Genomic DNA, 230,686 nt, shown 5'->3' with positions numbered 1-230,686 from the left:
GCGAACATTCCCCGGAAAACCTGAAACTGCTCAGCGATGAGCTGCTGCGACCCTTGTCACATTTGATGATCGATGAATTTCAGGACGTATCGCCGCAAATTGTCTCCTGGATTCGCGCCAGCCTGGCTGAGATACGCAGTCGTGGGCCGGCCATGCATGTGGGGCGCGGAGCGCAGCGCTCGTCCTTGCTCTGCGTGGGGGACGACTGGCAGTCGATCTACGGTTGGCGCGGCAGTTCGCCGAGCTATTTCATGGAGTTCAACAAGGAATTCTCGTCGCCAGGCACTACCAGGGTCATGCTCAGCGACAACTATCGCAGTCACCAACACATCATCGACGCCGCCGAACACATCGTTCGTGCCGCGCCAGCGATTCCGGGCAAGAAGGCCAGGGCCGGCGGCGAGCCCAAGGACTTGTGGCCCGTCAAGGTGCTCGATCGTGATGACCAGGCCATGGCGGCGTGTCTGATGGAGCACTACCGCAAGGGCGATTCAATCTTGATGCTTTATCGAAAAAGTAGCGATAAGTCATTGATAGAACAGCATATTCAGTCCGTAGTTAACGTTGATTCTAGCTTGCCGCATGAAGCACGGCGCCTCAAGCAACTGACCTACCACAGCGCCAAGGGCTTGCAGGCTGATGCCGTATTCCTGCTCGGCGACTGTCAGCACTTGACCAGCTCACCTTACAAGAATCAGGTCTACCGCATGGCGGGCCTGGGCAAGGCCGGCGACAGCGAGCCCTATGACAACGCGCAGAAAGACGAAATCCTGCGGCTGGCATATGTCGGCATTACCCGGGCTGTCAGTCATTGCTACTGGTACGTCGATGCCCAGGATACCCAGGCGGTGAATATGCCCAAGGCGTCTGATCGCATCGGCAAGGGCAAGGCGTTTTTTGCCGATCATCGGGCTGCAAGTTCTGCGACTTGAAATCCCGCCCAACAAAAAGCCCACGAAAGTGGGCTTTTGCGGTTTTTCGACCTTCAGGCATAACTTTTGAGGGCGGCCGGGGGAATGAACGTTTCAAGCTCATCCTCCACGGCTTCGATTATTCGCTCTACATCGGCTGCATTCATGACCGTTGCACAAGGAATACCGGCAATGGCGATCATGGTCTCGCCAGTGGCGCGATCGAACAGACGGGCAATCATGCTGCCCGGGGCGTCCATGCTCGCCTCGAAACCCATGGGATGAAAATGCCAGCGCATCAGCTGACAGGCGTTTGGAAACGTAACCTTACTGAACCCTTTATTCATATGTTGCCCGCCTTCTTCATCGAGCGCTTCCATTAGCTCATGGTAGGAGGGAAGAACCTTCATTGGTTCAACCGGTGACAGACTTTAAAAGTAGCACCCGGATGTGAAAATCATGTTTTTTTTTCAGTCCGTTTGGCGATTGCCTCGCGCTTTCTTGATCCAGCGCACGACTCGGCGAATTTTCCGATAAAAGGTTGCCAGCGGTTGACCATTGAAGCGGCGGCAGAAGTTCGGCAAAGTCGGCTCTTTTCTTCGAGACCCTTATGCACGTCGAAGATGATGGCCCGCAGCAAACCCAGGCCACGGGCGAAACGGTCATGCGCTACCACTTGCGCTGGAAACACCGGGACCTGGATGGGGTCATGGCGCTGTATCACCCGGACGTCCTGTACAGCGATTTTTTCCAGAATCGGGTGATGGGCCTGGCGGAATTGCGTGAATACGTGCGCAGCAGCATGCCAAGGGATCCGGATGAGGCGCTCGAGCATTCCGACCGTATCCGCCTTGATGGCAACACCGCATTCATTCAGTACCGCATTACCCTGCGCGGCGGGGACGGCCTGGTGTCGTTCCGCGCCAGCGAGGCGATCACGGTCAAGGGCGGGCTGATCTGGCGGGTCAACGAATACGCGTCACTGGTGCATGAGCAGCCCCCCAGCAAGGCCGCCAACAACCAGCGTCCGGCGGTGAGTCGGCTCGGATTGTCGCCCCGTCAGTTGAGCTTCATGGCCGAGGACTTGCAGCAATATTTCCAACGCCAGCAGCCTTACCTCGATCCAGAGCTCGATCTGCAGCGGGTAGCGAAGGAGTGCGGCTACAGCCGCAATCAGATTTCCTATTTGCTCAATCAGGTGCTGGGCCAGAGCTTCTATCGCTACGTCAACCAGGCGCGCCTGCGACACCTGCTCGCGGCACTGGACAGCGCCACACCGCCGCTGCGTATCGACGAACTGGCCTTTGCCGCCGGGTTCAATTCGCTGTCGGCGTTCTACAGCTGTTTCCGCCAGCACACCGGCCAGTCGCCCAAGGCCTACGCCAAACAAATTTCTTTGCGTGCACGCGCGCAAGACAGTCTCTGAGCCCACGCACTAGGATCACCGCCATCGAAGTTTGAGTGGCGGAGTCCTGCATGCCGGCGTGGCGCACTATCAGTTTGTGGATGGACCAACTCGACGAGCCACTGTTGGCGCGTCCGGCGCTGGCCGAGGATCTGGATGTCGACGTGGCCATTATCGGCGCGGGCTACACCGGGCTCTGGACGGCGTACTACCTGAAACTTCAGGCACCGGCGCTAAAGATTGCCATCATCGAGGCGCAAACCGCCGGTTTTGGCGCTTCGGGGCGAAATGGCGGCTGGCTGATGGGCAATCTGCTGGGGGAAGACCGGCTACTCGCCGATTTGTCGCCCGTGCAGCGCCGGGCGTCCTATGACCTGCTGCACAACATTCCCGATGAAGTGGAAATCGTCCTCGAACGCGAAGGCATCGCCTGCGATTACCGCAAAGGCGGGGTGCTGTACTGTGCCGCCCGTTACCCCGAACAGGAAACAAGCCTTCGCCAGTATCTGGACTCGCTGTATAAACAGGGCCTCAACGAAAACGATTACCGCTGGCTCAATCCAGCGCAGTTGGCGCAGCAAATCCGCATCGCCAAGCCCTATGGCGGGATCTACGCACCTCACGTCGCGACCCTGCACCCGGCCAAACTGGTCCGTGGTCTGGCGCGCACGGTCGAGCGCATGGGCGTCAGAATCTACGAAAACAGCCCGGTCACCCACTGGCAGGCGGGTAGCCTGCGCACCGCGCAAGCCTCGGTTCGCAGCCGCTGGGTGGTACCGGCGGTGGAAGGTTATTCGGTCACGCTGCCGCCGCTCGGGCGTTACCAATTGCCGGTACAGAGCCTGATCGTCGCGACCGAGCCTTTATCCGCGGCTACCTGGGATGAAATTGGCCTGAGCAACGGCCAGGCGTTCAGCGAAAGCAGCCGTCAGGTCACTTATGGCCAGCGCACGGCTGACAACCGTTTGATCTTCGGCGCGCGCGGCGGCTACCAGTTTGCCGGCAAGCTGCGCCATGACTTTAACCTGACCCGCAGCGAAATCGAGCTGCGCCGCTATCTGTTCGGCGAGTTGTTCCCGCAGCTCAAGAACGTGCAGATCACCCATGGCTGGGGCGGCAACCTGGGCATGTCGCGGCGCTTCAAGCCGCACATGCTCTGCGACCACGCCAGTGGCATCGCCTTGTCCGGCGGTTATGGCGGGGAGGGCGTGGGCGCCAGCAACCTGGGCGGGCGAACCCTCGCCGACCTGATCCTGCAGCGCGACACCGAACTGGTTCACCAGCCGTGGGTCATCCCCCGGCACGGGCTCGATGCGCTCAGGGCATGGGAGCCCGAACCCTGCCGCTGGCTCGGCTACAACGCGATCATCCGCAGCTTCGTCCACGAAGACCAGACCCTGGCCAACCCGGCCACCGCGCCCTGGCGGCGCAAGCTTGCCAGCGGGGTCGCGGGGTTCATGGAAGGTTTCATGCACTGACCGACGTGCTCTTCATCCATAGGCTTCACCGACAGGTACTCCCATGAGCATCACGCAATTCAAGAACACAGCAACCCTGGCACTGCAAGAGTCGAACCCGGTCGCCGTGCCGCTGGGCTTGCCCGTGGCAGTCGCATCGACCACCAGCGTCGAACGCGACGACGGCGTCGAAACCGGGGTATGGGAATGCACGCCCGGTCGTTGGCGGCGGCAGATCGTCGCCCAGGAGTTCTGTCACTTCATTCAGGGTCGTTGCACCTTCACCCCGGACGACGGCGGCGAAACCCTGCACATAGAAGCCGGCGACGCACTGATGTTGCCAGCCAACACCCTCGGTATCTGGGATATCCAGGAAACCGTGCGCAAGACCTATGTATTGATTTTTTGAAAATAGAAAGTTGAACGCTGATCCCTTGATTGCCTGCCAAACAAAAACAGCCTCTACAGGAATCGACTCATGATCCGAAAGACACTGACTCTTGCTCCGCTGATGCTCGTCGCTTCAATCAGTCAGGCCGCCGACACCGTCAAGATCTACAACTGGTCGGACTACATCGCACCGGATACCACGAAAAACTTCCAGAAAGACACCGGCATCGCCTTCACTTACGACGTCTACGACAGCAATGAAACCCTCGATGGCAAGTTGATGACCGGTAAATCCGGTTACGACGTGGTGTTTCCGTCCAACCACTTCATGGCGCGGCAAATTGAAGGCAAGGCACTGAAAAAACTCGACAAGAGCCAGTTGCCGAACTGGAAGAACCTCAATCCGGTTCTGCTCAAGGCCTTGCAGACCAACGATCCCGGTAACGAGCACGGCTTTCCGTATCTGTGGGGCAGTACCGGGATCGGCTACAACATTGCCAAAGTCAAAGCGGTCCTGGGCGACAACGCACCGGTGGACTCCTGGGACCTGATCTTCAAGCCCGAGAACATGCAAAAACTGCAGAAGTGTGGCGTGGCCATTCTCGATAACGGCCCGGAATTGCTGCCCGCTGCCCTGAACTACCTGGGCCTGCCGCCTCACAGTAAAAACCCGGAAGACTACAAGAAGGCTGAAGCGCTGCTGTTGAAAGTACGGCCGTATGTCAGCTATTTCCACTCGTCCAAATACACCAGTGACCTGGCCAACGGCGACATCTGCGTGGCCGTCGGCTTCTCCGGCGACATCCTGCAAGCGGAAAACCGCGCCAGGGAAGCCAGGAACGGTATCGACATCGGTTATTCGATTCCCAGGGAAGGCGCCGCAATCTGGTTCGATATGGTGGCCATGCCCGTCGACGCCCCGGACGAAAAGGCCGGGTACGCCTTCATGAACTACCTGCTGCGCCCGGACGTCATGGCCGATATCAGTAACTACGTGCATTACGCCAATGGCAACGAACAGGCCGACAGCCTGATCGACCCGGCCATCAAGAACGACACCAAGGTCTATCCGAGCCCGGAAATGATGGGCAAATTGTTCGCCCTGGAAGCCATGCCGCTGGACATCGACCGGATTCGCACCCGCGTGTGGAACAAGATTCGCACCGGTAGCTAAGCGGTTCAGACCATCGGGACAGGACGTCCCGGTGTGTCATCAGCCAACCGGCTCGGCCTTGCAACTCATTTCCGCCGAGCCCGGCATCTGCAACAAGGCGTCATCGCCGTCGTACCAGAAGCTGTAGCTGCCCCTGAAATCCTTGCCGCCGTATCGGGTGCCGATAGTGCTCGGCTGCTGGTTCAGGGTAACGGAGGTGTTCGCCCACTTCAGGTACGCGACAGCCGGGTTGACCGTAAAGAAGGTGGCCGCGACCAACGCGTTCAATCCCGCGCAACGAAACGTCACGGGGCCTTCAGTCAGGCGGCTGGGGTCCTTGGTCCTGGCGATGGCTGAGCCCTGGCGCAGTTGATAGGCGCGCTCGGCATAACTTCGGACCGTGCATGCCTTGGGCTCGCGATCCGTGGCGCACTGATTACGGGCGTCGAGCCAGAACTGCTGGTCGATTTCGACCTTGTTTCGAGGCGGTACGGCGTGGTCATCCGTCAGCACCAGTAGATAGAGGCGCTGCAGTTCGATGTCCATTTGCGCCAGCTGCGGGTCGCGGCAGATCCGCTTTTCGATGGCTACTCTGGTCGTGGCGCAATCGAAGCTGGTCTTGAACTCTCGTGAAGAAGTGGCGGCACCGGCGCACAGGCTCGTTGCCGCGCACGCGCCGGCGGCGAGGAGAGAGGCCAAAAGGGGTGTGAGCGTTTTCATTCCGGCTTCACCTGAATCATGACGTCATGCCTGCGCAAACATTCGCTCGCACTGGGTGTATCGCAGTGTAAGGCAGGTATCGAAACCTGCCACACCAAGGGGGGATCAGCAGGGAACGTGATCAACTATAACTCGCTACTCAGTCTTCCCGGCGGATCGTGGACACGTCATTGGCGTTGACTCTGACCTTGGCTCCGGAAATGTCCTCGAACTCGAAGAAGCCGTCCTTGGTCTTGGTTTTAGGCATGTCCTTGGTCAGATACTGTGTGCCGTTCTGCAACGTCACTACCGTTGGCGTCGAGCAGCCGGCCAGTGCCAGAAAGGCCGCGATTGCCAGGGGCAGGCCGAAAGTCTTGATGTTCATATCCACCTCTCATACTTCAAAAAAACGCTGCCATGGCCGCAAACGACCGCAGCTCTAACGCGGTTGGTGCCGCGCAAAGGCAGAAAGTTCGACATCCGCTGAAAATTACCTGGCAGTGCCGCCTTTTATCCCTTTTCGTTTGCATCGGGCAGGGGGTAACTGGTATCTGTACGCATAACCAGTACTCGCTTGCCATGGCCCTTTTTCCTGTGACTGCAAACCCTCTCGACGACCCGTTCTATTACCTCAATAACTTCATGCAAGTGCTTGATTGGCTTGAGCATCGCTATGCCGATGTACTGAGCCTCGAGGAGCAGCGCTTCATTCGTGAATTCAATGGCCTGCCGCGTGAGTCCCGGGGCCTGCTGGTCAGAATGGTCATGCGCAAGGGCATTCACTTCAGGGCCGGCAAGCTGCATTACGTCGAGATCGGCGACATCGCCAGCGCCGCCGGCCCGTTACTGGCGCTGGGCTGGATCGATTCACGGGCGCCGTTGACGCTCGAGACGCTGTTCGAGGTCTTGCTCAAGGCCGAGATCGTGCAATGCTTGGGCAGCGCCATCGATCAACCCAAGGGCAAGAAAACCGACTGGCTGCCGGCGCTGAGCGAGCGGTATCCAGAAACGCAAAGCTTCCGCGACTGGTGCCCGACACTGGACGATTGCCTCTACAGTCTGACCATCATGGGCCTGTGCGATCGACTGCGCTTGATGTTTTTCGGCAATCTTTACCAGGACTGGTCCGAATTCGTGCTCGCCGATCTGGGCATCTTTACCTACGAAAAAGTCGAGTTCAGCGCCGACTCCCGCGGTTTGCGCAGCCGTGAGGACGTGGACGCCTGCCTGTTCCTGCATGAGCAACAGCAGCAGTTCGAGGCCGGTGAGGCGCTGGCGGAGGTCGTCGAGCGGATCAACGGCCTGACACTGAGCAATCCCTGGCTGCAAAGACGTCGAGACAAGCTGCTGTTCCAGATCGGTCAACACTGCGAGCGCATTGCCGACTTTTCCACCGCGTTGGCCCTGTACCGCCAGTGCGCCTATCCCGGTGCACGCCTGCGGCTGATTCGCGTACTGGAACGCTGCGAGGAGTATGAACTGGCGATGGAGCTCGCGACCCAGGCCGGGCAATCACCGCAAAGCGCTGCCGAACAGCAACAATTGCTCCGCGTACTGCCCAGGCTGCGGCGCAAACTCGGCGGGCCGGCGACGAAGCGTGCATCCCCTCGGGAAATGGTGCGCCTGGACCTGCAATTGCCCAGGGTCGACCCGGCCTTGTCGGTGGAGTACCACGTCCAGGCGCACTTGTCCGAAGAGGCGGCGCCGGTCCATTACGTTGAAAACAGCTTGATCAACTCGCTGTTCGGCCTGTTGTGCTGGCCAGCGATTTTCGCGCCGTTGCCTGGGGCGTTTTTCCACCCGTTCCAGCGCGGCCCGGTGGATCTGCTGAGCGAGGATTTCCACAGTCGACGTGCCGACCTGTTCCAGGCATGCCTGGCCGAACTCGATGACGGGCGATACCGGCAGACCATTGGTGAACGCTACGCGCAAAAGTGGGGCGTGCAGTCGCCCTTCGTGTTCTGGGGCGTGCTCAGCGAGGATCTGCTGGAGCAGGCCCTCGACTGCCTGCCGGCCGAGCACCTCAAGCACTGGTTCAACCGCTTGCTGCTGGACATCAAGGCCAATCGCGCCGGCATGCCGGACCTGATCCAGTTCTGGCCGCAGCAGAAGACCTACCGCATGATCGAAGTCAAAGGCCCCGGCGATCGCCTGCAGGATAACCAGCTGCGCTGGCTGGAGTTCTGCCATGAGCACCAGATGCCGATTGCCGTGTGCTACGTGCAATGGGCGGAGCAAGACGCTTGAGCTATAGCATTGCGGTGCGGGCGCTGTGTGAGTTCACCGCCAAGGTCGGTGACCTCGACCTGCGCTTCACGCCGTCGCCGACCGCGCTGGAAGGCATCGTCGGTCATCGCACCGTGGCATCCCGGCGCACCGAGGGTTATCAGAGTGAAGTCGCGCTCGAAGGGCACTATCAGAACCTGACCGTCAAGGGCAGGGCAGATGGCTACGATCCCGGGCAAAACTGCCTGGAAGAAGTCAAAACCTACCGTGGCGACTTGAGCAAGCAACCCGCCAACCACCGCCAACTGCACTGGGCCCAGGCGAAAGTCTACGGCTGGTTGATGTGCTGCAAGCTCGATCTTGAGCAGATCAACCTGGCGCTGGTGTACTTCGACATCGTCAGCGAAAAGGAAACCTGTCTGCTCGAAGCGTTCAGCGCCGCACAGCTGAAGCAGTTCTTCGAGGAACATTGCGAACGGTTCCTGCACTGGGCCGTTCAGGAAATGACCCATCGCGAGGCGCGCAATCGGGCGGCGCAGCAGTTGGCGTTCCCCCATGCCGGTTTTCGACCGGGCCAGCGTCATCTGGCCGAGTCGGTGTTCAAGGCGGTCAGCACGGGCCGCTGCCTGATGGCCCAGGCACCGACGGGGATTGGCAAGACCGTCGGCACGCTGTTTCCGATGCTCAAGGCCCTGGCGCCCCAACAACTGGACAAGGTGTTTTTCCTGACGGCGAAAACGCCGGGACGCAAACTGGCTCTGGACGCCGCCCAGGTGATCCTCGACAGCGCCGACGCGCCACCCTTGCGGGTGCTGGAAATGGTCGCCCGGGACAAGACCTGCGAACACCCGGACAAGGCCTGCCACGGTGAGTCCTGCCCGTTGGCCCAGGGCTTCTATGACCGTTTGCCGGCGGCACGCCAGGCCGCCAACGGGCTCAACCTGCTGAATCAGGGCGCCTTGCGTCAGGTTGCGTTGGAACACACGGTCTGCCCGTATTACCTGAGCCAGGAAATGGCCCGCTGGGCGGACGTGGTGGTTGCGGACTACAACTATTACTTCGATTTCAGTGCCTTGCTGTTCGGTCTGGCCCAGGCCAACCACTGGACTGTCGCGGTGCTGGTGGACGAAGCGCACAATCTGGTGGAGCGTGGCCGTCAGATGTATAGCGCCAGCCTCGATCAATCGACCCTCAACGGCGTACGAAAAACCGCGCCCGAAGCGCTGAAAAAGCCACTGCAACGGGTCAACCGTGAATGGAATGCCCTGCATAACCTGCAATCAGGTGCCTACCAGGCCTATGACAAGCCCCCGGAAAAATTGCTCCAGGCGCTGTCTTCCTGCACTGCCAGCATCGGTGATTACCTGAACGATCACCCGCAAGGGCTGGACAGTGCGTTACAGAGTTTCTACTTCGAGATGCTGCAGTTCTGCCGCGTGGCCGAACGCTTCGATGAACAGTTTCTGTTCGACATCAGCAAGCGCGACCTCGACCGCAAACGATGCCTTTCGCAACTGTGCCTGCGCAACGTGGTGCCCGCCGGTTTCATCGGGCCACGCCTGACCGCCGCACGCAGCACCGTGCTGTTTTCCGCGACCCTCAGCCCTCGCCACTATTACGCCGATCTACTGGGCACACCGGCCAACACCGTGTGCATCGACGTCGAATCGCCGTTTCATGCCGACCAATTGCAAGTGCACATCGTCGACCGGATCTCCACCCGATTCGTCCATCGGGAAGCCTCGCTGGCGCCGATAGTCGAGCTGATCGCCAAGCAGTTCACCCAGCGTCCCGGCAACTACCTGGCGTTCTTCAGCAGTTTCGATTATCTGCAGCAAGTGGCGCAGTTGCTGGCCGAGCGGCACCCGCAGATCACGCTGTGGACGCAGTCTCGCGCGATGGCGGAAGAACAGCGTCAGCAGTTTCTCGATCAATTCACCGAAGGCGGCGAGGGCATCGGTTTTGCGGTGCTGGGCGGGGCGTTTGGCGAAGGCATCGACTTGCCCGGTGCGCGACTGATCGGCGCGTTCATCGCCACCCTGGGCCTGGCCCAGCTCAACCCGGTCAACGAACAGTTGAAGCGGCGCATGGCGGCGATTTTCGGCGCCGGCTACGACTACACCTACCTCTTTCCCGGCGTGCAGAAAGTGGTACAGGCCGCCGGGCGGGTGATTCGCACGCAACAGGATCAAGGGGTGGTGATGTTGATCGATGACCGGTTTGCCGAGAGCAAGGTCAAGCAACTGCTGCCGCGTTGGTGGTCGATTGCCCCCGCGCTCTGACGGTCCGGCTTTTTTCGCCTCACCAAATGCCCGGTTTGCCGCATACTCCAGTTAAACACCAGCGCCGAGGGACCAATGAACCAGGATCGAAGCAAAGCCAACGCCGTTGAGGACAAGCGTTTTCGCCTGTTGATCGATGCGGTGATTGACTACGCGATCTACATGATTGACCCCGACGGCATCATCACCAGCTGGAACGCCGGTGCCAGGCGTTTCAAGGGGTACGAGGAGGCGGAAATCCTCGGCCAGCATTTCTCGCGCTTCTACACCAATGAGGACCGCCGTGCCGGTTTGCCCCAACGGGCGCTCGACACGGCGATTGACGAAGGACGATTCGAAGGCGAAGGCTGGCGCGTACGCAAGGACGGCACGCATTTCTGGTCCCACGTGGTGATTGATCCGATTATCGACCCTTCGGGAAAATTGCTGGGATTTGCCAAGATCACCCGTGATTTGACCGACCGCAAAATGGCCGAAGAAGTCCTCAAGCAGAGTGAGCAGCAGTTCCGCTTGCTGGTGCAAAGCGTTACGGACTACGCCATCTACATGCTCGCCCCGGATGGGCGCGTGACCAACTGGAATCTCGGTGCGCAGCGCATCAAGGGCTATTTGCCCCAGGAAGTGATCGGCGAGCATTTCTCGATGTTCTATACCCCGCAAGACCGCGAGGCGGGCGAGCCGCAGCGAACCCTGGACACCGCGACCCGTGAAGGGCGATTCGAAAGCAAGGGCTGGCGTGTGCGCAAGGACGGTACGCAGTTCCTTGCGCATGTCGTGGTCGATCCGATCCGGGGCGACACCGGCACCTTGCTCGGTTTCGCCAAGATCACCCGCGACATCACCGAATCGACACTGGCCCAGCAGACGCTGGAGCAAACCCGCGAAGCGCTGTTCCAGGCGCAGAAAATGCAGGCCATCGGCCAACTCAGCGGGGGGATCGCCCATGATTTCAACAATTTGTTGACCGTCATCCTTGGCAATCTGGAAATCGTCCGCAAACGTCTGGCGGATGACCCAAAAGTCGTGCGCTTGCTCGACAACGCCACCCAGGGCGCCTTGCGCGGTGTTTCCCTCACCCAGCGCATGCTGGCTTTTGCACGGCGCCAGGAGCTGAAGTCCGAACCGGTCGAGATACCGGCCCTGGTGCAGGGGATTTCCGGGCTGTTGCGCAGTTCGTTGGGACCTTCAGTGAAATTGGAAACGCGTTTTCCCGCGGATGTCGAATCGGTGATGGCCGACGTCAACCAACTTGAACTGGCCTTGTTGAACCTGGCCACCAACGCCCGTGACGCCATGCCCCATGGCGGCAAAATCGTCATCAGCACGCGCACCGAAGAGTTCCAGAAGGGCAACCGCCCGGCACTGGCTGCTGGCCGTTATGTGTGCCTGAGTGTCAGCGACACCGGGGAAGGGATGGATGAGGCGACGCTGGCGTCGGCGATGGACCCGTTCTTCACCACCAAGGGACTGGGCAAAGGCACCGGGTTGGGGTTGTCGATGGTCCACGGCTTTATCGCGCAATTGGGCGGACGGTTCGTCCTCAAGAGCCAGAAAGACCAGGGCACCACGGCGGAACTGTGGTTGCCCGTCGCTACCGAGCGCACGGCTGCCCTCGTTGCCGACGAGCCCGTGACACCGGATGTACCTCGCCTGTGCGTCCTGGTGGTGGATGACGACAGCCTGGTGCTGACCAGTACCTGTCTGTTGCTGGAAGACCTTGGTCATCGAGTCGTCAGCGCAACATCCGCTGTCCAGGCACTGGAAATATTTACGGGGCAACAGGGCATTGACCTGGTGATCACCGACATGGCCATGCCGCAGATGAGTGGTGCGCAACTGGCGGATGCGATCCGCACGCTGGATTCGAACGTTCCGATTATCCTGGCCACCGGTTATGCCGAGCGACTGGAAGGATTCGCCACCACGCTGCCCAGGCTGTCGAAACCCTTTACTCAACTCAGCCTGGTGGAAGTGATTGCTTCGGCGATGAAGTGAGCGACCGGGTGTACTGCTCATAACGCGCCAACATCGGTTGCGTGCTGATGCCGTGCAGCACAATGCTCAGGGCCACCACCGACAGGGTCAGATCCGTACACAGGGTGGCGACCGACGCGCCGAGGCCATGGTTCAAGGCATAGAACAGGTAGTAAAAGCTGCCGATGCCGCGAATGCCGAACCAGCCCACCAACAGTCGTTGCCGGACGCTGAGCAAAGTGCCCCAGGGCATCAGCCCGACACTCAGCGGGCGAATCACGCAGAACAGCACCAGTGCGACCACCAGCGCCCGCCAGTCCCAGTGCCCCACCAGCACCACCCCGAGCAAGGTCACCAGAAACACTTCCATGGCCCGTTCGACCAGGCTGCCAAACGACAGCATGTCGCCGATCATGATTCCGGCCGCCACTTGTGTGTCCTCCAGATGCTCCACATCGCCGTGCACGGCGGCGTCCGGTTCGACGTTCTGATGACCGACCACCGGTTGCACCAGATGCTCGGCCGGGGTCCGTGAATCACCCGCTGATTGGACTTCGGCCCGGCGCAACCCCAGCCCCGCGGCAAATACCGAGAGAAAGCCATAGCCGTGCACCGACTCCGCCGCGACATACGCCAGTGCAATCAGGGCGAAGGTCAGGTAGTCATTGGGCGATAGGGTACTGTCGGCATTGCGGATGCGCATGGACAGGGTCAGACGCCCGATACCACGGCCCATGCCATAGCCGATCAGCAAGCCGGCGGGCACGGCCCATAGCAGCCGCTTGAGTGCCCAGTCATCGAGCCAGGCGCCGGACGATCCGGCGCTTTGCTGCAGAAACAGCAAGCCCAGGATCACAAACGGGAAGGCGATTCCGTCATTCAGGCCCGCCTCTCCGGACAGCCCGAAGCGCACCGGGTCGGCATCCTTGGCATCGTTGACCTGGACCAGCGAGGCCAACACCGGGTCGGTCGGGGCCAGGATGGCGCCGATCAACAGCGAGACGCCCCAGGGCAGCGCGAAGGCAACATGAAGGAGCAGGCAGACGCCGGTGATGCTCAGCAGCATCACCGGTCCCGCCAACCCGAATGCCACGCGCCATTTGCGATCCCTGAGCGGCAGGCGCAGCTTGAGCCCGCAGACAAACAACGAAAAAAGCACCGCGACTTCCGTCAGGTGCTCCATCCAGTCAGAGGCATCCTTGATATCCAGCCGTAGCCAGCCCAGGCCGGCCGGACCGATGCCCACCCCCAGCAGCAGGCACACCGCCGAGGTGGTCACCGGCATCCAGCGCAGGTAGGACGAGGCGAGTGCCAATGCCAGCAGCACGGCACCCAGCACGGCGACCCAGGCAATGAAGCTCATGGCCTCGGGTCATCAGGTGCGGACATGGTGACCTCCAGAAATCAAAGGCCCGGCAGTGCAGGGCCTATGAAGGGTGGAGCACCAGAGTGGTCGGCCGGTTCCATCTTTGCGTCACCCGACTCGTCAAAGGATCGGTTTGCCGCCCGTCACGCCAAAACGCTGGCCGGTGATGTAGCTGCCTTCGTCCGAGGCCAGCAGCACATAGATCGGCGCCACTTCCACCGGTTGGCCCGGACGGCCGAGCGGGGTGTTGGCGCCGAAGTTCTGCACCGTTTCTTCCGGCATGGTCGAGACGATCAGCGGCGTCCAGATCGGCCCCGGCGCCACGCTGTTCACGCGGATGTTCTTCGGTCCGAGCATTTGCGCCAGGCCGGCGGTGAAGTTGGCGATTGCCCCTTTGGTCGTGGCGTAGGCGAGCAGGGTCGGGTTGGGCATGTCGGAGTTGACCGAACTGGTGTTGATGATCGAACTGCCGGGTTTCATGTGCTTCAACGCCGCCTGACAAATCCTGAACATTGCGGTGATGTTGACGTCGAAGGTCATCAACCACTCTTCGTCGGGGATTTCTTCGAGGGTTTCGTGGGTCATCTGAAACGCAGCGTTATTGACCAGCACATCGATGCGGCCGAAACGCTCGACGGTTTTCTCCACCAGCGCCCGGCAATGCACCTTGTGCGCAAGATCGCCCGGCAGCAGCAGGCATTGGCGCCCGGCCTGTTCGATCCAGCGTGCGGTTTCTTCGGCGTCTTCCTGCTCATCCAGATACGCAATGGCCACATCGGCGCCTTCACGGGCGAAGGCAATCGCCACGGCTCGGCCAATTCCGCTGTCGCCACCGGTGATCAAGGCAATCTTGCCCTGCAGCCGACCCGAGCCCTTGTAGCTTTGCTCGCCACAGTCGGGATAAGGGTCCATTTTGCGCTGGGAGCCGGGGACGGGTTGCTGTTGTTTGGGGAAGGGTGGTTTTGGGTAGGTGGCCATCATCAATCTCCGATCTCAAGGCTGGGAGTCAAAGGGTTGACCCCGTTGTTTTGCGCTGAGTTCGGTTTGGATTTCAGATTGGATACAACAGATGAAAACGACGCAATCCTTGAGCCGGCTTGCCGGCGATGGTCTCGAGTGCGCCGCGTTAATTCTGGTTACGCGCGTTATCGTTCACGTCCATCGCGAGCAAGCTCGCTCCTACAATGGGTCGTGCCAGGTACGCATACGTGTAGGAGCCAGCCTGCTGGTGATGGTCTCGAGTGCGCCGCGTTAATTCTGGTTACACGGGTTATCGTTCACGTCCATCGCGAGCGAGCTCGCTCCTACAATGGATCGTGCCAGGTACGTATACGTGTAGGAGCCAGCCTGCTGGCGATGGTCTCGAGTGCGCCGCGTTAATTCTGGTTACACGGGTCATCGTTCACGTCCATCGCGAGCAAGCTCGCTCCTACAATGGGTCGTGCCCAGGTACGCATACGTGTAGGAGCCAGCCTGCTGGCGATGGTCTCGAGTGCGCCGCGTTAAGTCTGGTTACACGGGTTATCGTTCACGTCCATCGCGAGCGAGCTCGCTCCTACAATGGGTCGTGCCCAGGTACGCATACGTGTAGGAGCCAGCCTGCTGGCGATGGTCTCGAGTGCGCCGCGTTCAGTCTGGTTACACGGGTCATCGTTCACGTCCATCGCGAGCGAGCTCGCTCCTACAATGGGTCTTGCCCAGGTACGCATACGTGTAGGAGCCAGCCTGCTGGCGATGGTCTCGAGTGCGCCGCGTTAAGTCTGGTTACACGGGTTATCGTTCACGTCCATCGCGAGCAAGCTCGCTCCTACAATGGATCGTGCCAGGTACGTATACGTGTAGGAGCCAGCCTGCTGGCGATGGTCTCGAGTGCGCTGCGTTCAGTCTGGTTACGCGCGTTATCGTTGACGTCCATCGCGAGCAAGCTCGCTCCTACAATGGGTCGTGCCAGGTACGCATACGTGTAGGAGCCAGCCTGCTGGCGATGGTCTCGAGTGCGCCGCGTTCAGTCTGGTTACGCGCGTTATCGTTGACGTCCATCGCGAGCAAGCTCGCTCCTACAATGGGTCGTGCCAGGTACGCATACGTGTAGGAGCCAGCCTGCTGGCGATGGTCTCGAGTGCGCCGCGTTAAGTCTGGTTACGCGCGCTATCGTTCACGTCCATCGCGAGCGAGCTCGCTCCTACAATCGGGCCGTGTCAGGCGTGGAGGTTGCGCAAACTGCGTTCCATCCGCGCGATGCCTTCTTCGAGCAGCGAGCGCGGGCAGCCGAAGTTCAGACGCACGAACTGTTGGCAGTCATCGCCGAAGTCCAGGCCGGCGCTCAGGCCGACTTTGGCCTGTTCGAGGAAAAACTGCTGCGGGTTGTCCAGTCCCAGCGCCGAGCAATCGAGCCAGGCCAGGTAGGTGCTTTGCGGCACGTTCATGCTGATGCCCGGCAGGCGGTTGCGCACGGCCTCTACCAGGTAATCGCGGTTGCCTTGCAGGTAGGCCTTGAGTTCGTTCAGCCAGGGCGCGGCTTCGCTATAAGCGACGCGGGTGGCTTCCAGGCCCAGGGGGTTGACGCTGTCGACCATGCCGCAACGGGCCTGGTTGACGCGTTCGCGCAGGTGACGGTCCTGAATGATCATGAACGAGGTTTTCAGCCCGGCGATGTTGTAGGCCTTGCTGGCCGACATCAGGGTGATGGTGCGCTGGGCGACTTGCGGGCTCAGCGTCGCCATCGGAATGTGCTGGCGACCGTCGAAACACAGCTCGGCATGGATTTCGTCGGAGATGATCCAGGCGTCGTGCTCCAGGCAGACATCGGCAATGGCCTGCAGCTCGGCGCGCGGGAAGGCTTTGCCCAGCGGGTTGTGCGGGTTGCTCAACAGCAGCGCGCCGCCACCTTGCAGCGACTGGCTCAAGGTCGCCAGCGGCGTGCTGTAGGTACCGTCAGGCTGCGCCTCGAAGCCCAGTTCGACCTTGTTCAGCCCCCAGTGGCCCGGGGCATGGCGCAGCGGCGGGTAGTTCGGCACCTGCACCACGACATTCTGTTGAGGTTGCACCAGGGCCTTGAGCGCCATGTTGAAGCCCGACTCGACGCCCGGCAGAAAGATCAGTTCCTGCGGCTCCACGCGCCAGGCGTACTTGTTCCACAGATCGGCAACGATGGCCTCGCGCAAGTCGTCCGAGGCCACGCTATAGCCGACCATCGGGTGTTCCAGGCGTTTTTGCAGGGCCTGGATGATCACCGGCGGCGCAGCGAAATCCATGTCGGCGACCCACATCGGCAACACGTCGGCCGGGTAGCGGCTCCATTTGGTACTGCCGGTGTTGTGGCGGTCGAACACCTGATCAAAATCGAAAGTCATGCGCAGTCTCGTGAAAGCTGGGTTGAATATGGCGCCATGATAAGCGCCAAGCCCCTGCAGGAGCGAGCCTGCTCGATGGCCCGAACAAGAAAAACCCTGTGGGAGCGGGCTTGCCCGCGATAGCGACGGCACAGTCGACATTAATAGTGGCTGACCCACCACCATCGCGGGCAAGCCCGCTCCCACAGGGTTTGCGTCGACTCGACAAACGGCCGACGGTCGGTTTTCACACAGGACCCCCTCGCGTTGACTAGAGTTTCAGTGTCGGCAGCCCGTCTGCCGCCACCGTGTTTGTCCAGTAAAATCCGGGAAACGTACCGGATCTCCACCTGATCAGGAGTGCACGATGGACCTCAGCCGTCGTCAGTTCTTCAAGGTCGCCGGTATCGGCCTTGCAGGCTCTAGCCTGGGCGCGTTGGGCATGGCCCCGGCGCCTGCCTTTGCCGAACAGGTGCGCCACTTCAAGCTCGCCCACACCCATGAAACCCGCAACACCTGCCCGTACTGCTCGGTCGGCTGTGGGTTGATCATGTACAGCCAGGGCGATGCGGCGAAGAATGTCGCGCAAAGCATCATCCACATCGAAGGTGACGCCGACCACCCGGTCAACCGCGGCACCCTGTGCCCCAAAGGCGCAGGCCTGCTGGACTTCATTCACAGCCCCGGCCGCCTGCAGTACCCGCAGGTCCGCAAGCCCGGCAGCAGCGAATGGACGCGGGTGTCCTGGGATGACGCGCTCAATCGCATCGCCGACCTGATGAAGGCCGACCGCGACGCCAACTTCATCGAGAAAAATGCCCAGGGGCAAACGGTGAACCGCTGGCTGACCACCGGTTTCCTCGCGGCCTCGGCGGCGTCCAACGAAGCGGGCTACATCACCCACAAGGTCATTCGCAGTCTCGGCATGCTGGGGTTTGATAACCAGGCGCGTGTCTGACACGGCCCGACGGTGGCAAGTCTTGCCCCGACGTACGGCCGTGGTGCCATGACCAATACCTGGACCGATATCGCCAACGCGAATCTGGTTCTGGTGATGGGCGGCAACGCAGCAGAAGCGCACCCTTGCGGTTTCAAATGGGTGACCGAAGCCAAGGCGCACAACAAGGCGCGGCTGATCGTGGTCGACCCGCGATTCACCCGGACCGCCTCGGTGGCCGACTATTACGCGCCGATCCGCACCGGCACCGACATCGCCTTCATGGGCGGGCTGATCAACTACCTGCTGACCGAGGACAAGATCCAGCACGAATACGTGCGCAATTACACCGACGTGTCGTTCATCGTCAAAGCCGGCTATGGCTTCGAAGACGGGATTTTCAGCGGCTACGACGTGGCCAAACGCGCCTATACCGACAAGTCCGGCTGGGGTTACGAGCTGGGTGAGGACGGTTTTGCCAGGGTCGACCCGACCCTGCAAGACCCGCGTTGCGTCTATCAACTGATGAAGCAGCACTACAGCCGCTACAACATCGACCTGGCGAGCCAGGTGTGCGGCATGCCGGTCGATGCCATGAAAAAGATCTGGGAAGAAATCGCCACCTGCTCGCAACCGGGCAAGACCATGACGATTCTCTATGCCCTGGGCTGGACCCAGCACTCCATCGGTTCGCAGATCATCCGCAGCGCCGCCATGGTGCAATTGCTGCTGGGCAACGTCGGCATGCCGGGCGGGGGCGTGAATGCCCTGCGCGGCCACTCCAACATCCAGGGGTTGACCGACCTGGGGCTGTTGTCCAACTCGTTGCCCGGTTACCTGACGCTGCCGGGCGACGCCGAGCAGGATTACAACGCCTACATCGTCAAGCGCACGCAGAAACCGTTGCGTCCGGGGCAGTTGTCCTATTGGCAGAACTACGGCAAGTTCCACGTCAGCCTGATGAAAGCCTGGTACGGCGCCAACGCCACCGCCGAGAACAACTGGTGCTACGAGTACCTGCCGAAACTGGACATTCCCAACTACGACATCCTCAAGGTGTTCGACCTGATGGGCCAGGGCAAGGTCAACGGCTACATGTGCCAGGGTTTCAATCCGATCGCCGCGTTACCCGACAAGAACCGGGTAATGGCGGCGCTGGCCAGACTCAAATGGCTGGTGGTGATGGACCCGCTGGCCACCGAAACCTCGGAGTTCTGGCGCAACGTCGGGCCGTTCAACGATGTGAAGAGCGCCGACATCCAGACCGAAGTGATACGCCTGCCCACCACCTGCTTCGCCGAAGAAGACGGGTCGCTGGTCAACAGCAGCCGCTGGCTGCAATGGCACTGGAAAGGCGCCGATGGCCCCGGTGAAGCGCAAACCGACATCCGCATCATGAGCGAGCTGTACCTGCGCTTGCGCCAACGCTATCAGAGCGAAGGCGGGAAATACCCTGACCCGATCCTCAAACTGTCCTGGCCCTACAAGATCGCCGACGAGCCTTCGCCGGAGGAACTGGCGAAGGAAATCAACGGTTCCGCCACCGCCGACTTCACCGACGCCACTGGCGCGGCAGTCAAGGCCAATGCCCAACTGGCCGGCTTCGCTCAGCTCAAGGACGATGGCAGCACGGCGTCCGGTTGCTGGATTTTCTGCGGCAGCTGGACCGAGGCGGGCAACCAGATGGCCCGGCGCGACAACAGCGATCCGTATGGCATGCATCAACATCAGGGCTGGGCCTGGGCCTGGCCGGCCAACCGGCGGATTCTCTACAACCGTGCCTCGGCCGACGTGCAAGGCAAACCCTGGGATCCGAAGAAACGCCTGGTGTGGTGGAACGGCAAAGCCTGGGGCGGCACCGACGTGCCTGACTACAAGGCCGATGTGCCGCCGGAAGCCGGGATGAACCCGTTCATCATGAACCCCGAAGGCGTGGCGCGGTTCTTCGCCGTCGACAAGATGAACGAAGGGCCGTTCCCCGAACACTATGAGCCGTTCGAGACGCCCATCGGCATCAACCCGATGCACCCGAACAACAAGAAAGCCACCAGCAACCCGGCGGCGCGGATCTTCGACTCGGTGTGGGATTCCCTCGGCGTGGCCAAGGATTACCCGTACGCCGCCACCAGCTACCGCCTGACCGAGCATTTCCACTTCTGGAGCAAGCACTGCAAGCTCAATGCAATTTCCCAGCCCGAGCAGTTCGTCGAGATCGGCGAAGTGCTGGCCAAGGAGAAAGGCATCGTCGCCGGTGACCGTGTGCGCGTCAGCTGCAAGCGCGGGCATATCGAAGCGGTGGCGGTGGTGACCAAGCGGATTCGGCCGTTGCAGGTCAACAATCAAGTGGTGCACCAGATCGGTATCCCGCTGCACTGGGGGTTCACCGGCCTGACGCGCCACGGTTACCTGACCAACACCCTGGTGCCGTTCCTCGGCGATGGCAACACCCAGACCCCGGAATCCAAGTCATTCCTGGTCAACGTGGAGAAAATCTAAATGGCCAGCCAAGACATCATTGCCCGCTCGGCCACCACCACCGTACCGTCCTCGGTGCGCAATCAGGAGGAAGTCGCCAAGCTCATCGACACCACCAAGTGCATCGGCTGCAAGGCCTGCCAGGTCGCCTGCTCGGAATGGAACGAGCTGCGCGACGAGGTCGGCCACAACCACGGCACTTATGACAACCCGCAGGATCTCAGCGCCGAAACCTGGACCCTGATGCGCTTCACGGAGCACGAAAACGACGCCGGCAACCTCGAATGGCTGATTCGCAAGGACGGCTGCATGCACTGCGCCGAACCCGGTTGCCTGGCGGCATGCCCCAGCCCCGGTGCGATCATCAAGCACGCCAACGGCATCGTCGACTTCAACCAGGACCACTGCATCGGTTGCGGCTATTGCATCACCGGTTGCCCGTTCAACATTCCACGCATCTCGCAAAAGGATCACAAGGCCTACAAGTGCACCTTGTGTTCGGACCGGGTGGCCGTAGGGCTGGAGCCGGCCTGCGTGAAAACCTGTCCGACCGGGGCCATCGTCTTTGGCACCAAGGAAGACATGAAGGAACACGCCGCCGAACGCATCGTCGACCTCAAGAGTCGCGGTTTTGACCAGGCCGGTCTGTACGACCCGGCCGGCGTTGGCGGCACCCATGTGATGTACGTGCTGCACCATGCCGACACGCCGAAGCTCTACGCCGGTTTGCCCGCCGACCCGGCGATCAGCCCGTTGGTGGGCCTGTGGAAAGGCGTGAGCAAACCCTTGGCGCTGCTGGCGATGGGCGCGGCGGTGCTGGCCGGGTTCTTCCACTACGTGCGCGTCGGTCCGCAGGTAGTCGAGGAGGATGAACTACCGCCAGGCAACGACCCGGCGGTGCATGAGGTCGATCCGTCGGTGCACACCTATGATCCGAAGCGGGAGAACAGGCCATGATCCGCAAAGAGATCCTTCGCTATACCGCCAACCAGCGCACCAACCACTGGCTGGTGGCGATCCTGTTTTTCATGGCAGGGCTGTCCGGACTGGCGTTGTTTCACCCGGCGCTGTTCTGGCTGAGCAACTTGTTCGGCGGCGGTCCGTGGACACGCATCCTGCACCCGTTCATGGGCGTGTTGATGTTCCTGTTGTTCCTCGGGCTGGTGGTGCGCTTCTGGCGCGCCAATTACTTCATCGCCAATGACCGCTTGTGGCTCAAGCGTATTGACCGGGTGATGAAAAACGAGGAGGAGGGCGTGCCCCCCATCGGCAAGTACAACCCCGGGCAGAAATTGCTGTTCTGGACTTTACTGCTGTGCATGTTCGGGTTGCTGTTCACCGGCCTGGTGATCTGGCGCGCGTATTTCAGCGACTACTTCGGCATCACCCTGATCCGTTGGGCGATGTTGCTGCATGCCTTGGCCGGTTTCGTGCTGATCCTGAGCATCATCGTGCACATCTACGCCGGGATCTGGATCCAGGGCTCGGTCAGCGCCATGATGCATGGCTGGGTCAGCCGTGCCTGGGCGAAGAAACACCATGAACTGTGGTATCGCGAGGTGACGCGTGACGAGCGTCCCGACCCGCCCTTGAGCAAAAAAGGATAACGATTTGGCCACCATTCTGGAGCCAGGAGAGATCGAAGCGGCGGCCACTGCACCGCCGTTTCTGCACCTGCCACCGTCCAACCTGTTCACCTTGCGCGCGCTGCGCCTGGAGCGTCTGGCAGAAGGGCATCCATTGGCCGAGTACCTGCGCCTGATTGCCGGATTGTGTCACGCGCAGCAGCGTCTGATGGATGATCCGCCCGACGCGGCCGTGCCGGACCCGCAGCGTATCCAGCGTTGCCTGGAGCACGGCCTGCCACCGTTCGCCGCCGACAGCCTGGTGCGCGAAGACGCCTGGTTGCCCTGGCTGCACGGTTTGTTGCAAGGCTATCAACCCCCAGCGCAATCACCGGTGGAGCAGGCCGTGACGACGTTGCGCAACGCCAGCGCCGGGCAGCTCAAGACCTGGGCGCTGGCCTTGGTCAGCGGTCAGTTCTCCTTGCTGCCGGCGGCCCTGGTGCCGTTTCTCGGCGCGGCGTTGCAGGTCGCGTGGAGTCATTGGTTGCTGACGACGCCGGACCTCGCCCTGAAACCCGGCACCAGCCTCAACCAATGCCCGGCCTGTGGTTCACCGGCCATGGCCGGGGTGATTCGCCATCGCGGCAAATACAACGGTCTGCGCTATCTGGTGTGCTCGCTGTGCGCCTGCGAATGGCATGTGGTGCGGGTCAAGTGCGTGTATTGCGAGCAAAGCAAGGGCCTGCAATACGTCAGCTTCGACAGTGACCGCCACGCTGCCGACAAAGCCCCGTTGCGCGCCGAAACCTGCCCCGGCTGCCAGAGTTATCTCAAGCAGATCTATCTGGAGTGCGACGCCGAAGGCGAAGCGCTGTCCGCCGACTTGAGCAGCCTGATGCTCGACATGCGCCTGGAACAGGAGGGCTTTCAGCGTCCGGCGCCCAATCTGCTGCTGGCCCCCGGAGGCGACTGACGCGAGCGTCTACACTCAGGCGGTCCACCTTTGCCGGAGCGCCTGATGTCCGCCAGATCCGCCAGCCCAGCCTTGCGCCTGCCCTCCATCGACAGCTTGCTACGTGACCCGGCGTGTCAGCCTTTGGCCGAACGCTATGGCCGTGATGCCTTGCTCGCCAGCCTGCGGCAGTTGCTCGACGACTTGCGCGAACCGGCGCTGGCCGGACAACTCGACGCCGTTGAACTCGCCCCGCCAGTGCTGGCGGGCAGGGCGGGTGAGCGATTGGCCAACCAGCATCGCAGCCATGTACGCCGGGTGTTCAACCTCACCGGCACGGTGCTGCACACCAACCTGGGGCGTGCCTTGCTACCGGAAGAAGCCATAGACGCAGTGCAAATGGCCGCGCGTTATCCGCTGAATCTGGAGTTCGACCTGCACAGCGGCAAGCGTGGCGACCGCGACGATCTGATCGAAGGCCTGATCCGCGAGCTGACCGGCGCGGAAGCGGTGACCGTGGTCAACAACAATGCCGCCGCCGTGCTGCTCACCCTCAACAGCCTCGGCGCGCGCAAGGAAGGCATCATTTCCCGGGGCGAGCTGATCGAAATCGGCGGCGCCTTTCGCATCCCGGACATCATGGCCCGCGCCGGGGTGAAACTGCATGAAGTCGGCACCACCAACCGCACCCACGCCCGTGACTACGAAGCCGCCATCGGCCCGCGCAGTGGTCTGGTGATGCGCGTGCATGCGAGCAACTACAGCATCCAGGGCTTCACCACCCGCGTGCCCACCGCAGAGCTGGCGCAACTGGCGCATCAGCATGGCTTGCCGCTGCTCGAGGACCTCGGCAGCGGCAGTTTGCTGGACCTCACGCGCTGGGGCCTGCCGGCCGAGCCGACGGTGCGACAGGCGTTGCTCGATGGCGCAGACATCGTCACCTTCAGCGGCGACAAACTGCTCGGCGGCCCCCAGGCTGGCTTGATCGTCGGCCGCAAAGAGCTGATTGCACGGATCAAGAAAAACCCGCTGAAACGTGCGCTGCGCGTCGACAAACTGACCCTCGCCGCCCTCGAAGCGGTGCTCGGCCTGTACCGCAACCCGGACCGGCTGGCCGAGCGGCTGCCGAGCCTGCGGCTGCTGACCCGACCCCAGGCGGATATCTTCGCCCAGGCCCAACGCCTGTTGCCGTCAATGGCGCAGGTGCTGGGCGCCGCCTGGAGCGTCACTGTCGTGCCGGCGCTGGGCATGATCGGCAGCGGCAGCCAACCGGTGGCGCGCTTGCCGAGTGCGGCGTTGTGCCTGCGGCCGAACTGCTCCAAACGTCTGCGCGGTCGTTGGCTGCACGGTCTGGAAGAGCACCTGCGCAGCCTGCCGATTCCGGTGCTCGGGCGCATCGACGACGACGCCTTGTGGCTGGACTTGCGGCAACTGGACGACGAGCCGGCGTGGCTGGCACAACTCGGCCAGTTGCAGGCGGGGGAAGCAGCACAGTGATCGTCAGCACCGCAGGGCACATCGATCACGGCAAGACCGCATTGCTCCAGGCACTGACCGGGCAGGCCGGTGACCGACGCCGGGAAGAGCGTGAGCGCGGCATGACCATCGACCTCGGTTACCTCTATGCCGCGCTGGAACCGGGCGCCGGCCTCACCGGTTTTATCGACGTACCCGGACATGAGCGCTTCACCCACAACATGCTGGCCGGGGCACAGGGCATCGATCTGGTGCTGCTGGTGGTGGCGGCCGACGACGGGGTGATGCCGCAAACCCGCGAGCACCTGGCCATCGTCGAACTGCTGGGCATCCCCCGGGCACTGGTGGCGATCAGCAAATGCGACCGAGTCGATACGGCTCGGGTGCAGGCCGTTTGCGAGCAGGTCAACGCCTTGCTGGCGCCGGGTCCCTATGCCGAGGCGCCGCAGATTGTGCTGTCGAGCGTGACCGGGCAGGGCATCGACACCCTGCGTCAGGCCTTGATCAAGGCGCGACGCGAGGTCGTTCAACGCCGTCTTCAAGGCGGTTTTCGCCTGTGGATCGATCGGGCGTTCAGCGTGGCGGGCGCGGGTATCGTGGTCACTGGCACGGCGCTGTCCGGGCAGGTGGCGGTCGGCGATACGTTGATGCTCGGTCCCCTCGGCAAACCGGTGAGGGTGCGCGGCCTGCATGCGCAGAATCGAGTGGCCGAGGTCGCCTTGGCCGGTCAGCGTGTTGCCTTGAACATCAGTGCCGAACGCCTGGCACTGGAGCAGATACATCGAGGACAGTGGCTGTGCGCCGAATGGCTGTATGCCCCGACCCGGCGAATCGATATCGACTTGCGTTTGTTGCCCGGCGAACCGCGCGCTTTCGAGCACTTTCAGCCGGTGCACGTTCATCTCGGCACCCAGGACGTGACCGGGCGCGTGGCGTTGCTGGAGGGCACCAGCCTGGCGCCGGGCGCACGGATGTTCGCGCAACTGCTACTGAATGCGCCGGTGCAGGCGGTCAAGGGCGATCCGCTGATCCTGCGTGACCAAAGCGCACAACGCACCCTCGGCGGTGGCCGGGTGCTCGACCCGTTCGCGCCCGACCGGCAACGACGCAGCCCCGAGCGACTGGCGCAGTTACACACCCTGGCCACGCACAACGAGTTGGAACACTGCCTGCCGGCATTACTGGCCCACGGCGAAACCGGGCTCGACTCGGTGCGCCTGGAGCGTCAATTCAATCGCCCCCGCGACACCTGGGTGTTGCCCGTGGACGTGCGTCTGATCGACACCCGCCAAGGGTCTTTGCTGTTCAGCGCGGCGCGCTGGGAAGGGCTGAAAACACGCTTGCTGGAACAACTGGCGCGCTTTCACGAACTGGAACCGGACCAGATGGGCCCGGACCGCGATCGCCTGCGTCGATTCAGTGCCACGGTCCTCGAACGTTCGACGTTTATCTGCCTGCTCGACGAGTTGCTGGCCAGTGGCGCCGTCGCCAGCAGCGGGCCGTGGCTGCATCTGCCGGGCCATCAGGTGCGCTTGAGCGACGCGGACGAAGTCCTGTGGCAAGCGTTGCAGCCACTGTTCGAAACGGCCGGTTTCGATCCGCCGTGGGTGCGCGACTTGCCCCATGACGAAGCCACGGTACGTCTGTTGCTGCGCAAAATGGCCCGGTTGGGGTTGCTGCACCAGGTGGTCCGCGACCTCTTCTACACCGACGCGATGATCCGCCGATTGGCGGCTATGCTGTTGCAACTGGCCGACGACAACCCGGTGATCCAGGTGTCGGCGTTTCGCGATGCAGTGGGCCTGGGGCGCAAGCGCAGTATCCAGATTCTTGAATACTTCGACCGCCTGGGGCTGACCCGACGGGTTGGCGATCGCCGCCAGATTCGCCCCGACAACGTTCTGGCCAGGCGCCCGTAGCAGGTTTCAAGGAAGGTAATCGCGCCCGGTGGCGCGGCCGGGCTTCAAACCCGGTTGGGGACGGCATCCGTTCCCGGGCAGGTTCGACTCCGGCTACCTTCCGCCATTTTCCGCTCAGAAAGGCCCGAAATTCAGCGGGTACTGGATGACCACGTAAAGCCTGTCGATGTCGTCGCCGCCCTGGGCCGCGTTGGCGCGGTGCGACACATGGGACACCTGCAGGCTCAACCCCTTGGCGGCACCGGACTGCACGATGTAGCGCAGGTCGATGTCGCGCTCCCAGTGGCGTCCGCCATCCCCCTGTTGCGGTACGTACTCACCCAGCGACGGGTCGAACGGGTTATACGCGCCACCCTGGGGCGCGTGGGTGCCATCGATGCCGCTGCCTTTGACGTAGCGCGTCATGAAATTCAGACCGGGCACGCCAAAGGTGCTGAAGTCGAGGTCGTAACGCGCCTGCCACGAGCGTTCACCCGCGCCGTTGAAGTCAGCGTACTTGATCGAGTTGGCGAGGTAGATCGAATCGCCACCGACGAAATCGAACGGTGTGTCGCCCTGGACTTTTTGATACGCCAGGGTGAAACCATGGGCACCGAGCGTGTATTTGCCCGACAGGCTGTAGGCCGTGTTGTCGATGGCGCCGGCCAGCGCCTGACCGGTCTGCCGGGTGTGGTAGATGTTCCCGTCGAGGAATATCCCCGACTGTTTCAGGTGCAGGTTGCCGTAGTACTGGTGCCAGGTGTCCGTCAGCTCTGATGCGTACAGGGCACCGCCGACAGGGCTCTGCGTGAACAGGTCGGCGCCGGCGAACGAGATCCCGCCCGCGTCGGTACTGGCCCCGTAACCGGAAAAATTGCCCTTGCTCGAGGAACTGTCCTGGTTCTTGAAGGCGGTGAAGTGGCCGGCAACCAGGTTCATGCCGTCGAGCTCGCGGCTGTTGAGCAGAAACCCAGTGGCGTATTCCGGTTGCAGGCGCTTGTCCGCCGTGTCGAACACCGGGGTTTCCACCATCATTTCACCAAAGGACAGCGTGGTTTTCGAGGTCTTGAGTTTGATTGCACCGCCACCGCTGGAGTAGTCGCTGGCACTGCGACCGTCGCTGTCGACCGGCAACAGACCAGTCCCGGAATGGCCCTTTCCGCCATCCAGCTTCAACCCCAGGAAAGCGTGAGCGTCGAGGCCGAAACCCAGGGTTCCCGGTGTGAATCCGGATTCAAAGGAGCTGATAAAGCCCTGAGCCCACTCGGCTTTATAGCTCTTGCCCGTCGGCGAAGGGGAGCGGTAGTCGCTGTTGAGGTAGAAGTTGCGACTGAGCACTTCCAGCGACGCACCGTCGAGAAAGCCTGATGTTGGTTCGTCTGCCAGGGCGGTCCCGGTGATGCCGGTGGCCAGTAGCGAAAACCAGAAGCACGGTCCGATTCGTTGATCTTGCAATGCAGTTTCCTTGCGGGGTTACGGGAAACGAGGCGTGCATGATTGCGTAGATCCAGCCGGGAATATTGAATCGGTGTGCTGTGTCAGAAATGTTTTTCGAGGGGGGCTGCGTTTGTCGTTCCCACGCCAGCGTGGGAACGACATTTCGGGACTTACCAGATCGGCAAGGTGTAGCTGAGGATCAACCGGTTCTCATCGAGGTCGCTGCCAAAGTGGCTTGTACGCACGGTCGCGTTGCGCCATTTCACCCCGACATTCTTCAACGGGCCGCTCTGCACCACGTAGCCAATGTCGGTGTCGCGCTCCCATTCCTTGCCTTCGGGCCGATTGTTGCCCAAGTCAATGTTGGAACCGTTGATGTAGCGGGTCATGAAGGTCAGGCCGGGCACGCCGACGGCTGCGAAGTTGTAGTCGTAGCGCGCCTGCCAGGACTGTTCGTCCTTGCTGGCGAAGTCGCCGATCTGGACGAAGTTCACCAGGAATGCATCGGCTCCGTTGATATAGGCGAACCCGGTGTCACCGCTCATGCCTTGATAGCCCAGGCCGAAGGCATGCCCGCCCAGGCTGTAGGTGAACATGGCGCCGAACGCGTTGTTGTCGATATTGCTGCCGCCATCGTCGGTCGAACGGGCAAAGCGCAGGTCCGTCTTCAATGACTGGCCAGCGGTCACTGGCAGCAGGTAAGTCAGGTTGACCATGTGCTGGTCATAGAAGTTATCGAGGTGGCCGTAGGCATAGCCGGTGGTCAGATTGCCGGTCCACTTGTAGCTCAGGCTGGCGAAGTCGAAGCTGTCGCTCGTCAAGTGGCGACTGGTGATGCCCTTGGCGCCGGTTCGGGTAATGCCCATGTCTTCATAGTTCGAAGAGTCGCGCTGATTGACCTGTGTCAGCCGTCCACCATCGATGGTCAGGCCTTCGATTTCCATCGAGGTCAACTGACCGCCTTCGAACGTTTGTGGCAACAACCGTGAGTCGTTGGCCAATACCGTCGGCACCTTGGGCAATAACGTGCCGAGTTTCAGCGTGCTTTTGGATGCACGCAGCTTTGCCGTCACACCCATTTCTCCGTATTCGTCCTGAGCGCCTTTGCTTGTGTCGCTATGCCGTTTGAGCAGGCCGGAACCGGCGCGATCAGGGCTGGAATCGAGCTTGACGCCCAACAGGCCGATGGCATCGAAACCGACTCCGATCAAGCCTTCGGTAAAGCCCGACTCATAACGCAGCAGGAAACCCTGCGCCCATTCCTCCTGTTTGGATTGCGCAGCGTTGTCCTGGCGGTAATCCCGGTTGAAGTAGAAGTTACGCAGCTCGAGGCTGGCCTTGCTGTCCTTGACGAAGTCAGCAGAGGCGGGAGCCGAGAGACTGATGATACCGCCGGCAAGCAGCAGTCGGGTCGAGAGAGTGCAGGTATTGCGGTCCATGATGAAGCCCCTTCGTTTTTTTATTGTTGAAATGACGGGCACAGCGGCCCCCGCCATGACGGCAAGGGCTTATAAGTAAAAAACGCGGCGCCAAAATGAGAGGAGCTGACGCCGCGTTGGTGAAAACGTCAGAACTGTTCGGCGCTCAGGCCATACAAAGGACCACTGCCAGCGCGAATGGATTGCTCCAGACTCAAGATGCGTGGCAGCAGGCGGTGGATGTAGAAGTCGGCGGTGGCGATTTTCGCGCCATAAAAACCTTCGTCTTCACTGCGTTTTTGCAGGGCGACCTGAGCCATCCGCGCCCACAGCCAGGCGTAGGTGACGTAACCGAAGAGGTGCAGGTATTCCACCGAAGCGGCACCGACTTCGTTGCGATTGGTCGCCGCGCGATCCTGAAGCCAGTCGCTCAGTTCCTCCAGGCACCGCACTGCATCGAGCAGTTGAGCGGCATAGGGGGCGTTCGGCTGGGTGGCAAAGCGGCGAATCTCCCCGGTGAATTGGCGCAGCGCCAGCCCCTTGTCGGCCAGCACCTTGCGACCGAGCAGGTCCAGCGCCTGGATGCCGTTGGTGCCTTCATAAATCTGCGCGATGCGCACGTCACGCACCAACTGCTCCTGGCCCCATTCGCGGATGTAGCCATGGCCACCGAACACTTGCTGGCCGTTGACACAGCTTTCCAGTCCGGTGTCGGTAAAAAACGCCTTGGCCACCGGTGTCAGCAGCGCGACCAGGTCCTGTGCGCTTTCGCGCTCCCAGGCATCGTCGGAAAACTTCGCCAGGTCCAGTTGCTGCCCGACATAACTGGCGAACGCGCGGCCGCCTTCAGTCATGGCTTTCATGCTCAGCAACATGCGACGCACGTCAGGGTGAACGATGATCGGGTCAGCGGCTTTGTCCGGGGCCATGGCTCCGGTCGGCGAGCGGCTCTGAATGCGTTCGCGGGCGTATGCCACGGCGCTCTGATAGGACGCCTCGGCACAACCGATGCCCTGAATGCCGATGGACAGGCGTTCGTAGTTCATCATGGTGAACATCGCCGCCAGGCCCTTGTTCGCCTCACCGATCAACCAGCCGCTGGCGCCGTCGAAGTTCATCACGCAGGTGGCCGACGCCTTGATGCCCATCTTGTGTTCGATCGAACCGCAACTCACGGCGTTGCCAGCGCCCAGGGAACCGTCGGCATTGACCAGCACTTTCGGCACCAGAAACAGCGAGATGCCCTTCGGACCGGCCGGGGCATCTGGCAGCTTGGCCAGCACCAGGTGCACGATGTTTTCAGTCAGGTCCTGATCGCCACCGGTGATGAAAATCTTGCTGCCGGTGATGGCGTAGCTGCCGTCGGCCTGAGGCTCGGCACGGGTGCGGATGAGCCCCAGGTCGGTGCCGGCGTGGGCTTCGGTCAGGCACATGGAACCGGCCCAGCGACCTTCGTACATCGGCGGCAGATAGAGGTTTTTCAGGGTATCGCTGGCATGGGCGTCCAGCGCCAGGCAGGCACCGGAACTCAAGGCCGAATACAGCGCAAAGCTCGAGTTGGCGCCGTAGAGCATCTCTTCGAACTGCACCGCGAGCATCTTCGGCATGCCCATGCCGCCGAACTCGGCATTACCGGACAGACCCACCCAGCCGCCTTCGATGTAGGTGGTGTAAGCCTGCTTGAAGCCGATGGGCGTAGTGACTTGGCCTTCATGCCACTGCGCGCCTTCTTCATCACCGCTGCGGTTGAGCGGTGCAATCAAGTGCGTGGTGACTTTCGCCGCTTCTTCAAGAATGGCGTCGGCGGTATCGGCGTCGACGGTGTCGGCCAGGGCCGGCAGGCGCGCCCACAGGGCCGGGGCGTCGAATACTTCATGCAGCACAAAGCGCATGTCGCGCAGTGGGGCATTGAATTGGGGCATAACGTGAACCTCGTTGGAACGGTTGTGCGACGGGCACGGCGCCGCATGGGCGGGCCGTGCCTTTTCGATCAGTGACTGGACGCGGCGGCGGCACCGAGGCCGGTCTGTGCGCGGACGAACTGGTCGGCGAAGGCATCACGCTCCTTGTCGGCGCGCACGCTGCGGTCGAGCCTGGACACCACGACGATCACCAGGAATGCCAGCGGCATGGAAAACAGCGCCGGGTGGTCATACGGGAAGATCGCGTGAGCATGACCGAGCACAGTGACCCACACGGCTGGCGAGAGGATCACCAGCACCAGCGCGCAAACCAGGCCGGCAAAACCGCCGATGATCGCGCCTTTGGTGGTCAGGCCTTTCCAGTACATGGCCATGATCAGCACCGGGAAGTTGGTCGACGCGGCGATACCGAAAGTCAGGCCCACGAGGAACGCGACATTCATCTTCTCGAACAGAATGCCCAGCAGAATCGCGACGATGCCCAGGCCAACCGTGGCCATGCGCGTGACGTGCATTTCCTGTTTCTCGCTGGCCTTGCCCTTCTTGAACACGGTGGCGTAGAGGTCATGGGAGATCGCCGAAGCGCCGGCCAGTGCCAGCCCGGACACCACCGCCAGGATGGTGGCGAACGCGACTGCCGCGAGAAAGCCGAAGAACAGGTTGCCGCCGACCGCTTTGGCCAGGTGCATGGCGACCATGTTGCCGCCGCCAATCAGGGCACCGCCGACTTCACCGTTGACGTAGTACTGCGGGTCGGTGCCGATGATCACCATCGCGGCAAAGCCGAGGGTGCACACCACCAGGAAGAAGAAACCGATGAAACCGGTGGCGTAGAACACCGATTTACGCGCCTCTTTGGCGTTCGGCACGGTGAAGAAGCGCATGAGAATGTGCGGCAGGCCGGCGATGCCGAACACCAGGCCCAGGGACATCGACGCGGTGTTGATCGGGTCGGCGAGCATCGAGCCCGGGCCCATGATGTTCCAGCCGCTGGCGTGGGCCTGCACGGCTTTGTCGGCCAGGGTCTCGTAGCTGAAACCGAACTGCGACATCGCCATCAGCGCCAGGGTGGTGCCACCGGCCAGCAGCAGCACGGCCTTGATGATCTGCACCCAGGTGGTGGCGATCATGCCGCCGAAGATCACATACACCAGCATCAGCGCACCGACGATCACCACCGCCACCGGGTAGTCGAGACCGAACAGCAGCTTGATCAACTGACCCGCACCGACCATCTGCACGATCAGGTAGCAGCACACCACCGTCAATGAACCGAAGGCCGCGAAGATCCGCACCTTGTTCTGGTCCAGCCGATAGGAAACGATGTCGGCGAAGGTATAGCGCCCCAGATTGCGCAGACGCTCGGCCATCAGGAAGGTGATGATTGGCCAGCCGACGAAGAAGCCGATGGTATAAATGAAACCATCGTAGCCCTTGGCGAACACCAGGCTGGAAAGCCCCAGCAGGGTGGCCGCCGACATGTAGTCACCGGCTATCGCCAGGCCATTCTGAAAGCCGCTGATACCGCCGCCAGCCGTGTAGAAGTCCGAAGTGGATTGGGTTTGACGCGCCGCCCACCAGGTAATGGCGAGCGTGCCCAGGACGAAGACGAAGAACATGCCGATCGCATTCAGGTTGAGCGGCTGTTTTTCCACCGCCGCCAGGGTCGGTGCGGCGAGTACGAGGGAGGCCGGCAACAGGCCAAGCGTGCCGAGGATGAGCTTGTTGAACAGGGTCATTATTTGCTCTCCTCGAGAATGGCGGCGCCCAGGACATCGAAGCGCGTATTGGCGCTGTAGACATACCAGCCGGTCAGCAGCCAGGAAAACACGATGATTGCCGCGCCTACCGGCATGCCGAGCGTTAACATCCGGTGCTCGCCGAGCGGCGCGTGCAGCCACTGCGGGGCAAACGCCACAATCAGCATGAACAGGTAGTAAGTGCCCAGCACGGCGGCACTCAACGACCAGGCCAGGCGCGAACGACTGCTCACCAGCTCAAGGAATTTGGGATTGTTGCGAATGCGTTCGCAACGTTGGGTATCGGTTGAATGGATGTCGATCATCAGTAGCTCCACTTTTGTTTTTGTTATCGGTCCGTGGTGGGCCCGGCAGCGCCGAATTCGGCGTGCACGAGCCCGAGGCGGCAGGTTGTTCACCTGCCGCCCTAGGGGTACATCGTTGTTTCGGGTTAGAGCGCTGCGGCCCGGTCGCGCAACACGTACTTCTGGATCTTGCCGGTGGATGTCTTCGGCAACAGGGTGAAGATCACGGTGCGCGGCACTTTGAAACCGGCCAGGTGTTCGCGACAGAACGTGATGATGTCTGCCTCGCACACGTGCTGGTGATCGGTCTTGAGTGTGATGAAGGCGCAGGGCGTTTCGCCCCATTTTTCATCGGGACGGGCAACCACCGCGGCTTCCAGCACTCCAGGATGGCGGTAAAGCACACCTTCGAGTTCGATGGTGGAAATGTTCTCACCGCCGGAAATGATGATGTCCTTGAGGCGATCCTTGATCTCGACGTAGCCGTCGGGATGACACACCGCCAGGTCGCCGGTGTGGAACCAGCCCCCTTCGAACGCTTCGGCAGTGGCGGACGGGTTCTTCAGGTAGCCCTTCATCACGGTATTGCCGCGCATGAAGACCTCGCCGATGGTCAGGCCATCACGCGGGGTCGGCTCCAGGGTCGCCGAATCAGCGACCATCACGCCTTCCAGGGTCGGGTAGCGCACGCCTTGTCGAGACTTGATTTGCGCCCGCTCATCCAGAGGCATTTCGTCCCATTCGGCATGCCAGGCGCAAATGGTCACCGGGCCGTAGGTTTCGGTCAGGCCATACACGTGAGTGACCTTGATGCCCATCGCTTCGACGGCGCCGATCACTTTGGCGGGCGGCGCGGCGCCGGCAACCATGGCGTTGACTGGATGATCGATGGCCGCTTTCGCCGATTCCGGCATGTTCACCAGGGCATTGAGCACGATCGGTGCGCCGCACAGGTGAGTGATCTGATGTTCGCGAATCAGCGTCAGGATCTTCTGTGGGTCGACCCGACGCAGGAACACGTGCACACCGGCCATTGCGGTGATGGTCCAGGGGTAGCACCAGCCGTTGCAATGGAACATCGGCAACGTCCAGAGGTACACCGGATGGTTGCCCATGGCCCAGGTCATCTGGTTGCCCAATGAGTTCAGGTAGGCACCGCGATGGTGGTAAACCACGCCCTTGGGATTACCGGTGGTGCCGGAGGTGTAGTTCAGGGAGATGGCTTGCCATTCGTCGGTTGGCCATTTCCAGTCGAAATCCGGATCGCCTTCGGCCAACAGCGCTTCGTAGTCCAGATCGCTGACGGCCTGGCCTTCGCCGTATTCCGGGTCGTTGACGTCGATCACCAGCGGCGGGTGATCGAGCATGCCGATCGCTGCGCGGATCACGTTGTGGAACTCACGGTCGGTAATCAACACCTTGGCTTCGCCATGCTGGAGCATGAAGGCGATGGCCTCGGCATCCAGACGAACGTTGAGCGGGTTGAGCACGGCACCGATCATCGGCACGCCGAAATGCACCTCAAGCATCTCGGGAATGTTGGGCAGCATCACCGCCACCGTGTCGTCCTTGCCGATGCCGCGACCGGCCAGAGCAGAGGCCAGTCGCCGGCAGCGGGCGTAGGTCTGCGCCCAGGTGCGGCGGATCGAACCGTGGATGACGGCGGGGTAGTGGGGATAAACGTTGGCAGTGCGCTCGATGAAGCTGAGCGGAGACAGGGCAATATGATTGACAGCCGAAGGGTCTAACCCTTGCTCGTAGATCGACATACTCTGGTACTCGGTGGCTTATTGTTAGCTCTATGGGTGACCTCGCGAGGCAGTCGCTAAGGGCACCTTTATGTCCGGAATACTTTATATAACATCCAGCTATGCGTATGGAAGTACAACCTAGGGCGTATAGTAGTTCTACTATACTTCATTCGTCCCGGTCCAAATCAATGCCGCCGCACCTCCAAAGCCGGTATATGCTTGGTTTTCCTGACGAAGTGGACCCGCGATGACCCTGACCCCCGTTCGATTGCACAGCTGGTTGCGCCTGCAGCGCGAAGGCGTGGCGTTGTCCGCCCGCGCCGATGCGTTGTGTCGTGCCCTTCAGGATTGCCCGGAAGTGCAGCGTGCGGTTTATCTCAGTTGGCAGCCCGGTGCGCGGATCTACGGTCACGAGGGCTCGGCCCAGCACTTTCCCCCGGGCCAGGGCGACCCGGCGCTGGCCAGCGATCAGTTGCTGTTTGAGCATCTGGTCGAAGCCGGGCGTCTGGATCTGGCTCAAGTCCGTCAACTCGACTGCTGGTTGTCGGGCCGATTGCGTCGAGCGGCCATCAGCCATGGCCAGGTGTTCGACCTGGCCTTGCAGCCGGGGCAAGCCGGGTTGTTGCTGGTGGAAGTGCGCGAGGGTGTGAGTCTCGACTGGCTGGGCTGGGTGCAGGATTTGTTGACGACATTGCTGACCAGCGTCAATGGCATGCTGCGCGGTTCGCCGTTGCTGGGCCACGATCCGCAACCGAGCCTGTTGCTCGATGCACAGGGCCGACCGCTGGAGTTCAATGCGGCGCTATTGTCCTTGCTTGCCGAAAAGCCGTTGACCGATGTGTTGGGCTTTTTACCGGTCAATCATCGGGTGTTGGTGCGCGCCTGCCTGGATCAGCAACGTGCCATCGAAGGCGTCGAGGCACAGTTCGAAGAGCAAATACTGATCTGGACCTTCATCCCCGATCCCCAGGACAACCGCGTGCTCGCCCGTTGCCGGTACGCCACGACCCAGGTGCTGGCAGAGCGGGAAGCGGCCACCGCTCGCCGGCTGTACCGGCTGATCATCGAAAACACCACTGACCTGATTTCCCGGCACACGCCGGACGGGCGCTTTCTCGATGCCTCGCCCGCGTCCTGGACCTTGCTCGGCTACTGGCCCGAGGAATTGCGCGGGCAAATGGCCCAGGGCCTGTTCCATGGTCAGGACCTTGCCAACCTGGTTCAGCGCGCGCGCGATGCGCTGGAACAGGATGGGTATCACACGATGACCTATCGCATCCGCCATCGCGACGGGCATTACCTGTGGTTCGAAACCGCCTGCCGCGCGATACGCGAGACCTACACCGGAGCGGTGGTCGAAGTGGTCAGCGTCTCCAGGGACATCACGGCGCGGGTGCAGGCCGAGGAAAACAAGCGACGACTGGCCGAGGTGGTGGAGGCCAACACCGATCCGGTGCTGTTCATCGACCCCAAGGGCCAAGTCACTTACCTCAACCCGGCGGCAAGGCGCATCCTCGGCATCGATGAGCAGCAAGCGATGCCAGCCCTGGCCGAGTTGTTTGCCAGTAGCGACCTGGGGCGCCTGCAACGTGACGGCTGGAGCAGCGCCGAACGCGATGGCGTCTGGAGCACCGATGCGCGCTTGCAGCCGCCTGGCGGCGGCACATCGGTGCCCGTGTCGTTGGTGTTGCTGGCGCACCGTTCCGCCGGCGGCGAGCGCTATTACTCGCTGGTGGCCCGGGACATGACCGAACGTGAGCTGCGCGAAGTGCAACAACGTCGCCATCAGGATGAGCTGGCGCACACCGCGCGGTTGGTGACGCTGGGCGAGCTGGCCTCGGGGATTGCCCACGAAATCAACCAGCCACTGGCTGCCGTGGTGAATTACGCCAATGCGAGCCAACGCTATTTGCAGACCCTGGGCAGCAATCCCCAGGCGGCCGCCAGGGTGGCGCAAGGCCTGGAGCGCATTACCCATCACGCCACCCATGCGTCTGAAGTGATCCGGCGCCTGCGCGCGTTTCTGCGCAAGGGGCAGCGTCGCATGCAGGCGCTGAACCTGACCGAAGTCGCCCGTGAATCGGTGCGCTTGTGTGCCTGGGAGGCGAGCAATTGCCAAGTGACAATCGAGGATCGACTGCCGGATAATCTGCCGCCCGTTTTTGCCGACCGCGTGTTGCTTGAGCAGGTGTTGCTCAATCTGCTGCGCAATGCCATCGATGCCAATCGCGAGCAACATCCTGGCCAGCCTTCGCTGATCGTGATGGCGGTGGAGCAGGGCAGCGGTGCCACCCTGGAAATCAGTGTGCGCGACCAGGGGCCGGGGGTCGGCGAGCCCGAACTGGAGCAGATTTTTACCCCGTTCTACACCAGCAAGGCCGAAGGCCTGGGGCTCGGCTTGTCCATGAGCCGCAGCATCATCGAGGGTTTCGGTGGCGAACTGCAGGCCCGGCGCCAGCCTGTCGGGTTGCTGATGTGTTGCCGCCTGCCGCTTGCCGGTCCAACAAAACAACAACAGGAATGACGTAATGGCAGGTGCGACGGAGCACGTGGTGTATGTGGTCGACGATGACCAGGGCATGCTCGAATCAACGGTGTGGTTATTGGAGTCGGTCGGTCTCAAGGCCTTGCCGTTTACCAGTGGTGTCGAGTTCCTCGATGCCTGTGATGCCAGTCTCGATGCCTGCGTGATTCTCGACGTGCGCATGCCCGGCATGGGGGGGTTGAACGTACAGGAAGAAATGCGCGTGCGTGAGCTGAACCTGCCGATCATTTTCGTCAGCGGCCACGCCGATGTGCCAATCGTCGTCCGCGCCTTCAAGGCCGGCGCCCATGACTTCATCGAAAAACCCTACAACGAGCAGTTGCTGCTCGACAGCGTGCAGCAGGCACTGAGCAGTTGCGCCACGCAGCGGTCCGGCAATCAGGCCTTGCAGGCACGCTTGCTGACCCTGACCCCACGGGAACGCGACGTCATGTTGCCTCTGGTGCAGGGTTACACCACCCGCGAAATCGCCGAGCAACTGGGCGTGAGTGCAAAGACCGTCGACCTGTATCGCTCGCGCGTGATGAAACGCATGCAGGCCAACACGTTGCCGGACCTGGTGGGCATGGCCATTGCGGCGAACATGGTCGATCCGCTGAAGCTGCGTTGATCCTTCACACCGGGCAATGTGCGTCTATGCTGGGCTAACAGATTCGCCCACTTCACGGCGAACCGTGAGGAGACAGCAATGGTGCCCACATCGCTCACAGTGAAAACCTTGTCCAGCGGCCTGCTTGATGTCTTGATCCGCGCCGGACTGATTGTCGTCTTGGTGCTGTTTTGCTTCGAGATTTTCCGACCATTTCGTGACTTGATGCTGTGGTCGTTGATCCTGGCGATCACGCTTTACCCGTTGCAAGCGCGGCTCAGGGGGCCGCTTGGGCACAAGGATGGATTGATTGCGACCCTGATCGTGCTCGTTGCCATCGCGATCCTGATGGTGCCGGTTTATCTGTTGGGCTCCTCGGTTGTCGATTCGATCCAGAACACCATCACCATGGTCAAGACCGAAGGCTTTCAAATTCCCCCGCCGACCGAATCCGTTGCTACCTGGCCTGTGGTGGGCAAGCCCCTATCGGCCTTGTGGATGCAGGCAGCCAACGATTTGCCAAGCCTGACCGTGAAGTACATTCCGCAAATCAAAGGCATCAGCCTGGGTCTGCTGAGTAAACTGGCCGGAGTCGGCATGGGCTTTCTCATTTTCATCTTTGCCCTGATCATCGCCGGCATCTTCATGGCCTACGGCGAAGCGGGCAGCCGCAGTGCGATCCAGATCGCCTCGCGTATCAGCGGCCCGGACCGAGGCCCGAGTATCGCGGCGCTGTGCACCGCAACGATCCGTGCCGTGGCGCTCGGGGTGGTCGGCATCGCCTTCATCCAGATGTTGCTCGTGGGCCTGGGGTTTGTCTTCAAGGGCGTGCCGGCCGCCGGGTTGCTGGCATTGGGTGTGTTGTTGCTGGGGATCATGCAGCTCCCGGCGACGCTGATCACCATCCCGGTCATCGTTTATGTGTTCGCCACTGAAGGCCCCAACACCATCACCATCGTGTTTGCCATTTACGTATTCGTGGCGGGCCTGGTGGACAACGTACTCAAGCCCTTGATGTTGGGGCGCGGTGTTGACGTGCCGATGCCGGTGATACTGATCGGTGCCCTGGGCGGCATGGTCACCAGCGGCATCCTCGGCTTGTTCATCGGCCCGGTGGTGCTTGCGGTCGGCTATCAGTTGTTCTGGCAGTGGGTGGAGGCTCGGCCCCAGGACGAAAATCAGCCAATACCCTGAAACCTGTGCGGGAAGGAACTCAGCATGCGCAACAGGGTAGTCACAGCCGTCATCGCCGTTTTCTGTTTGTTGAGCTCGCTGCATCTGTGGGCCGAGGAAGCCCCCAAGGCCCCGGATGCGTCCGCCGAGCTCAAAGTGGCCAACCGCAGTGTCATGGTGTTCCGTGCCACGGTGCTCGGAGAATCGCCGCAATCGCGGGTCAAGCGCGCTGGCGCGGTGATCCGCGAAGCGCTGGATGAAGCCGACGATCTGAACGTCAGCATCGATCCGATCCAGAACAGTTACCTGGTGCTGTTGGGCACCCGGCGCGCGTTCATTGTCACGCCCAAAGACGTCGACAGCCTGGGCACCGCGTCAGTCCTGGAGACCGCCGAGCAAGCGGCGCAGAACCTGCGTCAGGTAGTCGCTGAAACCCAGGAAGCGCGAAGCCTGCGGCTGATTCTCAGGGCGTTGATCGCCGTCACGCTGGCCACCACCCTTTATTTCGCGCTGCTGTGGGGCATGGTCTACCTGCGGCTCAAATTGCTGAAGAAACTCCCGGAGTTGATGCATCGGCACACCAAGGCGTTGAGCGTGGGGCGCGTGCAGCTCATCGATGCCAATTTCCTCTACCCGCTGGTCAGCCGTGTGCTGTGGTTTCTGCGCTGGCTGGTGGTGTTGCTGTTGACCTACGAGTGGCTGGGATTTGTCCTGTCGCGTTTTCCCTACACCCGGCCGTGGGGCGAAAGCCTCAATAACTACCTGCTGGAGGTCGCGACCTACCTGTTCCAAAGCATGATCAGCGCGATTCCCGGACTGGGCGTGGCCCTGATGATTTTCTTCATTGCCCGGGGCGTCAGCGCTTTCAGCAAGCGAGTGTTGCGGCGCATGGCCGGCCCCGGCATCTTGAATTGGCTGAATGAGGAAACCCTGCAGCCGACCACCCGGCTGATGTCCCTGGCGATCTGGTTGTTTGCGTTGGCCATGGCCTATCCGTACTTGCCGGGAGCGGGCACCGATGCGTTCAAGGGGTTGTCGGTGCTGATCGGCCTGATGATTTCCCTGGGCGCCACCAGTGTGGTTGGCCAGGCGGCGTCGGGGCTGATTCTGACCTATACACGCACCCTGCGACCGGGGGAGTTTGTGCGCATCGGCGAATACGAAGGCACGGTGACCGAACTGGGCATGTTCACCACGCGCATCCGTACCGGCCTGGGTGAGGTGCTGACCTTGCCGAACTCGATGATCACCAACTCGGTGACCAAGAACTATTCGCGGATCGTGCAGGGCGCCGGTTATGTGGTCGATACGGTGGTGACCATCGGCTACGACACGCCGTGGCGGCAGGTCGAAGCCATGCTGCTGGAGGCCGCCAGACGCACCGCCGGGATTCTCGCAGTGCCGACGCCCCAAGTGTTTCAGACCGCTTTATCGGACTTCTACCCGGAATATCGCCTCGTGGCCCAGGCCATCCCCAGCCAGCCGCGCCCGCGTGCCGAGTTGCTCAGCATGCTGCACGCCAATATCCAGGATGTGTTCAACGAGTACGGCGTGCAAATCATGTCGCCGCACTACCTTGGCGACCCGAGGCAAGAGAAGTGGGTGCCGAGGGAGAAATGGTATTCGGCCCCTGCCCAGGAGCCGAAGGAGACAAAGTGACTGACCGCCAGAAGCAGAAGACGAGCAAGCCCGCACCGCCGCAATGGCCGCTGTGATTCTCCCGGTGAGCCCCACGCCTGTCATGAAATGAAAAGCCGTTGTCGTCTGATGAGAAGCGATGACTGAGCCGCAGACCTACAGTCCAATCAGCGCAATTCGACGCACTCGCCAAAACGCAGATTGGAGAATAAGAAAAAATGGCCAAAGCCGTTCGCTTTTACGAAACCGGTGGTCCCGAGGTGCTTCGTTACGAAGAGGTCGAAGTGGGGGACCCGGGCCCGGGCCAGGTTCGTCTTCGTCACGTGGCGGTCGGCCTGAACTATGCCGACACCTACTTTCGCAACGGCACTTACCCGATCCCGCTGCCGAACGGTATGGGGGTCGAAGCGTCCGGCGTGGTCCAGGCCGTGGGCGAAGGGGTGACCAATGTACAAGTGGGTGATCGCGTCACCTACACCGGGTTTCTCAATACGCTGGGGGCCTACAGCACCGAGCGTCTGATCCCGGCGGCACCGCTGATCAAACTTCCGGAAACCATCAGTTTCGAGACCGCCGCGGCCATGACCATGCGCGGCCTGACGTCGTCGTACCTGATGCGCCGCATCTACGATTTCAAGGTCGGCGACAGCATTTTGCTGCACGCTGCCGCCGGTGGGGTCGGCCTGATCGTTTCACAGTGGGCCAAGCTGCTGGGCCTGACGGTGATCGGTACCGTATCCACCGAGGTCAAAGGCGAAATCGCCCGGGCCCATGGCTGCGACCATGTCATCAATTACAGCCATGAAGATGTCGCCCAGCGCGTTCGCGAACTGACGGACGGTGTCGGCGTCAACGTGGTATTCGACAGCGTCGGCAAGAACACTTTCATGGGCTCACTGGATTCGCTCAAGCGCCGCGGCCTGATGGTCTGCGTCGGTACGGCTTCCGGCCCGATCCCGGCGTTCGACCCGGTGATGCTGGCGATGAAAGGCTCGCTGTTCCTGACTCGCCCGGCGCTGGCCGATTACATCGCCGACCCTGCGGAAAAAGCGGCCCTGGCCGGTGAATTGTTCGACCACGTCGGCAATGGCCGGATCAAGATCGAGATCAACCAGCACTACGCCTTGCAGGATGCCGTACAGGCCCACCGGGACCTGGAATCGCGCAAGACCACTGGCTCGTCGATTTTCGTCATTTAAGGGAGTCCGCTGCCATGAAAGTCGAACAATTGACCTGCAACATCGGTGCGGAACTGATCGGCGTCAATCTTGCCGACGCGATCCATGACGAGGGTCTTTTTGCCGAGATTCGCGCCCAGTTGCTCACCCATCGTGTTGTGTTCCTGCGCGACCAGAACATCAGTCGCGCCGAGCACGTGGCGTTCGCCCGGCGCTTCGGCGAGCTGGAAGATCATCCGGTGGCCGGCAGTGATCCGGATCACCCCGGCCTGGTGCAGATCTACAAAAAACCGGACCAGCCGATGGACCGCTACGAAAACGCCTGGCACACCGATGCCACCTGGCGCGAAGCACCGCCCATGGGTTGCGTGCTGCGCTGCGTGGAGTGCCCGCCGGTCGGCGGTGACACCATGTGGGCGAACATGGTCGAGGCTTACGACAACCTGCCCGATGACGTGAAGGTGAAGATTGCCGACCTGCGTGCCCGCCACAGCATCGAAGCGAGCTTCGGCGCGGCCATGCCGATCGAAAAACGCCTGGCGCTGAAGGCCCTGTATCCGGACGCCGAGCACCCGGTGGTGCGCACCCATCCGGAAACCGGCGAGAAGGTGCTGTTCGTCAACGCCTTCACCACCCATTTCAGCAACTACCACACCCCCGAGCGGGTGCGCTTCGGCCAGGACGCCAATCCTGGCGCGAGCGAGCTGCTGCGCTACCTGATCAGCCAGGCGTACATCCCCGAGTATCAAGTGCGCTGGCGCTGGAAGCCCAACAGCGTTGCCATCTGGGACAACCGCAGTACCCAGCATTACGCCGTCATGGATTACCCGCCGTGCCATCGCAAGATGGAACGCGCCGGGATCATCGGCGACAAGACTTACTGATCGACCCCTTCTGCATACGCACTCGTAAACACGTCTGCCCGGCACGATCCCGGGTGGACGGGACAATCATAAAAACAGGAGTAAACCATGCAATTCTTCGACGATTCCCTGCACCCCGAAAACATGGAAAAGGTCGTCATTACCGTGGCCCCCTACGGCCCGGAATGGATGCCGGAAGACTTTCCTGAAGACATTCCGCTGACCATGGACGAGCAGGTGCAAAAAGCGGTCGAGTGCTACGAAGCCGGTGCCACGGTCCTGCACCTGCACGTGCGCGAACTCGATGGCAAGGGGTCCAAGCGCCTGTCCAAGTTCAACGAGCTGATCGCCGGTGTGCGCGAAGCCGTGCCGGACATGATCATCCAGGTCGGCGGCTCGATTTCCTTCGCCCCTGAAAGCGATGGCGAAGCGGCCAAGTGGCTGTCCGACGACACTCGCCACATGCTGGCCGAGCTGACGCCGAAACCGGATCAGGTCACGGTGGCGATCAACACCACCCAGATGAACATCATGGAGCTGCTGTATCCGGAATACCTGGAAGGCACCTCCCTGGCCAATCCGTTGTTCCAGGCCGCCTACAGCGAAATGACCGTGCCGGCCGGTCCGGCCTGGGTGGCCGAACACCTCAAGCGCCTGACGGACAACGGCATCCAGCCACACTTCCAGCTGACCGGGATTCATGCCTATGAAACCCTCGAGCGTCTGGTACGCAAGGGCCTCTACAAGGGCCCGCTGAACCTGACCTGGATCGGCATCGGTGGCGGTTTCGACGGTCCGAACCCGTTCAACTTCTTCAACTTCATCCACCGTGTTCCGGACGGCTGCACCCTGACCTCCGAATCGCTGCTCAAGAACGTGCTGCCGTTCAACACCATGGCGATGTCCATGGGCCTGCACCCGCGTGTGGGCAACGAAGACACTATCATTGATCACAAGGGCGAACGTTTCGGCTCGGTCGCGCAGATCAAGCAGACCGTGCGCATCGCCCATGAACTGGGTCGCGAGATCGCCACCGGCAAAGAAGCCCGCGAGATCTATCGCATCGGTGTGCAATACCAGAGCATCGAAGAAACCCTGTTGGCCAACGGCATGGCCCCCAACCGCAAGGCCGGGCAAAAAGGTGTGCCGCAGCGCGGCTGACCGGCAGTGGCGGCGAGAGGTCGTTGGCCTCTCGCTCACTGCATGCAACACGCTTGATAACAACAATAAAACGAAGCTTTGAGGAGGCTGCATGGCCTTTCATCCAATCGCCGCGGACGATGACGACTGCAGTGGCGTCGGCGTTGCGCGCAAATATGCCTGGATCGTCTTTGCACTGACGTTCGGCCTGTTGATTTCCGACTATATGTCGCGTCAGGTGCTGAACGCGGTGTTCCCGATGCTCAAGGGCGAGTGGTCCTTGAGCGATGGTCAACTCGGCTTGCTCAGTGGCGTTGTCGCCCTGATGGTCGGCTTGCTGACGTTTCCCCTGTCGTTGCTGGCGGACCGCTTCGGCCGGGTCAAGAGCCTCGCCCTGATGGCGCTGATGTGGAGTGTGGCCACCCTGGGTTGTGCGCTGGCCCAGGATTACCAGCAGATGTTCATTGCCCGGTTCATGGTCGGGGTCGGTGAAGCGGCTTACGGCAGTGTCGGTATCGCGGTGGTGATTTCCGTGTTTCCCAAACACATGCGGGCCACCCTGGCCAGCGCCTTCATGGCGGGTGGCATGTTCGGTTCCGTGTTGGGCATGGCCTTGGGCGGTGCCATCGCCGCCAAGCTGGGCTGGCGCTGGTCGTTTGCCGGCATGGCGCTGTTTGGCCTGCTGCTGGCGGTGCTGTATCCGGTCATCGTCAAGGAAGCCCGCATCGCACCGAAGCGCATGGCCAACATGGCTGCCGCCAAGGCCAGGCAACCGTTGCGCACGCTGTTTTCCAGCCGCTCGGTGATCGCGACTTATGTCGGCAGCGGCTTGCAGTTGTTCGTCGGCGGCACCGTGATCGTGTGGATGCCCAGTTACCTCAATCGCTACTACGAAATGGGCACGGACAAGGCCGGAGGCATGGCGGCCATCATCGTGTTGTGCAGCGGCGCCGGGATGATTCTGTGCGGCATGCTCAGTGATCGCCTGTGCCGGCAATCACCGGAACGCAAGGTGGCCCTGGCCATTGCCTATTGCCTGGGCAGTTGCCTGCTGTTGTCGGCGGCGTTCGCCCTGCCGGCGGGGCCTGCGCAACTGGCGTTGATCTGCCTCGGTATGTTGATCGCCGCCGGCACCACCGGTCCTGCCGGGGCGATGGTGGCCAACCTGACGCCGTACTCATTGCATGGCACAGCGTTCGCCACCCTGACCCTGGCCAACAACATGCTCGGCCTGGCGCCGGGGCCGTTCATCACCGGCAGGGTGTCCGACCTGATCGGCCTGCACGCGGCCTTCCAGTGGGTGCCTCTGGTCAGCCTCGGGGCAGCAGCGGTGTTCTTTTATGCCAAGTGTCATTACCACAGAGATATTGCCCGCCTTCTGGGTCAGCACGTGCCTGATCCTGTCAATGCAGCCGGGTTAGAGGTGAAGTTGTGAGTCGTCGCTTATCCATTGATGTGTTTTTCGATTTCATCTGCCCCTGGTGCCTGATCGGCAAACGCCAATTGGAGCATGCGCAAGTGCAGTTTCGCAGTCGCTATCCGGACGTGCAGATCACCACGGTGTGGCATGGGGTGCAGTTGCTGCCTCAGTTGCCCGTGGAAGGTGAGCCCTTCGCCGATTTCTATCGCAAGCGTCTGGGCAATGCCGAGGCCATGACCCTGCGTCAGGCCCAGGTACTGCAGGCTGCCTCGGCGGTTGGGCTGGCCATCGACCTCAGCCGCATTACGACGATGCCCAACACCGCTGATGCCCATCGCTTGTTCGAGCGTGCGAGCGTGCTGGGCAATGCCACCCAGCGTGAAATGTTGCTCGAACGAATGTTCGCCGCTTATTTCCGCAAAGGCGAAAACCTGGGTTGCCGAGAGACCTTGCTCGCCATAGCCCGCTCTTGCGGCGTCGATGCGGACAGTGTGCTCGATTGCCTGAAGGGCGATGCCACACCCTTTGCCGGATCCCCCGGTGCGACCAGTGGCGTGCCGAGCTTTCAGTTTGACCGCCGCATGACCGTGATCGGGGCGCAACCCGCGCAGGCGCTGCTCGGGGCCATGAGCGAAGCGCTCAAGGAACGTGAGCGCGAGCGGCAACCGGCATGACCAGACGTATCCCCGTACCTGCCGGCAAACACCCGCAGGCCGGCGGTCGCGCGCTGTTCGAGTTCGAGGACAAAAGCCTGGCGCTGTTCAACGTCGACGGGCAGTTGTTCGCCATCGACGACAGCTGCCCGCACCAGGGCGCGTCGCTCTGTGGCGGGCGCCTGGAGGGCCGGGTGATCCAGTGCCTCGCCCACGGCCTGCGCTTCGACCTGCTCAGCGGCTACCTGCTCAATTCCACCCAGGTCAAGGTCACCCACTACCCGGTCGAGATCATCGACGACCAGGCGTTCATCATCATTTCCGAGGAGTCCGCGCCATGAGCGCCATTGCTCTTACCCGTATCCATAGCCGCACCCGCGAATTGGCACCGGGGTTCATTGTCAGTCTGATCGTGGCCGCCGCCGCGTCGTTTTTGTCCGAGCATTACGGTGCCCCGGTGATGCTGTTCGCGTTGCTGCTGGGCATGGCGCTCAATTTTCTGGCGGGTGACGGCGCCTGCAAGGCTGGCATCGAGTTCACCGCTCGCAGCGTGTTGCGCATCGGCGTCGCGTTGTTGGGCATGCGCATCACCCTGGAACAGATGGCCGCGCTGGGCTGGAAACCGGTGGCCCTGGTGGTGATTCTGGTGGTCGTGACCATTGGCGTCTCGGTGATCGCGGCCAAGGCGCTGGGTTTTCAGCGGCTGTTCGGCATGCTCACCGGCGGGGCTACCGCGATTTGCGGGGCATCGGCGGCATTGGCACTGGCAGCGGCATTGCCCAACCATCCGCAGAAAGAGCGGGCTACCTTGTTCACGGTCATCGGGGTTTCGGCGCTGTCGACCCTGGCGATGATCGTCTATCCGATGATCGCCAATTGGCTGGCCTTGTCGCCGCAAGTGGCCGGTGTATTTCTCGGTGCCACCATCCATGACGTCGCCCAGGTCGTCGGGGCCGGTTACAGCATGTCGACCGAGACCGGCGACACCGCCACCGTGGTCAAGCTGATGCGCGTCGCCATGCTGCTGCCGGTGATCGTCAGCGCCGCGATGATTACCCGCATGCAAGGCGCCGATCCCACCGGCAAACGGCCGCCGCTACTGCCGTGGTTCGCGGTCGGTTTTCTGATACTGGCCTGCATCAACAGCACCGGCTGGGTGGTCCCGGCGGTGCAGGGCGCGGTCAATGAACTGTCGCGCTGGTGCCTGGTGGTGTCCATCAGCGCCCTGGGCATGAAAACCCAGCTCAAGGAACTGGCGGCCGTCGGTATCAAGCCGATCCTGCTGATGGTGGGGGAGACCGTGTTCCTGGTGGTTCTTGTGCTGCTGTTGCTGCACTGGGGGATGTAAACCCGGCTGCTCGCGAGCGCATTCAACAAGCGGCGCCACATTGTGTTCACTCCGACGCAGTGCGGCACTCGACCGGCGTCATAAGCGCCGGTTCCTTTACGGCGACTGTACCAGCAGTCGTCGTTTTTTTATTTGGAGGCTGCCTACAGGCAGATCGGCGCGTGTTCAGGGTTTCTCTGGATCGGAAAGGACGCTGCTGTCTGCCGGCGCCTTGGCACTGCCAGGCTTATGAGTGGTGCGCCAAACGGCTGGCGGCATGTCGAACTGGCTGATGAACCAGCGCGTGAACGAGCTCGCCATGGAGTAGCCGAGCATGTCGGCGATTCGGCTCAGCGAGTAATTGGGGTTGTCCAGATAGCGCAGCACCAGGTCGCGACGCACATCGTTGATCAGGTCGTTGAACGCGCAGCCATCATCTTTGAGGCGACGTTGCAGGGTCCGTACGTTCATGCCCTGGGTCTGGGCAATCTGCTCGATCGTGGCGCGCCCCATCGGCAGCAGCAGGTAAATGGCCTTGCGCACCTCGAACAGCATCGACGGCCCTTCGTGGCTCTGTAGCGAATCCAGGTAGCTTTGGGCGTAACGGGCCATGGCCGGGTCGGCATGGGGATTGGTCATGTCGAGGCTGGCGTCTGGGCAGACAATGCCATTGAACTCACTGCCGAACTCCAGGTTGCAACCAAACAGGCGGCGATGCAGGTGCAGGTTTTCCGGGGCCTGGTGGGTGAAGTTGACGCTGTACGGATGCCAATGCGTTCCCAGCAGGGCCGCGCACAGACGGAACATCACGCCGATGGCCAGTTCATTGGCTTGCCGGCAGGACATCGGTGACTCGGTGACCACCTCTTCACGGATGATCACCATCTTGCCCGCTTCCTCGACGAAGATCGCCAGCGAGTCGTTCATGAGATGGCGGTAATGCACCAGCACCTGCAACGCATCACGCAGCGTCCGCTGATGCGTGAGCAGCAGGCTGACCACGCCAAAGTCCGAGAGTTGACGCGACTCGGCCATGCTCAGGCCGAAGGTCTGACAACCGCTGGCGGCCGCCTAAAGCTCCAGCAGACGCACCGCGGAATCGATCGGAATGCGTTGTTCGGGGGCCAGCAGGCGGGCCTTGCTCAGGCCGACCTGCGCCAGCACATCATGCGGATTGAACCCCTGGTAATGGGCTACATCCAGGTAGTTGGTCAAGACAGCGGCGCGAACGAGCTTGGTCATGAAGAGGTCATCCCTGGAGCGTCTCGATGGAGTTGAGCGGGGCGGACTATATCCAGCACATCATGAAATGAAAAGTTTTTGAAGCCATGTTTTGCGCCTCCACGCGACCACCAATCAGGCGCTCTTGTCCTGTCATCAAAAGAAAAGTCGGTGTCGTCAAATGAAAAGCGTAGCGGGTGGGCGCTCTTTAATGTCGGTACTACAAAAAGATTCTGGCGAAACAGCCAGGCGAGCTACCGAGAAGGTGAGGTGTTCAAGTGAACAAACTGCAAACCGCCGCTACCGTTCTGATTGTACCGGGTCTGCGCGACCACGTTGCCGAGCATTGGCAAACGCTGCTTGAGGCCCGGTTGAACAACGTACGCAGCGTCCCGCCGCTTGAAACCGACAAGCTCGACTGCGCTGCCCGGGTCCGGGCGATCCAGCATGAACTGGAACAAATCGACGGCCCGGTGATTCTCGTCGCCCATAGCGCCGGCGTGCTGATGGTCGCCCACTGGGCCGCCCGCCACAGCGGCTCGATCAAGGGCGCTCTGCTGGCCGCGCCGCCGGACCTCAATGCCACCTGGCCGGCAAACTACCCGTCCCCTGAAACCCTCAAAGCCAACGGCTGGGCCCCTCTGCCTGCCGGTGCGCTGCCGTTTCGCAGCCTTGTTGCGGGCAGCACCAACGATCACCTGGCCAGTCTCGAGGCCGTCACCCGCATGGCCCGCGACTGGGGCAGCGAACTGGTCAACCTCGGCGAGGTCGGCCATCTCAATCCTGCTTCGGGCTTCGGCCACTGGCCGCAAGCCGAAGCCCTGATTCTGGAACTGGATCGCTAGTCAGGCACCTGGCCGGACGCGATCCGTCCGGCAATTGCTCTAACGCGTGAAAAAAACGCAGGCCTCTCAGCAGGGCCTGTGCAAGGAAAGCTGCGCTTAAAAAACAAGTACAACATGGCGGAGACAACGTAATGCATAACAATAAGAGTCACAGCCACACACTTCCTTCGCGACACAGTCTGTTGGCCCTGGCCATTCTGGCGGCGTCCATGCCGGTCGCTCACGCCGTCGAAGTGGATACCGGCAACCCTGACTGGTCGGTACGTTTCGATAACACCGTGAAGTACAACTACGGCGTGCGCACCGAAGGCGCCGACAAGCGCATGTTGGCGACCCCCAACAATAACGACGGTGATTACAACTTTCGCAAGGCCGGGACCAACATCACCAACCGCGTCGATCTGTTGACCGAAATGGACGTGGTCTACCAGCAGAGCATGGGCTTTCGGGTCAGTGCCGCGAGCTGGTACGACAAGGCGTATGAAAACACCGGCTCCAATTCCAACCCGTTCGTCAACGGCAATGGCGGCACTTCCGGCCTGGTCGCCAATGACCCGCGCCTGGCGGCGGTTACCAACGACAACGTCGGCTTCGGCAGCCCGCACCTGAGCAACTATGCCCAGCGTTATTACAACGGCCCTTCCGGGGAAATCCTCGACGCCTTCGTCTTCTACAGCACCGAAGTGGGCGATGAGTCGATGTTCAGCATCAAGGCCGGGCAACACAACGTGTTCTGGGGTGAAACCATCCTCAACCCGGTGCATTCGATCAGCTACGGCCAGTCCGGCCTGGACCTGGCCAAGCTGGCCGCGTCGCCGGGGACCGAAGCCAAGGAACTGTTCGTTCCGCGCAATCAGATTTCGATGACCTTCACCCTCAATCCCGAATTGACGGTGGGCGCCCAGTATTTCCTCGATTGGGATGCGGCGCGCCTGCCCGAGGCCGGGACCTACTATGGCGGTTCCGACCTGGTGGGCTTCGGCGCGCAGTCGTTCCTGCTGGGCAATACCAACTCCGTGACGCCGGGCAGCCCGCTCGGTTGTGGCATCGCGCCCTGCAACGGCCTGACCAACGTGCGCCGCGGCGATGACCTGACACCGCGCAATTCAGGCGATTGGGGCGTCATGGCCAAATGGTCGCCCGCCTGGCTGGACGGTACGCTGGGCTTCTACTACCGCCAGACGTCGGACATCTTGCCGCAAGCCTGGCTCGACGCCCGAGGCGTGAGTTCGGTCAACCCGAACGGTACGCGGCCAGCGGGCCAGGTGCCGGCGGTGGTCAATACCCTGAACTCCCTGAGCACCGCCACCTATCAACTGGCCTATTCCGACAAGATCGACATCTTCGGCTTGAGCCTGTCCAAGGACATCGGCGGCATCAGCGTCGGCAGTGACCTGAACATCCGGCACAACATGCCCCTGGCCAGTATTCCGGCGATCGTCAGCACCAGCAGCCCGCTCGGACTGGGTCAGGGTCTTGGCCTGTTGCCGGCGCGTTCGGCGGCCAGCGGCGTGATCTATGACACCCCGCACGATGGCGACAGCATGAGCGCCACCGGTGACACGCTGCACTGGACACTCAACGGTCTGATGAGCCTGCCGAAAACGCCGGTATACGATTCGGCGACCCTGCTCGCCGAGCTGTATTACAGCAACCTGCTCAAGCTCGATAGCAAGAACGAGGCGCTCTACAAAGGCAAGAGCACCTATCGCGGTATCGATGCGCCGACCCGCGACAACTGGGGCATTGCCGTCAACTTCACCCCGACCTGGTATCAGGTGTTTCCGGGCGTCGACATGACTCTGCCGATGTCGGTCAACGTCGGCCTCGCTGGCGTGTCTCCGGTCTCCGGCGGCGGCGCCAAGGACACCGGCAACTACGCGTTCGGCGTCGGTGCCGCGGTTTACAACAAGTACTTCGTCGACCTCAAGTACGTGGACTCCTTCGGCAAGACCGACAAGTGCAATGTCAGCGGCAACAGCACCGGTGCTGCCAATGCCGGAAGCGGCGACGGCTCCACGCCGAACGCCTTCAGCGGTAACGAAAACTATGCGTGCTACGCCGGTGGCTATTCAGCCTTCTCGGGTGGCGGTGCGACCACCGAAGACCGTGGCGCCCTGTACCTGACGCTGAAAACCACCTTTTGATTCACCCAATGCTTAGTCACTAAGCAGGAGTATGACCCCATGAAATTCGTGCAAACCTTGCTGGCCGCTTCCCTGGTCATGGCCATTGGCGCCCAGGCGCAGGCCGCCGTTTCGACTCAGGAGGCTGCCAAACTGGGCAGCAGCCTGACCCTGGTGGGGGCCGAAAAGGCCGCCAGCGCCGATGGTGCCATTCCCGCCTATGCCGGCGGGCTGACCACGGCCCCGGCCAGCTTCAAGGCAGGCGACAGCATGCGCCCGGACCCCTTCGCCAGTGAAAAGCCGGTACTGGTCATCGACGGTAAAAACGTTGATCAGTACAAGGGCATGCTCACTGCCACCACCGTGGAGCTGGCCAAGCGCTTCCCGACCTTCCGTGTCGATGTCTACCCGACCCACCGCACCGTTGCATTGCCCCAGGCGGTGCTGGACAACAGCGTGAAGAACGCCAGCGGCGCCAAGTCCCTTGAAGGCGGCCTGGCCATCGACAACGTCTTGCCGGGCGTGCCGTTCCCGATCCCGCAATCGGGCAGCGAGGCGATGTGGAACTTCCTGCTGCGTTATCAGGGCGTCAACATCAACTCCAAGTACGACTCCTGGAACGTCGACTCGGCCGGTGTACCGAGCCTGGCGACCACCGGGCAGGCGTTCATCACGTACCCGATCTACGAAAACCTGGCGCAGACCATCAGCAGTGCCGACGTGTACTACCAGATGAAGCTGTATTACACCGGACCGGCACGCCGCGCCGGTGAGTCGATCATGCTCAAGGACGCCGCCAACCCGCTGCAGCAGCCGCGCCGCGCATGGCAGTACCTGCCGGGTCAGCGCCGCGTCAAGCTGGCACCGAACCTGGCCTACGACACGCCGAACCCGGGTACCGCCGGTGCCGGTACTTACGACGACGTGTTCGTGTTCAACGGTGCGCTGGATCGCTACGACTGGAAGCTGGTCGGCAAGCAGGAAATGATCGTGCCGTACAACACCTACAAGCTGACCTACGCCCAGGACCCGAAAAGCCTGACCACGCCGAATCACCTTGCCCCCGATTTCGTGCGCTGGGAAAAACACCGCGTGTGGGTGGTCGAGGGCAACCTCAAGGCCGGCGCACGCCATGTCTACCAGAAGCGTCGCTTCTACCTGGATGAAGACAGCTGGGCCGCTCTGGCCTCCGACCAGTACGACGCACGTGGTCAGCTCTACCGTGGCTCCTTTGCCTTCCTCAGCCAGAGCTATGACAAGCAAGTGCCGGACTCCACGCCCTTCATGATCTACGACCTGGTCGGTGGTTCCTACAACATCAACGGTGTGGTCGGGCCTTACGGCGGTATCCGCTACATCGATTCGCTGTCCAAGGCGCAGTGGTCGCCGGAGTCCCTGGCAGGCGCCGGCATTCGCTAAGCGCCGTGTTCGACGCCGGGTGCACATGAGGTGCGCCCGGCGCGGTCTTTCCAAGAGGACGCAGTATGTGTTCGTACAAGAAGTACCTGCAGTTGGCGCTGGGCGCCACACTGGCTGTGCTCCAGGGCTTCACCCAGGCGGCCGGTTACGTCGACGTGCTGGACCTGCCAGCCAGGCCCAGCGCCCTGGCCGCGCACAGCCCGTTGCTCGGCGCGGCCCGTGCGGGTGAGCGACTGGTCGCGGTCGGGCAGCGAGGCCACATTCTCTACTCCGATGACAACGGCAACGCCTGGCAGCAGGCCACCGTGCCGGTCAGTGCCGACCTCAACGCCGTGAACTTCCCTTCGCCCACCCAGGGCTGGGCGGTCGGTAACGACGGCGTGATCCTGCACAGCAGCGATGCCGGCGCGACCTGGAGCAAGCAACTGGACGGGCGCCAGATCGGTGCCTTGCTGGTCACGCATTACGGTGCGCTCGCCAGTGCCGAACCGGCCAACGAACAATGGGCGCAGCTGGCCGCGGATGGTCAGCGACTGGTCGAGGAGGGCGCCGACAAGCCGCTGCTCGACGTCTGGTTCGCCAATGAAAAAGTCGGCTATGTGGTCGGCGTGTTCAACCTGATTTTGCGTACCGAGGATGGCGGCCGGCACTGGACGCCGTTTCAGGACCGCACCGATAACCCGCAGAGTCTGCATCTCAACGCCATCGCCTCCACGGGGGATGGGCTGTTCATCGTTGGCGAACAGGGGCTGCTGCTCAAATGGGATGAACCCAAGCAGCGTTTCGTGGCGCTGGATTCGCCCTACCAGGGCAGCTTTTTCGGTGTGATCGGCAAGCCCGGCGAAGTGCTGGTGTATGGCCTGCGCGGGCACGTGTTCCGCAGCGTCGACGGTGGCGCCAGCTGGACGGCGCTCAGTACCGGCCTGCAAGTCAGCCTCACGGCGGCCACTCTGGATGCCGAAGGGCACTACCGACTGTTAAGCCAGGCAGGACAGCTATTGGTTAGCACCGACGATGGCGCGCACCTCCAGCCGCAGCCCCGAAAAGACATCTCGCCGGCCGCCGGCGCGATCACAGCTCCCAACGGCGGGCTCGTATTGGTCGGCAGCCGTGGCGTGCGCGCACTCGACGTCAAATAAGAACTGGATTCACTAGAGCGAGAACCCTGACATGGGCAACCTCAAGCAAGACACCATGCCGGTGATCCGCCACATGCGTGACTTCGATCGGAACTCCGGCAACCGCTTGGAGCGCTGGGTCTTCAACTACCGTCCGCTGTTCATGCTGGTCATGGCCTTGATCACCCTGGTGCTGGGCTACATGGCGGCCACTCGCCTGGAGCTGCGCCCCAGCTTCGAAAAAATGATTCCGCAGAGCCAGCCCTACATTCAGAACTTCCTCGAGAACCGCAAATCGTTGCGCGGCCTGGGCAGCTCGGTGCGGGTGGTGGTGGAAAACACCCAGGGCGATATCTTCGACCCCGACTATCTGGCCGTGCTCAAGCAGGTCAATGACGATCTGTTCCTCACCGAAGGTGTCGACCGCGCCTGGATGAAGTCCTTGTGGAGCCCGGCGGTACGCTGGAATGAAGTCACCGAGGAAGGCTTCCAGGGCGGCCCGGTGATGCCCGATGCGTACCAGGGTTCGCCCGCAGACATCGAACAGCTGCGCCAGAACATCAACCGCGCCGGCATCGTCGGCAGCCTGGTGGCCAGCGATTTCAAATCGACCATGTTGATCGTGCCGCTGCTGGACAAAGCCTCGGCGACCGGTCACGGCATCAATTACTACCCGTTTGCGCAGCTCCTCGAACAACAGCTGCGTGACAAGATCGAGTTTGCCGGCGACAGCAAGGCACGCAAGGCCGGGGAGGAGGGCAAGGGCAAGTACAAGGTGCGGGTGATCGGTTTTGCCAAGTTGATCGGCGACCTGATCGACGGCCTGATCCAGGTGATGATGTTCTTCGGCCTGGCAGTGGTCACCTCGTTCATCATCATTTACCTCTACACCCGCTGCCTGCGCAGCACGCTGCTGGTGATCTTCTGTTCGCTGACGGCGGTGGTCTGGCAATTGGGCATTGTCGCCTGGCTGGGCTATGCCATCGATCCGTACTCGGTGCTGGTGCCGTTCCTGATCTTCGCCATCGGTGTGTCCCACGCGGCGCAGAAGATGAACGGCATCATGCAGGACATCGCCCGTGGCACCCATAAACTGATCGCGGCGCGCTACACCTTCCGCCGCTTGTTCATTGCCGGGGTCACCGCGTTGCTGGCCGACGCGGTGGGTTTCGCGGTGCTGATGCTGATCGACATTCCGGTGATCCAGGACCTGGCCATCACCGCCAGCATCGGCGTGGCCGTATTGATCTTCACCTCGCTGTTGTTGATGCCGGTGGCGCTGTCCTACATCGGTGTCGGGCGCAAGGCCGCCGAGCGTGCGCTGAAGATTGACACCCGCGCCGATGAGAGCCGCGGCTTCGGCAAGCTGTGGGATTTTCTCGATCGCTTCACCACGCGCAAGTGGGCCACGGGCATCGTGCTCGGCGCCGTGGCGCTGGGCATCGCAGGCTTCATGGTCAGCCAGCACCTGCAGATCGGCGACCTCGACAGCGGCGCCCCGGAGCTGCGCGCCGACTCGCGCTATAACCGCGATAACGCCTACATCACCAGCCACTATGCGCTGTCCAGTGATCTGTTCGCGGTGATGATCAAGACCGCACCCGAAGGTTGCCTCAATTATCAGACGCTGATTCTGGCCGACCGCCTGGCCTGGGAGCTGCAGCAATACCCGGGCGTGCAAGCGACCTCTTCGCTGGTCAACGCGGTCCGGCAGATCACCGCCGGTTCGTTCGAGGGCAATCCCAAGCTCAACAGCATCCAGCGCAACCAGAACGTGCTGAACTACGCGGCGCAGCAGGCCTCGGTCAATGCCCCGGAACTGTTCAACACCGACTGTTCGGTGATGCCGGTGATCGCTTTCCTCAAGGACCACAAGGCCGAGACGCTGGACGCGGTGGTCGCCATCGCCGACAAGTTCGCCCGGGAAAACAGCACGCCGGACCGCCAGTTCCTGCTGGCCGCCGGCACCGCCGGTATCGAAGCGGCGACCAATATCGTCGTGCGCGAGGCCAACCACACGATGCTGCTGTACGTCTATGCAGCGGTGACGCTGTTCTGCCTGATTACCTTCCGCAGCTGGCGTGCCACGCTGGTGGCGCTGCTGCCGCTGGTGCTGACGTCGATCCTCTGCGAGGCGCTGATGGTGATCATGGGGATCGGTGTCAAGGTCGCGACGCTGCCGGTGATCGCGCTGGGTGTGGGGATCGGTGTCGACTACGCGCTGTATTTGCTCAGCGTGCAGTTGCACTACCAGCGCCAGGGCATGCCGTTGGCACAGGCCTACCGTAATGCCGTGTCCTTCACTGGCCGGGTGGTGGGGCTGGTCGGCATCACCCTGGCGGCGGGTGTGGTGTGCTGGGCCTGGTCGCCGATCAAGTTCCAGGCCGACATGGGCATCCTGCTGACCTTCATGTTCATCTGGAACATGCTCGGCGCATTGATCCTGATCCCGGCGCTGTCCTGTTTCCTGCTGCGCAACATCACCCCCGTACCCGCAAGCACCACCGAACGCACGGCTGAGCTTGTGGGCGCAAACCATTAACCCTTCGCACTTCCATTGACCAGGGCATGTTGAATGCCCTGACATTGCCTGAGTATTTCAAATATGGCTGACTACAAAGCGCCCCTGCGCGATATCCGTTTCGTACTCAACGAAGTTTTCAAAGTCTCCCGCCTGTGGGCGGCGATGCCGGCCCTGGCCGAGGTGGTGGACGAAGAAACCGCCAATGCGATCCTTGAAGAAGCCGGCAAGATCAGTGCAGAACTGATCGCACCGCTCAGTCGCAGTGGCGACGAGCAGGGTTGCGCCTGGAACAACGGCGAAGTGTCCACCCCTGACGGTTTTGCGCAAGCCTATCGCGCCTTTGCCGAAGGCGGCTGGGGCGGTGTCGGCGGTGACCCGGCCTACGGCGGCATGGGCATGCCCAAGGTGATCGGTGCGCAGGTCGAGGAAATGGTCAACGGCGCCAATCTGTCTTTCGGCCTGTATCCGATGCTCACCGCTGGCGCCTGTCTGGCGATCAAGGCCCATGCCAGCGAAGAACTGAAGTCCGCCTTCCTGCCGAACATGTACGCCGGCATCTGGGCCGGTTCCATGTGCCTGACCGAACCGCACGCGGGCACCGACCTGGGCATCATCCGCACCAAGGCTGAACCTCAGGCCGACGGCTCCTACAAGGTCAGCGGCACCAAGATCTTCATCACCGGCGGCGAGCAAGACCTGACCGAAAACATCATTCACCTGGTGCTGGCCAAACTGCCGGATGCCCCGGCCGGGCCGAAGGGCATTTCGCTGTTCCTGGTGCCGAAGTTCATGGTCAATGCCGATGGCAGCCTGGGGCCGCGAAACGCGCTGTCCTGTGGTTCGATCGAACACAAGATGGGGATCAAGGCGTCCGCCACCTGCGTGATGAACTTTGACGGCGCCACCGGCTGGATCGTCGATGCGCCGAACAGGGGCCTGGCGGCGATGTTCACCATGATGAACTACGAGCGTCTGGGCGTTGGCATTCAAGGCCTGGCCACGGGAGAGCGTTCGTATCAGAACGCCGTTGAATACGCCCGCGACCGTCTGCAAAGCCGTTCGCCGAGCGGCGCGCAGAGCAAGGACACAGTGGCCGACCCGATCATCGTCCACCCGGACGTGCGGCGCATGCTGCTGACCATGAAAGCCGCAAACGAAGGCGGGCGCGCCTTCTCGACGTACGTGGCCATGCAACTGGACACCGCCAGGTTCAGCGAAGACACCGCAACCCGCCAGCGCGCGGAAGGCCTGGTGGCGTTGCTGACCCCGGTGGCCAAGGCGTTCCTCACCGATATGGGGCTGGAGACCACGATTCATGGCCAGCAGATCTTCGGCGGCCACGGTTACATCCGCGAATGGGGCCAGGAGCAACTGGTGCGCGACGTGCGCATCACCCAGATCTACGAAGGCACCAACGGCATTCAGGCGCTGGACCTGGTTGGACGCAAAGTGGTGGGCACCGGCGGTGAGCTGTACAAACTGTTCGCTGACGAGATTCGCCATTTCACCGCCACCGCTTGCGCCGACCTCGCGGAGTTCACCAGACCGTTGAACAGCGCCCTGGACAACCTCGACGAACTCACTGCATGGCTGCTCGACCGTTCGAAAAACAACCCCAACGAAATCGGCGCGGCGTCGGTCGAGTACCTGCACGCCTTCGGCTACACCGCCTACGCCTACATGTGGGCGCTGATGGCCAAGGCTTCGGTGAGCAGGGAAGCGCAGGACGACTTCTACGCCAGCAAACTGGGCACGGCGCGGTTCTACTTCGCCCGCCTGCTGCCGCGCGTGCAGTCGCTGGCTGCGTCGGTCAAGGCCGGTAGCGATTCACTGTACTTGCTCGACGCCGATCAGTTCTGACCCCGTGAACCGGAGATGATCTCCAATCAACCGCATCAGGAAGACTTCACCGTGGTGAAAACAAAAATACTCGCCCCCGCGCCAGGCGCTTATAGCTACCCCTTGTTGATCAAGAGCCTGTTGCTCTCGGGCGCACGCTATGCGCCCGATCAGGAAATTGTCTACGCGGACAAGCTGCGCTACAGCTACCGGACACTGAATGAGCGCATCCAGCGATTGGCCAGCGCGCTCACGCAAGCGGGCGTCAAGGCCGGTGATACCGTGGCCCTGCTGGATTGGGACAGCCATCGGTATCTGGAGTGTTTTTTCGCCGTGCCGATGCTTGGCGCGGTGCTGCACACGGTGAATATCCGTCTGTCTGCGGAGCAGGTTCTCTACACCATGAACCACGCCGAAGATGATCTGGTGCTGGTGCATGACGATTTTCTGCCGCTGATGGAGCAGGTCCACGATCAACTGACGACCGTCAAAGGCTACATTCAGCTCACCGATCAGGACGCGCCGGCGACTGCATTACCGGTGCTGGGGGAATACGAAAGTCTGTTGGCGCAGGCTGAACCGCGCTTCGATTTCCCCGATTTCGATGAGCATTCGGTCGCTACGCTGTTCTACACCACCGGCACGACGGGCGACCCCAAGGGCGTTTATTTTTCCCATCGCCAGTTGGTCTTGCACACGCTCAATGCCGTCGGCACCCTCGGCGTGTATCAGGGTTTGCCATTGTTGCGCTCCGACGATGTCTACATGCCGATCACGCCGATGTTTCATGTGCATGCCTGGGGCGTGCCCTATGTCGCGACATTGATGGGGATCAAGCAGGTTTACCCGGGGCGCTATGAGCCCAACAGCCTGGTCAGGTTGTACCGCGAGGAACAGGTCAGTTTTTCCCATTGCGTGCCGACGATCCTGCAAATGATCCTGGCTTGCGACGAAGCCGCCGCGACTGACTTCAGCGGCTGGAAATTGCTCCTGGGCGGCAGCGCGTTGACCCATGGGCTTGCCGCCCAGGCGACCGCACGGGGCATGCGTGTGCATAGCGGCTATGGCATGTCCGAGACCTGTCCGTTGCTGTGCCTGACGCACCTGAGTGAGGCCGAGCTGGAACAACCGGCGGCGGATCAGGTGGCCGCGCGGATCAAGACCGGGGTGGCGGTGCCGATGGTCGACTTGCGCATCATCGATGCCAGCGGCAACGAGGTGGTGCAGGATGGCGAGGCGCTCGGCGAGATCGTGGTGCGTGCACCCTGGTTGACCCAGGGCTACCTGAACGCACCCGAGCAAGGCGCGCAACTGTGGGAAAACGGCTGGATGCATACCGGTGACATCGGCTCCATCGACCCCATGGGCGTCGTGGAGATCAAGGACCGGATCAAAGACGTGATCAAGACGGGCGGGGAGTGGATCAGCTCGCTGGAACTGGAGAGCCTGATCAGCGAGCATCCGGCCGTCAGTTCGGTCGCGGTCGTGGGCGTTCCGGACCCGCAGTGGGGTGAGCGACCGGTGGCCCTGGTCGTGTCAGAAGGCATCACGGCTGAAATGCTGGTGGCTCATCTGCATCAGTATGTCGAGAGTGGCCGCATCAACAAATGGGCGATTCCCCGGCAGATCAGGCTGGTGGCCGACATACCCAAGACCAGTGTCGGGAAGATCAACAAGCGGTTGATCCGTGAACAGGAATTAAACCAATAGGCGACGATACGCCCTTGTAGGAGCGAGCCGGCTCCGGGCGGCGTTCCGACGATGAACTCAAAGGACCGTTGGGTATCAGGTTCCCCGCGTTATCGTTGACCACCATCGCGAGCAGGCTCGCTCCTACAGGGGGGCGGTGGGTCATCCCAGGTGTTCGGGGTTGACCGGGTCGCCCGACTGCATGTTCAGTTTCACCCGCACATCCTCGAACATGAGGTCGTAAAACTTGTGTTGCGAGCCGATCTGGCTGTAGATCTTTGGAATACCGTATTTCTCTACAACTTTCGTGAAGTTGCTGGCGAAATTGTAAGCCTGGTCCTTGGGTAGATAGAAAGTCTCTTCGAATTCCTTGTCGAAAATGGTGCCGTGCATCTTGAACTGCATCCCCTTGCCTTCCTTGGGGTCCTGAGCGACTTCGTAGTCGATGTGTATGTTGTAGCTGACGTCATCCTTGGTCAGCGCATGACGCTCGATGTGCAACTTACCGGGCTCGAACGTAGCCATTGTCATCTCTCCTTCAAATAGGCCTTGAAGCGGGGCAGGCCGGGAGCCTGCCCGCCGTGTCGCGACTATCGATAGCTGATACCGGGTGTCGCCGTACTGACGCGAGTGCCGGCCTTGCCCTGGACGATCGCTTCGATGTCCGAGAGCGAGCCAATCACCGCGACCTTTCCAGTATGACGGGCAAATTCGCAGGCTGCCTGCACCTTTGGCCCCATTGACCCGGCGGCAAAACCCTGACGTTCCAGTTCATCCGGGTGAGCCTGGGCGATGGCTTTCTGGCCAGGCTTGCCGAAGTCGATGTACGCCGCATTGACGTCGGTGGCGATCACCAGCAGATCGCTTTCGAGCTGTTCGGCCAGCAGCGCCGAGCACAGGTCTTTGTCGATCACCGCTTCGACGCCTTCGAGTTTTCCGGACGCCGTGTACAGGGTCGGAATACCGCCACCGCCGGCACAGATCACGATGCTGCCTTTCTCCAGCAGCCACTTGATCGGGCGGATTTCGAAGATGCGCTTCGGTCTGGGGCTGGCGACCACGCGGCGGAATTTGTCGCCGTCCGGAGCGATGGCCCAGCCTTTTTCGGCGGCGAGTTTTTCCGCCTCGGCCTTGGTGTACACCGGTCCGATGGGTTTGCTGGGCTTCTGGAACGCCGGGTCATTGGCGTCCACTTCGACCTGGGTCAACAGCGTGGCGAAGGGCACTTCGAAGTCCAGCAGGTTACCCAGCTCCTGTTCGATGATGTAGCCGATCATGCCTTCGGTTTCGGCACCCAGCACGTCCAGCGGGTAAGGCGACACCGAGGTGTAGGCCGCCGCTTGCAGCGACAGCAGGCCGACTTGAGGGCCATTGCCGTGGGCGATGACCAGTTCGTTGCCGGGATGGATCTTGGCGATCTGTTCGGTGGCGACCCGGATGTTGGCGCGCTGGTTGTCAGCGGTCATCGGTTCACCCCGGCGAAGCAGGGCGTTACCGCCCAGAGCAACGACGATTCGCATGGTGCATGTCCTTCTAAACAGAGAAGTCACAAACAGCCCGAACCCTTGTGGGAGCGAGCCTGCTCGCGAAGAGAGCGTGTCAGTCGACATCTAAATCGCCTGTTGCACCGCATTCGCGAGCAGGCTCGCTCCCACATTGACCGGGCTCCGTTCTTTAGAGGTCCGCCAGAGTCGACACCAGAATCGCCTTGATGGTGTGCATGCGGTTTTCCGCTTGCTCGAAGGCGATGCAGGCCGGTGACTCAAACACGTCGTCCGTCACTTCGATGCCGTTGGCCAGGTGCGGATACTGTTCGGCAATCTGCTTGCCGACCTTGGTATCGCTGTTGTGGAACGCGGGCAGGCAATGCATGAACTTGGTGCGCGGGTTGCCGGTGGCTTTCATCAGTTCGGCGTTGACCTGATACGGCAGCAGTTGCTTGATGCGTTCGGCCCAGGCTTCGACCGGTTCGCCCATGGATACCCAAACGTCGGTGTGGATGAAGTCCACGCCTTTGACCGCAGCTTTCGGGTCCTCGGTCAGGGTGATGCGGGCACCGCTTTCTTCCGCGTATTTTTTGCAGCGACCCACCAGGTCGTCCGCCGGCCACAGGGCTTTGGGCGCGCAAATGCGCACGTCCATACCGAGCTTGGCACCCACCAGCAGCAGCGAGTTGCCCATGTTGTTACGCGCATCGCCGAGGTAGGCGTAGCTGATTTCATGGATCGGCTTGTCGGCGTGTTCACGCATGGTCAGCACGTCGGCGATCATTTGCGTCGGGTGATATTCATCGGTCAGGCCGTTGAACACCGGGACGCCGGCAAACTTGGCCAGCTCTTCGACGATTTCCTGTTTGAAGCCACGGTATTCGATGGCGTCGTACATGCGCCCGAGCACCCGGGCGGTGTCCTTCATGCTTTCCTTGTGGCCGATCTGCGAAGAGTTGGGGTCGATGTAGGTGACATTGGCGCCCTGATCATAGGCAGCGACTTCGAAGGCGCAGCGGGTACGGGTCGAGGTCTTTTCGAAGATCAGCGCAATGTTGTTGCCCTTGAGGTGTTGCTGTTCCGTGCCGGTGTATTTGGCCCGCTTGAGGTCGCGAGACAGGTCGAGCAGATAACGCAATTCGCGAGGGGTGTGGTGTTCCAGGCTCAGCAGATTGCGGTTATGGATGTTGAACGCCATTTTGGATCTCCAGGGTGTCGGTTATCCCCTGGGTCCGCACTCGGTAAGTACGGACCGAGGTTTACAGGTTAGTAATCGATCGGGTCGCGAATGATCGGGCAGGTCATGCAGTGGCCACCGCCACGGCCGCGGCCGAGTTCGCCGGCGCTGATGGTGATGACCTCGACCCCGGCCTTGCGCAGCAGGGTGTTGGTGTAGGTGTTGCGGTCATAGCCGACGACCACGCCAGGTTCCATGGCGACCACGTTGTTACCGTCGTCCCACTGTTCGCGTTCGGCGGCGAAGCTGTTGCCGCCGGTTTCCACGACGCGCAGTGTTTTCAGATTGAGGGCCTTGGCCACGGTGTCGAGGAAGTTGGTTTTTTCGCGACGAATGTCGATGCCGCCTTGCTTACTTTCGTCCGGGCGCAGGGTGAAGGCAACGATCTGGTTCACCACTTCGGGGAAAATCGTCACCAGGTCGCGGTCGCAGAAGCTGAACACCGTGTCCAGGTGCATCGCTGCGCGGGATTTTGGCAGGCCGGCGACGATCACTTTCTCGACGGCTTTGTTCTTGAACAGGTTGACCGCCAGTTGGCCGATCGCCTGACGGGATGAGCGTTCACCCATGCCGATCAAGACCACGCCGTTGCCGATAGGCATGACGTCGCCGCCTTCAAGGGTGGAGCTGCCGTGTTCCTGGTCAGGGTCGCCGTACCAGATCTGGAAGTCGGCGTTGGTGAACTCGGGGTGGAATTTGTAGATGGCGGTCGTCAACAGTGTTTCCTGACGGCGCGCCGGCCAGTACATCGGGTTGAGCGTCACGCCACCGTAGATCCAGCAGGTAGTGTCACGGGTGAATTGGGTGTTGGGCAGTGGCGGCAGAATGAAGCTGGAATGGCCGAGGAAATCGCGGAACATCTTGATGGTCTCGCCACCGAAGCTGTCCGGCAGGTCATCGGCTGACACACCACCGATCAGGAACTCGGCGATCTTGCGCGGTTCCAGACTGCGCAGCCATGAACCCGTTTCATTGACCAGGCCCAGGCCGACCGAATTGCCGGTGATCTTGCGCTCCAGAATCCAGTCCAGGGCTTCGGGAATGGCAACGATGTCGGTCAACAGGTTGTGCATTTCCAATACATCAACGCCGCGCTCACGCATTTTGGTGACGAAATCGAAATGGTCGCGCTTGGCTTGAGCCACCCACAACACGTCGTCGAAAAGCAGTTCGTCACAGTTGTTCGGGGTCAGCCGCTGATGGGCCAGGCCGGGGGAGCAAACCATGACTTTGCGCAGCTTGCCGGCTTCGGAATGGACGCCGTACTTAACTTTTTCCGTGGTCATTACCGTGATCCTCCAGATGACAATTATTCAGCTGTTACATGGTCAGGAAGCCGTCATACAGCCCATAGGCCGCCACCAGGGCGCCCACGACGACGGCTGCGAAAATCAGCTTCTCGACGTTGGTGAAAACCGGTTTGTTGATTTCCATCTTGGCCTTGGCGAACAGAATCACGCCGGGCGCATAGAGCAGGGCGGACAGCAGCAGGTATTTGACGCCGCCGGCGTAGATCAGCCAGATCGCGTAAATCAGGGCGACAGCGCCGATAAGCAGGTCTTTGCGGCGCTCGGCCGCCGCGTTTTCATAAGTCTCACCGCGTACCGCCAACAGCAACGCATAGGCCGCCGACCACAGGTACGGCACCAGAATCATCGAGGTCGCCAGGTAGATCAGTGACAGGTAAGTACTGGCCGAGAACAGGGTGATGATCAGGAACAGTTGCACCATGGCGTTGGTCAGCCACAGGGCGTTGACCGGTACATTCTTGGCGTTTTCCTTGCGCAGGAACGCCGGCATGGTGTGGTCCTTGGCCGCGGCAAACATGATCTCCGCGCACAGCAGCACCCATGACAGCAATGCACCGAGCAGCGAAATGACCAGACCGACACTGATCAGCACCGCGCCCCAATGGCCCACCACGTGTTCCAGCACGGCGGCCATCGACGGGTTCTGCAGCTTGGCCAGTTCCGGTTGGGTCATGACGCCCAGCGACAGTACGTTCACCAGCACCAGGAACAGCAGCACGGTGATGAAACCGATCACGGTGGCTTTACCCACATCGGTGCGTTTTTCCGCCCGCGCCGAGAAAATGCTCGCGCCTTCGATGCCGATGAACACCCACACGGTGACCAGCATCATGTTGCGCACCTGGTTCATCACACTGCCCAGGTCGGGGTTCTTCAGGCCCCAGATGTCAGCAGTAAAGATGTCCAGTTTGAAGGCGAACAAGGTAATCAACATGAACAGCATCAGCGGCACGACCTTGGCGACAGTGGTCACCAGGTTGATGAACGCCGCTTCCTTGATCCCCTGCAACACGAGGAAATGCACGGCCCACAGCAGCACTGACGCGCCGATGACGGCGGCCACGGTATTACCTTCACCGAAGATCGGGAAGAAATACCCCAGCGTGCTGAACAGCAACACGAAGTAACCGACGTTGCCCAGCCAGGCACTGATCCAGTATCCCCAAGCGGACGAGAAACCCATGTAGTCGCCAAAACCGGCCTTGGCATAAGCGTAAACCCCGGCGTCCAGATCAGGCTTTCGGTTGGCCAGGGTCTGGAACACGAAGGCCAGCGTCAACATGCCTACGGCGGTAATTGCCCAACCAATCAGAATGGCGCCGACGTCAGCACTGACGGCCATATTTTGTGGCAAAGAGAAAATGCCGCCACCGATCATCGAGCCGACGACCAGGGCAACCAGTGCACCAAGTTTCAGTTTTCCGGGGGATTCAGACATTGCATGACTCCAATGCAGGAGAAGAGAGACAACAGATTAGTTCTGTTAGCAATTCAATCATCTGACTTAGATCAGTACATGGGTACATTCCATTGTAATTTGAAGGACTTATGCTCATTTCATTGGCATAGTGATTTCTCCGGAAAAGCCTTATCCAGAGGGCTTGGACAGAACAAACGGCAATACCCGGTATTGCTTTGAGTTTTTACGCTAGTTCGTTTTTGGGTTTCCGCAAATTTTCGACGTCCGATTGCAGTAGCGCTTGTGGATTAACGGTTTCATTCAACCCAAGTGTTCTTAGCAAGGCGCCTATATTCTGATCGGCTATAAATAAACGGGTCCCCGATTTGGCGTTATTTAATAAACGTAATTACGCTCTAGCCATTTAGTTAATGCCAACCAAGTGACGGTTTGATGGCTGTGCCAGAGCCCCGCCGCATCGGGAAATACATGGAGACCCAGGAATGTCGCAACCGACGCAAAAGCTTCGACTGAGTGCATTGATCGCCCTGGTGGTGGGCTCGATGATTGGTGGCGGCATTTTCTCTCTGCCTCAGAACATGGCAGAACGCGCCCATGCCGGTGCGGTGCTGATTGGCTGGGCAATTACCGCGGTTTTCTGTCGTTATGAGGCGTGTTCAAAGCTCCTCGTCTTCGGCACCGGGATAGAACCCATGCAGCAGGCGATAGCGGTCATGCCGTACCTGAGCGATACGGTCGAGGACCTGGCGCTCAGGGAAGCCCAGCATGATCAGGGCATGGGAGGCGAGCATCAGGCTGGACTCGAGTAACTCGGGCACCACTTCGCTGGCACCGGCCGCTTTCAACTCGGGACTCTGGCTGTCGTCCCGCGTACGCACCAGGATCGGCACGTCCGGATTGATGCGGCGCGCCTCCTTCACCACCTGCAGGGCAACCTCGGCTTTGTCGACGGCTATGACCACCAGGCTGGCACGCTCCAGGCCCACGGCGACGAGTAGCTCGCCACGATGAGAGTCGCCGTAATGCACAGCGCTTTCGGCCACGGCGGCTTCCCGAACCCGGACCGGGTCATTATCGAGGGCGATGTAGGGCTGCCGGGCCTTGTGCAGGATGCGCCCGATGGATTGCCCCACGCGACCGTAACCACAAATCACCACATGGCCCTGCACCTCGGCGTTGAGCGCACTGATTTCCTCCAGCTTCACTTCTTCATTGGGTTTGCGGTGCAGATGTGCGGCAATCCAGGGGGCGGCGCGCAGCAGCGACGGGGTGACCACCATCGAGCAGAAGGTCGCCGCCAGCAGCAAGCTGCCGAGCCCGGCAGGCATCAGGTCGTTTTGCTGCATCTGCGCCATCAATGCAAAGCAGAACTCGCCACCCTGGGCCAGGGCCAGGCCGCTACGCCAGGCGGTCTCCCGGTCGCTGCCCCGGAATTTGACCAACAGCGCGACCACGCTGCCCTTGATCAACAACAACGCCAGGGTCAGCCCGAGGATCACCAGGCCGTGACTGGCGAACAGGCGCAAGTCGATCAGCATGCCGATGCTGATGAAAAACACGCCGAGCAGTATGTCGCGAAACGGCCGCAGATCGGCCTCGATCTGGTGCCGGTAGTGGCTTTCCCCCAGCAACATGCCGGCGAGAAATGCGCCCAGGGCAGGGGAGAGACCGATCAGGTGCGTCAGCCCGGCGGTCAGCAGGACGATCACCAGGGCCAGCAAGACGAACAGTTCCGCCGAGCGTGCCGCCGCGACTTCATGGAACAGGCGCGGCAATACCCAGCGACTGAGCAGGGACAGCCCGACGAACAACACCACGGTTTTTCCCAGGGTCAGGGGCAGCGCCCAGTACCAGGCTTGATCGCTGTTGCCGGCGAACACCGGCACCAGGGTCAGCAACAACACCGCGACCACGTCCTGGAACAGCAAAACGCCGATGGCGTTCTGGCCGTGGCTGCTGAAGATTTCGCCGAGGCTGGTCAGCTCCTTGCTCACAATGGCCGTGGAAGACAGCGCCAGGCCGCCACCGAGTAACAGTGCAGGCGTGGTCGGCACGCCGGCGAGCATCAGCAATGCGCCCAGCACCGCCCCGGACACCAGCACTTGAAGGCTGCCCAGGCCAAAGACAACCTGGCGCAGCGCGATCATTTTCGACAGGGAAAACTCCAGCCCGAGCGAGAACAGCAAAAACACCACGCCCAGTTCGGCGAGCAGCGGCAGCGCTTCACTGTCATCCACCCAGCCGAATGCCTTGGGGCCGACGATCAGGCCCACAAAGAGATAACCCAGCACCGGTGGCAATCGCAGGCGATAGAACAGGGAAATGACGACCAGCGAGGAGGTGAGGATGATGATCAGACTGACGAACATAGAGACTCCATGATGGTGCAAGGTGCGGCCACGAATGCCGCGCCAGTGAGGCTCAAGGCGAATGGTCGATGTCAGGTTCGGTCCTGATTCTTTGAATCGGCCATGGCGGATAACGCCTGGCCAGCGTGTCTTTACGCAGGGAGTGTAGTCCGCGCAAAAAAGCCGACGGGGTTTGCTCGCACCAGTGCGGCAGCCATATCGATTCAAACTACACTCACAGGGGGGCTGGAAACGGACTGTTACAAGGCCGGCGCCCGCACAGGCCCGCGAACCTGAATCGCAGGGCATCCAATGGCGAGAAATCTGCCAAGGCTGGAAGCATGCAAAGCGCCGCAGAACATAAGTCCTCACGTGTGCTCGATCCTGTCGAGCGAGTTACGGAAGTGATCTTCGGTCTGCTCATGGCCATGACTTTCACGGGAACGATCAGCGTGGTCGCGGCAGACCAGGAGGCGGAACGCGTGATGATGATTGCCGCGCTCGGCTGCAACCTCGCCTGGGGACTCGCGGATGCTGTGATGTATCTGCTGCGAACGCTGATTGAACATACCCGCAGTCGCACGCTATTGAAAAAGCTGTGCAGCGACGCGGATGCGGCCACCGGGCAGGCGCTCATCGCCGACGCACTACCGCCACGCCTGGCGACAGCGGCCGGTGCCGACGGCCTGGAATTGTTGCGCCGACGCCTGGCCGAGACTCCCGCCATGCCTGCACCGCCGCGACTTGGCCTGAATGACTTCAAGGGCGCTCTCGGTGTGTTCCTGCTGGTGGTGCTCTCGACGTTTCCACTGGTGATCCCGTTTCTGTTGCTCGAACAGACGAGGCTGGCGGTGCGGGTGTCCAACCTGGTCGGACTGGTGGTGCTCTTTGCGGCGGGCTGGGTTCTGGCGCGTTACGCAGGCGCCAGGCCATGGCAAGGCGCGACTGCACTGACAATCACCGGTGCCTTGCTGATCTGCGCAATCATTGCGCTCGGCGGGTAAGCGGCCAGGCATGTTTCAGGTCCCGGCAGGCGCTCCTGTCGGGGTGAACTTTTGTAAGTCAGTGACTCTTCTTCGTGAGGTCTTGAACATGGCAAAGGGTAAAAAAGGCAGCTCCAAGGGCACTTCCGCTGAAAGCCCGAAACTGACAAACAAAGCGTATCTGGCGCAATTGCGCCTGTTGCATATCGAACTGGTCAAGCTTCAGGAGTGGGTCCTGGCAAAGGGCATCAAGGTCTGTATCGTCTTCGAGGGGCGCGACGGTGCCGGCAAGGGCGGGACGATCAAGGCGCTGACCGAGCGCGTCAGCCCCAGGGTCTTTCGGGTAGTGGCCTTGCCAGCCCCGACCGACCGCGAAAAAAGCCAGATGTATGTGCAGCGCTATCTGCCGCACCTGCCCGCGGCCGGTGAAGTGGTGATCTTCGATCGCAGTTGGTACAACCGTGCGGGCGTCGAGCGGGTAATGGGATTCTGCAGCGAAGAACAGGTGAAAAATTTCCTGAAATCGCTGCCCTTGGTGGAGCATGCGATCGTCAACTCGGGTGTCATCCTGCTCAAGTATTGGCTGGAGGTCAGTGAGCAAGAGCAGACCCGTCGGCTCGAGGCGCGTATCCAGGACGGACGCAAAATCTGGAAGCTTTCCCCCATGGATCTCAAGTCCTACAGTCGCTGGTACGACTACTCGCGCGCCCGTGACGAGATGTTCAAGGCAACCGATACCGAATTTGCACCTTGGCTGGTTGCGAATTCGAACGACAAGCGCCGGGCGCGCCTCAATATCATCACCGACCTGCTCAGCCGCATCCCCTACCAGAGTGTTCCGCGCGAGAAGGTGAAGTTGCCCAAGCGGCAGAAGCCTGATGGCTATCGCGAACCGGATTATCCTTACAGGAAAATCCCGCAAAAATTCTGACCGGTACGTCCGCGCGAACCTGCGCCATCGCCAGAGGGCTGAAGTCCCATGAATCAATCGGATACGACGCCACCCGAGCCGGGGCGGATTGCGCGCAAGGAAACAGGCGCGGACCAACCTGGCTGGAGCCGCTGGTTGCCGGGCCTGCGAGTGCTGCGCAGCTACAAGGCTGCCTGGCTGCAGCACGATATCGTCGCCGGCCTGGTGCTCACGACCATGCTGGTGCCGGTCGGTATCGCTTATGCGGTGGCATCGGGGGTCCCCGGTATCTATGGCCTCTACGCGACCATCGTGCCGCTACTCGCCTATGCGCTGTTCGGGCCCAGCCGGATTCTGGTACTGGGGCCCGATTCCTCGCTGGCGGCGGTGATCCTCGCCGTGGTCCTGCCATTGTCCGGCGGCGACCCGCAGCGCGCGATCGCCCTGGCGGGCATGATGGCGATCGTCTCGGGGACGGTGTGCATCCTGGCCGGTGTGGCGCGGCTGGGTTTCGTCACGGAGCTGTTGTCCAAACCCATTCGCTATGGGTACATGAACGGGATCGCGTTGACGGTATTGATCAGTCAGCTACCGAAGTTTTTCGGTTTTTCGATCGAGTCGGACGGCCCTCTGCGAAACCTCTGGGCCATCGCAACCGCCGTGATGAATGGAAAGACCAACTGGGTCACGTTTGCGATTGGCGCCGCCACCCTGGCGGTGATCCTGCTGCTCAAAGACAAAAAGCGTGTGCCGGGCATCCTGATTGCGGTGGCGGGCGCCACCGTTGCCGTTGGTTTGCTGGACCTGGCGACGCACAACGTCGCGATCCTCGGCTCACTGCCGCAAGGCTTGCCGGCATTCGCCATTCCGTGGATCACCACTGACGATATCGTCCCGGTGATCATCGGCGGTTGCGCCGTCGCCCTCGTGTCGTTCGCCGACACCAGTGTGCTTTCCCGCGTGTATGCGGCGCGCACCCGTTCCTATGTCGACCCGAACCAGGAAATGGTAGGGCTCGGCGTCGCCAATCTGGCGGGTGGGTTGTTTCAAGGCTTCCCGATCAGCAGCAGTTCATCGCGCACCCCCGTGGCCGAAGCGGCGGGGGCCAGAACCCAACTGGCCGGCGTCGTCGGTGCGCTGGCGGTCGCCGTGTTGCTGATGGTGGCGCCGGACCTGCTGCACAACCTGCCGACCAGTGCGCTGGCGGCGGTGGTGATTGCCTCGGCGATTGGCCTGATCGAGGTCACCGACCTGCGACGAATTTATCGCATTCAGCAATGGGAATTCTGGCTCTCGATAGTCTGTACGGTCGGGGTGGCCGTGTTTGGCGCGATCGAGGGCATCGGCCTGGCGATCGTCATTGCGGTCATCGAGTTCCTGTGGGACGCCTGGCGCCCGTACTCTGCCATTCTGGGACGCGCCGAAGGCGTGCAAGGCTTTCACGACATCAAGCGTTATCCCGGCGCGCGCATGCTGTCCGGGCTGGTGTTGTTTCGCTGGGACGCACCGTTGTTTTTCGCCAATGCCGAGCTGTTCAGCGACCGCGTGCTGGACGCCGTGGCCGCATCCCCGACGCCCGTGCGTTGGCTGGTCGTGGCGGCAGAGCCGGTGACCAGTGTCGATGTGACCTCCGCCGACATGCTCGCCGAGCTGCACCAGACCTTGCACGAAGCCGGCATCGAATTGTGCGTGGCGGAAATGAAGGACCCGGTCAAGGACAAGCTGAAGCGATTCGGACTTCTCGCGAAGTTTGGCGAGGCGGCGTTCTTCCCGACGGTGGGCTCGGCCGTCAGCAACTACCTCCAACGCTATCCCGTAGAGCATCGGGAGGGAAATGACCTGGATCTCGAGTAAGCCATCACGATGGCGATAGAGCGGGCCCTGGCGGTTTAATCATGGTTGCGTTTTCGGCACATCGGTTACGGTCAGTTTGTCTGCCTGATTCACCCAGCCGCCGCCGGTTGCCTTGTACAGATCAATCATGCTGGTGAACACCGAGCCACGGGTGCGGGTGTAGTTCAACTCGGCGTCAAACAGGCTGCGCTCGGCGTCCAGCACTTCGATGTAGCTGGTGTAGCCGTTGTCGTAGCGCAACCGTGCGTAATGGGCGTAGGTGCTCAGTGCCTCGACCTGCCTGGCCTGGTAGGCCATCTGTTCTCTGGATTTGCTCGACGCGACCAAGGCATTTTCCACGTCCCTGAACGCCGATTGAATCGACTGTTGGTAGATCAGCAGCGCTTGTTGTTGGAAGGCTTCGGCTTGTTGCACCTGCCCGGCGATACCGCCGGCGGTGAAGATCGGCATGCTCGCCGCAACACCATAGGACCAGGTGGAAGCGGGCCCGGTGAACAGGTTCGACAGCTGGCTGCTGGCAGAGCCCAACAGCCCGGTCAGGGAAATGGTCGGGAAGTACTGGGCCTTGGCTGCGCCAATCTGGGCATTGGCCGAGATCAGGTTCAGTTCGGCCTGACGCAAATCAGGTCGCCGTTCGAGCAAATCCGACGGTAAGCCGGCCGGCACCGTTGGCAGACTCAGTTGGGCCAGGTCACGCCCGCGGATGATCGGCCCCGGATTGCGTCCGAGCAGAACGGCCAGGGCGTTCTCCTGTTGTGCGACCAGGGGTTCGAATTGCGCAACCGACGCCTGGGTGCGCTCGTATTCGGACTGGTTCTGCGCCAATTCCATTTCGGAAATGGTGCCGGCACCGTAGCGCAGCTTGAATATTTCGTAGGATTCACCGCGCGCCTTGGCGGTCGTGCGGGCGATTTCCAGCTCGCGGTCGAGATCGCGCAGGGTCACGTAACTCGACGCGACTGACGCCACCAGGCTCAATATGACGCTTCGACGGCCTTCTTCCGACGCCAGCAGATCGGCACGGGCGGATTCGTCGAGGCGGCGCAAACGGCCCCAGATATCCAGTTCCCAGTTCACGCTGAGAATCGCCTGGTAGTTGTTGAACACCGGATCCACCGACGGATCGAGCGGCACCGGCCCATTGTCTCGCTGCGAGCGGGACCGCTGACCCTGGGCGCCCAGCCCGACTTGTGGAAACAGCAGGGAGCGGGTCTGGCCGTAACGACCCTGGAATTCCTCGACTCGCGCGGCGGCAATCTTGATGTCCTTGTTTTCGAGCAGCGCGGTGCGGATCAAGTCATTCAGGACCGGGTCCTGGAACTGCTCCCACCACAGCGTGTTCGACAGGTTCTTCGCTTCCTTGTCCGCGTAACGGTAGGCCGCCGGGGTTTCAATTGTCGGGTGCTGGTAGTCAGGTCCCACCATGCAACCCGCCAGGCCCAGGCACAACAACAGTGGGAAAGGGGGCTTACGCATTTCAATCCCCCTCATGTCTGTTTTGTGCCGCGCCGTCGGGAAGCTGCGGAGCCTGTGTCAGTGCAGCCGGTTTGGCAGGTTTTTGCACGGCGTCCTTCTCCCCGAACATTCGTTCCACCAGGTAATAGAAGAGGGGGATGAAGAAGATCGCGATCACCGTCGCCGCCAGCATGCCGCCGATCACCCCGGTGCCGATGGAGTGGCGACTGTTTTCGGAGGCGCCGACGGCAATGGCCAGCGGAACGCAGCCGAGGATGAACGCCAGGGACGTCATCACGATAGGGCGCAGACGTTCTTTAGCAGCAGTCATGGCGGCGTCGTAGGCCGACATGCCGTTTTCCCGGTTCAGCACCGCAAACTCGAAAATCAGGATGGCGTTCTTGGCGGCCAGCGCCACCAGCATGGTCAGTCCGATCTGGAAGTACACGTCGTTGCTCAAGCCCCGAAGGAGGACGGCGAGCAGAGCACCGAACAAGGCAAAAGGCACCGCCAGCAGTACACCGATCGGCAGCGACCATTTTTCGTACTGCGCGGCGAGGATCAGGAACACCATCACCAGGCCGAAGATGAACACCTGGGAAGAGGCACCGCCGCTCTTTTTCTCCTCGAACGCCTCGCCGCTCAAGGCCAGCGAGTAGTCGTTGGTCATGATTTCGGCGCTGATCTCTTCCAGGGCCTTGAGCGCCTGGCCGGAGCTGTAACCGGGTGCGGGGTTCGCCGTGAGTTTGACCGCCGGGAAGTTGTTGAAACGGGTCAGCAGGTCGGGGCCGGTGACGTAGCGGGTGGTCAGCACGGCCTTGAGCGGCACCATGTCCAGGTTCTTGCTGCGCACGAAGATCTCCTGCAGGTCCTCGGCTTTCAAGCGATAGGCCGGTTCGGCCTGCAAAATCACCTGCCACAGGCGACTGAACTTGTTGAACTGGGACACGTACAGCGAGCCGAACATGGTCTGCATGGCGCTGTAGACATCCTCCACCGGCACCCCGAGGGATTCCGCTTTTTCCCGGTCGACATCAACCATCAACTGGCGGGAAAACACATTGAAGGTGGAGGTGATGGCGCCGAGTTCCGGACGTTCCTTGGCCTTCGCCAGCAGGCTGCCCACCATTTCCGCCAGTTGATCGACGTTACCGTCGCCCTTGCTTTGAACCCAGACCTCCATGCCGCCGGTGGTGCCCAGCCCGGGAATGGACGGTGGGTTGACCGGCAGGATGATCCCGCCCTGAACCGTGGAAAACGCCCGCGCGGCCTTCTGGATCACCGCCGGGGCGCTTTGTGCCTTGATGGTTTCGGAGTCCTTGTAACGCTTCTCGAAATCCTTGAAACCGACGAAAAACGCACCCGCGTTATTCTTGTTCTGGCCATCCAGCAGGCTGTAGCCGTTCACAATGGCGACGCCTTCGACCGCCTCGTCGTTCATGAAGAAGTCACTGGCCACTTTGCCCACTTCACCGGTGCGATCCAGGCTGGCGGCGTCGGGCATGATCACCGCGCCAAGCAAGTAGCCCTGGTCCTCCGGTGGCAGGAACGCACTGGGGATGCGCTCTGCCATCAACAGGATCAGCACGATCATCCCGGCAAAGAGCAGCAACGCCAGGACGAAGCGCTTGATCATGAAGGCCACTGAGCGTGAGTAGCCCTCGGTCATGCGCTCGAAGTTGCGTTCGAACCAGCGGAAAAAGGCGTTCTTGTCGCCGTGCTGCGGTTTGAGCAAAAGGGAGGCCAGGGCGGGGGACAGGGTCAGGGCGACCAGGCCGGAAATCACCACGGAAATGGCGATGGTGATCGCGAACTGTTTGTAGAGCTGACCGGTGATACCGCCCATGAAGGCCACCGGAATAAACACCGCGCACAGCACCAGCACGATGGCCACCACCGGGCCTGCCACTTCATCCATCGCCCGTTTGGCTGCGTCCTTGGGCGTCATCTTGTGAACATGCATGTTGCGCTCGACGTTTTCGATCACCACGATCGCGTCGTCGACCACGATACCGATGGCCAGCACCATGCCGAACAGCGTCAGCATGTTCACCGAAAACCCGAGGGCGGACATGCCGATGAACGTGCCGACGATCGACACCGGCACCGCGATCACCGGAATGAGCGTCGCCCGCAGGCTCTGGAGGAAGATGTAGACCACGATGACCACCAGCACCAGGGCTTCGAAGAAGGTGTGGATCACCTCGGAAATCGAAGCACGGGTAAAGTCCGTGGTGTCCATCACGATCTTGTATTCGATGCCTTCGGGAAACGTGGCCTTCATGTCCGACAGGGTCTTGGTCACCGCTGCGGAAACGTCGAGGGCGTTGGCGCCGGGTTGCTGATACACGGCAATCAGCGTCGCCGGCCGACCCTGATAGGTGCTGCGCAGGGAATAGTCTTTTTGCCCGAGCTCGGCGCGGCCGACGTCCTTGAGTCGAACGATGGCTGCGCCGTTATTGCTGGCGCGCAAGATAATGTTTTCGAACTCCGAAGGTTCGGTCAGGCGTCCCTTGGTGGTGACGGCAAACGACTGCTCGACGGCTTGCCCCGTTGGCGACTGGCCAACCCGGCCCACGGCGAACTGCTGGTTCTGATTGGCGACGGCTTTCTGCACATCGGCAGCGGTGATGCCCAGCTGGGCCATGCGGTCAGGCTTGAGCCAGATCCGCATGGCGTAGTCCGGCGTGCCGAAGATGCTGGCCTGGTTCGCCCCCGGAATCCGCTTGATCGCATCGAGGATATAGAGGTTGGCGTAGTTGGCGACGTAGGTGCTGTCATAGCGGTCGCCGGCGGAATACACGGCAAGCACCATCATGAACGCCGAGGATTTTTTCTGGACCTGGATGCCCTGGCTCTGCACGGCGGAGGGCAGTTGCGGCAAGGCCAGGTTGACCCGGTTCTGCACGTCGACCTGGGCCAGGGACGGATCGGTGCCGATTTCGAAGAAAACGTTGAGGGTCATGTTGCCCGTCGCGGAGCTCGACGAGTTCATGTAGATCATGTTGTCGGCGCCGTTGACCTGCTGCTCGATGGGTGCGGCCACATTATTGGCCACGACCTGTGCATCGGCCCCGGGGTATGTCGCGGCCACCGTAATCTGTGGCGGCGTGATGTCCGGGTACTGCGCGACGGGCAGCTTGAGCATGGCCACTGCACCGGCCAGGGTGATGATGATGGAAATCACCGAGGCGAAGATGGGCCGATCGATGCAATAGTGAGAAATGCTCATTGGCTTTTCCCGCCATTGGCTTTTGCCGGTTGCCCGTCGGCGGCGCCTGTGGAAGCGGCGCCAGGCGCATCGACAATATTCAATGGCCCGCCTGGCGTGACCCTGATCGCGCCATCGACCACGATGCGCTCGCCGGCCCGCAGGCCCTTGTTGATGAACCAGTTGTCACCCTGCCAGTCACCCACTTCAACCACCCGTTGCTCGGGTTTGCCTTCGGCATTGAGGACCCATACGAAGTGACTTCTGGCACCTTCGAGCACGGCCTTTTGCGGTACAAGAATGGCATTGGGCCGGGACGCGCCTTTGGCCAGGGCCCGCACAAACTGACCGGGGCGGAGCAGGCCATCGGGGTTGGCGAGCACTGCGCGAACCAGGAAGGTGCCGGTGCCCTGGCTATAGGAAGGCGCCAGAAAATTCAACTTGCCCTTGTTGGGGAACACGGTGCCGTCCGCCAGGACTACCTCAACGATAAATTCACTGCGCGGCGGGAAAATGAGATGGCCGGCGGCGATTTCGTCGCGGTACTTCAGTGTTTCGTTTTCCGAGAGGCTGAAATTGACGTACATCGGGTCCATCTGTGACACCGACGTCAGCAACCCCGACTCGCCTGGCGTCACATAGCTGCCTTCCTGCTTCTTGGCATAGCTGGAAAGCCCGTTGAGGGGCGAGGCGATGGTGGTGTAACTGAGGTTCAACTGTTCGGTACGCACAGTACCCTCTGCGGCCAGCACGGCAGCACGGGTTTCACGCTCGTTGCCCACGGCATTGTCCAGGTCCATCTTGCTGACTGCATTCTGCGCCGCCAGTGGCTTGACCCGGGCCAGCGTAGCCTTGGCCACCTCCCAGCGGGCCTGTTGCTGGGCCAGTTGACCCTGGGCCGACACCAGCGCGGCCTCAAAGGGTTTACGGTCCATCTGGAACAGTGTCTGCCCGGCTTTCACCAGATCGCCTTCGGTGTACAGCCGCTTATCCAGGAATCCGGCGACGCGAGCACGGATTTCCACCTCTCGGGAACTCTGGGTCTGGGCGACGAATTCGAAGGTCACTGGCGTGTCGCGGGCGGTGACCGTCATGACCGTGACTTCAGGCGGCTTGCGCGCCGGGGAAACCGGTTCCTTTCCGCAGCCGGCAAACAGGACGCAAATCCCCAGCAGACTGGCAACTGGCAGGCCGAAACCGCTGGAAAATTTCACGCCACCCATACCAATGCTCCCTCAGGTCGATGAAGCAAGCGTAGCTAGCATTGCTTTGGATACCAGTGGCGAGGGGCGTTTTTGATTCAAAAAAAAACGGTGATTGTGATGTTCTACTGAGGAGCGCTTTTTGACGAGCCGGTAAGCATGACACCACCGGCTTTACGCGTACTTTTACGAGAGGATCGGGTCATCCGGACGTTCGCAATTCACCGTCAGCGGTTATTGCGCCAGATGGAAAAATTCAACGCAGCCGCTACACACAGCCAGGCAAGGTAAGGAAAGAGGATCAGGCCAGTGATGACGTCAAGCCGCAATGCCATCAACACCATTGCCGCGACGACCAGCCAGAGCAGTGCCAGGATCAGCATGGCGGCGAAGAGGCGATGAGCGCCGAAGAACACCGGAGTCCAGAGTGTATTAAGTGCGATCTGCGCCGCCCATAAAGCCAGCACCGCCTGACTTCCGGGTATCAGGGTCAACCGGTATCCGGCCCAGGCGAGGAGCAGATAGATCGACGACCAGGCGACGGGAAACACCCAATTGGGCGGTGTGAAGCCGGGTTTGACGAGAGACTCGTACCATGGACCCGGTTTGAACAGCAGGCCGGTGGTGGCGGCAGCAGCGCAGGCGAGAAGAAAAATGAAAAAGGTCATCACCAGTCCTTGATTGAGGTCAGTTGTCCGGGGTTACAAAGCCAGGTCGGCGTTCTTAAAGAAAAGACGCTCGGCGAAGCGAAAAGTTTGGGTCGAGGGATGACATTTCCCGGATCGCTGCTTTTCCCGGTGCAGGCGCCCTGGCCGGGATTAGCGTAGTTCAGGATTTCCAGCATCTTTAATCCAGGTGCTCAGTTCCGTAACCATTTTGTTGACCTCACTGTCTTCCCGTTCCGAAGGGCGAACGATGGCGTTCCAGGCGATGTCGAGGCCGTCATTCAGGGCCGCCCATGCCAGCTCCCCGCGCTCCAGGCTGGGGGTCACCAAATCCCGTTGCAGTATGCTGATTCCGTACCCTGAACGAACCAGTTCGACGATGGCTTCGATCAACTCCACGGTGATCATGCGCCGCGGCAAGATGCTGGCGGGGGCGAAGAACCGATCATATTCCCAGCCACTGGCGCGATCGGTTGAGTAGGTCACCAGGTTGTAGGTCTTGAAGTCTTCGGCGTAGATATTTTTCCTTCCCGCAAGGGGATGGTCGGTGGCCATGATCGCAATCAAATCGTCGCGGAACAGCGGCAACTTTGCGACGCCGCTGGGCACCATGCCGTCATCGATGATGGACACATCAAGCCGACCTTGCATCAAGCTCGCATAAACGTCGTTGCGCGGCACCGTCACCAGTGTGATTTCGATGTCCGGCCGCAGGTTTGAATAATGCTTGATGAATTTGGGTATCCAGCGAAACGGTCCGTAGGAGGTGACCCCCATACGAACAAAAGCTGTAACGCCTCCAGCCATGGACCGGGCCTCGGACTCGGCTTCGTTCAGGATCGCGATGATGTCCTTGGCGGCCCGTTCCAGGCGCACGCCGGCAGGGCTGAGTCTTAGTTTTCCTCCGGATCGTTCTGTCAGGCTCACACCCAGTCGCCGTTCCGCCTCGCGTATGCGGTGACTGACGGCGGAGGGCGTCAGCCATAGGCGCTCGGCAACGGCCGTCACTGAATCGACTTCCGACAGGGTTTGCAGCATTACGAGGTGATCCAGAGTGAGTCTCATAGGGGAGGCGACCTGAAAATAATTCACAAATTTACGTAAAATAATGAGCGTGACTTGTTTTTTGCTCCGGTGCAATCTGGTTTCAGCAACAGCCCATCGGAGAACAACAACATGACAAAGCTTGCCTTAACCCCTGCAGCCACTCTGGGCGATATCGTCGACCTCGAGCGTTATCCCATTACCGATCGAACCAACCCGGCGTATCAGGCGCTGGTGACCCGAAGCCAATCCCTGCTCGGCGAAGAAGGCGTTGCAATCTTTCCGGGGTTCGTCCGCGATGAAGTGGTCGCCACGATGGCGGATCAAACCCTTGCGCTGCACCCGCGCATGTTCCCTTTCCGGGAAAGCCACACGGTGTATTTCAAGCCTCAGGACGACAGCGTTGAACCGACGCACCCGCTGCGACGATTGATGAGCACCGAGAAAGATACGGTCGCCTACGCCGATATCCCGACAGACCATCTGATCCGGCAGATTTACCAGTCGGACGAAGTGCTTTCGTTCATTCGCGATGTACTGAATCTGGACGTGCTCTATCGCCATGCAGATCCATTGGCGGCGCTTAATCTGCAAGGTTTCTCGGCGGGGCAACAGTTGGGTTGGCACTTTGATCGTTCAGACTTCAGCGTGACGCTGTCGCTTCAGGCGGCGACACCCGGTGGCGATTTTGAGTATGTACGCATGCTGCGTAACGAGAACGACGATTGCTATGACGCGGTCAGGCAATTCCTCGACAACCCCGCGACCCAGAAGATAGAAGTTCTGCCGCAGGTGCCCGGAACGCTGACGTTGTTCCGTGGCCGTTACTCGCTGCACCGTGTGACGCCGGTGGTGGGGGACAGGCTCAGGCTCAACGCGGTATTTGCCTACGTGGATCAGCCCAATGTCGAGTTCAGCGACTATGCGCGTAAATTGTTCTACGGACGCACGTCGGTAGAACCGCTGGTTTAAGTTCAGCAGCACTCACAATAAAAACAGTCGATTCACTTCTTCGCTTCACGTGTATGCACAGGCACTTGTCCACCTTCGAACAGTGGGTCTCGTTTTGCAGGTGCAGCACGCAACAGCTCGCTGCCCCCAATAATAATTTCGGAGCGTCTGATCATGAAATACAGGAAGAACTTGCTGGCCTCGTTACTGACCCTTGGCGTACTGGTTGCCAGTGCTTCAAGCCAGGCATCAGGGTGGTGCGACTCAGGCAAGTCGGTGAAGTTTGCCGGTCTGAACTGGGAGAGCGGGATGCTGCTCACCGACATCATGAAGATTGTGCTCAAGGAAGGGTACGGCTGTGCAACCGACGAGTTGGTCGGCAATACCATCATTCTCGAGACCGCTCTGGCCAGCAACGACATCCAGGTATTCGGCGAAGAGTGGATGGAGCGTAGTGAAGTCTGGAAAAAGGCGGCGGCTGCCGGCAAGGTCGTGGCGATCGGCTCGCCGATCATCGGCGCCGTTCAGGGCTGGTACGTGCCGCGTTATGTGGTCGAAGGGGACGCAAAGCGCAATATGCCGGCACGGGCGCCAGACCTGAAGACGGTCGCTGACCTGAGCAAATACCCCGAGGTTTTTCGCGACGCGGAAGAACCATCCAAAGGCCGCTTCTACAACTGTCCGGCAGGTTGGATCTGCGAACAGGAAAACACGGAGATGTTGAAGGAATACGGTCTTGAAAACACCTTCGTCAACTTCCGTCCGGGAACCGGTGCTGCCCTGGATGCCGCAGTACTGTCCAGCTATAAGCGCGGGGAACCGGTGCTGTTCTACTACTGGTCGCCGACGCCGCTGATGGGACAGATCGATGCAATACGGCTGGAAGAGAAGCCGGGTGTCGACAAAAACGTGGTGACCAAAGTCGGCATCTCCAAAGCCTTCCATGAGCAGGCACCCGAGCTGGTGGCGGTGCTGGAGAAGGTCAATATCCCCATCGAACTGTTGAATCAGAACCTGGCGAGGATGACCAGGGAGCGTATCGAGTCACCCAAACTGGCCCGAATCTTCCTCAAGGAACACCCCGAAGTGTGGCATGCCTGGGTGGATGACGCGGTCGCCAGCAAAATCCAGGCGGCGCTTTAATCGGTAATGAGGGCAAGGACGCCCGCCAGCCATAACGCCTTTCGCAACACCGAATTCACGACTGACTTTCTTGCTTCTATCCAGAGGCAGCCTTTTTTGCGTGCGGAATTTTATGAACAAGATCAAATCACGAGCGGCTGTGGCGTTCGCGGCCAACCAGCCCCTGCAAATTGTCGAAGTCGACGTGGCACCCCCGCAAGCCGGGGAAGTACGGGTCCGGATCGTGGCAAGCGGTGTCTGCCATACCGATGCCTTCACCCTGTCCGGTGCCGATCCGGAAGGTATCTTTCCGGTGATTCTCGGCCACGAAGGCGGCGGTATCGTCGAAGCCGTGGGTGAGGGGGTGACCTCCCTGGCGGTGGGCGATCATGTGATCCCGCTGTACACCCCGGAATGCGGCGAGTGCAAATTCTGCCGGTCCGGCAAGACCAACCTCTGCCAGAAGATCCGTGCCACCCAAGGCCAGGGCCTGATGCCGGATGGCACCAGTCGTTTTTCCTGCCAGGGCCAACCCATCTTCCATTACATGGGCACCTCGACCTTTTCCGAATACACCGTGCTGCCGGAAATCTCCCTGGCCAAGATCCCCAAGGATGCACCGCTGGACAAGGTCTGCCTGCTCGGTTGCGGCGTGACCACCGGCATCGGTGCGGTGCTTAACACCGCCAAGGTGGAAGAGGGTGCCAGCGTGGCCATCTTCGGCCTGGGTGGCATCGGCCTGGCGGCGATCATCGGCGCCACCATGGCCAAGGCCGGCCGCATCATCGCCATCGATATCAACCCGGCCAAATTCGAGATCGCCAGGCAACTGGGCGCCACCGACTTCATCAACCCCAGGGATTACGCCAGGCCGATCCAGGAAGTGATCGTCGAGATGACCGAGGGCGGCGTCGATTACTCCTTCGAGTGCATCGGCAACGTCCAGCTGATGCGTGCGGCGCTTGAATGCTGCCACAAGGGCTGGGGCGAGTCGGTGATTATCGGCGTCGCCGGTGCCGGGCAGGAAATCAGTACCCGTCCGTTCCAGTTGGTGACCGGTCGCGTCTGGCGCGGTTCGGCTTTTGGCGGCGTGAAAGGGCGCAGCGAACTGCCCAGCTATGTCGAGAAGTCCCGCACGGGCGAAATCCCGCTGGAGACCTTCATCACCCACACCATGGGCCTGGAAGACATCAACCGGGCCTTCGACCTGATGCATGAAGGCCGCAGCATCCGCACCGTCATTCATTTCGATCGCTGATTCAACCACTTCCACCCACCGTGTCTTTACCAGAGAGAACATCACAATGAGCATCTTTACCCATGTCACCGTCGGCACCAACGATCTGCAAAAAGCCCGCGACTTTTACGACAAAGTCCTCAGCGCACTGGGCCAGAAGCGCCTCGCCGACCTCGATGACAATGGCTCGATCTGGGGACAGGACGCCCCGTCCTTCTTCGTGCTGAAACCGGCCAACGGCGCCCCGGCGAGCGTGGGCAACGGTGTCACGGTCAGCTTTGAAGCACCTGATCGCGCCGCGATCGATGCCTTCCACGCCGCCGCGCTGGCCAATGGCGGCACCGATGAAGGCGCACCGGGCCCTCGTGGCTGGGCGCCTAATGCCTATGCGGCTTATGCCCGCGACCTCGACGGTAACAAGCTGGCGGCGTACTGCTTCAAGCCTGCCTGGTAAGCGTCAGGGCGGGGCTTGATTCAAGCCTCGCCTTTCACGACGCCACGAAATCGACCCTTGGTCGCCTCTCGACTGCTCAGGCCTTTTAAGGTGTCTACTGCTCATTAGGGCCTGCAGATACAGAGAGGAGTGCATGATGAGCAACGAACAAATGGCACCCGAAACGAAAGGTGTCGCGGTGCAGTTACTCGCAACGATCGACCTGGGTCCCGAGATCGAGGGCATGGCCGGGCGCCAACTCAGGATGCGTTTGGTGACCATCGAGCCTGGAGGCGTGTTCGGGCCGGTGCACAACCATGTCGACAGGCCGGGCATCGTCTACATATTGCAAGGAACGATCACCGATCACCGAAATGGAACGGCCACCGACTACGGGCCGGGAGTGGGCTGGCCTGAAGACCGGAACACCACCCACTGGCTTGAAAACAGGGGAACGGTCGCGGCGTGTGAGATCTCGGTCGACATCGTCAGGCAAGCGTAAGCTCAGCGGGACATCCGCATTGCCAGCGGACCGGCTAGAGTCCGCTGCGCGCTTATTACTCTTCTTCTCTCAACACATTGATCCGTCCCGATTTTTCTGCGGCCAGCAGCATGGCATGGTCTTTTGCATTCTGATCGGCATAGGCGATGGCAAATTTGCCGATGGCCTGGTCGAAGGAATCCGTCTTGCCCAGGTAGCCGCTGATGAGTGCAGCATCCCCGGATTTGGCGTGGGCACGGGCCAGGGTCAGGCCGCAGCACTCGGCGTACAGCTTCATTCGCGTGGCGGATATACCCTCGATGGGCGCTGACATCTTCATGTCGCGCAGCTGACGTACAAAAAAGTAGCGACCGTTCTGACTGCGTGTCCAGCCCAGGAAGATATCGCTGGACGACTGCATCAGGCGTTGCCCCGTGACGACACGTTGGCCCTGGTTCTCGTATTCGCTCTTGCCCGCATAGGGCGCCAGCACCGAGGGACAGGCCTCCTTGAATTGCAGGAGCAGCGGGTGATTTTCTGCGGAAAAGAACAGGCCGACGAAACAATAGGTTCCGACGCTACCGATCCCGACGGCCTTGACCGCAATGTCTTCGAGGCGATAGCGATCGAAGAGCACCCGCCGTTCATGGGGCAGCGACAATCGATAGTCTTGCAGCGTCAGGCGCACGTTTTTCATGAAGCCTTTTTCATACACATGAAACAGTATCGGGGGTTGATCGATCAGGCGCCGCCGTCCGCCGACTTCACTGCTGATCTTGGGGTAGAGGTAATCGCCGACGCGCATCCTGGCCTTTGCGATCACTTGCTCGCGAAACTTCTTGATCTCTGAATTGGGCGCCATGTCGATGATCGATTGGGCATCCAGTCGGTCATACCAGACATCCAGTGGGCTCATCTTCGAATGCTGGCGCAGGCTTTCGCGGTAGGCTCGAACGCTTTCGACGGCGATGGCCCGTGCGTCTTTATCGCTGAGGCGGTTATCCCGCGCGGCCACGGCAAAACTGATCGCCAGGCGTTTGACATCCCACTCCCAGGGGGCTGGAAGCGTTTCGTCGAAATCGTTGATGTCGAATATCAGGTTGCGCTCAGGTGTGGCGAATAACCCGAAGTTCATCAGGTGACAATCGCCGCAGGCCTGCACCTGAATGCCGGTGGTCGGCGTCTTGGCCAGGTCATGCGCCATCAAGCCCGCAGAGCCACGCAGAAAAGTGAAAGGACTGCGCAGCATGCGGCCGTAGCGCACCGGCACCAGATTGGGCAATCGATAGCGGTTGGAGACTTCGAGGAGTTCGATGGGGTCACGATGTTTGCGCGGGGGTTTCCATACAGCGTGATCCGCATGGGGCACGCGCTCGCGTACTTGTTCACCTTCGTACAGACGCTCCTTGCGCGAGTGAAAGACCAACTCGTCCCCGTGGTCTTCCGATTGCGCTGTCTTGCTATGGGCGGGGCTATTTTTGCGGGGAGGCATGTCCACTCCTTTGCTCAACGAAGTCAGACTCGCTTGGGCACGGGATCCGGGAATGCGACTGCTCCATCAGCCCACAGAAAGTGCGTGTGCCGGTTTCCTGAAAGCGGCGAAGTACATTGTTTCAAGCGTAGCAGCTCCCGCGACGGATCATGGCGCACCGGTAGAGGTAGAGGTTTTTTTCTTCCTCGACCGATGGCCCCGATCGTTGCGGCTCTCTGCTAGGGAAGCGCGTAGACCTTGAACAGTTTTTTCGCCATGTCGCTGATGCCTCCCAGGTAGGTATTACAGGCCTGTTCGATTTCGCCCGACCTGTACATTTCGCTGAGAGCGGTATCCACCAGCAAGCGGAAATTTTCGTCGTCTCGATCAAGGGCCATCGCGATCGGTGAATACTCGAACACCCGATCCAGCAGGACCAGTTTTGCTGCGGAGGGGTGCGTGGCGAGGAGATTGCTCAGTATGACGCGTTCGGCAAAAAAGGCATCGGCCTTGCCTTCGGCGACCAGGTTGACACCCGCTTCAGTGTTCTTGACCGTGACCAGGGTGGCCACCACGCCGAGCAAATGCATTTGCTGGCGGATCCATGTCTCGGTGATCCCGCCAGCGGTGGTGACATAGGTTTGATCGGACAGCCCATGATTGACCGTCGCCCGCCAGGTCGGCCCGGTACGGGCGACTTTGCCGTTGAGGACATTGAGCAGCGCGTCGGGGGCTTTCTGGCGCACCACCACCGAAAGGCCGGCGGTGTAGATCGGTACCGAGTAGCTCACCTGCTTGCGACGCGCCAGGGTAGGCGGGCTGGGCGTACAGAGGATGTCGATCTTGCCCGTGCTGATGGCCGTTATCGCGTCGTCGACGGAGACCGGTTGGTAACGTACCTGCAAGTCGGGCAAGCCCAGCTCGACTTTGACTTTGTCAGCGATTTTCTGGCAAAGCTCGATCGCATAACCGCTGGCCTTGTCGCCTGCCTGGACACTGAATGGGGCCAGGTCCGGCAGGTAGCCGAGCGTGAAGGTGTGACTCGCCCGGATGCGTTCAAGGGTACTGGCATCGGCCAGTGCCGGCACCATGGCGAGCAGGCTGACCAGCAGCAAGTGGGTGGCTTTGATCCGTTGTACGTTCATATCCTGGCGCCCCGCATTCGAATGTCTGTGTTGCCTGAAAATTACAGCTGAGGATTGCCGGCACTGGTCTGGGCGGCGGGAGGCGGTTCGACAAAACGTTTGGAGAGGAAGCCATAGAGCAGGTAGCCAAATGCAAGGACGATGAGGCCACCGAATACGGCATCCTTGCCACAGGCATACAGGGCGTACAGCGAGTAGGCCACGGCGATCAGTAATAGCGAGGTGTTGCGGGTGTAGATCCCTTTACTGACTCTGGCTTTGTACATCATGACCAGCAGGCCCGTGGCGGCTGTCACGTAGGGGATCAGATTGGTCACTGCCGCCAGGCTGACGAGTTTGCCGAACTGCTCGCTGGCATTGGGTGAAATGGTCGACAGCGCCATCAAGGTCTGCAGCACGCCGCAGGCAAGCATGCCGATAATCGGGGCATCCCGCGTACTGACCTTGCTGAAAAATTTCGGGAACATGCCCTGGTCAGCGGTCATCTTGGCGGTTTGCGCCAGGGTGAATTGCCAGCCCAGCAACGACCCGACACAGGCCATCACGGCCAGCGCCATGACGATGTTGCCGACCGTGGGATTGAACATGTGGGCATAGACGAGGGCGAAGGGTGCCGACGAGTTGGCGAGTTCGGCGTTGGGAATCATCCCCTGGATCACCGTCGTCGACAGTATGTAGACCACCGCCGCGCCCAGCGTGCCGAAGAGGCAGGCCAGCGGCACGTTGCGCTTGGGATCTTCCACCGCATCGGAAGCCTGCGCCGCCGACTCCATGCCCAGAAAAGCCCACAGGGTCAGGGGAATCGCCTTGCTGATGGCTTCGGAGATCGGCAGGTTATTGGGGTTCCAGGCGGCTACCAACACATCGGTCCTGAACCAGTACCAACCGATGATGCTCAAGCCGGCCACCGGAATGATGACACCCCACACGGTAATCGTACCGATCTTGCCCGTGATGCTCGGGCCGCCGAAGTTGGCCACGGTGGTGAGCCAGAGCAGGCCGACCGTACCGATGAACAGGGGAATGGCGCCACTGCCGAGCCAGGGCACGAACGCCGTCATGTAACCCACCGCAGAAATGGCGACGGCCACATTGGCGATGCCCAGGGAGAGAAAATACAGATACGAACAGAGGAAGAAGCCCGATTTGGAATGAGCCTCTTCGGTGTAGGCGGACAGCCCACCCGAGCGCAGACAGTAGATGCCGCACTGGGAAAAGCAATAGGCGATGGCCATGGAGCCGACGGCGGTGACGAGCCATGAGAGCAATGAAACGGCACCGAGTTGCGCCATGCTCGTCGGCAGCAGGATGATGCCCGAGCCCATCATGTTCACGGTCACCAGGGTGGTAAGCCCCATGAGGCTCATCTTCTTGCTTGAGTCGGCCATCGGGAACTCCTTGATATGCGCAACGCCTTGGCCCGAGCACTGAGGCCTTCGTTTACCAATCACCTTTTTGTCTTTACCGCTAACCACGTCAATCACTTTTGCGCAGGGCCAGTTATCGCAACATCATGTTCTTCGTTTGCGAGGGGGCGCCTGCGGATAACCTTAGAACATGGATTCACGCACGCCAGTGTTGCACCGCAAAATGGGCAGGATTGGCGAGACCCGCGAGTAGAGGCTGGCCAGGCTTCTCTAAGTGCGGTCGCGTAAAATCATCCTGTCCATTGCCGGCGACACGGTTCGACCGACAAAGGACGGTGCCCACGTTGCAATGCCCCTCAAAAGGAAGAAGGTCCGGTACTTCCTTTATTCCTCATTCAATTCCTGTGGCGAAACCACCCAGACGCTGCACGGCATCTTGTACAGCAGGTGTTCCACCGTGCTGCCGACCAACCGGTCCATGACACGATGCCCGGCCCGGCCCATCACGATCATGTCGATGTCATAGGCGGTTGCGTAGCTGGCAAGCACCTTCGCCGGATTGCCCATGATCATGCGCTGGCGCTCCGGCGGGATGCCGTTGCGCTCCGACAGTTCGCGGAAGGCATCAGCCTGTGCATCGAACAGGGTCTTGGCTTTGCTGGAAGAGAAAAACGTCGAGGCATTCTCGAAGCCGAATTCGTCTGCGCTGATGGAAGAGAGGTCATGGGCATAGACAACGTCCAGTTCTGCATGACAGGTAATCGCCAGTTTTGAAGCCTCTTGCAGAATCCGGTCATTGAAGCCCTGGTATTGCCCCTCACGATGGAAGGGGTCGATGGCGGCGACTATCTTGCGCGGTAGGGCGTGGTGCATGTGGCTGACGAAATGCAAGGGCACCGGGCATTCGCGCAGCAGATGAATGTCCAGCGGCGTAAACAACAGGCGCGACAGACGCGATTCGTGTGCCAGGGCCTTGATCAGTACAGCCATGGGCTGCTCTTTGAGATGGATCAGGATTTCCTGCAAGGGCTTTTCCACCCAGACCACTTCCGTGGTCACGTGCACCCCGATTTTGCGCAACGGCCGAGCCTGATCCTCCAGCCATTGGCGATGGCGTTCCACGTACCCGAGCCGCATCTGTTCCAGCGCTTGCTCGTTGACCATGCCGGCGGTCGCCAGCCCTTCGAGATAGTCGAACGCCACGATGTGCAATGCCGCGTTCGATGCGTGGGCCAGTGCGGCAGCCCGATCGAAGGCAGGGCTGTTTTCCATCAAGGGCGAGACGACCAACATGAAACGTGATTGATCCGACATGACCTGTCTCCTCTAGTCATTTTGCAAGTCTTGGGTCCAATGGCTGCGCTGCCATCGGGACGTGAAACCTTGCATTCATCCTGCGTCTATCCGGGGACGCGGGCTTGATCTTTGTCAAACCCGGGGAGTTACGACGATGCCGCCCGACGTCCGGTCATGCGTGGCGCGTTCAGTCATTGAAATTGTTGACCGTGATCAACTTTTGCTCAGTCACCCTGGCGCAATCTGGAGTTCGTGCTTATCGCTTGCGCACCTGGAACGAAAGCGTCCGGCCGTTGGGTGCGATCCACGCTGTCAATTTCAAGCACGGCAACGTCGCCGAGCCAGTCATGGCCCTGACCGAGGGATCGTGGGGTTGTCCCGCCTTGGCGCCCATTCAAGTGATTGCGTATTGCACCGTTGGGTGCGGGGGCATTTTCGAGGTTTTCGGGAGGTTTTCGATGATTATTGAGATCACGCAGAAGCAGGCAACCGGTGGCTGGATTGTGTACATGGACGACCTGGCGGTGGACTTCAACAGCCTGGAAGGCGCCCAGGCGTTTGTCGACCAGCTCAAGGCGCGAATCGATGCGCCGCATGTCTGGCCTGTCAGCACCGGCCGGACCGCGTTCACACGTCCATTCCCCGGGGGGCGATCTGCTTATACCCGGGACGCCAAGATCAGCGCCGACCTTGTGGACTGACAGGAATCACGCTGCTACCGAGACAGGCGATTGAACGGGGGGGGGGCTTGCAATCTTGCGTACTCAATCGCCCCGCGATGAACCGTTGGCCGGTACATCGCGAGGCGATGTATTACAGGTGCAGACGATGAATGACCTGGCGGGTGTCATCGGGATCATTGCGTGTCTCGAACCCCAGGGATTTGGCCAGGTCCCGCATCGGTGCATTGCTTGAGGCGTCCACCGAATACATCTGGTGAAAGTTGTTTTTGCGTGCGGTCTTGATCAAGTGTTCCATCAGTAATGTGCCCAGGCCCAGATGTGTCCATTCATCGGCGACGGTCACGGCGCATTCACATTCATGCTCGGAGGTGGCGGCATAGCGGGCGACGCCAATCTCAATCAGTTGGCCGTTTTCGTGGACCAGCGCGACGTAGGCGGTGCGCTGCTTATTGTCGGTATCCATCAGCTGGTCGAGCATCTCGGTGCCGGGCTCACTGATCTGCGAGAGAAAGCGCATGTGCCGGGACTCGGGCGACAGCCGCTTGATAAAGGCGTATTCCCGCTCGCGGTCTTTCTCCGTCAGCGGCCGGATCAAGACATGGCGGCCATCCTTGAGCGCTTCGATCCAGTGTTGTCCGGTAACTGCGGAGTAGGCCGCTGCGGCCCGATCGTTGTGGTCTTTGACGGTGAGCATGGGGTGATCCTCCATCCGATTTGAAAGGCAGGCGCACGGTGACGAACCGTACGGTTCATTCCTTTCTACGCCGTCGGCGGCGCTTGAATCTGATCTGGATCATAGACTCTTGCCGACGACGCAGATTTGCACGTGTTTGATGTAAATCAACGTGGGGCAGGGGGTAACGAGCGCAGTCTGGAACCTGACGGCGCTGAAGGGCCGGAACAGAGCGGAGGTGTGTGATGGCTCAATATCAACGTTTATTGCTGATTGCCGACCAAACCCTGCAACAATCTCCCGCCCTGCTGCGAGCCGTTGCGCTGGCCAAGGTGAGTGGGGCGGTGCTGGATATAAGAGCCTTTGTCGAACCGGTGCCGGTCGTGCATTTGTGGGAAGAGAAAACGGACGACGCCGGATATCAGCGTTACATGCGCCGCTATCGTCGCTGGGTTTCAGACGAGGTCGAACTGCTCGGCGGACAAGGGCTGGATGTCTCGGTGGAAGTGGTCTTCACGACCCATCCACTGCTGGACATCCTGAAAACGGTCGAAGAACTCAAGCCCGACCTGTTGATCAAGGATGTCACCCTGGAGCCTGTACTCAAGCGAGTGTTCATCACGCCGCTCGATTGCCACCTGCTGCGCGATTGCCCGGTTCCCGTGCATCTGGTCAACCAGGCCCGTTACAGCTTGCCGCACCGGGTCGTGGCTGCCGTCGACCCGTTCGATCCGTCCACGCAAATCAGTGGCCTGAACGACACCATCATCCAAACCGCCAATGCCCTGGCCTTGCAATGCGATGCGCCGTTGCACTTGCTGTATGCCTACGATTTGTCGCCGGCCTTCAATGCCGATTCGCCGCTGGTGGGGGGGGGGTGGGGTGTGGACTTCATCGAAGAACTGCGTCAGTCCCTGCACCAGGCTTTTGTGGCCCTCGCGGATCGTCATGGGGTGCCGCCCGAGCGGCGGCATTTCGTCATGGGTTTGCCCGTGCCGGTGATCAGTGAGTTTGTCGAACAATACCTGGCGGATGTGGTGGTGATGGGGACCGTGCACCGAGTGGGAATCGATCGCTTGATCGGCAGTAACACTGAACGTGCGCTGTACTCGGTGCCGGGCAGCATTCTGGCGGTCAGGACGAACGTCACGGGGTGAGCACGATGGCGCCATTGAACTGCCCGGCCCTCAAGCGGGCGAGTGCCTGATTGGCGTCGTCCAGGGCAAAAAGAGTGACGTCGCAATGCACGGGCGTGTGTTTGAGCTCTTGAAAAAATGCGCTGCCATCTTCGCGGGTCAGGTTTGCCACTGAACGAACGCTGCGTTCGCCCCATAGCAGCCGATAAGGAAACGCGGGAATGTCGCTCATGTGAATGCCGGCGCAGATCACACAGCCGCCCTTGACCGTCGCCGTCAGTGCCAGCGGCACCAAGGCACCGACGGGTGCGAAAATCAGGCTGGCGTCGAGCAAGTGCGGTGGCGGTTGATCCGAAGCCCCCGCCCATTCGGCCCCCAGGGATCGGGCATAGGCCTGACCGTCATGGTCATCCGGTCGGGTAAAGGCGTACACCTTTTGTCCACGGCCCCGCGCCACCTGAATCGCCAGATGCGCCGCCGCGCCGAACCCGTAGAGGCCCAGGTGGCGCGCGCCCCTGGCCATCTGCAACGCGCGAAAGCCGATCAGCCCGGCACACAGCAGCGGAGCCGCTTGAATGTCCGAGAGCACCTGGGGGATCGGGAAGCAGAAGCGCTCGTCGGCAACGGTGTATTCGGCGTAACCGCCGTCCAGATGACAACCGGTGAACTGCGCCTTGTCGCAAAGATTCTCCCGGCCCGACAGACAGAATTCGCACTGACCGCAGGTCCAACCCAGCCACGGAACCCCGACCCGCTGGCCGATCCAGTCCGCTGCGACGTCGGCGCCCACCGCCGTGACCTCACCGACGATCTCGTGGCCTGGCACCCGTGGCAGTTGCGCTTGCGCCAATTCGCCGTCCACCAGGTGCAGGTCGGTGCGACAGACGCCGCAAGCCAGGACCTTGATTAACAGTTGGTGTTGGCCGGGTGTGGGGATGGGGCGTTCTTCCAGTTGCAGCGGTTCGCCGTAAGTACGTAGCACCATGGCGCGCATGACGATTCTCCAGAGGTGCAAGGGTTAGCGCACAGAACGATTACATCCGGCGACCAGTTGCTTGAGCCCTTCCATGTTCTGGATTTTGACGTCTCGGCCTGCGACCTCCACCAATCCTTGATCCCGCAGGTGCGCGATCCCCCGGCAGATGGTTTCCAGCCGCAGCCCCAGGTAGGAGCCGATTTCTTCGCGACGCATTTTCAGCACGAAGTCCTTGGCGGAATAGCCACGGATGCTGAAACGTTGCGACAGGTTCAGCAGAAAAGCGGCCAGCCGCTCATCGGAGTTCATGTTGCCCATCAGCATCAGCATGCTGTGATCACGCACGATTTCACGGCTCAGGAGCCTGTTGAGGTTGTGTTGCAGCGATGGCAGGTTTTGCGCGAGTTTCTCCAGTTGGGCAAAAGGGATGGGGCAGACTTCGCTGTCTTCCAGGGCAAACGCATTGCAGGCGTGCTGATCGGCGCTGATGGCGTCCAGGCCGAGCATCTCGCCGGGTATGTGAAAGCCTGTGACCTGTTCACGCCCATCGACTGACAGCACGCTGGTCTTGAAGGAGCCGATACGGACCGCGTAAAGCGAACGCAGGGGATCTCCGGTACGGTACAACGCAACGCCCTTTTTGACCTTGAAGCGTTGCACGATCAGCGTATCCAGCCGCTCGACCTCCAGGCTGCTCATGCCGATCGGCAGGCACAACTCCAGCACGCTGCAGTTGGAACAGGCAGCCTTCATATAATGAACGTGAAGTGGGTGGATTTCAGGCATGGGTCATGGCGCCTTGTTGGGTAACGTCAATCAGTCAAGCGTGACCCTCAACCTGTTGCAGGGAGTTTGTCGGAATGCCGAACCGTCCCGTGTTTCCGGGCTGCTTCGCTGCCCGGCAGCAGCAAACGCCCTTGCCACACGTGACTCTTCGCTCGTTCAATCACTTCACTGATCGGCATTAGCTTTATTGGGGGTGTACTAAGCATAGGTGCTGGTCATTGGGATGCCTCACTCATTCGTGCATTTTGCGGGATAAGTGACGAACGGGGAAAACGGGCGTACCGCTGGGTCGATATCGATGGATTCCAACGGCATTGAGCTTGAACATCGGCTTTGACATTTGATGTAAATCAAGTCTTGAACGTTTCAGGCTCCCAGAATCGACCAACAACTTCAGCAGGTCGGACGCTGGCGGAGAACTTCATGAGCGATTTTCTGAGTGACGAGCAACTGGAAGGGCTGGATGCCTATTGGCGGGCCTCCAATTATCTGGCGGTGGGGCAGATCTACCTCAAGGACAACCCTTTGCTGAACGTGCCCCTGACACAGGCACACATCAAACCGCGTTTGCTGGGCCACTGGGGTACGACGCCGGGACTCAACCTGATCTACACGCACCTCAACCGGCTGATCAATCAGTATGACCTCACGGTGCTCTTCGTCGCCGGCCCCGGCCATGGCGGGCCAGCGGTTGTGGCACAGACCTACCTCGAAGGCACCTACACCGAGCTTTATCCCTCGGTGGAACGCAATGCCAACGGCCTGCTGCGCCTTTTCCGACAGTTTTCCTGGCCATACGGGATCTCCAGCCATGTGTCGGCGCAGATTCCGGGCTCGATCCATGAAGGCGGCGAGCTCGGCTATAGCCTGGCGCATGCCTATGGTGCCGCGTTTGATAACCCTGACCTGATCGTCGCCTGCGTGATCGGTGACGGCGAGGCTGAAACGGGTACGCTGGCGGCCAGCTGGCATTCCAACAAGTTCCTCAACCCGAGGCGTGACGGCGCGGTGTTGCCCATCCTGCACCTCAATGGCTACAAGATCGCCAACCCGACGGTGCTCTCCAGAATCAGTGAGGATGAGTTGTCGGCCCTGATGTATGGCTATGGCTACGATCCCTATTTCGTTGAAGGCGATGATCCGGCGCAGGTGCATCAGGCCCTGGCCCGGACGCTGGATACGATGGTGCTGAAAATCCGCGAGATTCAATGCGACGCGCGCCAGTCCCGACAGTCCGGCGCGTTGGAGCGGCCGCTTTGGCCCATGTTGGTGTTGCGCACCCCTAAAGGCTGGACCGGCCCGAAATTCGTCGATGGCCATCGTGTCGAAGGGACCTGGCGCGCTCATCAGGTGCCCCTGGCCGATTTTCAGCAGCCCGTTCATCTGCAGCAGCTGGAGGAGTGGCTCAACAGCTACCGTCCCGGCGAGTTGTTTGATGCCAATGGCGCCTTGCTGCCCGAAATCGCCGCGCTGGCACCGACCGGGCATCGGCGCATGAGTGCCAATCCCCACGCCAACGGTGGCGGGTTGTTGCGCGCCCTGGACCTGCCGTCGTTCAGCGACTATGCGGTGAAGCTCGAGGCTCCCGGCAGCCTGCGCGCCGAGGCCACGCGGGTACTGGGTACGTTTTTGCGCGACGTGATGAAAAACAATCTGGCCTCGAACAACTTCCGTCTGTTCGGTCCGGACGAAACGGCGTCGAACCGGTTGGATGCGGTCTACGAGGTCAGCGCCAAGGCATGGATGGAGCCGCTGGAGCCCGACGATGTGAACCTGTCAGTCGATGGCCGGGTGATGGAGATCCTCAGCGAGCAGGTGTGCGAGGGTTGGCTCGAAGGCTATTTGCTGACGGGGCGCCATGGCCTGCTGTCCTGTTACGAGGCGTTCATCCATATCGTCGATTCGATGGTCAATCAGCACGCCAAATGGCTGAAAACCGCCGCCGAGGTGCCGTGGCGCAAGCCGGTTGCTTCGCTCAATTTTTTGCTGACGTCCCATGTCTGGCGTCAGGACCATAATGGCTTCTCCCATCAGGATCCGGGGTTCATCGATCTGGTGGCGAATAAAAAGTCAGACGTGGTGCGGATCTACCTGCCGCCCGATGCCAATTGCCTGTTGTCGGTGACGGACCACTGCCTGAAAAGTCGCAACTACATCAACGTCATCGTCGCCGGCAAGCAACCGGAGTGGCAATGGCTGGATATTGATGCAGCCATCCGACATTGCCAGACGGGCATCGGCCGTTGGGACTGGGCATGCCGGGATGATCAGGACCCGGACGTGGTGATGGCCTGCGCCGGTGATGTGCCGACCCTGGAAACCCTGGCGGCGGTCACCTTGTTGCGCGAGTACGTGCCTGATTTGCGCGTCAGGCTCATCAATGTGGTCGACTTGATGGTGCTGCAGCCGTCCTTCCAGCACCCCCACGGTTTGCCTGACACGGCGTTCGATGAGCTGTTCACTGTCGATAAGCCGGTGATTTTCGCCTTCCACGGCTATCCCGCGCTGATCCACCGCCTGCTGTACAAACGCACCAATCATGACAATTTTCACGTCCGCGGCTTCAAGGAGGAGGGCGCGACCACGACGCCGTTCGACATGGCCGTGATCAATAACCTGGATCGTTATCAACTGGCACTGGACGTCATCGAGCGAGTCCCCCGCTTGCATGATCAGCTGCAAAACGCGCGGTCGCGGTACTGGTCGACGATGGAAAAACACAAGCTCTACCTGATCGAACACGGGCAAGACATGCCCGAGGTGCTGAACTGGCAGTGGACGCCCGTGGCCGTTGGCTGAGGTCCAGAGGGGGGGCAGGGCTGTGATAGCGAGGGGCAACGTCCGGCCCTTCGCTATTTGCTCTTCCAGTACTTCTGCATTTCGAGAAAGAGAAACGAGGCCGTCCAGGTGATGAGCACCAGGCCGGTCAACGCTTGCAGGCCGGTCAGGTACTTGAGATTGCCCACGGGTGAAATATCGCCGAAACCGATCGTCGTGTAGGTCGTGAAAGAAAAGTAGACGCAGTCCATCAGCGAACCATCGAAATTGCCCGTCAGGCCGCCCCATTCGCCGGAGCGCACCATCAGGTAATAGACCAGTGCGAAGCACCAGACTTCCATCGCGTGAGCCACCAGTGCGCCGAACACCCCGACGACAATCCTGAAACGGCTCCAGAGCTTGAGCCGCGGAAGCCAGTCATTCAGGCGTAACAGGCATTCGTAGTGGATCAACACGACGAGGATGACCACCAGCGTGTTGATCAGGGTGACTGCCAGCATGGAGGTTCTCCGGCGGTGACGGCTGCGTGGAGGTCCGCGCCAAGGGGGTCAACAAGACGGCTTGCTCAGGGCGGTGTCGTCCACTGAACCGGTGCCTTTTTCCTTCTGGACCCGGACTGTTTCGACACTGCCCGCACCCCATGACAGGTCGCCAGAACCCGGTTCTTTTTTACACCTGGGCAGGGTGAAGACATTGAGCTAAATCAACGAGGCTCGAGTGAGCCCCTGACAAATCGCTCGCGGGCCATGGCAACACGCCGATATCCCCCCTCTGCACAAAACGGATAGCGATATGCGCAAAGCGGATATTGCCACGCTGCCGGTCTCAATACCCTTCATTTGCATCCCGCGTAACAGTGCTGTGCATGGCGCGTAACAATGCGGCCGCCATCGGCGGACCCTTGCCTGCACCGCTCATGGCAGCACCCTGAAACGCCCAAACGAACAACAAAAAATAACAACAAGAGACCCATGCCATGCGAAAAATCGATGTACACGAGGTGATCGACAACGCACGCTTCAACCGCTTTCACTGGATGGTGTTGTTCTGGTGCGCCCTGATCATCATCTTCGACGGCTACGACCTGGTGATTTACGGGGTGGTCTTGCCGACGCTGATGAAAGAGTGGGGGCTGAGCCCGTTGGAGGCCGGGGCGCTGGGCAGTTATGCGCTGTTTGGCATGATGTTCGGTGCGCTGTTTTTCGGCCCGTTGTCCGACAAGATCGGGCGCAAGAAAACCATCACCCTTTGCGTGATGCTCTTCAGCGGCTTCACCGTGCTCAACGGCTTTGCCACGAGTCCCACGACCTTTGGCATCTGCCGGTTCATAGCCGGCCTTGGCATCGGCGGCGTCATGCCCAACGTGGTGGCGTTGATGAACGAGTACGCGCCGAAGAAGATTCGCAGCACCCTGGTCGCCATCATGTTCAGCGGTTATTCGGTGGGCGGCATGCTTTCGGCGGGCCTGGGGATCGTGCTTATTCCAAGCTTCGGTTGGCAGGCGGTGTTTTATGTCGCGGGGCTGCCTTTGCTGCTGTTGCCGCTGATCATGTACTTCCTGCCTGAGTCGGTGGGTTTCATGCTGCGCCAAGGCCGCAACGAGCAAGCGCGCGCTGTCTTGCAACGCGTTGACCCGGCCTATGTCGCCCAGGCCAGCGACACCCTGCACATGGCGGAAGTGAAGGGCACCGGCACGCCGGTACTGCAGCTGTTCCGCGAAGGCCGCGCCATGCGCACGCTGATGCTCTGGCTGGCGTTTTTCTGCTGCCTGTTGATGGTCTACGCCCTGAGTTCCTGGCTGCCGAAACTCATGGCCAACGCCGGTTATAGCCTGGGCTCAAGCTTATCCTTCCTGCTGGTGTTGAACTTCGGCGCGATTTTCGGTGCGGTGGGCGGGGGCGTATTGGGCGACAAGCTCAACCTGCCAAGGGTACTGGCGGTGTTCTTCGCCATTGCCGCGGTGTCGATCACCTTGCTCGGATTCAAAAGCCCGACCCCTGTGTTGTACCTGCTGATCGCTATCGCCGGTGCCACCACCATCGGTTCGCAAATCCTGCTGTATGCCTGTGCCGCGCAGTTCTATTCCATGGCCATTCGTTCCACGGGGCTTGGCTGGGCGTCGGGGATCGGCCGTAACGGTGCCATTGTCGGCCCATTGTTAGGCGGTGCGTTGCTGGGAATCAGTTTGCCGCTGCAACTCAACTTCATGGCGTTCGCCCTGCCGGGTGCGGTGGCCGCCCTCGCCATGACCCTGTACGCCATCAGCAGCGAGCGAAACGCCTCCAGGGTTACCGCGCCACTGTCCACGGCCAAGGCCTGAGTCCGCAAGGAGCTGTTTGATGAAAGGCTTGATGCGTGACTTTTCGCTGTCCGCTGCGGTGGCGGGTTTTATTGCCACGGTGATCTCGTATGCGGGCCCACTGGTGATCATTTTCCAGGCGGCGGACGCCGCGCACCTGTCTCGCGAGCTGTTGTCGTCCTGGGTCTGGGCGATCTCCATTGGCAGTGCGCTGCTGGGCATCGGCCTGAGCCTGCGCTACCGCGTGCCGATCATCATTGCCTGGTCGGCTCCCGGCTCGGCCCTGCTGGTGGCGTTGCTGCCGGGCATCTCGATGAACGAGGCCGTCGGTGCCTATCTGCTGAGCAGTCTGATTATCTTTCTGGTCGGCATCTCGGGCGCCTTCGACCGCGTTATCGGCAAGCTGCCCGGCGCCATCGCAGCGGCCATGCTGGCGGGGATTCTGTTGCGTTTCGGCACGGGCCTGTTCGTGTCATTGCAAGGTCAGCCCGGGTTGGTGCTGGCAATGTTCGCTACCTACCTGGTGTGCAAACGGCTGCTGCCGCGTTACGCGGTGATGGCGGTACTGGTGATGGGCTGTGTCATCGCCATGCTCACCGGCCAATTGCACCGCGAAGCCCTGGTGATCGGCCTGGCGACGCCGGTTTGGGTCACCCCGCAGTTCAGCCTGAGTGCAACCTTGAACGTCGCCTTGCCACTGGTGATGGTGGCGCTGACCGGGCAGTTCGTGCCGGGCATGGCAGTGTTGCGCGCCTCGGGTTACGCCACGCCGGCCAGCCCGATCATCGCCTGCAGCGCGCTGGGCACGGCGCTGTTGGCGCCCTTTGGTTGCCATGGCCTCAACCTGGCGGCGATCACTGCCGCCATCTGCACTGGCCGCGAGGCCCACGAAGACCCGGGCAAACGCTATGTCGCCGGTGTGGTCGGCGGTCTCTGCTACCTGGTACTGGGCATCTTTGGGGCGACCCTGGTGTCGTTGTTTGCCGCCTTCCCCAAAGAACTGATCGCCGCCCTGGCGGGCCTGGCCCTGTTCGCTGCCATTGCCGGCGCCCTGGCCAATGCCATGGCCGTACCCCATGACCGCGAAGCGGCGCTGGTGACGTTCCTGACCACCGCCTCGGGCATGTCGCTGTTCGGCTTGTCCGCCGCGTTCTGGGGGCTGATTTTCGGCATGACCGCGCACCTGCTGTCGGGTGCGCGGCGGCCGCCCCTTACAAACTCCAGCAGCGCCCGGGAGGTGGCGCGCTGACCTGTATCCGCCACGCCTTGCCTTTTCATAACAACAATAAGAGCACACCGATGAAGTCAACCATTCATGCGACTCGTACCCTATTGTCCACGGCTGTCGCCTTGGGATGTTCCAGCCAGTTGATGGCCGCCGAGGGCGGTTTTATCGAGGATGCCAGCGCCACCTTGCAGGCACGCAATTACTACTTCAGCCGGGACTACTCGGACATTGTCGGCGCTAACCGGCAGTCGAAGGCTGAGGAGTGGGCCCAGGGCTTTATCCTCAACGCCAAGTCCGGTTACACCCAAGGGACGATCGGCGTTGGCGTCGATGTCATCGGCCTGCTCGGGCTCAAGCTCGACAGCAGCCCGGACCGGGTCAACACCGGCCTGTTGCCGGTGCAGAGCGATGGTCGCGCGGCCGATGAATACAGCCGCGTGGAAGGCACGCTGAAACTGCGTTACTCGAAAACCGAACTGCGCGTTGGCGAGTTGCAACCGAACTTGCCGGTCCTGGCTTTCAGTGACATCCGCCTGCTGCCGCCGAGCTACCAGGGGGCGAGCATCACGTCCGGCGAGATCAATGGCCTGACGTTGCAAGGCGGTCATCTGACTTCCACTCATCTGCGCAACGAGGCCGGCGACGAGAAGATGCAAGCGATGCTCAGCTACGTGCCTCAGCGCCAGGCCAGCAGTGACGCGTTCAACTACGGTGGCGGCGATTACGCCTTCAACGACAAACACACCAGCGTCAGTGCCTGGTACGGGCAACTGGAAGACATCTACCAGCAAGGCTTCCTGGGCCTGAAACACAGCCAGCCCCTGGGCAGTTGGACCCTGGGCGCCAACCTCGGCTATTTCGACGCGAAGGAGGATGGCAAGAAGCTGTTGGGCAATATCGACAACCAGGCATTTTTCTCCCTGCTGTCGGCCAGGTACGGCGGCCATACCTTCTACGTCGGCTACCAGGGCATGTACGGTGAAAGCGCGTTCCCTCGGGTATTTGCCAACATCTCGCCGCTGGGCAACGAAGTGCCAACCTATGAGTTCGCCTCCACCGACGAGCGCTCCTGGCAGGCGCGCTACGACTACGACTTCGCCGCCCTCGGCGTACCGGGCCTGACCAGCACCGTGCGTTACATCACCGGCAACAACGTCGAGACCGGCAAGGGCTTTGAAGGCAAGGACCGCGAACGCGACCTGGACCTCGGTTACGTCGTGCAGAGCGGCACCTTCGCGGGGCTTGGGATCCGGGTGCGCAATGCCATGGCGCGCTCCAATTACCGCACCGATATCGACGAGAACCGACTGATCCTGAGCTACACCTGGACGTTGCTGTGAGCCAACTGGGGGCGAGTATGAGCAATAAAACCTGGGCACGACTGGCCCTGATTACAGCCGGCGGCGCAGTGGTGCTGCTGGCTGCCGGCAACGGCATGCACCTGATGTATGCCGGCATCATCGACCTGTTGCTGCTGGCGGCGGCGGTGCTTTATCACCGTCAGCCAATGCGCGTGGTCGAGGTGCTCGTGCAGCGGGAGCCGGATCCCGTGGTGTCCAGTGCACCGGTCCCGCTACCGTCGTTGCCGGTGGTCGAGCCCGCCTGGCCTGGCGCCGAGGTAAAGGTGGCACTCGAACACTTGACTCGAGTCGTGCAGCAGACTGAAGAAGACATGCGCTTTGCCAACCAGCTGGCGCGTGGCGCGGGCGAGCGGGTACAGGCAAGCGCCGTGAGCATGCAGTCTTCGGCTGCCGTGCTGGGGGATCTTGATCAGTACCTGCAGCGCCTGGATCAGGTGTTCGATGAGCTGGGCAGCCAGTCGGTTCGCATCGGTGCGATTGTCGGCAGCATCCAGGACATCGCCCGGCAGACCAACCTCCTGGCGCTCAACGCCGCGATCGAAGCCGCGCGGGCCGGTGATCATGGTCGGGGCTTTGCCGTGGTGGCGGACGAGGTGCGCAATCTGTCGCGCCAGGCCGCGGACTCCAGTGCGCAGATCCGGCAGATCGCCACAGGCCTGGAAAAGTCGGCACAGGATGCCCGTCAGGGCCTTGAACAGCTTAGCGATTCGACGCGTCTGGGCCTGGACAAGGCCGAGGTCGCGTTGCAGTCGATGGGGGAGTTACGCAGTGGTGCGGTTGCCCGGCTGGAAGTGGTCGAGCGCGTCATGCAGCGGTTGGCCGGTTTGCACGAGTTGGCCCTGCAGGCCACACGGATAGCGGCGTGAACGAGGTGCCTTTGCGGCCTCTCAAACGCCCGAGCAACTGCCCATCACCCGGTAGGTCATCGTGTGGGTTTCACCCTGATGGTCGATGTAGACCATGGTCGCCGGTACAACGTCGCAGGCAGTCGAGGTTTCGGTGACCGAGATGACCTTTGCGATATCCAGGGATGGAGGTGTTGCGCTCGGGTTGCTTTCGGCGGCCATGACGGCGGTTGTGGTCAGGGCCAGCAGTACGCTCAACAAGGTCTTCATGGTTTTCTCTGCGTGGTGTTTCGATGAGCCAATTCTATTCTTCTGCTGATAGGGATAAAGAGGGCCGTACTTGATGCAGCGTTACATCAGATGCAACAGTCGTTGTCGCCGGAGGGGTCATGGACTTGCTTAACAGCCTGCGGGTATTTGTGCGTGTAGCCGATGCAGGCAGCTTTACCACCGCCGCACAGGCGCTGGACTTTTCCACGGCGCAAGTGTCTCGGCTGGTGGCTGATCTTGAGCAGCACGTGCAGGCTCGCCTGTTGCAGCGCACCACCCGCCGTTTGAGCCTGACCGAAGCCGGCGAACGCTTCCTGTTGCGGGCGCGGCAAATACTGGACGACATGGCCGAGGCCACCGCAGAAGCGCGTGGCGCTCACCTGGAGCCCAATGGCCGGTTGCGTCTGCACTGTTTGACCGGGCTGGGTGTGCTGATGACGCCGCTGATTGCCCGCTACTGCGAGCTCTACCCGGACGTGGTGGTCGAGATGACCTTGTCGCAACGCAACCCCGACCCCCTTGAAGACGGGCACGACGTGGTCATCTCCATTGCCCAGGACCTGGCGGATTCACAATTCGTTGCCCAAACGGTAGGGCGCATCTTCAGCATGCCTTGCGCGTCGCCCGCGTACATCGCGCGTCGGGGCCTGCCGACCCGCCCCGAACACTTGAATGAACATTGCTGCCTGCGCATGATCGACCCGTTGCACGGCGATGAGTGGGTCTTCCGTGACGAGCAGGGCGAGCATTGCGTGGTGCCCGGCAAGACCTTCCAGAGCAACGTTCCCGAGGCGATGGTCAATGCCTCGGAGGCCGGGATGGGCATCAGCCTGTTGCCGTTCTACACCGCAACCCGGTCGCTGCGCGAGGGCACGTTGGTGCGCGTGCTGGGGGACCACCGGCTCAGGGAGCGCAACGTCTATGCACTCTATCCTTCCAAGCGTTTTCTGGATGCCAAGGTGAGGACCTGGGTGGACTTTCTCAAGGCCGAGTTACCCGGGCTTTTTTCCGGACATGAGGTCATCGCGAACGATGTTCGGCACTGGGGAGTGGGCTAGCGCCGGTTTTTCCAGGAAGCCGCTTTAACATCAGCACCTGCTCTGCGCGGCGACGTGACTGCAAGACCAATGAGCCAAAAAGCCTGGAGACGTTACGAGCGCCCGCAATAGCGGTTTGCCTGGGCAGCCAGGCTTTACACCTGGCTTCTGCCAGGCATGTCGATGCCGTGCTGATGCACCCGCCGATACAGGGTTGCCCGGGAAATGCCCAACGCCTTGGCAGCGGCGGTGGGTTTCCAGCGGTGGCGGACCAGGGCGTCAAGCAGCGCCTGGCGTTCCGGGCTCGCGCAGCAATCAATGGTTGGACCATCAAGTCTCTGATCCCGCAGCTGCTCGGGCAGATGGCTGACCTGGATCAGGTTTGAATCGCACACCGCACAGGCATAACGCAGCACGTGCCGTAACTGGCGAACGTTACCTGGCCAGCGGTAGCCAAGCAGGCATTCCAGGGCCGCACCTGCCAGTTGTATCGGTTCCGCGCAATGTGTCGATTCCTCAGCGAGAATCCGGTTGATCAGCGCCAGCCGGTCACTGCGCTCGCGCAAAGGCGGTAGCTGGAAGCGTGCACCGTTCAAACGAAAGTAGAGGTCTTCGCGAAACTCGCCCGCAGCGACCAGTCCCTCCAGATCGCGGTGGCTCGCGCAGACGACCTGAAGGTCGATCGCTTTGCTCCGTGAAGCGCCCAGAGGCGCCACTTCCCCCTCCGCCAGCACCCGCAGCAGCCGGGTTTGCAAGGGCAGGGGCATGTCGCCGATTTCATCGAGGAACAGAGTGCCGCCGTCGGCTTGTTCCAGCAGGCCTTGCATGCCCTTGCTCAAGGCACCCGTGAAGGCGCCGGCGACATAGCCAAATAATTCGCTTTCGATCAGGTTCTCGGGGATCGCCGCGCAGTTCACCGCAACGAACGGCCGCTCGCGGCGCTGACTGGCCTGGTGCAGCTGACGGGCGAAGACTTCCTTGCCGGAGCCGGTCTCGCCCTGGATCAGCACCGGCAGGTTGCGGTCTTTGACCCGCACGGCAAGGCGCAGGCTTTCTTCCAGTCGCGGGTCGAGTTCGGCGGGTGTCAGTGCCAGTCGCGGAGCGTTGCGCTTCACCCGCCGTGGCATGTTGAGGCGACCGTGCAATTGCATGTGGCCAGCCTGGCTGTGCAACAGGCACAGCGATTCGTCACTGATCCGATGCAGCATCTGCTGATCGAACACCTGGCCAATGTGTTCCGGCAGTTGACCAAAACTGTGCAACAGCCATTGCCGCGCAGCGGGGTTCAATGCCTGCAAGCAGCCGTCGTCGTCCCAGGCGAGCAAATAATCGGGCTGGCTGTCGACGTAGCCGGGGCTACCGTGGGCCCGCAGCACCCAGTAACCCTGGGCGCTGCTCATGAAAAATGCCTGTTCGATTTCACGCGCGCTCTGCACCACCATCTGCCGGATCAGGTGTTGGGAGCGACGGTCGTCGGGTGAGCGCACCGCCGACACATCGAGCACCCCGAGCAGTTCGCCCTTGGGGTCGAAGACCGGCGCGGCAGAGCAGGTGAGTCCGATAAACGCGGCGCGAAAATGATCGCGTTTGTGAACAGTGACCGGCGTTCGCGCAGTCAGTACCGCCGCCACGCCACACGTGCCTTCCTCACCCTCCGACCAGCAGGTGCCGAGGTAAAGACCGGCCTTGCGGCAGTCATTGCGGATGGAGGTTTCGACGCGGTAGTCGATGGTCTGGCCCTGAGCGTCTGTGAGCAGGACGCAGTAGTCGGCATCGCGGACCCGACCGTGGAGGCGGGCGACTTCTTCACTGGCGATGCGCAAGAACAACTCCGAGCGCTCGCGGCATTCCTGCAACACGTTCTGCGAGAGGATCCGTGGTCCTTGTAGCGAGCCGGGATCCAGGTGGTGTTGCTCCATGGAACGGCGCCAGGAGTCGAGAATCAGGTCCGATACGGGCAGTTGCGGCAGGTGCCCGGCATTCTTCAAAACACGGCTGACGCAATCCACATGCGCCTTTGAGTGTGCGGAAAGCATTAAGGCCTCCGGTTCCATCTTCTTTTAGTTGTGCGGCTATTAAGCGCCGTTCATTGGCCACAGACAAGTGTCGGGTCAACCGGGGCCGGCGGTGAGACGCGACGTCTCACGGTCTCGCCGCCACCTCGTGCAGCCTGACATGACGCGTCTCATTCGGGATTGATTCCGGTCACCCATGGGTGACCGCCGGAACGCTCTACGGCGGGCTTATGCAGGCGTTTTTGCAGACCTGGCACCGGCCTTGCTCTAGCTCTGGCAACCAGCCCGACTGGCCACCCAATAATAAAAAGAGGTGCCCGATGTCCTGCCGAAAGCCGTTCCCTGTTCTGCCGTTGGTGGCGTCATGAGTCGTGCGCCGCTGACCGTAGGCATCATTGCCAACCCGGCCTCCGGCCGCGACGTGCGGCGACTGACCGCCAACGCCGGGTTGTTTTCCAGTACCGACAAGGTCTCGGTGATCCAGCGCTTGCTGGCGGCCTTCGGCGCCACGGGTGTCGACCGGGTGCTGATGCCCACGGACATGACGGGCATTGCCGCCGCCGTGCTGAAAAACAGCCACGGTCGCCAGGCGCGCAGCAGTCACTGGCCGGCCCTGGAGTTCCTCGACCTGACCCTGCGCCAAAGCGTCGAGGACACCCGGCTCGCGGCACGCTGGATGGCCGAACGCGGCGTTGCGCTGATTGCGGTGCTGGGCGGTGACGGCACTCACAAGGCGGTGGCCGCTGAAGTGGGCGACATTCCGCTGCTGACGCTGTCCACCGGCACCAATAACGCCTTTCCGGAATTACGTGAAGCCACCAGCGCCGGGTTGGCCGGCGGGCTGTTTGTCAGTGGGCGGATCCCGCCCGGGATCGCCTTGCGCCGCAACAAACGCTTGCTGGTGCGTGAGCCGAGTCGTGGCCTGTGCGAGATGGCCCTGGTGGACGTGGCGGTGTCCTCGCTGCCCTTTGTCGGCGCGCGGGCCATCAGTCGTGGGGCCGATCTGGCCGAGGTGTTCGTGACCTTCGCCGAACCTCAGTCCATTGGCATCTCGGCCCTTTGCGGCCTGTGGTTTCCCGTGTCACGTCATGCGCCTGGCGGGGCCTGGATGCGACTCGATGCGCGATCGCCCGAAGCGCTGCTGGTGCCTCTGGCGCCGGGCCTGCTGCAAGGCTGCGGTGTGCTCGCGGCCGGAAGCCTTGAACCCGGGGTCGCCCATCGTCTGTGCCTGGCCAGCGGAACCCTCGCCCTGGATGGCGAACGCGAGATCGAATTCAACGCCCATGACCGGCCCACGGTCACGCTCGATGCCGGCGGTCCGCTGAGCATCGATGTCAATGCGACCCTGGCCCATGCCGCGCAACAGCGACTACTGGCCATCGGCCGCGAGCACCCGCAACACCCTCTGAACCTTGAACCACAAGACACCCTGGAGAATAAAAATGTCGACACAGCTGACCGCTGATCAATTGCTGCATGCCTATCAGGTGATGCGCACCATCCGCGTCTTTGAAGAGCGCCTGCACGTGGAATTTGCCACCGGTGAGATTCCCGGTTTTGTCCATCTGTATGCCGGCGAAGAGGCCTCGGCCGCCGGGGTCATGGCCCACTTGGGTGATGACGATTGCATTGCCTCCAACCACCGTGGTCACGGCCACTGCATCGCCAAAGGCGTCGATGTGTACGGAATGATGGCCGAGATCTACGGCAAGAAAACCGGGGTCTGCCAAGGCAAGGGCGGCTCCATGCACATCGCCGATTTCGAGAAAGGCATGCTCGGTGCCAACGGCATTGTCGGGGCCGGTGCGCCGCTGGTCGTGGGCGCGGCCCTGGCTGCCAAACTCAAGGGCACTGACAGTGTTGCAGTGGTGTTCTTTGGTGACGGTGGTTCCAACGAAGGGGCGGTGTTCGAAGCGATGAACATGGCCTCGGTGTGGAACCTGCCGTGCCTGTTCATTGCCGAGAACAACGGTTACGCCGAAGCCACGGCCTCCAACTGGTCGGTGGCCTGCGATCACATCGCCGACCGCGCAGCCGGCTTCGGCATGCCCGGCGTCACCGTGGACGGCTTCGATTTCTTCGCCGTTCACGAAGCCGCCGGGGCCGCCGTGGAGCGGGCCAGGGCCGGGGAGGGGCCGTCGCTGATCGAGGTCAAGCTGACGCGCTATTACGGTCACTTTGAGGGCGACGCCCAGACTTATCGGGCGCCGGACGAGGTCAAGCATTTCCGCGAGCACAACGACTGTTTGATGCAGTTCCGCGACCGCGTCACCCGCGCCGGGCGGGTGCAGGCCAGCCAGTTGGACCAGATCGACAGCGAGGTGGACCTGCTGATCGAGAACGCCGTGCGCAAGGCCAAGTCCGACCCCAAGCCGAGCGCGGCCGATCTGCTATCCGACGTCTACGTTTCCTATCCCTGAACGCCCCCTATAACAAGAAATCGAGACTTTCATCATGGCGAGAAAAATCAGTTATCAGCAGGCAATCAACGAAGCGCTGGCCCAGGAAATGCGCCGCGATCCCAGCGTGTTCATCATGGGGGAGGACGTCGCCGGCGGTGCCGGTGCCCCCGGTGAAAACGATGCCTGGGGCGGGGTGCTGGGCGTGACCAAGGGCCTCTATCACCAGTTCCCCGGGCGTGTGCTGGACACCCCATTGTCGGAGTTGGGCTATGTCGGTGCTGCCGTGGGCGCCGCGACCTGTGGCGTGCGCCCGGTGTGTGAGTTGATGTTCGTCGACTTCGCCGGTTGCTGCCTGGACCAGATCCTCAATCAGGCGGCCAAGTTTCGCTACATGTTCGGGGGCAAGGCGGCCACGCCACTGGTGATCCGCACGATGGTCGGTGCCGGGTTGCGGGCCGCCGCCCAGCACTCGCAAATGCTGACCTCGTTGTGGACCCACATTCCGGGGCTGAAAGTGGTCTGCCCGTCGTCTCCTTATGACGCCAAGGGTTTGCTTATCCAGGCGATCCGCGACAACGACCCGGTGATCTTCTGTGAGCACAAAATGCTCTACAGCATGCAGGGTGAAGTACCGGAAGAGCTCTATACCATCCCCTTCGGCGAAGCCAACTTCCTGCGTGACGGCAAGGATGTGACGCTGGTCTCCTATGGCCGTACGGTCAATACCGCAATGGACGCCGCCCGCAATCTGGCCGCGCGCGGCATCGACTGCGAGGTGATCGACCTGCGCACCACCAGCCCGCTGGACGAAGACAGTATTTTGGAAAGCGTGGAGAAGACCGGACGCCTGGTGGTCATCGACGAAGCAAACCCGCGTTGCTCCATGGCGACTGATATTTCGGCTTTGGTGGCGCAAAAAGCATTCGCGTCGCTCAAGGCACCGATCGAGATGGTGACTGCACCGCATACGCCGGTTCCGTTCTCCGACGCTCTGGAAGACCTCTACATTCCCGACGCGGCGAAGATCGAGAACGCCGTGCTCAAACTGATCGAGTGGAGCAAGCGTTCATGAGCCAGATCCATACGTTGACCATGCCCAAATGGGGCCTGTCCATGACTGAGGGCCGGGTCGATGTCTGGCTCAAGGAGGAAGGCCAGGCCATCGCCAAGGGCGACGAAGTGCTGGACGTCGAAACCGACAAAATCTCCAGCAGTGTCGAAGCGCCTTTTTCCGGGGTGCTTCGTCGGCAGATCGCCCGCCAGGATGAAACCCTCGCGGTGGGGGCGTTGCTCGGCATCGTGGTCGATGGCGAGGCCAGCGAGGTCGAGATCGATGCAGTTATCGAGCAGTTTCAGGCCACGTTCGTGCCCGGGGGCAGTGCCGAGGAAGACCAGGGGCCTAAGCCGCAAAAGGTCGAGCTGGACGGGCGGTTGATCCGTTACTTCGAGCGCGGCGAAGGCGGGGTGCCGTTGGTACTGGTGCACGGCTTTGGCGGTGACCTGAACAACTGGATGTTCAATCACGAAGCATTGGCCGCCGGGCGTCGGGTGATTGCTCTGGACCTGCCGGGCCATGGCGAGTCGACCAAACAGCTGGAGCGCGGAGACCTGGATGAGCTGAGCAGCGCAGTGCTGGCACTGCTTGATCACCTGGACATTCCCGCCGCGCATCTGGTGGGTCACTCCATGGGCGGAGCGGTGTCGCTGAACGTGGCGCGTCTGGCACCGCAACGGGTACGGACCTTGACCTTGATCGGCAGCGCGGGTCTGGGAGAGGGCATCAACGGTGATTACCTGGAAGGTTTTGTCGAGGCGGCCAACCGCAATGCCCTCAAGCCACAGTTGGTGAAACTGTTCTCCAATCCCGATCTGGTCAACCGGCAGATGCTCGAAGACATGCTCAAGTACAAGCGCCTGGAAGGCGTGGGTGCGGCCCTGCGCCTGCTGGTATCAGGCTTGTTCAAAGATGGATGGCAACAGCACGATCTGCGGGGCGTGGTACAGGACGGCCAACAGCCCGTGTTGTTGATCTGGGGCAGTGACGACGCGATTATTCCGGCGAACCATAGCGCCGGGCTGAAGGCCCAGGTCGAGGTCCTGCCTGGTCAGGCACACATGGTGCAGATGGAAGCGGCCGAGCAAGTGAACCCATTGATTCTGAAGTTTGTGCAACAGCACTGACGCCCCTCCTGGCGGCCTCTCGCGGGCTGTCAGGAGCAACTATTTCAAGGAGATGTCGCTATGAGCCTTCCAATCAATCCTCAACGCAGTATGCGTGCCGCTGTCTGGCACGGCCGTCACGATATCCGTGTCGAAGACGTTCCGCTGCCAATGGCGCCACCGGCCGGCTGGGTGCAGATCCGTGTGCAATGGTGCGGAATTTGTGGTTCCGATCTGCATGAGTACGTGGCCGGGCCGGTGTTCATACCGGTTGACGCACCGCATCCACTGACCGGGATCAAGGGCCAGTGCATTCTCGGTCACGAGTTTTGTGGCGAAATCGTCGAACTCGGTGCCGGGGTCCAGGGTTTCAGCGTCGGCGAACCGGTGGCGGCCGATGCCTGCCAACATTGCGGTACTTGCTACTACTGCACCCACGGCCTGTACAACATCTGCGAGAACCTGGCCTTCACCGGACTGATGAACAATGGTGCCTTCGCCGAACTGGTCAACGTGCCGGCGAATCTGTTGTACAAGTTGCCGGCGAACTTTCCAGCAGAAGCCGGGGCACTGATCGAGCCTCTGGCGGTGGGCATGCACGCGGTGAAAAAAGCCGGGAGCCTGCTCGGGCAGAACGTTGTCGTCGTGGGGGCGGGCACCATTGGCTTGTGCACCATCATGTGCGCCAAGGCTGCCGGTGCGGCTCAGGTAATTGCTCTGGAAATGTCTGGCGCGCGCAAGGCCAAGGCCCTGGAAGTGGGGGCGACCCATGTGCTCGATCCCAAGGAATGCGATGCCCTGGCTGAAGTGCGGCGCCTGACGGGTGGGCTCGGGGCGGATGTCAGCTTCGAATGCATCGGCAACAAACACACGGCCAAGCTCGCGATCGACCTGATCCGCAAGGCCGGCAAGTGCGTACTGGTGGGGATCTTCGAGGAGCCCAGCGAGTTCAACTTTTTCGAGTTGGTGGCTACCGAAAAACAGGTGCTGGGTGCGCTGGCCTACAACGGTGAATTCGCGGATGTGATCGCCTTTATCGCTGACGGTCGGCTGGATATCACGCCGCTGGTGACTGGGCGCATTCAGTTGGAGCAGATCGTCGGGCAGGGCTTCGAGGAGCTGGTCAACAACAAGGAGCACAACGTCAAAATCATCGTGTCGCCCGCTCGAGTCTGAAGCGGCTGAATCGCACGATGGACCAGGCTGGTCGCAAGCGGACAAGGGCTACGGGGCTGAGTACCTGCGGCGCTATTGCGACCAGCGCAACATCATCGAACGCAGGTTTGGCTGGTTGAAAGAGAACCGGACCCGGGATTTGAGACCCGTCAGCCGGAAACCGGGTTAGAGTGTTCATCAAATGTCTGTTCATAAGGTCCCTCCACTCGATTCGCATCGTCGCGCCAAGCGGTTCCAGCGAACGAACCGGGCAAAAAAACCGTATATCAATCGTTATTTGAAGAATGAATCGTCCGCTGTTTGTTTCACTCGATGGGCCCAAGGGAACCGGCAAAACCACGCTGTTGGAGGCCGTTACGAAAGTACTGAGAGCCGACAACAAAATGGTGATCCGGCTTTGCGAGAAAAAAAGCGATCCCTACAGGGGTGAAACAATGGCCCTCGTCAACCAGCTCGTCAGAAATCCCGGCCGGGATTTGGAGTGGGGGGTTTGTGAGCGCTTTGCCGATAGCCGTGCCTGGATTTCCCGCCATGTGCTGGTTAAACAGCCACCGGGCAGCATCATCTTGATTGATCGCTGGTACCCGTCTGAGGCGGCGTTTCGCCGGATAATCCCGTTTGCAGAAATTCTACAGTTAAACATCGAGCGAAACGTGCGAGTGCCAGACCTGCATGTCGGGGTTGTCACCGCCCCTGAAATTTCATGGGCCAGGGCAGCGGCACGACAGCGCGGGCTGAGCAGTACGGTCATCCATAAGCTGGAAGAACAGGTCGCTTGTACCCACGCGTTCGAACGAGCGATTGCGGATCACGGCTGGGTGCTATGCCGTAATGAAGGAACGATCGAGGACGCCACGATGCAGGTTGTTTCTGAGATCTATAGAGTCCTTGGAAGTCCGGTAGGCGCGGTTGAGATGGCCGAGGTTTAGATCGTTGGCCGGATCGAAGGTGGGATTTGTCGCCGCAGCGGTAGCGGACTCACGGGGCAGGACCTGAGCGAGGCACCGAGCCCAGCGCCGGCAGGCTCACCAGCATCTCCGAGCAGGGTGCTGATGATGGTTTGCAGGGCCATGGCACTCCCGCGCCGACCCGGGGGAACGAGCCAATCGTCAGGACAGCCTGGTCCAACGGGGAGATTTTTCTCGACACAATGGACTGCAGGCGGAGCACCGTGGATGCCGCCATGATCACCGGATCTACCGAGGTTTGTGGCTGTGAGCTTCTGGCTTGAGCCCTGGAGCCGTAAATACCCGTTGCCGGACAAGCTTGAACCTGCCCGGCACATTGCTTAGTGAATACGCACACTCGATCCGTTATCGAATCAATGGCACGCCACTGAGCGTTTGCAAGTCCTCAAAGCTGATATCAGCGACGATCTCCAGGACCTTCAAGCCTTCCGCGGTGACGTCCAGAATAGCCAGGTCGGTATAAATCCGAGTCACGCAGCCAATGCCGGTCAGCGGGTAGGTGCATTGCGGCACCAATTTGCTTTCGCCCGTCTTGGTCAGGTGATCCATCATGACGAACACCTGGCGCGCGCCTGTCGCGAGGTCCATCGCGCCGCCCACGGCCGGAATGGAACCTTCGGCACCGGTGTGCCAGTTGGCAAGGTCGCCGTTGACCGAGACCTGGAAGGCGCCAAGCACGGCAATATCGATGTGCCCGCCGCGCATCATCGAGAACGAATCGGCGTGGTGAAAATAGGCGCCACCGGGCAGCAGCGTCACGTGCTGTTTTCCCGCGTTGATCAGGTCATCGTCTTCTTCACCCGGCGCAGGACTCGGGCCCATGCCCAGTACACCGTTTTCACTGTGCAGGAACACTTCCTTGTCACCCAGGTAGTTGGCCACCAGCGTGGGCACGCCAATGCCCAGGTTCACGTAAGAGCCTTCGAGAATATCGTCGGCCACGCGTTGGGCCATTTCGCTACGCGATAGTTTTTTCATAACAGTCATGGCGGGCCTCAGTTGACGTTGGCTTTCGTGAGAGGGGCACGCGTCACTTTGACCACGCGCTGAACGAAGATCCCCGGGGTAATAATGTGTTCGGGGTCCAGCTCTCCCAACTCGACGATCTGATTGACCTGGGCGATTGTCGTTGTCGCCGCCATCGCCATGATGGGTCCAAAATTACGCGCGGCTTTGCGATAGGTGAGGTTGCCCCAGCGATCGCCCTTTTCGGCCTTGATCAGTGCGACATCGGCGCGCAACGGCATTTCCAGCACATAGTTGCGACCGTCGATCACCCGAGTTTCCTTGCCTTCGGCCAGCAACGTGCCATATCCGGTGGGCGAATAAAACGCACCGATCCCAGAGCCTGCCGCGCGGATACGCTCGGCCAGATTGCCTTGTGGCACGACTTCAAGCTGGACCTTTCCGGCCAGGTAGAGTTCGTCGAATACATAGGAATCGGATTGGCGTGGAAACGAACAGATGACCTTGGCAACGCGCCCGGCCTTGAGCAATGCGGCCAGACCGATCTCACCGTTGCCGGCATTGTTGCTGATGATGGTCAGCTCGCGAGCGCCGGAAGCAATGACACCATCTACCAACTCTGACGGCATCCCGGCAGTGCCGAAGCCACCCACCATGATGACCGAACCATCGGCAATGCCGTCTAGTGCAGCAGCGACGGACTCAAATGTTTTGTTGATCAAGACGTACTCCCGTTTTTATGTTGGCTGAACAGAATGATCCGATGGAAAAAACGACTGGATCATCGTGACGGCTAAGATGTGCATAGCGTGCCAAACAATGGGGCAGGGAGGGTGTCCCGACATGTGATGTCGTGCGATTAGCGAACGAAACCGTAAGTCATTGAGCGGGTACAGGCGCTGGACGAACCGGTCATTGGCGCTGTCAATACCATCAACAACGTCGACGGAGTATTGACCGGCTACAACACCGATTACCTCGGCGCGATACGTGCCCTGCGGGAAGTCACCGAATTGAGTCACAAGCGTATCGCCGTGATCGGTGCCGGCGGCGCTGCGCGTGCGGTGGTCTACGGCTGCCTGCAAGAAGCGGCCGAAGTCACGGTGTTCAACCGCAGCATCGAACGCGGTTCCGCCCTGGCCTGGTCCTGCTCCCTGGGCAGTGCCCTGGAATACTACGATTTCGCGCTGTACACCTTGGCCTCTGCGCTGATCTTCGGGCCGCTGTTCTTTCCAGAACAAACCCGCGCCATGAGCCTGATCGCCAGTTTCGGCACCTACTTCCTGGGCTTTGCGATACGGCCGTTGGGCGGGGTACTGTTCGGCATGATCGGTGACCGCGTCGGGCGCAAGTTCGTGCTGGCGTCGACGGTGCTGTTGATGGGCATTTCCAGCACGCTAATGGGTGCATTGCCGACGTTCCATCAGGTTGGCTATCTCGCACCGGTATTACTGGTTGTCCTGCGTCTGCTCCAGGGGTTGGGCGCTGGTGCCGAACAGGCCGGTGCTGCGGTGATGATGACCGAGTACGCTCCGGAGGGGCAGCGCGGTTTCTACGCCGCTTTACCGTTCCTCGGCATCCAGTTGGGCACCATCCTCGCGGCGCTGGTGTATTTCCTGGTGGTCAACGGCAATGCCAACGTCATCGAGAGCGGGATGTGGCGTTTGCCGTTTTTCAGCAGTGTTGTGATCGTTGCGCTGGGCTTGTATATGCGTCTGTCACTCAAGGAGTCGCCGACCTTTATGCGTCTCAAGGCGCTCAAGCGCGTATGCGTTAACCCGCTCAAAAGTGCCATGGAACACTCCAAACCCACCTTGCTGATCGGCATCGGCCTGCGACTGGCGGAAAACGGTGGCTCCTCGATCTACCAAGCCCTGGCTGTCAGTTACATCGTGGGTGTAGTCGGTCTGCAAGGGCCGGTGGGGGTGCTGACCCTGATCTGCGCGGCCAGCCTCGGCGCGACGACGGTGCCGATTGCGGGCAAGCTCAGTGATCGCTTTGGCCGTGTGGTGGTTTATCGCGCCTTCGCGCTGCTGCAGCTGGCACTGGCCTTCCCGGTATGGTGGATACTGAGTCTTGGTAACGTGGTGGCGAGCATCATTGCCATCTCCATCGCACTGGGCATCGGTACCTGGGGCATGTTCGGTACCCAGGCGGCGCTAATGCCTGAGCTGTCCAGTCCGGAACCCGCAATCGCACACGAACAGCGTGACGGGTGCCTTGGAGCATTCAACTGTGCATGTGCGAGGTTAGCAAACCCATCCTTGGCATCGGGTTGGGTTGTACCGGGGTTAGAGGAGGATGAACCATAGTGAACGTCCTCCTCGGGACCTTCCCGTGTAACCGCTGAGAATCAATGAGTGGCGAGCGGATGACCTTCCACCGCATCAATTTGAGGGCGAATAATGATCAGCCCGGCTGAGGCAATGATCAGTGGAATGATCAGCGCCGAGTAGTAGCCAGCGGGCCCACCGTGTTCAAGAAACCAGCCACCGCTTGCCGATCCGATAATGGCCCCGACCCGCCCCAATGCAATAGCCCAGCCTGTTGCCGTTGCACGCAGGGCAGTGGGGTAGGCTTGGGCAACCATGTAGTTCAATACTATTTGCTGACCTCCGATGCCTACGCCTGCGCAGCCGGCCAGGATGAACACCAGCGTCCAATTGGTGCCACTGTTAGCCAGTCCCCAGCAAAGCGCGATCCCGAACAGGAACAGGATAAGCAGCAAAAGACGCGTGTTGATCTTCGGCAAGATGATAGACAGTGTTGCCGCTGACCGAAAACTGACCCAGTAAAGGCTGTTCTGCCGACTGAAAACTGACCCAGGTGTTCAACTGCTTCTGCTCACTTTCCGAGCAGGAGAACACAGGGTGATCAGCATGGAAATGTTGGGAAAAATCCGGCGGATGTACTTCCGCGACAAGCTCTCGCTGCACCAGATAGCCAAGCGTACCGGGCTGTCGAGAAACACCATCCGAAAATGGGTCAGAGCGCCCGAAGCCACTCAGCCGGCGTACCAGCGGTGCGCGACCTTCAACAAACTCAGCCCATTCCACGACACGCTGGAACAGGCGCTGAAAGCCGATTCGTTCCGGGCAAAGCACAATCGCAGAAGCGCCAAAGCACTTTTCGAGCAGATCAAGGCCGAGGGTTATGACGGCGGCTACAGCCAGCTCACAGCGTTTGTACGCTCGTGGCGAGGTGAACAAGGCAAGTCTTTACGCGCTTTTGTACCGCTGACGTTTGCGCTCGGTGAAGCTTTTCAATTTGACTGGAGCGAAGAAGGGCTGCTGAGCATCTGCTCCAACAGGAGCAGGCAGATCGCGCCGTGCGCTCTGTGAATCATCAGATGAACATGGCAAAGCTCCCCATGCACCGTGATTTAGCCGGCTTTGACTTCAGCGCTACCAGCGCTGATGCCCGTCTGGTCAAGGAATTATCCAGCCTTGAGTTTACGGAGACTGCGCAAAATGTCGTGTTCATCGGTGGGCCTGGAACCGGAAAAACACACCTGGCCAGTGCCTTGGCCGTGTCCGGAATCACCACTCATAACAAACGAGTACGGTTCTTCTCCACGGTCGATCTCGTCAACCTGCTGGAGCGTGAAAAGTACGATGGTAAGGCAGGCCGAATCGCCCAGGGACTGCTTCGGACAGACCTGGTGATACTCGATGAGCTTGGGTATTTGCCCTTCAGTCAGAGTGGTGGCGCGCTGTTATTTCACCTGCTTTCAAAACTGTACGAGCACACCAGCGTGGTCATCACCACCAACCTCAGCTTCTCGGAATGGTCGAGTGTGTTTGGCGACGCCAAGATGACCACAGCGTTGCTGGATCGGCTGACACACCACTGCCACATCGTCGAAACGGGCAACGAGTCCTACCGCCTGCAACACAGCACCTTGGCCGCTCAGACAAAGATCAAATCGCGTGAACGAAAGCGCAAGGACGAAGATGGTATTGAGGACGATGAGCCGTTTTGATCTGCACCGTAAACACCCTTCCGCATGCCTGCATGCGGTGGGGCCAGATGCGTCTTCAACTAGGACACTACTGCTAAGCTTATCCACAATTGCTGGGACAAAAATCAGCAATCCGCCCTGGGTCAATTTTCAATCGGCAGGGTGGGTCAGTTTTCAATCAGCGCCAACAGCAACCACAGCGTACGCGGCCGCAAAAGCGGCGCTTTCAAATTACAGCAAGGCGTTATCCAAAGAGCTCAGTCCGCAGGGCGTACGGGTAGTGCGGGTGTCTCCAGGATGGGTGGAAACAGAGGCTGCTATTGGTTTGGTGAAGCGAATTGCGCAGTCAGGCGGGATTGAAGAAGAGGCAGCCAGGCAGTCTGTAATGGATTCCCTCGGTGGGATTCCCCTCGGTCGTCCCAACCAACCGCAGGAGGTCGCAGACCTTATCAGCTTTTTAGTTTCAACCAAGGCAAGCGCCCTAACAGGGGTCGAGTACGTCATCGATGGCGGGACAATTCCTACTGTCTGAGTATTGCGACTTTGAGTGCCGCGCCAGTGGGGCTATTGGCATCACCGGCGCGCACTCAACTCAAATCAAATGAACTCGGATGGTCCTGATCTGAATGAAAGACATGGAGGGACTTGTAGAGTTGCAAACGATCGTCCGCTTGACCGATTGCTGTTTGTCTTGCGGATCTCTCCGAGGGTAAACGTGCGGCGCGCCGATCCGATCTGCTGCTATCGCGTTTATGGCGCGAGATCCACGGCGTCCGGATCATAATGGAGGACATCAGAAATCTGCGGTTTATAATTCATTAGAAATTTACGCAGGGTGACGTTGTAGGTATCAAACCCTGGCCAATAATTATCCCAATAATCATAGTTAAGCGTTACCGCTTCTTCACGCTCAAAGTCATCGAGATGTTCCCAGACAACTTCAAAACGCTTTCTCCAGTTTTTTGCAACCAAAAGCTGTTCGGCAGACTTCGCGTCCATTTTTGCATACTTGATCAGCGCATCGAGTGCAAAGCTCTCATTCAAGAGGTTGTCTGGATGTGTTTTGTTGTGAACGGTGTCGACAACATCCAATATCCAACCGATCGTTTGAAATCGGCACTTGCGTGCCGATCGGGACTCTTCACTTAATCCATTAATTTCAACCCACGCAAGCTCTTGTCCTTCTCGATATTCAATATGAATGATGTAGCCGGCCATTATCGTTATTCCTGTTTTTATTTTTATAATTCAATCTAACATGCAGTTTTTTGGCCCGCAATTGTTTTTGGGTTGACATTTTTCTGTTTGCAGTTATATAGCAAGGAGGAGGGGAGTTATTACGCAGTGTTGCCACGGCTTATCTGATGGAGAGTGACTTGTGACACTATGGAGAATCCAACAGCCTATTGATTGCTTTAAGAGCCTTGGCCAGCAGACAGCAGACAGCAGACAACTTCTACGGCGTACCAGACTACGACGAAGTGGTTTCCATCACTCCCGAGATTAAGGGAGTCCAGCAACCTGGTGGACGTCATACCCATCCCTCGGATTAGGGCAGACGTTGCCTGAGTTCAACCGCGATCGCGCATTCCGATCCGTTTGACTGAATACCCGCGCGCTTGATCGTGAGAATGGTAATACGTGTCCTGTGTGGTACTGAGGTTGCTGTGCCGTAAATCGACCTGGAGGTCTTTGGCGTCACGCAGCGGTGCGTCGAACGTCGCCGAGGTATGGCGCAACCAATGCGCAGACGCCACCAACAAGCTGTCCATTTCATGCTTCTCACGCCCCTCACCGCGCATTCTTTCCAGCGCTTTGTCGAAGACGATTTGGAGGAGGGCGCGAACCTGTCGATCTGACAGCCCCGATCGACCTCTGAGAGTCGAGATTAAAGGCGTGGACTCATTGCGCTCAGGAAGATCACTGAGCCCTAGAAATTTGCGGTAACGCTTGAGGTAACTTTCGATGTATTCGTCGCGAACAGCGATCTTGCCGGCTTTATTGCCTTTTCCCACCGCGTGGTACCACCAAAAGCCCTCAGCGTCTTGGCGGAAGTCGCCCATGGTGGGCTTCCAGTTCTTCCGGCCCACCACATCAGATACACGCAGGTACATCGCGAAAAGAGTCGCCAGAATGAAGAGGGTACGTTCAAAACGAACGGGATCATCCTCTGCCAGCTTTTCGGCGGTTTCCAATACGTAATCCCATTGCAGGGGCGTCAAGGCCCGTCCCGAGGTCACGTCGAACGTGTCGTCGGTAAAGCGGTTCGATTTTTTCAGCATTCTGAATGGGTTGGCGGCCGCGCCGCCATCCTCGATCAGAAATTCATAAAATCGACTGCACACCGTAAACACCTGTTTGAGGCTGCTTTCAGTGGTCGTATAAACCGGGCTCGTGGAGCTCGGTTCTGAAGTCGTTCCAACCGCTTTCGCCGTTTTTGAATTGAACGGGAACCACTTTGGATTCGGAATCAGCGCATCCGCCTCCGTGACATGCCTCTCATCGTTAGGGACAAAGCGGCTGCGCGTCACAGGGCCCACCCAGTCCTGGGAAGGTTTGCGACAAAAATCTAAGTAGTCCTGGGCATCCTGACGTTTTAACAGATGCAGCGGCTTCTTCTTAACCAGTAGCGCCCACAGGAACAGACGCTCGGCCTGAGTGCGGTATGAACTGAAGGTCTGAGCATTGTCGGAAAAGGCTCGTAGGAAGGTACGCACGGCCATATAACCACGGCCGGCCTCCAGTTCCTCGGGAAATGAATCTAAAAAGTCTTTGACGCAGTTAAGTGCGGGCTCGCTGAAACTGAAGTCTTGATCAATAAAGGCCTCGTAGGTTTCAAAAATGGGTTTGGGCGCGCTGAGCATTCGAACCACCGGACACTTTAAACGTTGAAAAGAAACTTCCAGTTATGGGAGTAATCGGAAGTATGAGAGACGTGTTCCACTTCTACCTCCTTTTTGTTCGCATAACGATTTGATATCACCAGATAGTAGCTCTCCACTGTCTCGCATGCAACTGTGTGACACAACTTCGCCGTCAATCACTTTGATCTTGACATGTGCCGTATTTAGCACTAAGCAACGAAACCCAATATATTTAACCCTATATTGGGTAACTACAGCGATCAATAATTTCTTGATGCTTTATGGATAAATTGGTTCTGTTCAAGATGTCAGTTAACTGCTTGAGCATTGCGCGACCAGGTCATGCACTAGATTGAGTTCGTTTCTACAATCCTGCTCAGTCGGATAGCTCACCAGCGGCGCGCCTCGCAATCCTGGCGATTGTCTTTTTCCGCTTTTCCTGGATTGCAGTAAGCTTGCGGGCGGGTGCACGTCTCTCGTTAAAGGCCTGACGTTGCGCAAATTCTGCACATGGCACCTCTGAAGGCCAGTCACTGTCAACGCTTAGTAGCTGCAGACCCCGGGGAGCTTCTAGCGGCCAAAGGTTTGGGACAAAATCATCAACACCTCTAAGCTCCAAAGCCCTAGCGTAATTCTTGTAGCCCAATGCATTAGCAATCAAATCATGAGCGGCGGACAGCTTAATGCGCCCACCAGATGCCCTCATTAGTTTGGCCACTCTCTTTCCAATCGACTTTATGTTTCCGATTTTAAAGCCCGCCTCCATACTGCACTCAGTTATGATGTCGGAAATCTTTAGCCGGTTATATGTGTACTGCTCATCCTCCATCCATGTCTGACCATTCTGTTTCGCCAAAAATGCCAAGGCGTGGGCCCTCATGTCTTTGGAGGGTGATCTGACGGTCAATTGGCGCGCTGAATTTGTTTCATCTTCAAAGTTATTGGTCATTAGACTATCCTCAGTGTTCTGAAGTGACCGAAAGTGTTGCTTCAAAATTTTAGATTGTCAATCGTGTTGCTCAAATACTTAAAGCTTGCCGATTTAATTGAATATTGGAAATACGAATTTACTAAACCGGAATGTGGGCTTTCAAGCCAATTAACGTATTTAACAGTTAATTGATAAATAACGTGAGCAGTGTGTATTGACGTAGTTTTTTATACTTTCCGCTTTGATAGGGCTTGGCGCGACACTAGGCCGTGACACTGTCGGGAACTGCTGAATTAATACACGTGGATAGTCTGTAAACGATTGTTGCGCGCTTCCTTGGGACGATCGTGTTAGCCGCCCTGGAAATTTTGTCGCAGGTATCTATCGAGCGGATCAGGTCTTGGAATCATGATCGCCCTAGGCGCCGGTAAGGTCCGAGCATTGATCAAAAACCGTGAGCCCCACGAATTGTGCGACCTGTACGGCATTTTTGCTCCAACAAAGGTACAGGGAATGTCCGCCGATATCGTCAAACCGCCTCAGTTCGTTGATTTAAAAGGCTTTTAATGATGCCATTTCAAGCAACGCCCTAAACCTTCATGATCGATCGGGAAAGTCCGCTGATTTCGTTAAATGAATAAGCGCGCTGGAAAGTCCGGTGATTAAAGCGAAAAAAGCTAAAGCCCTCGATTTTATTGGTCTGCAGGGGACTTCATTCAAAATCGCGTTCGGGAATGTCCGCTGATTAAGGCAAATCTCCGTGCTTTCCGACGCAGCTTCAAGGCAGGGCCCATTCGGACGCGGCCACTGGCTAATAGCACCTGCCATCGCCCTATGAGGAGGCAAAAGGCTTGATTTGCGGGGCTTCCATGAGACTAGGGCCAGCTTGCCATCGCAAAGCAACCGGTTCTTACCAGGACGCCGGCGCCGGGAATGTCCGCTGATTTCGTCATAGAAAAGCAGCACCGGGAACGTCCGCTCAATCCGTTAAAAAAGCCCATTAGCCTTTGATTTCATTGAGTTTTAATCGAAGAAGACGCTAGAGATAAACGTGAACGAGTCCGCTCATTGACGACACCTCGAGAGAGCTGTTCCCGAAAGCCGTTAAGATAAAAAGCTATAAATATCAGTACGTTATCGAATGTGGCGAGGATCAAGGTGTCCGCTGATATCGTTAAAAAACGATGGCTCGTAGGGAACGTGAAAGACGATTAACGATATGAATCAATGGGTTAAGAAGAATGATAGGCCGTTTCCGGTGATTTCGCGATTGGAGCACAGAGTTTGGACGGCAGAAGCGTATTTTTCGAATCAGTGTCTTATGAGCCTCATGAACATTTCTAACATGGCATCTGGTTTAACATAATATACATTATGCGAATCGTGACATTCGAAGCCTGGGTGTCTTTCCTGCCGCTTTTCACCTGGTGACCAGGCTGGCCAAGTCGAATTTTGCGCATGCGAGAAAACGCCGTGACGAACATTACGATTCAAGTCGCCATGCTTCCTGACGCGCCGCATCATCCCATTCGTGGCCACGCTCGGACCAGCCATTGTCACTTTGCGGTGGGAATCCGTACGGCAATATCCTTGTTTCGCCGTGAAATCAAATATGGCATGCGGGTAATCGTTGATCAGCAGCGCAGCCTTGCTGTGATCAACCGACCAGCCGATCTTCACGCTGGAAGGTTTGTGTTTGTCTGAAACGTCCGCCACGTTGTAGATATGCAGCGCATCCTGAATCGGGTTGCCTTCAGCCGCTGTGTCTAGCGCGTAGAAATAGCCGGTATCTTCGTCGTCTTCGAATACGACAACATAAGTTCCTACCTCCGCAGGTGCTTCTGTGACTGAGCCTTGGCCTACATGCAGTTCAGATTCGGGACAGGTATATTGGCATCGGGTATTCCTTTACGGGTTGAATGTCTGGAGCATTCGATAATGCCAAGAGCCATTGGCGGATCGCAACGGCAAGATGCCGGCGGTTAACCTGCCCTACGCTACCGACAAATAACTGATAATTATAACTACACTAAATATCCATTTAGTTTAGTTATAGTGGAGGGGCGGTTATTGGACGATAGAATACGACGGCACCGCCTCTGTCCGCATCCACTGAGATCCGGATCCCTGATCCAGCAAAATTTCGTCGTAAAGGCTTTCAAGACGATATGGTAGCGCTCCCCTACTCTGCTCCATCAAATGATGCGCTAGAAGGCCCCGTTTGCTCTTATCCAGGCCGTTGAACAGTTTCAACCACAACGCTTACGTGTTTACATTGGTGGCTGTCGCTTTCGCCGAACCCACTGTCGCCTTATGTTTTATCGGTTGGATCAGAGATCGCCTCGGCGATGGTTGCAGATTCGCAAGGTAAATATTGTTTCGGGATAGAGGGTTCGACTGGGCGTCGTGTGAGGGCTAACTGGGATTTACTGCGAATCTTCTCTTCCCACTTGGCACGTTCCTGTGTGATGTTTTCGATCCGGACCTTCCTGTCTGTGGTTCTGAGTGTGATCAGTGCCGCAACCAATACCGATATGACAGCGGTTGATAGAATGTCTAAGAGGTCCATGTTTTTTCCGATAGCAGTTGGCGGAAAATGCTTTGCTTCGCTTGTCCTTGTTCAGCGAAGCAGAAAAAATCATTTCGATATTTGCAGGAGCGCTATTCTTGGTTTTTAATTCGCCTTAGTTGTGTAGGTGTCACGCCAAGTTTGGTGCGCAGTATGCGTGTTAAATGCGCCTGATCCGAAAAGCCGCAATGATATGCAATTTCTTTAATCGAAAGTGCTCCATTGTACAGCAGGCGCTTCGCTCGCTCGACGCGCTGCTCGGTGACAAATGTATGTGGTGAACAATGAAATGATTCGCTGAACTTCTTCGAGAATGTCCAGACTCCCAAGCCTACTGCGTCGGCCATTTCATCCAGGCGTATGGATTGTTCCAAATGGCTATCGATAAAGTCGAGCAAATGTTTTTTCTGCTGTTGAGATAGGCGGCCAGGCGTACAGGACTCTTTAAAGGTGACGCTGGCGTAATTTCGGAGAAGATGAATGGCTAACTGCATGCTCAAGGCCTCAACATACAATGATCCACCAATTCCACGACTTCTCACTTCGCTTGTAATTGCGCTGACAATAGATGCCAGAATCGAGTCTTGCGTGCGCAGCAGATCATGTAGGCGGACCTCTTCAATCGGCCGCTCCATCACATCCATGGCAACACGTGACATCAGCGCATTGGAAAGATAGAGGTGAGAAACATCAATGTCCTCGGTCCAGTTCCAATGGGAGTCCTGTGACATTGTAAGCAGGGAAATATCGCCCGGAGCGCAAGCGGTACGCGTCCACCCTTCGTCCACGCATCTATCCATCGGTGTATGGCCCAGGAAATAATAAACGATCATGAAATGATCCAGGGGTGGGATAAGGACGTCCTGACCTTTGTATCGATATGACCGCTGCTCTATATCTTTCCAACCGAGTTCTTCGCTTGAGCTGAGAACTACGCCTGGCACCCACTTGAGAAGTTCTTTTGGAGTAATGACTGTCGGCATACTTAAAGTCTCATTTGAGGGCCGTCACCCTTGCTCTTACTGCGCTCCTACGCAGAATTGAAAGCACCCAAGAGGTGGTCGGCTGGTATTGTTTTTATTAGTATATGCAGCATGTCGGGGATACTAGCATGGGATTCTCAGTGTCGAAAGAGATATCAATCGCCATGCGTCTTAAAGTTATTATAAGAAAACATGGCACCAATATGAAAAAGACATAAAAATACCAACTAACTCCCATGAGCAGATGGTTTCGATTTTTCCTGCCCAGGCAAAAAAACGGCCGCCTGTGGGTGGCCGTAAAGGGGCTGCGAGACGTAGTTCTCGCAGCGGAGCGACTTATATCAGGCCTTCACCATGTCTTCGATGACCTTCTTAGCGTCGCCGAACACCATCATGGTCTTGTCCAGGTAGAACAGTTCATTGTCCAGGCCGGCATAGCCGCTGGCCATCGAGCGTTTGTTGACGATGATGGTCTTGGCCTTGAACGCTTCGAGGATCGGCATGCCGGCAATCGGCGATTTCGGATCGTTCTTCGCGGCCGGGTTGACCACGTCGTTGGCGCCCAACACCAGGACCACGTCGGCCTGGCCGAACTCGGAGTTGATGTCTTCCATCTCGAACACCTGGTCGTAAGGCACTTCCGCCTCGGCCAGCAATACGTTCATGTGACCAGGCATGCGCCCTGCCACCGGGTGGATCGCGTACTTCACGGTCACGCCACGATGGGTCAGCTTCTCGGTCAGCTCTTTCAGCGCATGCTGGGCCCGCGCTACTGCCAAGCCGTAGCCCGGAACGATGATCACGGTGTCGGCGTTGGTCAGCAGGAAGGTCGCGTCGTCAGCCGAGCCGGATTTCACCGGACGGGCTTCCTTGGCGCCTGCCGGGCCGGCGTCGGCTGTGTTGCCGAAACCACCGAGCAACACATTAAAGAAGGAGCGGTTCATCGCCTTGCACATGATGTACGAGAGGATCGCACCGGACGAGCCCACCAGGGAGCCGGCAATGATCAGCATCGAGTTGTTCAGCGAGAAGCCGATACCCGCCGCCGCCCAGCCGGAGTAGCTGTTGAGCATCGACACCACCACCGGCATGTCGGCGCCACCGATCGGGATGATGATCAGCACGCCCATGACGAACGCCAGGGCCAGCATCAAGGCGAAGGCGCTGAGGTTGCCGGTCAGCATGAAGGTCACGCCCAGCGCCAGTGTGGCCAGGCCCAACAGCAGGTTCAGTTTGTGCTGGCCGGCGAACTGTACCGGTGCGCCCTGGAACAGGCGGAACTTGTACTTGCCGGACAGTTTGCCGAACGCGATCACCGAACCGGAGAACGTGATGGCACCGATGGCTGTGCCGAGGAACAGTTCCAGACGGTTACCCGCCGGAATCGAATCACCCAGGTGCTTGACGATGCCCAGGGACTGCGGCTCGACGACGGCGGCAATGGCGATGAACACCGCAGCCAGACCGATCATGCTGTGCATGAACGCGACCAGTTCCGGCATCTTGGTCATTTCAACGCGCTTGGCCATGATCGAGCCGGCGGTACCGCCGATCAGCAGGCCGACAATCACGTAACCAATGCCGGCTGTCGCCCCGCCTTGTCCAAAAGAGAGCGCACCCAGCTTATAGATGAGGCCGACGGTGGTGAGGATCGCCAGCGCCATGCCGAGCATGCCGAACAGGTTGCCGCGACGCGACGTGGTGGGGTGCGACAGGCCTTTGAGGGCCTGGATGAAGCAGATCGACGCGATCAGGTAGAGCGTCGTTACGAGGTTCATGCTCATTACTTCGGCGCCTCTTCTTTTACGGCTTTCGGGGCTTTTTTCTTGAACATCTCAAGCATGCGGCGGGTGACCAGGAAGCCACCGAACACGTTGACCGCGGCCAGCGCGACCGCGAGGGTGCCCATGGTCTTGCCCAGTGGCGTCACGGTCAAAGCCGCTGCCAGCATGGCGCCGACGATCACGATCGCCGAAATGGCGTTGGTCACGGCCATCAAAGGCGTGTGCAGCGCAGGTGTAACGTTCCAGACCACGTGATAACCGACATAAATCGCCAGCACGAAGATGATCAGGTTGTAGATACCGGGGGAGATAAGCTCTTCCATCGTCTGAATCCCTGCTTAGGCGTTTTTGCGGATGACTTGGCCGTCGCGGCACATCAGGCACGCGGCGACGATGTCGTCTTCGAGGTTGATCTCGAACTGGCCTTCCTTGGTGAAGACCAGTTTCAGGAAGTCCAGCAAGTTGCGGGCATACAGCGCCGACGCATCTGCCGCGACCGCGCCGGCGAGGTTGGTCGGGCCGACAATGGTCACGCCATTTTCGACGACCACCTGATCGGCCACGGTCAGCGGGCAGTTGCCGCCCTGGGCGGCGGCAAGGTCGATGACCACCGAGCCCGGCTTCATCTGCGCCACGGTTTCGGCGCTCAACAGCGTCGGCGCCTTGCGGCCCGGAATCAGTGCGGTGGTGATGACGATATCTGCCTGCTTGGCGCGTTCGTGCACGGCCACGGCCTGACGCTGCATCCAGCTGGCGGGCATGGGGCGCGCGTAACCGCCAACGCCGACGGCGCATTCACGCTCTTCGTCGGTCTCGTAGGGCACGTCGACGAACTTGGCGCCGAGGGATTCGATCTGCTCTTTTACCGCAGGGCGCACGTCAGACGCTTCGATCACGGCACCCAGACGTTTCGCCGTGGCGATCGCCTGCAACCCGGCCACGCCGGCGCCGAGAATCAGCACGCGCGCCGCTTTGACGGTACCTGCAGCGGTCATCAGCATCGGCATGAAGCGCGGATAGTAATGAGCGGCCAGCAGCACGGCTTTATAACCGGCAATGTTGGCTTGCGAGGACAGCACATCCAGGCTTTGGGCCCGGGAGGTGCGAGGCGCCGCTTCCAGGGCAAAGGCGGTCATGCCGCACTCGGCCATTTTGGCGATGGTTTCATTGCTGAACGGGTTGAGCATGCCCACCACAACGGTGCCGCGCTTGATCAGCGCCAGCTCGCTGTCGCTGGGTGCGACCACCTTGAGAATCAGCTCTGCACCAAACGCATCGTTGGCGCTGCCAATGGTTGCGCCTGCCGCTTCATAGGCACTGTCGACAACACTGGCCTTAATGCCGGCGCCGCTTTGTACAGTGACTCTATGGCCTTGGCCAACGAGTTTTTTCACCGTTTCCGGCGTAGCAGCCACACGGGTCTCTCCAGCGTGTGTTTCGCGAGTTATACCAATATGCACGGCGAATCTCTCTGGATAATAGCGTTAGAGCGGAGCGTATTGTGGAGTCCCTTCCAGACTTTCCCTGATCAAGAACGGTGTTGCTTAAAATACGTAAAGCAATCGAAGATTAAGGCGAGACTCTTCCTTGAAGCCATTATCGACTGAAATATCACGCCCCAATGTTGCAAGTAACTGTGCTTTGGGAGTAACGAAATAAGACCCACCCAACATTAATTTTTCTTGACCGCTTTCATCTTTCAAATCGGTTCCGTCAACTTCTCTCTCCCCTCCCCATAGTCGGGAGTAACCGACATGAATCGTCGCGCGTTCACTGAGCTTATACCTGGCAAATCCTTGCATCTGGTACTGTGGGCGCTGCTTCATTGTCAGATCGTCGGGGGAGTAACTATCGTTGTCACCGAAAAAAGTAACGTCAGCGACGAAATCCAGAATGACGCTGCTACCGATGCCGTGCATGTACCCACCCTGCAACACATACTTCCATCTGTTTTCGCCAATATTCAGCTCTTTATTCTTGCTGTAGTCTCCCAAAGGCAGAAACAGATATTGAGTGATGCCCAATGCGCGGTTTACCGAAGGGTCCTGATCGATCCAGATCGCATTGGCCAGAATGGGATCGCCCATTCCGCTTTCACTGCCCATGGCTTTTATATCGCCATCTGCCGCCAGGTGGCCAAAAGGCAAGAGAAGTTGGATATTCGTCAGGAGCCCTGCAAACTCCTGATAGCTGACCCCTCTCAGAATGGCGACGTCCGACTGAAGGTTATATTTGTCGCTTAAACGATTGCCACGCACGTAATAATCGTCGCGCTCTGCGTGCTGTAAATAGACAAGTCCAAGCTTTGTGCCATCTGGCATTGGCGTATAGTCGCCAGGATCGACATCCAATGCGTGACACACAATAGAAAGTTGAAGGCAGAAAACTAAAATCATCAACCGAAACGCATGGCGAATTCGGACGTTTATGTTGTTTTTTCTGAGGCTGTTAACGTTAGCGTCAGAACTCGGCTCGAGCGTATTTGGCACGCGCAAAAAATGTGCTGTTGTTATTTTCATCTTCAACCCTGTTTTTATAAAATTGTTCTGGGTTTGGCACAGGAGTCCTGTGCCATTTTTTATTGTTCTTGCAGGCGTGTTTCAATGCGTTGGGGATGACAGCAGCTCTGCCAGATGGGCGTCCAGTTGATTGAGCATTTCAGTATCGGTGCCAAACAGTCCGAGGTGACCATCGATTGAGCTCAAGGGTCTGAACTCGCTGTTCGGGATCATTTTCTGCTCCGACAGACAATCCTCCACGGTAAAGAACTGGTCATGCGAGATTGGCATTACATAGACTTTCGCTTTGATTCGACCCAGGGCCGTCGCAAGATCACCGCCCGTGTTTCGACTGACATCTCCCCGCTGCCATTTCCAGGCCATGGTCAGGAGGTTGTTAGGGTCCATTGCCGCAAAGTAGCTCGCCATGAAACTGTCGACGAATATCTTCATCGACTCGAAACCCAGCGCCTTATGTCGCTCGGCGCGGAAGAATTCGGTACTCCAGCCCATCAATGCCCACAGTTTCGCATGCCGCTTGAGTCCGGCCTCGACTGTCGAGGATAAGCTGTATAAGCCCGCCCGGAAGGCCGGATCGGTCGTTATCGCTTCAATGAGTATTTCGGTAAACAGGAAGTCATGCTCGCTATTGCGCGCTGTACCCGCTACCGCTGCGGCGCGTTTGACAAAGTCTGGATAGCGCACGGCCCATTCGTAGGTTTGCTGCGCCCCCATCGATCCCCCCACCACGAGTGCCAGGCTCTCGATCCCAAAGTACTCGGTCAGCAATGTGTGCTGGGCACTGACGTCATCGCCAATCCTGACATTCGGGAATCCAGGACCTGCCAGCGATCCGCCCGTGTTACTCGCAGAGCTGGAAAGGCCGTTACCGATCTGGTTGACAACAATGATGCAGTATTTCGAAGGGTCCAGCGCTCGCCCTTCGCCAATGTATATCTGCTCCATCGCCTTGCTCGTGCCGGAGTACCAGGTCGGAACAAGTATGGCGTTACTCTTGTCGGCGTTCAGGGTGCCATGTACTGCGACTGCCAGTCGGCAATCAGGAATACATGACCCTTCTTCAAGCTGGAGCGGCCCGATATTAATAAGTTCAAAAGGACCGTGATTTTCTTGGGAGTAATAGTTGTTCATTACAGGTTACCTCGTTTATCGAGCTGTCACGGCGAAATGGAGAGTCGTAGTGACAGCTGCAACTAGTGAGCAGTCATTCGACCTCAGGCCATTTCAAAGCCCGGGTAACCCTGTTCGGCGATTTCGTCGCAGCGGCGATGATAATTACCAACGCCGCCGATATAGGATACAAGTCGGCGCGGTTTTCCATCTACGTTGGAGCCCATGTACCAGGAGTCGGTTTTGACGACCAATGTCTTCGCCGCCGTCTCGTCGTGGTGCTGTACCCACTCGTCCTCGAACTCTTTGGAGGCTTCCACGACTTGTTTGCCGTGCCGGGCGGCAAACTCAATACATCCGGTGATCCAGTCCACCTGCTGCTGCAGGCAGGTGGTCATGTTGCAAAGTGCAGCCGACGGTGCCAACGGTGCACCTGTTGTGAACAGGTTGGGGTAGCCGTGGATCTGCAGTCCCATCGATGTGCGGATTTCTTGTTTCCACTGCTCCCTCAGTGACCGGCTGTCGCGACCTCGAATATCGATCCGGCTGAGTGCGCCGGAGCCGGCATCAAAGCCCACGGCCAGCACGATGATGTCTACCTCGTGAATCTTTCCATCGGCGGTCTGGATTCCCTCCGGCACGATGCGCTCGATCGGTGACTGCTTGCAGTCAACCGCCTCGACGTTGGGTTGCAGATAGACTTCAAGGTACTTGTTTTCGAGCGGCACGCGATGGGTGCCGAAGCCATAGTCGGTGGGGATCAGCAGGTTGCAAAGATCCGGCTTCGACTGGAGACGCTCACGCATCTTGATACGCACGAACTCCGACACGACTTCGTTGACCTGCTCGTCAAAGAACATCTCGGGAAAAGAAGCCAGCCACATGGCTAACGAGCCATCTTCCCAGAGTTGTTCAAGCACGGCTTGTCGCTCTTCGGGGGACTTCTCGGCCCAGGGGCCGGCGTCGAAGTCGTAGTCGAAACCTGCAAAAGTTTCTCGCACGCGTTTCTTGAGTTGATGGAATTGTGTGCCCCACTTTTCCCAGTCTTCTTTACTGTATTTGGGGTTCCTCATCGGAATCACATACTGCGGGGTGCGCACGAAGACCTTCATTGATCCCACTGACGGGGCGATGGTCTGAATCACCTGAATACCCGTGGCGCCAGTGCCCACCACCGCCACACGCTTGCCCTTGAAGTCCACGGGGTCTTTTGGCCACAGGCCGGTGTGATAGATCTGGCCTTTGAAGTCGGTTTGGCCGGGGAAGCGGTCGGACAGTGGAGCGGACAGCATGCCGCAGCAGGAAATCAGGTATTGCGTATTGATCGTTTCACCCGCCTCGGTTGTCACAATCCAGCGACCGCTCTCCTCGCAGAAGTGAGCGGAAGCGATACGGGTGTTGAACTGGATATCTTTCTTGAGGTCCAGCCGATCGGCGACGAAGTTCAGCCACTCCTCTGTTTCGGGCTGCGCGGGGAATCGCTCGGTTGGCTGCCAGGATTTGTAGAGTTCTTCGGAGAACCAGTACTGATAAATTTCAGCCTGAGAGTCAAAGCGCGCACCGGGGTAACGATTCCAATACCATGTGCCGCCAACTCCGGAAGCCGTATCGTAGGAACGGACCGTCAAGCCCATCTCACGAAGTCGATACAACTGATAGAGGCCAGCAACCCCAGCACCAATCACCATTGCGTCCAGGTATGTGACTTTACCGTCGCCGGTAAACGCAGAGGTGAGTTTAGATTGAGCACTCATTTTGAAACCTCATATTGTTATGTTTATATTCGCCTTTACTGACTTGCTGCCAGGCAATGGTTAAGGCGCGGATAAACGTTAACAATGAAGGCGAGTGTCACTCTTGAAGGAAATGGTGAATAGCTTGAAGAATCCAGTGCAGTGACAGACGGTATTACCCACAGAATTGATGGGAGAACGCCGCGAACGATGAGCGGGTTCATCGTCGCTTTGCTCTTTTCCCAGGCGTGATCGGCCTCGTGATGCCCCCTCCCCCTGTATTTTTCGCTAGACAAGATAAGTGCGTTTGTCTCTACGTCTGCACTATTTGAACGGACTTTTCCGATAGCAACGAAGTTCGCGCCTACACGATATCGTTTACCCCGCTTCTGACGATTATCTTGCGATAGCCCGTTTCGTCAGAATCGAGGGTTCTACGCGTGAAGCACTGATCCGTTCCACCAGGTATTGCGCATCTTTCGCCACGCCGGAAAAACGCCCCGACCCCCAGGTGTACAACCATGGCAATCCGAGGAAATACAGGCCAGGCTGCGCCGTGACCCCGCGTTGGTGTCCCGGGTGGCCACGGCCATTGAAGACGGGAGCCTCGACCCAGGTAAAGTCCGGACTGAAGCCGATGCACCAGATGATGCTGGTGATGCCTGCCTCCTCAAGGTCCAGTTCGCTGCGCTCTTGTTCGGGTGACCAGCTTGGCTCGTAGCGTTCACCGGGCGGCGCGTCGATCGTGTGTTCCTCGATGTACTTGTCGATCGATCCATTGATGCGGTTGTACACCGCATCGGCGCTGTCCAGGCTCTCTTCCAGGTTAGGGGCGAATTGCATGCGCGTACCCTGCAACCCTTCAAGACGACCGAACAATTCCATGCCCTCCAGGGCGAATTTACGCAGGTCGATATCGCGCCCGCCGTCGCGTCCCGTGACGTAATGGTTGGTGTTGTCGCGCACGCCCTCACGCAGCGGATGGGTGTCGACGCCGATCTCGTAGTAGCCCATTTCCGCCAGCCAGTCGACCACGTCCTTGCCTCGATAGAAACGCGCGCAACGCGGTGCGTCACCGACCGCAAGAAAGACTTTGCGTCCTGCCAGATGCAGGTCCTCGGCAATCTGTGCCCCCGACTGCCCGGAGCCGACCACCAGTACGTTGCCGGCAGGCAATGCTCCAGGGTTACGGTATTGCTCCGAATGCAGTTGATGAACACCGGCCGGCAAACGCTCGGCCAGGCGCGGAATGATCGGCGTGTGGTAGCCGCCGGACGCGACAATCACCTGGTCCGCCGTGAACTCTCCGTTCGAGGTATGCACCTCGAAACCACCCAGTGTGCGCGGGATCACACGCTGCACGGTAACGCCCTCCTGAACCGGCGCGTTCACTGATTTGACGAAGCCAGCCAGGTATTGGTTTATCTCGTCCTTTTTCATGAAACCGTGAGGGTCGGCGCCCTTGAAATCATCGACGTAGGTATAGCCCGGCAAGGCGCATTGCCAGTTAGGCGTGACCAGACTGAAAGCGTCCCAACGCTGATTGCGCCAGGTATGGGTCACGCTGTGCTTTTCCAGCACCAGATGGTCGATCCCTTCCTGTTGCAGGTAATGGCTGGCGGACAACCCGGCCTGGCCGCCGCCAACGATGATCACACTGTAGTGTGGGGTTTTGATTGAAGTGAGATGGCTGGTCATAACGTTGCTCCTGTCATGGGTGACGATAAGCATCAAGGGGAAATTCAATGAATCAGAACGAGCTCCAGCCTGCGCCGATCACCTGACCGGCGCCTTCGGTCCGCATGCTGAGAATGTTCACCTGCCCTTCTGCGTGGGCAGGCGCTTGAAGATAACTGGCCTGTCCCTTCAATGAGCTCAAGGTGTCCATGGCCGAACTGCAATAGAACCCCTTGACCTCCTTCACCCGCTCCGACGCGTTGTTCAAGGCCTTTTCTATGCGCTGTAGAAATTCCGGCAACGGGTAGCTGGCGCCCTCTTCCAGGTATTGGAAAATCACGGTCGAGGGTGAATAGCCAGTGGTTTCGCGCCCATTGGGCCAGCGGATTCTGAAATTGACGGCGGGCATGTCAGTGCTCCTGTTTCAGGTTTAAAGGGGTGAGGTCGAGATGGGGGTAACGGAATCCGGTAAAGGCCTGCTTACGAAGATTCCAGAATTCACCACGCTGTTGTCCGTGCCGGACGGTCAATGCGCCGCTTGAGTTCACCTGACCGATACGCTCGCAGTGAATCCCTTCGAATGCGAAGGCTGTCTGGACTTGCGGCCAGTCACGCTCGTCGAGCGTCATCAGGAAGCCATAGCTGGGAAACACCTGGAGCCAGCGTGTGAGGTCGGCATCCGGCGGACACGGCAGTGCAGCCAGATCGATGGTTGCGCCGCAGCCGGTGGTTTCCAGCAGCATCAACAGGCTGCCGAGAATCCCGGCGTTGCTGATGTCTTTGGCGGCGAGCAACAGTCGGGCATCGGCAAGGCGCGGCAATACGTGGAGCTTGCTGCGCAGACGCTCGGCCGGTACGCCTTCGAAGGCTTTCCAATAGGTGCTGTCGGCGTGCCATGCGCCTTCAAGGTCCACCGCCATGGCGATGACCTGGCCTGACGCGACATGCAGGGTCGACAACAGGTTTTTCGCAATGCCAGTGATCGCCACGGCCAGCGCGGTGGGATTGTTCGTGTCGAGGCTGGTGTGCCCGCCAGCCAACAGCAAGCCGTAGGCTTCACAGGCTGCACGAATGCCCGCCAGAATCTGCTGCGCGGCGTCGTTGTCGTGATGCCAGTAGGCGTTGACCACCGCCGTGGCACGACCACCCATGGCAGTAATGTCACTGACATTGGCCATGACCGCTGACCATCCTGCAAACCACGGCGTAGCCGCGACAAAGGCCGGCAACATGCCTTCGATGGCCAGCAGCTGAAAATGATCGCCACAGGCAATCGCCGCTGTGTCGTCGCCAGGCAAGGCGTAAAGCTGCTCGCGGGTCAGCGCTTGTGTTGCGCGACCCACCACGGCGGCAGGCTGCTGGATCGCCTGTTTGGAGCGCATGGCCGGGGTGGTCCGCAAGGTGTCGATCAGCGCGGCCAGATCAAGAGCGTCAGTCATGGCGAGCCACCTTCAGCGCACGCAATGAGACCTGGCGCGGCATCAGCGGGTAGCTCGGCAAATCCGCTTGCATCAAGCAATGGGGCTGGCCAAGCAGCTCCAGGTGTTCGAGGGTTTGCCAGCGCAGGCCATGGAAATAGACTTCGTTTTGCGCCTGCACCGTAGCGCGAAACACCTCGCAGCCCAGTTCCTTGGCCCGCGACACGGCTTCGTTGACCAACGCCTTGCCGATCATGCTGTGGCGCCGATACGCCGCCGCCACGCACAGACGCCCACCAAACCACAGGCCCGGCTCCGGCTGGTAGATGCGCACCGCGCCCACCACCTGATCGGCGATCCCGCAATTGCCGGCCAGGGCGACAATGGCAATCGCCTGAAAATCATGGCTGTCCTTGTCCTGCACCAGCAGTTGTTGTTCATCGGAAAACACCGAGCGACGCAGGGCGAAATAGGCTTGTTTTTCCCAGTGTTCGCTGGCGGGCTTGACCCATAACTCGCCCGCGCGGAACGGCTCGAAGGTACTGTCGACCAGGGCAAAGGCGGCATTCGACATGGTGATTCTCCGGCTTATTCGTAGCTTTTCAGGGCCGAGCACGCGCCGCATTTGGCGCAACCGGCGTTGATCTGATCGGAGTGCAATCCGTGGCGGCGCAAGCTGGCGCCGATCTGTGGATAGAGCCGGGCCATCATCGCGCTCTCCGGTTTTGGGTGATGGGCCAATGGCGTGCCGTCGATGGGCACGAACGGCACCACGAACGGATACACACCCAACGCGCATAAACGTTCGCTCATCTCGCTGATGGCGGCTTCGCTGTCGCCCAGGCCGGCCAGGATGTAGGTGCTGACCTGGCCCCGGCCAAAGACTTCGACCGCTGCACTGAAGGCTTCGAAATAGCGGCTCAGAGGCACTTCGGCCTTGCCCGGCATGATCCGGTGGCGCACTTCATCGGTGACGGCTTCCAGATGCATACCCAGTGACACCACCCCGCTGTCGGCCAGGCGCCGGAACCAGCGATCATCGTCCGGCGGCTCGCATTGCGCCTGAATCGGCAGATCGACAGCGGCTGTAACGGCGGCGGCCGATTCACACAAAATCGCCGCGCCACGGTCCGGTGTTTGCGGCGTACCGGTGGTCATCACCATGTGCTTGACGCCATCGAGTTCCACCGCGGCTTTGGCCACTTCCGCCAGTTGCTGCGGGCGTTTGCGGGCAATGGTTTTGCCCGCCGCCAGCGACTGGCCGATGGCGCAGAACTGGCAGGAACTGCCGCGATCATTGAAGCGAATGCAATGCTGCAACACCGTGGTCGCGAGCACATCGCTGCTGTGCAGCGTGGCGATTTTCCAATAGGGAATGCCATCGGCGGTGCTCAAACCGTAGAACTTCGGCACGCCGGGCATTTGCACCTGCCCCACCGGCAAGCCTTCGCGGAAGATCAGCGCCTGACTGCCATCGGCGTTGGGCTGCGCCTGGTAGGGCGAATCCTGTGAAGCCTGGTTGAGGATCGGCACCATCATGGTCCGACTGCCAAAACTCAGTGCCTTGTGGTCCGACGGCCCTGCGCCGCCTTGTCGGGACAAACCGTTTTGTGCTGCAGGCCAACGCACGCCATGGCATTGCAACTCGGCCAGCAATTCATTGACTTGCATGATCGAACTCCTCGGTGGCCAGCGCCGCGAAGTGCGCACCGCGCTCATGGACATGGGCCGTCGGCGTGCGGTCGATCAACAGGCTGAGCAGTTCCGGACGGCTGTAATGCCCGACCGAATCCATCATGCGTTTGCGCTTGTCGATCAGGGCCAGATCCAGATCGGCAATGACCACGCCTTCGCCGCCACGCAGCGGCTCGCCGAGCAATTTGCCTTCGGGCGACACGATGGCCGTGAAGCAGCCACCGGAGATCGGGCCGAGCCCACAACCGGTGTCCTGCATGATCTGGCCCTGCTGATCGGCATCCAGCCACGCGGTGGCATTGACCACGAAGCACCCGGACTCCAGGGCGTGATGGCGAATGGTGACTTCGATCTGCTCGGCGAAAATGTCGCCCACCAGCGAGCCCGGAAACATCGCCGCGTGGATCTGCTCGCCGTCCGCCATCAAGGCGTATCGGGCCAGCGGGTTGTAATGCTCCCAGCATGCCAGCGAACCGATGCGCCCCACGGCGCTGTCGATGGCGCGCAGGCCGGAACCATCACCCTGCCCCCAGACCATGCGCTCGTGGTAGGTCGGGGTGATTTTGCGCCGATGCTGAATCAGGCTGCCGTCGGCATCGAAGAGTAACTGCGCGTTGTAGATCGTGCCGCCGTCGCGCTCATTGACGCCGATGGAAACCACCATCCCTGCTTGCTTGCAGGCCTCGCCAATGGCCAGGGTCGCGGCGGACGGCACCGTGACCGATTGATCGAGCAATTTGAGGTGTTGTGCGCCCATGGCGAACGCCGGCTGCACAAACGAAAAGTACGGGTAGTACGGCACCACCGTCTCCGGCAACACGGCGAACTGCACGCCTTGTCGACCGAGGGCGATGATCTGTTGGCAGACCTTGTCCACGGTGCCTTCGCGGCTGTAAAGCACTGGGCTGATCTGAACGGCGGCTGCGCGAATGATGGCCATGATGGGGTCCTGAAGTCAGTAGTGTTCGGAAGATCGACGCGGTGCTGCGGGATCGAGCAAGCTCGCTCCCGCAACTGTGTGCTCGGTCAGGCGGTCCAGGTATCGATGATCATCGCGCCTTCACGGCGCATCAGCAGGCGCAGGTCCATGACGTCCAGCGGGTTGATCGGGCGGATGCCTTCGATCAGGGCTTTTTCGGTCTGGCCGTACAGCGCTTGCAGGGCGAAGCGGCAGGCGTAAACCTCACCGCCCTCCTCCATGAACTGCATCAACTGCTTGTTCACGGCCAGGTGGCCGGGAAATGCTTCGGCGCCCAAGGTTGGGAAACCGCGTTGCACGCCCAACTGCACGCCGGGTCCATACAGCAGGATTTTGGTTTCGAAGCCTTTGCGCAGCAGGCGCTTGGCCTGAAGCATATTGACCAGGCCAATGGAGCCCTCGAAAGCGATGGTGTGAAACGTAATCAGGACTTTCTCACCAGGCTCGGCTTTGATGTCCTCGAAGACTTTTTCTTCGTAATTGACCAGGAAGTCGCCGTCTTTGTAATGGGGGATGTCCACGCTTGGCATAGTGTCGCTCTCCAGTTTTCTTCGTGCTTTGACGTCAGCCTGTATTGGCTGCCGGGTTGCAGGAGATAGAGCGAACGCCGTGCCAGAAAAATAAAGTCTTTTTCGTGACGACTTAACCAATTGATTTTTATGCAAATACTGAACTGATCCGGTGTTTGATTTCGCATCTGATGCTTTCGCCGAACCACGCATTCCCGTAGAAATACGATTATTCGTAGTGGCAAAACACGAGATTTCGTAGTCATGACTGAAGCAGACTCTCTCAGCGGCTGGGCCGACCTGGCGTATTCGTCACGGCATATGGTGTTTGAACATTGCGCCGAAGCGATCGCGCTGCTCAATCCATTTTCCGACCGGTTGGGCGACCTGAACATCGCCGCCTGCAAGTTGCTCGGCTATCCCCGCCAGGAACTGCTGGAACTACCGGTGAGCAAGCTGTTCGGGCATCAGCTGGCGGACCTGATCGTCTTTACCCAGGCAGTGATGGACAAAGGCCGCGCCTGGACCGATGAACTCAGTTGCAACTGCAAAAGCGGCGAACGCATCGAACTGGAAATCTGCGCCACCACCCTGCAAATCAAGGGCGTACAACACCTCATTTTGGTGCTGCGTGAACACAGTCAGGAAAAGTACCAGCGCGACCAGGCCCACACCGAACGCACCATGCGCGGCGGGCTGATCGAGTGGCGCAACATCCTTAACCTGTTCCAGGAAAACGAACGCGACAACCAACTGCTGCTCAGTTCCGTGGGCGACGGCATCTACAGCATCAACAGCGAGGGACTGGCCACCTTCGTCAACCCGGCCTGTGCGCGGATGCTGGGTTGGGAAACCCAGGACATGATCGGCAAGAACATCCACCGCATTCACCACCACACCCATGCCGATGGCAGTCATTACCCGGTCGAACAGTGCCCGATCTATAAGGCGGTGCACGACGGTGTGATTCACGAGGGTCGCCAGGAAGTGTTCTGGCGCCGGGATGGCAGTTCGTTTCCGGTGGAATTCACCAGTACTCCGGTGATTTCCGAGGGCCGTATCGTCGGTGCGGTGGTGGTGTTCCGCGACATCACCGAGCGACGCAGCACGGAAAACCAGCTGCAAAGTGCCCTGGATGAACTCAAGGTACTCAAGGAGCGTCTCGAAGAGCAGAACGCCTACTTGCAGGAAGAGATTCACATCGAGCACAACTTCCGCGAGATCGTCGGCCAGAGTGAGCCAATCAAGAAAATCATCCGGCAGATCGACGTGGTCGCCCCGACCGATGCCAGCGTGTTGATCAACGGTGAATCGGGAACGGGCAAGGAGCTGATTGCCCGCGCCATCCACCAGGCCAGTCGCCGCAATGCCCATCCGCTGATTCGGGTCAATTGCGCGGCGATCCCTGCGGAATTGTTCGAGAGCGAGTTTTTCGGGCACATCCGGGGCGCGTTTACCGGGGCGGTGCGTGATCGCGTCGGGCGTTTTGAGCTGGCTGACGGAGGCACGCTGTTCCTTGACGAAATCGGCGAAATTCCCCTGGAGCTGCAAAGCAAACTGCTGCGAGTGTTGCAGGAAGGTCAGTTCGAGCGCGTCGGCGAAGAACGCACGCGCAAGGTCGATGTCAGGATCATTGCCGCGACCAACCGCGACCTGCGCCAGGAAGTCGAGGCCAAGCACTTTCGCGAAGACCTGTACTTTCGCCTGAACGTATTCCCGATCAAGTCGCCACCCTTGCGCGATCGATCGATGGACATCGGCGCCCTGGCCGCACACTTCCTCAAGCAGACCGGCAAACGCCTGAACATGCCCGGCAGGCGATTGCGCAACAGCGACATCGAACGCCTGCAACGCTACTCATGGCCAGGCAATATTCGCGAGTTGCAAAACGTCATCGAGCGCGCGTTGATCACCTCGATCGGCGCGGACCTGAACCTGGATTTGCCCGACGAACCTAAAGCCAGCCTCAACGTTCCCCCACAACCTTCCCCCTCGTCCGTGATCATGACTGACGCCCAGATTCGCGAGCTTGAACGCAACAACATGCAGGCAGCACTGAAGGCCGCCGATGGAAAGCTGTTCGGCAAGGGCGGTGCGGCTGAACGGCTGGGGCTCAAGCCCACGACACTGGCATCGAGGTTCAAGCGGCTGGAAATCAAAGTGGGCGATTGATCATCGCCGCCCTGCGGGGCGTCACGATGGAGATCTACCCTGCCTGAACCGTCTAGGGCAATGTCGCACAGGCCGGGTAGTCAAACGCACAGCTCATGCTCAGGGGGCGAGGATTTCCTGCAGAAACTCAATGAACACATTGATGCGACTGGAACCACGATGATTGGGCAGGTACAGCGCATTGATGCTAGTGCTCGCACTGCCTGGGTTGACCTCGTACTGCTCCAGCACACGCGTCAGGCGACCTGCGCTGACATCGTCACGCACCAGCCAGTCGGCCAATAGCGTCACCCCGCCCCCGGCCAACGCCGCCTCGCGCAAAATGTCGGCGTTGTTGCTTTGCAGCCTTCCCTGCACATTCAAACGAATGATTTCCTCATCACCCTGGAACGTCCAATTGTGGTGGCCGGTGCGGTAATCAAAACGCAGGCACTGGTGCTCCAGCAAATCATGGGGGTGTCGGGGCAGTCCGGTACGCGTCAGGTAATCGGGGCTCGCCACTACCCAGCGCTGGAAATCGCCCAGGCGCTTGCTGACGATGTCTTCACTGACCACCGATGAACCCAGGCGCACGGACACATCTATTTGCTCGCTGAGCAGGTCACTGACCTCGTCGCTCAGCGCGAGGCTGATCTCCAGGCCAGGATGACGATCCAGCAGTCGCCCCAGATGCGGCGCGATGATGCGTCGGCCGAACTCCACCGGGACGCTGGCCCGTAAGCGTCCTTGCGCTTCGCTGCCACGGTCGGCCACGACGGCATCGGCCTCCTCGATGGCCTCCAGGATCGCCACGGCTTTATCGAAATAGTGCTGCCCCGCCACCGTGACGCTCGTGTTGCGCGTGGTGCGATTGAGCAAGCTGGCGCCCAGCTCACTCTCCAGCCCCGCGACCTGCCGGGTCACAGACGAAGTGGAGATGCCAAGCTTGCGCGCCGCTGACGAATACCCCCCACAGCGTACGGTTTCGACAAACATTTTGAGCGCCAGCAACTTATCCATAAGCGGAGTCCAGGATCGAGAAGGAAAGGTAACGACTGTGCATGACCAGGCGTTTCACGTCTTGCATGGCTGTGCTCAATCAGTGGTGGATTAAACCCGATACGAGCCGCTGAATCAGGATGGCGTGATGCCCATGATCCGGTTGCCCATGTTCACTCCCCAGTCCCTCATGCGCTTGCCTTCTGCAAGTTGCTGTCGTTGCCAGGTCTGCAGGGCTTTGTCGAGATCGCCACTGTCGTCGATGGCCTGTGCCAGGAACAGTGCATTGCGGGCCGCCTTGGCCGTGCTTGCGGCGGTATGGGGCCGCGGTACAAAAGCGGCATCGCCGGTCAACAGCACACGTCCGAACACCATTTGTGGAACGTCGAGATCAAGGATCGCCTGGACAAAAATGTCCTGGGTCTGGCGAATCAGTTCACGAAAAGCCGGGTTTGCATGCCGCTCGCCCATTTCCCGCAGGTAAGCCTCCTGCTCCGCAGCCAAAGCCCCCGGTGGAATGGAGTGGCTCCGCCGCTGGCCGTCGCGATCAGTGAGCACGGCGTCCAGTTCCGGCCCTTGCGCAGCTTTCAAATACCATAGCCAGTTGAACCGACGCTCGCCAGGCTCAACGGAGCCGTTCAAGCCTGGCACCATGTATTCGAGCATCAGCGATCCAGGGTCCTGTTGAAAGACAAAGTCCTCGTAAAGCTGCGTCTTGGCGAAGTCTGCAAGTCGGTCTTCATCCACAAGCCCACGCCAAACCACATAGCCCGAATAGCCAGGTTGCGCCCCGGGCAACACCCTGCTCCGCACGGATGAACCCGCCCCATCGGCCCCCACCAGCAGGTCTGCCTCGGCACGACTGCCATCGGCGAACATCGCCGTCACCCGGTGCTCGTCCTGAGCCAGATCCACCAGCGTCTTGCCACGGTGATAATGCTCGGCGGGAAAGGCGGAAAACAATGCGTTGTACACGGTGTTCCAGGACGTCTGTGTTTGCGGCATCGGTTCTTTATGCAAGACGCTACCGGCTCGATCCAGATACAGACGATCATGGGACCGGACACCCAACGCATGGGTATGTTGGATGCCGGCATAGCGAAAATGCTGCAGGACGTCCGCTTGCAGAACGATGCCACCGCCACGGCTATCCATTGCCGCGGGGGAGCGCTCGAAAATATCGACGTGCCAGCCAATCGCCCGCAACGCCGTGGCGGCAAACAGACCGCCCAGTGAACCACCGATGACCAGGGCCTTCGGACTATCCGGACTCTTCATGACCTTTCTCCTTGCGAAGTGGTGATTGCCGAACCAACCGGTTTTGAGCTGCGTTATGCCAGCGCCGGATAGTCGATGTAGCCCTTGGCGTCGCCGCCAAAAAAGCTGTTGCCGTCCGCCGGGTTGAGTTCGGTCCTCCCGCGCAGGCGAGCCGGCAAGTCGGGGTTGGCAATGAACGGGCGACCGAAAGCGATGAGGTCGGCACGCCCCTGCGCGATGGCCTGTTCAGCGGTCTCTGCGGTGTAACCACCCGCCAGCATCAGAACGCCGTGGAAGTCAGCACGCAGCTGTTTGATGATGGCGTCCCAGCGTGGATCATTACTTTCATCGAGCACCGTGCCGACCATCATCGGTTCCACCAGGTGCAGGTAGGCGAGATTCCATTGATTGAGCCGGGAAGCAATGTAGCCGAAGGTCTGTTCCGGGGTGTCATCGCCCATTCCCATGAATCGCCCCATCGGTGTCAGGCGCACGGCAACGCGTTCGGCCCCGACTTCTTCGGTCACCGCTTGAACCACTTCGAGCAGCAGCCGTGCACGGTTTTCAATACTTCCACCGTAGCGATCGCTGCGCTGATTGCTGGCGCTGTTGATGAATTGGTCCAGCAGGTAGCCATTGCCCGCGTGGATTTCCACGCCGTCCATACCGGCCAGAAGCGCATTGCGCGCGGCCTTGCGGAAATCGGAAACGATCGCTTCGATCCCCGGGATGTCCAGTTCCTGAGGGACAGGTACATCACCCCACACCCCCTCGCCCTGCTCATTGAGGATGAAGGTCTTGCCGGGGACCGGCTGCGCGGTCGGCGCGACCGGCAAGCCGCCGTTCGGTTGAAATACGGGGTGTGACACCCTCCCCACATGCCAGAGCTGCAGGAAAATGCGCCCGCCTTCCGCATGCACGGCGTCGCTGACCGCTTTCCAGCCGTGAATCTGCGCGTCGCTATGGATGCCCGGCGTCCAGGCGTAACCCTGACCCTGCTGCGAAATCTGAGTGGCCTCGGTGATGATCAACGCGGCACTGGCGCGCTGGCGGTAGTACTCGACGTTCATCGATGTCGGCACGTTGCCGGGCTGCCCCGCCCGCGAGCGAGTCAGAGGGGCCATGGCGACGCGGTGATCGAGGTTGAGTTGACCGAGTTTGATTGGGCTGAACAAGTGATGGGACATGATGATTTCCTGTAGGGATCGGGGTTGGACAAGCGGCTCAAGCGGCCTGGTTTCGTTTCAGTATCTGGATCATGATTTCGCTGGGTTGTGCGCCACTGATCACGTCATCCGCGATCTCGATGGTCGGTACCGAACGCACACCGGACGCCTTGCTTTGCGCTTCGAGCTTCAAGACTTCAGCCGTGCCTTCATCGGTGTTGAGAAAGTCGACAATGGCCTTGCGGTCCAGTCCTGTTTCGCCAGCGATATCGGCCAACACATTGAGGTCGCCGATATCCCGCCCCTCGCCGAAGTACGCCTTGAAAATGGCCTTGACCAGGCATGAAGCGTCTTTACCCGCCTGTTGCTCGCGCCATACCAAGCGATGCGCGGCCAGGGTGTTGGGGGTGGTTTCGACGCGCTCATAATGGAACCCGAGGCCGACGGCCTTGCCGGCGTGGGTGACCTGCGCGTCCATGGCCTGGCTGCGCGCCCAACTGCCGAATTTGCCAGAGCGATAGGCCTTGCGATCCATGCCTCGAACAGGCATGTCCGGGTTCAATTGGTAAGGCAGGAAACTGATTTGACGGTCAGTTGAAAAACCTGACGCGGCCAGTGCGCGTTCAAGATTCACCTCACCGATCCAGCACCATGGGCAGATGAAGTCGTAAGTCACTTGAATGGTGGTTGAGTGCAAACTCATGACGGCCTCCGTGGTTGAATGTTTTCACCCCCCCAAGGTAAGCGTCCGGCACCCGCCGGAGTATCCACCTGCCGCGCAACGTTGCTTTTCGCAAAACGCAACGCTGAGGTGATCGGCGCGTCGGCTCATGGCCGCCGTTGCGCCCGGCGCAATGTAGCGTTGCGCCATGATGGACTACTCGATCCCAAGCGCCCTGTCTAAGCTCACCGAGCTGAAAGTCGCCGTACGCCAATCGCACGCGGCGGATTGAAAGATCTGTCGTTTACTCAGTTCGAGAGGTAAGGCGATGAAGCGCAAAACGATCATCGGTGCCGTTGTGGCGCTCGGCGTGGTGGGAATAGGGTTCGCGTTCTGGATGATGTGGAGGCCGGAAATCGCTGCTGTCAGACCGCCGCAGAGTGCCGGAAGGGAAACCCTGGACCGAGGCCGGCGCATCGTCGAAGCGGGCGACTGCGCGGTCTGCCACACGCGGCCCGGGGGCGACTACATGGCGGGCGGCTTGCCATTGATCACGCCCTTCGGAACACTCTTCACCACCAACATCACCCCGGACCCGGAAACCGGTATCGGCAAGTGGTCGCTGCCGGCCTTTGAACGAGCCATGCGTGAAGGCATCGCCCGCGACGGTCACTTCCTCTACCCGGCCTTCCCCTACGTGCATTACCGAAAGTTGAGTGATGCCGATATCGCCGATGCCTACGCCTTCCTGATGAGCGTGGACCCGGTCAAATACACCGCACCTGAAAACCATATGGTTTTCCCCATGAACTTCCGTGCGCTGGTGTCGTTCTGGAACTTGCTGTTCCTGCATGGCGACCCGCTGGAACCGCTTCCCGACCGGTCTGCGCAATGGAACCGCGGACGCTATCTGGTCGAAGGCGCGGGACACTGTTCGTCCTGTCATTCGCCGCTGAATCTGATTGGCGGCGAAAAGAGCAGCGAGCTGTTCAACGGCGGTATCGTCGACGGCTGGACGGCCCCCTCCCTGCGCGGGATGGCCGACGCGCAACACCCCTGGAATGAAGCCCAGTTGGTCGCCTATCTGACGGGCAAGGTCGCCGAAGATCACGGCGCGGCGGCGGGCCCGATGTTGCCGGTCAGCCTGAGCATCGCGCAATTGCCGGTGGAAGATGCCCAGGCCATCGCCCGCTATATCCTTGACCTTAAAAAAACCTCGTCGGACGCCACGTCACCGCCCTGCCCGCCAGCGGCCAATCCCACTGCCAGGACGCTGCCCGGTGCGGCGCTGTTCGAGGGTGCCTGCGCAAGTTGCCACAGCGCCGCCGCCCCCATGCGCACCCTGGATTCGAGGCCCGCGCTGGGAAACACCAGCGCCGTCAGGGCGGACTCGTCACGTAATCTGATCCAGACCATTTTGCAGGGCATCCCGATGTCCACCGCCGACTCCAGCCACTACATGCCTGGCTTCGCAGACAGTCTGGATGACACCCACCTCGCCGCCATCGCCGAGTATTTGCGCAACGAGAGCTGCCCGACCAGGCCCTGGACGGATCTCGACAAGACAATCAAGAGCATTCGGACTCAGGAGTAGCCACCGTGATCACACTCGACATCAACGGCAAGACGCATGAACTGGACATCCCGCAAGACATGCCGCTGCTGTATGCCCTGCGCAACCAGGCAGGGCTCAATGGCGCGAAATACGGCTGCGGTCTGGGTCAGTGCGGCGCTTGCACGGTTTTAGTGAACGACAAGCCGGTGTTTTCATGCCTGACGCCCTGCGGCGCGCTGGCGGGCAAGTCCGTGCGCACCGTGGAGAGCCTGGGCAGCGCCGACAAACCGGGGCCGTTGCAGAAAGCCTTTATCGACGAGCAGGCAGCCCAGTGTGGTTATTGCATCGCGGGGATGATCGTACGGGCGCAGGCTCTGTTGGAGACAAACCCTCATCCGGACGATGACACGATTCGTCGCCACATGGCGCCCAACCTGTGCCGCTGCGGCACCCATGTGCGGATCCTCGCCGCCATCAAATCGGTCATCGCGCAGGGAGCCAAGGTATGAAGTCCTCAACGCAAAACGTCGATCTGAGCCGCCGCGCCTTCGTGATAAACGGCGCGTTGGTGATGGGGTTCGCCATGCTCCCCGGTATCCCGCGTGCCTTCGCCGACACCGAAGTGGACACCCTGGGTACGGCAATCCTGGCGCCTGATTTGCCCGGCAGCCTGCGGGCCACGCCCTATCTGGACGCCTGGATCCGCATTGACGCCAAAGACGGCATTACCGTCTACACCGGCAAAGTGGAACTGGGCACTGGGGTCAAGACCGCGCTCCTGCAGATCGCCGCGGAACGCCTGGAAGTGTCACCGGGTCTGATCCGCTTTCTCACGGCCGACACTGCGCTGACACCCAATGAGGGTTACACCGCCGGCAGCCATACGATCGTCGACAGCGGCACTGCACTGTTCAACGCGGCGGCCCAGGTACGTCAGTTGTTACTCGAATCCGCGGCTCGCCAATGGCAATGCAACACCGACAGCCTGAGCACGCGGGACGCGGTGATCCACGATGGGCAAGGTCGCAGCATGACCTACACACAAGCGGTGAACGGGGTTCAATTGCATCGCTACGCATCGGCGAGTTCCCCCTTCAAGCCAGCCAGCAGCTTCACCCTGATCGGCACATCATTGCCCAGGCTGGACATCCCGGCCAAGGTCAGCGGCGGTGCGGCCTATGTGCAGGACATGCGCCTGCCGGACATGCTGCATGCCCGCGTGATACGTCCACCCCGGCGCGGCAGTCAGCTACTGGACATTGACGAAGCCGCCCTCAATAAACTCCCCGGCGTGGTGAAACTGGTCCGCAACGGCAGCTACCTCGCGGTGGTCGCCACCGATGAATGGCTGGCGGTCAAGGCAATGCGCGAGGGCTACGCCACTGCCCGCTGGACCGAAGGGAGTCCGCTACCTGACTCGACCCATATCCATCAGCTGCTTACCGAGCTGCCGGCGCGGCGCTACCCGGTGAGCGCCAAGGGTCGCCTCACGCAACCCGAGTCCCGTGGGTACAAGGCACGGGTGACCAAGCAATACCTGATGCATGGTTCCATCGGACCGTCTTGCGCGGTGGCCTGGTTCAAGGATGGGACGCTGACCGTCTGGACCCACACCCAGGGTGTTTATCCTCTGCGCATGGGCATCGCCGAGATGCTGGGTCTGCCTGTGCAGCAGGTGCGCTGCATCCATGCTGAAGGCTCCGGCTGCTATGGCCACAACGGCGCCGATGACGCCGCCGCCGATGCCGCGTTGATCGCCATGGCCCTGCCTGGCAACCCCATACGGGTGCAATGGATGCGCGAACAGGAGAATCTCTGGGAGCCCTACAGCTCGGCAATGCTGGCCGAAGTGGAAGCGGGACTGGACGACAGCGGGCGTCTGCGTGACTGGAAATACGAACTCTGGAGCACGCCGCACAACGAACGCATCGTCAATGCCGGGCGCCTGCTGCCGGCGTGGCTATTGGCCAAACCCTTCACCCCTGCGCCTTCGGTCCCGATCGCCCAACCCGAGGGTGACGGCGACCGTAACGCGGTTCCGTTGTATGAGATACCCAACCAGCAGATTGACCTGAATTTTGTGCTGAGCATGCCCTTCAGGACCTCGGCCATGCGTTCGCTAGGTGCCCATATCAATGTGTTCGCCATCGAAAGCACGGTGGATGAACTGGCGGCGCGGGCTGCGGTGGATCCGGTGCAATTTCGCCTCAATCACTTGAGCGATCCGCGAGCACGGGCGGTGGTGGATCGCGTGGCCAGTGCGTTCCGCTGGCCGCAAAAAGCCACAGGCCCCGGCAGTGGAATCGGCTTCGCCTTCGCACGCTATAAAAACATCATGGGTTACTGCGCCATCGCCGTGCAGTTGCATGTGCAGCGCCAGACCGGGCAAGTGACGATTGATCGGGTGGTGGCCGCCGTCGATGTGGGGCAAATTGTCAGCCCCGATGGGCTGCTCAATCAGGTTCAGGGCGGCATCGTGCAGTCCGCCAGCTGGACGCTCTATGAACGAATCCTCTATGACGCCAATGGCATGCACAGCTTCGATTGGAGCGGCTATCCGATCATGCGTTTTTCCGAGGTGCCGAAACAGGTCGAGGTCCACATGATCGATCAGCCGGACCAGCCATTTCTCGGTGCCGCGGAAATCGTCCAGGGCCCCATGGCCGCAGCGCTGGGTAACGCCATTCGGGATGCCACCGGCAAGCGTTTGCTCGATCTGCCACTGGCTCGACGTGGCTGGCAGGAAGCGTTGGGATCATGAGCAATCCTGACCTGTGTATCGGTCGCCCATCGCACACTCGAAAAAAAGGCGGTGGAGGATCACTCGCACCGCCCTACCCCATTCAAGGGAAATGTTTCTCGTCTATAAAACATGCCGTTGGAAGAGAACGGCATGTACACGCAACACGCCTTTAAGCGCTGCCTGTCAGTCAAGCGGGCAGCCAGCCCGCTGAATAGGGTTTCACCCGCGCTCTACCGGACAACGCCTAAAACAACGCCAGTTGGTAATTGATGATGATCCGGTTTTCGTCCTGTTGGCGGGTGTTCGGGATGTTGTTTCGTACCATCGCGTTTTTCCACATGAGGCTAACGCCTTTCAACGGTCCCGATTGCACGACATAGGCCAGCGTTATATCGCGCTCCCACTCACTTGAATCGCTGGAAGCGATGGTGTTGATGTCATCGCCTTTAACGTAGACAACCCCCGCTGTCGCACCGGGCAAGCCCAGTTTTGCAAAGTCAAAGGCGTAGCGTGCCTGCCAGGACTTCTCGCCGGCGTGCACGAATTTCTGAACCTGCATTTCCGTGATGGTGTAAGTGGTCGGACCGTCACCCTGGTTTAAATAAGGGAAATCGCTTTTCCCGTTGCTAACCTCATAGCCGGCTCCGAAGGTGTGACCGGCAACGGCGTAGGTCAATAATCCACTGAACAGGTTATTGTCGACTTTGCCTTTGATCGTATTACCGCCGTAGTAGCCTGTCGTAAAGTAAGCAGGATCATGACCGTTCGCACCAGCGTCCTGGCTATTGAAATATCGAAGATCACTGGTTAGCACGCCTGAACCGATTGCCCAGTTATGAATCAACCCCAGAAAGTGCTGCTTATAAAAATCCTCAAGGTTGCCGTAATAATATTGCAAGGTCAGGTCTTTGCTCAGTTTGTAATCGCCGCCCGCAAAAAGGAACTTATTGCTGAAGCGACCGGTGACAGGATTGTTGGCACCCGCAATGGACATGTTTTCGATATTGCTGGAGTTGCGGCCCTTGACCCCGTCAATTTGCCCTCCGGTCAGGATCAGATCCTTGATGTCCGCAGAGGTCACCTGGGCTCCTTGCCAGGTTTGCGGCAGCAATCGTCCGTCATTGCTATAGATAACCGGGAGTTTCGGCACCAGAGTGCCAAGCTTCAACTCGGTCTTGGAAATCTTCACTTTCCCGGTCAGTCCCAGGCTGGAGAAATCGTCAACCGCATGGTCGCCGTCGCTTGGAAACACCACGCCGCCGAAGTTGTTACCCGTTGGATTGCCATGTTTGCCGGCGCTTGAATCGAGCTTTACACCCAACATGCCTAAAGCATCGACACCCAATCCGACAGGGCCCTCGGTATATCCGGAGATGTATTCCAGCTGGAAAGCCTGTCCCCATTCCGCTTGATAACTTTGATTGGCGGCTTTCTGTGCGGGTGTTGCAGAGTCGCGATAATCGCTGTTGATGTAGTAATTACGCAATTTAAGCGCTGCCTTACTATCTTCAATGAAACCAGCCGCATGGGTTTGCTGCGCCAAGACACACAGGGCGGCCGCAAGGGTAAAAGTACATTTCATTTCTCTGCACTCACGTTGAGATTATTATTTTTGTATTAACTTTTAAGCATTTTTCAGGCGCAAATGTCCCGGCAGCACATGGAACATAAGCGCCGTTATTCAGAAATTATTTAATGCAGGGAACCACTACATGGATTAATCGGCTTTGAGCTGAGCCTTCCATGTGGCCGGCGTACCCAGTTCAGAATCGACCAACTGGTTTTCGAATTGATTGCGTTCTCTGATGGCACTGGCGGAGCGATCGGTCATGGAAAACCAGAAAATACCGATGAATGCGACGGCCATTGAAAACAGGGCCGGATATTCATAAGGGAACCAGGCTTGCTGATGATGAAGGATCTTGACCCAAACGGTTGGGCTGAGAATGCACAGGGTAATGGCCGATACCAGCCCCAGCGATCCACCCATCACGGCCCCACGGGTTGTCAGGCCTTTCCAGTAGATCGATAACAGCAGGACCGGAAAGTTGGAACTGGCGGCGATGGAGAACGTCAAGCTCACAATGAAGGCGATGTTTTGCTTTTCAAACGCAATCGCCAGGAGAATCGACAGCACACCCAGTACGATGGTCGTCACGCGGGAGACGCGCATTTCGTCACGGTCGCTGGCGGTGCCACGGCGCAACGCATGGGCATAGAGGTCATGAGAAACCGCTGACGAGCCAGCGAGGGTCAACCCTGCCACGACCGCCAATATCGTCGAGAACGACACCGCGCACATGAATCCGAGGAAGACATTGCCCCCAACGTTATGGGCAAGGTGAATGGCAACCATGTTAACGCCACCCAATATTCCACCGGATGCATCGTGATAGGCCGGATTGCTCGCCACCAGGGCGATGGTGCCAAAGCCAATGATGACAATCAGCGCGTACCCGATGCCGACGAGACCGGAGGCATAGAGAATGCTCTGGCGCGCGGCTTTAACGTCACCGACAGTGAAAAACCGCATGAGAATGTGTGGAAGACCCGCCGTACCGAAGACCAGCGCCAACCCCAGGGAAATGGCGGAGACGGGATCGGAAATCAAACCGCCGGGGCTCATGATTGCCCCATGGGACGGATGAACCTGAATGGCTTGAGTGAACAGTTGGTTCAGGCTGAATCCGAACTCGGACAACACCATGAACGCCATGAAAACGCAGCCGGTCAGCAGTAACACGGCCTTGATAATCTGAATCCAGGTGGTGGCCAGCATCCCGCCAAAGAACACATAGATGACCATCAGCGTACCCACCAGCAGTACAGCTGCGGTGTAATCGAAGCCGAACAGCAATTCCACCAGTTTCCCGGCGCCCACCAGTTGAGACACCAGGTAAAGCAGCACGATCACGATGGAACTGGACGCCGCAAAAGCCCGTATGGGTCTTTGCTTCAGCCTGTAGGACAGGACATCCGCCAGGGTGTAGCGCCCAAGGTTGCGCAGAGGCTCGGCGATCAGGAACAGAATGATCGGCCAGCTGGCGAGAAAGCCGATCGAGTAGATCAGTCCATCGAAGCCACTGGTAAACACCAACGCGGAGATGCCCAGTAAGGACGCTGCGGACATGTAGTCTCCGGCAATGGCCCAACCATTCTGGAAACCGGTGATTTTCCCGCCTGCGGCATAGTGATCGGCCACGCTATTGTTCTTGCGCGCCGCCCATCGTGTGACAAATAGAGTGAACACGACGAACGCCAGGAACATGCCGATGGCAATGGGGTTGTGTTTGGGCACTGCGGCAGGGACATCGCTCGCGTAGACAGTTGCCGAAGCAAGGATGGCCGAGAAGGTCAAAAGAAGACGCTTCATTTTTTGAAGCTCCCGATGATTGTTTTTATTTTGGGGTCGTAGCAGGTGTGGGTGCGCCAGACGTAGACGGCAACGAGAAGAATCGTGAAGGCGAGCATCCCGAAGCCAATCGGCACGCCCCACGTCATGGGATGACCTTCGGTGATGGGGGTACCCAGGCGGGCAGGAATAAAGGCCAGCGAAAGAATAAAGCCGAAATAGACCGCCAGCATGAGAGCCGTCATGCTCCACGAAAATATTCGTCGCTGTTTGACCAATGCACGAAACTGCGGGTTTTCCAGAATCGGATTTTGAATGGTGTCTTCAAGCTGTCCAGCGGACACGGCCGGGCCACCGTCTTGCGGATAGGCATGTTCCATGGTTCTCTCCTGCGAAGGGCGTGTGACTGAATTAAAACTTCACCGGCACTGCCGTTTCGCGCATCACGGCTTCCGGAGTCCGGTACAACTCAGCCATTTCGCGCTCTTGCTCGCTTTTCAATTGCGCCTGCATGTAGGCGCCAAGATGCCGGGCGTGCTGAACGATCGAGGCACCGAAACGGCAACGTTGCTCGCTGTAGGCCGCCAAGGCTTCTTCAACGGATGCCTCTCGCTCGAGCGCTTCGACGATGGCCAAGGCATCACCGGCCGCCTTGGTGACCCCCATCCCGCAGTGGGGACGGACCACGAATGCAGCGTCGCCGAGCAAGGCGATGCGTCCGAAATTCATCTTCGGTACTTCAAGGTCGTAAATCGGCTGGAACAGCGGCTGGGCAGCTTTCTTCACGACTTCGGCAAACTGCGGGGCGAGCAGCGTATCGGCGGACTCATACATATCGGCGAGCACGTCACGACGTATCAGCGTCGGAGGAATTCCACCTTCAAACTGTTTACCGCTCTCATCCCGGAGCAGGTCCTTCAACTCATCGTCGCCGCTGGTGCGGTACCACACGAAGTTGTACCGACGCTCGCCGGCCAGGGTGCTGTTCGACTGACCGGCAACCGGATACCCCAAAATCTGTTCGCGCGGGGGTAAACAGAACGCAAATTTATCGAAGAGCGCGGCGTGGGCGGAGTCGGAAAGAACACCTTCATCGACCAACCCGCGCCAGGCGATATAGCCGGCGTATTGCAGATGCAAGTCAGGCAAAAGCTGCTGGCGAATCGTCGAGCGAAATCCATCGGCGGCAATGATGATGTCTGCTTGATGGGTGGTGCCATCGGCCAGTGTGACGCTGGCATGGGACTCCGTGCTTTGGACCGAGACGACGCTGCCACCGCAACGATAGAGCGAGTCTGGAAAAGCGGCGCGAAGCACCTGGTACATCTTTCCCCACGCGGTCAGCGTTTGCGGGAGCGCGTTCTCCAGTACGACATCGCCGTCCTGGTCCAACGTGACGCGCGACAGCACGTCGATACCAACCGACGCATCGAGTGGGATGCCCGCTGCGGCCATCGCTTCGAACAACTCAGGGTGTGTAACGATCCCTGCGCCTCGTCCAGCGAGTTCATCCGGTACCCGTTCGAAGACTTCGACATCCCAGCCCTTGCGAAGCAACATGTTCGCTGCAAACAGGCCACCCAGCGAGCCACCGACGACAATGGCGCGGCGTTTGTTCGGCCTATTCATCATGGTTGCACCTCCACCGTCGCAGCGGCATGGGCAGCGTAGGAACCGACGGCTTCAATCTCGGAGGCCGGGAAGTTGAGTTCGATGGTGACGCCGGAAGGGTCTTCGATGAAAACCTGATGCAGGCCCAGGCTCGGAACGGTGCGATCACGCCAGGCAATGCCTTCGGCTTTCAGGACACCCCAGAACTCAACCAGGCCGGTTACCAGAAACGCAATGTGATCAACGGTCCCAGTGCCCTTCAGCGGGATGTCCTTGTCGCCGAGATACTGCTGCAGACCCTCGGGGTTGGAGGGATCGATCCCGATAATGTGGACCGTACCAAAATCCTGCTCGTCCCCTCCCATGTACAACCACACGCCGGGAAAGTCGAACGGCGGCCGGTAGCCAGGGGTGAAACCGAGCACCCTTTCATAAAATTGACTGGATTTTTCCAGGTCGAACGACCGGATCGAGTAATGAGCGAGCTTTCGGACTTGCATGGTGCCTCCAACAGATTTTGTTGTTATTTATCGGTTGATAAACAGTAAGGCCTGACGAATTTGATGTAAATAGCCGATGGACCCGATTTTTTCAGGACTGCCCCTGAGCCACGTCGCGATGGCGTCCTGGCAGAATGCGTTTCAGGCGTTTGGAACGGGCTTTTCAGAGCGAAACAGCGAGGTGCTCGCCCTCCCGCCACCTATCCAGCCAAAGGCTGAAACAGGTGATGAGTGGTCGAAAAAAGAAGGGTGGAAGCAGGATGTCAGGGGGTGGCCAGGCGGGAAATCAACTCAAACGAGGGGTCTCGCCGATGTCGTTGTCGACCTGAGCCAATACATGGGGACCGCCATTGAGGAACGCATCGACCATCTGCTCTATCAGCGCGTCAATGTCTTCGGTCACCGGCAGATCGTAGATCCATTTGCGCACGCCGATATAGAAAATGCTGGCATGCAAACTCCAGATCAGTTCGAGCTCTTTTTCATTGATCGTTTCACCGCAGGAAGGCGCCAGGCCATGGGCATGGCGTATTTCAGCAATAACGGGAATGAAGACGCGCTCACGTAATTTGGCCAGATACCGATCGTTGATGCCTTCACGGGTCAACCCGGCGAACACGAAGATGCGAATCCATTCTCGTCGCAAAATCACATGGGCGTATGAGGTATAGAAACGCACCAGGCGTGCCTGAAGGGGTTGCGAACGATCCTTGATCACCGTCTCCCACGAAGCATCCCACTGATAGACCTCGTCGTAAACGCGGTCGATCAGTGCCTCCTTGCTGGGGAAATAGCGATAGAGCAAAGGCTGGGTAACGTCCAGTTGCCGGGCCAGCTCACGGGTGCTTCCCGAGAATCCGCAGGTCGCGAAGTGCTCGATGGCTTTCTGCACGATCTGCTTTTCCCGGACTTGCGGGGAAAGGCGCCGGGTTGCCGCCTTGACGGTACCCTGTGAGTCCGCTGATTTTTTTGAGTCTTGCATAACGCCTCGCTCGAGCTTCATCGAGGCATCATACAAAACAAAAGAATGCGCTGGCTATGAACCCCCGACCCGGCGCCCGAGGACGTGAGCCGTTCCGTTACCGGGCAGGCGTTCAGGCAGCGCAATGACTCAGTGGCTCTGCGCGTCTCTACGGGACACCACCAGGAAGACGATCAAGGTCACCAGTGACAGTGCACTTCCGACGGCCGCAATCGCCAACCAGCTGAAGTGTTCATAAAGCGAGCTGGCCACGGAGGAGCCGAACGCCCCGCCAATGAAGATGCTGATCATGTACAACGCATTCAGACGGCCTCGGTTGGCAGTGCCCAAGGCGTAGACGGCGCGTTGTCCAAGCACCATGTTCATCTGTACGGCAAAATCCAGCGCGATACCGGTAACCGCCAAGCCGATCACACCATAAAAAGGGTTGATGAAGGCCGGGAGGAAACTCACTGCGGCCAATATCATGGCCAACTGTGAAGCGCGTCGAGTGTGCCCGGCATCCGCGAGTCGACCACTGATAGGTGCGGCGATTGCACCGATGGCACCGACCAGAGAGAAAATCGCGATCTGACTTTGCGAGAGGCCGAACTCACGGCTCAATACCATCGGGACAGCGGTCCAGAACAGACTGAACGCAGCAAACATCAACCCTTGATAGAGCGCTCGCTGACGCAATACGGGCTCACGGCAAAACAGTTGGCCAAGGGATTTCAGCAACTGGCCATACGACGCGCGATGGGCGGGTTGCCATTTGGGCATGGTCATGCCGATCACCAAGGAAATGACCAGCATCAACGCAGCCGCGCCGATAAACACGGCCCGCCAGCCAAAATGATCGGCAACCAGGCTCGACAACGGCCGCGCCAGCAAGATCCCCAACAGCAAGCCGCCCATGATCCCGCCCACCACTCGGCCGCGAGATTCTTCCGGCGCCAGATGCGCGGCCAATGGAATCAGCATTTGCACGGAGACCGAACTGAAACCGATGAGTGCCGAGACGACAAGGAACACGCTCGGCTGCCTGGCCAGACCCGCGGCGATCAGGCTGAAGATCGTAACCACGATCGTCGCGATCATCAGCCGGCGATTTTCCATGAGGTCCGCGAGGGGAACCAGGAAGAACAACCCGAGTGCGTAGCCGATTTGAGTCAGCGATACGATAAAACTGGCGCTGCCATTCGACATGCCGATATCCGGGGCGATCAGGCTGATAATCGGCTGTGCGTAATAGATGTTGGCCACGATGGCGCCACAACAAAACGCAAAGAGAAGCACCATCCCTCGCGTCATTGAAACTTTTGCCATCGTCGTTGCCGTACCGCTTGTTGAAACACTCATGCTGTGACCTCCTGAAATTCGACAGCGGTGACGTTCCAATGAAGGTCACCCGCTGGATGTTTGTCAGGCCACAAAATAGGCGGCACGCCCCATCGGGAGAATATGGACATGGCGCAACGTCCTGTTGCGTCGTGCGCAAAAGATGCCTGGCCAGTCTGCTGGAACCGCAGTCGGTACGTGGGCGCGATGAATGCCAGACGAATACGGATGCGCTACTACAATGAGTAGAACTTCCGGGGCCTGACAGACAGCGAGCGAATGTGGATGAAACACCAACTCTGCGTCGTTAGGCCGATTCGTTTCGCAACCGCCTCGCTCATCCTTGCCACCTCCATTGCCGGCGCAGAGGATCTCGAGCCCAGGTCCTACGCCAATACGCCGGTCGGTATCAACTTCCTGCTCATGGGCTATAGCGATCTCCATGGCAACGTGACGGCCAACCCCTCGGTCCCGCTCCAGGATGCCAAGCTCGATATCAAGACTGTCGTGTTTGCCTTTGCCCGATCCCTGGACGTCTGGGGCCGCTCCGGGAAGTTCGATATCGTCGTGCCTGAGGCAAAATTGACGGGTTCTGCCCTGTTTGACGGTGAACCCAAGGAACGAAATGTGACGGGCTTGATCGATCCAAGATTTCGCTTCTCGGTCAACTTGTATGGCGCCCCGGCGATGTCCCTGGCTGAATTCCCCAGCTATAAACAGGATGTGATTATCGGCACCAGCCTGGCGATCACGGCACCACTGGGCCAGTACGACGCGAACAAACTGGTGAATCTCGGCAACAACCGCTGGTCGTTCAAGCCCGAGCTCGGGATCTCCAAGCGTCTGGGACCCGTGACCCTGGAATTGTCCGGCGCGGCAACTTATTACACCGACAACAACGAGTACCTGGGCAACCGCACACTTTCCCAGAACCCGATTTACCAGGTGCAGGCGCATCTTATCTATGCCTTTGAGAACGGTGTCTGGGTCTCGCTGGATTCGACCTACTTTGAGGGGGGGAGTACCTCAATCGATGGCGTCGGCAACCATGACTTCCAGGAAAATACGCGCTACGGATGCACCCTCACGCTACCGTTGAACCGCAACCATTCGGTGAAGCTCAATGCGAGCAATGGCGGACATACTCGTACGGGCAGCGAATACGATGCCATTGGCATCGTCTGGCAGTATCGCTTCGGCGGAGGGCTTTGAAACCGGGGCTTGCGCTGTATTCCATTCAGGCATCGGCGGGATATTCGACTGAGGCTGAAATACCCGGAAGTGGTTCAGGAAAATCGAGCGTCACTTAATCTGATTCGATGGATAAAGACCGGCAAGCCGCGCAATCACCACACCCACGTAAAAGACCCCTGAAAACTCTTCGACCATCACAAGTGAACGAGCGTGATTGGTTAGCGGGATAAAATCACCGTAACCGGTAGTTGTGAGGGTCGTGAGACTAAAATAGATCAGCTTGAAGAAGTTTCCGGGCTGGACGAAGTCAAGGTGGCCAGGGCCGAATGAACCGGCGCTGGACATCTCGACCAAGGCATATACGAATGACCAGACGAACGCCAGCAGGATGTAACCTGCAAGCGCGCCATGCAGTTTGTCCGCCGTAATGGGCCCGCGCTTGAGAACATAGCGAAGCACTCCGCTGAACGAGATGGCAAGAGACGCTGTATAGGTCATCCCGGCAAGTTTAAGAACGGCGACACTCCCAGCCCACAATGCCCCCCATAGAAGGCCTACCCCCAGTAACGCCAGACACAGTTTGAGAATGACGCCCTGTCGACTCTGCCTGGTGGCGAAAGCGCCCACGAGCAGCACGGTTGAAAACAGAATGCCGAGCAAGATGCGGTCAACCATGCCCTCTTCAAGAAAGGGAAACAGGAGGATCAATCCCAGCAAGAGCAGCAACAGATAGGTGCAAGGCCCCAGCCCTATGACAATCTGACCTAAATCCGCATCGGATTCGGGTTTATCTTGTGGATTGGTCATATCGCCTCCCTGAGGCCGAATAGATGCTTTAAATGGCGTCTATGTTCGAATTACATTCTGAACCCCTTCCCTGTCTGTGCCCGTTTTTTCAAGGGGGCCGAGACGCCCGCCCCCATCAACGCGCTGCAAGTTACTCAAGCGCCTGATGAAACCATTAGTGTTGACGCCGATAAAAAGCCCGCTTCACAAACTCGGCCGACACCATGTACACCAGACTGATCGCCAGCATCAGCAACAGAATATGGAATGGCAAAGGCACCAGGCCGAACCAGGGGGCTACCGGGCTGTACGGCAGACCTATGGCCAGCAGGCCGATGCCCAGTGCACTGACGATCAGCAGTTTAGCCGGGCGGCTTTGGTAAAACGGTTTGTAGGTGCGCACGATGAAGATCGTCAGCAGTTGAGTCAGCAGCGACTCAACGAACCAGCCGCTGCGGAATACTGCAGGAACCCTCTCCGCCAGCAGGTACAAGGCCACGAACGTCAGGATGTCGAACAGCGAGCTCACCAGCCCGAACACCACCATGAAATTACGTATCTGCTTGATGTTCCATCGGTGAGGCGTGCTTTCCCATTCCCGGTCAACGTTGTCGCTGGCAATCCCCATCGAAGGGATGTCGGCCAGGAAGTTATTGAGCAATATCTGCTTGGCCAGCAGCGGCAGGAAGGGGAGCACCAGGGAAGCCAGGGCCATGCTGATCATGTTGCCGAAGTTGGCACTGGAGACGATCGATATGTATTTGAGGGTATTGGCAAAGGTATGCCGCCCCTCTTCGATGCCTTCGCGCAGGACATTCAGGTCGTGCTCCAGCAGCACGAAGTCGGCGGCCTGTTTGGCCACGTCGGCAGCGTTGTCCACGGAAATCCCGATGTCGGCGACTTGCAGCGCCGGGGCATCATTGATGCCATCACCCATGTACCCGACCACATGCCCGGTCTTTTGCAGGGCCCGGATGATGCGCTCCTTCTGATTGGGATCGACCTCGGCGAACAGGGTTGTCCGGGGGGCCAAGTGCATCAAGGCTTCATCTTTCATCGCCGAGAGTTCACCGCCGGTGATGATTCGCTCCACCGGCAGGCCCACCGCCTGGCCGACATGGCGGACGACCAGATGGTTGTCGCCGCTGATGATCTTCACTTTCACACCCAGCCCGTCCAGGGTGGCGAGCGTGTCCTTGACCCCGGGCTCCGGAGGGTCAAAGAACAACAGAAACCCGCGAAAGGTCATGTCCTTTTCTTCGTCACGACCGTAGTGCGGCTGATCGGGTAATGCACGGGTGGCAAGGCCCAGGACGCGAAAGCCCTGCTCGCTCCAGTTCGCGAAACGTTGTGCGATCGTCGCCCGTTCCGCGTCGTTCAGCGTGACAACCTGTTCACCACGGCGCAGGTGCGTGCAAACCTCAAGCACATTGTCCAGGGCGCCCTTGGTCACCATCAGCCTGCTGGCCTCAGGGGCATTGGCCACCACCACGCTGAGGCGCTTACGGACAAAGTCATAGGGCACTTCATCGAATTTGACGACGTCGGCGCTCGGGGCCAGGTCTTTGCCGGCCAGGCTGATGGCATCGTCCATGGCGTTGCGCATCCCGGTCTGCAAACTCGAATTGAACACCGCCAGCTGCAGGACATCAGTGGCGGCGACGCCCTCCACATCCATCGCAGCGTCCAACACCACGACACCCCGGGTCAGCGTGCCGGTCTTGTCGGTACACAGGATGTCCATGGCCCCCAGGTTTTCGATGGCGTTGAGGTGACGCACGATCACCCCTTTCGCCGCCATGCGCTGCGCGCCTTTGGCCAGCGTAATGCTGAGAATCGCCGGCAACAGTTCCGGCGACAGACCAATGGACAAGGCGATGGCGAATAGCAGCGTGTCGAGGGTCGGCCGATGCAGCAAAATGTTGATGCCGAACACGACGATCGTGATCACCAGCATCACCCGCAGCAACAAGGCGCCGAAACGACGCAAGCCACGCTCGAATTCCGTTTCGGGAGGCCGTAGCGCCAGGGTCTTGGCAATGTGGCCGATCTCGCTGTCCTGGGCATAGCGCGTCACGAGCACCTCGGCGGTACCGCTACGTACCGAGGTGCCCATGTACACACAATTGTGGCGCTGCCCCACGGTGGCCTCAGGGGCGCAATCACCTGGCAGCTTTTCGACCGGAAAGGTTTCGCCGGTCAGCAGGCTCTCGGCGATGAAGCAATCGAGGGCCTGCAGGATGCGGCCGTCGGCGGCGATCAGGCTGCCGGCGCTGAGTAACAGGACGTCACCTGGCACCACGTCACTGGCGGCAACCTCCAGGGTCTTGCCCTCCCGACGGACCGTTGCGCGCAAGGCGATCTTGTTGCGTAGCTGCTCCACCGCGTGGCTGGCTCGATTTTCATACCAGGCGCTGAGGACGGCGCTGATCAGCACAATGCACCCCACAATCGCCGCGTCGAGCCAGTCGCCCACCACCACGGCCACCAGCGCGCCGGCGATCAGGATAAGCACCAACGGCGTGCGCATTTGTTCCAGCACCAGCCTGGCCAATCCCTGTGGCCGGTCCTTGGCCTGGGGTGGCGCGCTGCGCAGTCGAGCCTTGGCCTGGGCGTGGCTCAACCCCGTCGGATTGCTGTGCAAGGTGCTGAACAACTGGCTGAGCGAGGGGCTCCAGTAATCGGCGCAGACATCATGCGTCGGCTTTGTGGTGGTGGAATGCCATTCGCGATGCGCCAGCCAGAGACCGGGCAACATCGGTAACCAGAACGTCAGGCCGCGAAACAGCAGCGTGGCAGACAACGCCACGGCAACGTTCACCCCGACCCAATGCAACGTCACCACGGCCGCGGCTTCGAAGGCCCCAAGCCCCCCCGGCACAATGCCGATACTGCGCAGAACGCTGGCCAGCATGAAGCCGGCAAACAACCCCAGGGGCGGTGCCGAGACGCCCATCGCTCGCACCAGGACCCACAGCGTTGCACTGTCCAGCATGATGATCGCCAGTTCCAGCAGCGTAATGCGCCAGAGCAAGGCGTGGCTGCGTACCAGCTGTCGATCCGCTCCGGTGAGCAGCGCAAGGCCTTTGGCGATGATCGAAAAACGCTGCCCCGGCACATGGGTCGCCAGGCGTGTGTTGCCGGCCAGCCTTGGCGTGGCAACCGCCAGCATCAGGCTGACCGCCACGAACACCACACAGGTCACCAATAAAGCCGCCGTTGCATGCCCCTGGAAAATCACCACCGGCAGTGCCACGCCAACGGACAGCACATAGGCCAGGAAGTACCCGGACAGATCCAGGACAAGGCACGCCAGCACGACGGGTCTGGCGAACCCCAGGCGCACGAACGAGGCGACCACCGCAAAGGCCCCGCTGATGCCCGAAGAAGGCAAGGCTTGATCGACAAACAGCTTCATCAAGCTGAGCTTGCCCGCCTCCCAGAGTGAAAGATGCTGAGCCCCGGCCTTGAGCACCACACGAAAAACCTGCCCCTGCGCCATATAGGTCAGGGCTTGCAAGCCAAGGGCCGCGATGAGCCACAGTGGCTCTGCCTCCGTCAGCAGGCGTGTGAAGGATTCGACGTCCGTGAATTGCAGTGCGACGCCCACCACCGTCGCAAACATGGCGGCCCCCAGCAGCCATGTCAGCCAGAGTGCGGGACGACTGAAATGCTGGCTGTCTTCCAGCGCAGTCGAAGGGGGAAAGTCTGGAATGGGTGATTTGACAGACATGCCAGGTCCCTGAGCAATTTGGCAGATCGCTAGATTCTGGGCCCGTGTGGGCGGACGGGATTGATTAATGTCAATCCCGCTTGCTCGAGCGGGTTCAGTCCGGTGGGACACTGCTGCCGGTCTTCGGGTACCGGCAGCGCTGAGCAAACCAACCGGGCCTAGGGGGAACGTATTATTTGCGCGTTATTGTTGATGAGGGTTTGTATGATCTCGACCGATCCGTTGATGGCAAATTGAACGCCCATGCACACCAATATAAAACCCATCAAACGGGAAATGGCATCGATACCCGACTCCCCCGTGACCTTCATGATCAAGTCTGACGCGCGCAAGCAACCCCAAAGTGTCAACGCGGTGACAAGGAAAATTAAAGGTGGAGCCGTCAGCAGCACCCATTGCGGAAAGGTGGTGTTGTTTTTAATGGTGGCAGAGGCACTGATGATCATTGCGATAGTGCCCGGGCCGGCTGTGCTGGGCATGGCCAGGGGGATGAAGGCGAAGCTGGTTTTTTTCGCTGCGCTATCGCCGGAAGCGGTTGCGCGAGGCTTGGGAAACAACATGCTCGAGCCGATCACGACAAGTATCCCACCACCGGCAATCCGCAAGCCCGGGATGGAAATACTGAATACACCCATCACGAACTCACCGATGTAATAGGTCACCAGCATAATGACGAAAACGTAAAATGCCGTCAGGAACGCCTGCTGGTTTTTTTCTTCACGACTGAACCCTTGGGATAACGCCAGAAATAGCGCCACGGTGGTGGGTGGATTGATCAATGGCAACAATGCCAACAACCCGAGCGTGACGGCGTCGAATAAATGGTTCATCCCTATCCACCCTGCCAGTAACTGAAAACACTTCGTGGTGCGTCATTACGGAATCGACTGGGTGTCGACACTTTCTATACAACTTCCATTTCGGGGCTGCATTCGAACGCCAGGCAAGTCTAGGTGCGCTGTGGGTTTTCACCACTGACGGCGAGAATCTGGCCATCCATTGACTTAAATCAGATGACCCGACTACGTGCGAATCCAACGTAGATCATACTCACCGAACAAGTTAAGCACCGCTTACATCCGAAACCGGTCCCCGCACAGGCATGCCGTCGATGTATCAGAACCTCGCCCTCTTCGCCGCCTTCCTCCTGCTCTACAGCATCTTTGCCGGGGGTATCGAGACGCGTCTGCTCAATGGTCCCCTGATGTTCATGCTCGTCGGCCTGATTCTCGGCCCGGCGTTCCTGGACGTTTTGGCGCCCCGGATCGACAAGGACGGCCTGAAGATCCTCGCCGAGCTGACATTGGCGATCGTTTTGTTCAGCGATGCGGCCAATGCCGACCTGAAGATTCTCAAGGCCCACGAAGGATTGCCCATGCGCTTGCTGATGATCGGGCTGCCCCTGACGATCCTCAGTGGTTGGCTGGTGGGTCGCTGGCTGTTTCCGCAGATACCGTCGGTGGAACTGGCAATCATGGCGACCCTGTTGGCCCCCACCGACGCGGCGCTGGGCAAGGCCGTGGTGAGCAATCCCAAGGTTCCCGGCGCCGTGCGTGAAGGGTTGAACGTCGAGAGCGGGCTGAATGACGGTATCTGCGTGCCGGTACTGTTGATGTTCCTGGCGTTGCTGGTCGAAGAGCAGACCCGGTCTCCCCTGTCACTGGCCGCGGAGCTGTTCGTTGAGGAACTGGGGATCGGTGCCGTCGTCGGGCTGGCCCTGACGTTCATCGCCTGGCTGATGTTTCGCTACGCTTCAAAACAGGATTGGCAATCCCCCATATGGTCACAATTGACGCTGCCCGGACTCGCCCTCCTGTGCTTTGCCACAGCGCAAGCACTCGGTGGCAGCGGGTTTATCGCCGCGTTCGTCGGCGGGTTACTGGCGAGCAGTCTGTTTTCTGAGCAAAAGCATCGCCTGCTCGAGTCCAGCGAAGAATTCGCCACACCGCTATCGGTCATTACCTGGATCGTGTTCGGCGCGCTGGTCATCCCTCGGGTCTGGGGCAATCTCACCCCGGCCATCTGGCTCTATGCGGTGCTGAGCCTGACGCTGATTCGCATGCTGCCGGTACTGATCAGCCTGGCAGGCACGGCCTTCGATTACGAAACGCGATTGTTCATCGGTTGGTTCGGCCCACGCGGACTGGCCACCATCGTCTTCGCCATCATGATCCTGGATTACCCGCTGGAGGCCGGTCGCATGGTAGGGGGCATCGCGGTCTGCACGGTGCTACTCAGCGTGGTACTGCATGGCTTGAGTGCCAATCCATGGGTGTCGCGGCTGGCCCGTCGCGAGCATTGATTGACTTGTACAACTTTGCCCCTAGGCTTCAGGCTTATCTGTACAGAATTTCCGATTTGTACAATGTTGCCTGGAACCTGTCATGTCCACCCGCCCGCCCTCTTTCGCCAAGACGTTCGCAACGCTTAACCCAGTCTCGACGATGCGCCGCATGTCGCAGCCGAGCGCCTGATGTCGAGCCGGGCTTGGCTGATCGCCAACGCATTATGGATGCAGGCCGGCTGGTGGGGCTGCGTGCTGGGCGCCAGACACCCCTGGCTGCTGATGCTGGTAGCGGTCGGCCTGGTGATCCATGTCGCGATCTGTCCACGGCCCGGCGAGGAAGCCACTGCGCTCTTGCGTGTGGGCGTGGCCGGTTGGTTGATGGATGCCGTGCTGGGCGCGCTGGGGGTTTTCGAATTTGACCAACCGCCCCTGTGGCTGGCACTGCTCTGGCTGGTGCTGGCGAGCGGGCTTCGCCACAGCCTGGCCTGGGCCCGGCAGCCGATGTGGTACGGCGTGCTGCTCGGCCTGATCGGTGGACCGCTGGCCTACATCGCCGGGGCGCCACTGGCCGGGGTCGGTTTGCCCTGGGGCACCCTTGGTACCGCCCTGCTGCTCGCGCCGCTGTGGGCAGCAGCGTTGCCCATCGCCCTGCGACTGGCCGCGCCGCGCTGACACACTCATGGCAGCCGCTACGGCTGGCGGCGGAAGAACAGACTCACCTGCCCCAATTCGACGCCCAACTTGCTCATGCTCGAACGATTGATCAGGGTGTCGTCGTCCATCAGGTACATCCAGTCGTCGAAATCCACCTGCCAATGCTTGCCATCCACCGGCAGGTCAAGGCGATAGCGCCAGCGCAGCGCGTTGCCGGCGACCTCGCCCAGGGCTTCGCCAATCACATCGCTCGCCCGGCCACGCCAGCGCTTGGGGCCATCCGGTTCCAGGGTCCAGACCCGCTGCTGGCGCGTGCCGTCGCTGTAGACAAAACGCTCGTCGAGGATCAGGCGCTGCCCCTCTCTGCGGCTTTCGATCTGGACGTGGAAGCGCTTGAACACTTCGCCCGAGCGATTCTGGTACAGGCCCCAGGCTTGCACCGGCCGGGAAAAGAACGCCGCCAGATCCAGAGTCGGGCGTTCCTGGGCGTAGTGTTCCACGCCGACATTGCCGCAGCTGGCCAGCAACAGGCTGCCCATCAGTAACAGTATTCGTCGCATGTCTATCTCCTGTTCAGCAGGCTGGTATTCAGAACGCGCCTATTCAGCAGGACCGCCCAGCCCCAGCAGGCGTTGGCGCAACTGTGGATCTCGCGCCCGCGGGTCGAGCCAGATGTCGAAAAACGCACGGGCGAATCGGGCATCAGGCACTCGCCGGTGAAGCTGGTCGTCGACGTAGAACGTGCAGCCTTTGCCGGGCAGGTAGACCCCGGTAATGCGCATGCCCGGCTGAACATCAACGAAGGCTTCACGCATTTCGGCGGACCATCGTTGCAAAGTGGCATCGTCCAGATTCGCCCCGCCCAGGCGACGCATTTCATCCAGGCTGGCCTCGACCAGCGTGTCCCTTGACAGTGCACGGCGATACGTCAGTTCGAGCGCGAAGGGCTGGCCCCACGCCGGCGGCGCCTCGGAGCTCCACAAGTGCGCGGTGTACAGGCTCATGCCGAACCAGGTGAAATCGCCCCGGCCGACCAGGCGCGCCTCGGGGACGGATGGGCGCCAGTCCGCCGAGGCCGGTACCGAGAGAATCAGCAACAGCAGACAAGCCTTCGACAGGCGATGTTTGAAAATGCGTCTTGCGTCAGCCACGTTCATCAGCGCCTCCTGCTTGCAGCTCAATATTGTACAAGAGTAGCTGTTTGTATAGCTTTATACCGAGCAGCGGCAAAACTTGTACAACGTTTGCGGTGAACGCCTCTCCAATGCAGGTGAGTTTTGACTTTCCGCGATAGACCTGGAGGTTTTCCATGGCGACGCGCGCCAGGCAGTTTCGTCTGGCTCAGTTCGGGTCCAGCAAGCCGCCATTCCAGTTGCGCGACACCCGGCTCCCGGTAAATTTGGCCACGCCCATGCCCTGGGCAATCAAACGATCGCGAAAGCGGGTGACCAGCCGCCCGGTTTGCTCGGCATACAGCACCACTTCCGATGACGGATCACCCGGCCGGCGCAGAATCCGTGCAAAGCGCTGTCCCTCTTCGACGATATCGCCCAGCTCCTTTTCAAAGATCAACACCCCCGGCTGCGGTGCAATGATGGTTTCCATGTGGCCCATTTCCACCGCTTCGACAGGCCAGTCAGGGGGTGTTCGTGCCTCATCGATCACCCCATAACCGCACAGCCACGTGTACAGACCCTCGGCATCCTGCTCGGCGAATCGATCGTTGACGTCGCCCTGCCCTCGCAACTCCAGGGTCGCGGCCATGCGCTGGTCGGTCCTGCCTTCGCTCAACCACGGGGCAATGATGGTTTCTTCGAACGAACCGTCGCCGCCCTCATCCCAGATGATCGCGACGTCCATTTTCATCGCCGCCGCCAACGCGCGACCACGGGGCCAGAAACTGCGATGAACGTAGACGTAGGGCAACGCTTCGTCGTCGGTGTGCAGGTCGAGCATCACGTCGGCGGGAGCCGCCAGCTGCACCAGTTTTTTCTGCCATTGCTGGACATTGGTCATCGAGCGCTCCATCGCCGCCGACTGGTCGAAACCCCGGTTGAAGTTATGCCCCGTGGCGTCGTGGTAACGCCCCAAAATCCGCCCCTGGCGAAACTGCCCGATGCCCAGCGGATTGGCCTGCGGCACCACGGTCACGCTGCCCTTCAGCCGACCTTCGGCCTCGGCGAGCCGCAGGCGCTGCATCAACAGATGCAGGACCAGCATCCCGGCGATTTCGTCGGCATGCACACCGGCCTGCAAATGCACCTTCGGCCCGCGACCATCGGCCTCGAAACGCCAGGCACCGACCTGCACCGGTTCGCCGTTGTTGTTGCGAACGTTGAACGAAACATCCTGCACCATGCGCTTGCCCTCCCCTGATGAGCGTTAACAATCGAGGTATTGCCGCTGTCGAAGCTGGAGATTGAACACACGTTCAACTAAGCTCGCCAACGTGGAACCACTGCCAAGGAATCTTCTGTGACCACCACCGTCCCGAAAAACCGCCGCGCCGAGCCTGACGAGCGCCGCGAACTGTTGGTTGCCGCTACCCTGCGCTGCCTGGGCCGCGACGGTCATGCCGGTATTTCGGTGAGGCGCATCGCCGCCGAGGCCGGGGTGTCCGTCGGTTTGCTCAATCATCATTTCGGTAGCATCGATGCGCTGATTGCCGACACCTATCAGAAACTGGCGAGCGAACTCACCACGGCACTGCTCCAGGAAATCGAGCAGGCCGGCACACCCGCGCAAAAGATGGATGCGTTTCTCGTCGGCTCGTTTTCACCCAGGGTCATGGACCCGAAACTGTTGGGCGTCTGGGTGGTGTTCTGGAGCCTGATCCGCCACTCCGAACACGTCAGCCAGTCCCACGCCAAAACCTACGGCGCCTACCTTGATCTGCTTTGCCAATTGCTCGACGGCATGGCCGACAGTGAAGGCTTCAGGATTCACGACACGCGCCTGGCCGCCATCGGCCTATCGGCGATGCTCGACGGACTCTGGCTCGAGTGGTGCCTCAACCCCGAGACCTTCAGCGCCGCCAACGGCCTCCATATCTGTCGTTGCTGGATAAAGGGGCTGCGTCACGGAGCATTCAGCACCGACGACGTCCTGTGACGGATGCCGGCCGAAGATCATCGCCAGGGTACCGCTGACGGCGATCAACCCGGCACCGATCATCAACGACACATCCATCAGCGTGCCCCAGATCAGGCTCGACAGGGCAAACGCCCAGATCAGCCCGGTGTACTCGAACGGCGCCAGCAAGGTCGCCGTGGCGCGGCGGAAACTGGCGAACAGCAGGAACTGCCCGATACCACCCACCAGCCCTGCCCCGACCATCCCCAGCCAGGCCGGTGTCGGCGCCGGGGTGTAGGTCCACGGCAGCGCCACGACCATGCACAGTACAAACACCACGTTGGTGATCAGCATTTGTTCCAGCACCGAGGTCTGGCCGTCCACTTGGCGCAACTGGATATAGGTGAAGGCCCAGCACATCGCTGCCAGCAGCGTCAGCACAACCGGCACCGGTTCGCTCATGTTGTCCGGGCGGCAAGCAATGATCACGCCGGCAAAACCGATGATCAGGCTGAACCACTGCCAGGCACTGGCGCGCTCCTTGAGAATCACCGTTGCCAGCACCGTGACCATGATCGGCGCGGAAAAATACAGGGTGGTCATCTCCGCCAGGGTCAGGTCACGGGCGGCCGTGTAGTACAGCAGCCACGCCACGATCGACAACAGGCCGCGCACCACCAGCAAGCGCCGGCTCGGCGAGCGCCAGGCCCGCAAGACCAGACGCATGCGTCCCGCGGCCAACACCACGGCGACCACCACCAGGGCGCGCCAGAACAGAATGGTCACCACCGAATAGTCAGCCACCAGCCACTTGATGGCCGCGTCCTGCAACGTCAGGAACGCGTAGCCCAAGGTGCACAGGCCAATGCCCTGCAGCGAACGGTCAACCCGTGGCGAACTCATCAGGCTGACCTGCGCACGGGCGTGCCGCGCCGCTCGGCAAAGGCAAACAGCGCCTCGATCAGGAACGTCAGGCAGACATACACGCCGGCCACCAGCAACAGCGGCTCATAGACTTGCAGGGTCTGCGCCCGAACCACGTTGGCCGCGCCCAGCAAGTCGATCACCGCAATGGTCGAGGCCAGCGCCGTGGACTTGAGCAACATCACGGTTTCCCCGGCCAGGGTCGGCAACAGCAGGCGCAACGCCCGTGGCAAGCGCACCCGCAACAAGGACTGACGCGGGGTCATGCCAAACGCCGAAGCCGCTTCCATCTCCCCCTTGGGCACCGCCAGCAGGCCACCACGAATGACCTCACCCACATAGGCGCCCACCGACACCACCAGGGCGAACACGATGTACCAGTAACCATCGCGCAGGTAGGGCCAGAGAAAACTGCCACGGATCAGCGGGAACTGAGCAAACAGACTGCCGAGGCCGTAATAGAAGATGTAGATCTGGATCAACAGCGGCGTGCCGCGCGTGACGCTGGTATAGAACAGGCTGACCTTGGCGATCACCCTGTTTTTCGAGATCCGGGCCAGCGCCACCAACACGGCCAGCGCGTAACCGAACACGCTGGAAACCAGCAGGATGGTGATGGTCGTTTGCAGCCCCCGGCCCAACAGCGCCGCGTATTCAACTGTCCACGCTGGAATCATGTCATTCACTCAGCCAATGGCATCCAGCGACGAATGCGTCGCTCGAGCCGTCCCGACAGGTAGTTGGACACCAGCGTCACCGCGTAATACAACGCGGCGGCCGTCAGGTAGAACAATAGATAGTGACGCGTCGAACCCGCGCCTTGTTTGGCGGTGTAGAGCAATTCGTTGGTGCCGACCACACTGATCAGCGCACTGTCCTTGATCAGGTTGATCCACAGGTTGGCCATCCCCGCCATCGCATACGGCGCCATGATCGGCAGCGTGACGCGACGGAACAATCCGAAGCCGTGCAGGCCGAAAGCCTTCGCCGATTCGATCTGACCGTAGGGGATCGCCTGGATCGCCGCCCGGAAAATCTCCGAGGCGTAAGCCCCCTGCACCAGCCCCAGCACCAGGATCGCCGCCAGCGGACCGCTCAGGTTCACCGCGTCGTAACCGAGCCGGGCCATCAGCGAATTGAGCAACATGGACCCGACGTAGTACAGGAGCAGAATCAGCAACAACTCCGGCACCGCCCGGAACAGCGTGGTATAGACCCGCGCCACGGCGGCAATCGGCTTGGGCGCGCCCAGCTTGAGGCAGGCCACGACCAGGCCAATCGCCAGTCCGACCACAAAAGCCCCCGCCGAAATCTGCAGGGTCATCCAGAGTCCCTTGAGCAGCGCCCCGCCCCACCCTTGTTCGGTGAAATTGATCAAATCGAACATTGCTGGCATTTCACTCTCCGGTTAGCAAACATCAACCAACTGACGTGATCCCTGTGGGAGCGAGCCTGCTCGCGAAGACGTCCGGATATCAAACGTCGATGCAAGCTGATCCACCGCTTTCGCGAGCAGGCTCGCTCCCACAAGGGATGCTCGGCGCTTCTGCCGTCAGAACGTCGGTTTCACGCTGGTACCGAAGTAGCTTTGGGAGAGGTCGTCGTAGTCCTTGCTCGCCAGCAGGGTCTTGATCGCCGTGTCGAGTTTGGCCTTCAGTTCGGTGTCGTCCTTGCGCAGGCCGGCGCCTACACCCTTGCCGAAGATCGGGTCGTAAGGCACCGCGCCGAGGTAGGCCAGGTTGCTGGCGTCCGGGGTCTTGACGAAGGACGCCATCGCCGTGCCGTCGGCCATCATCAGGTCGATACGCCCGGCGATCATGTCGGCGTTGGCCGAGTCCTGGGTGTCGTAATACTTCACATCGGCGATTTTTTCGTAGTAGGTCTTCAGGTAGCTGGCGCTGACGGTCGAGTTCTGTACGCCGATGGTCTTGCCCTTGAGGTCATCCGGGTATTTGGTCACGGCAGTGCCCTTCGGTCCGACCAGCGCGACAACCGAGTCGTAATAGGCCTTGCTGAAGGCGATCTGTTTTTCCCGCTCCTCGGTCACCGACATCGAAGAGAAAATCACGTCGATCTTCTTCGCCAGCAGCGACGGAATGATCCCGTCCCACGCCACTTCCTTGATCTCGCATTGCGCTTTCATTTCGCTGCACAGCTTGTGGATCAGATCGACCTCAAAGCCCTTCCACTCACCGTTGGCCTGTTTCTCGGTGTACGGCGGATAGGGTTCGGCGGCGACCGCGAACCTGATGGGCTGCGCTTGTGCCGCGCTCATGCCCGCCAGCAATACGCAGGCTGCCCCGGTCAACCAGTGTGCAAAACGTCGATTTCCCATGATGTATTCCCGTCTTTTTATGTGTTAGCGAGTTTGATGAGCGTTGACGAATTGTCGGCAGCGCTCGCTGCGTGGGTGTACGAACACTTCGTCCGGCGAACCGGTTTCCTCGATCAGTCCTTGATGCAGAAAGGCGACTTTGGAAGAGACATCGCGTGCAAAGGCCATTTCATGAGTCACCAGGATCATGGTCCGGCCTTCTTCGGCGAGAGAGCGGATCACCCGCAGCACTTCCCCGACCAGTTCCGGGTCGAGTGCCGAGGTGGGTTCATCGAACAGCATGACCTTGGGCCGCATGGCCAGGGCCCGGGCGATGGCCACCCGTTGTTGCTGTCCCCCGGAGAGAAACGCCGGGTACTCGTTGCGCTTGGCCGCCAGCCCTACGCGTTCGAGCAAGGCTTCGGCCCGTTCAGTGGCCTCGGCCCGGCTTTCACGCAGGACCTGGGTCGGCGCTTCGATCAGGTTTTCCAGCACCGTGCGATGGGGCCAGAGATTGAAGTTCTGGAACACCATGCCCAGGCTGGACCTGATGCGCACAAGCTGTTTGGCATCGGACACCAGGGGCGTGCCGGGCCGCGTGTGGTTCAGGTGAATGCTTTCGCCATCCACCAGAATCCGCCCCTGATCCGGCACTTCGAGCATGTTGATGCAGCGCAGCAAGGTGCTTTTGCCCGAACCGCTGGCCCCGATCAGGGAGATCACCTCGCCCTCGCGGGCCGTCAGGGATACGCCCTTGAGCACCTCGATGTTGCCGAAGCGTTTGTGCAGTTGTTCGACCTGGATCATGGTGCGGCCCGCGACCGGTTCGACCACCGCCGAAGGGGTCTCGCGGCTGATGATCGGCCGGGGCGCTTCACCCTTGAGCACCAGGACAAAATCGCGAATCCGCTGGCAGGCCTCCGCCAGGCGTTCTTCACCGAGGGTGAACGACAGCCGCACAAAACCTTGCGCCGGTTCGCCAAAGGCCGCGGCATCCAGTACCGATACCCGCGCCTCGCGCAGCAGGCGCCAGGCGAACTCCAGCGACGTCAGGCCGGTGGCGCGGACATCCAGCAACACGAACATGCCGGCGTCGGGCTTGAGCACGTCGATCCCCGGGCAATCCGATAACCCCGCCACCACCAGATCACGACGACGGCGATAAATGTCGCGCATGCCGTGGGTCACTTCGTCGTGGGCCTGCACGGCCTTGAGCGCGGCTTCCATGACAAACCCCGGCAAGCCGTAGTTCATGCTCAGCACCAGGGTTTCGGCATGCGCCACCAGCGCGGGATCGGCAACGATCCAGCCGATGCGCCAGCCGGTCATGGCATGGGACTTCGACAGGCTGCCGATCACCACGCACCGCTCGGCCATGCCCGGCAACGCGGCCAGGCTCAGGTGCTCGCGCTCGAATGTCAGGCTCTCATAGACCTCATCCACCACGACCCACAGGTCATGGGCGATGGCCAGGTCGGCGATGGCTTGCAACTCTTCGCGGTTGAGCACCACGCCGGTGGGATTGTTCGGATTGGAAAAGAAAATCGCCTTGGTGCGCGGGGTAATGGCCTTGGCCAGCACCGCCGCGTCAAGGCGGAAATCGTCGCTCGCCGCGCAGGGCGCCCGCACCAGCGTGGCGCCGGAGGCCTTGAGGGTGGCCTCGTAGGTCACGTACATCGGATCGAGGGCGATCACCTCGTCGCCGGCACTGAGCAGGCACATCGAGGCAACGAACAGAGCATTTTGCGCACCGGCCACGGTAATCACGTTTGACGCTTGCAGCTCACGGTCGAACAGCTTGCCATAGCGTGCGGCGATGGCTTCGCGCAACGCCTGGCGACCGGCAATTTCGGTGTAGTGGGTATCACCTTCGCGCAGCGCCTGGATGGCGGCGTCAGTGATGAAATCAGGGGTGGGGAAATCCGGGTCGCCGACACTGAGGATGATCACATCCTCGCCGCAACGCCGTGCTTCAAACGCCGCATTGTGAATATCCCAGGCAGCAACACCTTGACCTGAGATCCGCTCAACAAAGGGTGAAAACCGCATGCCAGTGCCTCGTTCGAAATGAAGAAACGCAAGCCCGCAACCAGCCGGGAGAGAAGGTCGAACGAACATAGCCCAAGCTGAACACTCGTTCAACAGAATACTGATCAAGGTTCGCGTTCAGCGTAAACAGGTCGTTTTTGCGACAGTCGCGGCGTTTTTGCGTATAGGCCTAACCGGGCATGCAGAAGGCAGCCGGGCGACTATGCTCCTGTGAAGTTCCCCGGTCGGAAAACAACCAATGCAATCAGGTGCTTCCCTGCTGACGCGACCCGCCCGGCTATTGCTCTGCGGCGTGCTCGCTCTCGGCGGTTGCGTACGGCTGGGACCGGACTTTCAACCGCCGGGCGAGGCCTGGGTCGATCACTGGAACACGCCGGCGATCGAACACGCCAGCCAGCGCACCCTGCAACCGGACATCCGCCAGTGGTGGCAAGTCTTCGCCGACCCGGTGCTCGACCAGTTGATCGCCGCAGCGGATGCGCACAATTCCAGCCTGAAGATCGCCGGCCTGCGGGTGATGGAAGCTCGCGCGCAGTTAGGCATCGCCCAGAGCGGACGCTACCCGCAACTGCAACAGGTCGCCGCCGACAGCGTGTACGTCGACCGCCATCAATCCGGGGGCAACAACCCGGTCGACAGCCAGTTCTGGCAGCACAGCGCCGGGTTCGACATCGGTTGGGAACTGGATTTCTGGGGCCGTTTCAGCCGGGCCATCGAGTCTTCCGATGCCAGCTACTTCGCCGCCGAGGCCAACTATGAAGACGGCCTGGTGCTGCTGCGGGCACAAGTGGCGGACACCTACTTCGTCCTGCGCACCACCGAAGCGCGTTTGCGCGTGGCCAGGGAAAACGCGAAACAGCAGCTACGCAACTACGAGATCACCGAAAGACTGTTCAAAAGCGGTCAGACTGCCGAACTCGACCTGCAGGGGGCCAAGACCCAATACCTCGCCACCTTGAGCACCATCCCCGTCCTGGAAGACCAGTTATCGCGCACCCGCAATGCCTTGACCGTGTTGATCGGGCAACCACCCGGTGCACTGCCACTGGTCGTCCAGAGCACCGGGTTGATTCCGTTGGTGGACCGTGCCGTGTTGCAGGACGTGCCGGCCAATCTGCTGTTGCGCCGCCCGGACGTGCGCGCCGCCGAACTGAATGTCGCCGCGCAGTCCGCATTGATTGGCGTGGCCGAAAGCGATTTCTACCCGTCGCTGTCGTTGCTGGGCAGCATCGTCTGGTCGACCGATACCTTGAGCGGTACGTCGCGCAGTTTTGATCTGATCGGCGGGCCCAGCCTGCGCTGGAACGTGTTCGACCATGGCCGTATCAGCAACAACGTGCGGGTCCAGGATGCGCGCTTGCAGCAATTGATCGAGGCCTACCGCGACAAAGTTCGCCAGGCGGCTCGCGAAGCGGATGATGCCGCCAACGGCTTGACCTACGCGTTGCAGCGCGAACGCATCCTGCGCGAGGCCGAAGGCGCGGCCAAACGCTCGCTGGACCTGGCTGTCATCCTGTATCGCGAAGGTTATTCGGATTTCCAGCGCGTGCTCGATGCCCAGCGTGCGCTGCTCGAACTGCAGGATAGCTACCTGCTCAGTCGAGGCGACGCGGTGAGTAATGTGATTGCCCTGTACAAGGCCATGGGCGGCGGCTGGTACAGCGCCCAGCCCAGGGTCGACGCAGCCACGCGCCAACAGATGGAACAACGCACCGACTGGGGCGACCTGCTGAACGAGCCCCCGGCCGCGCAGCCCGCCTCCCCCCTTGCCCAACCAGGTAAACAGCCATGAGTGAAGCCGCCTCCACCCCGCCGCCAGCGGAACCCGCCGCCGACCCGACGAAAAAAGGCGTGAAATGGGTGCTGCTGCTGATTGTCGTGAGCCTGGCCTGGTACCTGCTGGCTGACCGATTCACGCCCTATACGCAGCAGGCACGGGTGGGCGCTTTTGTCATTCCGGTGGCGGCGGAGGTTTCCGGCCGGGTGATCCGCGTCAACGTGCGCAACAACCAGGACGTCAAGGCCGGCGACGTGATTTTCGAGATCGACCCGCAGCCCTATCAGATCGCAGTCGACCGGGCCCGGGCGGACCTTGAATCCACCCGTCGTCAGGTCGGCGCCAGCACCGCCGGAATAGCCTCGGCACAAGCCAACTTGCGCGCGGCGCAGGCCAACGAACTCAAGGCCACGCAGGACAACCAACGGCTGGAAGGCTTGTATCGCCAGGACCCCGGAACCATTTCCGTGCGCCTGCTGGAAGTGTCCCGCGCCAACCGCGAACAGGCCGTCAGCCAGGTCGCCGCCGCCCGCGCCGAAGTGCAGCGCGCCCGCGAGCAGGAAGGCGGCAACGAGGAGTCCAACGCCCTGCTGCGCAGCGCCGCCACCGCCCTGTCGAAGGCCGAACTGGATCTGTCCAACACCCGGGTCCATGCACGCTCGGCCGGTTTGATCACCGACCTGCGCACCGACGTCGGCCAGTTCGCCGCGGCCGGGAACCCGGTGATGACCCTGATCGCGATCCACGATGTCTGGATCAGCGCCGACATGACCGAGAACAACCTCGGTCTGGTCCGCCCCGACAGCCCGGTACTGATCGCACTGGATGCGCTGCCCGGCGAAGTGTTTGCCGGGCGCGTGCGCAGTGTCGGTTATGGGGTCAGCGTCGGTCAGCCAACCGCACCCGGCAGCCTGCCCACGGTGCAGAACAGCCGCGACTGGCTGCGTCCGGCCCAGCGCTTTCCGGTGATCATCGAGTTCTCGCCGGACGCCTTGGCCATGCTCAAGGACAACCGTGCCATTCGCTCCGGCGGCCAGGCCGAGGTCATGGCCTTCCCGTCCGAGGGCAACGTCCTCAATCCCCTGGGCCGGATGTTTCTCTGGCTGATGAGCTGGCTGTCTTATGCCTACTAAGCGCTCGCCAAGGGCTCAGCGCGCGTTGCGCCTGGCCTGCGGCACCGCGCTGTGCCTGGCCGCGAGTTTCGGCCTGGCGTTGCCGATCCCGTTCCTGGCGCCGGTGCTGGGTGCCTTGCTGCTGGTCAGCCTCAATCGTCCGTTGCCGTTCAAGGCCGCCCTGGTACTGGCGGTGACCGCGATGCTGACCACCGGCATCGGCCTGCTGTTGATCCCGGTGCTGCGCTATTACGCCTTCAGCGGTGTGCTGTTGATCGGCATCGGCCTGCTCATGGTCTTTCGTTTCGGCCAACGGGGCGGCAACAACCTGGTGGTGACCTTTCTGGTGATCGGCCTGACCATGATCCCCTCGGCCGGGGTCGCCGACTTTGGCCTGGCGGCGATGGTCATCAAGGCGCTGATCTGTGGCTTGCTGCTGGCGGTGATGATCGGCGCATTCAGCCACTGGCTGTTCCCCGAACCGGAGAATGCCCCAGCGCCGCCGCCCGCCGCCGCACTGCCGGAGGCCGAGGTTGACCGGGTGGCGCTACGAGCCACCCTGATTGTGATGCCGACCTTTCTGCTGGCGCTGATCGATCCCGCCAGCTACCTGCCCATCGTCCTCAAAGCCGTCAGCCTCGGCCAACAGAGTTCCAGTACCAACACACGCGACGCCGCGCGCGAGCTGATCGGCTCGACCTTGCTTGGCGGTCTGCTGGCGATCCTGTTCTGGAGCGCACTGAGCGTTTTCGTGCACCTGTGGATGTTCTTTCTGTGGATGCTGCTGTTCGCCCTGATCCTGGCGCGCAAGCTCTATGGCCTGAACCCGGGCCGGCTAAGTCCGGGCTTCTGGCTCAATACCCTGATCACGCTGATTATCCTGCTGGGGCAGTCGGTTCAGGACAGCCTGTTGGGCAAGGACGTGTACACCGCGTTCGCGATTCGCATGGGGCTGTTTATCGCGGTGACGCTGTATGCGTGTTTGATGGTGCATTGGCTCGATCAGCGACCGGCCACAAAAAACAGTGCGAGCCTGCACTGATCTTGTGGCCTGTACTGATCTTGAGACTCCCGGCAAGGCGGTGGTCCGACAAGCGCCCTTGCCAAAAGGTCGGTCTACACCTGCTCAAGGATTAACCTGATACCCCTTCCCCTGCAGGCAGCTGGTATAAGCGGTGGAAGTGGTCGAGGCGTTGGTTTTCTCCTGGGCTCGCCGTTCCTGGCGCTGGCGCGAACCACCGACCACGGCACCTGCGGCGGCGGTCTGTTTGGCGCGGTCCTGGCGGTAGTCCTGTTTGGTGTCCTCATCGACGCGATCATAGAACTCGTCATGTTGACGTCCGCGTACCTGCGCCGCCGTGGCACCGGCGGCCGCCCCCGCCGCCGCGCCCTTGACCCGTCCACCGGAAGGCGTCGAGGTCGTCGATGCGCTGCTGGCAGCGATGCTATGGCATTCGTTGATGTCGAGTTGAGTCTGTTGCGAACTCTGGCCCTTCATCGGTACGACCGTTTGTGCCCAACCCTGGGCACTGAAAACCGACAATACGACGCACAGGCCGATGGGCGACAATCTGTTCATGATGTCCTCCGGATGGGCGCGACTGGCCCTCAGAGAGTGTAGATCAGCGCTCCTCGCCAACCGCCATGACCAGATTATTTCCGACCCATTGCACCGCGACCGCCTCCAGGCCGGCCGGGGGCCGATGCTGCGGCAGGCCCCCAATCCCCTTGTGGGAGCGAGCTTGCTCGCGAGGGCGTCAGGTCAGGCAACATCGATGTCGAATGTGCCGGCCCATTCGCTGGCAAGCCAGCTCCTGCTGGTTGTGTCGTGTCATTTGGGCAGCGGATAGAGCTTCTCATCAAACTGCGACAGCTTTGGAAACACCAACGGTTGATCATCACTCAGATGCTGCAGCCGCTGGCTGTAATCCACCAGAAACTGCTGACGCGCTTCATCGCTGATGTACGGCACATGCCAGGCCACAAACGGCTCCAGCACATCGAAACCGACATAAGCCAATGTCCCACGCAGTATTGGGCGCAGCATGTCTTCCAGCGGACCATGAATCGCGTCCTCGCCGAACATGTGTTCGCGCCCGCCCAAGGTCACCGTCACCAGCGCCTTCTTGCCGGCCAAACCACCCTGATCGTAGAAACGCTTGCCGCCGTAGCAGATACCGGACACCAGCACCCGGTCGATCCAGCCCTTGAGGATGGCCGGGGTGGAGAACCAGAAGATCGGGAAGTTGAGGATCAGCAGGTCGGCCCACAGCAGTTTGTCCAGCTCGGCCTGGATGTCCGCCGCCAGCGACTGGCTTTTCACCCCCAGGCGTTGTTCCAGGGCGTACACCAGGTACTCGGGGTTTTCCCGCGAGGAGAAGTCATCGGCGCTGGCCACCGGGTTCCAGTTCATTTTGTACAGGTCGCTGACCTGCACTTCATGGCCCTGCGCTTCAAGGGTCGCGACCGCTTGATCGCGCAAGGCCGCGGTGAAGGATTGTGGCTCTGGATGAGCGTGGACGATCAGTACTTTCATGGTGATTCCTTAGACTTTTTCCAGCGTAGGGTTTGAATTCGGGAGCGCGCGGCTGGCCAGCAAGCGGTCGAGCCAGTCGGGGTCCATTTGCGGTTCGGACGAAAACAGCAGTCCGGTGTAATCCTGGTGCGGCGGAGTGAAAATCTGGCTGCGTGAGCCGTGGTCGACCACCCTGCCCCGTTGCATCACCAGCACCTCATCGGCAATCGCGCGCACGGTGGCGACGTCGTGGGTGATGAACAGGTAGGCCACGCCCAGCTGTTGCTGAATACGATTGAGCAGTTTGAGCACGCCTTCGGCCACCAGTTGATCCAGTGCCGAGGTGACTTCGTCGCAGATGATCAACTGCGGGTCGGCCGCCAGTGCCCGGGCGATGCAGATCCGTTGTTTTTGCCCACCGGACAGTTCCCGGGGCTGACGCTCCATGAAGGTGGCCGGGTCGAGTTCGATCATCTCCAGCAGCTCAACCACCCGTGCACGCATGGCCTTGCCCTTGAGCCCCAGGTAAAAGGTCAGCGGCCGACCGATGATATCGACGATGCGCTGGCGTGGGTTCAGCGCCGTGTCGGGAATCTGATAAATCATCTGTACGCGCCGCAGCTGCTCCTTGCTGCGCTGGCGAAAGTCCGCCGGCAATGGCTGGCCGTCATACAGCACCTGGCCCGAGGTCGGCGGCAGCAGACCGGTGATCAGTCGCGCGGTGGAGCTTTTGCCGCTGCCGGATTCGCCGATGACCGCCAGCGTCTGGCCACGGTACAGCTTCAGCGAAACGTCATGCAGCACCGGCTGACGACCGTAACTGGCGCAGCTGTTGCGCAGTTCCAGCAGCGGTTGCTCCTGCTGCGGACACGCCTTGGGTTCGGTGCGGAAACTGCGTACCGCCCATAACGACTTGGTGTAGTCCTCCTGCGGATCGCCGAGCATCTTGCGGGTTTCAGCTTCTTCCACCAGTTTGCCGTGGCGCAGCACCATGATGCGGTCGGCCATCTGCGCCACCACCGCCAGGTCGTGACTGATGTAGATCGCCGCGCTGCCGTAGGTTTTCACCGCATCGCGAATCGCCGCCAGCACTTCGATCTGGGTGGTGACGTCCAGCGCAGTGGTCGGCTCGTCGAAGATGATCAGGTCGGGATGGCACGCCATGGCCATCGCCGTCATCACCCGCTGCAACTGACCGCCGGAGACCTGGTGCGGATAACGCTGGCCGATCTGCTCGGGATCGGGCAGGCGTAGCACCCGATACAACTCCACCGCTTCGGTCATGGCCTGGGCACGGCTCATGCCGCCGTTTATCACGGCGGTTTCGACATGCTGATCGATCAGCCGATGGGCCGGGTTGAACGAAGCGGCCGCGCTTTGCGCGACGTAGGCAATGCGCAAGCCACGCAACTTGCGCAGGGCTTCGGGCGTGGCCTTGAGCAGGTCGATGCCGTCGAAATGCACCGAGCCGCCGGTGATTTTGCAGCCGTCACGGGTGTAGCCCATGGCCGACAGGCCGAGGGTCGACTTGCCTGCCCCCGACTCGCCGATCAGCCCCAGCACTTCGCCGCGCTGCAGGGTCAGGTCGATGCCCTTGATCAGCGGATGCCAGGCGTCTTCGTAGTGACCTTCGATGTGCAGGTTGCGGATTTCCAGCAAAGGTTTGCAGGTCGTCATGTTCAGCATTCCTTGAGGCCGCTGGATTGATGCAGCATCCAGTCGACGACGAAGTTGACGCTGACCGTGATCAACGCCACGGCCAGGGCGGGCAGCAACGGGCTAATGTCGCCAAAGGTGATCAGTACGGCGTTGTCGCGCACCATGCTGCCCCAGTCGGCGGTGGGCGGTTGAATCCCCAGGCCGAGGAATGACAGCGCACTGATGAACAAAAACACAAAGCAGAAGCGCAGGCCGAACTCGGCAATCAATGGTGCCGCCGCGTTCGGCAACACTTCCCGAGTTACCAGCCACCACAGGCCTTCGCCCCGCAGGCGCGCCGCTTCGACGAAGTCCTGGACCACGACGTTCATCGCCACCGCCCGGGACAGGCGAAACACCCGGGTCGCATCCAGCAGCGCGATCACCAGCACCAACGAGGTCGCCGTGGTGCCGACCACACTGAGAATCAGCAAGGCAAAAATCAGCTGCGGGATCGCCATCAGGATGTCCACCACCCGCGACAGCCCCTGATCGACTGCACCGCCCTTGATCGCCGCGACCAGGCCGCTCAGGCCACCGAGCAGGAACGCCAGCACCGTGGTCAGGAAGGCAATGCCCAGGGTGTTGCGCGCGCCGTAGACCAGGCGGCTGAACATGTCGCGCCCCAGGTTATCGGTGCCCAACAGGAACTGCCCGCCCCACGGCGCGAAGCCCTCGCCCACCACCTGGGTTTCGCCGAAGGGCGCCAGCACCGGGGCGAACAGCGCCACCAGGATGTACACAACGATGACCAGCAATCCGAACTTGGCACTCAGCGGCGCCCGGACCATTTGTTTAAGCACGCTCATGGTCTACCCCTTTGGATGCATCAGACGTGGGTTGCTGGCAATCGACAGCACATCGGCGCTGGTATTGAGCAGGATGTAGGTCGCCGCGAAGATCAGGCTGCAGGCCTGCACCACCGGGATATCGCGCTTGGCCACCGAGTCCACCAGCAACTGGCCGAGGCCGGGATAGACAAACACCACTTCGACCACCACCACGCCGACCACCAGGTACGCCAGGTTCAGCGCCACAACGTTGACGATCGGTGCCAGGGCGTTGGGCAAAGCATGGCGGAAGATGATCCGCGACTGGCGGATGCCCTTGAGCCGGGCCATTTCGATGTAGGGACTGGCCAGCAGGTTGATCAGCGAAGCGCGGGTCATGCGCATCATCTGCGCGATCACCACCAGGCTCAGGGTCGCCACGGGCAGCACCGAGCGCTCCAGAATCGTGCCAAGGGACGCATCCGGCGCCAGGTTGGAAATGCTCGGGAACCAGTTGAGCTTCACCGCAAACACCAGGATCAGGATGTAGGCGACGAAGAACTCGGGAAACGACACCGCACTCAGCGCCGAGGTGTTGAGCACACGGTCGAACCAGCTGTTGCGGTACAACGCCGCGAGCATCCCCAACAGCAATGCCAATGGCACCGACACCATGGCCGCCAGCAGCGCCAGGCTGAAGGTGTTGCCCAGGCGTGCCCCGACCAGTTCGGCGATCGGTCGCTGGTTGGCCAGGGAAACACCGAGGTCGCCTTGCAACAGGTTCCAGATCCAGTGCCCGAAACGGGTCAGTGGCGGCATGTCCAGGCCCAGTTGCGCACGGAACGCTGCCACGGTTTCCGGGGTGGCGGATTGGCCGAGCATGGCCTGGGCAATGTCGCCCGGGAGCATGCCGACCGCGAGAAAAATGATCACTGACACCGCAAACAGCGATAACAGCCCCAATGCCAAACGCTGCGCCAACAGCTTGAAAATACTTCTCATCGTGCAGTTCCTTGAATTGGGCACGCCTTTGAAAACTGCAAATGTTCACTGTGGGAGCGAGCCTGCTCGCGATAGCGGTGTATCAGCCACGATAAATGTGTGCTGACAGCTCTCTTCGCGAGCAGGCTCGCTCCCACAGTTGATCTGCACAGGTTTCAAGATCCGGTTTTACGCCTGCCACCAGCGCTCGATTACGCGCAATCCATCCAGCTCGCCGTAAGGCGCCGTCTGCCCACCATGCGCGACCCGGTTGGAGCGCGCCGCCACGGAGCTGGCGAACAGCGGCACGATTGCCCCGCCGTCATCCCGGCACAGCGACTGCATTTCGTTGTACATCTCGCGGCGCAGCGGGTCGTTCATCTCGCCACGGGCAGCGTTGAGCAGTTGATTGAAACGCGGGTTGTCCCAGTGGGTTTCGTTCCATGCCGCGCCCTTGGCGTAACCGATGCTGAACATGCGGTCGGCGGTCAGGCTGCTGTACCAGAACGACGTCGTGAACGGTTGCTTCATCCACACGTTGGTGAAGAAACCATCGGCCGGCTCGCGTACCACATCGATGTCGATCCCGGCCGCGCGGGCCTGCTCCTTGAACAGCACCGAGGCATCGACGGCGCCGGTATACGCCGCGTCCGAGGCTTGCAGGCGCACCTTGAGCGAGTCCATGCCGGCCTTTTTCAGGTAGAAACGCGACTTGTCCGGATCGTAGCTGCGTTGTTCCAGCGCGGTGTTGATGAAGCGGCTGCCGGGCTGGATCGGGTGATCGTTGCCCACCAGGCCATAGCCATACAGCACCGAGGACAACAGGGTTTCACGGTTGATCGCGTGCTTCATCGCCATGCGCACGTCATTGCTCTGGAACACCGGGCTGTCGGTGAGCATCGGGAAGGTGTAGTGCTGCGCGCCCTTGGTTTCCTCGATGACCAGGTTCGGATTGCGCTTGAGCAGGGCCACGGTTTTCAGGTCGACCTTGTTGATCACGTCCACTTGCCCGGTGACCAACGCGTTGATTCGCGCGGCGCCATCGCCAATGGCGATCAGTTCGGCGCTGGCGAAGTGCGCCCGTCCCGCTTTCCAGTAATCCGGGCTGCGCTCCAGGGTCATGCGCACACCCGGTTCGAAGTTCTTCAGGCGATAACCGCCGGTGCCGATACCGGCCTGCCAGTCCGGCAAGCCGTCCTTGCTCGGCATGATCACCAGATGGTAATCGGCGACCACGTAGGTGAAGTCGGCGTTGCCCGAATGCAGTTCGAACACCACGCTGTCGCTGCCGTTGGCGCTGACCTTGGCCACGTCGCCCAATACGGTCTTGGCCGCCGAACTGGATTTTTCCCCGAGATGATGTTGGATCGAAGCGACTACATCGTCGGCGGTCAGGCTCTTGCCGTTGTGGAAGGTCACGCCCTGGCGCAGTTTGAAGGTCCAGACCCGGGCGTCCGGGGTCGAGGTCCAGCTTTCAGCCAGTTCAGGGATCGCCGAGCCGTCGATGGCAATTTCGGTCAGGGTGTTATAGATCGCCGAGAACCCGACGAAGGTGAAGGTATCGACCCAGGAGCCAGGGTCTTTCGAGTCGGTGGTGCTGGCACCGGCCAGGCCCAGGCGCAGCACCCCTCCGGGCTTCGGCGTCGCTTCTGCCGCCATGGCGCCCAATGGCAGACCCATGGAGTACGCGCCGGCCATCGCTGCGGCCGCTGCGCTGTACTTTAAAAAGTCACGGCGCGCAAAGCTGAATTCATGGTTCGCTTGAGTAATCTTGTTTTTGTTATCGCTCATTGCATTGCCCCTGATGGAAAGCTAAGGAAATACCCGTTCAAAACCACCACGCGAAACACCGGGCCATGGCCCGGTGCGAACAACCTTTGAATCCTTTACCGTCACACCTGGATCGCCTTCACTTCGACGAATTCATTCAGTCCCTCTTCCCCCCACTCCCGTCCGTTGCCCGATTGTTTGTAGCCGCCGAACGGCGCCTGATAGTTGAAGGCCGCGCCATTGAGGAAACATTGGCCCGCCCGCAGTTGCCGGCCCAGTTGCAAGGCCCGTTCGGCGCTGCCGGCCCAGACGCCGCTGGACAGGCCGAACGGCGAGTCATTGGCAATCTGGATCGCCTGCGCCTCATCCGCATACGGAATCAGGCACAGCACCGGGCCAAAGATTTCTTCCTGGGCAATGCGCATACGGTTATCGACCTCGGCAAACAGCGTCGGGCGAACGTAATGGCCGCGCTCGAAGTCCGGCGCCGAATCACCACCGCAGAGCAACCGCGCGCCTTCGGACTGACCGAGGCGGATGTAATCCTCAACGGTGCGACGCTGCCCCGCCGAACACATCGGGCCGAGGAAGCTCTGTGGGTCAAGCGGATCGCCCATGCGCAGGCTCAGGGTCTCGGCCAGGGCCAGTTCCAGCGCTTCGGCATAACGGCTGGCCGGCAGCAACATGCGCGTCAGCGCGGTGCAGGTCTGCCCGGAGTTGATCATCACGTCCTGTACGCCATAACGCACCGCCGCCGCCAGATCGGCATCCTCGGCGATCAGCAACGGTGACTTGCCCCCCAGTTCCAGGCACACCCGCTTCACCGAAGGTGCTGCCGCTTGTGCAACGCGCACACCCGCGCCGGTGGAACCGGTGAACGACACCATGTCGACGTCCGGGTGCCTGGCCAGGGCTTCGCCGACCTTGGAGCCCGGCCCGCTGACCAGGTTGAACACCCCGGCCGGCAGGCCGATGTCCTCGATCATCTGCGCCAGCAGAAACGCGTGCAGCGGCGTTTCCTGGCTTGGCTTGACCACCACCGTGCAACCGGCGGCCAAGGCCGGCGCGAGCTTGCCGATCAGTTGGTGCAGCGGGTAGTTCCACGGGTTGATGAACGCACAGACGCCAACCGCTTCGCGGATCACCAGCGAGTTACCGACTTCACGCACCTCGTCCATCAAACCGGCGAGTCCGATGTACTGCTCCAGGCCAATGATCGGCCCGTCGACCTGCACCGAACGGCACCATTGCACCGGCATCCCCAGTTCAGTGGTGATCACCGCGGCCATTTCATCGGCGCGGGCGCGCAATTGTTCGGCCAGCGCCCGGATATAACCGGCACGCACGCTGGACGGCGTCCGCGACCAGGGCCCGAAGGCCCGACGGGCAGCGGCCACGGCGTTGTCGACATCCCGCTCATCACCCAGGGGCACGCGGCCGGCGACTTCTTCGGTGGCCGGGTTGATCACCTCGGCGATGCCCTGCCCCGACGGGGTTTGCCAGCGTCCATCAATAAACAGTGCCTTGTGATCAAGCATCAACCTGAGCCTCCATCAATTCCCGGGCGCAACGGGCGATGCGCTGGCAGGCATCGCGCAACGGCGCCGTCCCCACCACCAACCCGAGGCGAATGTGTCCGGCAGCGCTCGGGCCAAAGGCTTCGCCGGCCAGCACCGATACGCCGTGGCGATCAAGCAGACGGTCGGCAAATGCCTGGGCGCTGAGGCCGGTTTCGCGGATATCGACCATCACGAACATGCCGCCATCGGGCTTCAGCGCACGCACGCCGGGGCAATCGGCCAGGCTTTCGCACACCAGATCACGGCGTTGCCGATAGGCTTCGCGCATGGCCTCCAGTTCCGGCAAATGGCTTTCCAGTGCGACCACCGCGGCGTCCTGGATAAAGTCCGGCGAGCCGTAGAGCATGCACAGCGCCAGGTTTTCCAGGTGCGCGGACAAAGACAGCGGCGCCACCACCCAACCCACACGCCAACCGGTCATGGCATGGGATTTCGACAGGCTGTTGAGGGTCGCGGTGCGCTCGGCCATGCCCGGCAGACTCGCCGGGCTGACGTGTTCGCCGTCAAACAGCAGTTCGCTGTAGACCTCATCGGAAATCAGCCACAGATCGTGGGCGATGCACAGTTCGGCCAAGGCTTCCCAGGTGCTGCGCGGCAGGCTCGCGCCCGACGGGTTGTGCGGACTGTTCAGCGCCAGGGCACGGGTCCGTGGCGTGATGCGGGCGGCGACGTCTTGCGGCAGTACGCGAAAGCCGTTTTCCGAGCGCACCGGCACCGGCACCACCTTGGCCCCGCACGCACCGAACACAGCTTCGTAGGTGACGTACATCGGCTCGGCGACGATCACTTCATCGCCGGGATTGAGCACGCACTGGGCCACGCTGAACAACGCGCACTGTGCCCCGGCCAGTACCGTGACCTGATCCGCCGCGACGGTTTGGCCGCTGCGTTGCTGATGACGCCTGGCGATGACTTCACGCAGGGCACGCTTGCCGCGCACCTGCGCGTAGTGGGTGTTGCCGGACAACAGGCTGTCGATGGCGCCCTGGACGATGGGTTGCGGCGTGTCGAAATCGGGGTCGCCGACCGACAGCAGCAAAATGTCCTTGCCTTGCTCCAGCATGGCCAGCGCGCGGTAGTGAATATCCCAGGCGGCGGCGCCGTCACCGGCGATGCGTTGAGTCAAATCGGAAAAGCGCATGGCCCTATTCCCTCCACAAAAGGTTGAACATCAGCGAACGCAGGCATGCTTGAGTTCGATCAGGGTGACGCCGTTGCGATTGAAGCCATGGCGCAAGTCGGTTTGCAGTTCCGCAAGGTTCTGCGGCTGCGTCACGGTGCAGCCGAAGGCACGGCCCAGTGCGGCGAAATCCGGGTTGCGCGGCAGCACGCCGATGGGCTCGATATCCAGCCCGATCATGTCGTCGCGAATCTGCCCCAGGGCGTCGTTGTTCCACAGCAACACCACCAGCGGGCTGTCCAGTTCCTCGACCGCCGTCGCCAGTTCCTGCGCGGTGTAGAGGAAACCGCCATCCCCCACCAACACCAGCCCCGGCCGTTGCGGTGCACCGAACTTGGCGCCGATGCCGGCCGGCAAGCCGTAGCCCAGGGTGCCGTAGCCGGTCGGATGCAACCAGCTGCGGGTGGCCTCACTGGCGAAGGCGTAGTTGCCGGTGTAGGCCAGCTGGGTCATGTCGGTGCTGATGAAGGCGTTGGCCGGCAATTCGGCGGCGATGCGCTGCAGAATCGCCTGATGGATCGACTGCAACGGGCCATGGCCGGCCTGGATGGCTTCACGCAATGCCGCCACTTTGGCAATCGCGGCGCCGGCGTCGCGGACATCCGGCGACAGGCGTTCGAGTACGGCGGCCAGGGTCTGCTGAGCGTCACCGTACAACGCCACGGCGCACGGGTAGAAGTCGTTGAACTTGCGCGGATCGATGTCCACCCGCAGCAGTTCGGCGTTGAGTGGCAGGCGTTCGCGCCAGAAATCGGTGTCGGCCATTTCCGTACCGACCGCCAGTACCACGTCGGCTTCGGCGATCAGGTTCCAACCCGGCTCCACGCACAGCGACGAACCGGCATTCAACGGTGCGTCCGGTGGCAGCAAGCCTTTACCGGCGACGCTGGTGAACAGCGGAGCGGCCAGTCGGGTGCTCAATTCGGCGAGTTCTTGCGCGGCATTCAGCGCGCCACCACCGGCGATGATCATCGGCCGTTTGGCGCCGTGCAGCCTGGCGACCGCCTCGTCCAGTGCGGTGGCCGTGGGGGTGCCGCGACCGGGGCGACGCACCACGTCATTGCTCCAGTCGCGAGCGACCGGTGCCGACAACACGTCCAGCGGCACCGAGATGTGCACCGGGCGGGGACGCGAGCTGTCAAACACCGCGTAGGCGCGGGCAATCAGTTCCGGCAGGTCTTCGGCGGTCAGGGCTACGGCCGAGAACGCGGTGATAGGCGCGGTCATGGCGCGCTGGTCCTGGCACTCGTGCAGGCTGCCCCAGCCCTTGCCGAGGCTGGCGCTGTGGTTGACGCTGGAAATCACCAGCATCGGAATCGAGTCGGCGTAGGCCTGGCCGATACCGGTGGCGGCGTTGGTCACGCCGGGACCGGTGATGATGAAGCACACGCCGGGTTTGCCGCTGACCCGGGCGTAGCCGTCGGCCATGAAACTGGCGCCCTGTTCATGCCGGGTCAGCACATGACGAATACCGCTGCCAGGCAAGCCACGGTACAGCTCCAGGGTATGGACGCCGGGAATGCCGAACACGGTGTCGACGCCATAATTGGCCAGCAGACGCACCAGCGCCTGGCCACCGGTCAAGGTTTTGCTTTGCATGTTCAGTTCCTCATTCATGGCCGAGGCGAATCAACGCGTCGACGGCAGTCGTGCCCTGGGCACCGACCAACAATGGGTTCACATCGAGTTCGAGCAATTGCGCGGCGTTTTCGCAGGCGTAGTCGGCCACGGCACGGATCGCCGCCACCAGCGCGTCGAGATCCGCCGCTTCGCGACCACGGAAGCCTTGCAGCAATGCCGCGCTGCGCAGGCTCAGCAACGCCTGGCGAATGGCCCCGTCGGTGGTCGGCAGCAACAGGCTGCGACTGTCCTTGAGCAGTTCCACCAGAATGCCGCCAGCACCCATCACCAGCGCCAGGCCGAAGTCGTTTTCACGCTTGATGCCGACAATCAGTTCGGCCAGCGGCGGCTTGGCCATTGGCTCCAGCAGCAACTGATCGAAGGCCACGCCCGGTGCGTACGCGGCAATGCTCGCGCGCATTTTTTCCAGTGCCGCGCTCAGGGCCACCTCGTCCTTGAGGTTCAGCGCCACGGCGCCGGCCTCGGTTTTGTGCGGCAATTGGGCGCTGACCGCTTTGAGCACCAGCGGATAACCCAGGGCGTTGGCGTCCTGCAGTGCCCGGTCCGGGGTGCTCAGTACGCCGTTGGGGGTGGGCAGGCCGAATTCGCGCAAGGCCTGCTTGGCGTCCCATTCGTTGAGCAAATGGCCTTCGCCTTGCAGCGCTTGCGGGCACAGCGGCACCAACGCCGATTCACCCAGGGCCAACAGGGCCTGACGGTTGCGCTGGTAATTGGCAATGCGCCCCCAGGCCGCCAAGCCGTCTTCAACGCCCTGCAATGCCGCCACGCCCTGCTCGTGCAAACGCTCACGAGCGTGGGCCGGGAGCAACTCGGGGAAGGCCGAGGTGACGAAACCGGTTTTGCCGTGGCGCTCCAGCGCCTTGCAGTAGAGGTCCAGCAGCAGGTCACATTCCTTGCGTTCGCCGGTGAACTCGGACGGGTAATCGAGCACCAGCATCGCGGCATCGGCTTCGGTGCGCAGGGCGCTGTCGAGCATGCGGTTCAATGCCTCGCCATCGCCCCAGATCGCCGTGGTGAAATCCAGCGGGTTGACCAGGTTGGCGTAGCTGGGCAGCACTTGCGCCAGCTCGCCGGTTTGACCGGCGTCGAGCTTGGGCAGCGCCAGTTCATTGCGCTCGGCGTAGTCGGCGATCAGCCCGGCGTCACCCCCGGAACAGGCCAGAGCGATCAGGCTGTTGCCCGCCGGCAGGTTGCCGCAGGCGGCGGCTTTCAGGGTTTCGACAAAGCTCACCGGGCCGCTGACGCGGATCACCCCGAGGCGTGCGAACAGCGCGTCGTACAGCGCATCGGAGCCGGACAGCGAACTGGTGTGACTCAGGGCCAGCTCGGCGCCGATCTGCGACACGCCGGTTTTCAAGGCGATGATCGGCACGCCCTTTTCCAGGGCCTTGTGCGCGGCGCGGGCGAACCCCGGAACGTTTTTCAAACCTTCCAGGTGCAGACCGATGGCGGTGACCCGTGGCTCATCGAGCAGCACGTCCATCAATTCGGCCACGCCCAATTGCGCCTGGTTGCCGACCGAGGCCATGTAGGCCACGGGCAGCGAACGGTCGCTCATGGACACGTTATAGGCAAAGTTGCCGCTCTGGGTCAGCACCGCCACGCCCTTCTCCACCGCTTTGCCGCCATGGGCCACCGGCCACAGCGCGCAGCGGTGCAGGTAGTCGAGCAAGCCGTAGCAGTTGGGGCCGAGCAAGGCCATGTCACCGGCGGCTGCGAGCAGTTGCTGTTGCAGGGCCTGGCCTTCAGCGCCGGTCTCGGCAAAACCCGAGGCGTAGCAGATGGCGCCGCCGGTACCGATGGCGGCCAGTTCGGCCACGCAAGTCAGGGTCAGGTCGCGGTTGGTCGCGATGAACACCGCGTCCGGGCCGCACGGCAGCTCAGCGACGCTGCGCACACACGGCACGCCTTCGAGGCTCTCGTGCTGTGGATTGACCAGCCACATCTGCCCTGGATAGCCGCCCTCGGCGCAACGCTTGAGGGCGCGCGCCATGCTGCGGCCGCCAACGAACGCCACATGCCGGGGTGCGAGCATGCGTTTGAGGTTGTCACGAATAGTCTGGGACATGGGGATTCTCCGGGCGATCAGCGCAGCAGCGGCCGCAGCAGTTCGCGGGAAATGATGTGGCGCTGGATTTCCGAGGTGCCTTCCCAGATCCGTTCGATCCGCGCGTTACGCCAGATGCGTTCCACCGGACCTTCGTCCATCAGGCCCATGCCGCCGAAAATCTGCACCGCTTCATCGGCTGCGCGACCCAGTACTTCGCTGGCAAACAGCTTGGCCATGCCGGCCTCGCCATCGGTCATGGTGCCCTGGTCCATTTTCCACGCGGTGTGCAGGGTCAGCAGTTCGGCCGCGCGAATTTGCGTGGCCATGTCCGCCAACTTGAACGACACGCCTTGATAGGTCCCGATGGGCTGGCCGAATTGCTTGCGGTCCGCCGCCCATTGCAGCGAGATGTCGAGCGCCCGTTGCGCCTGGCCGACGCAGTTGGCCGCGACCATCACCCGCCCGGCGGTCAGCCAGGCATTGGCCACGTCCCAGCCCTTGCCGACTTCACCGAGCACCTTGGAGGCCGGTACGCGGCAGTCGTCGAAGAACATTTCGAAGGTGTGATAACCACGGTTGCTCACGCACTTGGGACCACGGCGGATGGTCATGCCCGGGGTGTTGCGATCGACCAGGAACGAGGTCACGGCGTTGCGCTTCTTGCCGTTGTGCTCGTAGGTGTCGGTGACGGCGAAGACGATGGCGAAATCGGCATGGCCGGCGTGGCTGATGAAGTGCTTGCTGCCATTGAGGACGAAGTCGTCACCGTCACGCACGGCACGGGTCTTGATCGCGTTGGCATCGGAACCGGCACCCGGCTCGGTCAGGGCGAAGCAGTCGATCTTCTCGCCCTGGATGCACGGCAGCAGGTAGTCTTTGATCTGGTCGCCGGTGCAGGCCATGAGGATCTTCGATGGTCGCGCGACGAACACGTGCAGCGCCCAGGAGACCTTCGACAATTCACGCTCGATCAGCGCCTGGGACAGGTAGTCCAGACCGCCACCACCGACCTCTTCGGGCATGTTGAAGGCGTAGAAGCCCGCGGCAATGGCCTTGCCGCGAATCTGCGCGGCGAGCTCCGGGGAGACTTCGTCGGCGCGATCGACTTCGGTTTCATAGGGCAGCAGTTCCTTCTCGACGAAGCTGCGTACCGAGTCCACCAACATTTCTTGTTCTTGGGTCAGTTGGAAATTCATGGGTGTTACCTGTGTTCGTTTGCAAAGAGTGGTTGGCGAGGCGGTGCGGGCTTAGCGACCGATAAAGCGTGCCGGGCGTTTTTCCATGGCGGCGCGCAACGCTTCTCTGCCGTCTTCGCTGCGCCCGCAGAGCAGGCCGGCGGTCAGTTCCGCTTGCAGTTGCTCGGGCAGGCTGCGGTCGGCGCCTTCGCGCATGAGTTTTTTGGTCTGGGCAAAGGCAAAGGTCGGCCCGGCGGCCAGGCGTGTGGCGAGTTCGCTGGCCACGGTCTGCAGTTGATCGTCGGCGCAGACTTCGCTGACCAGGCCCGCCGCGAGGGCACGATCGGCGCCCCACAGTTCGTCGAGGAACAACAGGCGCTTGGCTTGCTCGGCGCCGATCAGGCGTGGCAGGTGCCAACTGGCGCCGGCGTCCGGCGAGTAGGCCATGCTGGTGTAGCCGGCCTTGAAGCGGGCCGACTGCCCGGCGATGCGCAGGTCGCAGCACAGGGTCAGGTCCATCCCGGCGCCGACGGCGGTGCCGTTGATGGCGGCGATGGTCGGTTTTTCCAGGCTGAACAAGCGGGTCATCAGGGCGTGTGCGGTTTCGGTCCAGCCGTAGGTTTCCAGCGCGCCACGGGCTTCGGCCTCGGCCCACTCATCGAGGTCGGCACCGGCGCAGAAGCTGCGACCGCTACCGGTCAATACCACCACGCGTACCGCTGGATCAGCGTTGTAGGTGTCGAGCAAAGCGTGAAGGCTTTTCAGCGTCGGGATGTCCAGCGCATTGCGCTGAGCCGTGCGATTGAGGGTGATCCAGGCAACGCCTGCTTCGACCTGACTGAGCAGAGAATCGTGAGTAGTCATGCGGGTCCTCGAATTATTTTGTTTGTCTTGAGGTGTTGCGACTTGAGGCCATACTAAACGAGTGTTCAGTAAGGCGGCAATCGCCGAAGAAATGGGCTGTAACAACTCAATAAATCAGCTAACACATTGTTTTTATTGAGTTATATGTCTATTGCGGAGCATGAGCCAAAACCGCTGTTACAACTTCGAACAACTGCCTACCGGGCCTCTCACCGAAGTTGCAGACGCAAACAACTGTGGGAGCGAGCCTGCTCGCGATGACGGCCGGACATTCAACATCGCTGCTGACTGCCGCACCGCTATCGCGAGCAAGCTCGCTCCCACAGGGGGATGTGCTTGAGAAAGTGAATTAAGCGCCTGGCAAACTCGGTGCCAGCACCGCTTCGCGCTTGCGATGGAACAGGAAGTACGCGCCATAGCACAGGGCGATAAAGCCGAAGCCCCAGTACAGGGATGGACGCTGGGTTTCATCCAGGGCCAGGAACACGAACAGCGAGCAGCACAGGGCGATGCACATCAGCGGCAGCACCGGGAACCACGGGGCGCGGTATTTCAGGTCGCTGAGTTTGCCGCCGTCACGCAGGTAGGCCTTGCGGAACTTGTATTGAGCCAATGCGATGACAATCCAGGTCACGGTGCCGGACATGCCGCTCACCGCCATCAGCACCATGAACAAGGTGTCGGCCGCGATGAAGCTGGTCAGCAGCGACACCAGCGCAAAGCACAGGGTGATGCTCAAGGCGCGCAACGGCACACCACGCTTGCTGAGCGGCGAGAGACTTTTCGGCGCCATGCCGGTTTTCGACATCGCCCAGAGGATGCGGGTCGAAGCATAGAGGCCGGAGTTGCCCACCGACAGAATCGCCGTAAGGATCACGAAGTTCATCAGGTCTGCGGCATAGGGGATGCCGACCATGTCGAACACCTGCACAAACGGACTTTCCATCAGGCCCGCCTGCTGCCACGGCACGATGGCCGACAGCACGATAATCGCCAGCACATAGAAAATCAGCACGCGGAACACCACGTTGCGCACGGCGCGCGGGATGCTCTTTTCCGGCTGGTCGGTTTCGCCGGCGGCCACGCCCATGATCTCGCAGCCCTGGAAGGCGTAGACCACAGTCATCATCACCGCGAATACGGCAGACAAGCCGTTGGGGAACAACGAATCGCCGATCAGGTTGGTCGCCATTGGCGCGGGTGCACCGCTGCTCAGCGGCATCACACCGAAAATCACCAACACGCCAACGACGATGAAACCAAGAATCGCCGCCACCTTGATCCCCGAGAACCAGTATTCGGCCTCACCGAAGGCGCGGGTGGCCATGGCGTTGATGCCGAACAGCACCACCACGAACAGCGCCGACCAGTACCAGATCGGCACCGCCGGGAACCAGCGCGTCATCAGCATGCCGGCAGCGGTGAATTCAAGGCCCACGGTGGTGGCCCAGCTCATCCAGTACACCCAGCCGATCATGAAGCCGGTGGCCGGACCGATGAATTTGGTGGCGTGGGTCTGGAACGAGCCGGACACCGGCATCTGCACCGACAGCTCCCCCAGGCAGACCATCACCAGGTACATCAGGAAACCGGCGACCAGGTAGGCCAGAATCGCCCCCACCGGACCGCCCTGGTTGATGGTGACGCCGGAGCCCATGAACAGGCCGGTGCCGATCACGCCCCCCAGGGACAGCATGAAAATGTGCCGGCTTTTCAGGGCACGGGTCAGTTGGATGCCTTTACGGTCGATGTTTTCACTCATGTCGGCACCTCAGCAGTCAGTGAGGTGCGCAGCGCAGGACAGGATGTCGTGGCGCGGGGAAGGATCAGCTTTGCGGCAATTCATTATTATTATCTCCAATAAGCTTCGAAGACCGCGCTGCGGCGGTTGCGTCGATTATTGGAAAGCCATGTAAGGTCGCGTTGTACGTATGGATCGAAGTTGTAGAAAGTCGTAACAAAAATGTACGTCAGCTCTGCAACAGGGGTTCCAGCGCCTGCAGCGCGTGTTTGCAGTGCTCATCGAACGCAGGCGCCAACTGCCCGATAGCCGTTTGATCATTGAGCAGGGCCGCCTCTTCCAGCGATCTCAGAGCGCCAGCCAAGGCACGAAAACCCAAAGAGTCGGCGCTTCCCGCCAGACGGTGGGCCAGGTGAGCGATTTCAGTGACGTCGTCGGCGTCAATCGCTTCGCGCAGCGCCTCGCGGTGTTGCAGGATCGAGTCGCGCAGCACCGCCAACAGCCCCTGCACTTTCTGCTCGCCGAGCAAGTTACGGTGGGTTTGCAGCAGCGGCCAGTCGATGGCGCCCGCTTCCAGCAGCGGTTTGGGCGTCATCAACTGCCCGCCCATGGCCTTGCGCAGAGAGTCCAGATTCAGCGGCTTGGCCAGCACGCCATCCATACCGGCGTCCAAATACCCGCGAACCAGCGCCGGTTGTACGCTTGCAGTCAGGGCGAAAATGCGCGAGGTACGATTCGGCCCATCGTCACTGCGGATCCGTTTGCATAGTTCCACACCGGTCATGCCCGGCAGATGCACATCCAGCAGTATCAGATCGAACCGCTGTACGGCGCATTGGACCAATGCCTGCTCAGCCTCTTCGGCCAGCCACACCTGATGGCCGTCCCGTTGCAGCAACCCCTGGACCACTTCGCGATTGAGTGCCACGTCCTCAACCACCAGCACCTTCAATGCCGGCCCTGCCACCGTGATCGGTCGTTGCGCCGTGACGCCTGCAGCGGGTTGCAACGTCAACTCGAACCAGAAGCAACTGCCCCGCCCGACTTCACTGGTGACACCGATGCTGCCACCCATTTGCTCGACCAGGTGTTTGCAGATCGCCAGCCCCAACCCGGTGCCGCCGAAGCGCTGCGCCACTTCCTCGCTGGCCTGGGTGAAGCGCTCGAAAATCCTCGCCTGCATCGGCGGGGCAATGCCGATGCCGTTGTCGGTGACACTCACCCGCAGACGATCCCCGCCTCCCCCTTCAGGTTGCGCGAGCAACGCCACTTCGACACTGACCTCACCACACTCGGTGAACTTGATGGCGTTGGCCAACAGATTGCTCAAGACCTGCCGCAAGAATTGCTCGGCACCGTGGTGATACTCGGCGATTCGCGGATCGACCCGACACTGCAGGATGGTGTCGTTATCCAGCGCCTTGGGCTCCAGTAGCGTCAGCACTTCATCGATCAATTGGCGAATCGAGAAATCCACCGGTTCAGGCAGGCTTGCGCCCTCCTCCAGTTTGGCGAAAAACAGCACTTCATTAAGGATGGTCAGCAATCCCTCACCAGCCTTGTGCAAGGCATCCAGGCGTTTACTGTCCTGCGGATCGAGGCTGGCGCCGCGCAACAACTCGGCCATGCCGAGGATGCCGTTGAGGGGTGTGCGCAACTCATGACTCATGGTCGCCAGGAACCGTGACTTTGCCAGGTTGGCCGCTTCCGCTTCGTCCTTGGCGCGCATCAGGCTGGCGGTACGTCGCTCGACCATTTTCAGCAACTCGTCGCGGTTGTCCTGCAAGGCCAGCCGATCGCTTTCCCGGCGGTCGATATCGCTGAGGATGGCCCGGCGCATGTCGTCGAGGGCGTGGGCCACGGTGTCGATTTCGTCTTTGTGGACACTGCGTCGTTTGTGCAGGCGCAGCGGCTCATGCCATTCGCCGGCCGCAATGCGCCGGGCGAACCCTGCCATGACTTGCAGGTGCCGGGTGACCAAACGGTAAAACAGCCAGGACAGCGCAATCGCAAGGCCACAGAGGAACGCCCCCATCCACAACAAACTGGTCAACCCGGTGGCATACAGGCGCAGATACACCGCCCCCAGATCGGTACTGACTTCCAGTTCACCCAGGTGCCGCAACGGCCCGGACGGCGGTTGGTAGTCCAGGGCGAAACGTTCGACGCGCAACGGCCCGAGCGGATCCGGATTGCCATGCAGCAAGTCGAAATCCGGGCTGCTCAAGTGCACCCGCGCGACATCGGAGAAGTCCACCAGGCCGCGCAACTGCACATTCAATTGCTCCTGGTTCAGGTCCCACAGGCTGCGCTCCAGGCTCGCCAGATAACCGGCGCGGATCAGCTCCATGCGCGAGTCGATGTCGCGCATTTCCCGACGGTATTCGATGTACAGCTGCACGGTACTGGCGAGCACGGTGAAGCACAGGCTGAACAACAGAATGAACAGCAGCAGGCGCCGCAACAGGCCACCGGGTCGCGGGCGCATCATTGTTCGTTCACCGGCAGGTTGATCATGTCGCGGTAGGTGACTTCGCTTTCATTGAGCAAGCGCTCTATGTCGCCGGCATCGACCATGCGCTGCAGTTGCGCATTGATCTGCGGCATTTGACTGGCCAGCGGCGAGCGTCGGGAAACCGCGACCCGCAGGTAGTCGACGCTCAGGGCCTTGGGCAACGCGACGATGTCCTTGGCGCCCGCCAGGCTTTCGATGTAGAGCTGGCCGGTGCGGCGTTCCTGGGTGATGAAATCGATGCGCCCGCGAATCAGCTTGCCGAAGTTCTGGCGGCTGTCGGAGACCCATTCGATGTTGTTGTTTTGCGCGACCATGCGATCGAATTCCACGCCGTAACTTTCACCGAACAGCAAGCCGCCACGGTAATGGGCCAGGTCTGCCAGGCGTTCGAACTGCACGGGGTGTTGGCGATTGATGAATAACGCGACCTCTTCGCGCAGCACCGGCACCGTGGAAAACAGCATGCTTTGTTCCCGTTGCGCAGTGCTGTAGGCCAGCACCACATCGACCCGGCCTTCGGCGGCATCGAGCAGGCAGCGTTTCCAGTTGCCCAGCACCACGGTTTCGACGTCATAGCCCAGCTCACCGAACAGCTTTTTCACCACACTTGGCGCCAGGCCACGGACCTGCTTGCCGTCGCTCCAGGAAATCGGCGGGTAGACCGGATAATCGCAGTAGCGGACTTTTTCCCCGGCCGGGGCATTGCCCGCCACCAGCGCCAGCATCAGCCAGAGCAGTCGCCCCACGGCCGTCACGCCGCCAGGCTGGCAGTGAACAGGTAGCCGGCGCCGTGGATGGTGATGATCAACTGCGGTTCCGCCGGGTCGTCGTGCAGTTTGCGGCGCAAGCGGCCGACCAGCACGTCGATGGAGCGGTCGTTGGGCACCCATTCACGGTTGCGGATCTGGTCCATCAACTGATCGCGGCTCAAGGTGTGGCCGCTGTTGCGCAGGAACACGCTGAGCAGTTGGTACTCGCCGTGGGTCAGCAGGGTTTCGCTGCCGGAGGGATCGATCAGGCGCCGGCGATCGGTGTCCAGCGACCAGTCGGCGAACTGTTTGACCGGTTTGGCGACCGCCGCTACAGGCTGGGGCGTTTGCGCATGACGAACCCGACGAATCAGGTTTTTCGCCCGGGACACCAGTTCCCGTGGATTGAGAGGTTTGATCACGTAGTCATCGGCACCGCATTCGAGGCCGACGATGCGGTCGATTTCGTCGTTGCGCCCGGTGATCAGGATGATCCCGACCTCCGAACGCACCCGCAGCTCACGGGTCAGGGTCAGGCCGTCCTTGCCGGGCAAGCGGATATCGAGCATGACCAGGTCCACGGTCTGGCTGGCCAGAAAGGTTTCGGCCAGTTCCGCCGTGGCGGCGCAATGAACCTCGTAACCCTCCTGGGACAGGTAGGCGTGCAACAGTTCGCGAATCAGCGGATCGTCATCGACGATCAGTACCCGAGGCGTCATTACTGGTTGTCCTGCTTATGCCCGAAGGCGCATTTCTTATTAGAGTGTTTTTCTGCATCAGCGCCAGAGAGTAGCCATTGCTGAACAACCGATCAACAGCTGCTCGTCTTGATACAGAACCGTTGGCGACCGCCCGCTTGCAAACCATCGACCCAGGCCTCGCAAATCTGGATGCCCTGCTCCGGGGTAAAGGTCCCCGGATTGAGTCCGGACTCCAGCCACAGGCCGTCGAGCAAGGCGCTTAGGCTGATCGCGGCGAGATCGCCATCGAAGTTTTCCCAACCCTCCTCCTGTGCCAGCTCCATCAACACCTTGCGCAGGATGGCGCGATACTCGCCGTAGGAATGGTCGTGGGCCTGATTGATCGCCTCGGCGGTTTTCACCGCGCCCCAGAACGCCAGCCAGGCATCAATGAGTTGCGGGTCGAGCAATTCGGCGGAAAACGAGCCGCGAAAAAACGCCGACAAGCGTTCGCGGGCATTGGGTGCGGCCTGTTCCATGGCATCGCGCAGCAGGGTCATGACGCGCCCGGTGATCGCCATGTAGGCCTCGGCCACCAGTTCGTCCTTGCCGGAATAGTGATGGCTGATCAGCCCCACCGAGACCCCGGCCTCGGCGGAAATCTTGCGGATCGACGCCCCTTGGAAACCGTGGCGCTTGAGGCACACCAGCGTCGCCTCGATCAGATTGGCCTTGCGCAACTCCGGTTCCATGCGGGAAAAACGGGCTTCCTGATTCATGGGTGACATGCTCCTGGGTTCAATCATGGGGGCTCGCACTACGCCGGCAAGCTGAACGACTGTACAGCAAGAGCCTGTCATGTCTCCAGTCTGGTGTGCGTCTGTGACCCTGTGGGAGCGCGGCTTGCCGGCGATGGCGTCGGCACACTCAACCTCTACGTTGCCTGACACGCCGCCATCGCGAGCAGGCTCGCTCCTACGGTTTTGGGTTCCACGCAAATCCTTGTGGGAGCGGGCCTGCCCGCGATGGACGTCAACGATAACGCCGACCGTCTGAATGCCCGTGTTGCCCGCGCGTTTTTCGCGAGCAGGCTCGCTCCTACAGTGGGAGCTGGCTTGCCGGCGATGGCGTCGGCACACTCAACCTCTACGTTGCCTGACACGCCGCCATCGCGAGCAAGCTCGCTCCCACAGGTTTTTTCGGTCGCTCATGCATTCCGGCTACACCCACACATCCTGTGGGAGCTGGCTTGCCGGCGATGGCGTCATTCCCATCAACAGAAGATCCGGATCAATCCCGATACCCCGGAGCGACCCGCTCAAGCAAGCGCAACAAGGCCGCCCAGGCCAATTGCATGGCATCCGGGTCGTTCAATTCACCTTCATCCAGCGGTCGGCCAGGGTCGTTGAACTGGCGCTCGGTGTGCTCACAGACTTCAGCCGGGGGCAGCACCAACTCACCGGCGGCCTGCGCGGCCAGTTGGATTTCGCAGGCTTTTTCCAGGTAGTACATGCGCAAGAACGCCTGCCCCACGGTTTCGCCGACGGTCAACAAGCCATGGTTGCGCAGCATCAGCACCGGCTTGTCGCCCAGGTCCTGCACCAGCCGTTGCTGCTCGCTCATGTCCAGCGCCACGCCCTCATAGTCGTGGTAAGCGACCCGACCGTAGAACTCCATGGAGATCTGATTCACCGGCAACAAGCCGCACTTCAACGCGGCCACCGCACAGCCGGATTTGGTGTGGGTATGCAGCACGCATTGCGCATCTTCGCGGGCGCCATGAATCGCGCTGTGAATCACAAAACCGGCCGGGTTCACCGGGTAGGACGACGCCTCCACGGCATGGCCGTTGAGGTCGATTTTCACCAGATTCGATGCAGTGATTTCCTCAAACATCAACCCATACGGATTGATCAGAAAATGATGCTCCGGGCCGGGAATACGCACCGAAATGTGGGTGAAAATCAGATCGGTCATGCGGAAATGCGCAATCAGGCGATAACAGGCGGCCAACTCTTCACGCAGGCGCTGTTCGGTAGCACTGCGCGCAGGCGCGGCCGTCAGGTGAGTCGCGATTTCGTTCATTGTTTTAATTCTCCAGACTGGTCGGCTGGGCAGACAGTACGGCTGGACGTGCAAGGACGTCCAGCCACAGGCGGTTATTTACTGGCCCAGGCGTTGAAGCGCTCTTCAAGCTCCTCGCCATGGTCAACCCAGAAACCGACGTCCATCGACAACGCGCCCTTGAGGTTCTGCGGCGCCGTCGGTACCCATTGCGCCAGTTTATCGTCCAGGCGAGCGGCGGCCTCGGTATTGGTCGGGCCATAAGGAATCTGTTTCACGTAATTGACCTGGGCATCCGGCTGGTTGGCGAAGGCGATAAAGCGCTTGGCCTGATCGACGTGTTTGGAACCCTTGATGATCGCCCAGTAGTCCATGCCGTACAGACTGCCGGGCCACACCAGCCCCAGATGACTGCCGGTTTGCGCGGCGGCAGCGATGCGCCCGCTGTAGGTCGAGGTCATCACCACATCGCCGGCCGTCAGCCATTGCGGCGGTTGGGCGCCGGCCTCCCACCATTGGATGTAGGGCTTGAGCTGGTTCAGTTTGGCGAACGCCCGGTCCACGCCTTGCGGGGTATTGAGCACCTTGTACACGTCCTCGACTTTCACCCCGTCGGCCAGCAAGGCGAACTCAAGGTTGTACACCGCGCGTTTGCGCAAGCCACGTTTGCCGGGGATTTTCTGCACGTCCCAGAAATCCGCCCATGAGGTGGGGGCCCGGGCCAGTTTGTCGGTGTCGTAGGCGATCGCCACGCTCCACACCAGCGCGGCCGAACCGCACTCCTGCGCGGCTTCGGGGATCAATTGATCGGCATGGCCCAGGCGGGTCCAGTCGAGGCGCTCATACATGCCCTCCTCGCAGCCACGCATCAGGTCCGGCCCCTCGATCTGCACCACGTCCCAATCGACGTTGCCGGTGTCGACCATGACTTTGATTTTGGCCATCTCACCGTTGTATTCGCTCTGGATCACCTTGCTTTGATCCACCACGCTGAACGGTTGGAAGAACGCCACATCCTGGGCTTTTTGTCCGGCGCCGCCGTAACCGACCACCACCATCTCCGATGCCGCCTGAGCGCTGCCCAGGCCCATGACCATGGACAACACCAAGGGATAAAAACCGTGCTTGAGCGTTTGCGATTTCATCAGTGGTTCCTCGTGCAGGTGCCCGCCGAACTCAAGTCGGTGTGGCCCTTTTTTATTGTTGTGAGGTTCGCCCCAAGATGCGGGTGCCATTTCAAACTACTGCAAGGCGCAGTAAAAAAACAAGTTGATTTTTTACTGCGGGTAAATTTCTATAGAACAAAATAACAACACAAAAAACCTCTGTAGGAGCGAGCCTGCTCGCGATGGACGTTAACGCTAACGCGTGTTGTCTGGATGAACGCGTCGTCCTCAAGTCCATCGCGAGCAAGCTCGCACCTACAGGTCAGACTGCCCGGAGTACCCGCACCATGCCGAGCCCGACCCCTGCCTTCGCGCACCTGTTCGAACCCTTGCAGATCCGTGGCAAGCGCCTGAAAAACCGCATCATGTCCAGCGGGCACGACACCTCGATGCCCACCGACAATCTGGTCAACGAACAGTTGATCGCCTATCACCGGGCGCGGGCCGAAGGCGGTGTCGGGCTGATCGTGTTGCAGGTGGCCGGCGTGCATGACAGCGCGCGTTATACCTCCCATGTGCTGATGGCCACTGATGACGCCTGCATCGACGGCTACCGCAAAATCGCGCAAACCTGCCATGCCCACGGCACCGTGGTGTTGTCCCAGGTGTTCCATCCGGGGCGGGAAATCATGGAGTCCAGCGATGGCTTGCTGGCCGTGGCCTACTCCGCCTCGGCGGTGCCCAACGAGCGTTTCCGGGTCATGCCGCGTGCGCTCGATCAAGGCATGATCGACGAAATCGTCGCCGGCTATGCCGCTGCTGCCAGGCGCCTGCATCAGGCCGGTATCGATGGCGTTGAAGTGGTCGCCAGCCACGGCTACCTGCCGGCGCAATTCATCAATCCACGGGTCAACCGCCGCACCGATGGCTACAACGGTGAACTGGAACAACGCCTGCGTTTCCTGCGTGAAGTGATTGCCGCCATTCGCGCCGGCACCGACGAGCAGTTCATCGTCGGCCTGCGTATTTCCGCCGATGAGCGCGACCCCGAAGGGCTGACCGAAGACGAATCCCTGGCCGCCGTGCAATCGCTGCAAGCGCAACTGGATTACGTACACATCGTCGCCGGCACCTCGGCCTCGCTCGGTGGCGCGGTGCATATCGTGCCGCCGATGGCGATCGAGGCCGCCTACCTGGCCAAGGAGGCTGGCACCTTCAAGGCGGGCTTGAACATCCCGTTGTTCGTCACCGGGCGCATCAACCAGCCCCAGGAAGCCGAACTGATCATTGCCCGTGGCCAGGCGGATGTCTGCGGTATGACCCGCGCCCTGATCTGCGACCCGCAAATGCCCAACAAGACCGATGCCGGCCGCGCTGAAGACGTACGCGCCTGTATCGCCTGCAATCAGGCGTGTATCGGGCACTTCCACAAGGGCTTGCCGATTTCCTGCATCCAGCACCCGGAAACCGGACGCGAGCTGATCTTCGGCGAGCGCCGACCCGCGAGCACGCGCAAACGCATCATGATTGCCGGCGGTGGCCCGGCCGGGATGAAAGCCGCGGCTGTCGCCGCCCAACGCGGGCATGAGGTGACGCTGTACGAAGCCAGTTCGCAACTCGGTGGCCAGGTGTTGTTGGCGCAGTTGCTGCCACGGCGCAGCGAGTTCGGTGGCGCCAGCACCAATCTGCAATGGGAAATGGAACTGGCCGGGGTACGTGTGGTGCGCAATACCCGGGTCGACCGTGCCCTGGTCGAACGGGAAAAACCGGACATGGTCATCGTCGCCACTGGCGCCGAACCCTATTGGCCGCACTTCGAACGCGGTGGCGAATTGCAGGTGGTGGACGCCTGGCAGGTACTGCGCGATGAGGTGCAGATCGGCCGGTCGGTGGTGGTGGTCGACTGGCGCTGCGACTGGATCGGCCCCGGCATTGCCGAGCGTCTGACCCGTGCCGGGCATCAGGTGCAACTGGCGGTCAATGGCACCCATTGCGGGGAAAACCTGCCGCTGTACGTACGTGATCAACTGGCCGGCGAGCTGCACAAACTGGGGATTGCCATCACTCCTTACGCGCGTTTGTACGGTTGCGATGACAACACTGTCTACCTGCAACACACCGCCAGCGGCGAACCGATGCTGATGGAAAACATCGACACCCTGGTGCTGTGCCAGGGCCATCAGCCGGTGGACACCCTGGGTGCCGAACTGCAGGGACTGGTTGAGTTCCGGCGCATTGGCGACTGCCTGGCGCCGCGAACGGCCGAAGAAGCGATTTATGAGGGCCTGAAAGTCGCGTGGGAGCTTTGAGGCTGTTTATACTCCGGGGCTTTGACTCTAAATGACCGCTCTTTGCAGGCGCGAGCCCGCTCGCGATGGACGCTGACGATGACGCGCGCTTTCTGGATAAACGCGGTGTCTTGACGTTCATCGCGAGCAGGCTCGCTCCTACAGGGGGCGGGGCGTAGCCACCGGTTCGGAATTCCCCATGAGCAACAACAGCAAGACACCGCCTGAAACCGGCAGCGCCGAACCGCATTTTCTCGGCACGCGGATTCGTGGCCTGCGCAAACGCCGGGGCATGACCCTGGCGGAGCTGGCGCAACAAAGCGAACTGACCGCTGGCTACATCAGCCAGCTGGAGCGCAACCTCGCGTACCCGTCGATTCCGGCGTTGTTCAATATCGCCCGCAGCCTGGGGGTGACCATCCAGTGGTTCTTCGCCAGCGAAGCGGTCACCGCTCCCGAGGACGACGGCATTGTCGTGCGCAAGAACAGTCGTCTGAGCGTGCACTACGAGGACGGCATCATTGACCAGTTACTGACGCCACAGCCCAGTCAGCACCTGGAAATGCTGCATTCGCGTTTCCCTCCGGGCACCTACAGCCAGCAAAGCTACAGCCACGACGGCGAAGAAGCGGGTTATCTGCTCTCGGGGCGTTTCGAGTTGTGGGTCGGCGAGCGCTACTTTCAGCTCAACGAAGGCGACAGTTTCAGTTTCTCCAGCCAGGAGCCGCACCGCTACGGCAACCCTGGGGACGTCGATGCGGTGGTGATCTGGGTGATCACCCCGCCGACCTTCTAACGGCGCCCGCGACCACTCGGCTGCGCGGCACTCACACGCTTGAGGGTGTCGCTCGGCAACTCCTTGAACAGCGCACGATAGCTGCTGGAAAACCGCCCCAGGTGCCAGAACGACCAGTGCATCGCCACTTCGGCGACGGTGGTTTGCGACGGCGTGCTGATCAGCAATTCCCGGCGGGCGCTGTTGAGGCGACGCAGGCGCAGCCATTGGGTCGGCGCCATGCCGGTGAACGTCTTGAAGGCGTGTTGCAACTGACGCAGTGAAACCCCGGCAACCTGGGACAGCTCCAGCAGATTGAGGTGTTCTTCGGGCGTATCCGCCGCCCATTCCCCTACCCGCTTCATGATCGCCCGTTCCCCCGCACGGCGCTGCAACGCGCCCTGGTCCAGGCACACGCAGGCGTTGTCGAGGATGAACAGGCAATCGTCAAGCAACTGCTGGGTCAGCGCCTCGCGGCTCGGCGGATCGAAGGTCTGCGACAAGCGTGTCAGGGTGCCGCTGAGCCAGCGACTGAACAGCGCATTCTGCTGCGAATTGAGCGGGGCCATGAACAGCCCTTCGAGCCTGGCCACATCCAGCGCGTGACGCTGCACGAACTCCGGCCCGAACACCACGGCGATTTCCTGGTAGTTCTCCGGGGTGATCCAGATGTTGCGGCTTTCACCATTGAGCACATACAGCGCGTTGTCGCTGCGATCGAAGCAGAACGCCAGCGAGCCTTGCGGCGCACTGAAATTCTGCTCGACCCGGGTGTTCATGTGTTCCTCGTAAATTTCCACGCCTTGCAGGTCGAGATAGCGCACCAGACCGGCGAAATGCCCCGGCGACATCTGTTGGTAATGCTGGACCCAACCCGGTGTGGCGCGGATTTGCTCGGCCACGTCGGCGGTGTTGAACGCTTGAACCTGTAACGGATTACACACTGTCGTAGGGGCTGTCATGGGTGACCTGGCGCACTCTTTTGGTGCGCTTTGTGCTGCTTAAAGTGGATAGATGGAAGCGCAAGGCTCGCCCAAGATAGTCGTCAACGCGCTACAGGGGAAGTGTCCGAAAGATGAAATCGGCTTCTCCTGGCGTTAATAAAACCAATAACGAGGTCTTTATGAATGTCCCTTTCGATCAGCTGTTCACTTGGCTGAAAGATCACAAGATTACCGAAGTCGAGTGCGTCGTCAGCGACCTGACCGGCATTGCACGCGGCAAAATCGCACCCACCAACAAGTTCCTGCATGAGCGAGGCATGCGCCTGCCGGAAAGTGTGCTGTTGCAAACGGTAACCGGGGACTTTGTCGACGACGACATCTACTACGACCTGCTCGACCCGGCCGATATCGACATGGTCTGCAAGCCGGTGTCCGACGCGGTGTACTTGGTGCCATGGGCCATCGAGCCGACCGCCATCGTGATTCACGACACCTTCGACAAGTTCGGCAACCCGATCGAACTGTCGCCACGCAACGTGCTGAAGAAAGTCCTGCAGCTGTACACCGACAAGGGCTGGAAGCCGATCGTCGCGCCGGAAATGGAGTTCTACCTGACCCAGCGCTGCGAAGACCCGGACTTGCCACTCAAGGCTCCGATGGGCCGCTCGGGGCGTGCCGAAAGTGGTCGCCAATCGTTCTCCATCGATGCCGCCAACGAATTCGACCCGTTGTTCGAAGACGTCTACGACTGGTGCGAATTGCAGGGACTGGACCTCGACACGCTGATCCACGAGGACGGCCCGGCGCAGATGGAAATCAACTTCCGTCACGGTGACGCCCTGGACCTGGCCGACCAGATCACGGTGTTCAAACGCACCCTGCGCGAAGCCGCGCTCAAGCACAACGTGGCAGCGACCTTCATGGCCAAGCCGATTGGCGATGAACCCGGCAGCGCCATGCACATTCACCAGAGCGTGGTGGAAGTCGCCACCGGCAAGCCGATCTTCGCCGATGAAAACGGCAACATGAGCGAGCTGTTCCTGCACCACATCGGTGGCCTGCAGAAATACATCCCGAAAGTGCTGCCGATGTTCGCCCCGAACGTCAACTCGTTCCGCCGCTTCCTGCCGGACACCTCGGCACCGGTGAACGTGGAATGGGGCGAAGAAAACCGCACCGTCGGCCTGCGCGTGCCGACCTCCAGCCCGGAGGCGATGCGCGTGGAGAACCGCTTGCCGGGCGCCGACGCCAACCCCTACCTGGCCATCGCCGCCAGTTTGCTCTGCGGTTTCCTCGGCATGGTCGAGGGCGTCGAACCGAGCGCCGGGGTCCAGGGCCGCGCCTATGAACGTCGCAACCTGCGCCTGCCGATCACCATCGAGGAAGCGCTGTCGCAGATGGAAGAATGCGAGACCGTCGGCCGTTATCTGGGCAGCAAGTTCGTGCGGGGCTATGTCGCGGTCAAACGCGCCGAGCACGAAAACTTCAAGCGGGTCATCAGCTCCTGGGAGCGTGAGTTCCTGATGCTCAGCGTCTGAGACCTGCTTCGCCCACACAGACCTCATCGCGAGCAGGCTCGCTCCCACATTTGAAACGCATTCCCCTGTGGGAGCGAGCCTGCTCGCGATGACGGCCGCCAGAACAATGAAGAAACGCCTGAAAATCCAATAATTCGAAGAGGTGTCGCTATGCGTCTATTGAAGTCCGTGGTTCCGGTTGCGCTGGCGGTATTGTTCAGCGCCGTTGCCCAGGCTCAGCCACAGGTCAGCGTCTACAACTGGACCGACTACATCGGCGAGACCACCCTCGCCGACTTCCAGGCCAACACCGGGATCAAGGTGATCTATGACGTTTTTGACTCCAACGAAACGCTGGAGGGCAAACTGCTCGCCGGGCGGACCGGGTATGACGTGGTGGTGCCATCCAACCACTTCCTCGCCCGCCAGGTGAAGGCCGGCGCGTTCCTCAAGCTGGACCGCGAGCAACTGCCGAACTTCAAGAATCTCGACCCGAAACTGCTGGCTCTGCTGGAGAAAAACGATCCGGGTAACGCTCACTCGGTGCCGTACCTGTGGGGTACCAACGGCATCGGTTACAACGTCGACAAGGTCAAGCAGGTGCTGGGGATCGATCATATCGACTCCTGGGCCGTGCTGTTCGAACCGGAAAACATCAAGAAGCTCAGCCAGTGCGGCGTGTCGATCATGGACTCGGCGGATGAAGTGTTCCCGGCGGTGCTCAACTACATGGGCATGGACCCGCGCAGCGAAAACCCCGAGGACTACAAGAAAGCCGAAGCCAAGCTGTTGAGTATCCGTCCGTACGTCACCTACTTCCACTCCTCCAAGTACGTGTCGGACCTGGCCAACGGCGACATCTGCGTCGCGTTCGGTTACTCCGGTGATGTGTTCCAGGCCGCCAACCGGGCCAAGGAAGCCAAGAACAACGTGAACATCGCCTACGCCATTCCCAAGGAAGGCGCCAACTTGTGGTTCGACCTGCTGGCCATCCCGGCCGACGCCAGCAATTCGAAAGAAGCCCACACCTTCATCAATTACCTGCTCGATCCACAGGTGATCGCCAAGGTCAGCGCCTCGGTCGGCTACGCCAACCCGAACCCGCCCGCCAAGCAGTACATGGACGCCGAACTGGTGAACAATCCCGAGGTTTACCCCTCCCAGGCAGTGCTCGACAAACTCTACATTTCCACCACGCCTGCGCAGTCGATCATGCGTCTGATGACCCGTTCCTGGAGCAAAGTGAAGTCCAACCAATGAACCAGTACACCCAGGAACACACGCTCTCCTACTACGCCGCCTCGGCCAGGGGCATGGCGCCCCGGCCCGTGCTGGCCGGGGACCTGGTCGCCGATGTCTGTGTGATTGGCGGCGGCTTCACCGGCGTCAACACCGCCATCGAACTGGCCCAGCGCGGGCTCTCGGTGATCCTGCTGGAGGCCCGGCGGATCGGCTGGGGCGCCAGCGGGCGCAACGGTGGCCAGTTGATTCGCGGAATCGGCCATGACGTCAGCGGTTTCGCCCGGCACATCGGTGCCGACGGCGTGCGCTATCTGGAGCAGGCCGGTATCGAATCGGTGGCACTCGTGGGCCAGCGTATCCGCGAGCATGGCATCGACTGCGACCTGCGCTGGGGCTTTTGCGAATTGGCCAACACCCCGGCGCAGTTCGCCGGCCTGAAAGCCGAATACGCCGGGCTGAAGGAATCGGGTTACGCCCATGAAACCCGCCTGATCGAACCGGGGCAGATCCGTGAGCAGGTGGTGAACTCCGGTGTGTATGCCGGTGGTTTGGTGGACATGGGGTCGGGGCATTTGCACCCGCTGAACCTGGTGCTGGGCGAGGCGAAAGTCGCCGAGTCCCTGGGCGTGCGGATCTTCGAACAGAGCCCGGTGCTGGAATTGATCCATGGCAGTACCGTGCAGGTGCGCTGTGCCGGTGGCACGGTGCGCGCCGGCAGCCTGGTACTGGCCTGCAACGCACATCTGGAAGAGCTTGAGCCGAAACTCAGCGGCAAGGTGCTGCCGGCGGGCAGCTACATCATCGCCACCGAACCGTTGTCGGCAGAGCTCGCCTCACAACTGATTCCGCAAAACCTGGCCCTGTGCGACCAGAAAGTGGGCCTGGATTATTACCGGTTATCCGCCGACCGGCGCCTGCTGTTCGGCGGTGCCTGCCATTACTCGGGGCGCGATCCACGGGACATCTCGGCCTATATGCGTCCGCAGATGCTCAAGGTCTTCCCGCAATTGGCCAATGTGCGCATCGACTATCAATGGGGCGGCATGATCGGCATCACCGCCAATCGCTTCCCGCAGGTCGGGCGCTTGAGCCAGCATCCCAATGTGTTCTACGCCCAGGGTTATTCCGGTCATGGCCTGAACGTGACCCACTGGTGCGCCAGGTTGCTGGGTGAAGCCATTCACGCGGGTCACAGCCACGGCTTTGACGTGTTCAGCGCCGTGCCGCACATGACCTTCCCCGGCGGCCGTGTTCTGCGTTCGCCACTGCTGGCACTCGGCATGTTGTGGTATCGCCTGCGTGAAGTGCTGGGCTGAGGCTGGCCTCAAGAGATAAACCCACCCGGTGGCGAGCCCCCTCGCCACCGGTAGCCGGCTGATCAGGCCGCTTCATTCAGTCTTCAAATTGCCTTTCGATTTGCTCAATGGCCAGTCACTTCTATATTGAGGAGGTGCTCATTCATTCCTGCCTCCTGTCGAGCTTGGCCAATGGCGACGACTGCCCCACTGATCATTTGCGAGCACTGCGACTGTGTGTACGAGAAAGTCACGCTCGCCAAACACCAGAAAACCCTGTGCACCCGCTGCGGTGGGGTGCTGCAGCGCTATGACGGCTTGACGCTCCAGCAGCGTCTGGCATTGACCCTGACCGCGCTGATGCTGTGGGTTTTCGCCAATTTCTACCCGGTCATGAGCATCAGTCTCAAGGGCCTGAAAAACAGCGCGACGCTCTGGGATTCGGTCATGGCCCTGAGTCTGGGGCCCATCACGTTCATCGCCATGGTGGCGGCCATCGCCATGATCATCGCACCGATCTTTCAGCTGTTGCTGCTGATCTGGGTCCTCGGTTTCGCCCTCGCCGCCCGACGCTCGCCCGCTTTCAAGTTCTGCATGCGCTGGCTGGAAACCCTGCGGCCCTGGAGCATGCTGGAAGTCTGCCTGTTGGGGGCAATGGTCGCGGTGATCAAACTCGCCGGTTTTCTCGATGTGTTGCCGGGGATCGGCCTGTTTGCCCTGGCCATCCTCAGCCTGATGATGATCCGCATTGCCGGGCGCGACATTCGCGAACTCTGGGACATCCTATGACAACGCCTCCGGAGGCCCGTGAACTCGGCTTGTGCCTGTGTCACAGCTGCGGACTGGCCTGCGACATGACCCACGAGCCCCACGAATGCGAGCGCTGCGGCGCTCCGCTGCACCGGCGCAAAACCAATTCGCTGACCCGCACCTGGGCCTACCTGATCACCTCCCTGGTGTTTTACATCCCGGCCAACTTGCTACCGGTGATGAACACCAAAATGGTTGGCCATGGCGCCGACAGCACCATCATGAGTGGCGTGCTGGAGTTCTGGGAGGCCGGTTCCTGGGACATCGCCCTGATCATTTTTATCGCCAGTATCGCGGTGCCCGGCGTCAAGTTCGTGGCCATTACGTTATTGCTGGTGACGGTGCAACGGGGCAGCCATTGGGCGCGCAAGGAGCGATCACAGCTGTACCGCTTCGTCGAGGTCATCGGTTACTGGTCCATGCTCGACGTGATAGTGGTGGCGCTGGTGGCCTCGCTGGTGAAGTTTCAAGCCCTGGCCGATATCGAACCGCGGCCCGGCATTCTGTTCTTTGGCCTGGTGGTGGTGTTCACCATGCTGTCGGCGATGAGTTTCGATCCGCGCCTGATCTGGGATGAAAAACCGCAAGCCCCACACAATGAGGAGATCACGGATGAAGCAACTAGCCACTGACGGGGCGCAGGTTCCCGGACCGGCGCCGGTCAAGACCCGCCGCTTCAGCGTGTCACTGGTCTGGATCGTGCCGATTGTCGCGGTGTTGGTGGGCATTTCCCTGGTGGTGCACAGCATCCTGCAGGAGGGGCCGACCATCACCATCACCTTCAAGACCGGTGACGGCCTGACGGCGAACAAGACCGAGGTCAAATACCGCAACGTGGTGATCGGCCAGGTCTCGGACGTGGAACTGAGCAACGATCAGAAAAGCGTCAACGCGACCGTCAAACTGGCCAAGCAGGCGGAGAGTTTTACCCGCGAAGACTCAAAATTCTGGGTCGTGCGCCCGCGTATCGGCGCCGGCGGCGTGTCGGGCATCGATACCCTGTTGTCCGGGGATTACATTGGCGCCGATATCGGCCAGGCCAATGCCAGGGCGAAAAATTTCAAGGGCCTGGAAAACCCGCCCCCCATCACCTACGGCGAACCGGGCAAACGCTTCACCCTGCATACGGAGGACCTGGGGTCGCTGGATATCGGCTCTCCGGTGTACTACCGCAAGATCCCGGTCGGCCAGGTTGTGGCCTATGCCCTGGACCCCGACGGCAAGGGGGTGAACATCGACCTGTTCGTCCACGCCCCCAATGACCAGTACGTTACCGAGAACACCCGTTTCTGGAATGCCAGTGGCGTCGATGTGAACGTCGGCGCCAACGGCTTCGCGGTCAAGACCGAATCCTTGTCCGCCTTGCTGGTCGGCGGCATTGCCTTCCGTGCGCCTGAATACAGTCCCAACGACAAGCCGGCCGCGGAGGAATATACCTACGAATTGTTCGAGGACCAGCAAACCGCCCTGGCGCCACCCAATGGCAAGGCGCAATACCTCGCCCTGCGCTTCGATCAGGCTTTGCGCGGGCTCAAGGTTGATGCTCCGGTCGAATTCCAGGGCGTGGAGATTGGCAAGGTGGTCGGAGTCAATCTCGATTTCGACGCGCAAAAACGCAGTTTCCCGGTCAATGTCGGGATCGTGATCTATCCGCAACGCCTGGGTCCGGCTCATCAGAAAATGCTCAAGGCCATGAATCATGACCCCAACGATGAAGCCGGCGGTGTGCGGCTGATGGGTTCCTTCGTCGAAAACGGCCTGCGCGCCCAGGCACGCACCGGCAATCTGTTGACCGGCCAGTTGTACATCGCCCTGGACTTCTACCCGAAAGCGGAAAAAGTCACCTTCGATGCCAACGTGCACCCGGTCATGATTCCGACGATTCCTGGCAACCTCGAACAACTGCAGGAAAAACTCGAAGCCATGGTCGCCAAGATCAATCAACTGCCGATCGAGCGCATTGCCAGCAATCTCGACAGCAACCTGGTCGAATTGCGCAAAAGCCTTGGACAGTTCAACGCCAAGACCTTGCCTGGCGTGTATAACACGCTCACGGACGTGAGCAAGACCCTGCAAACGGCCAACTCGACACTTCAATCGGCCCATTCCACCCTGGCCGATGATTCGCCACAACGGGAAAAACTGGACCAGACCCTGAACGAACTCGGGCGCACATCCCGTTCATTGCGTGATCTGGCGGACTACCTGGGACGGCATCCGGAATCCCTGATTCGCGGCCGCCCCGACAACGCCGCCCCGATTGATCTGCAAGGACCACCGAGCAAATGACCAGAGGAGCCTCACCCATGGTTTTTCCGCTGAAGATTATGTTGATCGCTGCGTTGGCAGTGCTCGCCGCCTGCCGCAGCGATCCGATTCAGTTCCACACCCTGACCCCGGCTCAATTGAGCACCCACTCGGGAACAACGACAGATATCCGGATTGAAAGCCTGATCGTCCCGCCCCAGGTCGATCGTCCACAAATCGTCGTGCGCGAGGGCAATACGGGCATGGCGATCCTCGAAACCCAGTGGTGGGGGGCGAGCCTGGTGGATGAGTTGCGCAGTGCCCTGGCCGATCAGATGGTCAACAGCAATCCGCAACGCAAACTTTCGGTGCGCCTGGAAGTACAGCGTTTTGATTCGATCCCCGGCCAATACGGGCTCATCGATGTGAAATGGCGTCTGCGCAACGGCGAGGAGATTCTGATGACCTGCCACAGTACGTTACAGACCCCTTCCGGGCCATCCATCGATGAATTGGTGGCGGCACAACAGACCAACGTTAAACGCCTCGCTGCGCTGATCAGCCAGGGCGCCTCGGGGACCCGCTCGAGTTGTCCGTCAGCGACCTGATCAACTTGCACAAGTTCGGCAATCAACGGTGACGGGATCGCCGTTGAGCCGATTGATCTCCATTCGGTTCTACTGCGCGTTACGCCCCAGTAAAAGATAAGAGTTACCAATAACCCGCTAAGTTATCCGTTCGAGCCTCGTTGCGTTTTTTTCACATTCATTTCACCCCCCCGACACCTGCACGGATTTAGTTTCCACCGCGACTAAATCGCCCTCTTGGTTATGAGGCAATCATTCGGCGCCGTTTGAATCCTGTCATTAACAGCACATTCAAATGCGCCCCCGCAGGTAGAAAGAAGTTGATCAACCGCTTTTCGCACAAAGGGTCTCAGCACCCCGTTCAGGCAAAGCGCCTGCTCAAACCGTTGCTGACACTCAGTGGTGTGCTGTTGGTTGCCGCGCTGGTGACCGGTTTTGTCTGGTGGCAAAAATCGCCGGTCAATCTGGTGGACGCCGGAACGCAAGTCAGGACTCAACTGTTGCAGGAATGGGCGGCTGGCGAGGTGGTGGTCCTGGTGCGCCATGCTGAACGCTGTGACCGCTCAACCAACCCTTGCCTGGGCCCGGCTGATGGCATCACCCGCCTGGGCAGTGAAGCGGCCAAGGCCGTCGGGCAAGGCTTTCCGGGCCTGGGGATGACGCAGGCCGATGTCCTTTCCAGCCCGCTGACCCGCACGATGCAAACCGCACATTACATGTTTGGAAAAGACGCGCAGGCCCAGGATTGGCTAGCCACTTGTGGCAGTACCCTGCGCAATGACGTCGTGGCGCACAAGCGTGCCGGACACAATCTGGTACTGGTGACGCACAGCGGATGCATCAGCGATTTTGAAGCCCAGACCGGCTTCAAACATGCCGCTACCAGTGAATACGGCAGTTCATTGTTCGTGCACATCGCGAACGATGGAGAGCTTCAGATAGTCGGCCTTGTCAAGGCAGAAGACTGGCACTTGCTGTCTGATCAAAAACACTGAAACAACCATCAGGCTTAGTTAAGAGTGCACTTGTGAGCGCACTCCCCTTTATTGAGTTTTCGCTGAAACTAAATGACACGTAATCAATTCGGCACCGTCGGCCAACCACCTGAAACTGCCCATACTTGCAGGCAACTTCCGAGTACCAAGGACGAGCAATGACGCACCACCCTTCCTTAACCCGATCTGTTGACGGCTTGCCCCGTAATGCCTCCCGGCCAATGCTTTTCAGTGAGCGCTGGATCCTGTGTGCCCTGGCTGTGGCGTTCGTGGCGTTCTACCTGCTGCCACTGATGACCCATGGCTTGTGGATTCCCGATGAAACCCGCTATGCCCAGATCAGCCAGGAAATGTTGCTGAGCGGTAATTGGGTTTCACCGCATTTCATGGGTATCCGTTACTTCGAAAAACCCATTGCCGGTTACTGGATGATCGCCATCGGGCAAGCGGTGTTTGGCGACAACCTGTTCGGGGTACGGATCGCCTCGGCGGTGAGTACCGGCCTGAGCGTCTGGCTGGTTTACCTGATCAGCCGCCGACTCTGGAACGATCCGCGCAAAAGTTTTGCCTGCGCGCTGTTTTACATGAGTTTCGGGCTGATCGCCGGCCAGTCCGGCTACGCCAACCTGGACCCGCAGTTTACGTTCTGGGTCAACTTGAGCCTGGTCATGCTGTGGTTCGCCATCGACGGCCGCACGAGCCGTGGTCGGCTGGGGGCCTGGGCATTGTTGGGCTTTGCCTGCGGCATGGGCTTCATGACCAAGGGGTTTCTCGCCTGGTTGTTGCCGGCGCTGATCGCCCTGCCCTATATGCTCTGGCAGCGCCGTTTCAAGGAAATGTTGGGCTACGGCTCGCTGGCGGTGCTCGTTGCGATCATCGTCTGCCTGCCCTGGGTGCTTGCCATCCACCATCAAGAACCGGATTTCTGGAACTTCTTCTTCTGGAACGAGCACGTGCGCCGGTTCGCCGCCGATAACGCACAACACGCCCGTCCCTGGTGGTTCTACCTGCCAATGATGGTGGTCTCGAGCCTGCCGTGGGCGGCGTTGTTGCCAACGACCTTCATCCAGGCCTGGAAGAACAAGCGCCAACCGGTCTTTGCTTTTCTCCTGCTCTGGCTGTTGTTGCCATTGGCCGTATTCAGCATGAGCAGCGGCAAGCTGCCGACCTACATCATGCCGTGCCTGTTGCCGCTGGCATTGTTGATGGGACATGCCGTGACCGAGTTGCTGGCCCAAGCGCGAGGCCGGGCGATTCGCATTAACGGCTGGCTCAATGTCGTCATTGCCACCGGCGCCTTGCTGGCGTTGCTCTATCTTCAGGCGACCAGGGAAATCTACGCGAACACCGAGATGTTCAGCCTGTCCATGGTGTACATCGTGCTGGTTGGCTGGATCATCGCCAACGCCCTGCAGATCCTGCGTCCCCTGGAGCTTTGGGCGATACCGGCACTTGGCATCTGGCTGCTGGTCGCGCTGCTGCCGGCCGCGATGCCGAGCCAGATTGTCGACAGCAAAATGCCCGACCGGTTTATCGCCGAGCACCTGGACAGCCTGAAGCAGACCACGTCATTGCTCAGCAATGACCTGGGGGCGGCCTCGGCGCTGTCCTGGCTGATGAAACGTCCACAGGTCGATCTCTACAACATTGCCGGCGAGTTGAAATACGGCCTCAGCGACCCGGCCATGGCTTCGCGCATAGTCACCAAGTTAGACGTCGGGCAGTGGATGACCGAGGCGCGCAAAAAGGGTTCGGTCGGCGTGGTGATGCGCGTCAACAGTGTCGATGAGATTCAGGAAGTCGAATTACTGCCCATCGACGGCCAGCGTTTTCAGCGCGGCAACCTGGAAGTTCTGATCTTCCCGCAAAGCCAGCCCTGACAGCGATTGATGTGAAAAACCGAGACCCTCGACGGGTTCTCGGTTTTTTTTGCGTCAGGGGTGCACTGGTTTTTCGGGTCCAGGGCAACGCTGCGCGAGCCCTTTGCGCAGAAGCCCGCGCTTGAGCCGTTACTGGCCTTCGCTGAAGCGTAAAATGACAGGAATTAACGATTTTTTTGACGTTTTTTTCTCATTCTCCGCACTACATTCGCCCGCCAAACATGCAAATGATTCCTATTGAACTACACTGAGCGACGTCCTATCCTCGTCAACTCTACGTGTTCGATTCTTAAAAGCCGGAGCTGCCCCCGCATGATTTCCCGTTTGCCGTCATTCCTGAAAAAAGCCCTGCTGGCCACCGCCCTGGTGAGTGCTGGCCACGTGTATGCAGCCGACAGCGTCGGTATTGTGGTTTATAACGCGCAGCACGAAGGTCTGACCAAGGCATGGGTCGAAGGCTTTACCCAGGAAACCGGTATTCCCGTCACCTTGCGTAACGGTGATGACACCGAGATGGGCAATCAGATCGTGCAGGAAGGCGCCGCGTCGCCAGCCGATGTGTTCCTGACTGAAAACTCTCCCGCCATGGTCCTGGTCGATAACGCGGGTCTGTTCGCCCCGGTCGACAAAACCACCCTGGACCAAGTCGACTCCGCCTACCGCCCGGCCCACGGCAAATGGGTCGGGATCGCCGCTCGCTCTACCGTATTCGTCTACAACCCGAGCAAGCTGCCGGAAACACAGCTTCCGAAATCGATCATGGACCTCGCGGCGCCAGCCTGGAAAGGCCGCTGGGCCGCATCGCCGGGCGGGGCCGATTTCCAGGCCATCGTCGCTGCCATCCTGGAGCAGAAAGGCGAAGCCGCGACCCTCGAATGGCTCAAGGCAATGAAAACCAATTTCACCGCCTACCGGGGCAACAGCTCGGTGCTCAAGGCGGTCAATGCCGGGCAGATCGACAGCGGCGTGATCTACCACTATTACAGTCTGGTCGATCAATCCAAGACCGGTGAGAACAGCAAGAACACCGCCCTGCACTACTTCAAACACAAGGATCCGGGTGCCTTTGTCAGCATCTCGGGCGGCGGCGTCCTCGCCTCCAGCCAACACAAGGAACAAGCCCAGGCATTCCTCAAGTACGTGACAGGCAAGGAAGGCCAGGACACGCTCAAGAACGGCACTTCGTTTGAATACGCCGTGGGCAAGAACGCTCAATCCAACCCAAAACTGGTGCCTTTGCAGCAGCTTGACGCGCCAACTGTCGATGCTTCCAAACTCGACAGCAAGAAAGCCGTGGAGCTCATGACTCAGGCCGGACTACTTTAATTGTTGCCTGAAACCCTGCCGGCAGGTATCGCCGAGGCGATACCTGCCCACCTGCGTCGTCGATCACGCGGCCGGTTCGCGAGCCGTGGCGGCGCGTGGGTCATCGGCCTGTCGGTGCTGGTTTCCCTGCTGGCGTTGCTCCCCATTGCGTTCGTCATCGGCGTTTATCTGCAGACCGGCTGGTCCACCCTGGTGCCACTGGTGTTTCGGCCGCGCGTCGGTGAATTGCTGGTCAACACCGTGTTGCTGGTCGTTATCACCATTCCTTTGTGTATTGCACTGGGGGTGGCGCTGGCATGGCTGACAGAACGCACGAATTTGCCGGGACGACGCTGGTGGTCGTTGCTGGCCACCGCGCCGCTGGCGGTGCCGGCCTTCGTTCACAGTTATGCCTGGGTCAGCCTGGTGCCACCGATTCACGGGCTGTTCGCCGGCGTGCTGGTGTCGGTCATCGCCTACTTCCCGTTTCTTTACCTGCCGGTGGCCGCGACGCTGCGCCGACTCGACCCGGCCATCGAAGATGTTTCCGAGTCCCTCGGGCTCAAGCCCTGGGCAGTGTTTTTCCGCGTGGTGCTGCCGCAATTGCGCCTGGCCATTTGCGGCGGTGCCTTGCTGGTCGGCTTGCACCTGCTGGCCGAGTACGGCCTGTACGCGATGATCCGCTTCGACACCTTCACCACTGCGATCTTCGATCAGTTCAAGTCCACCTTCAACGGGCCAGCCGCCAACCTGCTGGCCGGCATACTGGCCCTGTGTTGCCTGGCGATGCTGACCGCAGAATCGGCGGCGCGCGGCAATGCGCGTTACGCCCGTGTCGGTTCAGGCAGTGCCCGGGAGCAACGGGTGGTGCAACTGAGCGCGCCTTTGAAGGCACTTGCGCTGGCCTTGCAGATCATCACTTGTGTCCTGGCCTTGGGCGTACCGTTGTTCACCCTGGGTAAATGGTTGATGGCCGGCGGCACCCAGGTCTGGGACTTGCCCGAGCTACTTCCGGCCCTGGAGCAGACGCTGCTGTTGGGCGTGGCGGGGGCGGCGCTGACCACCTGCGCCGCGATTCCGATTGCCTGGCTGTCGATTCGCTCACCGGGCCGCCTGCAACGGCTGCTGGAAGGCTGCAACTACATCACCAGTTCGCTGCCAGGGATCGTCGTGGCGCTGGCATTGGTGACGGCGACCATCCACTTTGCCCGGCCGATTTACCAGACCACCATTACGGTGTTGCTGGCTTACCTGCTGATGTTCCTGCCTCGCGCCCTGGTGAGCCTGCGTGCCGGTATCGCCCAGGCGCCGGTTGAACTGGAAAACATGGCTCGCAGTCTGGGCCGCTCGCCTGCCCAGGCCCTGTGGCTGATCACCCTGCGCCTGGCCGCTCCGGGTGCTGCAGCGGGTGCCGCGCTGGTGTTCCTGGCGATCACCAATGAACTGACCGCCACCCTGCTGCTCGCCCCCAACGGCACGCGCACGCTGGCGACCGGGTTCTGGGCCATGACCAGCGAAATCGATTACGCCGCCGCAGCGCCCTACGCGCTGCTGATGATTGTCCTGTCGCTGCCGCTGACCGGGCTCCTTTATCACCAATCCAAGAAAACGGCTGGCCGATGAACGCTCTAGAACTGCATTCGATCTCTAAATCCTACGGTTCCCACCGGGCCCTGGATAACGTCAGCCTGTCGGTGCCGACTGGCAGCCGCACGGTGATTGTCGGCCCGTCGGGATCGGGCAAAACCACGTTGCTGCGGATGATCGCCGGCTTCGAATTTCCCGATACCGGCCGCCTTTCGCTCAACGGCCAGACGCTTGTCGATAGCACCCATGAGGTGCCGGCGCACCAACGCCTGATTGGCTATGTCCCACAGGACGGCGCCTTGTTTCCGCACATGACCGTGGCCGCCAATATCGGCTTCGGGCTGGCCAGCAAGGGCCGCGAACGGCAAGAACGCATCGCTGAATTGATGGACAGCGTTGCCCTTGACGCGCGCATGGCTGACCGCTGGCCCCATGAGCTGTCCGGTGGACAGCAACAACGGGTGGCGCTGGCGCGTGCCCTCGCCCAGCAACCGCGGCTGATGCTGCTGGATGAACCGTTTTCGGCGCTCGATACCGGCTTGCGCGCCGCCATGCGCAAACTGGTCGCGCGATTGCTGGCGGACGCCGGCGTGACCACCATTCTGGTCACCCATGACCAGAGCGAAGCCTTGTCCTTTGCCGATCAATTGGCGGTCATGCGTAATGGGCGGTTGGTGCAGTCCGGGCATCCCCTCGACCTTTACCGCTATCCCGAGGATGAAGAGACCGCGCTGTTTCTCGGTGACGCCGTGGTCATGCCCGCCCGAATCGAGGCCGGCTGGGCCCATTGCGATCTGGGTCGGATTCCGGTCAACAACCACCGCAACAACAACTCGGCGCAGATCATGCTGCGGCCCGAGCAATTGCAGCTGGCCAGCATCGTGCCCAACACGACAGAGGTTGCCGGTTGCAACGCGGTGGTGACCGAGCGGGATTTCAGCGGCAACACCTGCACCCTGACCGTGGAGCTGCAATCCTTGAACGCCGACGACGCGCCAGGTCGATCACTGCTGGTACGCAGCTCCGGCATGTACGCGCCACCGACTGGCAGTACCGTACAGGTCTCGACCATCGGTCACGCCCATGTCCTGAGCTGACCGTTCACCCTTCCCTTCAAAGGTCGAAGCGATCAACCGCCCGGCGCCGCTCATTGTCATCACGCACATCGTAATTGGCCGTGGTCTGGATGTTGCTGTGGTGGGCGAGTTTCTGGGCGATCGACAAGTCGTGCTCCTCGATGACCCGGGTGATGAACGAGCGGCGAAAATCGTGGGGCATGATCTTCACCCCCACCTGGGCGCCCCGCTGGCGGGCGATGTAATAGATCGCATGCTTGGTAATGCGCTCACGGGTGATGTGGCTGCCGCGCCGTATGCGGTTGAACAGAAAGGTGTCGTCGGCCTCGCCTTCCTTCAACTGTGATCGGCGCAGCTCCAGCCAGGCGTCAAGTTTGGCGAAGGCCCAGGCCGGGGCGTATTTGATTAACTGTTTGTTGCCCTTGGCGGTGACCCGGAGGCTGCGCTCGGTGAAGTCGATCTGATTCAAGTCCAGGTTCACCGATTCCGATTTGCGCATTCCCGAGCCGTACAGAATCCCGATGATCGCCGCGTCACGCAGGCCCTGCGGTCGCGGATCAGCGGCGCACACTTCCATCAGTTCCTGGATCAGCGTCCGGCGAAGATTGCGTCCCTGGGACAGGCGCGTGCCCGCGATCCCCTTGACCGAACGCATTTTCAGCAAGTGCTCCTGGCTGATCAGGCTCATGCGCCACGCTTCGTTCATCACACCGCGTACCGCATTGACGTACAGCGACGAGGTATTCGGTGCGTATCCATCGGCGCGCAGGGTGGCGACCAGCGCAATCACATCTTCAGGTTGCAGTTGATGCCAAGGGATCTCTTCGATGTTCACGTCTTCGAAGTCCAGACGATCGGCAGCGTCCTGCAGGACATATCGCATGGTCAATTGGCTGGACGGCGCCAGTCGCGCCAGATACAGCGTCAGTGGATTGGTCTTGGGAATATTCGAGTCAACAACAGGTAAGTCAATCAAACGAAACGGCCTTGAATGAAAACAATTCAACGAAACAACTAAGGGTGGAAAACAGACCATATGCGGCGCCATATTTCTGTAAGCTTTTTCTGATAAAAGCAGTGAAAAAACCTAAAAGTCTGAACAGCCGCTTAATAGCTTTTGGATAAACGATTCGCCGACCGTTTTTTCATGTTCCTTTCACAAAATCGGGCATACCCTCATGCGGCTTTTGCGACCCTCGGCATTTCCCCAACGTGCCGACCGTTGCTGGAAAAGTCAACGGACGGTATTTCTCACCAACCTCAAGTAACTCGTTCTCGTTGATGTGTTTTTTTGTCTAGACTGCAACCGGATCCATTTTTTCTAGCCTCAACGGCTACACTCTTTTTCTGCCAAGAGGTGCGCATGAGTCAGGCTTTTCTTCCCTTTTCCCGCCCCAGTATCGGCGATGAGGAAATTGCCGCGGTAGAACAAGTCCTGCGCTCGGGCTGGATTACCACGGGGCCAAAAAACCAGGCGCTGGAAGAACACTTCGCCAATTATGTCGGTTGCCGTCATGCCGTGGCACTGTCCTCGGCCACAGGCGGAATGCATATCACTCTATTGGCACTGGGCATCGGTCCGGGCGATGAAGTCATTACGCCCTCGCAGACCTGGGTGTCCACCGCCAACATGATCAGCCTGTTGGGTGCGACTCCCGTTTTCGTTGACGTCGACCGTGACACACTGATGAGTGACGTGGCGAGCATCGAGGCGGCAATCACCCCGCGCACCAAAGCCATCATTCCCGTGCACTACGCCGGCGCGGCATTCGATCTCGATCCGTTGTATGCACTGGCCGACAAGCACGGCATCACCGTGATCGAAGACGCCGCCCACGCGGCGGGTACGCGGTATAAAGGTCGCCACGTCGGCTCCACAGGCACCGCGATTTTTTCGTTCCACGCCATCAAGAACATGACCTGTGCCGAAGGCGCAATGTTCGTGACCGACGATGAAGCCCTGGCCACGCGAGTACGCATGCTCAAGTTCCATGGCCTCGGTGTCGACGCTTACGACCGCCTGACCCATGGCCGCAAGCCCCAGGCGCAAGTCATGGAACCGGGATTCAAGTACAACCTGGCCGACATCAATGCCGCCATCGCGCTGGTCCAACTGGAACGGCTGGACGAGATCAACGCCAAACGCACGCTGCTGGCCAACACCTACCTGAAACGCCTGGAAGGTCTGCCGGTGCAACCGCTCGCCATTCCTGCCCATGCCCAGCAACACGCCTGGCACCTGTTCATCCTGCGTATCGACGCCGAGCGCTGCGGCCTCGACCGCGAAGCGTTCATGAAAGCTCTGCAGGAACAGAACATCGGCACCGGCATTCACTTCATCGCGACACACCTGCATATTTGGTATCGCCAGCGTTACCCTGACCTGTACCTGCCCAATACCGAATGGAACTCGGCCCGACTGTGTTCGATCCCGCTGTTCCCCGACATGACCACCGATGACGTCGAGCGCGTTGTCGGCGCCATAGAAAACTGCCTGGACACACGCCTGTGAGACCTTACCCAATCAACTTCGTTTCGATCGTGATTCCGGTCTACAACGAAGAAGAAAGCCTGCCGGAATTGCTGCGCCGCACCGAAGCGGCGTGTGACCAATTGCACCACCCCTACGAGATCGTACTGGTCGACGACGGCAGTCGCGATGACTCCGCCCATCTTCTGGAACAGGCCGCCTCCCGCCCCGACAGCCCGGTAGTGGCGGTCATTCTCAACCGCAATTACGGCCAGCACGCGGCGATCATGGCCGGTTTCGAGCAGTGCAAGGGCGACGTGGTGATCACCCTCGACGCCGACCTGCAAAACCCGCCTGAAGAAATTCCGCGCCTGGTGGCCCAGGCTGAACTGGGCTACGACGTCGTCGCCACCGTGCGCAACAACCGTCAGGACTCGGCCTTGCGCCGTTGGCCATCGAAACTGATCAACCTCGCCGTGCAACGCTCCACCGGCGTGGCCATGAGCGACTATGGCTGCATGTTGCGCGCCTACCGACGCACCATCGTCGACGCCATGCTGGCCTGCCGCGAGCGCAGCACCTTTATCCCGATCCTGGCCAACAGCTTCGCCCGTCACACCACGGAAATCCTGGTGAACCACGCCGAGCGCGAACACGGCGATTCCAAATACAGCCCCATGCGCCTGATCAACCTGATGTTCGATCTGGTGACCTGCATGACCACCACGCCGCTGCGCCTGCTGAGCATCGTCGGCTTCGCCATGGCGGGCCTCGGCGTACTCTTCGCCTTCGCCCTGATCGTGTTGCGTCTGGCATTCGGTGCCGGCTGGGCCGGCGGTGGCACCTTTGTCCTGTTCGCCGTGCTGTTCGTGTTCACCGGCGGGCAATTCATCGGCATGGGCCTGCTGGGCGAATACCTGGGCCGCATGTACAGCGATGTCCGTGCCCGCCCGCGTTTCTTTATCGAAAAGGTGCTGCGTAGCCAGCCTGCCTCTCCTGTTTCCGTTGCCACCATCGATGGCCTCACCTCCACTTCTTCTGATCGGGTTCACCCATGAGCGCAAAAGCTGTTGTCTTCGCCTATCACGATATCGGTTGTGCCGGTATTGAAGCACTGCTCGCCAGCGGTATCGAAATCGCCGCCGTCTTCACCCACGCCGATGATCCCAAGGAAAACGCCTTCTACGGTTCCGTTGCGCAACTGTGTGCGAGCAAAGGCATTACCGTGCATGCGCCGGAAGATGCCAACCATCCGCTGTGGATCGAACGCATCAGCAAGCTCGACCCCGACTACCTGTTCTCGTTCTACTACCGCAACCTGTTGAGCGAGCCATTGTTGGCCACCGCACGCAAAGGTGCGTTCAACCTGCATGGTTCGTTGCTGCCAAGCTACCGTGGCCGCGCGCCGGCCAACTGGGTGCTGGTCAATGGCGAAACCGAAACCGGCGTGACCCTGCATCGCATGGTCAAGCGCGCCGACGCAGGTGCGATCCTCGCCCAGCGCGCCGTTTCGATCGAACGCAGCGACACCGCGCTGAGCCTGCACGGCAAATTGCGCCTGGCTGCCACCGACCTGCTGCGCGACACCCTGCCGCTGCTGCTGCAAGGCAAAGTCACTGAAACCCCGCAGGATGAATCCAAGGCCAGCGTATTCGGTCGCCGCACACCAGCCGACGGCAAGCTGGTCTGGCAAAAACCGGCGGAAGAACTGTTCAACCTGGTTCGGGCCGTTACCCAGCCTTACCCAGGCGCGTTCTGCGCGGTGGGCGAGCACAAGCTGATTGTCTGGAGTGCCGAAGTGGCCAAGGGCAATGAAGGCCAGGCTCCGGGCCGAGTGATCAGTGTCGATCCGCTGCGCATTGCCTGTGGCGAAGACTCGCTGGTGATCACCGCCGGCCAGCGCAACGACAACGGCCTGTACCTGAGCGGCCCGCAACTGGCCAACGAGTTGGGCCTGGTGGACGGTTCCGTGCTGCGCGGTGCCGAGTCCGGTCGCGCGCCGCGTCGCACCCGCGTGCTGATCCTGGGCGTCAACGGTTTCATCGGCAACCACCTGTCCGAGCGTCTGCTGCGTGATGATCGCTACGAGGTTTATGGCCTGGACATCGGTTCCGACGCCATCGACCGTCTGCGCAGCCATCCGAACTTCCACTTCGTCGAAGGCGACATCAGCATTCACTCCGAGTGGATCGAATACCACATCAAGAAGTGCGACGTGGTCCTGCCGCTGGTGGCCATTGCCACCCCGATCGAATACACCCGCAACCCGCTGCGCGTGTTCGAACTGGACTTCGAGGAAAACCTGAAGCTGGTGCGCTACTGCGTCAAGTACAACAAGCGCGTGATCTTCCCGTCGACGTCGGAAGTCTATGGCATGTGCCAGGACAAGAACTTCGACGAAGACGCCTCGAACCTGATCGTTGGCCCGATCAACAAGCAACGCTGGATCTACTCGGTCTCCAAGCAGCTGCTGGACCGCGTGATCTGGGCTTACGGCGCCAAAGGCCTGAATTTCACCCTGTTCCGTCCATTCAACTGGATGGGCCCGCGTCTGGACCGTCTGGATTCGGCACGTATCGGCAGCTCCCGCGCCATCACCCAGCTGATCCTCAACCTGGTGGAAGGTACGCCGATTCGCCTGTTCGACGGCGGCGAGCAGAAACGCTGCTTCACTGACATTGCCGACGGCGTCGAAGCGCTGGCGCGGATCATCGACAACGATAACGATGTCTGCAACGGTCAGATCATCAACATCGGCAACCCGGACAACGAAGCCAGCATCCGTCAACTGGGCGAAGAGCTGCTGCGTCAGTTCGAAGCTCACCCGCTGCGCGACAACTTCCCGCCTTTCGCCGGTTTCCGCGACGTGGAAAGCAAGGCGTTCTACGGTGCCGGTTACCAGGACGTGGAACACCGCAAGCCAAGCATCGCCAACGCCAAGCGCCTGTTGAACTGGGAGCCGACCGTGGAAATGCGCGAAACCATCGGCAACACCCTGGACTTCTTCCTGCGCGAAGCCATGCTCGAAATCGCGGACAAGCGCTGATGCAGGCAGGCCTACGCATCGATGTCGACACTTACCGAGGCACCCGTGAGGGGGTGCCCCGGCTGCTGGAAATGCTGGACGAGGCACAGGTCAAGGCGACGTTTTTCTTCAGCGTCGGCCCGGACAACATGGGGCGCCACTTGTGGCGCCTCATCCGTCCACAATTCCTCTGGAAAATGCTCCGCTCAAATGCGGCCGGCCTCTATGGCTGGGACATCCTGCTGGCCGGCACTGCATGGCCGGGCAAACCGATCGGTCGCGATCTCGGGCACCTGATGCGTCAAGCCCGTGACGCCGGCCATGAAGTCGGCCTGCATGCCTGGGATCACCATGGCTGGCAGGCCAATGCCGGACGCTGGAGCGACGCACAATTGATCGAGCAGATTCGTCGTGGCGTGGATACCCTCAGCGACATCCTCGGGGCAAAGATCGAGTGTTCGGCCGCCGCCGGCTGGCGTGCGGATGAGCGCGTGATCGAGGCCAAGCAGCGCTTCGGCTTTCGCTATAACAGCGATTGTCGCGGTCAGAGCCTGTTCCAGCCGAAACTGGCCGATGGACGTCTGGGTGCGCCACAAATCCCCGTGGATCTGCCGACCTTTGACGAAGTGGTCGGTCCGAACGTCGCCGCCAAAGACTTCAACAGTTTTATCCTTGACCGGTTCACACCGGAAAAACTCAATGTCTACACGATACATGCCGAAGTAGAAGGGATTCTGATGGCCAATGATTTCCGCCAACTGCTGAGCGATGCTCGGCAGCGAGGCATTCACTTTCAACCCTTGGGCGATCTGCTGCCCGACACCCCTGACAGTTTGCCGACCGGTCGCGTGGTGCGCGGCACACTCGAAGGTCGCGAAGGCTGGCTGGGAGTGCAAGACGCATGAGCAAACGCTGGGCATTCCCGCTATTGCTGGCCCTTGTGGCGCTGGCTTACCTGCTGCCTCTGGGAACCCACGGCCTGTGGATTCCCGATGAAACCCGCTACGCCCAGATCAGCCAGAACATGCTGCTGAGCGGCAACTGGGTGTCGCCGCATTTCATGAACGTGCGCTATTTCGAAAAACCGGTTGCCGGCTACTGGATGATTGCCATTGGCCAGGCGCTGTTCGGTCAAAACCTGTTCGGTGTGCGTTTCGCCTCGGCGCTGAGTACGGCCTTGAGCGTACTGCTGTGCTACCTGATCGCCCGGCGGATGTGGAACGAGCCGCGCAAGAGTTTCGCCTGTGCGCTGTTGTACATGAGCCTCATGGTGATCGCCGGCCAGGCCGGATACGCCAACCTCGACCCGCAATTCACCTTCTGGGTCAACCTGAGCCTGGTTGCCTTGTGGTTTGCTGTCGATAGCACGAGCCGCGGTCAACGTCTGATCGCCTGGGCAGTGCTGGGGCTGGCGTGTGGCATGGGTTTCATGACCAAGGGTTTTCTCGCCTGGCTGCTGCCGGTGCTGATCGCCCTGCCCTGGATGCTCTGGCAAAAGCGCTGGCGCGAGTTGCTGGTCTACGGCCCGGTGGCGATTGTCGTGGCCGTGGTCGTCAGCCTGCCATGGGCCTTGGCGGTACATGCGCAGGAGCCCGACTACTGGCGGTTCTTCTTCTGGCACGAACATATCCGCCGCTTCGCCGGGGAAGACGCCCAGCATGATGCGCCGTGGTGGTACTACCTCCCGTTGCTGGTGGGGTTCAGCCTGCCGTGGGTGGCGTTGCTGCCGCCGGCGCTGAAACAGGCGTGGCAGACCCGTCGCCAGACCAACATTGCGTTTCTGTTGCTGTGGCTGTGGATGCCGCTGATTTTCTTCAGCCTGAGCAAAGGCAAGCTGCCGGCTTACATCCTGCCGTGCCTGCTGCCGTTGGCCCTGCTGCTGGGTCACACCCTGGCCGATCGCTTGAAACTGGAGCAAGGCCGGATCCTCGGTATCAACGGGATTCTCAACCTTGCACTGGGCGTGATCACCCTGCTCGCCCTGGTCTACCTGCAGCTTAAAAAGCCGCTGTACGACCATGAACTGCACAACCTGGTGCTGGTGTTTATCGGTCTGATCGGCTGGATCATGGCCAACCTGCTGCAAACCTTCAGGCCGCTGCAATGCTGGGGGGCGCCGGCCTTTGGCAGCCTGCTGCTGATCGGCCTGCTGCCGGCCGGCCTGCCCAACTCGGTGGTCGCCAACAAGACGCCCGATCAGTTCATCCTCGATCACGCGCAGGCGCTCGGCCAGAGCACCAGTTTGCTGAGCAATGACCTGGGAGCGGCTTCGGCCCTGGCCTGGCGAACGAAGCGCCCGGACGTGTCTTTCTACAACACGGTCGGCGAATTGAAGTATGGCCTTGCCTACCCTGATTCGTTGAAGCAGCGCGTCAACTCCGATCAGATCCAGCAATGGATGCTCGAAGCCCGTCAACAAGGCTCGGTCGGTGTGGTGATGCGGGTCAAAGGTGACGACGAACTGCACGAGCTCGAACAATTGCCCAAGGAAGGCAAGCGTTATGAGCAAGGCAATCTGGTCATTTTGATTATTCCTCAGGCCGCGCCATGAGCCTGATTCTGCTGCTGCTCGCTTGCCTGCTGACGTGCCTGGGCCAGGTTGCCCAGAAATACGCAGTGGAAAGTTGGCGCGGGCAACCCTCGAGCTGGGCGCAGAAACTGCGCTCGCCGTGGCTGTGGCTGGCGCTCGTCTCGCTCGGGCTGGGCTTGCTGGTCTGGTTGCTGGTGCTGCAGCGCCTCGAAGTGGGCATCGCCTACCCGATGTTGAGCCTCAATTTCGTGCTGATCACCCTGGTCGCACGCTTCGTTTTCCACGAAACCATCGACCGCCGTCACTGGCTGGGTGTAGCCCTGGTGATCGGTGGCGTGGCACTGCTGGGACAACACGCATGAACCCGCGTCGCGGAATCACCTTCGCCCTGGGCAGCGTGCTGCTGGTCAGTGCGGCGCAGTTGGGCATGCGCTGGAGCATGAGCCACCTGCCGTCGCCTGAACAATGGCTCAGCGCCCCGATCGACCTGGCAGCGGTCGCCGTGGTGCTGGCCGCTATCCTTGCCTATGCCCTTTCAATGCTCAGTTGGCTCCTCGCCCTGCGTGACCTGCCCCTGGGCCGGGCCTACTCGCTGCTGAGCATCAGCTACGCACTGGTGTACCTGTTGGCCGCCAGCCTGCCGCTGTTTCACGAAGATTTCAGCCTTTCAAAAAGCCTTGGCGTCGCCCTGGTCATCCTGGGCGTCATCACCATTAATTCTCGACCTGCAAGTGCGCCCGAACTTAGGAATGCCTCATGAAAATCAGTGTGTTTGGTAGCGGTTATGTTGGCTTGGTGCAAGCCGCAGTCCTGGCGGAAGTTGGCCACGACGTGGTCTGCATGGATATTGACGAGAAAAAAGTCAAGTTGCTGCAACAGGGCCATGTGAGCATTTTCGAACCGGGGCTTGCCAGCCTGGTGCGCGAAGGCCTGGACGGTAAGCGGTTGCAGTTCACCAGCGATGAACAGTTCGCGGTGCAACATGGCCAGGTGTTGTTCATCGCGGTCGGCACACCGTCCCGCGAGGATGGCTCGGCGGATCTGCGTTACGTCTTGTCCGTCGGCGACGCCGTCGCGCGGCACCGCGAACAACCGCTGATTCTGGTGGAGAAATCCACTGTACCGGTCGGCACAGGCGATACCCTGCGTGCACACATCGACCAATGCCTGGCCAAGGACGGGCGTTCGCTGCAATTCGATATCGTCTCCAACCCGGAGTTCTTGAAGGAAGGCTCGGCCGTGTCCGATTGCCGGCGTCCGGACCGTATCATCATCGGCTGCGAGCGCGATGAAGTGCGCGATGTGATGCGCGACCTGTATGCCCCTTTCAACCGCAACCATGACCGGATCATGTTCATGGACCTGCGCAGTGCCGAGCTGACCAAGTACGCCGCCAACTGCATGCTGGCGACCAAGATCAGCTTCATCAACCAGATCGCCGAACTGGCCGAACACCTGGGCGCCGACATCGAATCGGTTCGTCTGGGCATCGGCGCCGACTCCCGTATTGGCTACCACTTCATCTACCCTGGTTGCGGCTATGGCGGTTCGTGCTTCCCCAAAGACATGCGCGCCCTGATTCACAGTGCCGAAGAGGCCCACTGCTCCAACGATCTGTTGCAAGCGGTGGAAGCCATCAATGAACGGCAGAAACACAAGCTGTTCGAACGCATCAACGCGTTCTACAAGGGCGATCTGAAGGGCAAGACCTTTGCTCTCTGGGGCCTGGCATTCAAACCCAACACCGACGACATGCGGGATGCGCCGAGCCGGGTCCTGCTGGAATCGCTTTGGGCCGCTGGCGCCAACGTGCGTGCGTTCGACCCCGAAGCGATGCAGGAAACCCAGAAGCTGTATCCCGATGAAGCGAAGCTGATGCTGATGGGCACGCCGGAATCGGTGCTGACCGGTGCTGATGCGCTGATCATCTGCACCGAGTGGCAGCAATTCAAGGCACCGGATTTCGACCTGATCCGCCAGCGTCTCATTGCCCCGGTGATTTTCGACGGACGCAACCTGTACGACACCGAGCGCCTCGCCCGTGGCGGCTTCCTGTACTTCCCGATGGGCCGTGGCGAATCGCGCAAGTTGCCAATCCCGCATCAACAATGGCCGTCCGACTCACTCGACGCCTCAGCGTAATGTCGCTGTCCATCCGCCAACAGTCCTGCATCGTGGGACTGTTGGCCCTGCTGTTGTTCATCGCCGGGGTATACCAGCAAGCGCCAATCGGTTTCGATTCGCGCTTCGTGCTGTTTGCCCAGGAGATGCTGCGACACGGGCCGTCGTTTTTCCCTACCACCTATGGTCAGCCCTACGCTGACTACCTGGGGCTTTCGACGCTGTTCATCTGGCTGACGGCCCTGCCGTTCGGCCAGGTCACCAGCCTCAGTGCCTGGTTGCCAAGCGCCATCGCCGGGGCGGTCATCGTTACGCTGATGTACCGTCTGGTCGCACCTGTTTCCAGCCGATGGGCGTTGCTGAGCATCGCCCTGATGTTGCTGACCAACACCTTCATCACCGAAGCGCGCGCGGTTTCCCAGGACTTGATGCTCGCGGCGGTGGCATTTGCCGTGTTTTACCTGGGCTACGCCGCCGATCACTTCTCGGCACCCCGTCGATGGCTACTGATCTTCGCCTTGTTGCTGTTGGGTTTCGGCCTGCGCGGGCCGATCGGGTTGGTGATTCCCACCGGCATGCTGTGCAGCTATTTCCTGCTCAATCGCCAATGGCAGCGGTTTTTCGGCTTCGGCCTGACGGCCGCTGTATTGCTGGGTCTGTGTGTCGGCGCGCTACTGTGGATGGCCAAAGCCAGCGCGGGTCCGGTCTTCATGCAGGACGTGATTCGCATGCAGTTCATGGGACGCATGGACGGTAGCGAAGGCGTCAGCGGCTCGCTCTACTACTTCACCAGTTCGATGGGCAACTATGCGCTGGCCTATCCCCTGGCGCTGCTGGCATTGCTGGGACTGGCCCTGAACAAACCGCGCGACACCGGGCCGACACTGCAATTGCTCAAGTATTGCGCCGCAGCCGGGTTGATCGTGATGGTCGGGCTTTCCATTCCCCTGGCGAAAAAAGCCCGCTACCTGCTGCCGATGCTACCCATGGCAGCGATCATCGCGGCCTATCCCTTTGCCGTGGCCCAGGGTCGGGTGTTCAGTTGGCTACGCGGCTTGTTGCAAGGCCTGTGGCTGCTGATGCCGGCGTTGTTCATCGGCGGACTGCTGGTGGCCCAACGACGGCTTGATCAACACTTGCCCAACCTTGCTACGGTGTTGGTGATCCTTGGGGTGTTACAAGTGCTTGCACTGGCGATCCTTGCCAAACCGCACTGG

General features: G+C 60.5%; 186 protein-coding genes, 1 tRNA gene and 7 pseudogenes (2 of these 194 running past the window's edge). 95 read left to right on the top strand and 99 right to left on the bottom strand.

Features of this window, described 5'->3' with window-relative positions; genetic code table 11:
- A protein-coding gene (locus ACX3YF_RS24775) for a UvrD-helicase domain-containing protein (RefSeq protein ID WP_458974484.1) crosses the window boundary here: on the top strand, positions 1-932 show its 3' portion. The gene continues 1,543 nt to the left of window position 1, outside the view; only the last 932 of its 2,475 coding nucleotides appear in the window; the start codon falls outside the window, past its left edge; its stop codon occupies positions 930-932.
- Between the two features lie 53 nt (positions 933-985).
- Here ACX3YF_RS24775 and ACX3YF_RS24770 read toward each other — a convergent pair whose 3' ends face one another.
- Positions 986-1,258 (bottom strand): DUF1652 domain-containing protein, encoded by a 273-nt coding sequence (locus ACX3YF_RS24770; protein ID WP_196587254.1) that lies wholly within the window; start codon positions 1,256-1,258, stop codon positions 986-988.
- A gap of 263 nt (positions 1,259-1,521) precedes the next feature.
- Here ACX3YF_RS24770 and ACX3YF_RS24765 point away from each other — a divergent pair, with 263 nt between their 5' ends.
- The 4 genes from ACX3YF_RS24765 (at position 1,522) to ACX3YF_RS24750 (ending at position 5,337) form a co-directional block, all read left to right on the top strand.
- Positions 1,522-2,337, top strand: coding sequence for a helix-turn-helix transcriptional regulator (locus ACX3YF_RS24765; RefSeq protein WP_458974483.1), 816 nt, complete (start codon positions 1,522-1,524; stop codon positions 2,335-2,337).
- 50 nt (positions 2,338-2,387) lie between these two features.
- Positions 2,388-3,794, top strand: coding sequence for an NAD(P)/FAD-dependent oxidoreductase (locus tag ACX3YF_RS24760; protein WP_458974482.1), 1,407 nt, complete (start codon positions 2,388-2,390; stop codon positions 3,792-3,794).
- A gap of 43 nt (positions 3,795-3,837) precedes the next feature.
- The gene (locus ACX3YF_RS24755) at positions 3,838-4,182 is read left to right on the top strand and encodes a cupin domain-containing protein (RefSeq protein WP_130211479.1); all 345 of its coding nucleotides are present in this window, start codon (positions 3,838-3,840) and stop codon (positions 4,180-4,182) included.
- 69 nt (positions 4,183-4,251) lie between these two features.
- Entirely contained in the window at positions 4,252-5,337 is a 1,086-nt protein-coding gene (locus ACX3YF_RS24750) for a polyamine ABC transporter substrate-binding protein (RefSeq protein ID WP_196587146.1), read from the top strand.
- 39 nt (positions 5,338-5,376) lie between these two features.
- Here ACX3YF_RS24750 and ACX3YF_RS24745 read toward each other — a convergent pair whose 3' ends face one another.
- Complete coding sequence (locus ACX3YF_RS24745; RefSeq protein ID WP_130204233.1) at positions 5,377-6,036, bottom strand: MliC family protein; 660 nt, start codon at positions 6,034-6,036, stop codon at positions 5,377-5,379.
- Between the two features lie 139 nt (positions 6,037-6,175).
- On the bottom strand, positions 6,176-6,400 hold the full coding sequence (locus tag ACX3YF_RS24740; RefSeq protein WP_047528837.1) for a YgdI/YgdR family lipoprotein: 225 nt from the start codon (positions 6,398-6,400) through the stop codon (positions 6,176-6,178).
- A gap of 194 nt (positions 6,401-6,594) precedes the next feature.
- On the opposite strand from ACX3YF_RS24740, the gene ACX3YF_RS24735 reads away from it, so the two are divergent.
- The 3 genes from ACX3YF_RS24735 to ACX3YF_RS24725 all read left to right on the top strand — a co-directional run bounded on the left by ACX3YF_RS24735 (position 6,595) and on the right by ACX3YF_RS24725 (position 12,518).
- The gene (locus ACX3YF_RS24735; protein WP_458974481.1) at positions 6,595-8,262 is read left to right on the top strand and encodes a VRR-NUC domain-containing protein; all 1,668 of its coding nucleotides are present in this window, start codon (positions 6,595-6,597) and stop codon (positions 8,260-8,262) included.
- Positions 8,259-10,523, top strand: a complete 2,265-nt coding sequence (locus ACX3YF_RS24730) for an ATP-dependent DNA helicase (RefSeq protein ID WP_458974480.1) — start codon at positions 8,259-8,261, stop codon at positions 10,521-10,523. The genes ACX3YF_RS24735 and ACX3YF_RS24730 overlap by 4 nt, the downstream gene beginning before the upstream one ends.
- Before the next feature lie 75 nt (positions 10,524-10,598).
- Positions 10,599-12,518, top strand: a complete 1,920-nt coding sequence (locus tag ACX3YF_RS24725) for a hybrid sensor histidine kinase/response regulator (protein ID WP_458974479.1) — start codon at positions 10,599-10,601, stop codon at positions 12,516-12,518.
- On the opposite strand, the gene ACX3YF_RS24720 is transcribed toward ACX3YF_RS24725, so the two are convergent.
- From ACX3YF_RS24720 to ACX3YF_RS24710, 3 genes are all read right to left on the bottom strand, one after another.
- Positions 12,481-13,860 carry a cation:proton antiporter gene (locus tag ACX3YF_RS24720; protein WP_130204237.1) on the bottom strand — a complete coding sequence of 460 codons (1,380 nt, stop codon included), beginning with the start codon at positions 13,858-13,860 and terminating at the stop codon, positions 12,481-12,483. The two genes, ACX3YF_RS24725 and ACX3YF_RS24720, sit on opposite strands and share 38 nt — an antisense overlap.
- Before the next feature lie 123 nt (positions 13,861-13,983).
- Positions 13,984-14,841, bottom strand: a complete 858-nt coding sequence (locus ACX3YF_RS24715) for an SDR family oxidoreductase (protein WP_448647875.1) — start codon at positions 14,839-14,841, stop codon at positions 13,984-13,986.
- A 1,220-nt stretch (positions 14,842-16,061) separates the two neighbouring features.
- Positions 16,062-17,216, bottom strand: a complete 1,155-nt coding sequence (locus ACX3YF_RS24710) for a MalY/PatB family protein (RefSeq protein WP_458974478.1) — start codon at positions 17,214-17,216, stop codon at positions 16,062-16,064.
- A gap of 346 nt (positions 17,217-17,562) precedes the next feature.
- Between ACX3YF_RS24710 and fdnG the strand changes: the two genes are divergently transcribed.
- The 7 genes from fdnG (at position 17,563) to ACX3YF_RS24675 (ending at position 26,625) form a co-directional block, all read left to right on the top strand.
- On the top strand, positions 17,563-20,628 hold the full coding sequence (gene fdnG / locus ACX3YF_RS24705; protein ID WP_448647876.1) for a formate dehydrogenase-N subunit alpha: 3,066 nt from the start codon (positions 17,563-17,565) through the stop codon (positions 20,626-20,628).
- Positions 20,629-21,564, top strand: a complete 936-nt coding sequence (gene fdxH, locus ACX3YF_RS24700) for a formate dehydrogenase subunit beta (RefSeq protein WP_448647877.1) — start codon at positions 20,629-20,631, stop codon at positions 21,562-21,564.
- Complete coding sequence (locus ACX3YF_RS24695; protein ID WP_458974477.1) at positions 21,561-22,214, top strand: formate dehydrogenase subunit gamma; 654 nt, start codon at positions 21,561-21,563, stop codon at positions 22,212-22,214. Before fdxH ends, ACX3YF_RS24695 begins: the two co-directional genes overlap by 4 nt.
- Positions 22,215-22,218: 4 nt before the next feature.
- Positions 22,219-23,145: a formate dehydrogenase accessory protein FdhE gene (gene fdhE, locus ACX3YF_RS24690; protein WP_458974476.1), complete on the top strand. Its 927-nt coding sequence runs from the start codon at positions 22,219-22,221 to the stop codon at positions 23,143-23,145.
- A 45-nt stretch (positions 23,146-23,190) separates the two neighbouring features.
- On the top strand, positions 23,191-24,621 hold the full coding sequence (gene selA, locus ACX3YF_RS24685) for an L-seryl-tRNA(Sec) selenium transferase (protein ID WP_458945306.1): 1,431 nt from the start codon (positions 23,191-23,193) through the stop codon (positions 24,619-24,621).
- On the top strand, positions 24,618-26,519 hold the full coding sequence (gene selB / locus ACX3YF_RS24680) for a selenocysteine-specific translation elongation factor (RefSeq protein WP_458945305.1): 1,902 nt from the start codon (positions 24,618-24,620) through the stop codon (positions 26,517-26,519). The genes selA and selB overlap by 4 nt, the downstream gene beginning before the upstream one ends.
- A gap of 10 nt (positions 26,520-26,529) precedes the next feature.
- A tRNA-Sec gene (locus ACX3YF_RS24675) sits at positions 26,530-26,625 on the top strand.
- 8 nt (positions 26,626-26,633) lie between these two features.
- Here ACX3YF_RS24675 and ACX3YF_RS24670 read toward each other — a convergent pair.
- From ACX3YF_RS24670 to ACX3YF_RS24645, 6 genes are all read right to left on the bottom strand, one after another.
- The gene (locus ACX3YF_RS24670; RefSeq protein WP_288100820.1) at positions 26,634-27,911 is read right to left on the bottom strand and encodes an OprD family porin; all 1,278 of its coding nucleotides are present in this window, start codon (positions 27,909-27,911) and stop codon (positions 26,634-26,636) included.
- A gap of 194 nt (positions 27,912-28,105) precedes the next feature.
- Positions 28,106-29,374, bottom strand: coding sequence for an OprD family porin (locus tag ACX3YF_RS24665; RefSeq protein ID WP_288100731.1), 1,269 nt, complete (start codon positions 29,372-29,374; stop codon positions 28,106-28,108).
- A 128-nt stretch (positions 29,375-29,502) separates the two neighbouring features.
- Complete coding sequence (locus ACX3YF_RS24660; RefSeq protein WP_458945304.1) at positions 29,503-31,275, bottom strand: acyl-CoA dehydrogenase C-terminal domain-containing protein; 1,773 nt, start codon at positions 31,273-31,275, stop codon at positions 29,503-29,505.
- Between the two features lie 68 nt (positions 31,276-31,343).
- Positions 31,344-33,014 (bottom strand): cation acetate symporter, encoded by a 1,671-nt coding sequence (locus tag ACX3YF_RS24655; protein WP_448647882.1) that lies wholly within the window; start codon positions 33,012-33,014, stop codon positions 31,344-31,346.
- Entirely contained in the window at positions 33,014-33,340 is a 327-nt protein-coding gene (locus ACX3YF_RS24650) for a DUF485 domain-containing protein (protein ID WP_052193517.1), read from the bottom strand. Before ACX3YF_RS24650 ends, ACX3YF_RS24655 begins: the two co-directional genes overlap by 1 nt.
- A gap of 125 nt (positions 33,341-33,465) precedes the next feature.
- A complete protein-coding gene (locus tag ACX3YF_RS24645) occupies positions 33,466-35,088 on the bottom strand; it encodes an acyl-CoA synthetase (RefSeq protein ID WP_130204250.1) in 1,623 nt (540 codons plus the stop codon).
- 229 nt (positions 35,089-35,317) lie between these two features.
- Here ACX3YF_RS24645 and ACX3YF_RS24640 point away from each other — a divergent pair, with 229 nt between their 5' ends.
- The 11 genes from ACX3YF_RS24640 (at position 35,318) to ACX3YF_RS24590 (ending at position 47,617) form a co-directional block, all read left to right on the top strand.
- Complete coding sequence (locus ACX3YF_RS24640; RefSeq protein WP_130204251.1) at positions 35,318-37,594, top strand: PAS domain-containing sensor histidine kinase; 2,277 nt, start codon at positions 35,318-35,320, stop codon at positions 37,592-37,594.
- 4 nt (positions 37,595-37,598) lie between these two features.
- Complete coding sequence (locus tag ACX3YF_RS24635) at positions 37,599-38,225, top strand: response regulator transcription factor (protein WP_047528875.1); 627 nt, start codon at positions 37,599-37,601, stop codon at positions 38,223-38,225.
- 78 nt (positions 38,226-38,303) lie between these two features.
- A complete protein-coding gene (locus ACX3YF_RS24630) occupies positions 38,304-39,398 on the top strand; it encodes an AI-2E family transporter (RefSeq protein ID WP_448647884.1) in 1,095 nt (364 codons plus the stop codon).
- Between the two features lie 24 nt (positions 39,399-39,422).
- Positions 39,423-41,036 (top strand): mechanosensitive ion channel family protein, encoded by a 1,614-nt coding sequence (locus ACX3YF_RS24625; RefSeq protein WP_448647885.1) that lies wholly within the window; start codon positions 39,423-39,425, stop codon positions 41,034-41,036.
- A gap of 197 nt (positions 41,037-41,233) precedes the next feature.
- Complete coding sequence (locus ACX3YF_RS24620) at positions 41,234-42,214, top strand: quinone oxidoreductase family protein (RefSeq protein WP_047528884.1); 981 nt, start codon at positions 41,234-41,236, stop codon at positions 42,212-42,214.
- 14 nt (positions 42,215-42,228) lie between these two features.
- Positions 42,229-43,077 carry a TauD/TfdA dioxygenase family protein gene (locus tag ACX3YF_RS24615; RefSeq protein ID WP_448647886.1) on the top strand — a complete coding sequence of 283 codons (849 nt, stop codon included), beginning with the start codon at positions 42,229-42,231 and terminating at the stop codon, positions 43,075-43,077.
- 87 nt (positions 43,078-43,164) lie between these two features.
- On the top strand, positions 43,165-44,217 hold the full coding sequence (locus tag ACX3YF_RS24610; protein ID WP_130204256.1) for a beta-keto acid cleavage family enzyme: 1,053 nt from the start codon (positions 43,165-43,167) through the stop codon (positions 44,215-44,217).
- 91 nt (positions 44,218-44,308) lie between these two features.
- Positions 44,309-45,631, top strand: a complete 1,323-nt coding sequence (locus ACX3YF_RS24605) for an MFS transporter (RefSeq protein WP_130204257.1) — start codon at positions 44,309-44,311, stop codon at positions 45,629-45,631.
- Positions 45,628-46,290: a DsbA family oxidoreductase gene (locus ACX3YF_RS24600; protein ID WP_448647888.1), complete on the top strand. Its 663-nt coding sequence runs from the start codon at positions 45,628-45,630 to the stop codon at positions 46,288-46,290. Before ACX3YF_RS24605 ends, ACX3YF_RS24600 begins: the two co-directional genes overlap by 4 nt.
- Entirely contained in the window at positions 46,287-46,610 is a 324-nt protein-coding gene (locus ACX3YF_RS24595) for a Rieske (2Fe-2S) protein (protein ID WP_130204259.1), read from the top strand. Before ACX3YF_RS24600 ends, ACX3YF_RS24595 begins: the two co-directional genes overlap by 4 nt.
- On the top strand, positions 46,607-47,617 hold the full coding sequence (locus tag ACX3YF_RS24590) for a YeiH family protein (protein WP_198131843.1): 1,011 nt from the start codon (positions 46,607-46,609) through the stop codon (positions 47,615-47,617). Before ACX3YF_RS24595 ends, ACX3YF_RS24590 begins: the two co-directional genes overlap by 4 nt.
- A gap of 165 nt (positions 47,618-47,782) precedes the next feature.
- Here the strand turns inward: ACX3YF_RS24590 and ACX3YF_RS24585 are convergent.
- A pseudogene (locus ACX3YF_RS24585) lies at positions 47,783-48,838 on the bottom strand (AraC family transcriptional regulator).
- Positions 48,839-49,095: 257 nt separating this feature from the next.
- Between ACX3YF_RS24585 and ACX3YF_RS24580 the strand changes: the two are divergent.
- The 7 genes from ACX3YF_RS24580 to ACX3YF_RS24550 all read left to right on the top strand — a co-directional run bounded on the left by ACX3YF_RS24580 (position 49,096) and on the right by ACX3YF_RS24550 (position 60,398).
- The gene (locus tag ACX3YF_RS24580) at positions 49,096-49,662 is read left to right on the top strand and encodes an RBBP9/YdeN family alpha/beta hydrolase (RefSeq protein ID WP_047528898.1); all 567 of its coding nucleotides are present in this window, start codon (positions 49,096-49,098) and stop codon (positions 49,660-49,662) included.
- Between the two features lie 131 nt (positions 49,663-49,793).
- A complete protein-coding gene (locus ACX3YF_RS24575) occupies positions 49,794-51,809 on the top strand; it encodes a DUF1302 domain-containing protein (RefSeq protein WP_458974475.1) in 2,016 nt (671 codons plus the stop codon).
- Between the two features lie 39 nt (positions 51,810-51,848).
- Positions 51,849-53,207: a DUF1329 domain-containing protein gene (locus ACX3YF_RS24570; protein WP_047528900.1), complete on the top strand. Its 1,359-nt coding sequence runs from the start codon at positions 51,849-51,851 to the stop codon at positions 53,205-53,207.
- Between the two features lie 65 nt (positions 53,208-53,272).
- Complete coding sequence (locus ACX3YF_RS24565; protein WP_130204264.1) at positions 53,273-54,346, top strand: WD40/YVTN/BNR-like repeat-containing protein; 1,074 nt, start codon at positions 53,273-53,275, stop codon at positions 54,344-54,346.
- Between the two features lie 31 nt (positions 54,347-54,377).
- Entirely contained in the window at positions 54,378-56,867 is a 2,490-nt protein-coding gene (locus ACX3YF_RS24560; RefSeq protein ID WP_458974474.1) for an efflux RND transporter permease subunit, read from the top strand.
- A 63-nt stretch (positions 56,868-56,930) separates the two neighbouring features.
- Complete coding sequence (locus tag ACX3YF_RS24555) at positions 56,931-58,709, top strand: acyl-CoA dehydrogenase C-terminal domain-containing protein (protein ID WP_130204266.1); 1,779 nt, start codon at positions 56,931-56,933, stop codon at positions 58,707-58,709.
- 51 nt (positions 58,710-58,760) lie between these two features.
- Complete coding sequence (locus ACX3YF_RS24550) at positions 58,761-60,398, top strand: fatty acid--CoA ligase (protein WP_458974869.1); 1,638 nt, start codon at positions 58,761-58,763, stop codon at positions 60,396-60,398.
- Positions 60,399-60,539: 141 nt separating this feature from the next.
- On the opposite strand, the gene ACX3YF_RS24545 is transcribed toward ACX3YF_RS24550, so the two are convergent.
- From ACX3YF_RS24545 to arcD, 5 genes are all read right to left on the bottom strand, one after another.
- Complete coding sequence (locus tag ACX3YF_RS24545; protein WP_198131838.1) at positions 60,540-60,902, bottom strand: DUF5064 family protein; 363 nt, start codon at positions 60,900-60,902, stop codon at positions 60,540-60,542.
- Between the two features lie 65 nt (positions 60,903-60,967).
- Positions 60,968-61,897, bottom strand: coding sequence for a carbamate kinase (gene arcC, locus ACX3YF_RS24540; RefSeq protein ID WP_130204269.1), 930 nt, complete (start codon positions 61,895-61,897; stop codon positions 60,968-60,970).
- A 154-nt stretch (positions 61,898-62,051) separates the two neighbouring features.
- Positions 62,052-63,062: an ornithine carbamoyltransferase gene (locus tag ACX3YF_RS24535; RefSeq protein WP_090461679.1), complete on the bottom strand. Its 1,011-nt coding sequence runs from the start codon at positions 63,060-63,062 to the stop codon at positions 62,052-62,054.
- A 68-nt stretch (positions 63,063-63,130) separates the two neighbouring features.
- Entirely contained in the window at positions 63,131-64,387 is a 1,257-nt protein-coding gene (arcA, locus tag ACX3YF_RS24530) for an arginine deiminase (protein WP_130204270.1), read from the bottom strand.
- Between the two features lie 34 nt (positions 64,388-64,421).
- Positions 64,422-65,849, bottom strand: coding sequence for an arginine-ornithine antiporter (gene arcD, locus ACX3YF_RS24525; RefSeq protein WP_448647892.1), 1,428 nt, complete (start codon positions 65,847-65,849; stop codon positions 64,422-64,424).
- A 464-nt stretch (positions 65,850-66,313) separates the two neighbouring features.
- Here arcD and ACX3YF_RS24520 point away from each other — a divergent pair.
- Positions 66,314-66,466: pseudogene (locus tag ACX3YF_RS24520) on the top strand (arginine-ornithine antiporter); the annotation flags it as partial.
- Between the two features lie 21 nt (positions 66,467-66,487).
- Here the strand turns inward: ACX3YF_RS24520 and ACX3YF_RS24515 are convergent.
- A complete protein-coding gene (locus tag ACX3YF_RS24515; protein ID WP_130204273.1) occupies positions 66,488-68,200 on the bottom strand; it encodes a cation:proton antiporter in 1,713 nt (570 codons plus the stop codon).
- A gap of 320 nt (positions 68,201-68,520) precedes the next feature.
- On the opposite strand from ACX3YF_RS24515, the gene ACX3YF_RS24510 reads away from it, so the two are divergent.
- From ACX3YF_RS24510 to ACX3YF_RS24500, 3 genes are all read left to right on the top strand, one after another.
- On the top strand, positions 68,521-69,183 hold the full coding sequence (locus ACX3YF_RS24510) for a VIT1/CCC1 transporter family protein (protein ID WP_130204274.1): 663 nt from the start codon (positions 68,521-68,523) through the stop codon (positions 69,181-69,183).
- Positions 69,184-69,271: 88 nt separating this feature from the next.
- Positions 69,272-70,093, top strand: coding sequence for a polyphosphate kinase 2 (gene ppk2, locus ACX3YF_RS24505; protein ID WP_458974473.1), 822 nt, complete (start codon positions 69,272-69,274; stop codon positions 70,091-70,093).
- A gap of 48 nt (positions 70,094-70,141) precedes the next feature.
- Entirely contained in the window at positions 70,142-71,926 is a 1,785-nt protein-coding gene (locus tag ACX3YF_RS24500) for a SulP family inorganic anion transporter (RefSeq protein ID WP_130204276.1), read from the top strand.
- Positions 71,927-71,965: 39 nt separating this feature from the next.
- Here the strand turns inward: ACX3YF_RS24500 and ACX3YF_RS24495 are convergent, their stop codons facing one another.
- The 5 genes from ACX3YF_RS24495 to ACX3YF_RS24475 form a co-directional block, all read right to left on the bottom strand.
- The gene (locus tag ACX3YF_RS24495; RefSeq protein ID WP_458974472.1) at positions 71,966-73,402 is read right to left on the bottom strand and encodes an efflux transporter outer membrane subunit; all 1,437 of its coding nucleotides are present in this window, start codon (positions 73,400-73,402) and stop codon (positions 71,966-71,968) included.
- Between the two features lies 1 nt (position 73,403).
- Complete coding sequence (locus ACX3YF_RS24490) at positions 73,404-76,613, bottom strand: efflux RND transporter permease subunit (RefSeq protein ID WP_458974471.1); 3,210 nt, start codon at positions 76,611-76,613, stop codon at positions 73,404-73,406.
- A complete protein-coding gene (locus tag ACX3YF_RS24485) occupies positions 76,610-77,815 on the bottom strand; it encodes an efflux RND transporter periplasmic adaptor subunit (protein ID WP_448647896.1) in 1,206 nt (401 codons plus the stop codon). The genes ACX3YF_RS24490 and ACX3YF_RS24485 overlap by 4 nt, the downstream gene beginning before the upstream one ends.
- Positions 77,816-78,021: 206 nt before the next feature.
- Positions 78,022-78,462 (bottom strand): tryptophan-rich sensory protein TspO, encoded by a 441-nt coding sequence (tspO, locus tag ACX3YF_RS24480; protein ID WP_130204279.1) that lies wholly within the window; start codon positions 78,460-78,462, stop codon positions 78,022-78,024.
- Between the two features lie 150 nt (positions 78,463-78,612).
- Positions 78,613-79,524, bottom strand: a complete 912-nt coding sequence (locus ACX3YF_RS24475; protein WP_130204280.1) for a LysR family transcriptional regulator — start codon at positions 79,522-79,524, stop codon at positions 78,613-78,615.
- Between the two features lie 111 nt (positions 79,525-79,635).
- On the opposite strand from ACX3YF_RS24475, the gene ACX3YF_RS24470 reads away from it, so the two are divergent.
- From ACX3YF_RS24470 to ACX3YF_RS24450, 5 genes are all read left to right on the top strand, one after another.
- Positions 79,636-80,475, top strand: a complete 840-nt coding sequence (locus ACX3YF_RS24470) for a HalD/BesD family halogenase (protein ID WP_458974470.1) — start codon at positions 79,636-79,638, stop codon at positions 80,473-80,475.
- A gap of 153 nt (positions 80,476-80,628) precedes the next feature.
- Positions 80,629-81,597: a glycine betaine ABC transporter substrate-binding protein gene (locus tag ACX3YF_RS24465; RefSeq protein WP_288100768.1), complete on the top strand. Its 969-nt coding sequence runs from the start codon at positions 80,629-80,631 to the stop codon at positions 81,595-81,597.
- 112 nt (positions 81,598-81,709) lie between these two features.
- Entirely contained in the window at positions 81,710-82,834 is a 1,125-nt protein-coding gene (locus ACX3YF_RS24460) for an S-(hydroxymethyl)glutathione dehydrogenase/class III alcohol dehydrogenase (RefSeq protein ID WP_449105528.1), read from the top strand.
- 46 nt (positions 82,835-82,880) lie between these two features.
- On the top strand, positions 82,881-83,267 hold the full coding sequence (locus ACX3YF_RS24455) for a VOC family protein (protein WP_458974469.1): 387 nt from the start codon (positions 82,881-82,883) through the stop codon (positions 83,265-83,267).
- Between the two features lie 136 nt (positions 83,268-83,403).
- Positions 83,404-83,748, top strand: coding sequence for a cupin domain-containing protein (locus ACX3YF_RS24450; RefSeq protein WP_130204285.1), 345 nt, complete (start codon positions 83,404-83,406; stop codon positions 83,746-83,748).
- 55 nt (positions 83,749-83,803) lie between these two features.
- Here the strand turns inward: ACX3YF_RS24450 and ACX3YF_RS24445 are convergent, their stop codons facing one another.
- From ACX3YF_RS24445 to ACX3YF_RS24430, 4 genes are all read right to left on the bottom strand, one after another.
- Positions 83,804-84,976, bottom strand: a complete 1,173-nt coding sequence (locus tag ACX3YF_RS24445; protein WP_353852599.1) for a DUF2252 domain-containing protein — start codon at positions 84,974-84,976, stop codon at positions 83,804-83,806.
- 461 nt (positions 84,977-85,437) lie between these two features.
- Positions 85,438-86,343 (bottom strand): amino acid ABC transporter substrate-binding protein, encoded by a 906-nt coding sequence (locus ACX3YF_RS24440; protein WP_458945289.1) that lies wholly within the window; start codon positions 86,341-86,343, stop codon positions 85,438-85,440.
- A gap of 41 nt (positions 86,344-86,384) precedes the next feature.
- Positions 86,385-87,731 carry a putrescine-ornithine antiporter gene (gene potE / locus ACX3YF_RS24435; protein ID WP_458974468.1) on the bottom strand — a complete coding sequence of 449 codons (1,347 nt, stop codon included), beginning with the start codon at positions 87,729-87,731 and terminating at the stop codon, positions 86,385-86,387.
- Between the two features lie 363 nt (positions 87,732-88,094).
- Positions 88,095-89,024: a universal stress protein gene (locus tag ACX3YF_RS24430; protein ID WP_288100774.1), complete on the bottom strand. Its 930-nt coding sequence runs from the start codon at positions 89,022-89,024 to the stop codon at positions 88,095-88,097.
- A 440-nt stretch (positions 89,025-89,464) separates the two neighbouring features.
- Here ACX3YF_RS24430 and ACX3YF_RS24425 point away from each other — a divergent pair, with 440 nt between their 5' ends.
- Positions 89,465-89,707, top strand: a complete 243-nt coding sequence (locus tag ACX3YF_RS24425) for a hypothetical protein (protein ID WP_458974467.1) — start codon at positions 89,465-89,467, stop codon at positions 89,705-89,707.
- 112 nt (positions 89,708-89,819) lie between these two features.
- Here the strand turns inward: ACX3YF_RS24425 and ACX3YF_RS24420 are convergent, their stop codons facing one another.
- Positions 89,820-90,383 (bottom strand): GNAT family N-acetyltransferase, encoded by a 564-nt coding sequence (locus ACX3YF_RS24420; protein ID WP_130204291.1) that lies wholly within the window; start codon positions 90,381-90,383, stop codon positions 89,820-89,822.
- Between the two features lie 224 nt (positions 90,384-90,607).
- On the opposite strand from ACX3YF_RS24420, the gene ACX3YF_RS24415 reads away from it, so the two are divergent.
- Positions 90,608-91,519, top strand: a complete 912-nt coding sequence (locus tag ACX3YF_RS24415; protein ID WP_458974466.1) for a universal stress protein — start codon at positions 90,608-90,610, stop codon at positions 91,517-91,519.
- Here the strand turns inward: ACX3YF_RS24415 and ACX3YF_RS24410 are convergent.
- Together ACX3YF_RS24410 and fnr are read right to left on the bottom strand one after the other, a co-directional pair.
- On the bottom strand, positions 91,509-92,492 hold the full coding sequence (locus ACX3YF_RS24410; RefSeq protein WP_448647900.1) for a zinc-dependent alcohol dehydrogenase family protein: 984 nt from the start codon (positions 92,490-92,492) through the stop codon (positions 91,509-91,511). The genes ACX3YF_RS24415 and ACX3YF_RS24410 overlap by 11 nt on opposite strands.
- 24 nt (positions 92,493-92,516) lie before the next feature.
- On the bottom strand, positions 92,517-93,260 hold the full coding sequence (gene fnr / locus ACX3YF_RS24405; RefSeq protein ID WP_130204294.1) for a fumarate/nitrate reduction transcriptional regulator Fnr: 744 nt from the start codon (positions 93,258-93,260) through the stop codon (positions 92,517-92,519).
- A 423-nt stretch (positions 93,261-93,683) separates the two neighbouring features.
- Between fnr and ACX3YF_RS24400 the strand changes: the two genes are divergently transcribed.
- Positions 93,684-96,059 carry a phosphoketolase family protein gene (locus tag ACX3YF_RS24400; protein ID WP_458974465.1) on the top strand — a complete coding sequence of 792 codons (2,376 nt, stop codon included), beginning with the start codon at positions 93,684-93,686 and terminating at the stop codon, positions 96,057-96,059.
- A gap of 53 nt (positions 96,060-96,112) precedes the next feature.
- On the opposite strand, the gene ACX3YF_RS24395 is transcribed toward ACX3YF_RS24400, so the two are convergent.
- Entirely contained in the window at positions 96,113-96,538 is a 426-nt protein-coding gene (locus ACX3YF_RS24395) for a potassium channel family protein (RefSeq protein WP_130204296.1), read from the bottom strand.
- A 476-nt stretch (positions 96,539-97,014) separates the two neighbouring features.
- Here ACX3YF_RS24395 and ACX3YF_RS24390 point away from each other — a divergent pair, with 476 nt between their 5' ends.
- The 4 genes and pseudogenes from ACX3YF_RS24390 to ACX3YF_RS24375 form a co-directional block, all read left to right on the top strand.
- Positions 97,015-98,358: an aromatic acid/H+ symport family MFS transporter gene (locus tag ACX3YF_RS24390; protein WP_047528959.1), complete on the top strand. Its 1,344-nt coding sequence runs from the start codon at positions 97,015-97,017 to the stop codon at positions 98,356-98,358.
- A gap of 19 nt (positions 98,359-98,377) precedes the next feature.
- Positions 98,378-99,586: a benzoate/H(+) symporter BenE family transporter gene (locus tag ACX3YF_RS24385; RefSeq protein WP_458974464.1), complete on the top strand. Its 1,209-nt coding sequence runs from the start codon at positions 98,378-98,380 to the stop codon at positions 99,584-99,586.
- Between the two features lie 50 nt (positions 99,587-99,636).
- The gene (locus tag ACX3YF_RS24380) at positions 99,637-100,905 is read left to right on the top strand and encodes an OprD family porin (RefSeq protein ID WP_458974463.1); all 1,269 of its coding nucleotides are present in this window, start codon (positions 99,637-99,639) and stop codon (positions 100,903-100,905) included.
- Between the two features lie 485 nt (positions 100,906-101,390).
- Positions 101,391-101,792, top strand: a pseudogene (locus ACX3YF_RS24375) (methyl-accepting chemotaxis protein); the annotation flags it as partial.
- Between the two features lie 21 nt (positions 101,793-101,813).
- On the opposite strand, the gene ACX3YF_RS24370 reads toward ACX3YF_RS24375, so the two are convergent.
- Positions 101,814-102,041 (bottom strand): DUF2790 domain-containing protein, encoded by a 228-nt coding sequence (locus ACX3YF_RS24370; protein WP_198131820.1) that lies wholly within the window; start codon positions 102,039-102,041, stop codon positions 101,814-101,816.
- Positions 102,042-102,160: 119 nt separating this feature from the next.
- Between ACX3YF_RS24370 and ACX3YF_RS24365 the strand changes: the two genes are divergently transcribed.
- Positions 102,161-103,099 carry a LysR family transcriptional regulator gene (locus ACX3YF_RS24365; RefSeq protein ID WP_448647903.1) on the top strand — a complete coding sequence of 313 codons (939 nt, stop codon included), beginning with the start codon at positions 102,161-102,163 and terminating at the stop codon, positions 103,097-103,099.
- Positions 103,100-103,233: 134 nt separating this feature from the next.
- Here ACX3YF_RS24365 and ACX3YF_RS24360 read toward each other — a convergent pair whose 3' ends face one another.
- On the bottom strand, positions 103,234-105,114 hold the full coding sequence (locus tag ACX3YF_RS24360) for a sigma-54-dependent Fis family transcriptional regulator (RefSeq protein ID WP_448647904.1): 1,881 nt from the start codon (positions 105,112-105,114) through the stop codon (positions 103,234-103,236).
- Between the two features lie 343 nt (positions 105,115-105,457).
- On the opposite strand from ACX3YF_RS24360, the gene ACX3YF_RS24355 reads away from it, so the two are divergent.
- The 6 genes from ACX3YF_RS24355 (at position 105,458) to ACX3YF_RS24330 (ending at position 111,760) form a co-directional block, all read left to right on the top strand.
- Complete coding sequence (locus tag ACX3YF_RS24355; protein ID WP_448647905.1) at positions 105,458-106,558, top strand: ATP-NAD kinase family protein; 1,101 nt, start codon at positions 105,458-105,460, stop codon at positions 106,556-106,558.
- Positions 106,536-107,513: a thiamine pyrophosphate-dependent dehydrogenase E1 component subunit alpha gene (locus ACX3YF_RS24350; protein WP_047529008.1), complete on the top strand. Its 978-nt coding sequence runs from the start codon at positions 106,536-106,538 to the stop codon at positions 107,511-107,513. Before ACX3YF_RS24355 ends, ACX3YF_RS24350 begins: the two co-directional genes overlap by 23 nt.
- Before the next feature lie 34 nt (positions 107,514-107,547).
- Positions 107,548-108,567 (top strand): alpha-ketoacid dehydrogenase subunit beta, encoded by a 1,020-nt coding sequence (locus ACX3YF_RS24345; protein ID WP_047529010.1) that lies wholly within the window; start codon positions 107,548-107,550, stop codon positions 108,565-108,567.
- Entirely contained in the window at positions 108,564-109,676 is a 1,113-nt protein-coding gene (locus tag ACX3YF_RS24340) for an acetoin dehydrogenase dihydrolipoyllysine-residue acetyltransferase subunit (RefSeq protein WP_130204304.1), read from the top strand. The genes ACX3YF_RS24345 and ACX3YF_RS24340 overlap by 4 nt, the downstream gene beginning before the upstream one ends.
- A 90-nt stretch (positions 109,677-109,766) precedes the next feature.
- Entirely contained in the window at positions 109,767-110,831 is a 1,065-nt protein-coding gene (locus tag ACX3YF_RS24335; RefSeq protein WP_223272636.1) for a 2,3-butanediol dehydrogenase, read from the top strand.
- Between the two features lie 284 nt (positions 110,832-111,115).
- The gene (locus ACX3YF_RS24330; protein ID WP_448647907.1) at positions 111,116-111,760 is read left to right on the top strand and encodes a dTMP kinase; all 645 of its coding nucleotides are present in this window, start codon (positions 111,116-111,118) and stop codon (positions 111,758-111,760) included.
- Positions 111,761-112,144: 384 nt separating this feature from the next.
- Here ACX3YF_RS24330 and ACX3YF_RS24325 read toward each other — a convergent pair whose 3' ends face one another.
- The gene (locus ACX3YF_RS24325) at positions 112,145-112,786 is read right to left on the bottom strand and encodes a 3-oxoacid CoA-transferase subunit B (RefSeq protein ID WP_047529126.1); all 642 of its coding nucleotides are present in this window, start codon (positions 112,784-112,786) and stop codon (positions 112,145-112,147) included.
- A gap of 8 nt (positions 112,787-112,794) precedes the next feature.
- Positions 112,795-113,487: a 3-oxoacid CoA-transferase subunit A gene (locus ACX3YF_RS24320; RefSeq protein WP_196584772.1), complete on the bottom strand. Its 693-nt coding sequence runs from the start codon at positions 113,485-113,487 to the stop codon at positions 112,795-112,797.
- A gap of 231 nt (positions 113,488-113,718) precedes the next feature.
- Between ACX3YF_RS24320 and ACX3YF_RS24315 the strand changes: the two genes are divergently transcribed.
- Positions 113,719-115,077 carry an MFS transporter gene (locus ACX3YF_RS24315; RefSeq protein ID WP_458945276.1) on the top strand — a complete coding sequence of 453 codons (1,359 nt, stop codon included), beginning with the start codon at positions 113,719-113,721 and terminating at the stop codon, positions 115,075-115,077.
- 41 nt (positions 115,078-115,118) lie between these two features.
- On the opposite strand, the gene ACX3YF_RS24310 is transcribed toward ACX3YF_RS24315, so the two are convergent.
- Entirely contained in the window at positions 115,119-115,517 is a 399-nt protein-coding gene (locus ACX3YF_RS24310) for an MFS transporter (protein ID WP_458974462.1), read from the bottom strand.
- A gap of 127 nt (positions 115,518-115,644) precedes the next feature.
- On the opposite strand from ACX3YF_RS24310, the pseudogene ACX3YF_RS24305 reads away from it, so the two are divergent.
- From ACX3YF_RS24305 to ACX3YF_RS24295, 3 pseudogenes are all read left to right on the top strand, one after another.
- Positions 115,645-116,058 (top strand): annotated as a pseudogene (locus tag ACX3YF_RS24305) (IS21 family transposase); the annotation flags it as partial.
- A pseudogene (gene istB / locus ACX3YF_RS24300) lies at positions 116,058-116,747 on the top strand (IS21-like element helper ATPase IstB); the annotation flags it as partial. The pseudogenes ACX3YF_RS24305 and istB, both read left to right, overlap by 1 nt.
- A gap of 163 nt (positions 116,748-116,910) precedes the next feature.
- Positions 116,911-117,258 (top strand): annotated as a pseudogene (locus tag ACX3YF_RS24295) (SDR family oxidoreductase); the annotation flags it as partial.
- A 218-nt stretch (positions 117,259-117,476) separates the two neighbouring features.
- On the opposite strand, the gene ACX3YF_RS24290 reads toward ACX3YF_RS24295, so the two are convergent.
- From ACX3YF_RS24290 to ACX3YF_RS24280, 3 genes are all read right to left on the bottom strand, one after another.
- Positions 117,477-117,944: a hypothetical protein gene (locus ACX3YF_RS24290; RefSeq protein WP_458974461.1), complete on the bottom strand. Its 468-nt coding sequence runs from the start codon at positions 117,942-117,944 to the stop codon at positions 117,477-117,479.
- 353 nt (positions 117,945-118,297) lie between these two features.
- Complete coding sequence (locus ACX3YF_RS24285; protein ID WP_458974460.1) at positions 118,298-119,590, bottom strand: tyrosine-type recombinase/integrase; 1,293 nt, start codon at positions 119,588-119,590, stop codon at positions 118,298-118,300.
- A gap of 376 nt (positions 119,591-119,966) precedes the next feature.
- Positions 119,967-120,539 (bottom strand): hypothetical protein, encoded by a 573-nt coding sequence (locus tag ACX3YF_RS24280; protein WP_458974459.1) that lies wholly within the window; start codon positions 120,537-120,539, stop codon positions 119,967-119,969.
- Positions 120,540-120,929: 390 nt separating this feature from the next.
- Here ACX3YF_RS24280 and ACX3YF_RS24275 point away from each other — a divergent pair, with 390 nt between their 5' ends.
- Positions 120,930-121,088 carry a hypothetical protein gene (locus tag ACX3YF_RS24275; protein WP_458974458.1) on the top strand — a complete coding sequence of 53 codons (159 nt, stop codon included), beginning with the start codon at positions 120,930-120,932 and terminating at the stop codon, positions 121,086-121,088.
- Between the two features lie 744 nt (positions 121,089-121,832).
- Here ACX3YF_RS24275 and ACX3YF_RS24270 read toward each other — a convergent pair.
- From ACX3YF_RS24270 to ACX3YF_RS24195, 16 genes are all read right to left on the bottom strand, one after another.
- Positions 121,833-122,390 carry a DUF2251 domain-containing protein gene (locus tag ACX3YF_RS24270; RefSeq protein ID WP_458946290.1) on the bottom strand — a complete coding sequence of 186 codons (558 nt, stop codon included), beginning with the start codon at positions 122,388-122,390 and terminating at the stop codon, positions 121,833-121,835.
- A 442-nt stretch (positions 122,391-122,832) separates the two neighbouring features.
- Positions 122,833-123,090 carry a hypothetical protein gene (locus ACX3YF_RS24265; RefSeq protein ID WP_448646555.1) on the bottom strand — a complete coding sequence of 86 codons (258 nt, stop codon included), beginning with the start codon at positions 123,088-123,090 and terminating at the stop codon, positions 122,833-122,835.
- Positions 123,091-123,182: 92 nt separating this feature from the next.
- Complete coding sequence (locus tag ACX3YF_RS24260) at positions 123,183-124,073, bottom strand: helix-turn-helix domain-containing protein (RefSeq protein ID WP_448646556.1); 891 nt, start codon at positions 124,071-124,073, stop codon at positions 123,183-123,185.
- A gap of 341 nt (positions 124,074-124,414) precedes the next feature.
- On the bottom strand, positions 124,415-125,857 hold the full coding sequence (locus tag ACX3YF_RS24255) for an NAD(P)(+) transhydrogenase (Re/Si-specific) subunit beta (RefSeq protein WP_458974457.1): 1,443 nt from the start codon (positions 125,855-125,857) through the stop codon (positions 124,415-124,417).
- Positions 125,857-126,180 (bottom strand): NAD(P) transhydrogenase subunit alpha part 2, encoded by a 324-nt coding sequence (locus ACX3YF_RS24250; RefSeq protein WP_003187010.1) that lies wholly within the window; start codon positions 126,178-126,180, stop codon positions 125,857-125,859. The genes ACX3YF_RS24255 and ACX3YF_RS24250 overlap by 1 nt, the downstream gene beginning before the upstream one ends.
- Positions 126,181-126,195: 15 nt before the next feature.
- A complete protein-coding gene (locus ACX3YF_RS24245) occupies positions 126,196-127,317 on the bottom strand; it encodes a Re/Si-specific NAD(P)(+) transhydrogenase subunit alpha (protein WP_458974456.1) in 1,122 nt (373 codons plus the stop codon).
- Positions 127,318-127,401: 84 nt separating this feature from the next.
- Positions 127,402-128,376, bottom strand: coding sequence for a transporter (locus tag ACX3YF_RS24240; RefSeq protein WP_458974455.1), 975 nt, complete (start codon positions 128,374-128,376; stop codon positions 127,402-127,404).
- Between the two features lie 81 nt (positions 128,377-128,457).
- Positions 128,458-129,507: an alpha/beta fold hydrolase gene (locus ACX3YF_RS24235; RefSeq protein ID WP_448646560.1), complete on the bottom strand. Its 1,050-nt coding sequence runs from the start codon at positions 129,505-129,507 to the stop codon at positions 128,458-128,460.
- A gap of 83 nt (positions 129,508-129,590) precedes the next feature.
- Positions 129,591-131,240 carry a flavin-containing monooxygenase gene (locus tag ACX3YF_RS24230; RefSeq protein WP_288098528.1) on the bottom strand — a complete coding sequence of 550 codons (1,650 nt, stop codon included), beginning with the start codon at positions 131,238-131,240 and terminating at the stop codon, positions 129,591-129,593.
- Between the two features lie 375 nt (positions 131,241-131,615).
- Entirely contained in the window at positions 131,616-132,917 is a 1,302-nt protein-coding gene (locus ACX3YF_RS24225; RefSeq protein WP_458974454.1) for an MSMEG_0569 family flavin-dependent oxidoreductase, read from the bottom strand.
- Between the two features lie 52 nt (positions 132,918-132,969).
- Positions 132,970-133,305 carry an MSMEG_0570 family nitrogen starvation response protein gene (locus ACX3YF_RS24220; RefSeq protein WP_130210933.1) on the bottom strand — a complete coding sequence of 112 codons (336 nt, stop codon included), beginning with the start codon at positions 133,303-133,305 and terminating at the stop codon, positions 132,970-132,972.
- A 1-nt stretch (position 133,306) separates the two neighbouring features.
- On the bottom strand, positions 133,307-134,335 hold the full coding sequence (locus ACX3YF_RS24215) for a sll0787 family AIR synthase-like protein (protein ID WP_458974453.1): 1,029 nt from the start codon (positions 134,333-134,335) through the stop codon (positions 133,307-133,309).
- A complete protein-coding gene (locus ACX3YF_RS24210) occupies positions 134,328-134,888 on the bottom strand; it encodes an MSMEG_0567/Sll0786 family nitrogen starvation N-acetyltransferase (protein ID WP_130210931.1) in 561 nt (186 codons plus the stop codon). The genes ACX3YF_RS24215 and ACX3YF_RS24210 overlap by 8 nt, the downstream gene beginning before the upstream one ends.
- A 14-nt stretch (positions 134,889-134,902) precedes the next feature.
- Positions 134,903-135,985 carry an MSMEG_0568 family radical SAM protein gene (locus ACX3YF_RS24205; RefSeq protein ID WP_448646563.1) on the bottom strand — a complete coding sequence of 361 codons (1,083 nt, stop codon included), beginning with the start codon at positions 135,983-135,985 and terminating at the stop codon, positions 134,903-134,905.
- Positions 135,972-136,949: a Nit6803 family nitrilase gene (locus ACX3YF_RS24200; protein ID WP_458974452.1), complete on the bottom strand. Its 978-nt coding sequence runs from the start codon at positions 136,947-136,949 to the stop codon at positions 135,972-135,974. The genes ACX3YF_RS24205 and ACX3YF_RS24200 overlap by 14 nt, the downstream gene beginning before the upstream one ends.
- An 86-nt stretch (positions 136,950-137,035) precedes the next feature.
- Positions 137,036-137,518: an MSMEG_0572/Sll0783 family nitrogen starvation response protein gene (locus tag ACX3YF_RS24195; protein ID WP_047529177.1), complete on the bottom strand. Its 483-nt coding sequence runs from the start codon at positions 137,516-137,518 to the stop codon at positions 137,036-137,038.
- 243 nt (positions 137,519-137,761) lie between these two features.
- Here ACX3YF_RS24195 and ACX3YF_RS24190 point away from each other — a divergent pair, with 243 nt between their 5' ends.
- The gene (locus ACX3YF_RS24190; RefSeq protein ID WP_196585930.1) at positions 137,762-139,669 is read left to right on the top strand and encodes a sigma 54-interacting transcriptional regulator; all 1,908 of its coding nucleotides are present in this window, start codon (positions 137,762-137,764) and stop codon (positions 139,667-139,669) included.
- Between the two features lie 99 nt (positions 139,670-139,768).
- Here the strand turns inward: ACX3YF_RS24190 and ACX3YF_RS24185 are convergent, their stop codons facing one another.
- From ACX3YF_RS24185 to ACX3YF_RS24170, 4 genes are all read right to left on the bottom strand, one after another.
- Complete coding sequence (locus ACX3YF_RS24185; protein WP_130210927.1) at positions 139,769-140,668, bottom strand: LysR family transcriptional regulator; 900 nt, start codon at positions 140,666-140,668, stop codon at positions 139,769-139,771.
- A gap of 114 nt (positions 140,669-140,782) precedes the next feature.
- Positions 140,783-141,925, bottom strand: a complete 1,143-nt coding sequence (locus ACX3YF_RS24180) for an FAD binding domain-containing protein (protein WP_458974451.1) — start codon at positions 141,923-141,925, stop codon at positions 140,783-140,785.
- 53 nt (positions 141,926-141,978) lie between these two features.
- A complete protein-coding gene (locus tag ACX3YF_RS24175; RefSeq protein WP_196585931.1) occupies positions 141,979-143,091 on the bottom strand; it encodes an alkene reductase in 1,113 nt (370 codons plus the stop codon).
- Positions 143,092-143,128: 37 nt separating this feature from the next.
- On the bottom strand, positions 143,129-143,773 hold the full coding sequence (locus ACX3YF_RS24170) for a DsbA family oxidoreductase (RefSeq protein ID WP_196585932.1): 645 nt from the start codon (positions 143,771-143,773) through the stop codon (positions 143,129-143,131).
- A gap of 286 nt (positions 143,774-144,059) precedes the next feature.
- Between ACX3YF_RS24170 and ACX3YF_RS24165 the strand changes: the two genes are divergently transcribed.
- The 3 genes from ACX3YF_RS24165 to ACX3YF_RS24155 are packed head-to-tail and all read left to right on the top strand — an operon-like array spanning position 144,060 to position 148,047.
- Positions 144,060-145,325 carry a c-type cytochrome gene (locus ACX3YF_RS24165; RefSeq protein WP_458974450.1) on the top strand — a complete coding sequence of 422 codons (1,266 nt, stop codon included), beginning with the start codon at positions 144,060-144,062 and terminating at the stop codon, positions 145,323-145,325.
- Positions 145,326-145,330: 5 nt separating this feature from the next.
- Complete coding sequence (locus ACX3YF_RS24160; RefSeq protein ID WP_130210922.1) at positions 145,331-145,795, top strand: (2Fe-2S)-binding protein; 465 nt, start codon at positions 145,331-145,333, stop codon at positions 145,793-145,795.
- The gene (locus tag ACX3YF_RS24155) at positions 145,792-148,047 is read left to right on the top strand and encodes a xanthine dehydrogenase family protein molybdopterin-binding subunit (RefSeq protein ID WP_458974449.1); all 2,256 of its coding nucleotides are present in this window, start codon (positions 145,792-145,794) and stop codon (positions 148,045-148,047) included. The genes ACX3YF_RS24160 and ACX3YF_RS24155 overlap by 4 nt, the downstream gene beginning before the upstream one ends.
- A gap of 226 nt (positions 148,048-148,273) precedes the next feature.
- On the opposite strand, the gene ACX3YF_RS24150 is transcribed toward ACX3YF_RS24155, so the two are convergent.
- The 7 genes from ACX3YF_RS24150 to ACX3YF_RS24120 all read right to left on the bottom strand — a co-directional run bounded on the left by ACX3YF_RS24150 (position 148,274) and on the right by ACX3YF_RS24120 (position 155,815).
- Complete coding sequence (locus ACX3YF_RS24150; protein ID WP_458974448.1) at positions 148,274-149,611, bottom strand: OprD family porin; 1,338 nt, start codon at positions 149,609-149,611, stop codon at positions 148,274-148,276.
- Between the two features lie 135 nt (positions 149,612-149,746).
- Complete coding sequence (locus tag ACX3YF_RS24145) at positions 149,747-151,402, bottom strand: cation acetate symporter (protein ID WP_458945181.1); 1,656 nt, start codon at positions 151,400-151,402, stop codon at positions 149,747-149,749.
- The gene (locus ACX3YF_RS24140; RefSeq protein ID WP_458974447.1) at positions 151,399-151,761 is read right to left on the bottom strand and encodes a DUF485 domain-containing protein; all 363 of its coding nucleotides are present in this window, start codon (positions 151,759-151,761) and stop codon (positions 151,399-151,401) included. The genes ACX3YF_RS24145 and ACX3YF_RS24140 overlap by 4 nt, the downstream gene beginning before the upstream one ends.
- 31 nt (positions 151,762-151,792) lie before the next feature.
- On the bottom strand, positions 151,793-153,013 hold the full coding sequence (locus ACX3YF_RS24135) for an FAD binding domain-containing protein (protein ID WP_449105551.1): 1,221 nt from the start codon (positions 153,011-153,013) through the stop codon (positions 151,793-151,795).
- Entirely contained in the window at positions 153,010-153,492 is a 483-nt protein-coding gene (locus ACX3YF_RS24130) for a VOC family protein (RefSeq protein ID WP_130210916.1), read from the bottom strand. Before ACX3YF_RS24130 ends, ACX3YF_RS24135 begins: the two co-directional genes overlap by 4 nt.
- Before the next feature lie 286 nt (positions 153,493-153,778).
- Positions 153,779-154,474, bottom strand: a complete 696-nt coding sequence (locus ACX3YF_RS24125) for a TetR/AcrR family transcriptional regulator (RefSeq protein ID WP_458974446.1) — start codon at positions 154,472-154,474, stop codon at positions 153,779-153,781.
- 129 nt (positions 154,475-154,603) lie between these two features.
- On the bottom strand, positions 154,604-155,815 hold the full coding sequence (locus ACX3YF_RS24120) for an MFS transporter (RefSeq protein WP_458974868.1): 1,212 nt from the start codon (positions 155,813-155,815) through the stop codon (positions 154,604-154,606).
- A 264-nt stretch (positions 155,816-156,079) separates the two neighbouring features.
- Between ACX3YF_RS24120 and ACX3YF_RS24115 the strand changes: the two genes are divergently transcribed.
- On the top strand, positions 156,080-157,006 hold the full coding sequence (locus tag ACX3YF_RS24115) for a transporter (protein ID WP_448646572.1): 927 nt from the start codon (positions 156,080-156,082) through the stop codon (positions 157,004-157,006).
- A 90-nt stretch (positions 157,007-157,096) separates the two neighbouring features.
- Here ACX3YF_RS24115 and ACX3YF_RS24110 read toward each other — a convergent pair whose 3' ends face one another.
- From ACX3YF_RS24110 to ACX3YF_RS24100, 3 genes are all read right to left on the bottom strand, one after another.
- Positions 157,097-157,795 carry an ion channel gene (locus tag ACX3YF_RS24110; protein WP_458945179.1) on the bottom strand — a complete coding sequence of 233 codons (699 nt, stop codon included), beginning with the start codon at positions 157,793-157,795 and terminating at the stop codon, positions 157,097-157,099.
- A 154-nt stretch (positions 157,796-157,949) separates the two neighbouring features.
- Entirely contained in the window at positions 157,950-161,507 is a 3,558-nt protein-coding gene (gene mgtA / locus ACX3YF_RS24105; protein ID WP_458974445.1) for a magnesium-translocating P-type ATPase, read from the bottom strand.
- A 158-nt stretch (positions 161,508-161,665) separates the two neighbouring features.
- Positions 161,666-162,337: a MarC family NAAT transporter gene (locus tag ACX3YF_RS24100; RefSeq protein WP_449105554.1), complete on the bottom strand. Its 672-nt coding sequence runs from the start codon at positions 162,335-162,337 to the stop codon at positions 161,666-161,668.
- Between the two features lie 281 nt (positions 162,338-162,618).
- Between ACX3YF_RS24100 and ACX3YF_RS24095 the strand changes: the two genes are divergently transcribed.
- Both ACX3YF_RS24095 and ACX3YF_RS24090 read left to right on the top strand, forming a co-directional pair.
- A complete protein-coding gene (locus ACX3YF_RS24095) occupies positions 162,619-163,809 on the top strand; it encodes a cation:proton antiporter (protein ID WP_458974444.1) in 1,191 nt (396 codons plus the stop codon).
- Between the two features lie 171 nt (positions 163,810-163,980).
- Positions 163,981-164,466, top strand: a complete 486-nt coding sequence (locus ACX3YF_RS24090; RefSeq protein ID WP_458974443.1) for a DUF2878 domain-containing protein — start codon at positions 163,981-163,983, stop codon at positions 164,464-164,466.
- 17 nt (positions 164,467-164,483) lie between these two features.
- Here the strand turns inward: ACX3YF_RS24090 and ACX3YF_RS24085 are convergent, their stop codons facing one another.
- The 3 genes from ACX3YF_RS24085 to ACX3YF_RS24075 all read right to left on the bottom strand — a co-directional run bounded on the left by ACX3YF_RS24085 (position 164,484) and on the right by ACX3YF_RS24075 (position 166,806).
- A complete protein-coding gene (locus ACX3YF_RS24085) occupies positions 164,484-165,008 on the bottom strand; it encodes a DUF3833 domain-containing protein (protein WP_458974442.1) in 525 nt (174 codons plus the stop codon).
- A gap of 39 nt (positions 165,009-165,047) precedes the next feature.
- Positions 165,048-165,605: a chalcone isomerase family protein gene (locus ACX3YF_RS24080; RefSeq protein WP_458974441.1), complete on the bottom strand. Its 558-nt coding sequence runs from the start codon at positions 165,603-165,605 to the stop codon at positions 165,048-165,050.
- 184 nt (positions 165,606-165,789) lie between these two features.
- Positions 165,790-166,806, bottom strand: coding sequence for a M14 family metallopeptidase (locus ACX3YF_RS24075; RefSeq protein WP_458945176.1), 1,017 nt, complete (start codon positions 166,804-166,806; stop codon positions 165,790-165,792).
- Positions 166,807-166,923: 117 nt separating this feature from the next.
- Between ACX3YF_RS24075 and ACX3YF_RS24070 the strand changes: the two are divergent.
- A pseudogene (locus tag ACX3YF_RS24070) lies at positions 166,924-167,463 on the top strand (TetR/AcrR family transcriptional regulator); the annotation flags it as partial.
- Here the strand turns inward: ACX3YF_RS24070 and ACX3YF_RS24065 are convergent.
- From ACX3YF_RS24065 to ACX3YF_RS24045, 5 genes are all read right to left on the bottom strand, one after another.
- On the bottom strand, positions 167,419-168,423 hold the full coding sequence (locus ACX3YF_RS24065) for a DMT family transporter (RefSeq protein WP_288098562.1): 1,005 nt from the start codon (positions 168,421-168,423) through the stop codon (positions 167,419-167,421). The pseudogene ACX3YF_RS24070 and the gene ACX3YF_RS24065 sit on opposite strands and share 45 nt — an antisense overlap.
- Entirely contained in the window at positions 168,423-169,121 is a 699-nt protein-coding gene (locus tag ACX3YF_RS24060; protein ID WP_047538681.1) for an ABC transporter permease subunit, read from the bottom strand. Before ACX3YF_RS24060 ends, ACX3YF_RS24065 begins: the two co-directional genes overlap by 1 nt.
- A gap of 5 nt (positions 169,122-169,126) precedes the next feature.
- Positions 169,127-169,840 carry an ABC transporter permease gene (locus ACX3YF_RS24055; RefSeq protein WP_047529225.1) on the bottom strand — a complete coding sequence of 238 codons (714 nt, stop codon included), beginning with the start codon at positions 169,838-169,840 and terminating at the stop codon, positions 169,127-169,129.
- 156 nt (positions 169,841-169,996) lie between these two features.
- Positions 169,997-170,779: a transporter substrate-binding domain-containing protein gene (locus ACX3YF_RS24050; RefSeq protein ID WP_196587136.1), complete on the bottom strand. Its 783-nt coding sequence runs from the start codon at positions 170,777-170,779 to the stop codon at positions 169,997-169,999.
- A 24-nt stretch (positions 170,780-170,803) separates the two neighbouring features.
- Positions 170,804-172,807, bottom strand: a complete 2,004-nt coding sequence (locus tag ACX3YF_RS24045) for an aminotransferase class I/II-fold pyridoxal phosphate-dependent enzyme (protein WP_288098564.1) — start codon at positions 172,805-172,807, stop codon at positions 170,804-170,806.
- A gap of 238 nt (positions 172,808-173,045) precedes the next feature.
- On the opposite strand from ACX3YF_RS24045, the gene ACX3YF_RS24040 reads away from it, so the two are divergent.
- From ACX3YF_RS24040 to ACX3YF_RS24030, 3 genes are read left to right on the top strand one after another with little or no spacing between them, the layout of a single operon-like run.
- Positions 173,046-174,599 carry an efflux transporter outer membrane subunit gene (locus tag ACX3YF_RS24040; RefSeq protein WP_449105559.1) on the top strand — a complete coding sequence of 518 codons (1,554 nt, stop codon included), beginning with the start codon at positions 173,046-173,048 and terminating at the stop codon, positions 174,597-174,599.
- Positions 174,596-175,717 (top strand): HlyD family secretion protein, encoded by a 1,122-nt coding sequence (locus ACX3YF_RS24035; protein ID WP_449105560.1) that lies wholly within the window; start codon positions 174,596-174,598, stop codon positions 175,715-175,717. Before ACX3YF_RS24040 ends, ACX3YF_RS24035 begins: the two co-directional genes overlap by 4 nt.
- Positions 175,707-176,738: a DUF2955 domain-containing protein gene (locus tag ACX3YF_RS24030; protein ID WP_448646582.1), complete on the top strand. Its 1,032-nt coding sequence runs from the start codon at positions 175,707-175,709 to the stop codon at positions 176,736-176,738. Before ACX3YF_RS24035 ends, ACX3YF_RS24030 begins: the two co-directional genes overlap by 11 nt.
- A gap of 84 nt (positions 176,739-176,822) precedes the next feature.
- Here the strand turns inward: ACX3YF_RS24030 and ACX3YF_RS24025 are convergent, their stop codons facing one another.
- The 19 genes from ACX3YF_RS24025 to ACX3YF_RS23935 all read right to left on the bottom strand — a co-directional run bounded on the left by ACX3YF_RS24025 (position 176,823) and on the right by ACX3YF_RS23935 (position 200,814).
- Entirely contained in the window at positions 176,823-177,275 is a 453-nt protein-coding gene (locus ACX3YF_RS24025) for a hypothetical protein (protein WP_448646583.1), read from the bottom strand.
- A 252-nt stretch (positions 177,276-177,527) separates the two neighbouring features.
- A complete protein-coding gene (locus ACX3YF_RS24020; protein WP_458974440.1) occupies positions 177,528-178,232 on the bottom strand; it encodes an NAD(P)H-dependent oxidoreductase in 705 nt (234 codons plus the stop codon).
- Between the two features lie 9 nt (positions 178,233-178,241).
- The gene (locus tag ACX3YF_RS24015) at positions 178,242-179,888 is read right to left on the bottom strand and encodes an ABC transporter ATP-binding protein (RefSeq protein ID WP_458974439.1); all 1,647 of its coding nucleotides are present in this window, start codon (positions 179,886-179,888) and stop codon (positions 178,242-178,244) included.
- Positions 179,889-179,890: 2 nt separating this feature from the next.
- Positions 179,891-180,718: an ABC transporter permease gene (locus tag ACX3YF_RS24010; protein ID WP_196586053.1), complete on the bottom strand. Its 828-nt coding sequence runs from the start codon at positions 180,716-180,718 to the stop codon at positions 179,891-179,893.
- Between the two features lie 3 nt (positions 180,719-180,721).
- Positions 180,722-181,681, bottom strand: a complete 960-nt coding sequence (locus ACX3YF_RS24005; RefSeq protein WP_458974438.1) for an ABC transporter permease — start codon at positions 181,679-181,681, stop codon at positions 180,722-180,724.
- Between the two features lie 168 nt (positions 181,682-181,849).
- A complete protein-coding gene (locus ACX3YF_RS24000) occupies positions 181,850-183,451 on the bottom strand; it encodes an ABC transporter substrate-binding protein (RefSeq protein ID WP_458974437.1) in 1,602 nt (533 codons plus the stop codon).
- Positions 183,452-183,552: 101 nt separating this feature from the next.
- Positions 183,553-184,968 (bottom strand): aldehyde dehydrogenase family protein, encoded by a 1,416-nt coding sequence (locus ACX3YF_RS23995; RefSeq protein WP_458945164.1) that lies wholly within the window; start codon positions 184,966-184,968, stop codon positions 183,553-183,555.
- Positions 184,961-186,151 carry a pyridoxal phosphate-dependent aminotransferase gene (locus ACX3YF_RS23990; RefSeq protein ID WP_458974436.1) on the bottom strand — a complete coding sequence of 397 codons (1,191 nt, stop codon included), beginning with the start codon at positions 186,149-186,151 and terminating at the stop codon, positions 184,961-184,963. The genes ACX3YF_RS23995 and ACX3YF_RS23990 overlap by 8 nt, the downstream gene beginning before the upstream one ends.
- A 30-nt stretch (positions 186,152-186,181) precedes the next feature.
- Positions 186,182-187,789: a 5-guanidino-2-oxopentanoate decarboxylase gene (locus ACX3YF_RS23985; RefSeq protein ID WP_458974435.1), complete on the bottom strand. Its 1,608-nt coding sequence runs from the start codon at positions 187,787-187,789 to the stop codon at positions 186,182-186,184.
- A 10-nt stretch (positions 187,790-187,799) separates the two neighbouring features.
- The gene (locus tag ACX3YF_RS23980) at positions 187,800-189,899 is read right to left on the bottom strand and encodes an acetate--CoA ligase family protein (protein ID WP_458974434.1); all 2,100 of its coding nucleotides are present in this window, start codon (positions 189,897-189,899) and stop codon (positions 187,800-187,802) included.
- A gap of 17 nt (positions 189,900-189,916) precedes the next feature.
- Positions 189,917-191,077, bottom strand: a complete 1,161-nt coding sequence (locus tag ACX3YF_RS23975; protein ID WP_458945162.1) for an acyl-CoA dehydrogenase family protein — start codon at positions 191,075-191,077, stop codon at positions 189,917-189,919.
- Positions 191,078-191,128: 51 nt separating this feature from the next.
- A complete protein-coding gene (locus tag ACX3YF_RS23970; protein WP_458974433.1) occupies positions 191,129-191,920 on the bottom strand; it encodes an enoyl-CoA hydratase/isomerase family protein in 792 nt (263 codons plus the stop codon).
- 349 nt (positions 191,921-192,269) lie between these two features.
- Complete coding sequence (locus ACX3YF_RS23965; protein WP_448646592.1) at positions 192,270-193,682, bottom strand: amino acid permease; 1,413 nt, start codon at positions 193,680-193,682, stop codon at positions 192,270-192,272.
- A 208-nt stretch (positions 193,683-193,890) separates the two neighbouring features.
- Entirely contained in the window at positions 193,891-196,152 is a 2,262-nt protein-coding gene (locus ACX3YF_RS23960) for an ATP-binding protein (RefSeq protein ID WP_458974432.1), read from the bottom strand.
- A complete protein-coding gene (locus ACX3YF_RS23955; protein WP_458974867.1) occupies positions 196,149-196,901 on the bottom strand; it encodes a substrate-binding periplasmic protein in 753 nt (250 codons plus the stop codon). Before ACX3YF_RS23955 ends, ACX3YF_RS23960 begins: the two co-directional genes overlap by 4 nt.
- Before the next feature lie 26 nt (positions 196,902-196,927).
- On the bottom strand, positions 196,928-197,644 hold the full coding sequence (locus ACX3YF_RS23950; protein ID WP_288100645.1) for a response regulator: 717 nt from the start codon (positions 197,642-197,644) through the stop codon (positions 196,928-196,930).
- A 92-nt stretch (positions 197,645-197,736) separates the two neighbouring features.
- Positions 197,737-198,384: a TetR family transcriptional regulator C-terminal domain-containing protein gene (locus ACX3YF_RS23945; protein ID WP_130209837.1), complete on the bottom strand. Its 648-nt coding sequence runs from the start codon at positions 198,382-198,384 to the stop codon at positions 197,737-197,739.
- 511 nt (positions 198,385-198,895) lie between these two features.
- On the bottom strand, positions 198,896-199,690 hold the full coding sequence (locus ACX3YF_RS23940) for a class II aldolase/adducin family protein (protein ID WP_458974431.1): 795 nt from the start codon (positions 199,688-199,690) through the stop codon (positions 198,896-198,898).
- Positions 199,691-199,764: 74 nt separating this feature from the next.
- Entirely contained in the window at positions 199,765-200,814 is a 1,050-nt protein-coding gene (locus ACX3YF_RS23935) for an ABC transporter substrate-binding protein (RefSeq protein ID WP_448646595.1), read from the bottom strand.
- A 308-nt stretch (positions 200,815-201,122) separates the two neighbouring features.
- On the opposite strand from ACX3YF_RS23935, the gene ACX3YF_RS23930 reads away from it, so the two are divergent.
- Positions 201,123-203,084 (top strand): oxidoreductase, encoded by a 1,962-nt coding sequence (locus ACX3YF_RS23930; RefSeq protein WP_458974430.1) that lies wholly within the window; start codon positions 201,123-201,125, stop codon positions 203,082-203,084.
- A 178-nt stretch (positions 203,085-203,262) separates the two neighbouring features.
- Positions 203,263-203,859 (top strand): helix-turn-helix domain-containing protein, encoded by a 597-nt coding sequence (locus ACX3YF_RS23925; protein WP_130209845.1) that lies wholly within the window; start codon positions 203,263-203,265, stop codon positions 203,857-203,859.
- Here ACX3YF_RS23925 and ACX3YF_RS23920 read toward each other — a convergent pair.
- Positions 203,856-204,800: a helix-turn-helix domain-containing protein gene (locus ACX3YF_RS23920; protein ID WP_458974429.1), complete on the bottom strand. Its 945-nt coding sequence runs from the start codon at positions 204,798-204,800 to the stop codon at positions 203,856-203,858. The genes ACX3YF_RS23925 and ACX3YF_RS23920 overlap by 4 nt on opposite strands.
- 161 nt (positions 204,801-204,961) lie before the next feature.
- Between ACX3YF_RS23920 and ACX3YF_RS23915 the strand changes: the two genes are divergently transcribed.
- From ACX3YF_RS23915 to ACX3YF_RS23860, 12 genes are all read left to right on the top strand, one after another.
- On the top strand, positions 204,962-206,320 hold the full coding sequence (locus ACX3YF_RS23915; protein WP_288098104.1) for a glutamine synthetase family protein: 1,359 nt from the start codon (positions 204,962-204,964) through the stop codon (positions 206,318-206,320).
- A 150-nt stretch (positions 206,321-206,470) separates the two neighbouring features.
- Positions 206,471-207,559 (top strand): polyamine ABC transporter substrate-binding protein, encoded by a 1,089-nt coding sequence (locus ACX3YF_RS23910; protein WP_448646598.1) that lies wholly within the window; start codon positions 206,471-206,473, stop codon positions 207,557-207,559.
- On the top strand, positions 207,556-208,857 hold the full coding sequence (locus ACX3YF_RS23905; RefSeq protein WP_288098100.1) for an NAD(P)/FAD-dependent oxidoreductase: 1,302 nt from the start codon (positions 207,556-207,558) through the stop codon (positions 208,855-208,857). The genes ACX3YF_RS23910 and ACX3YF_RS23905 overlap by 4 nt, the downstream gene beginning before the upstream one ends.
- Before the next feature lie 171 nt (positions 208,858-209,028).
- The gene (locus tag ACX3YF_RS23900) at positions 209,029-209,625 is read left to right on the top strand and encodes a paraquat-inducible protein A (protein ID WP_130209855.1); all 597 of its coding nucleotides are present in this window, start codon (positions 209,029-209,031) and stop codon (positions 209,623-209,625) included.
- Positions 209,622-210,278: a paraquat-inducible protein A gene (locus ACX3YF_RS23895; RefSeq protein ID WP_196586069.1), complete on the top strand. Its 657-nt coding sequence runs from the start codon at positions 209,622-209,624 to the stop codon at positions 210,276-210,278. The genes ACX3YF_RS23900 and ACX3YF_RS23895 overlap by 4 nt, the downstream gene beginning before the upstream one ends.
- Positions 210,259-211,935 (top strand): PqiB family protein, encoded by a 1,677-nt coding sequence (locus tag ACX3YF_RS23890; RefSeq protein WP_458974428.1) that lies wholly within the window; start codon positions 210,259-210,261, stop codon positions 211,933-211,935. Before ACX3YF_RS23895 ends, ACX3YF_RS23890 begins: the two co-directional genes overlap by 20 nt.
- A gap of 17 nt (positions 211,936-211,952) precedes the next feature.
- On the top strand, positions 211,953-212,501 hold the full coding sequence (locus ACX3YF_RS23885; protein ID WP_458974427.1) for a PqiC family protein: 549 nt from the start codon (positions 211,953-211,955) through the stop codon (positions 212,499-212,501).
- 299 nt (positions 212,502-212,800) lie between these two features.
- On the top strand, positions 212,801-213,475 hold the full coding sequence (pmrG, locus tag ACX3YF_RS23880; protein WP_458974426.1) for a lipopolysaccharide core heptose(II)-phosphate phosphatase PmrG: 675 nt from the start codon (positions 212,801-212,803) through the stop codon (positions 213,473-213,475).
- 221 nt (positions 213,476-213,696) lie between these two features.
- Positions 213,697-215,355 (top strand): lipid IV(A) 4-amino-4-deoxy-L-arabinosyltransferase, encoded by a 1,659-nt coding sequence (arnT, locus tag ACX3YF_RS23875; protein ID WP_458974425.1) that lies wholly within the window; start codon positions 213,697-213,699, stop codon positions 215,353-215,355.
- Positions 215,356-215,667: 312 nt separating this feature from the next.
- Complete coding sequence (locus ACX3YF_RS23870; RefSeq protein WP_130209867.1) at positions 215,668-216,681, top strand: iron ABC transporter substrate-binding protein; 1,014 nt, start codon at positions 215,668-215,670, stop codon at positions 216,679-216,681.
- Between the two features lie 3 nt (positions 216,682-216,684).
- The gene (locus tag ACX3YF_RS23865) at positions 216,685-218,283 is read left to right on the top strand and encodes an ABC transporter permease (RefSeq protein ID WP_458946285.1); all 1,599 of its coding nucleotides are present in this window, start codon (positions 216,685-216,687) and stop codon (positions 218,281-218,283) included.
- Positions 218,280-219,344 (top strand): ABC transporter ATP-binding protein, encoded by a 1,065-nt coding sequence (locus ACX3YF_RS23860; RefSeq protein ID WP_449105590.1) that lies wholly within the window; start codon positions 218,280-218,282, stop codon positions 219,342-219,344. Before ACX3YF_RS23865 ends, ACX3YF_RS23860 begins: the two co-directional genes overlap by 4 nt.
- Before the next feature lie 16 nt (positions 219,345-219,360).
- On the opposite strand, the gene ACX3YF_RS23855 is transcribed toward ACX3YF_RS23860, so the two are convergent.
- Positions 219,361-220,299, bottom strand: coding sequence for a site-specific integrase (locus ACX3YF_RS23855; protein WP_103403070.1), 939 nt, complete (start codon positions 220,297-220,299; stop codon positions 219,361-219,363).
- Between the two features lie 387 nt (positions 220,300-220,686).
- Here ACX3YF_RS23855 and arnB point away from each other — a divergent pair, with 387 nt between their 5' ends.
- The 9 genes in view from arnB to ACX3YF_RS23810 are tightly spaced (each overlapping or abutting the next) and all read left to right on the top strand, a layout consistent with a single transcriptional unit that may run on beyond the window.
- Positions 220,687-221,835 (top strand): UDP-4-amino-4-deoxy-L-arabinose aminotransferase, encoded by a 1,149-nt coding sequence (gene arnB, locus ACX3YF_RS23850; protein WP_448646606.1) that lies wholly within the window; start codon positions 220,687-220,689, stop codon positions 221,833-221,835.
- On the top strand, positions 221,832-222,851 hold the full coding sequence (gene arnC, locus ACX3YF_RS23845; protein WP_458974424.1) for an undecaprenyl-phosphate 4-deoxy-4-formamido-L-arabinose transferase: 1,020 nt from the start codon (positions 221,832-221,834) through the stop codon (positions 222,849-222,851). Before arnB ends, arnC begins: the two co-directional genes overlap by 4 nt.
- Complete coding sequence (gene arnA / locus ACX3YF_RS23840; protein WP_090461941.1) at positions 222,848-224,839, top strand: bifunctional UDP-4-amino-4-deoxy-L-arabinose formyltransferase/UDP-glucuronic acid oxidase ArnA; 1,992 nt, start codon at positions 222,848-222,850, stop codon at positions 224,837-224,839. The genes arnC and arnA overlap by 4 nt, the downstream gene beginning before the upstream one ends.
- A complete protein-coding gene (gene arnD, locus ACX3YF_RS23835; protein ID WP_130209877.1) occupies positions 224,839-225,723 on the top strand; it encodes a 4-deoxy-4-formamido-L-arabinose-phosphoundecaprenol deformylase in 885 nt (294 codons plus the stop codon). The genes arnA and arnD overlap by 1 nt, the downstream gene beginning before the upstream one ends.
- A complete protein-coding gene (gene arnT, locus ACX3YF_RS23830) occupies positions 225,720-227,369 on the top strand; it encodes a lipid IV(A) 4-amino-4-deoxy-L-arabinosyltransferase (protein WP_458974423.1) in 1,650 nt (549 codons plus the stop codon). Before arnD ends, arnT (ACX3YF_RS23830) begins: the two co-directional genes overlap by 4 nt.
- Positions 227,366-227,710 (top strand): 4-amino-4-deoxy-L-arabinose-phosphoundecaprenol flippase subunit ArnE, encoded by a 345-nt coding sequence (gene arnE / locus ACX3YF_RS23825; protein ID WP_090461949.1) that lies wholly within the window; start codon positions 227,366-227,368, stop codon positions 227,708-227,710. The genes arnT (ACX3YF_RS23830) and arnE overlap by 4 nt, the downstream gene beginning before the upstream one ends.
- Positions 227,707-228,108 (top strand): 4-amino-4-deoxy-L-arabinose-phosphoundecaprenol flippase subunit ArnF, encoded by a 402-nt coding sequence (gene arnF / locus ACX3YF_RS23820; RefSeq protein WP_288098081.1) that lies wholly within the window; start codon positions 227,707-227,709, stop codon positions 228,106-228,108. The genes arnE and arnF overlap by 4 nt, the downstream gene beginning before the upstream one ends.
- On the top strand, positions 228,105-229,490 hold the full coding sequence (locus ACX3YF_RS23815) for a UDP-glucose dehydrogenase family protein (protein ID WP_458974422.1): 1,386 nt from the start codon (positions 228,105-228,107) through the stop codon (positions 229,488-229,490). Before arnF ends, ACX3YF_RS23815 begins: the two co-directional genes overlap by 4 nt.
- Positions 229,457-230,686, top strand: partial view of an ArnT family glycosyltransferase gene (locus ACX3YF_RS23810; RefSeq protein WP_458974421.1) — the 5' portion only. The gene runs 387 nt beyond the window's last position; the window shows 1,230 of its 1,617 coding nt (coding positions 1-1,230); its start codon is at positions 229,457-229,459; its stop codon lies beyond the right edge, outside the window. The genes ACX3YF_RS23815 and ACX3YF_RS23810 overlap by 34 nt, the downstream gene beginning before the upstream one ends.

This window comes from Pseudomonas fluorescens group sp. PF-69, assembly GCF_054481235.1.
Note: the sequence above shows the minus strand (reverse complement) of the source record. Positions and strands in the feature narration are given on the sequence as shown.

Excerpts from the sequence above, each read along its gene's own strand:
- ACX3YF_RS24770 (WP_196587254.1), bottom strand. The coding sequence starts at position 1,258 with ATGAATAAAGGGTTCAGTAAGGTTACGTTTCCAAACGCCTGTCAGCTG.
- ACX3YF_RS24765 (WP_458974483.1), top strand. The coding sequence starts at position 1,522 with ATGCACGTCGAAGATGATGGCCCGCAGCAAACCCAGGCCACGGGCGAA.
- ACX3YF_RS24760 (WP_458974482.1), top strand. The coding sequence starts at position 2,388 with ATGCCGGCGTGGCGCACTATCAGTTTGTGGATGGACCAACTCGACGAG.
- ACX3YF_RS24755 (WP_130211479.1), top strand. The coding sequence starts at position 3,838 with ATGAGCATCACGCAATTCAAGAACACAGCAACCCTGGCACTGCAAGAG.
- ACX3YF_RS24750 (WP_196587146.1), top strand. The coding sequence starts at position 4,252 with ATGATCCGAAAGACACTGACTCTTGCTCCGCTGATGCTCGTCGCTTCA.
- ACX3YF_RS24745 (WP_130204233.1), bottom strand. The coding sequence starts at position 6,036 with ATGAAAACGCTCACACCCCTTTTGGCCTCTCTCCTCGCCGCCGGCGCG.
- ACX3YF_RS24740 (WP_047528837.1), bottom strand. The coding sequence starts at position 6,400 with ATGAACATCAAGACTTTCGGCCTGCCCCTGGCAATCGCGGCCTTTCTG.
- ACX3YF_RS24735 (WP_458974481.1), top strand. The coding sequence starts at position 6,595 with ATGGCCCTTTTTCCTGTGACTGCAAACCCTCTCGACGACCCGTTCTAT.
- ACX3YF_RS24725 (WP_458974479.1), top strand. The coding sequence starts at position 10,599 with ATGAACCAGGATCGAAGCAAAGCCAACGCCGTTGAGGACAAGCGTTTT.
- ACX3YF_RS24720 (WP_130204237.1), bottom strand. The coding sequence starts at position 13,860 with ATGAGCTTCATTGCCTGGGTCGCCGTGCTGGGTGCCGTGCTGCTGGCA.
- ACX3YF_RS24715 (WP_448647875.1), bottom strand. The coding sequence starts at position 14,841 with ATGGCCACCTACCCAAAACCACCCTTCCCCAAACAACAGCAACCCGTC.
- ACX3YF_RS24710 (WP_458974478.1), bottom strand. The coding sequence starts at position 17,216 with ATGACTTTCGATTTTGATCAGGTGTTCGACCGCCACAACACCGGCAGT.
- fdxH (WP_448647877.1), top strand. The coding sequence starts at position 20,629 with ATGGCCAGCCAAGACATCATTGCCCGCTCGGCCACCACCACCGTACCG.
- ACX3YF_RS24695 (WP_458974477.1), top strand. The coding sequence starts at position 21,561 with ATGATCCGCAAAGAGATCCTTCGCTATACCGCCAACCAGCGCACCAAC.
- selA (WP_458945306.1), top strand. The coding sequence starts at position 23,191 with ATGTCCGCCAGATCCGCCAGCCCAGCCTTGCGCCTGCCCTCCATCGAC.
- ACX3YF_RS24665 (WP_288100731.1), bottom strand. The coding sequence starts at position 29,374 with ATGGACCGCAATACCTGCACTCTCTCGACCCGACTGCTGCTTGCCGGC.
- ACX3YF_RS24660 (WP_458945304.1), bottom strand. The coding sequence starts at position 31,275 with ATGCCCCAATTCAATGCCCCACTGCGCGACATGCGCTTTGTGCTGCAT.
- ACX3YF_RS24655 (WP_448647882.1), bottom strand. The coding sequence starts at position 33,014 with ATGACCCTGTTCAACAAGCTCATCCTCGGCACGCTTGGCCTGTTGCCG.
- ACX3YF_RS24650 (WP_052193517.1), bottom strand. The coding sequence starts at position 33,340 with ATGATCGACATCCATTCAACCGATACCCAACGTTGCGAACGCATTCGC.
- ACX3YF_RS24645 (WP_130204250.1), bottom strand. The coding sequence starts at position 35,088 with ATGTCGATCTACGAGCAAGGGTTAGACCCTTCGGCTGTCAATCATATT.
- ACX3YF_RS24640 (WP_130204251.1), top strand. The coding sequence starts at position 35,318 with ATGACCCTGACCCCCGTTCGATTGCACAGCTGGTTGCGCCTGCAGCGC.
- ACX3YF_RS24635 (WP_047528875.1), top strand. The coding sequence starts at position 37,599 with ATGGCAGGTGCGACGGAGCACGTGGTGTATGTGGTCGACGATGACCAG.
- ACX3YF_RS24630 (WP_448647884.1), top strand. The coding sequence starts at position 38,304 with ATGGTGCCCACATCGCTCACAGTGAAAACCTTGTCCAGCGGCCTGCTT.
- ACX3YF_RS24625 (WP_448647885.1), top strand. The coding sequence starts at position 39,423 with ATGCGCAACAGGGTAGTCACAGCCGTCATCGCCGTTTTCTGTTTGTTG.
- ACX3YF_RS24620 (WP_047528884.1), top strand. The coding sequence starts at position 41,234 with ATGGCCAAAGCCGTTCGCTTTTACGAAACCGGTGGTCCCGAGGTGCTT.
- ACX3YF_RS24615 (WP_448647886.1), top strand. The coding sequence starts at position 42,229 with ATGAAAGTCGAACAATTGACCTGCAACATCGGTGCGGAACTGATCGGC.
- ACX3YF_RS24610 (WP_130204256.1), top strand. The coding sequence starts at position 43,165 with ATGCAATTCTTCGACGATTCCCTGCACCCCGAAAACATGGAAAAGGTC.
- ACX3YF_RS24605 (WP_130204257.1), top strand. The coding sequence starts at position 44,309 with ATGGCCTTTCATCCAATCGCCGCGGACGATGACGACTGCAGTGGCGTC.
- ACX3YF_RS24595 (WP_130204259.1), top strand. The coding sequence starts at position 46,287 with ATGACCAGACGTATCCCCGTACCTGCCGGCAAACACCCGCAGGCCGGC.
- ACX3YF_RS24590 (WP_198131843.1), top strand. The coding sequence starts at position 46,607 with ATGAGCGCCATTGCTCTTACCCGTATCCATAGCCGCACCCGCGAATTG.
- ACX3YF_RS24575 (WP_458974475.1), top strand. The coding sequence starts at position 49,794 with ATGCATAACAATAAGAGTCACAGCCACACACTTCCTTCGCGACACAGT.
- ACX3YF_RS24570 (WP_047528900.1), top strand. The coding sequence starts at position 51,849 with ATGAAATTCGTGCAAACCTTGCTGGCCGCTTCCCTGGTCATGGCCATT.
- ACX3YF_RS24565 (WP_130204264.1), top strand. The coding sequence starts at position 53,273 with ATGTGTTCGTACAAGAAGTACCTGCAGTTGGCGCTGGGCGCCACACTG.
- ACX3YF_RS24560 (WP_458974474.1), top strand. The coding sequence starts at position 54,378 with ATGGGCAACCTCAAGCAAGACACCATGCCGGTGATCCGCCACATGCGT.
- ACX3YF_RS24555 (WP_130204266.1), top strand. The coding sequence starts at position 56,931 with ATGGCTGACTACAAAGCGCCCCTGCGCGATATCCGTTTCGTACTCAAC.
- ACX3YF_RS24545 (WP_198131838.1), bottom strand. The coding sequence starts at position 60,902 with ATGGCTACGTTCGAGCCCGGTAAGTTGCACATCGAGCGTCATGCGCTG.
- arcC (WP_130204269.1), bottom strand. The coding sequence starts at position 61,897 with ATGCGAATCGTCGTTGCTCTGGGCGGTAACGCCCTGCTTCGCCGGGGT.
- ACX3YF_RS24535 (WP_090461679.1), bottom strand. The coding sequence starts at position 63,062 with ATGGCGTTCAACATCCATAACCGCAATCTGCTGAGCCTGGAACACCAC.
- arcA (WP_130204270.1), bottom strand. The coding sequence starts at position 64,387 with ATGACCACGGAAAAAGTTAAGTACGGCGTCCATTCCGAAGCCGGCAAG.
- arcD (WP_448647892.1), bottom strand. The coding sequence starts at position 65,849 with ATGTCTGAATCCCCCGGAAAACTGAAACTTGGTGCACTGGTTGCCCTG.
- ACX3YF_RS24515 (WP_130204273.1), bottom strand. The coding sequence starts at position 68,200 with ATGTTCGTCAGTCTGATCATCATCCTCACCTCCTCGCTGGTCGTCATT.
- ACX3YF_RS24510 (WP_130204274.1), top strand. The coding sequence starts at position 68,521 with ATGCAAAGCGCCGCAGAACATAAGTCCTCACGTGTGCTCGATCCTGTC.
- ppk2 (WP_458974473.1), top strand. The coding sequence starts at position 69,272 with ATGGCAAAGGGTAAAAAAGGCAGCTCCAAGGGCACTTCCGCTGAAAGC.
- ACX3YF_RS24500 (WP_130204276.1), top strand. The coding sequence starts at position 70,142 with ATGAATCAATCGGATACGACGCCACCCGAGCCGGGGCGGATTGCGCGC.
- ACX3YF_RS24495 (WP_458974472.1), bottom strand. The coding sequence starts at position 73,402 with ATGCGTAAGCCCCCTTTCCCACTGTTGTTGTGCCTGGGCCTGGCGGGT.
- ACX3YF_RS24490 (WP_458974471.1), bottom strand. The coding sequence starts at position 76,613 with ATGAGCATTTCTCACTATTGCATCGATCGGCCCATCTTCGCCTCGGTG.
- ACX3YF_RS24485 (WP_448647896.1), bottom strand. The coding sequence starts at position 77,815 with ATGGGTGGCGTGAAATTTTCCAGCGGTTTCGGCCTGCCAGTTGCCAGT.
- tspO (WP_130204279.1), bottom strand. The coding sequence starts at position 78,462 with ATGACCTTTTTCATTTTTCTTCTCGCCTGCGCTGCTGCCGCCACCACC.
- ACX3YF_RS24475 (WP_130204280.1), bottom strand. The coding sequence starts at position 79,524 with ATGAGACTCACTCTGGATCACCTCGTAATGCTGCAAACCCTGTCGGAA.
- ACX3YF_RS24470 (WP_458974470.1), top strand. The coding sequence starts at position 79,636 with ATGACAAAGCTTGCCTTAACCCCTGCAGCCACTCTGGGCGATATCGTC.
- ACX3YF_RS24465 (WP_288100768.1), top strand. The coding sequence starts at position 80,629 with ATGAAATACAGGAAGAACTTGCTGGCCTCGTTACTGACCCTTGGCGTA.
- ACX3YF_RS24460 (WP_449105528.1), top strand. The coding sequence starts at position 81,710 with ATGAACAAGATCAAATCACGAGCGGCTGTGGCGTTCGCGGCCAACCAG.
- ACX3YF_RS24455 (WP_458974469.1), top strand. The coding sequence starts at position 82,881 with ATGAGCATCTTTACCCATGTCACCGTCGGCACCAACGATCTGCAAAAA.
- ACX3YF_RS24450 (WP_130204285.1), top strand. The coding sequence starts at position 83,404 with ATGAGCAACGAACAAATGGCACCCGAAACGAAAGGTGTCGCGGTGCAG.
- ACX3YF_RS24445 (WP_353852599.1), bottom strand. The coding sequence starts at position 84,976 with ATGCTGCGCAGTCCTTTCACTTTTCTGCGTGGCTCTGCGGGCTTGATG.
- ACX3YF_RS24440 (WP_458945289.1), bottom strand. The coding sequence starts at position 86,343 with ATGAACGTACAACGGATCAAAGCCACCCACTTGCTGCTGGTCAGCCTG.
- potE (WP_458974468.1), bottom strand. The coding sequence starts at position 87,731 with ATGGCCGACTCAAGCAAGAAGATGAGCCTCATGGGGCTTACCACCCTG.
- ACX3YF_RS24430 (WP_288100774.1), bottom strand. The coding sequence starts at position 89,024 with ATGTCGGATCAATCACGTTTCATGTTGGTCGTCTCGCCCTTGATGGAA.
- ACX3YF_RS24425 (WP_458974467.1), top strand. The coding sequence starts at position 89,465 with ATGATTATTGAGATCACGCAGAAGCAGGCAACCGGTGGCTGGATTGTG.
- ACX3YF_RS24420 (WP_130204291.1), bottom strand. The coding sequence starts at position 90,383 with ATGCTCACCGTCAAAGACCACAACGATCGGGCCGCAGCGGCCTACTCC.
- ACX3YF_RS24415 (WP_458974466.1), top strand. The coding sequence starts at position 90,608 with ATGGCTCAATATCAACGTTTATTGCTGATTGCCGACCAAACCCTGCAA.
- ACX3YF_RS24410 (WP_448647900.1), bottom strand. The coding sequence starts at position 92,492 with ATGCGCGCCATGGTGCTACGTACTTACGGCGAACCGCTGCAACTGGAA.
- fnr (WP_130204294.1), bottom strand. The coding sequence starts at position 93,260 with ATGCCTGAAATCCACCCACTTCACGTTCATTATATGAAGGCTGCCTGT.
- ACX3YF_RS24400 (WP_458974465.1), top strand. The coding sequence starts at position 93,684 with ATGAGCGATTTTCTGAGTGACGAGCAACTGGAAGGGCTGGATGCCTAT.
- ACX3YF_RS24395 (WP_130204296.1), bottom strand. The coding sequence starts at position 96,538 with ATGCTGGCAGTCACCCTGATCAACACGCTGGTGGTCATCCTCGTCGTG.
- ACX3YF_RS24390 (WP_047528959.1), top strand. The coding sequence starts at position 97,015 with ATGCGAAAAATCGATGTACACGAGGTGATCGACAACGCACGCTTCAAC.
- ACX3YF_RS24385 (WP_458974464.1), top strand. The coding sequence starts at position 98,378 with ATGAAAGGCTTGATGCGTGACTTTTCGCTGTCCGCTGCGGTGGCGGGT.
- ACX3YF_RS24380 (WP_458974463.1), top strand. The coding sequence starts at position 99,637 with ATGAAGTCAACCATTCATGCGACTCGTACCCTATTGTCCACGGCTGTC.
- ACX3YF_RS24370 (WP_198131820.1), bottom strand. The coding sequence starts at position 102,041 with ATGAAGACCTTGTTGAGCGTACTGCTGGCCCTGACCACAACCGCCGTC.
- ACX3YF_RS24365 (WP_448647903.1), top strand. The coding sequence starts at position 102,161 with ATGGACTTGCTTAACAGCCTGCGGGTATTTGTGCGTGTAGCCGATGCA.
- ACX3YF_RS24360 (WP_448647904.1), bottom strand. The coding sequence starts at position 105,114 with ATGCTTTCCGCACACTCAAAGGCGCATGTGGATTGCGTCAGCCGTGTT.
- ACX3YF_RS24355 (WP_448647905.1), top strand. The coding sequence starts at position 105,458 with ATGAGTCGTGCGCCGCTGACCGTAGGCATCATTGCCAACCCGGCCTCC.
- ACX3YF_RS24350 (WP_047529008.1), top strand. The coding sequence starts at position 106,536 with ATGTCGACACAGCTGACCGCTGATCAATTGCTGCATGCCTATCAGGTG.
- ACX3YF_RS24345 (WP_047529010.1), top strand. The coding sequence starts at position 107,548 with ATGGCGAGAAAAATCAGTTATCAGCAGGCAATCAACGAAGCGCTGGCC.
- ACX3YF_RS24340 (WP_130204304.1), top strand. The coding sequence starts at position 108,564 with ATGAGCCAGATCCATACGTTGACCATGCCCAAATGGGGCCTGTCCATG.
- ACX3YF_RS24335 (WP_223272636.1), top strand. The coding sequence starts at position 109,767 with ATGCGTGCCGCTGTCTGGCACGGCCGTCACGATATCCGTGTCGAAGAC.
- ACX3YF_RS24330 (WP_448647907.1), top strand. The coding sequence starts at position 111,116 with ATGAATCGTCCGCTGTTTGTTTCACTCGATGGGCCCAAGGGAACCGGC.
- ACX3YF_RS24325 (WP_047529126.1), bottom strand. The coding sequence starts at position 112,786 with ATGACTGTTATGAAAAAACTATCGCGTAGCGAAATGGCCCAACGCGTG.
- ACX3YF_RS24290 (WP_458974461.1), bottom strand. The coding sequence starts at position 117,944 with ATGGCCGGCTACATCATTCATATTGAATATCGAGAAGGACAAGAGCTT.
- ACX3YF_RS24285 (WP_458974460.1), bottom strand. The coding sequence starts at position 119,590 with ATGCTCAGCGCGCCCAAACCCATTTTTGAAACCTACGAGGCCTTTATT.
- ACX3YF_RS24280 (WP_458974459.1), bottom strand. The coding sequence starts at position 120,539 with ATGACCAATAACTTTGAAGATGAAACAAATTCAGCGCGCCAATTGACC.
- ACX3YF_RS24275 (WP_458974458.1), top strand. The coding sequence starts at position 120,930 with ATGATCGCCCTAGGCGCCGGTAAGGTCCGAGCATTGATCAAAAACCGT.
- ACX3YF_RS24265 (WP_448646555.1), bottom strand. The coding sequence starts at position 123,090 with ATGGACCTCTTAGACATTCTATCAACCGCTGTCATATCGGTATTGGTT.
- ACX3YF_RS24260 (WP_448646556.1), bottom strand. The coding sequence starts at position 124,073 with ATGCCGACAGTCATTACTCCAAAAGAACTTCTCAAGTGGGTGCCAGGC.
- ACX3YF_RS24255 (WP_458974457.1), bottom strand. The coding sequence starts at position 125,857 with ATGAGCATGAACCTCGTAACGACGCTCTACCTGATCGCGTCGATCTGC.
- ACX3YF_RS24250 (WP_003187010.1), bottom strand. The coding sequence starts at position 126,180 with ATGGAAGAGCTTATCTCCCCCGGTATCTACAACCTGATCATCTTCGTG.
- ACX3YF_RS24240 (WP_458974455.1), bottom strand. The coding sequence starts at position 128,376 with ATGAAAATAACAACAGCACATTTTTTGCGCGTGCCAAATACGCTCGAG.
- ACX3YF_RS24235 (WP_448646560.1), bottom strand. The coding sequence starts at position 129,507 with ATGAACAACTATTACTCCCAAGAAAATCACGGTCCTTTTGAACTTATT.
- ACX3YF_RS24230 (WP_288098528.1), bottom strand. The coding sequence starts at position 131,240 with ATGAGTGCTCAATCTAAACTCACCTCTGCGTTTACCGGCGACGGTAAA.
- ACX3YF_RS24225 (WP_458974454.1), bottom strand. The coding sequence starts at position 132,917 with ATGACCAGCCATCTCACTTCAATCAAAACCCCACACTACAGTGTGATC.
- ACX3YF_RS24220 (WP_130210933.1), bottom strand. The coding sequence starts at position 133,305 with ATGCCCGCCGTCAATTTCAGAATCCGCTGGCCCAATGGGCGCGAAACC.
- ACX3YF_RS24215 (WP_458974453.1), bottom strand. The coding sequence starts at position 134,335 with ATGACTGACGCTCTTGATCTGGCCGCGCTGATCGACACCTTGCGGACC.
- ACX3YF_RS24210 (WP_130210931.1), bottom strand. The coding sequence starts at position 134,888 with ATGTCGAATGCCGCCTTTGCCCTGGTCGACAGTACCTTCGAGCCGTTC.
- ACX3YF_RS24205 (WP_448646563.1), bottom strand. The coding sequence starts at position 135,985 with ATGCAAGTCAATGAATTGCTGGCCGAGTTGCAATGCCATGGCGTGCGT.
- ACX3YF_RS24200 (WP_458974452.1), bottom strand. The coding sequence starts at position 136,949 with ATGGCCATCATTCGCGCAGCCGCCGTTCAGATCAGCCCAGTGCTTTAC.
- ACX3YF_RS24195 (WP_047529177.1), bottom strand. The coding sequence starts at position 137,518 with ATGCCAAGCGTGGACATCCCCCATTACAAAGACGGCGACTTCCTGGTC.
- ACX3YF_RS24190 (WP_196585930.1), top strand. The coding sequence starts at position 137,762 with ATGACTGAAGCAGACTCTCTCAGCGGCTGGGCCGACCTGGCGTATTCG.
- ACX3YF_RS24185 (WP_130210927.1), bottom strand. The coding sequence starts at position 140,668 with ATGGATAAGTTGCTGGCGCTCAAAATGTTTGTCGAAACCGTACGCTGT.
- ACX3YF_RS24180 (WP_458974451.1), bottom strand. The coding sequence starts at position 141,925 with ATGAAGAGTCCGGATAGTCCGAAGGCCCTGGTCATCGGTGGTTCACTG.
- ACX3YF_RS24175 (WP_196585931.1), bottom strand. The coding sequence starts at position 143,091 with ATGTCCCATCACTTGTTCAGCCCAATCAAACTCGGTCAACTCAACCTC.
- ACX3YF_RS24170 (WP_196585932.1), bottom strand. The coding sequence starts at position 143,773 with ATGAGTTTGCACTCAACCACCATTCAAGTGACTTACGACTTCATCTGC.
- ACX3YF_RS24165 (WP_458974450.1), top strand. The coding sequence starts at position 144,060 with ATGAAGCGCAAAACGATCATCGGTGCCGTTGTGGCGCTCGGCGTGGTG.
- ACX3YF_RS24155 (WP_458974449.1), top strand. The coding sequence starts at position 145,792 with ATGAAGTCCTCAACGCAAAACGTCGATCTGAGCCGCCGCGCCTTCGTG.
- ACX3YF_RS24150 (WP_458974448.1), bottom strand. The coding sequence starts at position 149,611 with ATGAAATGTACTTTTACCCTTGCGGCCGCCCTGTGTGTCTTGGCGCAG.
- ACX3YF_RS24145 (WP_458945181.1), bottom strand. The coding sequence starts at position 151,402 with ATGAAGCGTCTTCTTTTGACCTTCTCGGCCATCCTTGCTTCGGCAACT.
- ACX3YF_RS24140 (WP_458974447.1), bottom strand. The coding sequence starts at position 151,761 with ATGGAACATGCCTATCCGCAAGACGGTGGCCCGGCCGTGTCCGCTGGA.
- ACX3YF_RS24135 (WP_449105551.1), bottom strand. The coding sequence starts at position 153,013 with ATGATGAATAGGCCGAACAAACGCCGCGCCATTGTCGTCGGTGGCTCG.
- ACX3YF_RS24130 (WP_130210916.1), bottom strand. The coding sequence starts at position 153,492 with ATGCAAGTCCGAAAGCTCGCTCATTACTCGATCCGGTCGTTCGACCTG.
- ACX3YF_RS24125 (WP_458974446.1), bottom strand. The coding sequence starts at position 154,474 with ATGCAAGACTCAAAAAAATCAGCGGACTCACAGGGTACCGTCAAGGCG.
- ACX3YF_RS24120 (WP_458974868.1), bottom strand. The coding sequence starts at position 155,815 with ATGAGTGTTTCAACAAGCGGTACGGCAACGACGATGGCAAAAGTTTCA.
- ACX3YF_RS24115 (WP_448646572.1), top strand. The coding sequence starts at position 156,080 with ATGAAACACCAACTCTGCGTCGTTAGGCCGATTCGTTTCGCAACCGCC.
- ACX3YF_RS24110 (WP_458945179.1), bottom strand. The coding sequence starts at position 157,795 with ATGACCAATCCACAAGATAAACCCGAATCCGATGCGGATTTAGGTCAG.
- mgtA (WP_458974445.1), bottom strand. The coding sequence starts at position 161,507 with ATGTCTGTCAAATCACCCATTCCAGACTTTCCCCCTTCGACTGCGCTG.
- ACX3YF_RS24100 (WP_449105554.1), bottom strand. The coding sequence starts at position 162,337 with ATGAACCATTTATTCGACGCCGTCACGCTCGGGTTGTTGGCATTGTTG.
- ACX3YF_RS24095 (WP_458974444.1), top strand. The coding sequence starts at position 162,619 with ATGTATCAGAACCTCGCCCTCTTCGCCGCCTTCCTCCTGCTCTACAGC.
- ACX3YF_RS24090 (WP_458974443.1), top strand. The coding sequence starts at position 163,981 with ATGTCGAGCCGGGCTTGGCTGATCGCCAACGCATTATGGATGCAGGCC.
- ACX3YF_RS24085 (WP_458974442.1), bottom strand. The coding sequence starts at position 165,008 with ATGCGACGAATACTGTTACTGATGGGCAGCCTGTTGCTGGCCAGCTGC.
- ACX3YF_RS24080 (WP_458974441.1), bottom strand. The coding sequence starts at position 165,605 with ATGAACGTGGCTGACGCAAGACGCATTTTCAAACATCGCCTGTCGAAG.
- ACX3YF_RS24075 (WP_458945176.1), bottom strand. The coding sequence starts at position 166,806 with ATGGTGCAGGATGTTTCGTTCAACGTTCGCAACAACAACGGCGAACCG.
- ACX3YF_RS24065 (WP_288098562.1), bottom strand. The coding sequence starts at position 168,423 with ATGAGTTCGCCACGGGTTGACCGTTCGCTGCAGGGCATTGGCCTGTGC.
- ACX3YF_RS24060 (WP_047538681.1), bottom strand. The coding sequence starts at position 169,121 with ATGATTCCAGCGTGGACAGTTGAATACGCGGCGCTGTTGGGCCGGGGG.
- ACX3YF_RS24055 (WP_047529225.1), bottom strand. The coding sequence starts at position 169,840 with ATGCCAGCAATGTTCGATTTGATCAATTTCACCGAACAAGGGTGGGGC.
- ACX3YF_RS24050 (WP_196587136.1), bottom strand. The coding sequence starts at position 170,779 with ATGGGAAATCGACGTTTTGCACACTGGTTGACCGGGGCAGCCTGCGTA.
- ACX3YF_RS24045 (WP_288098564.1), bottom strand. The coding sequence starts at position 172,807 with ATGCGGTTTTCACCCTTTGTTGAGCGGATCTCAGGTCAAGGTGTTGCT.
- ACX3YF_RS24040 (WP_449105559.1), top strand. The coding sequence starts at position 173,046 with ATGCAATCAGGTGCTTCCCTGCTGACGCGACCCGCCCGGCTATTGCTC.
- ACX3YF_RS24035 (WP_449105560.1), top strand. The coding sequence starts at position 174,596 with ATGAGTGAAGCCGCCTCCACCCCGCCGCCAGCGGAACCCGCCGCCGAC.
- ACX3YF_RS24030 (WP_448646582.1), top strand. The coding sequence starts at position 175,707 with ATGCCTACTAAGCGCTCGCCAAGGGCTCAGCGCGCGTTGCGCCTGGCC.
- ACX3YF_RS24025 (WP_448646583.1), bottom strand. The coding sequence starts at position 177,275 with ATGAACAGATTGTCGCCCATCGGCCTGTGCGTCGTATTGTCGGTTTTC.
- ACX3YF_RS24020 (WP_458974440.1), bottom strand. The coding sequence starts at position 178,232 with ATGAAAGTACTGATCGTCCACGCTCATCCAGAGCCACAATCCTTCACC.
- ACX3YF_RS24015 (WP_458974439.1), bottom strand. The coding sequence starts at position 179,888 with ATGACGACCTGCAAACCTTTGCTGGAAATCCGCAACCTGCACATCGAA.
- ACX3YF_RS24010 (WP_196586053.1), bottom strand. The coding sequence starts at position 180,718 with ATGAGCGTGCTTAAACAAATGGTCCGGGCGCCGCTGAGTGCCAAGTTC.
- ACX3YF_RS24005 (WP_458974438.1), bottom strand. The coding sequence starts at position 181,681 with ATGAGAAGTATTTTCAAGCTGTTGGCGCAGCGTTTGGCATTGGGGCTG.
- ACX3YF_RS24000 (WP_458974437.1), bottom strand. The coding sequence starts at position 183,451 with ATGAGCGATAACAAAAACAAGATTACTCAAGCGAACCATGAATTCAGC.
- ACX3YF_RS23995 (WP_458945164.1), bottom strand. The coding sequence starts at position 184,968 with ATGCTTGATCACAAGGCACTGTTTATTGATGGACGCTGGCAAACCCCG.
- ACX3YF_RS23990 (WP_458974436.1), bottom strand. The coding sequence starts at position 186,151 with ATGCGCTTTTCCGATTTGACTCAACGCATCGCCGGTGACGGCGCCGCC.
- ACX3YF_RS23985 (WP_458974435.1), bottom strand. The coding sequence starts at position 187,789 with ATGCAAAGCAAAACCTTGACCGGTGGCCAGGCGCTGGTGCGTCTGCTG.
- ACX3YF_RS23980 (WP_458974434.1), bottom strand. The coding sequence starts at position 189,899 with ATGTCCCAGACTATTCGTGACAACCTCAAACGCATGCTCGCACCCCGG.
- ACX3YF_RS23975 (WP_458945162.1), bottom strand. The coding sequence starts at position 191,077 with ATGAATTTCCAACTGACCCAAGAACAAGAAATGTTGGTGGACTCGGTA.
- ACX3YF_RS23970 (WP_458974433.1), bottom strand. The coding sequence starts at position 191,920 with ATGACTACTCACGATTCTCTGCTCAGTCAGGTCGAAGCAGGCGTTGCC.
- ACX3YF_RS23965 (WP_448646592.1), bottom strand. The coding sequence starts at position 193,682 with ATGAGTGAAAACATCGACCGTAAAGGCATCCAACTGACCCGTGCCCTG.
- ACX3YF_RS23960 (WP_458974432.1), bottom strand. The coding sequence starts at position 196,152 with ATGATGCGCCCGCGACCCGGTGGCCTGTTGCGGCGCCTGCTGCTGTTC.
- ACX3YF_RS23955 (WP_458974867.1), bottom strand. The coding sequence starts at position 196,901 with ATGCTGGCGCTGGTGGCGGGCAATGCCCCGGCCGGGGAAAAAGTCCGC.
- ACX3YF_RS23950 (WP_288100645.1), bottom strand. The coding sequence starts at position 197,644 with ATGACGCCTCGGGTACTGATCGTCGATGACGATCCGCTGATTCGCGAA.
- ACX3YF_RS23945 (WP_130209837.1), bottom strand. The coding sequence starts at position 198,384 with ATGAATCAGGAAGCCCGTTTTTCCCGCATGGAACCGGAGTTGCGCAAG.
- ACX3YF_RS23940 (WP_458974431.1), bottom strand. The coding sequence starts at position 199,690 with ATGAACGAAATCGCGACTCACCTGACGGCCGCGCCTGCGCGCAGTGCT.
- ACX3YF_RS23935 (WP_448646595.1), bottom strand. The coding sequence starts at position 200,814 with ATGAAATCGCAAACGCTCAAGCACGGTTTTTATCCCTTGGTGTTGTCC.
- ACX3YF_RS23930 (WP_458974430.1), top strand. The coding sequence starts at position 201,123 with ATGCCGAGCCCGACCCCTGCCTTCGCGCACCTGTTCGAACCCTTGCAG.
- ACX3YF_RS23925 (WP_130209845.1), top strand. The coding sequence starts at position 203,263 with ATGAGCAACAACAGCAAGACACCGCCTGAAACCGGCAGCGCCGAACCG.
- ACX3YF_RS23920 (WP_458974429.1), bottom strand. The coding sequence starts at position 204,800 with ATGACAGCCCCTACGACAGTGTGTAATCCGTTACAGGTTCAAGCGTTC.
- ACX3YF_RS23915 (WP_288098104.1), top strand. The coding sequence starts at position 204,962 with ATGAATGTCCCTTTCGATCAGCTGTTCACTTGGCTGAAAGATCACAAG.
- ACX3YF_RS23910 (WP_448646598.1), top strand. The coding sequence starts at position 206,471 with ATGCGTCTATTGAAGTCCGTGGTTCCGGTTGCGCTGGCGGTATTGTTC.
- ACX3YF_RS23905 (WP_288098100.1), top strand. The coding sequence starts at position 207,556 with ATGAACCAGTACACCCAGGAACACACGCTCTCCTACTACGCCGCCTCG.
- ACX3YF_RS23900 (WP_130209855.1), top strand. The coding sequence starts at position 209,029 with ATGGCGACGACTGCCCCACTGATCATTTGCGAGCACTGCGACTGTGTG.
- ACX3YF_RS23895 (WP_196586069.1), top strand. The coding sequence starts at position 209,622 with ATGACAACGCCTCCGGAGGCCCGTGAACTCGGCTTGTGCCTGTGTCAC.
- ACX3YF_RS23890 (WP_458974428.1), top strand. The coding sequence starts at position 210,259 with ATGAAGCAACTAGCCACTGACGGGGCGCAGGTTCCCGGACCGGCGCCG.
- ACX3YF_RS23885 (WP_458974427.1), top strand. The coding sequence starts at position 211,953 with ATGGTTTTTCCGCTGAAGATTATGTTGATCGCTGCGTTGGCAGTGCTC.
- arnT (WP_458974425.1), top strand. The coding sequence starts at position 213,697 with ATGCTTTTCAGTGAGCGCTGGATCCTGTGTGCCCTGGCTGTGGCGTTC.
- ACX3YF_RS23870 (WP_130209867.1), top strand. The coding sequence starts at position 215,668 with ATGATTTCCCGTTTGCCGTCATTCCTGAAAAAAGCCCTGCTGGCCACC.
- ACX3YF_RS23860 (WP_449105590.1), top strand. The coding sequence starts at position 218,280 with ATGAACGCTCTAGAACTGCATTCGATCTCTAAATCCTACGGTTCCCAC.
- arnB (WP_448646606.1), top strand. The coding sequence starts at position 220,687 with ATGAGTCAGGCTTTTCTTCCCTTTTCCCGCCCCAGTATCGGCGATGAG.
- arnA (WP_090461941.1), top strand. The coding sequence starts at position 222,848 with ATGAGCGCAAAAGCTGTTGTCTTCGCCTATCACGATATCGGTTGTGCC.
- arnD (WP_130209877.1), top strand. The coding sequence starts at position 224,839 with ATGCAGGCAGGCCTACGCATCGATGTCGACACTTACCGAGGCACCCGT.
- arnT (WP_458974423.1), top strand. The coding sequence starts at position 225,720 with ATGAGCAAACGCTGGGCATTCCCGCTATTGCTGGCCCTTGTGGCGCTG.
- arnE (WP_090461949.1), top strand. The coding sequence starts at position 227,366 with ATGAGCCTGATTCTGCTGCTGCTCGCTTGCCTGCTGACGTGCCTGGGC.
- arnF (WP_288098081.1), top strand. The coding sequence starts at position 227,707 with ATGAACCCGCGTCGCGGAATCACCTTCGCCCTGGGCAGCGTGCTGCTG.
- ACX3YF_RS23815 (WP_458974422.1), top strand. The coding sequence starts at position 228,105 with ATGAAAATCAGTGTGTTTGGTAGCGGTTATGTTGGCTTGGTGCAAGCC.